Here is a 214,520-nt window from a genome sequence, read left to right on the forward strand (position 1 = left end):
AGTGAAACGCAGCTGCGCCGATGGTAGTGTGGCCTAAGCCATGCGAGAGTAGGTCATCGCCAGGGTTTTTACCCGAAAACCCCGCTGCTCACGCAGCGGGGTTTTCTTTTTTTGCAGGCACCTGGTTTTTGCAGGTATCTGTTTCTCGGAAGAGACCTCTGCTGAGCTGGCGCAATGCGCTGCTCCAACCGTCTCCCTGGTGAAATTAGCGCTGTGGCACCACCCGATCCCATCCCGAACTCGGAAGTGAAACGCAGCTGCGCCGATGGTAGTGTGGCCTAAGCCATGCGAGAGTAGGTCATCGCCAGGGTTTACACCCAAAACCCCGCTGCTCACGCAGCGGGGTTTTTTTTGTTCTCCGCTTGCATCTTCCGCGAGCGTAAGGGCCCCGCAGCGACCGGCAGGCCCCTCGGCAAATGTCCCCCCGGCCGCCGCCTGACGGCGACGCCCTCCTACTTGATTCTGCCCAGGCGCCTACCGGCCGCTACGAGGCTTCGCGTACTGTGTGCGGACTGACCAGATCCATCCCGGCACTCGCTGTCGCGCTGATGCTGGGCGGCGCCAGTTGTCTGGATACGTTGCGTCGCGATGCCCTTGTGGGCGAAATCAAGGAGGAGGGCGTCGCCGTCAGGCGGCGGTCGGGGGCGTCACCGGCAAGGGCGTCGTGGCCCAACGCCCGACCAACCCAGCCGCCGACCCAAAAAAAACGGCGCCTAGAAAGGCGCCGTTTTCATGAAACAGAGATCACGTCAGAAACAACGACCGCTCAGCGCGCAGACTCCGCGGCCGGCGTCTCAGCGCCCTTGCCCTTCATCATGGCATCGCGTGCCGCCTTGAACGGATTGCCCTCGTACCAGTTCGGCCAACGGTCGCCGCCAGCCAGCTCCTGGCCAACCCCGTACAGCAGCTGCAGGTCCTCGACCGTGCCATCCAGCTTCCAGGTCGCCGGATCGAACTCATCCTTCGGGCCGTGGTAACGGTGGCTGCCATAGTCCTCGGCGGCCTTGCGGCCAGCCTCGACACCGCCGTCGCGCAGATCCTCACCACCGTCGGCATACAACGCCGGCACACCCGCCTTGGCGAAGTTGAAGTGATCCGAACGGAAGTAGAAGCCGCTCTGCACCGCGGTCTCGCCGTGCAGGGTACGGCCCTGGTTCGCGGCCAGCGGCTTGAGGATGTCCTCCAGCTCGGAGCTGCCGAAACCGGTCACGGTCACATCCTTGGCACGGCCCGCCACCGACATCGCATCGATGTTGATCACGCCGGCGATCTTGTCGAGCGGGAAGGTCGGATGACTGACGTAGTACTTCGAGCCCAGCAGGCCCGACTCTTCCAGCGTCACCGCCAGGAACACCACCGAACGCTCCGGTGCCGGCTGCTGGTGGACCATCGCGTCGGCGACTTCCAGGATGCCGGCCACGCCGGTCGCGTTGTCGACGGCACCGTTGTAGATGTTGTCGCCCTGCTCACCCTCGTGCTTGCCGAGATGATCCCAGTGCGCCATGTACAGCACCGCTTCGTCCGCCCGCTTGCTGCCCGGCAGCACGCCGACCACGTTGCGTGACTTCTTCTCGGCGATGGTGCTCTTCAGGTCGAACGACACCTTGGCCTTCAACGGCACCGGCTTGAAGCCCCGCTTGCTGGCGTCCTTGTAGGCCTTGTCCAGATCCAGGCCGGCCTCGGCGAACAGCTGGCGGGCGGCATCGGCGCTGAGCCAGCCCTGCGCCGGCAGGCGTGCTTCCGGATCATCCTTGGCGGGCAGATCGTATTGCGGACCGGCCCACGAGTTCTTGACCACGTCCCATCCGTACGACGCGCCGGCGGTGTCGTGCACGATCAGCGCGGCGGCCGCGCCCTTGCGTGCGGCTTCCTCGAACTTGTACGTCCAGCGCCCGTAGTACGTCATGCGCTTGCCGTCGAACAGCTTCCCGTCGTTGACGTGGAAACCGGGGTCGTTGACGAACATCACGACCGTCTTGCCCTTCCAGTCCTGGCCGGCATAGTCGTTCCACTTCTGCTCGGGCGCGTCCACGCCGTAGCCGACGAACACCAGGTCACTGTTCTCGACCTTCACCTCCGGCTGGCCACTGCGCGTGCCGATCACCATGTCGGTGCCGAACTTCAGCTCGCGGGCCTTGCCGGCCTGGTCGAGCTTCAGCACGGTCGACTCATCGGCCGTGGTCTCGGTCATCGCGACATCCTGGAACCAGCTGTCGCCATTGCCCGGCTGCAGGCCGATGCGCTGCATCTGGTCGCGGATGTAGTTGACGGTCAGCTCTTCACCCTTGCTGCCCGGCGAACGGCCTTCGAACTCGTCCGAGGCCAGGGTCTTGACCAGCTCGGCGAAGTCGTCGGCGTTGATCTCCGGCGAAAACGCGTGGCTGGGCGCGGTCGGCGCCGCGTCGGTGGCGGGCGCGGCGGCAGGTGCCGCGGATTCGCCCTTGCACGCGGTCAACGCAGCGGCAGCGGCAAGGCACAACAGAAGTTTGCGGGGCATCATCGGTTCCTGGAACGGGAAAGGCGGGTGCGCAGCGCACCAGTGAGCACAATATCAATCCTGCGGCGCGGTGTCGGTATCGAACGGCACGGCCACGGCACCACTGACCGGTCCCACCCGCGCGGTGCGGTGGACGTAGAGGGTGACCTCGCGTTGGAACTCCAACGGTCCGCTGACCGTCGCGTTCGGCCCGATGATCACGCGCGGCTTGCGGCCGGGGGTCAGCGACAGGTTGAAGTTCGGTTTCTTGACCTCGATCCCGCCTTCGACCTGCGAGCCCACGCCGACGGTGATGTCGCCGTTGACCGTCTCGATGCCGCGTGCCACGCGCGTCTCGACCAGCCCGATGCTGCCGTTGACGGTCTCCAGGCCCCCGTCGATCTGGCTGCCGCGGTCCAGGAAGATGCCGCCGTTGACCGTGTCCACGCCGCCGCTGGCAATCACTTCGCGCCCGACCCGCACGCTGCCGTTGACCGTGGAGATACCGCCGGTCCGCGCGCGATCGGCGACGCGGATGCCGCCGTTGACGGTTTCGATGCGACCGGTGACGGCGCCTTCGGCGACCTTGATGCCGCCGTTGACCGTCTCCAGATTGCCGTAGCTCTGGCCGGCCTCGGCGGAGATGCTGCCGTTGACCTTGCTGATGTTGTCGCCTGCGAAGGCCGGCGCACAGGGCAGCGCCAGGACCAGCAGCAGCGGAAGCAGGGAGCGTTTCATGGGAACCTCGATGGTGGAGCGCGGCTGGCAGGCCGCCTGCAGGAATGTCACCATGCATCGTTGCAATCCGCATCTGCCTGAAGTCACTGGAAAGCCCTTGCGCCACAACGCCTTCTCCTCACGCCGGGATAACAATCCGACCGACGGACGCGGTCGCTCGCAGTGGCTGACCCCGACGTTGCGTGCGCTGCTGCTGGCGGTGGCCGTGCTGGGCGCCAGCCCGCTCGCCGCCCAGTCCTCCAAGGAAGCCGAGCGCAAGCTGCAGAAGCTGCGCAGCGAGCTCAAGGGCGTGGCCCAGGAACGGCGGAACCTGGAAGGTCAGCGCGGACAGGCCTCGCGCCAGCTGCGCGAAGCCGATGAGAAGGTCGCCCGCACCGGCCGCGTCCTGGCCCAGACCGAAACCGCGCTGCAACGCGAAACCCGCGCCATGAACGAGCTGCAGGCCAAGCGCGATGCACTGCAGGCCGGGCTGGAAAAGCAGCGGGCGGAGCTGGCGTCGCTGCTGCGCGCGGCGTACCGCATCGGCAACAACGCACCGCTGAAGCTGCTGCTGTCGCAGGATCGCGTCGCCGATGCCAACCGCAGCCTGGCCTATCACCGGTACCTGCAGCGCGAGCGTGCGCAGCGCATCCAGTCGCTGACGGCCGACCTCACCGAACTGCAGCGCGTGGAGACGGAGATCGTCGACCGCCGCAAGGCGTTGGAAGGGACCCGGCAGCAGCAGAAGCAGCAGGTCGCCACGCTGGCCGATGATCGCCGCGAACGGGCGGCGACGGTGGCCACGCTGGACGAGCGCTACAAGGATCGCAGCGAACGCGAAAAGGCGCTGGGCCAGGACGCCAAGGCGCTGGAAACCCTGCTCGCCAACCTGCGTGCCGCCGCTGCCCGGGCGGAGGCCGAACGCCGTGCTGCCGCGCGACGTGCCGCCGCGGAAAAAGCCGCTGCCGACAAGGCCGATCGTGCCGCGGCTGCCAGTGGCACGCGCCCGCCGCCGCGCGCGACCAAGACGCCGCCTGCGGTCGCCTCCGCGCCGCCGCCGAAGGTGGGTGGGCTGGGCTGGCCGCTCTCCGGCAACCTGCTCGCGCGCTATGGCGGCAAGCTGCCCGATGGCCGCACCAGCAGTGGCGTACTGATCGGTGCGCCGGCCGGCAGCACGATCACCGCCGTCGCCGATGGCACCGTGGTGTTCTCCGACTGGATGACCGGCTACGGCATGATCCTGATCGTCGATCATGGCAACGGCTACATGAGCCTGTACGCCCACAACGACACCCTGCTGCGCGATGCCGGCGCCACGGTGAAGAAGGGCGAGGCGGTGGCCAAGGTCGGCAATTCCGGCGGGCAGGGCGTGACCGCGCTCTACTTCGAACTGCGCCGCAATGGGCAGCCGGTCGATCCGGGCAGCTGGCTGCAGCGGCGATAAACAGCGCCCAACCTGGGGGCGCCGCCGTGCAGGGGATTCAACGGGAATTTACCGTCGCTTCGCGCATAATCGGGCGACGCACCGTGGTGCGTGGATAACCGTCCCCCGCTCATCCTGGAGTGCTTCATGCGCGTAGCCCGTTCCGCCACCTTGCTGCTGGCCCTGTTGCCCGCGGTGTCCTGGGCGCAGCAGACCGCTGAAGCGCCGGCACGCGGGGCCGATGCGGCCACCACGGAAGAAGCGGTGACCTCACGGGTTCCGTTGGAAGAAATCCGCCGCTACGCTGCCGTGTACAACGCGGTGCGCGCGGCCTACGTCGATCCGGTCGACGACAAGAAGCTGATGCAGTCCGCGATCCGCGGCCTGCTGCTGGACCTGGATCCGCACAGCACCTACTTCGACAAGGAAGACGCCGAGGCCTTCGATGAGCAGGCCAACGGCGCCTACGATGGCATTGGCGTGGAGCTGCAGCAGCAGCCCGACAACAGCAGCCTGAAAGTCATTTCGCCGATCGACGATACCCCGGCGACACGCGCGGGCATCCTGGCGGGCGATCTGATCATCGCCATCGACGGCAAGCCGATCAGCGCGATCGAAGCGACCGAACCGCTGCGTGGCGCCGCGGGCACCAAGGTCGTGCTGACCCTGGTGCGCGAGGGCAAGCCCAAGCCGTTCGATGTCACGGTGACCCGCGAGACCATCCGCGTCACCAGCGTGCGCAGCAGGATGCTTGAACCCGGGTATGGCTACATCCGCCTGAGCACCTTCCAGGCCGACACCGGTGCCGATTTCCAGAAGCATGTCGCCCAGCTGCAGCAGCAGGCCGGTGGCAAGCTCAAGGGGCTGGTGCTGGATCTGCGCAGCAACCCGGGTGGCCTGCTCACCGCCGCCGTGCAGGTGGCCGACGATCTGCTCGAGAAGGGCAACATCGTCAGCACCCGTGGCCGCATCTCGATCAGCGATGCACGCTTCGATGCGACCCCGGGCGATCTGCTCAAGGGCGCACCGGTCGTCGTCCTGGCCGACGCCGGCTCGGCCAGCGCCTCCGAAGTGCTGGCCGGTGCCCTGCGCGACAATGGCCGTGCCCGCGTGGTCGGCAGCCGCACCTTCGGCAAGGGCTCGGTGCAGACCGTGCTGCCGCTGGACAACGGTGACTCGGTGAAACTCACCACCGCGCGGTATTTCACGCCGAGCGGCAAGTCCATCCAGGCCACCGGCATCATCCCGGACGTGCTGCTGCAGCCGGAAAAGCGCCCGGGTGATGACGAGCTGCCGGCCAGCCTGACCGATTACAGCGAAGCCACCCTTCCGGGCCACCTGCGTGGCGATGAAGAAGGCACCGAGGGTTACAAGGCCGGTGACGTGCTGCCCGGCGATGGTCCAATCAACGATGCCCTGGCCGAACTGAAGCAGCCGGGTTCGGTGCTGGCCAGGCAGAAGGCCGAGGCGGCGAAGAAGCCGGCGGCCAAGCCGGCAGCCAAGCCGGCAGCGGGAGGGGCAGCGGTGGCAAAGCCTGCCGAGGCAACTGTCAAGCCGGCAGAAACGAAGCCTGCTGAGACTAAACCGGCAGAGACCAAGCCAGCCGAACAGCCTGCGGCTGCACCGGCTACGCCTGCACCGGCCAAGCCGGAAGCCCCGGCCTCGACGGCACCGATCAAGCCCTGATCGGTAGTGCCGGCCGCTGGCCGGCTCCGCATGAAGCCCACCAGATAGTGCCGGCCGCTGGCCGGCTCCGCATGAAGCCCACCAGGTAGTGCCGGCCGCTGGCCGGCTCTGCTCGAATCAACCCTGCGGGGAGCCGGCCAGCGGCCGGCACTACCCGTTGGCTGACCTGTCGGCCGACCCGCTCCCGGTCATGCCCTCAGAACCCGTGCCGCTTGCGCAGCCGCCGCGCAATCGCCGCGCGCACATACACGCCGTAGCCGAGCCCGAACACAAAGCCGGCGATATGCGCCCACCAGGCCACCATGCCGAAGGTCGGGCCGATATACGCGAACACCACCTGCAGCGCGGCCCAGACCCCGATCAGCAGATAGGCCGGGGCGCGGACGAATTCCAGGAACAGGCCCAACGGAATCACCACGCCCAGCCGCGCGCCCGGGAACAGCGCCAGGTAGGCGCCGATCAGCGCCGACACCGCGCCGCTGGCCCCGATGATGATCTGGTCCGGGCTGCCCATCGTGTAGATCGCGGTCAGGTTGGAGATCGCCCCGCCCACCAGGAACAGCAGCATCAGCCGCCACGGTCCCAGCACGCGCTCGGCCGGCAGCCCGAAGATCAGCAGGAACACCAGGTTGCCCAGCAGGTGGGACCAGTCCGCGTGCAGGAACAGCGCGGTGAACAATCGCAGCACGCTGCCGTCCTGCAGGGTCGCCCACCAGTCCAGCGGGTGGGTCAGGCCGGTGGACAGCGCGCCCCAGTCCATCCACAGGCTGCGGCGGGCATCGTCTGGCCGGGAGATCGACCACAGGAAGGCCGCCCACAGTGCGGCGAACAGCAGGGGAGTGGCCCAGCGGTAGGCGGCTTTCTTGCGGGAGGGGGTCGACACGAACATGCGGGCACTAGCCTAGCGCGGCAGCTGAGCTGACGGGGATATGTCGTGTTCAGCATGAATAGCCACAAGGGCGACACACGTTATTGTTTCATTAACCGCTCTCGGTATACTCGCATACGGCGTCGTATGTCGGGAGGGGAATCCGGCGCGTTGTCCTGACCCATCAAGGGGAGGGGCGGCGCAGGCGCGCGTTGCCAACATCACCGCTTTCCGGAGAGAACCAACAATGCATACCGCTTCCACTCTTGCCCGCGTCACCGCCCTGGCCGTCGGCATTGCCGGTGTCCTGGCCGTGGGCCACGTCAACGCTGCCGCCTTCCAGCTGAAGGAAAACAGCGCCAAGGGCCTCGGCCGCGCCTTCGCCGGTTCCGGCAGCGCCGCCGGCGACGCCTCCATCATGGCCGTCAACCCGGCCGGCATGCGCCAGCTCGAAGGCATGCAGGTCCAGGGCGACCTGAGCGCCATCAGCTTCTCGGCCAAGTTCAAGGGCACCGGCCGCAAGCCGACCGGCCAGCCGCAGACCGGCGGTGACGGCGGCGACGCCGGCATGATCGCCCCGGTCCCGGCCGCGTACTTCCACATGCCGATCGGCGAGCAGGCGCACTTCGGCGTCTCGCTGACCGCACCGTTCGGCTTCAAGACCGACTATGACAATGGCTGGGTCGGCCGTTACAGCGGCCTGAAGACCGACATGAAGGCCATCGACCTGGGCTTCGCCGCGTCCTACGACGTCAACCCGTACGTGTCCTTCGGCGCGTCCGTGTTCGTCGAGCACCTGACCATCGAACTGAGCAACCAGATCGACTTCGGCACCGCGCTGGCCCAGGCCCGCGTTCCGGGCTTCGCCCCGGGCAGCGCCGATGGCAAGCTGACCGTTGAAGGCGACAACAACGCCGTGGGCTGGACCGTCGGCGGCTTGTTCAGCCCCGATGAGAACACCCACATCGGCATCAGCTACCGCTCCAAGGTCGAGCACAAGATCACCGGCGGCGACGCCACCTTCGACGTGCCGACGAACGCGGCCGCCGTGCTCGCACGCGCCCAGCCGGGCAACTTCGTGAGCACCTCGGGCAAGGCCACGCTGACCCTGCCGGCCTCGGCCACCCTGAGCGTCACGCACAACGTCAACGACCGCTGGACCGTGATGGGTGATGTCACCCGTACCGCCTGGTCGACCGCGTTTGACCAGGTCACCATCGACTACGCCTCCAGCCAGCCCGATTCGGTGCTGGAGTTCGGCTACCGCGATACGACCTTCGTCTCGCTGGGTGCCGACTTCAAGCTGAGCGACACCGTGACCCTGCGTGGCGGTGTCGCGCTGGACCAGACCCCGACCACCAACGCACACCGCGACGTGCGCGTGCCGGACACCAGCCGCAAGTGGCTGTCGATGGGCGTGGGCTGGACCCCGTCGGCGAACACCGAATACAACTTCGGTTACACCCACCTGTTCACCAAGGATCCGGACGTGATCATCGGTGGCACCACCAACAACCAGGGCAACTCGCTGAACGGCAAGTACAAGGTCCGTGGCGACGTCCTGGCCGCTTCGTTCAACTACAAGTTCTGATCGACGCGTCACCGATCGGTTGAACGCAGCAGCAGAAAACCCCGCGAAAGCGGGGTTTTTTGTTGCCTGCAGCGTGCACCGGGCGGATCAGCGCAGCTGGCGCGGCGTCGCGTTGAGCCGCTTGCGCATCAGCCGCCGCAGCGCGGTGGGATCGCGGTAGCCCACGCGCTCGGCCACGGTCTCCACCGAGTAGCGGCTGTTCTCCAGCAGGGCGCGCGCCTGGTTCAACTGCACGCTGCGGATCAGGTGCAACGGCCCTTGCCCGGTAGCCTTGCCGACCTGCCGTGACAGCGTGCGCGTGGACATGCCGACGTGTGCCGCAAGCGCACCGACACTGACCGTGGCCGGCAGCGTGGCTTCGATGTGGGCGGTGAGCGAGGCGATCAACGCATTGCCCTGCGCCATCATCGCCGGGACCATGAACGGCGATTGCAGTTGCCGGCGGTCCAGCAGCAGGGCGCGCGCCACCGCATCGGGCAGGGCGGGACCAAAGCGCTGCCGCAGCAGGTACAGCATCAGGTCGGTATGGCCGAGCGCGGCGCCTGCCGTGATCACCTGCGTGTCATCGATCACCATGCGGTCCGGATCGACCCGGCACTCCGGGGCCTGCCGCTGCAGTGCGCCGGCCAGCCACCAGGTCGTGGTCACGCTGCGCCCGGCAAGCAGCCCGGCGTCGTGCAGCAGGAACACGGACGCACAGGACGCGGCGACGCGCCCACCCGCCGCCACGTGCGTGCGCAGCGCCCGCAGCACACCCGGGATGTCCGGATCGCGCAGGCGTTGCGCGATGGCCTCGGGATCCTCGACGCCGAGCCCGGGCACGATCCAGCAGGACTGGGGATCGGCGATGCGCGGCATCGCTTCCGCGCGCAACTGCAGGTGCGTCCCCAGGCGGACAGCGCCCCGGGCCGGGCTGCAGACCTGCCAGCGCGGGACCGGCAGGCCCAGCCGCGGCGCCAGCGTGGCGGCCGTGGTGAGGATGTCCAGGGTCAGCGCGACGCTGGAGGCGAACGCACCGGGCAGAACGATGACGGTGAAATCATGCATTGGCTGATTGTGCACGAAAGATGTCAGATCGGCCGATGTTGCCCGGAGCGGTGTTCGGCTCCAATGGACGCCCCTCCCGCAACACCGTGATCCGCATGCCCAACCTCACCGTGACCCTTCCCGCCCATGCCTTCGATTTGGCCACCCGGCAACGCCTGCTGCAGGCCGTGCACGACGCGGCTGTCCGCGCCACGGGGCTCGGCCCCGAACCGGCCCAGCAGCGCCTGTGCTGGGTGATGCTGCAGGAAATCGCGGCCGGCCACTGGCTGTGCGGCGGTCTGGACATCGGCGCGCGCGCTATTCCCTGCCAGATCGAGGTGCGCATACCGCAGGGCGTGCTGGATGCGCGGCAGCGCGCCGACTACGCCCGCCAACTGCACGAGGCCATCGCGGGGTGCCTGCCGTCGGAGGACACCCGCGTGCTGCTGGGGTCGATCGTGATGACCGACGTCGCCGACGGTCACTGGGCCGTCAATGGACAGCTCTGGCAGGTGAGCGACTTCGTTCGGAACGCCGGTTACGCGCACCTGCAATCGCAGGCCGCGCCGGCCTGATCCGACGCGCCACCCGGGCGGAGGAAAGAACGCCGGAATGACATCGAACACGACGTACAATCCCCGCCCGGACGGCGCCCCTGCCGTCTCGTGCCTGCTGACAAGGATCTGTATATGTCGTCTCTGCTTCTGCGCTCCGCGCTCGCTCTTGGCCTGGCCGGTCTCTCGCTGCCGGCGCTGGCTGCACCGGAGTTCGCCACCTGTTTTACGTTGACCCCGGGCCTGTCGTGGTCCACCAGTGATGAAACGCTGACCATCGAGAAGGCCACGTTCGCCGGCCAGCAGGCGATCAAGGTAAACAGTGCCGGCGGTGGTGTCGGTAGCGCCAGCTACTACGATGCGAGCGGCCGCCAGCTCCTCGGCCAGGAGCGCCTTGGCATTTCCGCCTGGGGTGGCGACGGCGCCAAGCCGGTGATGACCGACGTCTTCAAGCCCGCGCCGACGTTCCCGGCGAACGCCAAGCCGGGCGATCGTTTCGAAGTCAACGGCAAGGGCGAGCGCACCAACCATGCCGAAGACACCGTCGAGCCGATCGACTATGACGGCTTCTCCGACTACACCTTCGTCGGCTTCGAGGACGTGGAAGCGGAGGTCGGCTACCAGCCGCGTACCTTCAAGGACACCTGCCACGTCACTGCCACCTTCGAAGACAGCCGCATCGAGGCGTGGTACGCCGCCGGGTTCGGCCGCATCCGGTTCGAGCGCTACATGGGCAACGAGCTGCTGATGCGCGACGAGATCGAGTCGATCGAAGAGTAATACCCACAAAAAACCCCGCTTTCGCGGGGTTTTTCGTTCAACACAGGACGCCGGGAATCAGTCGCCCAGGGTCAGCAGCGAGGCGTTGCCACCGGCCGCCGTGGTGTTCACGGTGACGGTCTTTTCGGTGGCGAAGCGCAGCAGGTAGTGTGGACCGCCGGCCTTCGGGCCGGTGCCCGACAGGCCCTGGCCGCCGAACGGCTGCACGCCGACCACCGCACCGATCTGGTTGCGGTTGACGTACACGTTGCCGACGTTGATGCGCGAGGAGATGCGGTCGACGGTTTCATCGATGCGCGAATGCACGCCCAGGGTCAGGCCGTAGCCGGTCGCGTTGATCTGGTCGATCACCGCGTCGAGCTGATCGCCCTTCCAGCGGATCACGTGCAGCACCGGCCCGAAGATCTCCTTGTGCAGCTGGTCCAGGTTCTTCAGCTCGTACGCACGCGGGGCGAAGAAGGTGCCGTGCGCGGCGTCTTCGCCGAGCGTGGCAGCGGCGATCAGACGGGCGTCCTTCTCCATCCGTACCGCGTGATCCTTGAGGATCTGCAGCGCATCGGCATCGATCACCGGGCCGACGTCGGTGGACAGCAGGCCCGGGTCCCCGACCTTCAGTTCGGCCATCGCACCGGACAGCATGGTCATCACCTTGTCGGCGATGTCGTCCTGCACGAACAGCACGCGCGCGGCCGAGCAACGCTGGCCGGCCGAGGTGAACGCGGAACCGATCGCATCCTTGACCAGCTGTTCCGGCAGCGCCGAGGAGTCGGCGATGAAGGCGTTCTGGCCGCCGGTTTCGGCGATCAGCACACCGATGGCGGCGTCGCGTGCGGCCATCGCGCGGTTGATCGCACGAGCGGTGTCGGTCGAGCCGGTGAAGGCCACGCCGGCCACGCGCGGGTCGGCGGTCAGGGCCGCACCGACAGTGGCGCCGTCGCCCGGCAGGAACTGCAGCACGCCTTCCGGTACGCCGGCGTCCAGCAGCAGCTTCACCGCGTAATAGCCGATCAGGTTGGTCTGTTCGGCGGGCTTGGCGATCACGCTGTTGCCGGCGGCCAGTGCAGCACCGACCTGGCCGAGGAAGATCGCCAGCGGGAAGTTCCACGGGCTGATGCAGACGAACACGCCGCGGCCATGCAGCTGCAGTTCGTTGGATTCACCGGTCGGGCTCGGCAGCTTTTCGGCATGGCCGAACTGCTCGCGTGCCTGCTTGGCGTAGTAGCGCAGGAAGTCGACCGCTTCGCGCACTTCGGCGATGCCGTCGGGCAGGCTCTTGCCGGCTTCCTTGACGCACAGCGCCATGAACTCGGGCATGCGCGCTTCCAGCTGGTCGGCGGCATGTTCCAGGATCGCCGCGCGGCTGGCGGCCGGGGTGCGGTTCCAGGCCGGCTGCGCGGCCACGGCATTGGCCAGCGCCTTCTCCACGGTGGCGCTGTCGGCCGGCTGCCACTGGCCGACGACCTGGCGGGTGTCGGCCGGGTTGGTCACGTTCAACAGCGCGCCGGTCGGGTTGGCACCCGGCACCAGCGGCGCGGCGTGCCACCCGCTCTTGCCCGGCGCGGGCACTGCGGCGTTGAGCTGCTCGGCCAGAGCGCGCAGATCGTTGTCGTTGGCGAGATTGACGCCCATGGAGTTCTTCCTGTCATGGTTCTGGCTGCGCAGCAGATCGACCGGCAGCGGGATTTTCGGGTGCGGGATGGACGCGAACGAGGAGACCACTTCGACCGGATCGCGGATCAGGTCGTCGATGGCCACGTTGTCGTCGGTGATGCGGTTGACGAAGCTGGAATTGGCGCCGTTCTCGAGCAGACGACGCACCAGGTACGGCAGCAGGTCTTCATGCGAACCGACCGGCGCGTACACGCGGCACGGCACGTTCAGTCGGTCGGCCGGCACCACTTCGGCGTACAGGTCGTCGCCCATGCCGTGCAGCTTCTGGTGCTCGTACTGGCCGCCCTTGGCGATCGCCTGCACCGCTGCGATGGTGTGCGCGTTGTGCGTGGCGAACATCGGGTAGATCGCATCGCTGTGCGTGAACAGACGCTTGGCACAGGCCAGGTAGGACACGTCGGTGTTCTGCTTGCGGGTGAACACCGGGTACGCCGGCAGGCCCTCGATCTGTGCGCGCTTGATTTCCGCATCCCAGTACGCGCCCTTGACGAGGCGGACCTGCAGGCGACGACCGATGCGGCGGGCCAGGTCGGCCAGGTAATCGATCGTGTACGGGGTGCGCTTCTGGTACGACTGCACGACCACGCCGAAGCCTTCCCAGCCGGCCAGCGAGGCATCGCTGACCACGGTTTCGATGATGTCCAGCGACAGCTCCAGGCGGTCGGTTTCTTCGGCGTCGACGGTGCAGCCGATGCCATAGGACTTGGCCAGCTGCGCCAGTTCGAGCACGCCCGGGACCAGGTCGGCCATGACGCGTGCGCGCTTGGCGTGCTCGTAGCGCGGGTACAGCGCGGAGAGCTTGATCGAGATGCCCGGTGCCGAATTGACGTCGCCATCCGGACGGCCACCGCGGGCCTTGTGGTCGCCACCGATCGAGTGGATCGCGCGACGGTAGTCTTCCAGGTAACGCTTGGCGTCCTTCATGGTCAGCGCACCTTCGCCGAGCATGTCGAACGAATAGCGGTAGCTGGCGTTGTCGCCCTTGTGCGAGCGCGACAGCGCTTCGTCGATGGTGCGACCCATGACGAACTGATGGCCCATGATCTTCATCGCCTGGCGCACGGCCAGGCGGATCACCGGCTCACCCACGCGGCCGATCAGGCGCTTGAACGCGCCCGGCACATCGGCGCGGGTGGAATCGTTGATCTGGACCAGGCGGCCGGTCAGCATCAGGCCCCAGGTGGAGGCGTTGACCAGCACCGAGTCGCTGCCGCCCATGTGCTTCTTCCAGTCGGCATCACCGAGCTTGTCGCGGATCAGCTTGTCGGCGGTGTCCTGGTCCGGAATGCGCAGCAGGGCTTCGGCCACGCACATCAGCAGCACGCCTTCCTCGCTGCCCAGGTCGTACTGGCGCATGAAGGCTTCGATCGCGCCCTGGTCCTGGGCACGCACGCGCACGCGCTTGACCAGGTCGGCAGCGGTGGCCTGCACCTTGGCCTGCTCGGCGGCCGGCAGGCGTGCCTGCTCGAGCAGCTCGCGCACATGGGTGGCCTCGTCCTTCAACCAGGCATCGGTGATCGCCTGGCGGAACGCATTGGGAACGGCCGGCAGCTCGGGGGACAGCAGCGGCGGGCGGGCGGCGCCGGACGATGCCGGGGCAGGGGGAAGGACAGAAGATGCAGTCATGCCGGTCGGCTCGTGGAGAACTTGACCATTTTAATCGTTTTTTGGGCGAGTCAAGTGCTTTCCGTGGCCGGCCCCATCCGTCGCATAGCCTGTCATACAGGGGGATTCGGCGGATTCGACGTGCCTGCCATTTATTGTGCTGTTTTCGTCAAAACGGCCGCCGCAGTCGATGCTGTATTGCACCATTCCTGAAACTGTGAATGGACCCTTGCTACTCGCTGGAGAGCAGGGCTACCATCGAGACGTTTCCCGCGGCAGGAAAAACGCGGTTGCGACATGATCGAGGTGCTCATCGCTCCGGACGGATCAGGGACGCAACTGCGGCTGCGTCCCCCACGGGCGCTCGATGCCCGGCAGTTCGTCCTGTTGTTTGTGGTGTTGGCGGGGGTGATGTGGCTGGCGGCCGGCCTGGGCTGGTTCACTGGCAACGTATTCGCCCCCGTGTTTGCTCTGCTGTACAGCGCGTTGCTGGCAGTGGCGCTGCGCACGGTGTGGCGCAGTGGAGAACGGCAGGAAGAGATCCGGGTAGTGCCGGCGTGCGTGGAAGTGATTCCCGCACCCGGGCATTCGCCGGTGTTCAGCGCCCACCCGCACTGGGTGAGGCTGATCGCCGATGAACGCAGAGTCCGGCTGGCATCCAGCGGTAGGCAGGTGGACGTGGGGAGTTTCCTCGCACCGGCCGAACGCCAGGTACTGGCTCAGAAACTAGAAGGCTTGCTCGCGGCCAATGACGGCCGCAACCGACGACGCTAAGGGTCTAGGCAATGAAGCAATGCAGAAAGTGGGGCAGTACGTTCGGGAAGACGGTGTTGAGCGGGGTCGCGCTGCTGGCGCCGGCCATGGCGTGGGCCCAGGCGGCCGACCCCAAACCGTGGCAGTTGAACATGGGCAAGGGGGTGACCCAGAGCTCGCGGTTGGCGTGGGAGTCCAACCTGTTCTCGCTGTGGGTCTGTACCGTGATCGGTGTGCTGGTGTTCGGCGCGCTGTTCTACGCGATCTTCAAGTTCCGCAAATCCAAGGGCGCGGTCGCCGCCACCTTCAGCCACAACACGAAGGCCGAGGTCATCTGGACCGTGATCCCGGTGATCATCCTGGTGGTGATGGCGTGGCCGGCCACGGCCAACCTGATCAAGTTCTACGACACCCGCGATTCGGAAATGACCGTCAAGGTCACCGGCTATCAGTGGATGTGGAAGTACGAATACCTCGGCGAGAACGTCAGCTTCACCAGCCGCCTGGACCGTGAGTCCGACCGCGTGCGCCAGAGTGGCGTCGTGCCGACCCGCGACAGCCATCCGCACTACCTGCTGGATGTCGACAACCGCCTGGTGCTGCCGGTCGATACCAAGGTGCGCTTCGTGATCACCTCCGACGACGTCATCCACGCGTGGTGGGTGCCGGCACTGGGCTGGAAGCAGGATGCTATTCCCGGCTTCATCAACGAGGCCTGGACCAACATCGAGCAGGTCGGCGTGTACCGCGGCCAGTGCGCGGAGCTGTGCGGCAAGGACCATGGCTTCATGCCGATCGTGGTCGAGGCGGTTTCCAAGGAGGACTACCAGAAGTGGCTGGCCTCGAAGAAGCCTGCCCCGGCACCCGCACCCGAGGCGGCTCCGGCCCCTGCGCCGGCCGCCCCGGCCGAGGCCACCCCGGCACCGGCCAGCGAGCCGGCCGCTGCAGCAACAGACAGCAACGCCTGAAATCGAGCCGCGTCCGCCAACCGGCGGATGCGGGTACCACCGGATACAGTGAGGTGTAGTTGCGATGGCGCATTCCGCAGTTGACCACGACGGGCATCACGGGCATCAGCAGGGGTTCTTCGAGCGTTGGTTCTTCTCGACCAACCACAAGGACATCGGCACGCTCTACCTGCTTTTCAGCTTCATCATGTTCATCATCGGCGCGGCGATGAGCGTGATCATCCGCGCTGAGCTGGCGCAACCGGGCCTGCAGTTCGTCAAGCCCGAGTTCTTCAACCAGATGACCACCGTGCATGCGCTGGTGATGATCTTCGGTGGCGTGATGCCGGCCTTCGTCGGCCTGGCCAACTGGATGATCCCGCTGCAGATCGGCGCGCCGGACATGGCCCTGCCGCGCATGAACAACTGGTCGTTCTGGTTGCTGCCGGTGGCTTTCAGCCTGCTACTGCTGACCCTGTTCCTGCCGGGCGGCGCCCCCGCCGGTGGCTGGACGCTGTACCCGCCGCTGTCGCTGCAGGGTGGCTACAACGTGGCCTTCAGCGTGTTCGCCATCCACGTGGCCGGCATCAGCTCGATCATGGGTGCGATCAACATCATCGCCACCGTGCTCAACATGCGTGCGCCCGGGATCGACCTGCTGAAGATGCCGATCTTCTGCTGGGCCTGGCTGATCACCGCGTTCCTGCTGATCGCGGTGATGCCGGTGCTCGCCGGTGCGGTGACGATGCTGCTCACCGACAAGTTCTTCGGGACCAGCTTCTTCAATGCCGCCGGTGGCGGTGACCCGGTGATGTACCAGCACATCTTCTGGTTCTTCGGGCACCCGGAGGTCTACATCATGATCCTGCCGGCGTTCGGCGTGGTCAGCGAGATCATCCCCACCTTCAGCCGCAAGCCGCTGTTCGGCTACCAGGCCATGGTCTACGCGATCGCCGCGATCGCCTTCCTGTCCTTCATCGTCTGGGCCCACCACATGTTCACCGTGGGCATGCCGCTGGGCGGCGAGATCTACTTCATGTTCGCCACGATGCTCATCTCCATCCCGACCGGGGTGAAGGTGTTCAACTGGGTCAGCACCATGTGGCGCGGCTCGCTCACCTTCGAAGCGCCGATGCTGTGGGCGGTGGCGTTCGTGATCCTGTTCACCATCGGCGGCTTCTCCGGCCTGATGCTGGCGATCGTGGTGGCCGACTTCCAATACCACGACACCTATTTCGTGGTCGCGCACTTCCACTACGTGCTGGTCACCGGCGCGGTGTTCGGGTTGATCGCCGCGGTGTACTACTGGTGGCCGAAGTGGACCGGACGCATGTACAGCGAAACCTGGGCCAAGGTGCACTTCTGGTGGTCGATCGTGTTCGTGAACCTGCTGTTCTTCCCGCAGCATTTCCTCGGCCTGGCCGGCATGCCGCGACGCATCCCCGATTACAGCGTGGCCTTCGCCGACTGGAACCTGATCAGCTCGATCGGTGCGTTCGGCATGTTCGTCACGCCCTTCATGATGGCCGCGATCCTGTGGCACTCGCTGCGCCACGGCGCGAAGGCCGCGGATCGTTGCTGGGAAGGCGCACGTGGCCTGGAGTGGACGATTCCCTCGCCCGCACCGGCGCACACCTTCACCACGCCGCCGACCATCCGTCCGGGTGATCTGGCCCATGACGACATCACCCATTGAGGCCGCTCATGACCAGCACGACCCGCACGCCGGATGAGCAGGCCCTGCAACGTCGCCGCGCGCATCGCACCGCGTGGGCGGTCGGCATCGTCGCGCTGATGGTCTATGCCGGCTTCATCCTCAGCGGGGTGATCGGGCGATGAGCGATCCGCGCCCGGCCGCCCCCGCACGTCATGCGGGCCTGCCCCGCCTGATCGGGGTGGCGCTGGCGGTGTTCGTGCTGACCTTCTCGCTGGTGCCGCTGTACCGCATCGCCTGCGAAAAGGTGTTCGGCGTGCGCCTGGAGCGTGGCCCCGGCGCGGCGGCAGGCACTGCAGCCGCCACCGGCAAGCGCACGGTGCGGGTCGAGTTCGATGGCGGGGTGAATTCCAAGCTGCCTTGGGCCTTCCATCCCGAACAGTTGACCATGGACGTGGTGCCCGGCGAGCTCAACGAAGCGCTGTACTTCGCGCGCAATGACAGCGACCGCGCGCTGGTCGGCAGCGCGGTGCCCTCGGTGGCGCCGGCCAAGGCGTCGGGCTACTTCAGCAAGACCGAGTGCTTCTGCTTCACCGCGCAGACCCTGCAGGCCGGTGAGAAGCGCGACATGCCGGTGCGCTTCATCGTCGATCCCGACCTGCCGGCCAACATCACCACGATCACCCTGTCCTACACCTTCTACAAGAACGACGCCTTGTCCGCGGAGCTGGCCCCGGCCAGCCTGCCGACCGGCGCGCGTGCAGCTCCCTGATCCGGACCGGACCCAAGACCATGGCCCAGCAAAGCCCCGATGCGAACGTGTACTTCGTGCCCACGCACAGCAAATGGCCGTTCATCGGTTCCATCGCGATGATGGTGACCATGGTCGGCGTGGCCAGCTGGCTCAACGATTCGGGCTGGGGCAAGTGGACCTTCTACGCCGGTATCGCGATGCTGGTGCTGACCCTGTTCTGGTGGTTCAGCGACGTGGTGCGCGAATCGCAGGCTGGCAGCTACAACCGCCAGGTGGACGGCTCGTTCCGGATGGGGATGGTGTGGTTCATCTTCTCGGAAGTGATGTTCTTCGGCGCGTTCTTCGGCGCGCTGTTCTACACCCGCAACCTGGGCCTGCCGTGGCTGGGCGGTGCGGGCGACGGGGTGATGACCAACGAGTTGTTGTGGGATGGTTATTCGGCGGCATGGCCGACCAATGGCCCCGGCGCGATCGGCGGGCACTTCCAGACCATCCCGGCCTGGGGCCTGCCGCTGATCAACACGCTGATCCTGCTCACCTCCGGCGTCACCCTGACCATCGCGCATCACGCGCTCAAGGCCGGGCACCGCCGCCAGCTGCTGGTCTGGCTGGGCATCACCGTGCTGCTCGGCGTGGGCTTCCTCACCCTGCAGGCGGAGGAGTACATCCACGCCTACAAGGAACTCAACCTCACCCTGGGCTCGGGCATCTACGGCTCGACCTTCTTCATGCTCACCGGCTTCCACGGCGTGCATGTGCTGCTCGGCACGATCATGCTGGCAGTGATGTGGCTGCGCTCGTCGAAAGGGCATTTCACCCGCGACAACCACTTCGGCTTCGAAGCGGCCGCGTGGTACTGGCACTTCGTCGACGTGGTGTGGCTGATGCTGTTCCTGTTCGTCTACGTGCTGTAGCGTCGGCGCGACGTCCTGCCGCATCGACGCCGGTGCGGCCTCAGCCGCCGATGCCGTGGGGCTTGATCCAACCGCTGTAGATGCCGATGACCACCAGCACGATCAACGCCACCGACACCGCGATGCGGCGGGTGAGGGCATTGACGGTGCGCTTGGTCTGGCCGCGATCGACCAGCAGGTAATACAGCCCGGCGCCCAGATTCCAGACGATGACGATCAGAAACGCGATTACCAGCAGGGTCTTCAACGAATCATTCATGCGCGGCTCGATGGCGTGGCGGGTGTGCCTATATCACCGCGTTTTGCCGGCGTTGTCATGATGCGCAAGCACACACGCCTGATCGGCTGGATCGCCGCGGTGCTCGTCATCCTCGCGTTCTGCCAGCTGGGCCGCTGGCAACTGCAGCGCATGCATGAGAAAGAGGCGCTGCTGGCCCAGCAGGTGCCCGCGCGCGCGCAGTCGCTCACGCTGCGCCAGGCCCAGGCCGCACCGCCGCGGCTGCGCTGGGTGGAGGATCGCGGTCGCTTCCTGCCCGGCACGATCCTGCTCGACAACCAGACCCGCGAAGGCCGCGCCGGGATCAAGGTCTATCAGCCGTTCCAGAGTGATGACGGCGCACAGGTGCTGGTCGATCTCGGCTGGCTGCCGATGCCGCCTGATCGGGTCGTGCCGCCGATCACCCCGCGTACCGACCACACGGCCATCAGCGGCCTGCTGGCGCCACCGCCGGCCACCGGCCTGGCCCTGGGGCCGGCGCTGTCGCCCGTCCCGCAGGCGGGCGTGTGGTTGGCCAGCCGGATGCCGCCCGATGACATGGCCCGCGCGCTGTCGCTGCCGCCGGGCAGCGTGGCCGTGCGCGTGCTGCGGCTGGATCCGGCGCTGCCCGGCGGTTACGCGCGCGATCTGGAGCTGCTGCCCAATACCCTGCCACCCAGTCGCCATCTGGGCTACGCCGTGCAATGGTTCGGACTGGCGTTGACCGTGCTGGTGGTCGCGCTGGTCCTGGAATTCCGTCGCCATCGCCGCCGGCGTGGCACTCCCCGGCGCTGACCGGCTCAACATGAGAAAATGCCGCCCATGAATGCCACTTCCCCGGCACGGCTGCCGTCCCGTTCACGCGGCCGCTGGACCCTGATCGCGTTGTTCGGCGTGTTCTTCGGCGCCATGGCGCTGGCGGGCGTGCTGCGCTTCTCCGGCTGGCAGCCGACCTCGCACCGCAATACCGGGGCGCTGCTGCAGCCGCCGGCCGATCTGCGCGCGCTGCCGCCCACCCTGGCCGACGGTCAGCCGTACCCGTGGAACCCGAACGATCGCACCTGGCGGATCCTCGTCGCCCCGTCTGCCAGCTGTACCAGCGAGTGCGTCACTTTGTCGCAGGGATTGGGCAAGGTGTGGCAGCTGTTCGGCCATAACGCCGATAATGTCGAGATCCTGTGGCTGGGCACGCCGCCGGCCGAGGTCCAGGGCATGCCCGCACTGCGCGCGCTGCGCGCCCAACCGGACCTGCGTGCCGCTTTGCCCGCCGTGGATGACGCCGCCGGCACGCCTGTGTATGTGATCGATCCCAATGGATTCGTGATCATGCGGTACGCGCCGGGATTCGATATGGCCGGTCTGCGCAAAGACCTGGCCACGCTGCTGAAACTGAAGTGAGTTCCGTTTAGATGAGCCTCTCCGCACGCCCGGTGCTGCACCGCAATTTCCACCGTCTGGCGTGGTTTGCGCTGATCATGACCGCCAGCACGATCATGTTCGGTTCGTTCGTGCGTCTGTCCGATGCGGGCCTGAGCTGCCCGGACTGGCCGACCTGCTATGGCCGCGTCACCTGGCCGCAGCACGCCGAGGAAGTGATCGGCCACGAGGCCGCCAAGATCCGCCCGCTGGAAACGCACAAGGCGTGGCGCGAGCAGGTGCACCGTTTCCTCGCCGGCGCGCTCGGCATCGAGATTCTCACCCTGGCGCTGCTGGCCACGCGCCGTCGTCGCTGGGGCAGCACCGCGGTGATCACCGCCTGTGTGCTGGTGGCGACCGGCATACCGCTGTACATGATGGGAATGCACGTCCCCGCGAGCATCATCGCCCTGATCGGTGAGGCGATCCTGCTGATCGCGGCCTTGCGCTGGACCAACATCGACCTGGCCCGCGCGGCCTTGTTGACGCTGGCGGTGGTGATCTTCCAGGCGCTGCTCGGCATGTGGACGGTCACCTGGCTGCTCAAGCCGATCGTGGTGATGGGCCATCTGCTCGGCGGCATGCTGATGTTCGGCCTGCTGGTGTGGATGGCGTGGCGCGCCACGCATATGCCGATCACTCTCGCCGAAGCGCCGAAGCTGAAATGGCTGATCCGCGCCGGCGTGGCCGTGCTGGTCGCGCAGATCGCCCTCGGCGGCTGGGTCAGCGCCAACTACGCCGCACTCGCCTGCGGTGGCGGCAGCGCCTCGCTGGACAACTTCCCGCGCTGCGTCAGCCAGTGGTGGCCGCCGCATGACTTCAAGGAAGGCTTCACCCTGTGGCGCGGCATCGGCGTGGATTACGAAGGGGGCGTGCTCGATGGCGCGTCGCGCATCGCGATCCAGATGGCGCACCGCTTGATGGCGATCGTGGTGGCCGTCTACCTGCTGTGGCTCTCCGTGCGCCTGTTCCGCCTGCCGAGCATGCGCGGCTGGGCGAGCGCATTGGGCCTGCTGGTGGTGCTGCAGATCACCCTGGGCATCCTCAACGTGAAGCTGGCGGTGCCGCTGGAAGTGGCCGTCGCGCACAGCGGGGGCGCCGTGGCGCTGTTGTTCGTGCTGGTGACGCTGCTGGCGCGCCTGCGTGCGCCGGATGCCGATGGTGGCAAGGCCAGCGCTGCGTCCCCTGCCGTGCAGGCAGGCTGACGGCATGGCCAGTTACCGTCAGTACTGGGATCTGACCAAGCCCAAGGTCGTCGCCCTGATCGTGTTCACCGCGCTGGTGGGCATGTTCCTGGCCATCCCCGGCGTGCCGACCGCGCAGCAGGCGCTGGACGGCGCCCTCGGCTTCCTCGGTATCTGGCTGGCCGCCTCGGCCGCCGCGGCGATCAACCAGCTGCTGGACGCGCGCATCGATGCACAGATGGCGCGCACCTCGTGGCGCCCGCTGGTGGTGGGCAAGGTAAAGCCGTGGCAGGTGCTGGTCTTCGCCGGCCTGCTGATCGTGCTGTCGATGACGATCCTGGTGGTCTGGGTCAACGTGATCACCGCCGTGCTCACCTTCGCCTCGCTGATCGGTTACGCGGTGATCTACACCGTGTACCTCAAGCGCGCGACCTCGCAGAACATCGTCATCGGCGGCCTCGCCGGCGCCACCCCGCCGATGCTGGGGTGGGCCGCGATCACCGGCATGCAGGGCCCGTGGGACTGGGCCTACGCGTCGCTGCTGGTGCTGATCATCTTCATCTGGACCCCGCCGCACTTCTGGGCGCTGGCGATCTTCCGCCGCGAGGATTACGCCAAGGCGGAGATCCCGATGCTGCCGGTGACCCATGGCGTGGCGTATACCCGCAAGTCGATCATGGTCTATTCGATCGCACTGGCCATCGTCAGCATCCTGCCGGTCGTGTTCGGCATGAGCGGCATGTTCTACCTCGGCGGCGCGATCGTGCTCAATGCGGTCTTCCTCTGGTACGCCTGGCGCATGCTGAATCCGCCGGACGAACTGTTCTCGATGAAGATGTTCGGCTACTCCATCGTCTACCTGATGGCGTTGTTCGCCTTCCTGATGGTGGACCACTGGATGCTGCCCTGGTTGTAGGGTGCCGCACCGACCAACGGTCGGTACCTGCCGGGGCGGTGATGGCGCTCGCGCCCCCACCCGCGGTAGGTCACGACCGTTGGTCGTGACGCGCGCAGGCGCGGTGTGCGCTCAGTGCTGCGGCTCCACCGGATCACGCGCATACCGCTGCGCGATCATCGCGCAGACGATCAGCTGGATCTGGTGGTAGATCATGATCGGCAGCACGATCGCACCGAGGCTGCCGCCGGCGAACAGCACCTTCGCGATCGGCACGCCGGTGGCCAGGCTCTTCTTCGAGCCGCAGAACAGGATGGTGATTTCATCCTCGCGGTTGAAGCCCAGCCGGCGTGCGATGAAGCGGATCAGCGGCATCGCGATGCCGAGCAGCACCGCCGCCACCACCGCCACGCTCACCAGCGACAGCAGCGGGGTCTTGCTCCACAGTCCTTCGCTGACGGCTTCGCCGAAGGCGGAGTAGACCACCAGCAGGATCGTGCCCTGGTCGGTGTAGCGCAGCAGGGCGCGCTGCTTTTCCACCCAGCGCGCGATCCACGGCCGCAGCAGGTGGCCGGCCACGAACGGCACCAGCAGCTGCAGCATGATGCTGACGATGGCCTGGCCGGGGTTGTGCATGCCGCCCTCGGTGCCGGCCAGCAGGGCCAGCAGCAGCGGAGTCAGGAACACACCCAGGATGCTCGACAGCGAGGCACTGCATACGGCGGCCGGCACGTTGCCGCGCGCGATCGAGGTGAACGCGATCGAGGACTGCACGGTGGACGGCAGCGCGCACAGGAACAGCACGCCGATGTAGAGCTCCGGGGTCAGCAGCCAGCCATCCAGCGGTTTGAACATCAGCCCCAGCAGCGGGAACAGCACGAAGGTGCAGGCCAGGATGGTCAGGTGCAGGCGCCAGTGCAGCAGGCCGGCGACGATCGACTCCCGTGGCAGGCGCGCGCCGTGCAGGAAGAACAGCGCGGCGATGGCGACGTCGGTGACATCGTCGAGCACCATCGCGGCGGCACCGTGCATCGGCAGGAAGGACGCCAACAGCACGGTGCAGAGCAGGGCGAGGGTGAAGTTGTCCGGTCGCAGGCGCGACCACCAGCGGGTCATGGTGGGCAGGCTCCTGTAGAGCAGGGAAGTAAGCGGGGGAAGAAGGGCAGGGTCAACGCGCGGCGTCCTGCTCCAGCAGGACACGGGTCGGTGCTTCCAGCGAGGTCATGCCGGCGGCGCGGCCGAACGTGAGTGCGTCATCCACCGAGGCGCCCTCGCGTGCCTGCAGCAGTGCCAGCAGCGCACCGGCGCGGTTGCCGGAGGCACAGTGCAGCAGCACCGGCCCCTGGCTCTGTGCGAGCGCGGTACGCAGGGCCTGCGCATTGGCCGCGGTCAGGCCGGCGGCACCGGCAACCGGGATGCGCACGTAGCGAAGGCCGAGGCGTTCGGCAGCGGCGGTTTCATCGAAGCCACGCACTTCGTCGGGCTGGCGCAGGTCGATCAGGGTGGTGACCCCGGCCGCGGCGGCCTGCTGCAGCTCAGCGGCACTGGGCTGCCCGGCGGTGTAGAGCTGCGGTCGTGGCTGCGCGAACGGCAGTTCCGCTGCCGCGGCGGGCAGGGCCAGCGCGAACAGCGCAGCGAAGATGCCAAGGCGAAGCAGGCGGACGATCGATGCGGCAGGATTCACGATGTGGGAAGCCACGACTGCTCCGTCGGTCAGAAGCGGATGGTGCTGCGCGCCTTGAGCAGTTCGCGCAGCTCGTACTTGTCAGTATCGTCCAGACCCTGCTGGCTCTGCTTTGCCTGAAGCTCATCGAGGCGTTGCATCAGCAGCTGTTTCTCCAGCTGGGCCACCGCGTCATGCAGCTCCTGGGTCCACATCGCCTCATCGCCGGGCAGGGTCTGCGCGGCCAGCTTGTGCAGTGATTCCTGCTCCTCGCGGCCCTCGAAGTGCTCCAGCAGCGCGCCCGTGCTGATGTCCGGGCGCTGCTCCACCAGGGTCAGCAGTTCGGTCAGCAGATCGATGCCGGGCAGGCGAAGGCCGGTGAAGTGGTGGCCTTCCAGCGTCATCGCCAACGAGGGCTGCTGCAGCAGGATCGCGATGGCTGCGCGCACCAGGCTGCGGCGCTGTGCCGGCGCCACCGCGCGCTGTGGTTGGCGCGAGGGCTGCGCGGATGCACTGGGCTTGGCACCCAGGCCGGTCAGCGTGGTCAGCTGCTGCTTCATCAGGTCGCCGAAGGCGCCATCGGGAATCTGCGCCAGCATCGGCTTGGCCCGTTCGGCCAGGCGTGCCTTGCCATCGAGCGTGCCCATGTTGACTTCACGGGTGAGCTCGTCGAAGAAGAACTGCGACAGCGGCGTGGCCTGCTGCAGGCGTGCATCGAAGCCCTCGCGGCCTTCCTTGCGCACGATGGTGTCCGGGTCTTCGCCATCGGGCAGGAACAGGAAGAAGGCCTGGCGGCCGTCCTTCATGCGCGGCAGCACCGACTCCAGCGCACGCCAGCCGGCGCGACGACCGGCGGCATCGCCATCGAAGCAGAAGAACACGTCCGGCGCGTTGCGGAACAGCAGCTCGGCGTGGTCCGGCGTGGTCGCCGTGCCCAGCGTGGCCACCGCCTGGGTGACCCCGAACTGGAACAGCGAGACGACGTCCATGTAGCCCTCGACCACGATCAGCCGCTCGATCTTCTGGTTGGCCTGGCGCACCTGCCACAGACCGTACAGCTCGCGGCCCTTGTGGAACAGCGCGGTCTCGGGCGAGTTGAGGTACTTCGGGCCGTCGTCTTTCTCCATCACGCGGCCGCCGTACGCGATCACGCGGCCACGGCGGTCGAAGATCGGGAACATCACCCGGTCGCGGAACTTGTCGTAAACGTGGCCGCGATCGTTCTTGGAGAACAGGCCGGCGCGGTCGAGCAGCTTCATCCGCCGCTCGTCCTTGCCCAGCGCATCCTTCAGCGCGCTGTAGCCGTCCGGTGCGTAGCCGATGGCGAAGCGCTCGCGGTTCTCTTCATCGACACCGCGCTGGTCCAGGTAGGCGCGCGCCTTGTCACTGCCCTTCAGCGCGGTCTGGAAGAAGCGCGTGGCCGCATCCAGCGCCGAGTACAGATCGCGGCTGTCGTCCTGCTGCTGCGCGGTGCGCGGCTGGGTATCGCGCGGCACTTCCATGCCGACGCGCTTGGCCAGCTCGTCGACCGCGTCGAGAAACTCGAGGCGGTCGTAATTCATCAGGAAGCTGATCGCCGTGCCATGCGCGCCGCAGCCGAAGCAGTGATAGAACTGCTTGGTCGGCGAGACCGTGAACGACGCCGAGCGCTCGTCATGGAACGGGCAGCGTGCCGCATATTCCTTGCCCTGGCGCTTCAACGGCACGCGGCTGCCCACTACCTCGACAATGTCGGAGCGGGCCAGCAGGTCGTCGATGAATGCGTCGGGGATACGGGCCATGGGCAGCAGGCAGGGGCATGGCCGGTCACGGCCACGCGCGGAAGCGGGGGTACCGCTAGTCTACTAGGTGCCGGCCGGTTCGCCCGGTTTCGGCGGCTCGACACCGGCCTGGGCCAGGTAGGCGTGGGCGCGCAGGCGCTCGTCGATCACCGAGGTCATCAATGCACCGACGAAGAACACCACGGTGGCGTAGTAGATCCAGACCAGCGAGATCACCAGGGCGCCCATCGAGCCATACGCGCTGCCGGGCGCGACCGTGGCGATGTACAGGCCGATGCCATAGCGGCCCAGTGCGAACAGAGCAGAGGTGATCGCACCGCCGATGAAGGCCTGCCGCCACGCCACGCGACGGTCGGGCAGATAGTGGTAGAGGAAGGCGAAGCCGACGGTGTAGAGCGCCAGGCTGGTCAGGTAGCCGATCGCCGGCAGCACCGAGGGCAGGTGCGCGAAGACGACCTGCAGCAGGGTCGTCGCGGTCATCGACAGGATCAGCAGGAAGCCCAGCGCCAGCACCACCCCGAACGAGAACACGCGCTTGCGCAGCCACGGCACGATGCCGTCCAGGCGCTCGCCGCTGGTGTTGAAGATCAGGTTCAGGGCGTTCTGCAGCTGGGCGAACACCGCCGTGGCACCGATGAACAGCAGCAGCGTGCTCCACACGCCGGCCAGCGTGCCGATGTCCGGCTGGTTGTTGGCGTTGCTGAGCACGGTCTCCGCCACCGAGGCGGCACTGGTGCCGGCCACATCGTTGATCTGGCCGAGCAGCGCCTCCTGCGCGGGCGGGTACAGCGAGGCCGTCAGCCACAGCAGCAGGACCAGCAGCGGTGCCATCGAGAGCAGGGCATAGAAAGCCAGTGCGGCAGCCTGCGTCATGACGTCCGCATCGATGAAGCGGCGCAGCAGCACGGCAGGAAAGCTCTTCTCCAGCCGCGCCATGTGCTTGCGGACCTTGGACAGGGAGTGGCTTGGCAGGTGCATTGACGGCGTCGGATCGGGGCGAGGCCCCCGTTCTAGCAAATCGCCGGACTGCACCGGGTGAAGTGCCGGTATCAGGTTCTGGTCGGAACACCGCACCTGCTGGAACGGAAAAGGCCCGCATGATGCGGGCCTTTTCACTGCGGCATGGCGGCGAAATCAGCCGGCCAGCTGCTGCTTGACCAGCTTGGACACCAGGCCCATGTCGGCCTGGCCGGCCAGACGCGGCTTCAGCGCGCCCATCAGCTTGCCAATGTCGGCCGGGGTGGTCGCACCGGTTTCCGCGATGGCGGCCTGGATGGCGGCCACGATCTCGGCCTCGCCCAGCTTGGCCGGCAGGTACTGGTCGATCACCACGATTTCCTCGCGCTCGATCACGGCCAGGTCTTCACGATTGGCGGCTTCGAACTGGGTGACCGAGTCCTTGCGCTGCTTGACCATCTTTTCCAGCACGGCGAGCACGGCGGCGTCGTCCAGCTCGATGCGTTCGTCGACTTCGCGCTGCTTGATCGCGGCGTTCATCAGGCGGATCACGCCCAGGCGGTGCTTCTCGCCGGCCTTCATGGCGGCCTTCATGTCATCGGTGAGCTGCTGCTTCAGGCTCATGGGAACACCTCGTGTCGGTGGAAAAGGAAAGCGGGGCGCCGAAGCGCTGGAACGCAAAAAGCCGGTAACGCTCGCGCGTTCCGGCTTCGGCTCCGTCACGACAGGCCAAGGCCTGCCGTATCGAAGTTGCGTCCGATCAGTACAGGCGCTGACGCTTGGTGACGTCGCGCGACGAACGGCGCAGCTGACGCTTCACAGCAGCGGCAGCCTTACGCTTACGCTCCTGGGTCGGCTTTTCATAGAACTCGCGCTTGCGGGTTTCGGCCAGCACGCCGGCCTTTTCGCAGGTGCGCTTGAAGCGACGGAGCGCAAACTCGAAGGGCTCGTTCTCGCGGACTTTAACGCTGGGCATGGAATCTCCGGGACACAGTAGAACCGGGTCTCGCCCGGTGAGAGCCGCACATTATAGCGGCGAGAAAAGAAGTTGCAACCCACCCCGGCGAACTTCTTGGCCACGGGTGATGCAGAGACAGGCCAGCGTACGTCTGCCGGGGCCTGAAGAGGTCCATAATACCCCGTATGCGAGTCCTTGGTATCGAATCTTCCTGCGATGAGACCGGCGTGGCGGTGTATGACACCTCCCTGTCCGGGATCGACGCCCTGCGCGCCCATGCGGTCTACAGCCAGATCGCCCTTCACGCCGAGTACGGCGGGGTAGTGCCCGAGCTGGCCAGCCGCGACCACGTACGCAAGCTGCTGCCGCTGATCCGGCAGACCCTGTCCGAGGCCGGCATGACGGTCGGCGACATCGACGGGGTGGCCTATACGGCCGGCCCTGGCCTGGTCGGCGCGCTACTGGTGGGGGCGGGCGTGGCCCGTTCGCTGGCCTGGGCGCTGGAGGTGCCGGCGGTCGGTGTACATCATATGGAAGGCCATCTGCTGGCCCCGCTGATGGAAGACGACCCGCCGCAGGCGCCGTTCGTGGCCCTGCTGGTATCCGGCGGGCATACCCAGCTGGTGGCGGTGGACCGGATCGGCCAGTACCGCCTGCTGGGCGAGACCCTGGACGATGCCGCCGGCGAGGCCTTCGACAAGACCGCCAAGCTGATGGGCCTGCCGTATCCGGGCGGCCCGCAGCTGGCCGCGCTGGCCGAGCGCGGCACCCCGGGCCGGTTCAAGTTCACCCGCCCGATGACCGATCGCCCGGGGCTGGATTTCAGCTTCTCCGGGTTGAAGACCCAGGTCCTGCTGGCCTGGCGCGACAGCGATCAGAGCGAGCAGACCCGCGCCGATATCGCGCGGGGCTTTGAAGATGCCGTGGTGGATACCCTGGCGATCAAGTGCGAGCGCGCGCTGGATGCGGCGGGCACCGATGTGATCGTGGTGGCCGGCGGGGTGGGGGCCAACAAGCGCCTGCGCGCCAAGCTGCAGCAGATGGCCGCCCGCCGCGGTGGGCGTGCCTGCTTCCCGCGCCCGGCGCTGTGCACCGACAACGGCGCGATGATCGCCTTCGCCGGTGCCCTGCGCCTGGAAGCCGGCCAGCACAACCCGCCGCAGGTGCAGGTCACACCGCGCTGGGACATGGCGACGCTGCCGGCGGTGTGAGGTTTGCGGGGGCCTGCAACACCTCAGGCAGGCCTCCGCTTCAGCCACGATGTTACTGACTCATGCCGGGTCATCCACCGCTCGGTATGGGGGCAGCGCATCTGGACGATTCGTCCAATGGTGGCCAGATCCAGCGCGAGGTCACGCGCGAAGATCGGTTCGTGATGCGCAACCCGGTTGCGCAACTGCCTTACCTGTTCCAGGTGGCCGTGCAACTGCGCGCGCAGAAGGTACTCCGGCATGTCCGGATCCGCGCCTGGAAGGACGTGCCTCAGGGTCTTGGACCAGAGCGTCCTGTCGAATCGTTGGGTAAACAGGTGCTGCCAGAACGCGAATCTCAGCGATGCGATGACGGCTGCCGTTGAAGTGTGGTTCGACGCTACGCGTCGCAGCTCTTCGCGTGCGTTGTACCGCGCCGTGCCGCCGGGAAGGCTGGCGCGGAAACCTTCCTGCCACGGCCAGAGGGCACCATGCTGCTGGGCCAACGCTTCAGCCACCGCGTTGCGGATGACCACTTCGCAGGTATGGAGTGGCAGTAGAAATGCGCCGCTGATACGCATGTTCCATCGATACAGCTCAAATGGATGGGCGCGCAGTTGGGCGCGTGCGACGGCTCCTTCATAGGTTGTCATGCGTGCTGCGGAGAACGAGCGGTAAATCAGGTGCTGATCGCGCACGACAGAGCTGTGGTGGGTCCATGGGCCTCCACCGTAGAGGGCAGCTCTGGCGCGCGGTATCAGGGAATCCGGTTAGTGGCGGCGGGGCTGATCTATCGAAAAAACTTCGTAGATCAATGATCTACCAAGCTCTTGGTGAGGTGAGCACCACGTCGTAAATCCAGGTTGCGGCCATTGACCCTTTCTGGCTCCCCCGGTACCGTTGCCTTGTGTGCCACCGGGACCAGCTGATGGGTCAGCCCATTTCCCCCGGGGACAGTGGTGGTAAGCAAAGGGTCCCGCGCGGGGCCCTTTGTCATTTCTGGCATCGGTGCAGACGCCCCCTCACCCCGGTTCCCGGCACATTCCGAACAGCCCCGTTACCATGGTCGCCATCTTCCACGTGGCATGGCTATGGACAAGGTATTCATTGAAGGGCTTGAGATCGATGCCCTGATCGGTATCTACGACTGGGAACGGCGGATCCGCCAGACCCTGCGTTTCGATCTGGAAATGGGCTTCGACAACCGCCGCCCGGCGGCCAGCGACGACATCGCCGATACCCTCAATTACAAAGCCGTCAGCAAGCGCATCGAGCAGTTCGTGCGTGACTCGGACTATGGCCTGGTCGAAACCCTGGCCGAGCGCATCGCCGAGATCGTGCTGCGTGAATTCAACGTGCAATGGCTGCGTCTCAAACTCAGCAAGCCCGGTGCGGTGCGCGGCGCGCGCGCGGTCGGCGTGATCATCGAGCGCACCCGGCAGGACCTGGCAACGCCCTGATACCCCTGATAGGAGAGCGATACACGATGTTGGATGCGGTAGTGGCAACCCGATGGCTGGACAGTGTCCAGCGGACCCTCGAACCCTGGCCCTGGGCCTACACCCTGCTGGTGCTGGCCGCGCTGGCGCTGGCGGCTTGGCTGGCCAACTTCGTCACCAAGAAAATCCTGCTGCGCGGCCTGCGCAAGCTGGTCAGCCGCTTGCCCGGCCACAGCGCGGGCAATGAGGGCGGCAACAACCTGCGGGTGATCTCGCGGCTGTCCAACGTGGTGCCGAGCATGGTCATCGCGGCCGGCATCCGGATCGTGCCGGACCTGCCGCCGGAACTGGTGGAATTCGTGATCGGGGCCTGCCGGGCGTGGGCGGTGCTGACCGTTGCGCTGGCGGTCTCGCACGCGCTGGATGCTGCGAACGATCTGTACGAGCGCCGCCCGGATGCGCGTAACAAGCCGATCAAGGGCTACCTGCAGGTCGTGAAGATCATCGTCTTCGTGATCGCCGGGCTGTCGATCGTGGCGACGCTGCTGGGCGTGAAGCTCGGCCCGCTCGTCACCGGCCTCGGTGCGGCCACCGCGGTATTCATGCTGATCTTCCAGGACACCATCCTGTCGCTGGTGGCCAGCGTGCAGATCAGCGGCGATGGACGCGTGCGGCTGGGCGACTGGATCGAAATGCCGAGCCAGAACGCCGATGGCGACGTGATCGATATCGCGCTGCACACCATCACCGTGCAGAACTTCGACAAGACCATCACCACCATCCCGACCAAGAAGCTGGTCACCGAGTCGTTCAAGAACTGGCGCGGCATGCAGGAGGCGGGCGGACGCCGGATCAAGCGCGCGCTGTACCTGGACCAGCACAGCGTCGGCTTCGTCGATGCGCCGATGCTGGCCGAGCTGCAGCAGTTCGCGGTGCTGGGCGATTACCTGCGCGAGAAGCAGGCCGAGCTGCAGCAGTACAACGCCGGGCTGCAGGCCAAGGGCATGGCGGCGGTCAACGCGCGCCGGGTCACCAACCTGGGCACGTTCCGTGCGTACGTGGAGCGCTACCTGAAGCAGCATCCGGGCATCCATACGGAGATGACGTTGCTGGTACGGCAGCTGCAGCCGACCACCGAAGGCCTGCCGCTGGAGATCTACTGCTTCACCCGCAGCACCGCCTGGGGCGAGTACGAAGGCGTGCAGTCGGACGTGTTCGATCACCTGCTGGCGATCCTGCCGGCGTTCGGGCTGCGCGTGTTCCAGGCCTCCAGCGATGCGATGCTGATGGCCGGGCAGCAGCGGCTGGCGGCGGAAGAGTAAGCTCCTGTGCCCCCGTCGGCGTGCCGGCGGGGGTGGAGATCTTCCCCCGGGGAAGAAAAATGAACGCAAAAGTCATTCACAACCGCCTCGGGAACGCTAGAATCCCGGGCTTGTAAACGTTTTCATAAGGACAGCCGGTGGCCGCCGATCGTATCGAAACCCTCATTGCCCAGATGACCGTCGAAGAAAAAGTCGGCCAGCTGGGTGTGTTCGCCGACATGGTCCGCCCGTTCGCCCCGGACGTGAACCCGGAAGCCAACGTGCTCAACGCCGACCAGGTGCTGCAGCAGGTGCGCGAGGGCAAGGTGGGCTCGCTGTTCAATGGGGTCGGCGTCGAAGCCGGTCGCCGCATCCAGCAGGTCGCGCTGGAAGAAAGCCGCCTGAAGATCCCGGTGATCCTCGCCGCGGACGTGATCCACGGCATGCGCACCGTGTTCCCGATCCCGCTGGGCGAGGCCGCCAGCTTCGAGCCGGACCTGGCCGAGCGCACCGCGCGCGCCACCGCGGTGGAAGCCACCGCTGCCGGCCTGCACTGGACCTACGCGCCGGCCGTGGATATCGCCCGCGACCAGCGCTGGGGCCGCGGTGCCGAGGGCGCCGGTGAAGACGTGGTGCTGGGCTGTGCGTTCGCCGCCGCCCGCGTGCGCGGCTTCCAGGGCCCTGACCTGCGCGCCGACGATGCGCTGCTGGCCACGCCGAAGCACTTCGCCGCCTACGGCGCGGTGATGGCCGGCATGGAATACAACATGGTCGACATCTCGCCGCAGACCCTGCGCGACGTCCACCTGCCGCCGTTCAAGGCCGCTTTCGACGCCGGCGCGCTGACCGTGATGTCCTCCTTCAACGACATCAACGGCGTGCCGGCCAGCGCCAACGCCGAGCTGCTGACCGACATCCTGCGCGGGGAGTGGAACTTCCCGGGCGTGGTGATTTCCGACTACACCGCCGACATGGAACTGGTCGCGCACGGCTATGCCGCCGATGACCGCGATGCCACCGCCAAGGCCTTCACCGCCGGCCTGGACCTGAGCATGCAGAGCGGTTTCTACGCCGAGCACCTGCCGGGCCTGATCGAGAGCGGCGAAGTGCCGATGGCCACGCTGGACGAATCGGTGCGCCGCATCCTGCGCCTGAAGGACGCGATCGGTCTGTTCGACGATCCCTACCGCTCACTGGACCTGGCGCGCGAAGCGGATACCTCGCACATCGCCGCGCATGACGAACTCTCGCGCGATGCCGCGCGCCGCTCGATCGTGCTGCTCAAGAACGCGGATTCGGTGCTGCCGCTGAAGAAGACCGGCCAGAAGATCGCGTTGATCGGGCCGTTCGTGCAGGACCGCGAGAACATCGAAGGCTGCTGGACCCTGTTCGGCGACAAGTCGCGTTACATCACCCTGGAAGCCGGCGTACGCGCGGCGATCAGCGATGAAGCACTGCTGGAAATCGTGCCCGGCTGCGATCTGGAAGCGGCCGTGCAGGATGGCATCGAACAGGCCGTGGCCGCCGCGCTGCGTGCCGACGTGGTGGTGCTCGCCCTGGGCGAGCCGCAGCGCTACAGCGGTGAAGCGCAGTCGCGCGTTGAGATCACGTTGCCGCCCGCGCAGCAGGCGTTGGCCGAAGCGGTGGCGATGACCGGCAAGCCGCTGGTCGTGCTGCTGCGCAATGGTCGCGCGCTCGCGCTGCAGGGCGCGGTGCGCAATGCGCATGCCGTGGCGATCACCTGGTACCTGGGCACGCAGACCGGTCACGCCGTGGCCGATGTGCTGTTCGGCGATTACAACCCGTCCGGCCGCCTGCCGGTGAGCTTCCCGCAGGTATCCGGCCAGCAGCCGTACTTCTACAACCACGCCCGCACCGGTCGCCCGGAACTGCCGACCATGTCCGAGTTCAAGGCACGCTGGCGCGAGATCCCGAACGAGCCGGCGTATGCGTTCGGCCACGGCATCGGCTACACCACCTTCGCCTATGGCGTGCCGCAGCTGAGCAGCGCGACGCTGGCCTGGGACGACACCCTGACCATCACCACCACCCTGACCAACACCGGTGCGGTGGCAGGCGAGGAAGTGGTGCAGCTGTACATCCACGACCGCGTGGCCAGCCGCGTGCGGCCGGTGCGCGAGCTGAAGGGCTTCGACAAGATCGCCCTGCAGCCGGGTGAGAGCACCGAGGTGCAGTTCACGCTGGACCGCCATGCGCTGGGCTTCACCGGTCGTGATGGCGTGTTCCGCGCCGAGCCGGGCCAGTTCGAGTTGTGGGTGTGTGCCTCTTCGGCCAGCGGCGAGCCGGTGATCTTCGAGCTGCTGGCCGCCTGAGCCGGCACGGCGTCACCCGGTAGTGCCGGCCGCTGGCCGGCACCATCGTGATCCATCATCGGCGGCTGACGTTCCGGCGGGTACGCTGGCTCCCTCGTGAAACCGATGGAGCCACCCATGCGCCTGTCCCGTACCCCCTTGCTGCTGGCCCTGGCCAGCCCGTTGTGGCTGGCCGCCTGCAGCCCGTCGGCGCCGCCGCCGGCCGATACCGCGGCTGCAGACCCCGCACAGGGGCCGGCCACGGCCATTCCCGAAGGCCGCCCGACACCCGGTGACACGGTGCCGTCCTCGGGCCTGTCGCCGGACGCGGTCACTGCGGGCAGCCCGGCGCCGGATGCCGCTGCGCCTGCTGCGGGCGATGCGGCTGCCGCCACACCGGCCACTTCAGCCAACGGCGATGTCCGTCAGCGCATCGAGCAGGTGCTCGGCGATGCGGCACAGTACGAGACCGTCTTCAACGCCTTCCAGAAGGCCGTCAATGGCGGCGATCGCGCCGCCGTGGTCGAGGAAGTCCGCTTCCCGCTGAACATCGCCAATGGCGCCAGGATCACCGGGCCCGGCGAGTTCCAGCGCAACTACGAGCGCATCCTGACCCCGGCCGTGCGCAAGGCCATCGCCGCGCAGACATTCGACGACGTCATGGTCAACCAGCAGGGCGTGATGATCGGCGACGGCCAGGTCTGGCTCAACGGCACCTGCCTGGACCAGGCGTGCAGCCGCACCGAGGTCAAGGTCGTGACCATCCAGTAAGCACGGATGTCATGCAGGCTGCCGGCGGTGTGCCGGCAGCCTGTCTGGCTCAGGCCTTCGGCGTGAGCTTGAGCAGCTTGCCGTTGCTGCCGTCTTCGAGCAGCCAGATCGCGCCATCCGGGCCCTGTTCGATCTCGCGGATGCGCTCGCCCATGTCGAAGCGTTCGGCCTCGCGGGCGTTGTCGCCGTCAAAAGCCACGCGCACCAGCGCCTTGGACGACAGGCCGCCGATGAAGCCGCTGCCGTTCCATGTCGGGAACTGCTTGCCGCTGTAGATGATGAAGCCGGCCGGGGAGATCACCGGCGTCCAGGTCACCTTGGGCGCCGCGAACTCCGGGCGGGTGGCATGGTCGGGAATGTCACGGCCATCGTAGTGATTGCCGTTGGAGACGATCGGGTAGCCGTAGTTGGCGCCGCGCTGGATCAGGTTCAGCTCGTCACCGCCGGCCGGGCCCATCTCATGCACCCACAGCTTGCCGCGCGCATCGAAGGCGATGCCCAGCACATTGCGGTGGCCGAGCGACCACACCTGTGCGGCCACGCCGCCCTTCGAGGCGAACGGGTTGTCGGCGGGGACGCTGCCGTCGTCATTCAGACGGATCAGCTTGCCGAGGTTGCCGCTCATGTCCTGGGCTGGATCGAACTTCTGGCGCTCGCTGGAGGTGATCCACAGCTTGCCGTCGGGGCCGAACGCGAGGCGATGGCCGTAATGGCCCTTGCCGCTGACCTTCGGGGTCTGGCGCCAGATCACCTTGAGGTCTTCCAGCGTGCCACTGCCATCGGCGGCCAGCGCCAGGCGTGCACGCGCCACCGCGGCGCCACGGGTGTCGCCGTCGCCTTCCTCGGCGTAGCTGACATAGATCAGCTGGTTCTTCGCGAAGTCCGGGTGCGGCAGCACATCGCCGAAGCCGCCCTGGCCGCCGTACGCCACCTTGGGCACGCCGCTGATGGTGGCCGTCTTGCGGGTCTGCACGTTGAAGTGTTTCAGCGCGCCTTTCTTCTCGGTGACCAGCAGGCTGCCGTCGGGCAGGAAGCTCATCGCCCAAGGCTCGTCGAATCGGGCGAACTCGGTAGCGGCGAACGGCCACTGTGCCTTCGCCACGACGGGCGCGGCAGCGTTGTCTGCAGCGACGCAGGCGGTGGTGAACAGGGCGGGGGTGAGGCTGATGGCGAGGGTGAGCAACAGCTTGCGGGTCATGGAAGTCTCCGTCGGGGAGGCGATGGCCAGCCCCTGTTGTACACCATGCCCATCAACGGCGCGTGGACCAGACGTCCTGCGGACACGACAACGGCGACCCCGAAGGCCGCCGTCGTCAATGTGCCGTGGCTGAAAGCAGGCGCGATCAGGTGCCGCGCGGCACGCCCTTGTCCAGATGCGCCTGGCGCAGCGCGGTGGATTCATCCCAGCCGCGGCGGACCGCGTTGCGGGCCTGTTCCCAGCTTAGCTTGCTCTGGCCACGTTCCTGCGCCCAGCGGGTCTGCAGCTCGGATTCCACTTCTTCGTAAGCGCGGATCATGTCGTCGGCGCGGGTGCGATGGCCCAGCTGGTAGGCCGGCTCATAGTCATCGAAGAACTGGTTGTTGTCGTAATACGGTTCGCTCGGAAAGCGCTCACGCCAATAGTCCGATACGGCCTGGCGCGGGACACCGTCTTCCGGCACCCGGCCGGGAATCTGATAGTCAGTGCTCATGTGTTGGCTCCGGTTGGGTGAGGCTTCACCGTACCCAGGGCCGGGTTAACGCCATGGACCCGCGAGGTGAATGACACATCAAGCGCCATTCACCTGTGCAGCTTCTCAGCCCTCGTGACCGCGGCGCGGGAACCTGTAAATTACCGCACCGACGGCAAACGCGATGCCTGCCGCGGCGATGTTCTGCCAACTCGCACTGGCGAACAAGGCCAGGCACAGCACCAGCGCGAGGATCGGAATCAACGGGCCACCGGGCAGCTTCAACGCACCGGGGCGATCGCGGAAGCGACGCGCCAGCACCAACACCGCCGCCGCCGTGCCGATGTAGGCGAACAGGCGCGTGGTCATCGACAGCAGCGCCAGCTGCACGAACGAACCGGACAAGGCCAGCGCCAGCGCGATCAGGCCCTGCGCGATGATCGCCGCCGCCGGCGTGCGGAAGCGCGGATGCACCTGCGCCAGGATCTTCGGCCCGTAGCCGTCGCGCGCCAAGGCGAACAGGAAGCGCGGGCCCATCATCATCGTGTTGCTGTTGGTGCCGAGGATGGAGATCGTCGCGCCGACGGTGAGGATCAACGCGAGCGTGAGCCCGCCGAAGCTCGCGGCGGCATCGGCCAGCGGCGTCGGCGACGTGGCCAGGCCGGCCAGAGTGCCCTGTGCGATGAACTGCACCGCGCCGTAGATCACGGTGACGGTGATGATCATGGTGATCAGCGCGAAGGGAATATCGCGGCGCGGGTTCTTGTACTCGCCGGCGGCAGCCGGGATGTTCTCGAAGCCGGCGTAGGCATACAGCAGCAGGAGCGCGGCCTCGCCCATGCGCTGCAGATCATGCGGGTCCGGGCGCACGCCGGAGAAGGCCAGGTCGGTATCGACGTAGAACACGCCGATCGCCACGAACAGCAGCAGCGGCAGCAGCTTGCCGATCACCAGGATCACCCCGGTGCGTGCGGCCGAACGCACCCCGGCCACGTTCACCGCGGTGAGGAAGCCCAGCGACACCACGATGATCGCGATGCGGCCGATGTCATGCCCGGCCCAAGGCCAGAACCGCGCCACCGCGTCGGCCAGCGCGTTGCTGAGCGCGGCCGCCGAGCTGATCCGGGTCAGCCAGATCATCCAGCCGATCTCGAACCCGGCAAACCGGCCGAACGCCTCGCGCGCATACAGGTAACTGCCGCCGGGCTCGTCGAAGTAGCTGGCCGCCTGTGCGTAGCAGAGCACCAGCAGCGCCACCACGATGCCGGCGGCGACCACGCCCCAGAGGCTGAAGGGGCCGAGCAGGGCGACGGTGGCGGCGGGCAGCAGGTAGATGCCGCTGCCGATCACATCGTTGATCGAGAGCCCGACGATCTGCCAGCGGCTGACCGCGCGTTCGAGTTGCGGATCGGGCGGGGCGGTGCTCACTGTACGCTCCCCGCCAGCACGGGCAGCTGCCAGTCGGCCTGCAGGCGCTGGTACTCCGCACGTGGCAACAGCACGAAGCGCGGCTGCGCGCTGGCGTTCAACCAGGTGAGCAGCGTGGTCATCCGCGCGGGCTCCATCGCGGTGCAGCCGGCGGTGGCCTCACCGGGGGTGCGCCACAGGTGGGCGAAGATGCAGCTGCCGCCACCGGGTGTCGACTTCGGATTGTGCTCGATGACGAACCCTTCGCGATAACGGCGGTCGCCCTTGTTGTGCAGGTCCAGCCGCATCGGCTCGGTCGAGCCTGCCACCGCCTCGGCGCCGACCACGTCGGCATCGACGATGCGGTTGTAGTACGGCGAATCCGGCACGTCCATGCAGTAGCTGGTGTCGCGCATCGGCTGGTAGGGCAGGCCGCTGGTGAGGCGGGGCGCATAGCCGAAGGCCGGTCCGATCGCGAAGATACCGGCCGGGCTGCGGCCATCGCCTTCGCGCTTCTGTGGGGTCCCGGACTGCGCCGGGTGCAGCCCCTCGCCCCAGGCGCTGCCGCTGCGGCCCACGGCCACGTCGAAGGCGGCGCCGTGCGGCTGCCAGCCCTGCGCGGTGCGTTCGAACGCCTGCAGCCTGCCCTCGGTGGCATCCCAGCGTTCAGTGGTGACCACGACCAGCTGCGTGCTGCCCTCCAGCGCGACGGCGAAGACGGGCGCGGTGATGACCAGCAACACGGCGGTGGTGACGGAACGGAGCAGCGGCATCATCGTGGTGGACTCCGGGATCAGCTGTCGATCAGGTGTTCGATCCGTTCCAGGTTCACCCCGAGCTGGCGGTGGCGGTCCGGGTTGGCGTGGCACAGCAGGACGAAGACGAAGTCCAGCAGGGACTGCAGGGAAGAACGGTACAGCAGTTGCGCCACGTGCGGCGCCGGGTCATGGGCGCACAGCACCAGGCTGGCATCGGCATGCGCGCGCAGCGGATTGGCGCTGTGGCGGGTGATCGAGACTACCTTGCCGCCCATGTCCTGGAACTGGCGGGAGAGCTGGAACAGCTGCGGCAGCTTGCCGAACTCGGAGAACACCAGCATCGCATCGCCCGTGCGTGCTGCCGAGAGGTTGGCCATCATCAGGATCGGGTCGGCGTGGTGCACGGTGAGCATGCCCAGCAGCGACAGGCGCATGGCGAACTCGCGTGCGTACAGGCCGTCATCGCCCAGGCCATAGACGAACACCTTGGGCGCCCCATCGATCAGCTGCACGATGGCTTCGATGTCGGCCTGCGGATTGGCCAGCCAGGTTTCCTCTTCAGCGGCGGCCTTGCTCACGCGCAGGCGCTCGGCGATCTGGGCGTAGTCGTCGGCGGCCTCGGGCGCGGGCGGCCGGCTGTGCGGATCGTTGCCGGCACGGGCGACCGCCTCGCCGATGGAGTACTTGAGGTCGGGGTAGCCCTTGAAGCCGAGCTTCTGGCTGAACTTGACCACGCTGGACTGGCTGATGCCCAGCGCGCTCGCCAGCTGCTGGGACGAGTAATCGCGCAGCAGGTGGGCGTTGTCGAGGATGAAGTCGGCGATGCGACGTTCGATCGCCGACATGTGGTCACGCTCGGAGCGGATTTTCACCAGGGGCGGCATGGGGAGGGGGTCAGGTCCGGTAGAGCCACCCCATGGGGGGCTGCGGCAGGTGGGATTGCGCGAACGGCAGCCACGCATGGCGTGGCGCTACCGTAGGCGACCGGCGAGGCGGATACAACGCTCACCACCGCCGCGGCGTGATCATTTCCAGCCCACGTACTTCGGTGATGCCCAACCCGGGCGCATCGCTGATGGTGATCTCCGATTCGTTGAAGTTGACCCCGCCGGTGACCGGGTTGAACTGACCCAGCGACGGCCCATCCAGATCCACCTTGGTGATGATGTCGCTCTTGGCGACCGCCAGGTGCACGGCGGCGGCCACGGAGATGCTCGATTCGATCATGCAGCCGATCATGCACGGCACGCCGTAGATCGCGGCGATGTCGGCGATGCGGATCGCATTGGACAAGCCGCCGGTCTTCATCAGTTTGATGTTGATGATGTCGGCGGCGCGCTGCTGGATCAGGTCGAACACCTGGCCGGGATTGAAGACGCTTTCGTCGGCCATCACCGGCGTGTTGACCCGGTCGGTGACGTACTTCAGGCCGCTGATGTCGGCGGCCTTGACCGGCTGCTCCAGCAGCTCCAGCACGACGCCGGCTTCTTCCAGCGCCTGCATCGCATGCACGGCCTGCTTGGCGGTCCAGCCCTGGTTGGCATCCAGCCGCAGCAGGGCGCGACCCTGCACCGCCGCATGGATCGCCTTGACCCGCTCGATGTCCAGGCCGATGTCCTTGCCGACCTTGATCTTCAGCGACTCGAAGCCGCGTTCGATCGCCGAGAGCGAGTCGGCCACCATCTTGTCGATGTAGTCCACGCTGATGGTGATGTCGGTGGTGATCACCGGGTCGCCACCGCCGAGCATGCGGTACAGCGGCGCGTTGTGCAGCTGCGCCCACAGATCGTAGACCGCGATCTCCACCGCCGCCTTGGCGCTGGTGTTGCGCTCCATCGAGGTCTGGATCAGGCCGCAGAGCCGGTTGAGGTTGGCCACGTCCTCGCCGATCAGGCGCGGCTTGATGAAGCCGTCGATGGCCTCGATGATCGAGCCGTGGGTGTCGCCGGTGATCACCGCCGTGGCCGGCGCTTCACCGTAGCCGGTGTGGCCGCTGTCGGTGCGGATCAGCACCACCACGTCTTCGACGGTGTCCACGGTGCGCAGCGCGGTCTTGAACGGGGTCTTCAACGGCACGCGCAGCATGCCGAGTTCGATGTCGGTGATCTTCATTCAGGGGGTCTGTGGCCGAAGGCGCTGGATGTTGGTGATGCGGTCGATGTAGCTCACGGTATCGCTGGCCATCATCGGCTCCAGCGGGGTGACCGACACGCCGTTGAGATGTGCCTGCACGCGAGTGCCGTCCGCGCCGAGCCAGCCGCCGCCGGCGGTGTCGTGGATCAGCCAGGTGCGGCCGTCGATATGGCCGATCGCCATCATCACGTGGCCGGGGATATAGATCAGGTCGCCCACCTGCAGCTGCTTCACCGCGGCGTCGCGCGTGGCCTTGCCGTCCTTGGCGGTGAAGGCGATGCGGTCCAGCGCCGGGCTGATCGCCTGCGCGCTCGTGTTGCGCGGCATCAGCACGCCGACGCTGCGGTAGATTTCCGAGATGAAGCCGCTGCAGTCGCGGGTGTCGTAATCGTGGCCCCAGCCGTAGCGCTCACCGAGGAACTTGAAGGCCTGGGTCAGCAGCGTGCGCGGAGTCAGCGGCAGGTAGTCGTCGGCGGTGTCCTGCGAACGCGGCAGCAGCGCCGGGATCAGTGCCAGGCGACCATCGGCTTCGCGCACCGGCAGCTGCACCACATGCGCGGCATGGGCCTGCTGGCCGTTGACCGTCTTGTCCAGCGGCCAGTCGGCGAGCACCGGCAGGCGCACGCCCATGTCCAGCTGCAGCCGCGATACGCGCGGTTCTTCCGGGGTATGCGCGGTGAACGCCGTGGCCCCGGTGACCACCCGGTATGGCCCGTGCTGACCGTAGCCGAGCACGGTGTCGGCATCGCCGATGCCGACGAAGCGCTTCTCCATCCACGCCGAGTAGCGCTCGCTGGTGATGAACAGCCAGCGTCCGTCAGCGCTTTCATGCAGCACCGCCACGGCGTCGCCGGGGAACAGCGCCGACTCCTGGAAGCGGTCGATGTCGGTGTCGCCCTGGCTGCTGAACACCCGCAGCGCGGTTGGGAACGCGCGCAGCGCGGCGCGATGGGTCACCAGGCCGTACTGCAGCGGGCGCTGCGCCGGTATGGACTCAACGGCGAGGTTGGCCAGCGTCTCACTGCGCTGCCGGTCGCTGATGGTCTTGCCATCCTGGCCGTACAGCGTGCGCTCCGGCCACCTGGACAGCGACTGGATGCTGCCCAGCACCTGAGCGCGGGGCAGCTGCGCCGGCAACGCGCGCAGGTCATGGATCGAGGCATCCTCGGCCCGCATCCGGGCGTTCTGCGCCGCGATACCGGCGCGATCGAGGATCACGCGGTCCGGATCGGGCAGGCGATCGGCCCAGAAGCCGGGGCTGAGATAGGCCTCGCGCAGGGCGATGACCCCGCCGAAATCAGCGCTGGGCGCGGCACGAGGTGCCTCGGCCCACGCTGGCGCGACGCTGGTGGCCAGCAGTGCAGCCAGCACGGCGCGCGACAGCCAGTGGGACCGCACGGAGCGGTGGGGGGAAGCCTGGATCGTCACGCGGTCACCCTCCTCGGAAGCGTCAGGAATATTTATTCCTTTTTTCGGCGAAAGCAAGAATAAATTATTGACCGGCTATCAGGCCCGTGTTACACAGCGATTACCCCACCCGCACCTTGGGAAGTGTCGCCGTGGATCCTGTGATGCGCAAACCGTTCTCGCTCCACACCGCGCGCTGCCGTGCGGCGGGCTGTCTGTTGCTGGTGCTGCCCTCACTGTACGCGGTGGCGGCGGTGGCGCCGCTGCCGCAGGTGATCGCGCAGATCGACCGGGGCGCGTTCGCCACGGCCGACGCCCAGATCGGCGAAGCGCTGCACGACAGCACGCTCAGCGAGGCCGCACGCCGGGACTACGCGTACCAGCGCGAGCGGATGCGCCGCATGCGCCTGGACTTTAGCCTGGATGCGGAGGGTGCCAAGGCACAGCTGCGGAAGCAGATTCCCGACCTTCGCGAGGACGAATTCGCGCGCTGGGACGCCGCCGGCCTGATCGAACACCTCGATATCGATGGCCAGCGCCGCTACTTCAAACGCGCGCCGTCCAACCTGTTCCGGGTCAGCGCCGAGGCACGCGCCCGGCGCGCACCCGATGCTGCGGTGCCGAAGGATGGCCCTTACGAGCATCTGCACCCGCACCACCAGGAGATCGTCGCGGCCGCCCGCGCTACTGGCGCGACCAGCCTGGTGCCGCGCCGCGTCGAGGTGACCCAGTCGCTGGTGGTCAAGCCCGACGCCGTGCCCGCCGGCGAAACCATCCGCGCGTGGATTCCGTACCCGCGCGCCATTGCCGGCCAGCAGGAAGACATCACCTGGATGGCGAGTACGCCGGCCGGCGCGCAGGTGGCCCCCGAAGCCACGCTGCAGCGCACCGCCTACCTGGAGCGCAAGGCAGTGGCCGGCACGCCCACCGAGTTCCAGATCCGCTACGCAGTGACTGTGTACGCGCGGCATATCGAGATCGATCCGGCCAAGGTCCAGCCCACGCCGGAAGATCCTGCGCTGAAACCGTACCTCGCCGAGCAGGCGCCGCACATCGTGTTCACCCCGGCGCTGCGCGCGTTCTCGACGAAGGTGGTCGGGACGGAGACCGATCCGTACCGGATCGTGCAGAAGCTGTTCGACGCGGTGGACGCCATTCCGTGGGCCGGTGCGCGCGAGTACGCGACGATCTCCAACATCAGCGACTACGCCCTGCACGCCGGCCACGCCGACTGCGGCCAGCAGACGCTGCTGTTGATCGCCCTGCTGCGCCTGAACGGCATTCCCGCGCGCTGGCAGTCGGGCATGGTCTATTCCGATGATGCGGCCGGCTACAACAACCTGCACGACTGGGGCGCGGTGTATCTGGCCCCCTATGGCTGGGTGCCGATGGATGTCACCACCGGGCGGCTGGACAGTCCGCAGCAGACGCTGCGCGATTTCTATCTGGGCGGGCTGGATGCCTACCGCATCGCCTTCAACGACGACTACGGCCAGCCACTGGTGCCGGCCAAGCAGCATTTCCGCTCGGACACAGTGGATTCGCAGCGGGGTGAGGCCGAGTGGTCCGGCGGCAACCTGTACTTCGATCAATGGAACTACGACTTCCAGTCGCACGTAGTGCCACTGGGGGCCAAGCGGTAAACGGTACACGGCGGTATCCACGATTCCACATCTGCAGGAGAGAGCAGGGAATGAACGTAAATCGATTGAAGCGGGCGGCGCTGTGCGTTGCCCTGGGGGCCTGCCTCGGCAGCCTGGCGCCGGCGGCGATGGCGCAGGACGGTGCCGTGGTCGGCAAGCTGATCACCGATTCCGGGCAGCGCCTGGAGAACGCCACGGTGACCGTACGCAATCCCGCCACGGGGTTCGTCCGCTCGGTGAGGGCCGAGGCCAACGGCAGCTACCGCATCCCGCTGCTGCCGGTCGGCACCTATGACCTGGAAGTGACCGTGGCCGGAGGGGCGCCCGCGCAGGTGGGCCAGATCAATGTCGGCCTCGGCAGTGCGACCACAGTGAATGTGCCGGTCAGCGGCGTCAACACGCTGGGCACGGTGCAGGTACGCGCGCCGCAGGTGGTGTCGATGGTGGACGTGAAGTCGACCGAATCCGCCACCAACATCACCCGCGAGGAGCTTTCGCGCCTGCCGGTGGACCGCGACATCACCGCCGTGGCCCTGTTGGCTCCCGGCGCCGTCAAGGGCAAAGGCTCGCTGGGCGGGCAGGGCATTTCCTTCGGTGGCTCGTCGGTTGCCGAGAACACCGTCTACATCAATGGCCTGAACGTCACCGATTTCTACAACCGGGTCGGTTTCTCTTCGGTCCCGTTCGCCTTCTACCAGGAATTCCAGGTCAAGACCGGCGGTTATTCGGTGGAGTTCGGGCGCAGCACCGGTGGCGTGATCAACGCAGTGACCCGCTCGGGCAGCAACGATTTCAAGGCCGGCGCCGAGCTGGTGCTGGAACCGCGCGCCTGGCAGTCGCAGGCGCGTGACCGCTACGACCGTGATGGCAGCCGTTACATCACCGCCAGCCGCGATGATTACTCGCGCAGCGCGCTGAACGTGTTCGCCTCCGGCGCACTGGTGCAGGACAAGCTGTTCTTCTTCGGCATGTACGAGGCACGCGATTACAAGCCCAACTCGACCAACGATGCCGGCACCGTGCTCAACCGCGGCACCGCCGACGATCCGTTCTGGGGCGGCAAGCTGGACTGGCAGATCACCGACAACCAGATGCTCTCGCTGTTCGGCTTCTCGGACAAAAGCGATACCGTCACCGACGTCTACAGGTACGACTACGACACCGGCCTGGCAGTGGGCGACCGCACCAACCAGGTCTACAACACCGTGGGCGGCAAGAACTGGTCCGGCACCTACAGCTGGCAGGTCAACAACGACCTGACCATGAAGCTGATGTACGGCGAGAACAAGCGCAACCGCACCCAGAGCAGCCTCATGGACGAGAACTGCAACCGGGTGTTCGACAACCGCACCGCCAGCCAGGGCGTGCCCACCGATCTGCAGGGCGATCGCAGCTGCACCAGCAGTTCGCAGCTGGAATCGGCCCTGGATACCCGCAAGGCGGCGCGTGCCGACTTCGAATGGTCGCTCGGCAACCATCTGCTGCGCTTCGGCATGGACCGCGAAGAGAACACCTCCGACTACCAGCGGGCCTACCCCGGCCCGGGCGGACTGCGCTATGACATCTATTACCGCACCCCGGGCAGCTCGCTCAACGGCGGCGTGGTCCCGGCCAGTGGACTGGTCGCGCGCACCCGCCGTTACGAAGTGGCCGGTTCGTTCGAGACCATCAACTCGGCGTACTACATCGAAGACAACTGGCAGGTCTCGCCGAACTTCCTGCTCAACATCGGCGCCCGCGTGGAAGGGTTCGACAACAAGGGCGGCGACGGCGACAGCTACATCAAGATCGACGACATGATCGCCCCGCGCCTGGGCTTTGCCTGGGACGTGCGCGGTGACGGCACCACCAAGGTATTCGGCAACCTGGGCCGCTACTTCCTGCCCGTGGCCAACGTGATCAACATCAAGCAGGCCGGTGGCTTCCTGGATGAGCGCACCTGGTACGAGTTCCTGGGCTACAGCGGCGCGAGCAACAACGTGCCGAACCTGGGCGGCCAGATCGGGCCGGTGGACAACTCGCAGGGCGACGGCAGCGTGCCGGACCTGCGTGCCGAGGTGAACCGGGACATGGATCCGGTCTACCAGGATGAAGCCATCCTCGGCTTCCAGCACATGCTCAGCGCATCGTGGTCGGTCGGTGCCAGCGTCACCTACCGTCGCCTCAACAACGCCATCGATGACATGAACATCACCGCCACCGGCCAGTGCGGGGCGATCGATGGGGTGTGGATCATGGGCAATCCCGGCCGCACCAACACCGTCTGGGGCGACAGCGACTGCGATGGCAGCAACGACGCCTGGATCGACATCGACACCTCGCGCGAAGGCTGGGCCCTGTACGACGACGACGGCAACTACGTCGGCCAGCGTGGCTGGGTCAAGCCCAAGCGTGATTACAAGGCCCTGGAACTGCAGGTCGACCGCGCATGGGACGGCGTGTGGGGCTTCAACGCGTCCTATACGCTCGCCTACGGCCGTGGCAACGCCGAGGGACCGGTCAACTCCGATACCGACTTTGCCGATTCGGGGCGTACCGAGAACTTCGACAATCCGTGGGTGAATTACCGCGGCTACGGCTACCTGGCCAATGATCGCCGGCACCAGTTCAAGTTCCGTGGCAGCTACGCGGTGACCGAGAACCTGACCGTGGCGGCGACGCTGGGCATCCAGTCGGGCAGCCCGATCACCCGCTTCGGCGCGGGCAATCCGTTCGATGACACCGACTTCCACAGCTACTACGTCTGCGTCTCCAATTGCCAGGCCTCGGTGCCGTCCGAGCGGGTCTTCGTGCATTCTCCGCGCGGCGGCGATGGCCGTACCCCGTGGACGTACGATCTGGACATGAGCGTGGCGTACAGGATTCCGGTGCCGCTGGACATCAACGTGAAGCTGGCGGTCTACAACGTGCTCAACCAGCAGCGCATCGTCTCGGTGGACCAGGACTATGAGCCGCAGGACAGCATCGGCACGCCGAACCCGCTCTATGGGTATGGCACCGGCTTCCAGTCGCCCCGCTATGCGCAGCTCACGGTGACCTGGAACTATTGATGGCATGAGCGCCAGGAAACAGTGGGCGTGGACGGCGGTGCTGGCAGGGCTCGGGATGGCGGCCAGCACCGCTGCGGCGACGCCACCGTCGTTCGACCGGATGTTCGACCAGACCCGCACGCGTGCCGCGCTGCCGGGCCTGGCCATGGCCGTGGTGGAGGACGGGCGCGTCGTGTACGAACATACTGCCGGCGAACGGATCGCCGGCAGCGGCGACCCCATCGACCCGGACACCCTGTTCAAGATCGCCTCCAACAGCAAGGCGATGACCGCCGCGCTGCTCGCGCGCCTGGTCGAGCGCGGTGCACTGCGCTGGGAGGACCCGGTCATCAAGTACCTGCCGCAGTTCCGCATGCATGACCCGTGGGTGACGCAGCAGATGCAGGTGCGTGACCTGCTGATCCACAACAGCGGCCTGGGCCTGGGGGCGGGCGACCTGATGCTGTGGCCCGAGCCCAACAGTTTCACCCGGCAGGACATCATCGCCGGCCTGGCCCATCTCAGGCCGGTCACCAGCTTCCGCAGCGGCTACGCCTACGACAACCTGATGTATGTGGTCGCGGGCGAGGTCGCCGCTGCCGCCGGTGGCAAGCCTTACGATCAACTGCTGCGCGAGGAAGTGTTCGCGCCGCTGGGGATGGATCGCTGTCAGGTCGGCGCGTGGTCGGTCGCGGCGGTCGGCAACGTCGCCCAGCCGCACGCGCGGAAGGACGGACGCAACGTGGTGCAGGGCGCCGACGGTGAGAGCAGCGCCGATCTGACCTCGATGGCGGCCGGCGGCATCCGTTGCAGCCTGCGCGACATGACCCGCTGGATGCAGGTGCTGCTCGATCCCGCACTCGCTCCCGGCTGGCTGGGCACGGCGCAGCGCCGCGCCCTGTGGACCGCGCACATGCCGATGCCGCTGGGCGAGCGGCAGCGGCGCTGGGACAACGCGCATGTCTCGGCCTACGGTTACGGGTGGCGCTTGTCGGACATGGACGGGCAGTGGAAGGTGGCGCACACCGGCACGCTGTCCGGCATGTATTCCTCGCTCGCGCTGCTGCCGGACCGGAAGGCCGGCGTGGTGATCCTGATCAACAGCGATGCCGAGGACGCACGCACCGCACTGATGCAGGTAGCGTTGAAGCACTACACCGCAGCGCAGGACACGGCCGACGTGGACCACTATCTGACCCTGCTGGAACAGGAGCGTGCGAACCGCCGTAATGACGGCAAGGTACGACGGGATACCCGCGCGCGCCGGCCGGCTTCGCTCCGCACCACGGTGTCGGCGCAGGGCCGTTACCGCGACCCGTGGCTGGGCGAGGCCCTGCTCTGTCCGGAGCAGGGCGCGCTGCGCTTCAGCGTGGTCAAGTCGCCGATGCTGCGCGGCCAGGTCATGCAGCTCGGCACGCGCTGGCTGGTGCAGTGGGATACGCTCGGGGCCGATGCCGAGCCGTGGTTGCAGCTGCAGCCCGGCGCCACGCCCGCCCTGACCTTGGCCGCGATCGATCCGGAGATCGACTTCAGTTATGACTACCAGGACCTGCACTTCACCCGCATCGGTGATTGCCCGTAGCACGCTGTTGTTGGCGCTGCTGGTCGGGAGCGCCCACGCGGCAGCGCCAGCGGTCACGCTCTCGCCCGCGCGCGATGTGGCCGAGGCCGGACTGGTCGACATCCGCACGCTGGCACCGGCGATCAAACAGGACATCCGCTACGCCGGCGCGGACAACTTCACTGGGCAACGCGTGCCCGGCTATGACGCGCCCAAGTGCTATCTGCTCGCCCCGGCCGCCACCGCGCTGGCGCAGGTGGAAGCAGACCTGCGTGCCGAAGGGTTCGCGCTGCGCCTCTTTGACTGCTATCGCCCGGCCCACGCGGTGAAGGCCTTCGTCGCCTGGGCACACGATCCGCACGAGCAGTCGCGCAAGGCGCAACAGTACCCGGACCTCGACAAGCCAGCCCTGCTCGGTGGGTACATCGCCGAGACCTCCGGCCACAGCCGGGCCGCCACGGTCGACCTGACCCTGCTCGATTGCCGCCAGGGTGCCTGCGCTGCCGTGGACATGGGCACTGAGTTCGACTTCTTCGGCCCGCGCGCGCATACCGATGCGCCGGAGATCAGCGCGGCGCAGCGCCGCCACCGCCAGCAGCTGCGCCAGGCGATGGCCCGGCGTGGCTTCGCCAACTACCCGATGGAGTGGTGGCATTTCACCCTGCAGCCCGAGCCGGCACCGACCACCGCCTACGACGTGCCGGTCCGCTGAGGCGCGCCGCTACACTGTGCGCTGACCGCCGGATCGGACCACGATGAACCTGCCGCTGCACTTTGGATTGCTGGGAACGCTGGAGGCAGGGCTGATCGCGCTGTTGGTCGGGCTGCTGGTGTATGCGCTGTGGCACCGGCTGTGCCGCTGGGCAGGCTGGACCGATGGCCATGCGATCGGCTGGGCCTGCGTGATCGCGGTGGTGGCCTCGGCCGGCATCGATGCCTGGAACCTCTTCTACATGGGGATGATGCGGCTGGAGTCGCCGCTGTATGCACGGCTGTTCCTGGCCAGCATCCACGATCCGAACGAACTCGGCTCACGCGTGGTGCTGGAAGTGGCCGGCGCGATCGGTGGTGTTGCGCTGGGCTGGCTTTTGTTCAGTTCCCGCTCAGGCGAAAAAAACAGCAACGCGGCGTGAGATTGCGTTCGCTTCCGGTTAAATCCGGCTTCAATGAATGGGTGCGTTACCAACCGCTCACCTGCAGCTAACCAGCGGGGTACTGCACGCCTTCCTGCGAGTGGTTAAGGCCGCGTGCGCAGCGCGATCGAGGAGCAATATCGATTCACAAACGGGGTGGCAGTGTGGGGCCGTGCGGAAACAACAGGCCGCGCAACAACCACCAAGGAGACCACCCCAATGACTCATCGCATCCGCAAGCCCCTGATCGCCCTGATCGTCGCCGCAGGCAGTGTGCTGGCCATTCCGGCGATGGCCCAGTCGGCCCAGCAGAGTGCCGCGCAGGCCCAGAACCAGGCCGCCCAGGCGCAGCAGGCGGCGGCGCAGGCCGGAGATGCAGCCGATACCGCGGCCAACGCCGCAGCGCAGGCCTCCGCGCAGGCCAGCGGCGGCGGTGGCCAGACCTGGGCCAGCGTCGATACCGACGGCAACGGCACCATCAGCAAATCCGAGGCACAGGTGAACGCGGGCCTCGCCCAGGTGTTCGACCAGGCCGACACCAACAAGGACGGCGAGCTGTCGCCGGACGAATACAAGGCGTACGTGGCCGCCCAGCAGGGCAAGGCCGCCGATAACGGCGCCCAGCAGAGCAAGTAAGGACCGGGGACACCGGTAGCGCAGTGAGGGGGAGAGGGCGGCTTCGGCCGCCCTTTCTTTTTGCGTCGCCGTTTGGGGCGACTCGGCCGCTGTTGGTATCCTTGGCCGATGATGACTTCCCTGCCCACGCCGCAAGGCGCTATCGGCCTGGTCGGTTTTGACGGTGATGACACGCTGTGGAAGAGCGAGGATTTCTACCGCAAGGCCGAACAGGATTACCTCGACATCCTGTCGCGCTACATCGACGTGCATGACACGCAGACCGCGCGCCACCTGCTGGAAGTGCAGCAGCGCAATCTCGGTGTGTTCGGCTACGGCGTGAAGGGCATGACCCTGTCGATGGTCGAAGCGGCCATCGAGATCACCAACCAGACCATCAGCGCCCGCGACCTGCAGCAGATGCTGGACATCGGCCACGACACCCTGCGCCACCCGGTCGAATTGATTGATGGCGTGCGTGAGTCGGTCACCGAGATCGCCCGCGATTACCCGGTCGTGCTGATCACCAAGGGCGACCTGTTCCACCAGGAAGCCAAGATCAAGGTGGCCAACCTGCGCGACCTGTTCCCGCGCATCGAGATCGTCTCCGAGAAAGACCCGGAAACCTACGCGCGCGTGCTGGAGGAGTTCGATCTGCCGATCAAGCGCTTCGTGATGGTCGGCAATTCGCTGCGCTCGGACATCGAGCCGGTGATCACCCTTGGCGGCTGGGGCATCCACACCCCGTACGCGGTGACCTGGGCGCACGAGACCCAGCATGGCGTGGCCGACGACGAGCCGCGCATGGTCGACGCGCCGACCGCCTTCGACTGGCCGCAGGCGCTGCGGACCATCGAGGCCAAGGCCGCGCAGGCCGGATGATGCGCGCCGGCCTGCTCGCGCTGCTGCTGATGCTGCCCTGGGCGGCCGCGGCCGAGCAGACCCCGGAGAAGTCCGCCGCCTACGTGGTGGACACCGGCGATGCCTGGGTGGATACCCAGTTGCAGGACATCAATCATTACGCCGAGCGCTACCCGGACAGCTTCCTGGATGAAGTCTCGCGCTACGCCGGCGTCTCGCGCGGTTACGTCGCCGCGCTGATGCACACCCACGGCTGGCAGGCCGGCGACATCTACTTCGCCTGTTTCTGGGCGCACGTGATCGAACAGTCCTGCCGCGAGAGCGTGCAGGCGTGGTCGCGCGCGGTGCCGGAGGAGGGCGAGGCCAAACGCTGGGAAGCGGTGGTCGCCGAGCTCCCGGTCACGCCGACCAACCTGCACTGGCGCGCGCTGCGCCACGCCATCGTCGCCAGCCACGACCACTGGGACCGCCCGGTGAAGCTCGACGCCACGCTGCAGCGCCAGCTAGGGAACCGCGAGCAGCGGCGGCGCACGGCGGCCACTCCGGCGGATGCAGCGACCCGCTGAGATACCGCGTATCCACGCCATGCGTGGATGCTCTTCGCGCCCATCGCATTCCGTGCAGCCACCCATGGGGTGGCTCTACCCTGCCGCCCGCTTTGCTGCTGTGCAGATCGCCGCGCGCGACCGCCTCGGCGACAATTGCGGACTGCTGTCCCTCCCCGTGATCCGTTGCCGAGTACGTCATGAGCACCGAACGTTTCGTTTCACCCGACGATATCCGCAGCCTGTTCGCCCAGGCGATGTCCACCATGTACCGCACCGAGGTGCCGCTGTACGGCACCCTGGTCGACCTGGTGGCCGAGATCAACGATGCCGTGCTGACTACCAATCCGACGCTGGCCGAGCAGCTGGACCGCACTGACGAACGTGCCCGCCTCGACCAGGAACGCCACGGCGCAATCCGGGTCGGCACGGCGGAAGAACTGGCCACGCTGGGCCGCCTGTTCGCGCTGATGGGCATGTACCCGATCGGCTACTACGACCTCTCCGTGGCCGGCGTGCCGGTGCACTCCACCGCGTTCCGGCCGCGCACCGCGCAGGCGCTGGCACGCAATCCGTTCCGGGTGTTCACTTCCCTGCTACGGCTGGAGCTGATCGAGAACGTCGCGCTGCGCGAGCAGTCCGCTGCCATTCTTGCCCAGCGCCGGATCTTCACCGATACCGCGCTGGCCCTGATCGCGCAGGCCGAACGCGAGGGCGGCCTCGACCAAGCCGATGCGCGCCGCTTCGTCATCGAGGCACTGGAGACCTTCCGTTGGCATGGCGACGCCACGGTATCGCTGGACACCTATCACGCGCTGCATGACGCGCACCGGCTGATCGCCGACGTGGTCAGCTTCCGCGGCCCGCACATCAACCACCTGACCCCGCGCACGCTGGACATCGACGCCGCGCAGGCCGGCATGCTCGCGCGTGGCATCGACGCCAAAGCGGTGATCGAAGGTCCGCCACCGCGCCGTTGCCCGATCCTCCTGCGCCAGACCAGCTTCAAGGCACTGGAAGAGACCGTGCACTTCCCCTCGGGCGACGCCGGCGATGCCGGCACGCATACCGCGCGCTTCGGTGAGATTGAACAGCGTGGCCTCGCCCTGACGCCCAAGGGCCGCGCGCTGTATGACCAGCTGCTGGCGCAGGCGCGCGACAGTGGGGGTGCCGGCAGCACCGGCCAGGATTACCCGACCCGCCTGGCCGCGGCGTTCACCGCGTTTCCGGATGACCACGACACCCTGCGTCGCGAAGGCCTGGGGTACTACCGGTATGCCCTGACCGAGGCCGGTCGTGCCAACCCGGGCGCGGTGGGTGATCTGCCGGCCGAAGCGCTGATCGCCGCTGGCCTGGCCAGTGCCGATCCGATCGTCTACGAGGACTTCCTGCCGGTCAGCGCCGCGGGCATCTTCCAGTCCAATCTGGGCGGCGACGAACAACGTGCCTACGCCGCGCATGCCAACCGCGATGCCTTGGAGCAGGCGCTGGGCATGCAGGTGGAGGACGAGTTCGCGATCTACGAGCGGCTGCAGGCCGAATCACTGACGTCCCTGCGGAACCGCTGACGGCGAGGGATCGCTGACCGCGCGGGGATCGCCCTGCGGACGGGATCCTGAACCACGCGGGGGCCGCTCCCCGGGTAGTGCCGGCCGCTGGCCGGCTCTTCATGTACCCAACGCGCATCCGGGCTTGCGGACGGTAATGCGTGGAGCCGGCCAGCGGCCGGCACTACCAGGAAACAGAACGCCCCGGTCCGTGCATCGCAACACGGAAACAGAACGCCCCGGTAGGTACCGACCGTTGGTCGGTACCGTGCAGCATCAGGCCTTCATCGTCCCGGTATCCAGCCACCGCTGGTGCCACGACAGCGCTTCCGGCAGCAGGTGCGGGGTGTGCTTGCCATAACTCTCACGGCTCGCACGGTCGAAGTAATCGTTCAGCTGGTCGCGGAAATCCGGATGCGCGCAATTGTCGATCACCACCCGCGCGCGCTTGCGCGGGGTCAGGCCGCGCAGATCGGCCAGGCCCTGTTCGGTGACGATCACCGAGACATCGTGCTCGGTGTGATCCACGTGGCTGACCATCGGCACGATCGCCGAGATGCTGCCGTTCTTGGCCGTCGACGGGCTCAGGAACGCAGACAGGAAGCCGTTGCGCGCGAAGTCGCCCGAGCCGCCGATGCCGTTCATGATCCGGCTGCCCATCACGTGGGTCGAGTTGACGTTGCCGTACAGGTCGGCCTCGATCATGCCGTTCATGCCGATGCAGCCCAGGCGGCGCACCAGTTCCGGATGGTTCGAGATCTCCTGCGTGCGCATGATGATGCGCTCGCGGTAGAAATCGATGTGCTCCTTGAAGGTCTCGTTCGCCTGCGGGCTCAGCGCGAAGCCGGTGCACGAGGCATAGCTCAGCACGCCGTCGCGCAGCAGGTCGAGCATGCCGTCCTGGATCACCTCGGTGAACGCACTCAGATCGCGGAAGCCGCTCTTGGCCAGCCCGGCCAGCACCGCGTTCGGGATGTTGCCCACGCCGCTCTGCAGCGGCAGCAGGTTGGCCGGCAGGCGGCCCTTGGCCACTTCGTGCTTGAGGAACTCGATCAGGTACTGCGCGATCTGCTCGCTGGTCGTATCGATCGGGCTGAACGGGCTGTTGCGGTCCGGGCCGTTGGTGCGCACCACCGCCACGATCTTGTCCGGGTCACAGCGCAGTGCGGTCTCGCCGATGCGGTCGTTGGCGTGCACCAGCGGGATCGGCTTGCGGTGCGGCGGCAGCGCGGTGCCGTAGTAGATGTCGTGCATCCCATCCACGCCGGCCGGCTGCCACTCGTTGACCTCGACGATCACCTTCTTGGCCAGGTCCAGCCAGGTCTTGTTGTTGCCGACCGAGGTGGAGGGCACCAATGAGCCGTCCTCGCGGATCGCCGAGACCTCGATCACCGCCGTGTCGATGTCGCCATAGAAGCCGAACCACACGTGCTGGGCGACATGGCTGAGGTGGATGTCGATGTAATCCAGCTTGCCCTCGTTGATGCGGTTGCGCGCATCCGGGTCGCTCTGGAAGGGCATGCGCATCGCGATGCCATCGGCCTTGGCCAGCGCGCCGTCCAGCTCCGGCGCGGTCGAGGCGCCGGTCATCAGGCTGATCTGGAACGGCAGGCCCTGGGCGTGCACCGCCTCGATGCGCTGCGCCAGCGCGACCGGCACCGCCTTGGGATAGCCTGAACCGGTAAAGCCGCTCATGGCGACGGTTTCACCCGGCTGGATCAGGGCGGCGGCAGCTTCGGCGGAGACAACGCGGTCACGCAGACGCGCGTTTGCAATGCGATCGACAGACATGACGACAACGTTTTTGGGGGGATCCCCATTATCGGCGATCCACGCAGGGGCAGGGGTTCTACCTTGGTGGGATGGCGTTTTCACATCGGCGCCTCCCTGTTCAGCTTTCCGGCCTACTTCTGTACCCGCAAGTATTGTTTTGCAGTGCAGCGTGCAAGTTCTCCGCCGACCCTAGAAGATCGACCTGCATCCCGACGTGGGGGAGGGAGCAGAGCCCGCTGGCAGTTCGCTGCAAGCGGGCTTTTTTATGTCTCGCCTCCGGAACATCGGGGCGCCGATGGGGTTTCGCGCGTCGACACGCGCCCGGGCATGACCGCTCCACCGGTGAACACGCTTCTGCCCTGCAGGGCGACCCGCGCCGGGCATAATCCCCTCATGCCGATTTCCGACCTCGCCGCGCCCGCGCGCGTCCCCGACGCCCTTGTTCCCCTGGTCGACCGTGCGCTCGCGCGGCTGGCCCTGTCGCTGACCGATGCCGGCCACTGGCCGCCGCCGGACCCCGTGCTGGACACGCTGCGCGCGCTGGCCGTCACCAGCGACTTCGCCATCGACACCCTGTGCCGTCAGCCCACGCTGTTGCCGCACCTCACGCAGGCGGGCTGCCAGCCGTTGCCGCTGCCCGAGCTGGACCCGCTGCAACCCAGCGAATGGCAGCAGCGCCTGCGCCGCTACCGCACCGCCGCCTCCACCCGGTTGATCTGGCGCGACCTGACCGGGCTGGATGACGTCCCGGCCACGCTCGCCGGGGCTACCCGGCTGGCCGAAGAGTGCCTGCAGTTGGCGCTGTCCGCGCTGGAGCAGGAATTCACCGGCCGTCATGGCGTTGTCCGGGCCGCCGACGGCAGCGCGCAGCAACTGGTCGTATTCGGGCTGGGCAAGCTGGGCGGTGGCGAACTCAACTTCAGCTCGGACGTGGATCTGGTCTACGCCTACCCGCAGGGCGGCGAATCCGATGGCGCGCGCCCGCTCGCGGCCGAGGAATACTTCGCGCGCCTCGGGCAGCGGCTCGCGCGGCTGCTGGATGACACCACCGTGGACGGCTTCAGCCACCGCGTGGATCTGCGCCTGCGCCCGTTCGGCAATGCCGGCCGTGTCGCGCTGTCGTTCGCCGGGATGGACCAGTACTTCCAGCGCGAAGGTCGCGACTGGGAGCGCTACGCCTGGCTGAAGGCGCGCGCCGTGGCCGGGGATATCGCCGCCGGTGAAGCCTGGCTGCAGACCCTGCGCCCGTTCGTCTACCGCCGCTATCTGGATTTCACCGCGCTCGATGGCCTGCGTGAGATGAAGGCCGCGATCACCGCCGAGGTCTCGCGCCGCGAGATGCACGACGACATCAAGCGTGGCCCCGGCGGCATCCGTGAAATCGAATTCCTCGCGCAGGCGCTGCAGCTGATCCGTGGGGGCCGCGAAGCGCCGCTGCGCGAACGCCGCCTGCTGCACGCGCTGCCGGCGCTGGTCGCCTCGGGCCAGATGGCCGAGCAGGACGGCGCCGACCTGCTGCATGCCTACGGCTTCCTGCGCCGGCTGGAAAACCGCCTGCAGATGCTGCGCGACGCACAGACCCACGCGCTGCCCACCGATGCCACCGACCGCCTGCGCATCGCCGCCGGCCTAGGTTACGAGGACTGGGACGCGCTGGTCGCCGCGCTTGATGTGCAGCGCGAGCGGGTCAGCACCGAGTTCGCCGCCCTGCTCGCACCGCGCCGTGGCCAGGCCGCGCCGGATGCACTGGCCAGCTACTGGCGTGGCCTGCCCGACAACGGCAGCGCCGAGGTACTGGCCGAGGCCGGCTTCTTCGATGCCGGCAGCGCCGATCAATCCCTGCGCGATTTCGCGCAGAGCTCCGGGGTGAAGTCGCTGTCCGATGCCGCGCGCGCACGCCTGGACCGTGTGCTGCCGGCGCTGCTGCATGCGGCCACCCGCTCGCCGCAGCCGGATGCCGCGCTCAAGCGCGTGCTCGGCCTGCTGCAGGCGATCCTGCGCCGCACCAGCTACCTTGCCCTGCTCGACGAACAACCCAGCGCACTGGCGCGGCTGGTCGACGTGCTGGCGCGCAGCGCCCTGCTGGCCGAGCGCTTGGCCGCCTACCCGTTGCTGCTCGACGAACTGCTCGACGTGCGCGTCTCCGGCCCGATGCCGGATGCCGCGGGCATGCAGGCCGAGTGCGATGTCGCGCTGACCATCGATGACCCTGAAGGCGCGCTGCGCCTGCTCAACGAGACCCGGCTGGCGCTGAGCTTCCGCATGGCGATGGCCACGCTGGATGGCCGCCAGCGTGCCGTCGACACTACCCGGCAACTGGCCGAGCTCGCACAGGCGGTGGTCGTCACCGTGCTCGCGCTGGTGCAGGCCGACATGCAGCGCCAGCACGGCGGCATACCCGGTGGACGTTTCGCGATCATCGGCTACGGCAGCCTGGGCGGACTGGAACTGGGCTTCGGCTCGGACCTGGATCTGGTCTTCCTGCACGATCACCCGGCCGGGCAGGACAGCAGCGATGGCCCGCGCCCGCTCGATCCCGGCCGCTGGTACGCACGCCTGGCGCAGAAGGTGATGGCGATGCTGGGCGCGGTCACCGCCGCCGGCCGCCTGTACGACATCGACGTGCGCCTGCGCCCGGACGGTGGCAAAGGCGCCCTGGTGTCTTCGCTGGCCAGCTACACCGAATACCAGCGTGAACGCGCCTGGACCTGGGAGCATCAGGCACTGGTGCGTGCCCGCGCGATTGCCGGCGACGCCTCGCTGCTGGCCGATTTCGAACGGGTGCGCGCAGACACGCTGGCGCGCCCGCGCGACAACGCGGTGCTCTACGCCGATGTGCTGAAGATGCGCGCCCGCATGCGCGCCGAGCTGGACCGCAGCGACGCCGCGCGGCTTGACCTCAAGCAGGGCGCTGGCGGCATCGTCGATCTGGAATTCCTGCTGCAGACCGGTGTGCTGGACAGTGCCGGCATGCATCCGCAGGTGGTGGGGCCGCGCGATACCCCGAGCCTGATCGACGCGCTGGCCGATACCGCGTGGCTGCCCGGCGGCACCCGGGATGGACTGCACGAGGCGCATGCGGCGCTGCTGGATGTGGGCCTGGCCTGCACGCTGGACCGCCGCCCGCGCCTGGCACCGCCGACGTCGGCACTGGAAGCGGCACGCGCGATGATCATCGCGGCGAGCGATGCAGCGGGACTTCCCTTCCAGGCGCGGATCGACGTCGCGCCCTGACCACGGTTTGCCCGGGCATGGACCGCATCGGTCGGGCACCTACCTTGCATCGCTCGGGCATCGACCTATTATCGCTCGGGCATCTACCTTGTATCGCTCGGGAATCGGTAGTGCCGGCCGCTGGCCGGCTCCCATGAACCCTGCAGAGCCGGCCAGCGGCCGGCACTACCGACAGCGATCTCCGACCGACAGCGCCTTCCGACCGACAACGCCACACCGGGCGGCCGGCGCAGATGTCACACCGCGCGCGGCGCCATCTTCCACAGCAACGCGCGGAACGGCGCCAGCAGGAACACGCCGATCGTCAGCTTCACCGCAAGATCGCCCAGCGCCCAGCTCACCCACGGCAGGCTGGAGCCGGCAAACGCGATGCTCCAGAAAATCGTCGTATCCAGCGTCGCGCTGCAGGTCGTCGCCACCATCGGTGCGCGCCACCAGTGTCCGCGGCGCAGCCGGTCGAACACGGTGATGTCCAGCAGCTGCGCGGCGATGAAGGCCAGGCACGAGGCCACCGCGATCCGCGGCGTGGCGATCCAGATCGACAGCAGCACCGCCAGCGCGAAACCCGCCCACGCCACCCGCCGGGCCGCCGCCGGACCAAAGCGGCGATTGATCAGATTGCTGACCAGGAAGGCGACCGGGTAGCTGAAGGCGCCCCAGGTCAGCCAATCATTGATCGGGTACTGCACCAGCACGTTCGAGCCCAGCACCACCGCGCCCATGGCCAGCACCGCCAGCAGCAGCGAGCGGGGGGTCAACGGGGCAAACGCAGTGGCAGGACGCGCGGACATGGCGAGCCGGAAAAGTCGGGGAACAGCGGATTATCCGGGCTTGGCCGGCCCAGGGCCAGCCCGGGCCGGTTCAGTCAGAAGCGTTCGCTCATGCTGGTCGCCGCCGCATCCTGGGTCGGCAGGAACGCCAGCGCGGCACCTCCGGCATCGGCCACCATCCAGCCCGCACCGGCCGGGGTCGGGGTGAAATCCAGCACATCGCCCACCTTCACGCCTGCCGCCGGGTTGTCGGCACGCGCGGGCCATGCCACCACCGCCGGTGCATCCGGGGCCTGCGGGTTCTTCAGCTCCACCTCGTAGCTGCCGTCCGGCTGGTGCGTCACGCGCTCCACGGTGAGGGGCGGCATCGGCGCGGCCTTCTGCCGCTTTGCGGCCCGGGCGGCGCGGTTGTGCGGCATGGAGGCGTCATGCAGTTCGCTCACGCCCAGCGCGCTGAGCCAGACCGGTGCGGTGATCACCGCCAGGCTCACCACCGACGTCGTGAGGACGCTGCTGGTGACCGGCGAGGCATTGCTGAGATTCTGCGCGCCGACGGGCAGGCTGGTGGCCATCAACGCCAGTGCCAGGGCCGACCCACGCGCCAGCGGCGCGATCCATCGGTGGCCGCGACTCACCAGCGTTCGCTCGATTGGCTGGACTGCGCCGCAGCCGCTTCGGTCGGCAGGAACGCCAACGCGGTGCCTTCGGCGTTGGCCACCGTCCAGCCGGCGCCGCCCGGCGACGGCGTGAGGTCCAGCACGTCGCCGACCTTGACCGTCTCCGCCGGGTTGTCGGTGCGCGCCGGCCAGGCCAGCACGGCCGGCTCGTCCGGTGCCTGGGGGTTCTGCAACGCCAACTGCACGCCACCTTCGGCGGTGCGCTCCACTTTTTCCACCGTCAGCGGCGGCAGTGGCGCGGCCTTCTTCGCCTCGGCACGGGCGCGGTTGCGGCGGGCCGAGCCGTCGCTGGCCTTGCTCAGACCGGCCGAGACCAGCCAGACCGGTGCGGTGATCACCACCACACTCATCACCGAGGTGACGATCGCGCTGCTGGCGACCGGGTGCTGGGTACTGAATTCCTGGGCCGATGCCGGCAGGCTGGAGGCGCACAGCGCAACCGCCAGCAACGGCGAAACAGCAAGGCGGGCAATCCGTGTCATCGGGAACTCCTGTGTCACATCGACGTGGGGAAACAGTATGCCTGCGCCGCGTTCGGCTGCAGCACCCTCATGGCTTGGGCGGGGCAATGCCCTTGACCGGCACATGCGGCACGGCCAGTTCCTGCTGCAGGCTGCTGCGCAGCTGCAGGAAATCGAAGATCGATTCCACCGTCACCACCGAGTAGTTGCCGGAGAGGCGCTCGCTGGCCGGGTGGTCGGTAACGGCCGCATTGGGCACGAAGAAGCGCGCGCCGAGCCGCTTGGCCACGCCGATGTGCAGCGTGCTGGGCGTATACATGTGCCGCTGCAGCCATTCCTGCGCCTGGGTACGGTTGACGATCAACGTGCGCTCTTCCACCTGCGCCATCGCCGCGCCCAGGACTTCCAGCACCCACTGGTTGGAATTCTGGTATTCGGTGCGGAACGGATAGGCCACCACGCTGTAGCGTGCCTCGTGCAGCGCCTTCGCCTGGATCGCCGGCTGGGTGAGCATCGCCTTGAGCGCATCGCGCACGGCCGGGGTCGGCACCCCGATGCGCAGATCGGTATGGCTGGAGGTCTCGCCGATGAAGGTCGCAACACCCTCGCGGAACAAGTGCGACTCCGCGGTCTTGCACGGATTGAGCAGATGCACCGCGCGCCATTGGCCATCCTCCTCGCGCAGCAGGAAGGCCAGGTGGCTGTGGCGCAAGCCGTACTTGCTCAGGTCCTGGCCGCCGCGGGCGATCAGCACCACGTCCACGCCCTCGAGGGCGTCCAAGGCGTCCGTGGTGGCCAGGGCCACATCGAACATCGAGGCCAGCGCGGCGGGCGTGGGATAGCGTTCGGTGCACTGCGGCTCGGCGTGCGCGGTCAGCGCAGCGCCCAGCAATACACCGCACAGCAAGGCAGGGGGGAAGCGCTTGCGCAGGGCAGCGAAGGGTACATCCATGTCACACAGTCTCCGGCGGCACCGGCCGCGGCCGCATCATAGCGCCGACTCAGCGTGCAGCGTCCTCGCGACGCGTTTCCCGTTCACCGTCCTTGAATCCCCAACCGCGCGCGCACCTCTTCGGCAACACGCGTGGTCTCGCGCAGCGGTTCGATGCGGCCGTCCTTCTGCCAGTCCAGCCAGCGCAGCTGCAGGCGGCCACGCTCGCGCAGCGCGCTCTGGAAGTGCGCCAGCCGTCCCTGCGCCTGGTCGGCCAGGGCGATGGCCACCGGCATGCGCGTGGCGCAGGCTTCGGAGAGCAGGTTCACCGAGTCCGGCGAGACCACGACGCGATTGGCCCAGCCGAGCAGGCCGGCATACGGATTGACGCCATCACCGCCGTCGCCCCAGATCACGTTCGGCACATCGGCGAACGCACTGCGCAGCGCGCCGACCAGGGCCGGGGGCGTGCGTCGCGAGGTCGTGGCCAGCAGGCTGCCGCCCTCCGCGCGCAGCTGCGATGCCAACTGCTGGAATACCTGCACCATGTCCGGCTCATGCCAGGGTGCGTGCGGGGTCGGCCCGCCGACCAGCAGCGCGGTGCGCGGGCCGGGCAGGGCGCTGAACGTCGCGAAGGCGGCACGGCCGCAGGCCAGCCAGTCATCGTTGACCGGATTGAGGCTGCCCAGCAGGGTGAGCACGTTGCTGCCGCGCAGGCGGTCGTGTTCGGGGACGACCAGCAGGTCCCAGTGGCGCGGGCGGAGGCGGGGGTCGAGGATCTGCACCACCCGGGTGCCACGGCGGCGCAGTTCGCGCAGCGCACCGGCAGCCTGGCGGCCACAGCCGATGGCCAGCTCCGGGACCTCTTCGGCCAGCGCGGCGAAGGCCTCGCCGTAGCCGGCGGCGGCGCCCGGCAGCCAGCGCGGAGCCAGCCAGCGCCAGGGTGCGCGCGGCGTGAGTACCAGCGGACGATGCGCCCCCAGCTTCAATGCCGTGGCCAGGGCCACCGCCTGCCGCACATTGCCGGCACGGCCGTCAGTGATCGTCCAGGGCGGACTCCATCGTTTCACGTATGGCATTAATTCGTTTCAGTCAGGCTGGGTGTTGCAACTGTCGCGACACTCTACACTGCCAGCCTTCGCCGATCGCGCGGTCGCCCTGCCACGGTAGCCGATGCGCGAACGATTCCCCTTGTTTCCGGAGGCTTCATGTCCCACGTCCTTGACGATGCTGCGCTCGATCAGTTGTTCCGTACCGCCCGCACCCAGAACGCCTTCCTCGACAAGCCGGTCGAGGACAGCCAGCTGAAGGCACTCTATGAGCTGCTGAAGTGGGGCCCGACCGCCGCCAATGGCAGTCCGGCGCGCTTCGTGTTCGTGAAGTCCCCGGAAGCCAAGGCCAAGCTGGCCCCGGCCCTGTCCGAAGGCAACCACGATAAGACCCTGGCCGCCCCGGTCACGGTGATCGTCGCCTTCGACGAAGACTTCCACGAGAAGCTGCCGTTCCTGTTCCCGCACACCGACGCCAAGGCGTGGTTCGACGGCCCGCGTGAAGGCCGTACCGAAGGGGCATTCCGCAATGGCAGCCTGCAGGGCGCCTACCTGATCCTGGCCGCCCGTGCGCTGGGTCTGGATGCCGGCCCGATGTCCGGCTTCGACAACGCCAAGGTCGACGAAGCCTTCTTCAAGGGCACCGCGATCAAGTCGAATTTCCTCGTCAACCTGGGGTACGGTGACGCCTCGGGCCTGTTCCCGCGGCTGCCTCGCCTGTCGTTCGACGAAGCCGCCCGCATCGCTTAAGCGTTACCGCCGGATCGTGGCCCATCCGTGCGGATGGGCTGCATGACCTTTGCTTCTTTTCCCTTCGAATCGAGAGAGACCTGACATGACCGTGACCCGCAAACTGCTGCTGCCGCTCGCCCTGACCCTGGCCATCGCCGCCTGCTCCAAGCCGGCCGACGAAGCCGCTGCCCCGGCTGCCGACGCGCCGGCCGCCACCGAAACCGCCGCCCCGGCTGCGGACGCTGCTGCTGCCGCCCCGGCGGCCGATGCGATCCAGATCGCCTCGGGCACCTACAAGCTCGACCCGACCCACACCGACGTGCTGGTCCAGTGGAGCCACTTCGGCTTCTCGCACCCGACCGCCCACTTTGGCGCGGCCGAAGGCACCCTGGTGTATGACGCGGCCGACGTGACCAAGTCGACCGTCGAAGTGAAGCTGCCGCTGACCGGCCTGAACAGCTTCACCGCCAAGTTCGACGAGCACCTGAAGAGCGCCGATTTCTTCGACGCCGCCAAGTTCCCGGCCGCCACCTTCAAGAGCACCAAGGTTGAGGCCAACGGCACCAACAAGCTGACCGTCACCGGCGACCTGACCATCAAGGACATCACCAAGCCGGTGACCCTGGATGTCACCGTCAACGGCGGCGGCGAGCACCCGATGGCCAAGGTGCCGGCAGCGGGCTTCGATGCCACCACCACCATCAAGCGCAGCGATTTCGGCGTCGGCGCGTACGCCCCGAACGTCAGCGATGAAGTGAACATCCGCATCACCACCGAGGCCACTGGCGAAAAGCCGGCTGCCTGAGTTTTTCCTCACTCGTCGTGAGAAGGCAGAAAGCCCGCCAATTGGCGGGCTTTCTTTTTGTGCGGCTACCGGTCGATACCCGGTAGTGCCGGCCGCTGGCCGGCTCCTCATGATCCTGGACGGAAGGGGGAGCCGGCCAGCGGCCGGCACTACCGTTCCTGATGCGGATGCACGAGGGCGATGATCACCCTGCCGCCACCTGCGCGATCACCTTGCCCAGCCACAGCGTGGTGAAATCGGTCGGCGTCCGCCGTGCCGGCGTAGTCAACCCGCTCTCCCGCAGGAATGCATGCGTCGCCTGCGCGAACGCCTGGCGGGCCAGCAGCGCGGCCTGCTTCACCGAGGCCTGCTGCTTGCGCAGCTGCACGATCTGCAGGCTCGGCTTACCGGGCATCGCGTACTTCTGGTAACGGCGCAGCTCGTCGGCGACCAGGTCGATATCGATTTTCGCCTGCACCAGCGCCGCCTGCGCGCGGGCCAACGGCACCAGGGCGGTGCGCAACGGGGCGATGTTCCCGCCCACGGAAGGCGCCAGCGCCGCCAGGGCGGCGTCCAGCGCGGGATCGGCGCGCTCGGCGCGGTCGATCAGATCGGTCAGTGCCGAAAGAGGAGAGGCTTGCATGAAAGGCACCGGCACAAAACGCGATTGTCGCATCCGTGGCCGGTGCCCGTCGCGGGCTCAGTCGTCGTGGTGCTCACTGCCGTGGGCCTTCCAGTAGCCGGTCGAGCGGATCCAGTCCTTCGGCACGCCCAGGTGACCCTCGATGTACTTGCGCATCATCCGGGCCCGGCGCGACTCGGCCGCGATCCAGTAGAAGGTGTCGCCCTCCGGTTCCTCGAAATCGGTCAGCACGTCTTCCAGCAGGGTGCTGCTGGCGGCGTCGAAGCCGTTGCGCTCCAGCCACGAGATGCGGATGCGGTCGTCCTCCGGCAGCTCCTGTCGGTCGCCGGATTCCGGGATCTCGATGTAGACGTCGGCGTTCGCGCCCTCCGGCAGCGTCTCCAGCCAGCGGCCGATCGCCGGCAGCGCGGTTTCATCGCCGATCAGCACGTAGGTGTCGAAGTCATCGGCGGTCATGTGCGAGCCGCGCGGGCCGCCGACGGCGATCGCATCGCCCGGCTGCGCGTTGGCGGCCCAGGTCGAAGCCAGGCCGTCGCCATGCATGACGAAGTCCAGCGCCAGCTCGTTGGTCTCCAGATCCCACCAGCGCGGGGTGTAATCGCGCGAGGGGGAGGGCGACTGGCCGTCCGGGTAGCGCGGGCCTTCCGGGGTCATCGTCGGGACCACGAACTGGCCCTCGGCGTTGGGGAAGAACAGCTTGACGTGGTCGTCCGGCGAGGGCGAATCGAAGCCTTCCAGCGCCTCGCCCCCGACGATCACCCGGCGCATGCACGGGCTGATCTCTTCGGTGCGCAGCACCTGCAGCGGGCGGAACTTCACGGTATGACGGAGCAGTCGGTTTTCATGCAGAGCCATGGGGAATACCTGGATCAGTGCCGCAGCGCGGCGTTGAGAGAGAAGGACCTGGCGGGCGGTGGCTGGCTGGGTCTGAAACGAAGAGGGAAGGTCAGCGGCCCTGCGCACGGATGTGCGCGGCGGCCTCGCGCAGCGCTTCGGCCACGGCGGCGGCGTTGTCGTCCTGCCAGCGGCCGTGGCACAGGCCCAGCGCGTGCTTGAGCTCGCGCAGCGCATCGCGCACGGACGGCGGCAGGTTGGCCTTGGTGATCGTGCGCGCGCTGTCGCGCACCCGGTGCACTGCGGCATCGACCTCGTCGCGCTGCGCCTCCAGCTCGGCCTGGCCCAGCGCGCTGAGCGCGTAGCGTTTGCGCCCACCGTCCTCGACCGCGCCGACCCAGCCGGCCGCCTCGAACTGCGCCAGTACCGGGTAGATCGAGCCGGCGCTGGGCGTGTAGACCCGCACGAACATGTCGCTGATCAGCTGGATCAGCTCATAGCCGTGGCGCGGCTGGTCGGCCAGCAGCGACAGCACCAGCAGGCGCAGATCGCCACGGCTGAGCGGCCGGGCGGTCAGCGGGCGGGCAGGGCGGTCGAGATCGCGCGGAGAGGTCATTTCGATATATCGAATGCAGTGACGGAACGATATATCGAAAACTCCCGTTCGGCCAGCCGCGGCGCACGCATGGCAGGGATGCGTTCAGGTGAATCCAGCGTGCGACGGTGCGTGCTTGTGATGGAACACTGCGCGCCTCCTGGCCGACGAACGCGGCCGATGATCCACGCCGACGCACGCTGGAACGCCTTCCCGCCGCGCACGATCCACGCCAATCGCCTCTGCCGCAGCGCCTGCGCTGTCCAGCGGTGTCCTGTTGACGCGCCGGTGTCATCGCCGCCGGGCAGGCTGAAATGCAGCGTGGAACCTTCAAGCGCGGCCCGCGCGCTGTCGCCTGCTGTCCTTCCGGACACGCCCGGATGGTTCCATACGCAACCGTAGCGAAGTAAGCAAACCCCTTGGTGCGCTACACTTTGCGGCTAGAAATCTAAAACAGTCGCGCGCGTGCGTGCGGTCATGGGAGCGCAAATGAACTGGTTGAACGAGGTGCTGAACAACGACCCGAATCCTGTGGAAACCCAGGAATGGATCGAGTCGCTGAAGGCCGTTATTGATGTCGAGGGCCCCGAGCGCGCGCATCAGCTGTTGGAAGGCATGGTGGAACTGACCCGTCGTTCGGGTGCTTACCTGCCGTTCTCTCCCACCACCGAGTACGTGAACACCATCGCGCCGACCCTGGAGGCCAAGAGCCCGGGCAACGCCGAACTGGAATGGCGCATTCGCTCCATCATCCGCTGGAACGCGATGGCGACCGTCGTGCGCGCCAACCGCAAGCCGGGCGACCTGGGCGGCCACATCGCCTCCTTCGCCTCCGGCGCCACGCTGTATGACGTGGGCTTCAACCACTTCTGGCGCGCCCCGAGCGAAGACCACCCGGGCGACCTGCTCTTCATCCAGGGCCACAGCGCCCCGGGCATCTATGCGCGTTCCTTCCTGGAAGGCCGCATCGACGAAGCCCAGCTGGACAAGTTCCGCATGGAAGTCGACGGCGGTGGCCTCTCCAGCTACCCGCATCCGTGGCTGATGCCGGATTACTGGCAGACCCCGACCGTGTCGATGGGCCTGGGCCCGCTCGCCGCGATCTACCAGGCGCAGTTCCTGCGTTACCTGGAAAACCGTGGCCTGATCGAGAAGTCCGACCGCAAGGTGTGGTGCTTCATCGGCGACGGCGAGAGCGATGAGCCGGAAACCCTCGGCGCGATCGCGCTGGCCGGCCGCGAAGGCCTGGACAACCTGATCTTCGTGGTCAACTGCAACCTGCAGCGCCTCGACGGCCCGGTGCGTGGCAACGGCAAGATCATCCAGGAACTGGAAGGGGTATTCCGTGGCGGCGGCTGGAATGTCATCAAGCTGCTGTGGGGCGGTTACTGGGATGCCCTGCTGGCCAAGGACACCAACGGCGTACTGCGCAAGCTGATGATGGAAACCGTCGACGGCGAATACCAGAACTGCAAGGCCTTCGGTGGCGCGTATACCCGCGAGCATTTCTTCGGCAAGTACCCGGAAACCGCTGCGATGGTCGCCGGCCTGTCCGACGACGATATCTGGCGCCTCAACCGTGGCGGCCACGATCCGCACAAGGTGTACGCCGCCTACCACCAGGCCGTGAACACCAAGGGCATGCCGACCGTGATCCTGGCCAAGACGGTCAAGGGCTACGGCATGGGCAGCGCGGGTGAAGCACTGAACCCGACTCACCAGACCAAGAAGCTGGACGACGATGCCGTCCGCCATTTCCGCGACCGCTTCAACATCCCGGTGACCGACGCACAGCTGGCCGATGGCCAGGTGCCGTTCTACCACCCGGGCCCGGATTCGCCGGAAGTGAAGTACCTGCAGGAACGCCGTGCTGCCCTGGGTGGTTACCTGCCGCAGCGCCGCCGCAAGGCGACCAAGAGCTTCAACGCACCGAAGCTGGAAAGCTACGAGCGCCTGCTGAAGTCCAGCGGCGAGCGCAGCTACTCCACCACCATGGCGTTCGTGCAGAGCCTCAACATCACCCTGCGCGACAAGGAACTGGGCCCGCACATCGTGCCGATCGTGGCCGACGAAGCCCGTACCTTCGGCATGGAAGGCCTGTTCCGCCAGATCGGCATCTACGCGCCGTTCGGCCAGAAGTACAAGCCGGTCGATGCGGACCAGCTGATGTTCTACCGCGAAGACCAGAGCGGCCAGGTGCTGCAGCAGGGCATCAGCGAGCCGGGCGCGATCAGCTCCTGGATGGCTGCCGGTACCAGCTACTCGGTCTCCAACGTGCCGATGCTGCCGTTCTACATCTACTACTCGATGTTCGGCTTCCAGCGCGTGGGCGACATCGCCTGGCAGGCCGCGGACATGCGTACCCGTGGCTTCCTGCTCGGCGGCACCGCCGGCCGCACCACGCTGAACGGTGAAGGCCTGCAGCACGAAGATGGCTTCAGCCATATCGTCGCCGGTGGCATCCCGAACGTGCGCAGCTATGACCCGACCTTCGGCTTCGAAGTGACGGTGATCCTGCAGCACGGCACCAAGGCCATGATGGAAGATCAGATTGATGAGTACTACTACATCACCCTGATGAACGAAAACTACACCCACCCGGAAATGCCGGAAGGCGCGGCCGAGGGCATCGTCAAGGGCATGTACCTGCTCACCGACGCCGGCAAGCCGAAGAAGGGCGAGCTGCGCGTGCAGCTGCTGGGTTCGGGCACCATCCTGCGTGAAGCCATTGCCGCGGCCGAGCTGCTCGACAAGGACTTCGGCGTGACCGCCGATATCTGGAGCTGCCCGAGCATCAACGAACTGCGCCGCGATGGTTTCGATGCCGAGCGCTACAACCGCTTCCACCCGGAAGCCGAGCCGCGCAAGGCCTACGTGACCGAGCTGCTGGAAGGCCGCCAGGGCCCGGCGATTGCCGCGACCGACTATGTGCGTGCGTATGCGGACCAGATCCGTGCGTTCGTGCCGATGTCGTACACGGTGCTGGGCACGGATGGCTTTGGTCGTTCGGATACCCGTGCGAACCTGCGTCGCTTCTTCGAGGTCGACCGGTACTACATCGCGCATGCCGCGATTGCAGCGCTGGCTAAGGAAGGAAAGATGACGGGTAAGGATGTTGCCCGGGCGATCAAGCAGTACAAGATTGATCCTGAGAAGGCTAATCCTGTTGGGGTTTGACCTTTCTAACGTATGAGATGGAAAGCAAAAGAGCCGCGTATGCGGCTCTTTTGCTAACAAGGGGCCGCATCACCCCATACGCATCGCTTGGCTCTGGGATTCACGAACGCGGGCGTCCAATTCCTGCTGCGTGGTCTGTGCCAACGCCTGCTGCTGCCGCTCCTGACCGGCGACGTCCAGCTGCCGCATGGACTGCTCCACCGGCGTCTGCACAGCGACATCGGTCGGCATTGAAGCGCGGCGATGCGCCGGGTCGGCCAGTTCGCCCTGGACAACAAAGACATTTCGGCCAGCAGGGCTATCTGCGGTCTGCGAACTCAGCAGCACGTGGTCGGCGCGTTCCAATCCATTCTGTCGCGCCAGCGCAACCACGCTCGCGGTCAGGCGCTCGCTGGTCTCGTCCGGAGTGCGACCTTGCTTGGCGTCGATGGCGGCAACGCCTTCGCGGACCTGCTGTATCAACGCGTAGTCCGGGTGGCCGGGGCCGATGTCGGCCAAGCGGGTAGGTGCTTGGCGCTCGCCCGGCACGCCATCAAGGGATGCGGTCATCGGGCTGCGGGTGATCGTACGGTACGGATCATCCTCATGGAACTGAGTGGCCTTCTGCTGGCGTTCCAGGCGCACGTCGCGCGCATCGTTCAGTTCGGCGATCCGGGCCGGATTGGTCTCTTCCCTCATAGAAAGGTGGCCGCCGCCGGTGCTCACATTGGCCCACTTTCGTTCGCCTTCGAAGTACATGGCGTAGTAGCTGTTGCCGCCGATCACGTTGGGGTTGGTCGAGGAGCGGCCTTCAAGAAACTGGGCGGCCTCCGTCGCGCCGAGCTTGGCCAGGTATTCCCCACCGTCCACCAAGCCCATTTGATCAATTGCGTCATATCCTGTCTTGCCCACACGGATTGCGCCGACGTAGTCGTTGTCGAGCATGTTCGTCCAGATCTGCTCGAGCTTTTGAGGTCCGCTCTTCTCGAGGGCGGCCTGCAGCAGGACACGGGGCGTCCAGCAGTTGGGATCCAGCTCGTGAAGGTCAAACGCGCGGTCATGCGCTCTCATGACATCCTTACCAGGGAGGTTCAGCGCCTTGTCAGGCTGCTTCTGTTCCATCCAGTAGCTGCGGAGTTCAAGGTCCTGCTTGAGCAGCGTTTGCCCAAAGTCCTCCCACTGGCGCTCACTAAGCTCGGCATTGGGGTGACGCGAACCACTGTCGTGCTGAGTCTTTGCATGGTCCTGTGCATAGGTGTTTGCCACCCGGCCGGGCAGGCTATCATTGCGAACCACGCCCAGTGCGAGCGTGCCATAGCCGTCCGCGCCCGGCAGCTGAGAGAGGTAATTCCAGTACAGCTCCCGGTTTCCGGCGTCCGCATAGCTGCTCAAAATTCTGATGTCGCGCTGAGTCAATCCACTCATTTACTACTCCCTGTAGATGCTTGATTCACTTGGCCTTGCTGCTGGCCAAGAGGTCACGCACTGCGTCTTCCATGCGCTTCCAGTCTTTCAGGAATGCTCGCTTGTAGTTCAGGGTGATCGAAAGTTTGTTCTCAACATCCGAGAAGTAGTGGACGCAACCAGCGGCTACTGAGCCCTCTTCATGGATGACCTGCTGACCCTCCAGCCGTACACCATCGCTGCGGAATTTGGTGCTGTCGCACTTGATGAAGGTCGTGAGGTTGCCGTTCGGACCGCGTGCAACGTACCAGTCATCCTCGAAACCCGGATTGCGGGTATGCGACTTGCGGTAGCGGGCTTCGTATTGCTCTGAGTACACGGCCATCTTCGCTTCGTCGATGGCGTAGGGAGTCAGCCCCATCGTCTCAGGCTGGGCGACGCGCAGGTCCAGGCGATCCTTGGGATTTCCACGCTCCACCGAGTCAGCCTCGGTGACAGCCTCATTGGAAGACAGCCGTTCCAGTGAGGTTTCAATGGGAGCGCTGTCGATGTAATCGATAGAGACCGCGATCTCCTTGCGGAAGTCATTCGTCCGGGGATTTGCCCGAGCGCCTGGCGCAGTGGGCTTCATGTCCGGCCACTCAAGGATCAGGCTCACACCTCCACCGGGCCAAGGCGCAATCTGGCTATCCAGGTAGTTGGCCGGGATGCGGAAGGTATTCGGCCCAAGCTCTACGTCGACCGATGCATCGGTGTAGGTGTGCCCATTGATGGTTCGACCGGTTTCAGTTGCTTCCGACATCTTCGAGTTCCCTTTCTGATCTGTAGGCGGCGTTCGTGCACAGGCGCTGGCGCTCAGGACAACGGCGAGTGCAGCCGTGAGGCACCGCCCGGATGACATCACGCTCATGGGCCATTCCATTGCATTGGATGGGGCAACTATAGAGGAGGTGCCGGTAGGGCTCCAGCTGGTCTCGAGGTGTTGAACGCACGTGAAGAATGCGCATGCAAAATTCAAGAGGATACGGTTCGAGAGATTGTCGTGCCGCTGAGGTCAGGTGAACGGGTTAACAGAATGCGCCGCTTCTCAGGTGGTACGGTCTGCAGCAAGCAACTGACATCGGTTGGTACCTGCACAAAAGGGTAGAAGCGCATGAAAACACCAACAGCCGCATGCATCCTGCTTTTGATCGCCACTCGCTTGGGTGCGGCAGAGCCACCTGCGCCACCACTGAACGCCGCCGTGAAGCGCGTGACGTCTTCAGAGGCCGTCGACGAGGCAGAAGCAAGCCGGCGCATCGCTGAGAGAAGGGCGCTGGCGCCCGTGAACGCGGCGCTGGTGCAGGAGTTCGGCGACCGTTACGCAGGGCGCGTGATCACGCGGGATCCCCTGGGGATGACAGTGCGCATGAAAGGCGCCGGCGCCGTGCCTGGCCGCATCGTGGCCACAGCGATGGGGCCTGCCCAAGTGCGGTTTGTACCGGGGGTACGGCATTCAAGCAAGGACCTGCAGCAGATCGTTGCGTCCAACCGATTGCGGTCCTACTTTCCCAACGCTGGCGGGATGGGCGTGAACGCTGCAGAGGGCCGCATCGACATTGGTGTTGTGGATCCAGACACCCTCAAGGCATACCGCGCGCGCCAGGCCGAAGTGGAAAAGGCGCTAGGCGTCCACCTTCATTTCAAGCGCTCTGCGGAGGTGCGGCTGTAGCGACTCCAAACCGCAAGGCGCCAAACAGGCGTGGATCCGGGTCTTCCCACTGGCAGTAGGACGGCAATGACCGCACGCAGACCTCCCCGGCCTGCTACCATCCCTGCGCCATAGCCAGCCTTCCCTTGCGCAGTAGTAGCATGGGGCGGCCGTTGTACGACGGCCCCGCGAGCCAGGACACCCCGTGCCCATTCAAGGAAGCTCGCATGCACCCGCGTACCCTCATCCGTTCTGCCACCCTGGCCCTGGCCATTTCCCTCACGCTTGGCGTGCCCGCCGCCTTCGCTGACGCATCGGCCACCGCATCGGCCACCGCCGCCGTGCAGCGCAAGGCCGTCGCTCAGGGCCTGTACGAGCTCGCCTTCAGCCCCAAGCAGAACGCCGTGTTCGTCGCCTCCTCGGGCGGCTTCGGTGATGCCGCCGGTCCGTCCCAGGTCCTGCGCCTGAACCCGGAAACCCTGGCCGTCGAAACCGCCATCCCGCTGGAGCGCAAGGCGTTCGGTGTGGTGCTGGACGATGCCAACAACCGCCTCTACGTCGGCAACACCGTCGATACCTCGGTCACCGTGGTCGACACCGCCACGAACAAGTCCGTTGGCATCGTGCAGCTGATGGAGAAGAAGGTCGGCAAGGATGGCAAGGCCGCCTACACCCACGATTTGCGCGAGTTGGTCGTCGATGGCGCCAACAACCGTCTGTACGTCACCGGCCACTCGGGTGAGGGCAGCGTGCTGTTCGTGGTGGACACGAAGTCGCTGAAGGTCATCAACACCATTCCGGGCCTGGGCAATGCCAAGGCGCCGGGTCTGGCGCTGGATGCCAAGGCCAAGCGCGTCTACACGTCCAACCTGCTGGCCGAGGTCGTCACTGTCGGCACCGACAGCGGCAAGGTCGAGCAGCGCTTCAAGGTCAGTGCGGAGCAGCCGATGAACATCGCGCTGGACCCGGCCGGCAAGCGCCTGTTCGTGACCGACCAGGGCTCGGAGATGATTCGCAAGTACCAGGCCAGCAGCTCGGGCTTCGAATCGAAGCACCCGGGCCAGCGTGTGCTGGTGCTGGACCGCACCACCGGCAAGGAACTGGCCAGCATCCCGACCGACGCCGGCCCGCTGGGCATCCTCCTGGACGCACCGCGCAAGCGCCTGTACGTGACCAACCGCGATGGCGGCACCGTGACCGCGTACAACAGCGACACCTACAAGCAGGTGGCGACGTACGCGCTGCCGACGCACCCGAACAGCCTGGCGCTGGATGCCAAGAAGAACGTGCTCTACGTGACCGTCAAGAACGGTGACAGCGAGCCGAGGGGCAGTGAAGAGTCTGTTGTTCGGATTGCGCTTTAACAGGGCATAGCTACATGCCGCCCGGTGACTATCCGGGCGGCTTCTTCTGGCTGTACCGCGTGTTTCAGCTAAATAATCATAGCCTTCTGCGACGTCAAGCCTGCGTCGCAGGTGGGTCGCACACGTTCTCTAAAAGTCTCTCGACTACGCTGCTACACGCTGTCGCACTTCCTTTACCGCTGCGCATAGGCGATCGGTGATCGGCGTGTGGCAGTGGTGGAGCATCGTTAGCTTACTGAGCGCGCGCGTCATCGCGACATAGACCAACTTAGCCTCTTGTGCGAGTTCCTCTCCGGATAGGTCTCTGCGCGCGCCTACATCGCACAGCGATGGAAGAAACACTGATTCGAATTCAAGCCCCTTACTCGCATGCATCGTCATCACCGTGATCGCCGGTGCTTCAGCCAATTGAACTCTCGTGCTGCTGTCTGTCATCAACCGGACAGGAAGGCCACCCTTATCCAGTTGCTTTGCGATCAGGTTTCCCACGGCCCTCGTTCGGCAGAGAACACCGAACTCACTTGGGCACGAACCATCTGCAATCGCACCAGCAATTCGCTCGCCAATGATCTTCGACTCCTCCCAGATCGTCGATGCGGACACCAACTCAGGGACAGGCCCTCGCCGACCCGCGCTCTCAGGAGCAATCACTGGCACGTGATCATCATCAGCGTCCTGTGCTGTGAGTAGCTCATTCGCGAAGATCCTCGCGGTGGAAAGTACTTCAAGGGTATTTCTGTAGTTGAGTCGGAGGATCGTGGTTCTGCCCTTCGCTTGAATGCCGACGCTGGCAAATGAGAACTTCTTTCGCCCACCGCCATAGATGGTCTGCGCGTCGTCATACAGCAGCAAAAGTGAGTTTGAGTCGGGGTCGATCATCTGGGTGACCAGCTTCAGCCACTCTGGCTCGAAATCATGACCCTCATCAATCAAAACGGCCGAGTACTGCGCTCTAGGAATCGCCCTGCTCTCGACACCTGCGCTAACGGCCTTGACCATTTCGCGTAGCCATGCATGCGGATCGTCGTTGCTGCGCGGACGGGGAACTCCATACGCGCCGAGCTGATCGAGGCACCAACCGTGGAAGTTCCGGACAGTGATACGGCCATCCATGCGATAGACAGCAAGCTGCTGGGCTAGGCGACTGGCAAGTGCTTTGTTGTAGCAAAGTACCAGGATAGGCTTAGAGTAGCGCTTTGCCAGTTCAACGCAGCGATACCCCAGGATCATGGTTTTTCCTGATCCCGCTACGCCGTGGATCACCCTATGCCCATCGCCCAGGGACCGGGCTAGTTGTTCCTGCTGCAGGTCCATGATGCGCATCAGATCAGGGACAACCAACGGTGAATCCAAACGCTGACCCGCCTCGAAAAGTGAGCCCTGGATTGGCGGTCTGATGCGGAACTCTGGGAATAGATGCCATCGGATCCTATCGATCTGAGGAAGGGTGAGTGAGCAGCGGAAGTGGATAGAGAACATGTCCTATAGTCGATTCTGAAACGCTTCGCTATCACTGGTCTCGGTCATCTCGTCGCGGCAGATGACCGTATGCTCAGGAATCCAGTTTCCGAGCCCCGCGGCCTCAAATTGGCTGCGAGTGATCATCGAGAGTACGACGCCAAAAGCCCAAGGCACTAGCGTTTGGCCCTGCCGATGTGCTCCCACCGGATGACGTAGCTGCGGGTCACCCTGCAGGAGATTGTTGATCTCTATTGCACATTCCCTGGCCTGGCGTAGCGGATTGGTGGTTTTTTTAGGCCCCAGGTCCGTACTGATAACCGCGTGAGAGCTATTCAGATCGAGGAGTGTCTCTATCCTCCAGTCTTTCACCTCGAGGACCAGAACGCCGCGTGATGGATGGACTAAAACGAAGTCAGGGCGCCTTTGAGTGGGTCCAATTGGAACGTCGAACCAGCACAGATAGTCATCATCTAGCTTCTGCTCTAGACGCTCAGAGAATCGCTTTTCACCTGCCGTCATTCTGGCAAGACAACTACTGCGTTGTGGAATCAACTTGGCCATGGTGTGCACGAGTCCTTGTGGTCCACCTGCGACGAAACTCGTTCGCATACCGACGGGCCTACACAACTATATCGGCCGCCTGTCAGAAAAGCTGAGAGCCACTTGTCAGACTTCGAGAGCATTGCGGTGCCGCCACGCGGAATGGTGTCAAACACGACAATAGCTAGTTACTATCGTAAGTCGACCCGTCAATAGGCGGGGTAACGACTTAAGAGATAGGAACAGGGATGAACTATTGGTGGGTTAACCAGAATAAGACCTTCAAGATCGCGCTGAACGGTGGCTACTTGTGGTCACCTAAGCAGCGGAGAGACGGCGGCCGGAGTGAGTTCTACGACAACATGACGAAGGTCCAGCCGGGTGACATCGTCTTTTCGTTCGTGGACACCTACATCCAAGCACTGGCGGTTGTCGTGGAACCGCATAAGAGCCGAGATAAGCCTGCGGAGTTCAAGACGGCGGATCCCAATTGGACGGAAAATGGTTGGTACGTAAAGGTCGATTACACCTTGCTGGAGAACAAGGTGCGACCCCGTGATCATATGGCTATCCTGGCTCCCCTGCTGCCTGGCAAGTACTCGCCCCTTCAGTCCAATGGAGATGCGAACCAGGTGTACCTGGCTCATATCTCCCCCTCCTTGGCTAAAGCGCTCCTTTCCCTTATAGGTGAAGAAGGTGACGAGAAGCTCGCCGAGGCAGCAGCAAACGCGATTTGTCAGGACAAGAATCTGACGGTCACGGAGAAGGAGCAGCTGATCAAGGCCCGTAGGGGACAAGGTCTATTCCGCCGCCGCGTGAGCGCAACCGAAGTTCGTTGTCGTGTCACTGGTGTAGACGACGAGCGATTTCTGACGGCGAGTCACATCAAGCCTTGGTCGAAAAGTGACAATGAAGCGCGGCTTGACGGCAACAACGGGCTGATGCTCTCGCCTCACATTGATCGACTGTTCGACAAGGGGTACATCTCCTTCGACGATCTCGGCGCGTTGCTCATTAGCGTCCAACTACCTGCAGAGGTCAAGGACAAGTGGAATCTGGCTAAGGTCGCGGTTGCGAGGTCCCTATCCGAGCAGCAACGGCTCTACATGGCCTATCACCGCAGAGAGATCCTACGGAAATAGTCGCCTGCTGATAGGCGTTGCCAGCGCTGCAGAATTTGAAACGGCTGGAGAGCCGCAAAGCAATCCTCCTTCCAGGCCGCCGTCAATCTCCAATTGGACGGCGGCTGTAGCCTAGCATTGTGGTTCTTCCGCGCTACCGGGATAGGCATTTCACTATTAATGCTAAACCGCAGCCGATCATGCTAGCCGTGGGGCGGATCATGACGCTCTCTATCAACTACAGAGTGTCCTGCAGCTGGCTGCATACTCGTACGTACGGCACAAGCTATTCACCCACAGGATTCTCTCCATGCTTGTATAAGCGGTTAGCATACGAAGCGGAGCAGATCTCGTTACCCACTTGCCATGTCCGACATCTAATTGAATGATTGCGCCGTGGTATGGTCTCCTGATCATTTAGGGGCTGCGCTACAGTGACCATGGATAGGTCGTCTGCTAGGGGATAGACATGACGGATAAAGTGAAGCGTATTGCAGAATTGTATGAAATTGCTCGGAAATCTCGTGACTTCGAAATATCTCAGCTAGTTCAACGAAACAACTTCTTCATGATCTTTCAGGGAGTGCTCCTCGCGGGCTTGGCACAAGCGAGTGCTTCCGTGACAGCGAAGCCGATCGTCAGCTTCTGCTTGTGTTTGGCAGGGGTGCTTATATCGGTCTTGCAAGTCGGGATGGCCGCAGGTGCTAAATTCTGGCAGGAACGCTGGGAGGACGCAGTTGAGCGCGTCGAAAGGCAGCTGTTGCTCGCGTTGCGAGGCGGAAGCAGTGAATGCAAGGGTGCTTGTTGCAATGGCTCTGAAAGTAATGGAACTACTGCAGAGATAATTGACCTGTATGCTGAAAGCGAGGAAAAGATCAATGAGATCGTAAGGAAGCGGATGGGGAACAAGCGTGTCGCATGGCTGGTGAACAAGCGTTTCTCGACCAGTAGAATTCCTATCTACGCAGCGCTTTCACTTGTTGTTGTTTGGGGGATTTTGCTTGCATGCACGGTAAGTGGTCCACTCTCCGTTCCGTCTTGGATTCGAGGGTTCTAGGCTCTCGGTATGACGTCATTTTTTCTACGGGCACAGGGATAGGCAGCCCCACATCGCTGTAATTTATGGTGCCCCCAATCTGCAAAGCACCAGCGCAACACTTCGGGCGCCTCTACAATTTCTTCGAAGCTCCGGGCTGACCAGCGTGCTCCCGCCGCACGTAATACCCCCGCCCCTCCCCAAACACCACACTCAACGCCGCCACCTTCCCGAACGCATCCCGATGGAACTCAATCTCCAGCCCATCGATATCCGGTGACACGAACCGATTCGGCGACACCGGCAGCACGCGCCCATCGCGGTTCGTGCCAGCCACACCCACCCGCACCTCCCCATCAGCCACCTTCACCTGCAGCGCGGGCACATCGAAGATGTCCGCCAACGCGCGGCGCTGCGCCATCGGCACGCTGTCGTCCTGCTCGAACACCCCGGCATAGTCCGCATACCGCGGCTCGCGCAGGTCCAGCGCAACCGTGCGCACGGCAGGATTCACCCCACGCCCGATCGCATCCGACAGTGCATTGCGGATCTCCGTCGCCAGCGCGGCGCCATTCTCGCCATTGGTAAGAATCACGAAGCCGTCGCCCGTCTCCAGATAGCCCTCGATCCACGCCCGGTAACTGTCGTTGGAGCCGCCATGGTGGAAGATCCGGGTCTGCCCGGCACCGTTCAGGCGCGGGCCAAGGCCGTGCCAGCTCGGCGAGACCTCGGTCATCATGTCGGTCGCGATGGGGTGCGGCAGGAAGTCGCCCTGGCCACGGTAGCTGGCCGTAAGAGCAGCCACGAAAGCAGCCAGGTCGTTGGCGCTGGTCCACAGGCCGGATGCGCCCTGTTCGGGGAACGACTGCCAGCCGCGCGGCAGGGCGGTGAGCTTGCCTTCGCCGTCATGCGCTTTGGCGATGTTGTCGGTGTTGGAGGGTGGATCGGTGAAACGACTGCGCTGCATATGCAGTGGCTCGAAGACCTGCCTGCGTGCGAGCGTGTCCAACGGCTGGCCGGTCACATCTTCGAGCACGCGCTGTTCGACCATCACGCCGCCACCGGAGTAATCGCCCCGCTCGCCGGGCGGATGGATCAGGCGCACGGGTTTGTTTCTGGCCGGGGCGATGCCGTCCAGTGTCTGCAGCAGGGTGGGCAGCGGTTCGCCGGGCAGGTAGTCGGCGAAACCATGCACGCCCAGCCCGGCGGTGTGCGACATGAGCATGCGCAGGGTCAGCTGCGGTGCCGGCACCGACGGGGTAGCCGGGACTTTCCAGCTGCGCAGATACGTCGCGATGTCCTGGTCCAGTGCGAGGGTGCCATCGGCGACAAGTCGCAGCGATGTGGCGGCCGTAACCACCTTGCTGACCGAACCGACCGAGAACAGTGTGTCGGCATTCACGGCAGCCTGGGTGCCCGCCTCGCGTGTGCCGTAGCCGGCGCTGTGCACGAGCTTGCCGCCGCGCAGGACAGCAATCGAAACACCAGGAACATGGTGCTGGGCCATGCGTTCCTGCAGCGACCAGTGCGGCGGCGCTGCGTTGGCCGGCACCACGGTGGGGCGCAGGCCGGTGGCGAGTGCCGCGCGGATCATCGCGTCTTCGCGGTCCGCCGCCGCCGCGGGGCCGACAAGCAGCAGTACCAGCGCGGCACACAGCGACGCGCGCAGCAGGCCGATCTGAACGCTGCGGGTTCGCGAATGCAGGGGTGCCTGCGGAGTGGATGCGTAAGCCATGCGATACCTCATGAGGGGGCGATGCGCGAAAGACAGGCGTGCGCGTGCACGCCGCAGTGAGGGGCGATACGGTGCAGCGAAGGAAGGCATTGCAGGGTGGGCGATGGCCTCGGGGGCCATCGCACGGATCAGCGTCACCCGTGGGTAGTGCTGCCGGTCAGTGCCGGCCGGCGATCGCACCACGCTGGGTGAGGTAATCGCGGACGCGCTCGTTGCGCGCCTGGTTCAGCGGCGAACGCCACTGTCCCTGATCGGCGACCACGCCCAGGTTGACGTCGGCGCCGTGCTGGACCAGATAAGCGACGGTGTCGACGTCGCCAGAGCGGGCCGCGTTGATCAGCGGGGTTTCGTCGTAGGCGACGATGCGGTTGACGTCGGCCCCGGCGCCGACCAGGCGCTCGACCACGGGCAGATGACCGCGACGTGCCGCAGCGATCAACGGATTGCCATCGCCGCGCGAGGCCAGGTCGGGCTGCGCGCCGAGGACGAGCAGGGCGTCGACCATCGCGAGTTCGCCTTGCTTGGCGGCGATGATCAGCGCGGTGCCGTCGCCGCTGACCTGTGTATCCACGGCAACCCCCGCCTTGACCAGCTGCTGCACGCGGGAGATGTCGCCATTGCCGGCAGCGCTGAGCAGCTGCTCGGCCTGAGGCGAGGCGCTACGCGGCGCGGCGGCAGGCGCGTCTTCGACAAGGATGACGGCCTTGCCCAAGCGCGGCGTGGCTGCAACTGTGACGCCAACGTGCGCGACCAATGCAAGTGCACACAGGGCGCCCCAGCCAAGGCGCGTCGTCCAGCGGGCAGGGCGTGTATCCAGGGTGAGCAGCCCATCGATGCGCTGGCGCAGCCCAGTGCGGGTGGCGGACATGGCCACGGCCAAGGGCACACTGCGATCGCGCTGCTGGATCAGTCCGGCGATGCCCGTCAGCAGGGAGTCGGCATAGCTACGGCCACTACCGCTGCGCAGTGCGGCACGCTCGTCGCACGCCATCTCGCGGGCGAGATCCAGGCGGCGGCCCAGCAGGCGCAGGAGCGGGCTCCACCAGTACACGGCGAGCAGTGCGCGCTGTGCGGCGCAGATCCACAGATCGTGCCGACGGATATGCGCGGCTTCATGCAGCAGCAGATCGCGCAGCGCGGCCGGCGGCAGGGTCGATGCCATCGTGGTCGGCACCAGAATGCGCGGCGACCACAGGCCGACCACCATCGGGCCGGGGGCACGGTCGGACAGCGCAATGCCGGCACCGGACGGCAGCTCCCCGCGCAGCAGTGACTCCAACGCGGGCGCAGGCCGCGCGCTGCGATGCAGGCGACGCGCCTGCCAGGCGCCTTGGCCCAGTCGGCCCAGCCCCCACAGCGTGCCGAGCAGCCAGATCACCACGACGCCGTGCAGCAGGGTCGGTGTGGTGGTGGAGGTAGTCATCGCGTGGGCAACGTCGGCCGGTTTCGGCGCGATAACCTGCACCGCGCTGTTCGCGGCGGGCGGCGACACGGTCTGCTGCGCGACGGAAATCGGCGCCGGCGCACTGCGCGGCAGCAGGACCAGCAGCGGTGACGCCGCCGCCAGCACGAAGGCCGCGCACAACGCCCAGGAGCGCGCTTCCGCACTGAGCCGGCTTCGCCCCAGCACGAGTGCGGCCAGTGCGAACAGCAGGGCGCTGTGCCAGAGGTGTTGCACGGCCATCGTCGCCAGGGCCTGGGTCCAATGCACGGTCATTTGGGCGTCCTCGAGGGAGATGCGTCATCCACGCGCTGCTGCAGGGCCTTGAGCTCGTCAGCGTCCATGTCGTGCTCATCGATCAGGTGCTGGGCCAGCACACTGGGCGAATCGTTGAAGAAGGATTTGAGCAGATTCTCCAGCGCCTGCCTGCGCGCTTCGCTGCGGGTGATGGCGGCGCTGTAGATGAAGGCGCGCCCCTCGCTGCGATGGTGGACCAGTCCCTTCTTGTCCAGCACCTTGAACATGGTCAGCACGGTCGTATACGCGACCGGCTTCTTCCTGGACAGCTCATCGGTGACCTCACGCACGGACGCCTCCTTCTTCTTCCAGAGCACCTCCAGAATGCGGCGTTCGGCGTCGGTCAGGGCGGGCGAGACGGGGCGGGCCATGGCTGTCTACTGGTTCGTTAGTTGATGGCCGCATCGTGCGCCCGCCGGATCGGCAGTGTCAACTATGTAATTAGTAATGGGTCGCTGGCAGCCCTCTACGGGTCTGCGTGGCGACGCAGCAGCGCACAGCTGGCACACCGTTCGGTCAACGGGATCTGCCGTAGTGCGGCGCTCAACGCTGCGCGGGACGCGGGGTGTGCACCGAGCCCATGCAGCAGCAACGTAATGGCGAGCCCGCAACAGGCTGCGTCGGGCGGCATGGGCGCCGCGCGGGTGGCAACGTCCGGCGTGATCTCATGACAGTCCATGTACCGGTTCCCAGCGTCGACGATGCCCCTCGGCAACTATCGTCGGGCGCCGTCTCAGAAGCTGAGATCGTGCTGCGTCATCCCGTCGTCGTTTCGCTGAACCCATCGGCGGATGTCAGTCAGGCCTGTGCACGTCACGTCAGTGATGCGGCGGAATCGTTCACGGCCTGCACAAGCTCGGCTGCCTAGGATCGCTTCTTCCTTCCCCATCGCTCCAAGGAGTTCCCATGGCTGGTTCCCGCGTTCGCCTGCACGTTGAAGATTCCGGTGGTACCGGCCGCCCGGTGGTGCTGATCCACGGCTGGCCGCTCTCGGCCGAATCGTGGAAGGCGCAGGTTCCCGCGCTGCGCGATGCGGGCTACCGCGTGGTGGCCTATGACCGCCGGGGCTTCGGGCGCTCGGACAAGCCGGCCGATGGCTACGAGTACGACACGCTCGCCGATGATCTGGCCGGTGTGATCGAGGATCTGGACCTGAAGGACGCCACCCTGGTCGGCTTCTCGATGGGCGGTGGTGAAGTGGCGCGCTATGTTGCCAAGCACGGCGAGTCGCGCCTGCACAGCGTGGTGTTCGCTTCGGCGGTGCCGCCCTACATGCTCAAGACCAGCGACAACCCCGAGGGCCCGCTGACGAAGGAAAAAGCCGATGAAATGCGCGCGGGCCTGGAGAAGGATCGCGATACGTTCTTCGATGGCTTCACCACGGATTTCTTCAGCGCCAACGGCGAGCTGAAGGTCAGCGAGGAAGAGCGCCAGGCGGCGATCAACCTCTGCAAGCAGTCCGACCAGACCGCGGCGCTGGGCTGCATGAAGGCGTTCGGGACGACCGATTTCCGTACCGACCTGAAGAAGGTCACGGTGCCAACCCTCGTCCTACATGGCGACAGCGACGGCACGGTGCCGTTCGAAGGCTCGGGCAAGCGTACGCATGAGGCCATCGCGGGCAGTGAGGTGGTGGTGCTGAAGGACGCGCCGCACGGCTGCAATGCCAGCCATGCCGAGGCGTTCAACACGGCGCTGCTGGACTTCCTGAAGAAGTAAGTCGGAGGTCGTTCGCAGATAGCGCCCGGCACGTTGCGATCACGTGTCGGGCGTTCTTGTAAGCTGCACTCGCTGAGCGGAAATGCAGCGTTAATCCAGTCGAGACCGCACATGGCCCAGTCCCAGACACCGCCCTGGAAGAAGCCCAACCCCAACGGGCAGAAGAAGTCGCAGCCGCTCTCCGAGGCGCAGAAGAGCGCAGCCCGTCAGCGCGCCGAGGAAAACGGGCGGCGCTATCCCAATCTGGTCGACAACATGTGGGCGGCCAAACTGCCCCGCGGCAGTTGAGCGACACCTGACTCAACGCTTGACCGCAAGCACCCCATCCATCGCCAGCTCGGCCTTGAACCCCGCCTTTTCCAAACGCTTGGCGACCTCACGCGGCACATCGCGGCCGCTGGTCAGCTTGTTCGGCGCACCGGTGTAATGGAACATCCGGCCGCCCTTGCGGATGACGCGTGCGAGCTGATCGTAGAACACCTGCGAATACAGCTCGCCGGCGATGCCGAAACGCGGTGGGTCGTGCAGGATCGCGTCGACCGATGCGCTCTCCAGCCCTTCGATCTCCTGCGACACGTCGCCCTGGCTCAGTGACAACCGGCCGCCGCTGCTCTCCGCCTCCGGGTCTGGCGACCACGGGTTGAGCGTGCGCAGCCACAGCACGTCCGGATTCTTCTCGAACGAGCGGACGCGGGTGACGCCGCCTTCCAGGCAGCACGCGGCGAAATAGCCCAAGCCGCCGCAGGTGTCGAGCACGGTCTTGCCGGCCGGGGCGATCAGCGCGACCTTGCGGCGGGCATCCTCGAACGGAGACACCTGCGCGCTGGGCAGCATCTTGATGCCGTCGATCTCGAAGGTCGGCGCGTCCCAGTCGGTCGGCACCAGCTTGATCAGTGCCGACCCGAAGCGCGAGATCGCCAGGAACTCCTCGCCGTCCCAGTAGTACAGGGTGCGGTCCTTGGTCTTGCCGGGGTAGGGATAGGTCTCGCCCTTCCACTGCCAGTGGTCGGCCGCCAGCAGGGCGGTGCCGGTGGAGCGGCCGAGGTCGAGCGAGCCCGTCCATTCCCCGGTGCCGGCGTCGCGGGTGCGGGTCAGGGTCTCGGCGAGCGGGCGGGTCAACAGGGGGCCGGTGTAATGGGGCACGGGATCGGGGCCGCGGCGCGGGCGCCAGGCGGTCTGTCAGTCAGGGGTGGGCATCGTACCTGAGAAGGCCGTCGCGGGCCCCGATGCGCTCCCTCAGGGCGGGAATCCGACCCTTGCGTGCTCGGGTGTCCGAGGCGCTGGCAGGGAGTGCGCTGATCGTAGCGGGCCGGGGACTTTGGATACTTGGGTCATGTCCTACGACCACCTCCTCTGGCCCACCGGTACGGCGTACTTCTTCAGTGCGCACCTGCGCGATCGCAGCAGCAGCCTGCTGGTGGAGCAGGCACAGGTGCTGCGGCTGGCGTTCCGGGTGGCGCAGCAGGCGCGCCCGTTCCGGATCAACGCGATCGTGGTGCTGCCGGATCACCTGCATGGGGTGTGGACGCTGCCGGAGGGCGACGAGGAGGGCCATCGTCGCTGGTCGCAGATCCAGGCGATCTTCGACCGCCAGCTGCCGGTGGCGGAGCCGCGCCTGCAGCTGCGCCGGGATCGCAGTCTGCGGCCGCTGTGGCACAACGGTTTCCGCGAGCATCGGATCGTGGACGCCGACGACCTGCAGCGGCATGTGGCCTATGTGCACCAGAACCCGGTCAAGCACGGGCATGTGCGCGATGCGACGCAGTGGCCGTACAGCTCGATCCATCGCGGTCGCCGTGATCCGGAGACGCCATGTTGAAGTACGGGGAGGGGATGCCCGCCTGTGTAGGCCTGCGGGTGGGGCGGTGTCGGGGATGGGTGTTGCGGGCCGGGCTACCGGTGCGGGCGGGTGGTGATCGCTGCCTGCCGCCGGTGGTCCGGCGGGTGGGGGTATCCAGCGCGGAGGGTCAGGGGCATTTCACCGGGAACACCGGGCCCGCGCCGATCAGGACCAGGGCCATGTAGTCGCTGTCCTTGGCCTTGCCCTTGAGCGTGGCACCCGGATTGAACTTGAAGATGCCGAAGCCGCCGCCGGGCCGGACCAGCGCTTTGTCGATCTGATCCGCATCGTCGCGGAAGAACTGTGCGATCTCGGCGCGGCTGGATTCCTGCAGCGGTGTAGCGTCGCGCTGCCATTGCTCATCGCGGTGGAAGGACACGTAGTACTGGCCGCTCTGCTGCTCGACGCGGAACTCGGCCGGCTTGCGCGCGTGGGTGGCATAGCAGCCCAGCATCGGATCGGAGGAAAACACGCCTGCGCTGTTGTCGCTGCCGCAGCCCGTCAACAGGAGCGGGGCCAGGAGGAGCAGGCAGGCAAGCAGGCGCATGGCGGATCCTGGCGGCGGGTGGTGGGGGCATTGTAGGCACCGCGCGGCGCAAGGCCGTGTAAAGCCTGCCGGGCTGATCTACACCAAGGTTCCGCCTCTTTCGCAAACTCCGCTGGCCTCTACTGCACGCTGACGGATATCTCCAGGATGCGTGCTACCCACCTGCGGGAACACCCCCGCGTCGACATCGAATGATGGAATGGGTGCATCCGGGTCGTACTCCTCGACGCTGTAGCAGCCCCAGCCTGCACTGTTGCCCCCCATGAAGGCCTCCCCGTCTCGCATTGGCTCCATGCCTGATTCAGCGCAGAGCGCCTCGTGGTAGGCCTGGGTTTCCGCGCGTTGCGCGTGGAAGTCATACCGTAGATGACCATTGGCATTCACTTGCAGGCGTTGCTCGACAGGCACGGTGCCACCGTGCTGATCCGGCCAGTAGCTCGTGCGTACGACGATGCGGTGTCCGTCGGCAGTGAACTCGATCCTGTCGTGGGGTTCCTGTGCATGCGCCGCTGATGAGAACGGCGAGACAGTCAGGAGAAGTGCGAAACAGGCCCGCATGGTGAATACCCTGTTGGGAGTGGCAGAAGCATGTAGCGTCCACGGTCCAATCCGTGCGTGCTGTGTGGTCCATCAGGCTTCGCTGCTTGCGCCCGATGAAGTTCTTTATGGAATGCGTTCGTACGCTCAGCATGATCGATGGCCGTCCAGCGCAGTCCCACCTTGGGCAGGCGGGGCTGCTCTCGGCATCGCGGAATGAAAGGTGTACGTTGGTGGCGATCCCCATGAGCCATCCGCGTGCACGAAGAGAAGATCCGCCCCGTTCGATCCTCGGCGGCAGTTGAACGGCGTGCCCAACGACTCCCGCTGCTCGGCCTCGTCAGCTTCCTCGGCCTCCCCATCGGGGCCTTCGCCGCACACATCGCCACCGCCGCCAATCACGGTGTCACCGCAGGCGCCAGCACCACCGGCGTGTCCATCGGCGTGCTCGCCTCGGCTGCGGTGGGTCTGATCGCCACCGTCGGCTCGCGCGTGCGCCAGGAACGCTGGCCGTGGCTGGGCATCATCGGCGCGGTGCTCAGTGCAGCACCGCTGGTGCTGTTCCTGGTCGGGATGATGTTCAAGCATTGAGCCGTGTGCTCAGTGCCGGTGCCGCCGCCACGCATTCCACACATGCGTGCTGGCCAGCAGCAGGCTGCCAACCACGGTCATCGGGGTCTCGGCTTCGTGGCTCGGCCAGCCCAGGGCGCCGGCCAGCAGCAACAGCAGCCCGGCCGCAGCGCCGGCCATCGCCCACGCAGGCAGCGGGCGATGGCGGTGCGCGCGCCACAGCGCGAACCCGGTCAGGGGCGCGGCGATCGCCACGAACAGGGCATGTACCCACTCGGCTTCGGCCCACACGCCCAGCAGCGGGAGCATCGCCGCGAGCAGCGGCAGGGCCAGGCAGTGCAGCAGGCACAGGCCGGACAGCGCAATGGCGCCGGCATCCAACAGGGCAGAGGATCGCTTCATGGGGCGTAGGGGTCTTGGGTTATGAATGTTATATAGTAACATTTCGTTCCCTCTCCTGACCTGCTCCGCCATGACTGCCTCTGCTGCCCTTCGTGATTCCCGCCTGCCGGTGACGGTGCTGTCCGGCTTCCTCGGCGCCGGCAAGACCACTCTGCTCAATCAGCTGCTGCGCAACCGCGAGGGCCGCCGGGTGGCGGTGATCGTCAACGACATGAGCGAGATCAATGTCGACGCGCAGCTGGTCCGCGACGGCGGCGCTGCGCTGAGCCGCACCGAGGAGACGCTGGTGGAGTTCAGCAACGGCTGCATCTGCTGCACGCTGCGCGATGACCTGCTGCAGGAGGTGCGCCGGCTCGCGGCCGAAGGACGCTACGACTACCTGTTGATCGAGTCGACCGGGATCGCCGAGCCGATGCCGGTCGCGGCGACCTTCTCGGTGCGCGATGAAGAGGGCTTCAGCCTCAGTGACATCGCGCGGCTGGACACGCTGGTGACGGTGGTCGATGGCGCGCGGTTCCTGCACGACTTCGGCTCCAGCGATCGGCTGATCGACCGCGGCCAGCAGGCTGGTGAAGACGACGACCGCGGTGTGGTCAACCTGCTTGCGGAGCAGATCGAGTTCGCCAACGTGATCGTGGTGAGCAAGTGCGATCTGATCGACGACGACACGCTGCAGTCGACGCTGGCCGTGCTGCGCGCCATGAACCGCGATGCGCGGCTGGTCCTGGCCGAACACGGCAACGTGCCGCTGCACGAGGTGCTTGATACCGGCCGCTACGACTTCGTCAAAGCGCAGCTGGCGCCGGGCTGGATGCAGGCGCTGCGCGGCCAGCACACGCCGGAGACAGAGGAATACGGCATCACCAGTTTCGTCTACCGCTCGCGCCGGCCGTTCCATCCGCAGCGTTTCGCGCAGCTGCTCGACACCGGGCTGGGCAGCGTGATCCGCAGCAAGGGCTTTTTCTGGCTGGCCAACCGCATGGACTCGGTCGGGGAGCTTTCCAGCGTCGGTGCGGCGACGCAGACATCGGTGGCTGGGTTCTGGTACGCCTCGCGCGAGCGCATGGAGGCCGGGCTGGACAACACCGCGCCGACGCTGCCGCCCACGCGCGTGCCGTATACCGACATGGGCTGGGCCCGCCAGCAGGCGGGCTGCTGGACCGCGCCGATGCCCAGCGTCGAGCAGGTCGGCGATGCCGGTGAGTACCAGGCCATGCGCAGGCTGTGGCATCCCTGGTGGGGCGACCGCCGCCAGGAGCTGGCGGTGATCGGGGTGGCGATGGACGAGCACGCGGTCCGCGCCGAGCTGGATGCCTGCCTGCTCAACGATGAGGAGCTGCGCGCCGGCCCGCTGCTGTGGCAGCTGTTGCCGGATGCGTTTCCGGCGTGGGCGCAGGCCTGACCGCCGGCGTTACATCGGCGTCAGCCGCCATCCCTCGTCGGCCGCGTGCAGCGTGTGGGTCAGGCCGACCGCGTCCAGCAGCGCGCTATCGTGCGAGACGATCATCAGCGTGCCGGTGTACTGGTTGAGCATCTGCTCGAGTGCGGTCAGCGAGGGCAGGTCGAGGTGATTGCCCGGCTCGTCCAGCAACAGCAGCTGTGGTGGTGTCTGCGCGTACAGCACTGAGGCCAGTGCAGCCTTCAACCGCTCGCCACCGCTCAGCGTGGCCAACGGCCGCAGGCTGCGCTCGGCATCGAGCCCGAGCAGCGCCAACTGTGTGCGCAACGTGCCTTCGCTGGCCAGCGGATGCGCGCGCTGCAGCAGTGACAGCGCCGAGGCATCGCCCGGCAGCATCGTCAGCGACTGGTCAAGCAGGGCGACGCTGGCCGCAACCTCCACATGCCCCGACACCGGCGCCAGCGTGCCGGCCAACAACCGCAGCAGCGTCGATTTGCCGCTGCCGTTGCGTCCCTGCACGCCGATCCGCTGCCCACGCTGCAGGGTGAGATCGAGAGTCCTCCACGGCGCCTGCACCCACGGAAGCCCGGCAGCGACGAGCTCGGCCACGCGCTGTGGGCCCGGCTGGCTGATCACCGGGGCAAGCAGGGCGATCTCGATGTCCTGCTCCACCTCGCCGGCGGCCTCGCGCACGCGCGCGTCCAGTTCGGTACGGCGCTCGCTCTGCTGCGCCTGCCAGCGGCCCGCGCTGTGCTCGCTGCGGTTCTTCATGCCACCGAGCAGGATCGGTGCCTGGTTGGCGGTGCGTGCATCGCGTGTCGCCCGCGCCTGGCGGTGTTCCATCCGTTCGCGCTGGTCGCGCATCTCGTTCTGCTGCTGGCGGCGCTCGCGTTTACGCAGGGCAAGCTGCGCGTCCGTGCTGCGGCGTTCGTCCTGCTTCTGCGCGGCGTAGAGCGCGTAGTTGCCGCCGTAGTGGCGGAGTCCGGCCGGTGACAGCTCCACGATGCGCGCCATGCTGTTCAACAAGGCACGGTCATGGCTGATCAGGATCAGGCCGCCGGGCCAGCGCTGCAGCGCCGCGATCAGGCGCTCGCGATGCGCGGCGTCGAGATGGTTGCTGGGCTCATCCAGGATCAGACCCTCGGCACCGGAGAGGAACGCGCCGGCCAGCGCCACCTGCACCGCCTGGCCACCGCTGAGCGTGGCGGCCGGCAGCAGGGGATCCAGCGCTGGCAGGCCCAGCAGGTGCCACTGCGCCTGCAGTTGTTCGCGCAGGTCCCAGCGCTCGCCGACGCAGGTGAAGTCGTCCGGGTCGACGCTGCCGGCCTCGATGCGGTGCAGTGCATCGAGCACCGGGCCGACACCGGCCAGATCGGCGATGCGACCTGCGGGCACGCCGCTGTGCTGCGCGAGCAGGTGCACGGGGCCACTGCGCTGGATGCGGCCGGACGTGGGCGTGAGATCTCCGCTGAGCAGGCGGGCGAGCACGCTTTTGCCCACGCCGTTGCGCCCGACCAGGCCGGTCGGGGTGCCGTCGAACGCGGCGGACAGTTCGGAAAACAGGACCCGGCCGTCGGGCAGGGTATGCGTCACGCGATCGAGCGTGAGGGCAAATGCGGTCATGCGACCTCCATGGATGCCAAGGACTCCCCTCCTGCAGGACAGGCGGGTGGAGACAGGCCGTCAGACGACGGCGGCATCAATGGCGCATGTAGGCCTACCTCGGCAACAAAGGCGACTGGCTGTCGCGCGGCCAGTATAAAACCGCCCGGCGGCCGGGCGATGAACGCGGCCTGCTCAGCAACTCACCCCGGTCAGCCGCGCGCTGATGAAATCGATGAAGACGCGCAGCTTGGGCAGCACATGGCGGCCCGAGGGCCACAGCAGGTAGAAGCTGCCGCAGGCGTGGATGCGGTTGGCCAGCACCCGCTGCAGGCGGCCATCGGCCAGCGCGTCGCGCACCGAGTGCTCGGGAAGGTAAGCAATGCCACGCCCGGCCAAGGCGAAAGCAAGCCGCGCCTCGATCGTATTGCTGACCATTGAGATCGGCAGGACCAGCGGCGCGGCGTCCGGGGTCTGCGGTAGCGGCCAACACTCCAGCTTGCCGCTGCTGGGAAAGCGGTAGTGCAGGCAGTCGTGCAGCAGCAGGTCCTCGGGCAGGCGCGGGGTGCCGCGGCGGGCCAGGTAGTCCGGCGAGGCCACCAGATAGCGTGGGAATTCGCCCAGCTGCCGCGCGCTCAGGCGCGAGTCGGCCGGCTCGCTGACCCGCAGCACGGCGTCGAAGCCTTCCTCGATCACATCGACCAGGCGGTCGTCGAAATCCAGCTCCAGCCGGATGCCCGGGTAGGCGGCCATGAACTCGGTCAGCAGCGGCAGCGAGATGTCGCCGACCAGCGGCAGGCTGACCCGCAGCACGCCGGTCGGCGCCTCGGTCTGCTGGACCAGCTCATCGCGGGCGGCATCGCGCTCGTCGAGGATGCGCCGGCAGCGCACCAGGAAGCGCTCGCCCTCGGCGGTGAGGGTGACGCTGCGGGTGCTGCGATGGAACAGCCGCACGCCCAGCGCCTGCTCCAGCCGCGATACGGTCTTGCCGGCGGCCGAAGCGGAGATGCCGAGCACGCGGCCGGTCTCGACGAAGCTGCGGGTATCGGCCACCTGCACGAAGGTCTGCAGATTGCCGAGGTTGTCCAGGGCTGACATGGGCGGCCACAGAGGAGGGAAGCGGCCACTCTAGCGGCCATCGGGGTGCGCAGGAGCAGGGGCGCGCGCATCGGCCCGCAACACTGCGGTGCGCCGTGGGTGGGTTCGGGCGCAGGACCTTGCAGGGCAGGCACCTTGCCGATTGCCGCCACCGCAGTCCGGAATGTGCGGAGCGCCGCCCCGCTGTTTCGCCGGCCGCGCAGCGCCTACGGTGGCGCTCCCCTCCTTCCGGCCGCTGCCCATGTCTGCTCGCCACGCCCCTGCCTCGCTCTCCGCCCCCCGTACCGCTGCGTGCACGGTGGCCTCCCCATGAGCGGGCACGTGCTCGATCCCACCGCCGTCCCCGTGGCCGACGCTGCCACCCGGTTGCCGCTCGGCGGCCTACTGGCGCTGGCCTGCGCGGGCTTCATCACCATCCTCACCGAGGCGCTGCCCGCCGGGCTGCTGTCGCCGATGAGCGCCGATCTCGGCATCAGCCGCGCGCTGGTGGGACAGCTGGTCACCATCTATGCGCTGGGCTCGCTGGTCGCGGCACTGCCGATGACCGCGCTGACCCGGCGCTGGCCGCGGCGTCCGCTGCTGCTCACCGCGATCGCCGGCTTCGTGGTGGTCAACACGATCACCGCGATGAGCCACCACTACGGGGTGATGCTGGTCGCGCGTTTCTGCGCCGGAATCAGCGCCGGCCTGCTGTGGTCGCTGGTGGCCGGCTATGCCAGCCGCATGGTGGTGCCGCAGCTGCAGGGTCGGGCGATCGCGGTGGCGATGGTGGGTACACCGCTGGCGCTGTCGCTGGGCATTCCGGCCGGCACCCTGCTGGGCCAGACCATCGGCTGGCGCTGGGCGTTCGCGCTGATGTCGATTCTCAGCGTGGGCCTGCTGGTGTGGGCGCGGCTGGCCTTGCCGCCGCTGCCGGCGCCGGGCGCGGCGGCACAGCAGCCACTGGGCAGCGTGCTGCGCCTGCGCGGCATGCGCACCGCGTTGCTGACGATGTTCCTGTACGTGCTGGCGCACAACGTGCTCTACACCTACATCGAACCCTTCGCGGCGTTGTCCGGCGCGGCCGCATGGCTGGATCGCCTGCTGCTGGTGTTCGGCGTGGCCGCGCTGGTCGGCATCTGGATCACCGGCCTGCTGGTGGACCGCTGGCTGCGCGGGCTGGTGATCGCGAGCACGGTGGCCTTTGCGCTCTCGGCGGTGGCGTTTGGCCTGTGGCCCGGTTCGACGTGGGTGCTGGTGGCCGGCACGGTGGTGTGGGGCGTGTCCTTCGGTGGCGTCGCCACCCAGTTCCAGACGGCCGTGGCGCGCCGCGCCGACGAGGCCGGTGACATCGCGCAGTCGTTCGTGGTGACCGGTTGGAACCTGGCGATCGCGCTGGCCGGCATCCTCGGCGGCGTGATGCTGGAAACCGTCGGCGAACGCTGGCTGCCGGCGGTCCTGCTGGTGCTGCTGCTGGCCACGCTGGTCGTGGTGCTGCGCCAGCCGCGGGCATGGGAACCGATCGCGCACTGAGCCCAGCCGCCGCACACGGCAAGGTGGGCCGCGATACCCGGCGCTATGCTGGGGGCGGGTATCGCGATGGGAGCAGCGGGTGCGCAAGGGAGTTCTTCGAAGTGCTGTGCTGGCACTGCTGTGCCTGGCCGGCATCGCCCACGCGGCGGCGCCGGATCGGCGCATCGCGCTGACCATCGACGATCTGCCCTGGCAGCGTCTGGACGAACGTCCCGAGCCCGAGCTTGCTGCCCGCCATGCGCAGCTGATCGCGGCCCTGAAGCACGCGGACGTGCCGGTGGTGGGCTTCGTCAACGAGGTCAAGCTCGAGGTGGATGGCCGGATACAGCCGGCACGCGTGCAGATGCTGCGCGACTGGCGCGATGCCGGGTTCGAGCTCGGCAACCACACCTTCGGCCATGTCGATCTGCATGCGATCGGGCTGGCCGCGTATGAGCAGGCCATCCTGCGCGGTGAAGCGACGTTGCGCCCGCTGCTGGCCGAGACCGGACAGGCGCCGCGCTGGTTCCGGCATCCCTATCTGCGGGCCGGTCAGTCGCCGCAGGAACGTGCCGCGCTCGGTGTGTTCCTGCAGCAGCACGGGTATCGGGTGGCGCCGGTCACGGTCGACAACAGCGAGTGGATATGGGCGTTCGCCTACGACCACGTGCGCGATACCGAGACCGATCCCATTGCGCGCGAGGCCCGCCTGCGCCAGCTGCGCCGCGGCTATGTGCCGTACATGCTCAACAAGCTGGACTATTACGAACAGCAGGGCCAGCAGCTGCTCGGCCGGCTCCCGGCGCAGGTGTGGTTGATCCACGCCAACGCGCTCAGCGCCGATTGCGTGGAGGAACTGGTCGCGGCCACCCGCCGGCGCGGCTATCGCTTCGTTTCGCTGGAGGCCGCGCTGCAGGATCCGGCCTACCAGCATGCCGACGGCTACAACGGTGCCGGCGGCATCAGCTGGATCCAGCGCTGGGCCATGGCCGAGAACAGGCCCAAGGCCTTCTACGCGGGCGAACCCCAGGTGCCGGCGTGGGTGATGACGCTGGCCGGGCTCGATGCGGAGTAGGGAGGCCGCTCAGTCGGGCGTGTCGCCGTTGGGGTTCTGCATATCTTCGGGGGCCTGCCCGTACTGCTGCTTGCGGTGTTCGTGGAACGCGACGAACTCCGCCGGCGGCAGCGCCTTGGAGAACAGCCAGCCCTGGCCGAACTCCACCTGGCGTGCCTGCAGATAGGCCAGCTGCGCGGGGGTTTCCACGCCCTCGGCGACGGTGAACAGGCCCAGCGTCTTGGCCATCTCGATGATGTGCGAGGTCACCGGGCTGGTCGCGCTGTCGGTGCCGATCGCATCGATGAACGACTTGTCGATCTTCAACGCATCCAGCGGGAGCTGCTGCAGGTACTGCAGGCTGGAGTAGCCGACACCGAAGTCGTCGATCGCCACGCAGTGGCCCATGCGTCGTGCATTGGCCAGGTGGGTACGCGCGCGGCGGACATCCATGAAGCCGCGCTCGGTCGCTTCCAGCCAGATCTGCTGGGGATGGATGCCGGTGCCGTGCAGCTTGGCCGCCAGTACCTTCAGCGCCCGCCCGCTGCTGACATCCTCGGCGGCCAGGTTGATCGCGATGTGCGCGCTGCGATCCTGCACCAGCAGGGTGCGCATGTCGGCGATCACGTGGTCGATGACCTGGTCGGTCAGTGCATCGATCAGTCCGGCTTCCTCGGCCAGTGGAATGAACAGGTCCGGGCGCACCAGGCTGCCATCGGGACGGCGCCAGCGCACCAGCGATTCGGCGCCCACGCAGATGCCGGTCGCCAGCTCGATGATCGGCTGGTAGTGCATGAAGAACTCACGCTTGCGCACCGCGGTGGCCAGTTCGCCACGCAGCGACAGCCGCCGCCGCGACAGCCAGACCACGCCGCCGATCACCGCCAGCGCGCCGAGCACGCCCAGCGGAATGAACTGGCCGATCTGGTGGCGGAACGCGGCGACCAGATCGGTGCGCGGTGCGGTGGCGATCGCCAGCCACTCCTGGTCCTGCGCGGTGGCATACAGGGTCTGGCCTTCCATGCCGGTGGCCGGCTCGCGCAGCAGCCGCTGCAGCAATGCCTGGTCCTGGATGTCCTGCTGGGCGATCAGCCGTCCATCAGGGCTGGCCACGGCCAGCCGCACGTTGGGATCGACGATCACGTCGATCAGCCGTGCCGGGTCCATCAGGATGTCGTAACGGCCGTAGCCCAAGGCCAGCAGAGATTGCCGGCCACTGCCGGCCAGTGCGTGCACGCCCAGCGTGATCCCGGCGCCTTCCGCGGTGACGTAGGCGGGTGTCGGCTGCGCGACCTCGGCGTCCATCGGCCCCCACGAGGTGCAGGCCAGCCGACCGTTCTCGAAGTAGCCGATCTGCTCGGCCGAATGGGTGCTCATCACCAAGCTGCGCATCAAGTGGAGATGCTCGGGAGAGCAGGGCGTCAATGTGCTTTGGTCGAGTTGGCGCAGGGCGTTCAACGCACCCTCGTAAGCGCGGTGCGCGCGCTGCAGGGTACGCTCCGCGGTGGTCTGCAGCCGTACCTGCTCGGACTCGCTGGCGCGGCTCCAGGTGAAATAGAACACGGTGGCGATCGGCACCAGGGCGCCGAGCAGGGCCAGCAGGACGGTGACGGCGATGATCCTGGGGCGGTTCAAGCGAATCTCGATGCCTCGTCGAAAGGGGGTTCCATGGCAGCCCGGCGGGCCAGGGCGGTCGCGGCCCCAGTCGCTATATGACCATCAGTGCGGTCGATTTGAAACCAGCGCGTCCAAGGTCGCCCGCCGAGCCGGCGCGGGCAGGGGATGATCACGGACCGAACGGGCTGATCCCGTCATGGGCCCGCCGGGACGGGCCCGGTATTCACCTTCGGTTCGCGCCCCCGGCCGGATGATCGCGCCGCACCCTTCCGTGCCCCCGATCCGAGCCGATGAATCCGACCCTGCCTGCCGCGTTGGCCCTGTTGTCGTTGCTGCTGCCTGGCCTGGCATCGGCGCGCACGGTCTATCGCTGCGTGCAGAGCAACACGGTCAGCCTGGCCACCGCGCCCGAGCCGGGGTCCCGCTGCACCGCGCAGCAGATCGACGACACCGCCGTGCAGACGCCCAACCTGTGGGGCAACATGGGCGTCTTCAGCGGCACCCTGTACGAACGCGAGCAGGACGGTGCGCTGGTCTACTCGACCCGCAACCTGCCGGGCTCGCGCGTGTTCCTGAAGTTCACTGTCGCCACGCCGCCGGGCGAACCGGCGCATGAAGGTCTGGGCAAGGTCGGTACGCCGCAGTTGAACCGGCATGCCAAGCAGTTCAAGGCCGCGGCGAAAGCCACCGGGGTGGACGATGCCTGGCTGCGGGCGATCGCCCATGCCGAGAGTGGCTTCGACGCCGGCGCGATCTCGCCCAAGGGCGCGCAGGGCGTGATGCAGCTGATGCCCGATACCGCCACCGAATACGGCGTGGCCGATCCGCTCTCGGCCGAGCAGTCCATCGGTGGCGGTGCGCGTTACATGAAGGCGCTGCTGCGCCGTTATAAAGGCGACCGCGTGCTGGCCGCCGCCGCCTACAACGCGGGGATCGGTGCGGTGACGCGGTACAAGGGCGTGCCCCCGTATGCCGAGACGCTGGCCTATGTGGAGAAGGTCAGCGCGCTGTATGTGCGGTATCGCGAGGCGATGGGCTTCAAGGTGGAGACGCCGGCGAAGTAGGCCGGTGTTTCAGCGCGAGGAACCTGCGCCAGGCACTGCACGGGCTGCATGTCATTCGTTGTAAAGCGCATAGGGCTCTACGCGGCCGACTGCGCTTACCGCGGCCTTGACGTCGGCACGCTGCGCGAACTGGTCCCAGCGGGCATGGAAGGCCACTTCACCCGGCAGCAGGGGTGACATGCGGAACCCCTGCAGCTCCAGCAGCGCGCCACCTCGTTCGAGTGGATCGGCAAGCCGGGCGATCAGCGTGGCGGCGGCTTCGTCCAGCCGGTTGTCGGCCACAAGCGACGTCATGTAGATGCCGCTGGCCTGCTGGCGCTGTGCAGACAATACGTCGCGTGCGCGCTGTGCGGCGGCGCTGTCGTTGAGCTGCAGCGCGGCGATCAGGTCAATGAGTTGACGTGCACTTTCACCTTGCGCAGTGAGGTCCTTCAGATCCTCAACCGCCTCCCGGGCCACCGTCGGGCGCAGCAGTACGGCGTACAGGTATCCCAGGCCAAGCGACTGATCCACCAGGCCACTGTCCTCGGCCATGCGTACGGCCAGGATCTGGGTGTCGAGGGCGTCATCGTTCTGGCCCAACTGGCGCTGCGCCCGACCGCGCAGCTCCAGCAGCCATCCTACCGAACGCGCTTCATCGCCCTGCGGCCGTGAGGGAGCCGTGGACGCGTAGTCGGCCAGTGACTGGGTCATGCCGATGACCTCCTGCGACTGTCCTGCGATCAGCAGCGCATAGGCAAGTTCGACTGCCGCGTCGTTGATCCCGGGCGCCAGCATGGTGGCCACCCGCAATCGATCGATGTGGCGCTGCGCGGCCGCCACGGGATCGAAGCGAGGCGTGCCGCGTTCAAGGTAGCGGTCGAAGCGCTTGTCGCTACGCAGCATTACCAGCGGGAACGGCTGGTCCACACGCGCCAGCGTTGCGCTCACCTTGTCATGCTCCCCGGCCTCGACCTGCAGCGTGGCCAAGGTGACCCAGAGCTCGGCCGGCTCGATGCCATCACTCTTCCAGCCGTGGTCGAACAGACCCTGCAGCAGCCTCAACTGGGTCGCCGGGGTGTCTTTCACCGCCACCGCCAGATGCCAGACCAGATCCTTGGGCAGATCGAGTGCACCCTCGGTATCTGCGATTCCGCGGATGACATTGTCCGCCGACGCCGCGACCTTGTCGTCCGCCAACTGGCCTGCCGCGAGCAGGAACCGCGCCGCGGTGTTATGCGGGTTGATCGACAGTGCGGTCTGCAGGCGCTGCCCGGCGAGCGCTTCCTGCTTCTGCTCGCCTGCCACCAGCGCAGCGATATGCCAGGCATGGCTGCGCTTCGCATCGTCCAGGGTGAGCAGCCGGGGATCGGCAAGCAGCCGTTCGAAGACGATCGCTGCGCCGAGAGTGTCGCCACTGGCACCTTGATCCATGGCTGCCGTCAGTTCGGCCATGAAATCAGGATCGGCAGTAGATACCTCGGCGGCAACCGGAGTGACGCCGTCCTGCATCGCCGCCACCGCGTCCGCGACGGGTACGAGGTACATCGACAACAGCAGGGTGCAAGCAATACCAGTGCGGCGGGTCATGCGCTACTTCCTTCCTTGGCATCAGCCCCGATTGAAACCGGAACCCAGCCTCCGCACAAGTCGCCGTCGTTGCGTGCAGGGTTTGCAGGCACGCCGCGAGCGGCTAAGGTCGTGTCCCGGACAGCAGCAGCAAGGACAGCGATGACGCGTCGACGATGGGCGATGGTGGTGCTGGTAGCAGGCCTGATGGCGGCCGCGCTGGCCTGGACCTTCCTGCGCGAACCCGCTGCGCCAGCGCCGCCAGGCCCGGTGGCGACCGTGCTGGGGTGGACGCCGGAGATCCGCGTGCTGGCCGGCGACGGCGTCGGCGGCGCTGCGGACGGCCCCGCCACCCAGGCGCGCTTCGCCGATCCGTATGGGCTGGCCGTCGATGCCCACGGCGTGGTCTACATCGCCGATGCCGGCGACAACAACTGCATCCGTCGCGTGCATCCCGACGGGCGCGTCGACACCCTGGCCGGGCAGGGCGAAGGCTGGCGCGATGGCGCTGCGATGCAGGCGCAGTTCAACACGCCGTCCGGTATCGCAGTGGATGCCGCCGGCACTGTCTTCGTCGCCGACACCGGCAACCATGTCATCCGGCGCATCGCGGTGGATGGCACGGTGAGCACGCTCGCTGGCGATGGCCAGCGGGGGTTCGTCGATGGGCCGGCCGCGCAGGCGCGTTTCGATGGGCCGATGGGCGTGGCGGTGGACGCGGGAGGCCGTGTCTACGTGGCCGATACCTACAACGATCGCATCCGCGTGATCGAGCCGGATGGGCGGGTGCATACCGTGGCCGGCGGCGAACGCCCGGGCAACGCCGATGGGAACGGTGCGCTCACGCGGCTGGATACACCGGTGGCGCTGGCGCTGGATGCGCACGGCAACCTGCTGATCGCCGACCTGTTCAACAACGCGATCCGCCAGCTCGCCCCGGATGGCACGCTCAGTACCCGCGTCGCCGATGGTGGGCTGCTCAGCGGTCCGCTGTCCTTGGCGGTGACCCATGACGGGGTGATCTATGCCAGCGACATCAATGGCAAGGTGGTGCAGATTTCGGCGCAGGGCCACCAGCTCGCGCTGGCCGGGGTACCGCCGCAGCCACGCTTCGCCCGCCCCACCGCGCTCGCGCTGGATGCGGGCGGCGGGCTGTATCTGGCCGATGCCGCGTCGTACCGTGTGCATCGCCTGAGTCCGTTGGCCGCGGGCCAGACCGCACCGCCGGCCCTGATCGGCCCGGCGCCGGACGCCCCGCTGCCCGCCACCGCCGGCCGTTGGCCGCTGGCCCCGCAGGAGGGGGGGCATGAAGTGGTCGGCACGCTGGGTGAGGTGCGCGGCGACTTCAAGGGGGAGAGCCGCCATCACCTGCACGGCGGCTTCGATATCCGCGGCGATGTCGGCCAGCCGGTGCTGGCGATCGCCGATGGCAAGGTCGACACCCCGTTCGCGGCGTGGTCGGTGGGTGGGCAGGCCGAGGGCCTGTCGCTGGGGTCGCTCAAGTACATCCACATGAAGGTCGGCCGCGATCCTCGCGATCGTCCATTCGATGCGCGCTGGCAGCAGCTATCCGCTGAGGACGGCACGTTGGAGCGCATCCGCGTGCGCCGCGGCACCCGCTTCGCCGCAGGTGAAGCGCTCGGCACCATCAACCGCATGGCGCACGTGCACCTGAGCGTGGGTGCCAGCGGCTTCGAACGCAATGCGGTGGCGCTGGGCTTCACCGGTTACGCCGATGCCTTCGCGCCGCGCATCACCGACGTGGCCGTACTGGACGATCTCGACCAGCCGATCACGGCCGGCGCCGACGGCCGCGTTGCGATACCGCGCCAGGGCCCGGGAGTGCAGATCGTGGTGGAAGCCTGGGACCAGGTCGACCGCAACCTGCCGCGGCGTCGGCTGGGCCTGTACCAGGTCGGCTACCAGGTGCTCGATACACAGGGCCGGCCGCTGGCGGGCTACGAGCAGCCGCGCTTCAACATCGTGTTCAACCGGATGCCGCGCGAAGACAGCGCCACCCGCGTGGCCTATGCACCGGACAGTGGCATCACCGTGCATGGCAGCGCGATCACGCGGTTCCGCTATCTGGTCACCAACACCGTGCGCGATGGCCTGGTCGAGACCGCACGCTGGCAGCCCGCTGCGTTGCCGGCCGGTGACTACATCCTGCGCGGCAGTGCCCGCGACTACAGCGGCAACGAAGCGATCGGTCCGCGCGATCTGAAGATCACGCTGCTGCCCTGAGCGGTATCAGGCGCCGACGCGTACGCGCTCGGCGTCCATGTCGGCCAGCGGCCGTACCTCGATGCTGCCGAAGCGCGACCACGGGAACTGCTGGGCGATGCGCATCGCCTCGGCTTGGTCGGGGGCGTTGATCAGGTTGAAGCCGGCCAGCAGTTCATGGGTCTCGGCGAACGGGCCATCGGTAATGCGGGCCTGACCCTGGCGCACGCGCAGCGTGCGCGCGCTGTCCACCGGTTCCAGTTGCTGGGCGAGCACCAGCGTGCCCTCGGCCTGCAATGCATCGGCGTGCTGCAGGCAGTCGTGCATCAGGCGGTCGTACTCCTCGCCTGGCAGGGCCTGCAACAGGCCCTCGTCGATGTAGATCAGCAGCAGGAATTGCATGGCCAGGCCAGGGAATGGGCAGGGCCATCATCATGCCCCAGGCCACGCGGCAGCCGTGTTGCAGCGCGACAGGACGCGCCTGTTCAGGCTGCCTGCGACGGCCGGCCGACGGCATCGGCATTTTTTTTGGCGGGCGTGTCGATTTCCGGCTCACTGCAACGTTGTATCCCTTGAACGGCCCAGAGACGGGCCGGCCCCGAAGGAGACACCGATGAAAGTCATGGTACTGGTCAAGGCAACCGCGGCCACCGAGGCCGGACAGCTGCCGACCGAGCAGGAGATCCGCGCCATGGGCGCCTACAACGAGCAGCTGGTCCAGGCCGGGATCATGCTGGCCGGCGAGGGCCTGCACCCGACCTCGCGTGCGCGCCGGGTGGCGTTCGGCAGCGAACCGCCGCGCGTGATCGATGGCCCGTTCGCGGAAACCCGCGAGCTGGTCTGCGGCTTCTGGCTCTGGCAGGTCCGTTCGCTGGACGAAGCCACCGAATGGCTGAAGCGGGCCCCGTTCGCACCGGGCGACGTGGTCGAGCTGCGCCCGATTCTCAGCGCCGAGGATTTCGGCGCGGCCTTCACCCCCGAATTGCAGGCGCAGGAACAGCGTCTTCGCGACCAGATCGGCGCGGCCGATTGACCCACCCCCTCACCCCTGGAGCATTCCCATGAAACTGATTCCGTTCCTCGGCTTCAACGGCAAGACCCATGAAGCCATGGCCTTCTACGCGCAGGTCCTTGGCGGCAAGGTCACCTCGGAAATGAAGTACCGCGACATGCCACCGATGGAAAGCCAGGAAGGCTGCGGCGAGATGCCGCCGGAGACACTGGACCACGTCGCGCACAGCCAGCTGGAGGTCGGTCCGGCGATCCTGATGGCCGCCGATGGCCCGTCCACGGAAGGGCAGGGCAGCACCACGATCAACATCGATGTCGACTCGATCGAGGAGGCCGAGCGCGTGTTCAAGGCCCTGGCCGACGGCGGCGAGATCAAGATGCCGATCACCGAAACGTTCTGGGCCCATCGCTGGGGCTTTCTGATCGACCGCTACGGCAAGCCGTGGATGGTCAATTGCATGAAGCAGCCCTGATCCCCACGTCCAACAGGAAACGCACGCATGTCCAACGCGACGCAACAGATGATCTTCGTCAATCTCCCGGTACGCGACCTGGAGGCCTCCAAGGGGTTCTTCGCCGCACTCGGCTACAGCTTCAACCCGACCTTCACCGATGAAAAAGCGGCCTGCATGATCATCAGCGACAGCATCTTCGTGATGCTGCTGGTGGAGTCCTTCTTCGCCCAGTTCACGACCCAGCCGATCAGCGATGCGCGGCGGCAGACCGAGGTGATCACCTGCCTGTCGGCCGGGAGCCGCAAGGCAGTCGATGCGCTGGTGGACACGGCGCTTAAGGCCGGTGCCCGCGAACCGCAGCCGGCGCGCGATTACGGCTTCATGTACCAGCGTGGCTTCCAGGACCTGGACGGCCATCTGTGGGAAATCGCACACATGGACGGCGAACCCGGGTGATGGCACGGCGCGGTGCGGCTTGTGCCCCGGCCGCACCGGTGCTTTGATCGGCCGCATGGACACGGCACTGACGCAACGACTGGACACGATCTGGCGCATGGAGGCGCCAGTGCTGACCGCCCGCCTGACCCGCCTGCTCGGCGGCGATGTCGGCCGTGCCGAAGAGCTGGTCCAGGACACCTGGCTGGCCGCGCTGGAGCGCTGGCCCAGCCAGGGCGTACCGGACAATCCCGGAGCGTGGCTGATGACCACCGCGCGCAACCGCGCCATCGATGTGCTGCGCCAGCACCAGCGCGTCGCCGGGCAGCACGCGCAGTACGGCAGTGAACTGGAGCCGCTGCCGTTGCCTGCGCCGGATGACAGCGACGCGCTGGAAGACGACATCGGCGATGACCTGCTGCGGCTGATGTTCGTGGCCTGTCATCCGGTGCTGGCGGCCGACGCGCGGGTGGCGCTCACTCTGCGCCTGCTGGGCGGGCTGACCACTGACGAGATCGCACGGGCCTTCCTCGCGCCCGAGCCGACCATCGCCCAGCGCATCGTGCGCGCCAAGCGCACGCTGGCGCAGAAGCAGGTGCCGTTTGAAGTGCCGCGCCAGGCCGCGTTGCCGGAGCGGTTGGGGTCGGTGCTGGAGGTGGTCTATCTCATCTTCAACGAAGGCTACGCCGCGAGTGCCGGCGATGACTGGATGCGTCCGGCGCTGTGCGATGAAGCGCTGCGGCTGGGCCGCGTGCTCGCCAGTCGGTTGCCGACCTGGCCGCAGGTGCAGGGGCTGCTCGCCCTGATGGAACTGCAGGCCTCGCGCACCGCCGCGCGCACGGATGCCACCGGCACGCCGATCCTGCTGCCCGAGCAGGACCGCGCGCGCTGGGACTGGCTGCAGATCGGCCGCGGCCAGGCGGCGCTGCAGCAGGCGGTGGCGCTGGGGGGCAGCGAGGATCCGTACGTCCTGCAGGCGGCCATCGCCGAGTGCCATGCGCGCGCGCGCCGTGCCGAAGACACCGATTGGGCGCGGATGACGGCGCTCTATGCGCGCCTGGCCCAGCGCCAGCCGTCACCGGTGATCGCCTTGAACCATGCGGTCGCCCTGTCGCGCGCGGAGGGGGCTGCTGCGGCCTGGCCCTTGGTCGATGCGCTCGCTGGCGACGCACGGCTGCGCGACTACGCGCCGCTGGCCGCGGTCCAGGGCGACCTGCTTGCCCAGCTGGGTCGCAGCGAGGACGCGCGGGCGGCGTTCGAGCGCGCGGCCACGCTGACCGCCAACGCGCGCGAGAAGGCGCTGCTGTTGGCACGCGCGGCGGCTGTGTAGACCGGCACTGCACCGGGCGGCGGCTCTGGCCTACACTCGGGCGATTGTCGGTCAGTCATGAGGTGCAGCGTGAAGCGTGTGGTAATCAGCCTGTTGGCGTTGTCGGTGTCGTCGGCCTTGATGGCCGCCACCCCCAAATTCGATGGCGCGCGGATCTCCGCCGACGTCAAGGAACTGGCCTCGGATGCCTACGAGGGCCGCTCGCCGGCCACGGCCGGTGAAGAAAAGACCATCGCCTTCCTGAGCAGGCAGTTCGCGGCGGCCGGCCTGCAGCCGGGCGGCGACCTCAAGGACGGCAAGCGCCTGTGGACCCAGGCCGTGCCGCTGCTCAAGGGCGATATCGTCGGCACCCCGAGCCTGTCGCTGAGCAGCAAGGGCACGCCGCAGACGCTGAGCCAGGGCAAGGAAATCGCCGTGCGCGCCGCGATGAACGGTGCCAGCGAAGTCGACATCAAGAACGCCCCGCTGGTCTTCCTCGGCTACGGCGTCAAGGCCGGCGAGCGCAATTGGGACGACTTCAAGGGCGTGGACCTGAAGGGCAAGATCGCCGTCGTGCTGATCAACGACCCGGACTTCGAGACCGGCCAGGGCGACTTCGACGGCAAGGGCATGACCTACTACGGTCGCTGGACCTACAAGTACGAAGAAGGCGCGCGCCAGGGTGCCCTCGGCGTGCTGATCGTGCATGAAACCGCACCTGCCTCGTACGGCTGGGCCACCGTGGCCGGTTCCAACACCAACACCATGTTTGATGTGGTCCGCGACAACCCCGCCGAAGCGCATCCGCTGCTGGAAGGCTGGATCCAGCGCGATCTGGCGGTGGAGCTGTTCAAGCGCTCGGGCCTGGATTTCGAGGCGCTCAAGAAGCAGGCGCAGACCCGTGACTTCAAGCCGGTCGAGCTGAAGGGCGAGACCTTCTCGGCCAAGTACGCGGTCAAGACCGAGGTGATCACCTCGCACAACGTGGCCGCGCGCCTGGAAGGCAGCAAGCATCCCGACGAGACCGTGATCTACAGCGCGCACTGGGATCACATCGGCGTCGGCAAGCCGGACGCGAACGGTGACACCATCTTCAACGGCGCGCTGGACAACGCCAGTGGCACTGCTTCGCTGGTCGAGCTGGCCCGCGGCTTCGCCAAGGGCAAGCGACCGGAACGCTCGGTGCTGTTCCTGGCCGTCACCGCCGAGGAAAAGGGGCTGCTGGGCTCGGAGTACTACGCCAGCCATCCGCTGTACCCGCTGGGCAAGACCGTGGCGCTGATCAACATGGACGGCATGGCGCCCTTCAGCCCGTCGCGTGATTTCGGCATCTACGGCTCGGCCAAGCTGGAACTGCTGGACCAGCTCAAGGACGTCGCCAAGGGCTGGGACATCCGCTACACCCCGGATCCCAAGCCGGAAGCCGGCCTGTTCTTCCGCTCCGATCACTTCCCGTTCGCCAAGCGCGGCGTGCCGGCGGTGTCGTACTCGGCGGGCCAGGACTGGGTGGAGGGTGGCGTTGCGGCCGGCAAGGCGGCCTCCGATGACTACACCGCCAAGCGTTATCACCAGCAGGGCGACGAGTGGCAGCCGGACTGGACCTTCGCCGGAGCCTCGCGCGATCTTGAAGTGCTGTACACGCTGGGCAACCAGCTGGCCAACTCGCGTGCCTGGCCGAACTGGAGCACCGACTCCCAGTTCCGCGCCCCGCGCGATGCCAGCGCCGCCGAGCGGAAATAAGACCGCGTCCGGCCGGCACGCCGGCCGGACCCCGCTGTAGAGCCACGCCATGCGTGGCTTCGCGGTCCCGAACCCCGACGTAGAGCCACGCCATGCGTGGCTTCGCGGTCCCGGAACGAAAACCAGCCACCCATGGGGTGGCTCTACACCGCTTCGTCCCACCATTCCCCGCCTTCGTCGCATGCCGCTTGTTCCCGCGGGCGGCAGGGCTATGCTCGCCTCACTCCCCATGTGATGACGCCGCCGTGTTCGCCAGCCTCGCTCTGATCCTCCGCATCCTGTTGGCCTGGGCCGCCGCCATCGTGGTGGCGGGATTCGTCTGGAGTGGCATCTTCAGCGGCATGAACGATGGTCCCGGTTGGGTCTTCGGCCTGCTGGCCCTGTTCGTGATGGTGACGGCGGTGGGCAGCTGCATCACCCATATCCGCCGGGTCTGGCTGGTCGCCGGGCGGCTGGATGCCACCACCCTGTCCAGCCGCCAGCGCCGCCAGATCGAGCTGCCGATGGATGCCGGCCCGGCGTTCGCCCTGCTCGAAGCGGCCATCGCCGAGCTGCCCCGCGTGGAGGACATCGAAAGCGCGCCCGGCAGCCTGCAGGTGCGGGCGTACGTGCGCCGCGTGGACGCCTACAACGGCCGCCCGCCGTCGCGCTGGAATCTGCCCGCGCGGGTGGCGATCCGGCGCAACAGCGTGCTCGCCACGGTCACCCCGGGGCAGGGCACCAGCAGCGTCACCCTGCTGTTCGAACCCGATGCCGGGGTCTGGGCAGACCTGCTCGCGGTCGACGAAGGCAGCAATCATGAAAATGCCGAGGCCGTCAGCCGCGCGATCACCCGTCGCGTCGCCGAACAGCGCCGCGACGAGCAGGCCGCTGCCGAGCAGACCGCCACCGAGAAGGAGCTGTCCGTCGCCAAGCTCAACCTGCTGCATGCCCAGGTCGAGCCGCACTTCCTCTACAACACGCTGGCCAACGCGCAGGTGCTGACCCGCACCGATCCGCCCCGCGCCGACCAGATGCTCGGCCACCTGATCCAGTACCTGCGCAGCTCGCTGCCCAGCGTGGAGGAATCGATGTCGACCCTGGGCGTGGAGCTGGAGCGCACCCAGGCCTACCTGGAGATCCTCAAGATCCGCATGGGGGCGCGCCTGGCCCTGCAGGTGGATGTGCCCCCGGCGCTGCTCGGGCTGGCACTGCCCTCGATGGCGCTGCAGACCCTGGTCGAGAACGCGATCAAGCACGGCCTGGAGCCCAAGCCCGGCGGCGGCACGGTGTGGATCATCGCGCGCGCCTTCGAGGACCATGTCACCCTCACCGTGGCCGACGATGGCCTGGGCTTCGGCCAGGGCACCAGTGGTTCCGGCATCGGCCTGAAGAACCTGCGCGAACGCCTGCGCCTGACCTGTGGCGAACGCGCCGGCGTGGCGATCGTGTCCAATTTCCCCAGCGGCGTGGCGGCGACGATCACCCTGCCGCGCGATGCCCGTGAGGCGATCCATGCAGCTTGATGCGCTCATTGCCGAAGACGAAGACCTGCTGCGGCAGTCGCTGGTTGCCCAGCTGCAGCGGCTGTGGCCGGAACTGCGACTGGTGGCCGAATGCGAGGACGGTGCCAGCGCGCTGGAGCGCCTGGCCGAGCTGAAGCCGGATCTGGCCCTGCTCGACATCCGCATGCCCGGCATCACCGGCATCGAAGTGGCCCGCGCGCTGCCGGAGATCAGCCCGCGCACCCAGGTGGTGTTCGTCACCGCCTACGACCAGTACGCCATCGACGCGTTCGAACAGGGTGCGATCGACTACCTGCTCAAGCCGGTCAGCGATGAGCGCCTGCTGGCCACGCGCGAGCGCATCCTGGCGCGCATGCAGCTGGGCCGCCCGGACAGTGGCATGCTCGAGCAGCTGCTGCAGCGCCTCGGCCAGCAGCCCGCCGCCGCATCGAGCACCCCGCCGCTGGCCTGGATCACCGCCAGCAACGGGCGCGACACGCAGCTGATCATGCTCGAAGACGTGATCTACTTCCGGGCCGACAGCAAATACACCACCGTGGTCACCGAACAGGGTGAAAGCCTGCTGCGCACCTCGTTGCGCGAACTGCTCGACGCGCTCGATCCGCAGCGTTTCCGCCAGATCCACCGCTCCACCATCGTGAACATGAAAGCGGTCGCCGCGGTCACCCGCGATGACACCGGCCGCGGCCAGCTGCGCTTGAAGCACCGGACCGAAGTGCTCAACGTCAGCCAGCCCTTCATGAGTCTGTTCCGCGGGATGTAACCGCCTTCTTCTGGAGCCTGCCATGCGTATTGCCGTTGCCGCCAGTCTCTGCGTCGTGATGCTGGCCGCCTGCCAGCAATCGAGCAACACCTCCGTCACCCGCATCCGCGCCAATGGCGTGGATACGCTGCACAGCAGGACCACCGTGGACAACGGCGTGGCCAGCTTCGCCTGCATCGCCAGCAGCAGCGGCCAATGCCATTACCTGGTGCTGGATGCGCGCTGCGCCAAGGACAAGGACTGTGCCTACCCGCCGCTGCACCGGCTGGCCGTGGCGGTCGGCAAGACGGAGCAGATGGCCGGCTTGCCGGCCGGCTTCCAGCACTGCGTCAGCGCGGTCCAGAAAGAACAATGCCACCGTGAGTGATCACGGTGGCATCGTGGCTCCCCCCGCTTTGCAGTAGGGTCAGAACGCGGGCTGCAGATGCAGGTTGGTGCCGTTGGGCTGCTCGCCGACATGGTTGAGCTGGCCGACCAGTTCGGTGTGCTGCTTCATCCGGCCGATCTCCCGCATGATGCGGATGTCCTCGTGGCGCAGCTCACGCTTCGCGCTCACCGCCTGCTTGTAATCCAGGACTTCCGGGTAATGCTGGGCCATGTCCAGTGCTTCGGCCACGCACTCCACCGTATCGGCATCGGAGGTGATCCGGGCGCGGCTGTTGAAGGCCTTCATCCAGCGCTCGAAGCCGGCGGTATGATCGAACATGTTGGCCATGAACCAGATCACGAACAGGATCGAGACCCACGAACCGAACACGATCACCACGCGGGTGAAGGTGATATGGAAGTCATCCTTCCACAGGTAGTTGCTGATCAGGCCGAGGATGAGCAGCGAGGACGCCTGCCAGCCTACGATCGAGGCCATCAGCCATTGGCCCTTGGCCTTGGCGAGCACCGCGACTTCCTCGCGGATCTGCTGTTCACTCTTGTTACGCCAATGCGCGACCTGTTTTTCGAACGGGCTGTTGTACAGCTCGTTGTCCTGCAACAGCAAACCCAAACCTTTGAACAAAGCGATCATGACGAGCTCCTTCTGGAACGTGCGGCAGCGCATTGGACGACGTTGTGGCAGGTCCAGTTCTAGCACTTTCACGGCGCTTGGCAATGGGCAAAGCGCAAAGATCCGGCGTCATTCCTGCATGAATGGGGAAACCCGCAGCGGATTTGCGCATTGCGGCACGTAAATCACCGGGTAAATAGGCGTTACGTGGGGGTGTTCATGCTGCACGTGCACAATGTAGAGCCCGCTGGCGGTAGCGTCCTCGCCAGCCCCGCCGGTATCACGCAGAATTGACGCATCCGCGCAAAACGCCGGTCCGCTCCGCCCTCGGTACTGTCGATGTCTTCCCTGCTGCGTTCGCTTGCCCGCCCCGCCACCGCCCCGATCCGCCGCTGGGTATTGGGTGCTTTTCCCCGCGGCCAGAGCGGGATCGATTACGACCAGCCGCTGGGCGACCCCGGCTGGTTCGGCCCGGACAGCATCACCTGGCGCGTGCATTCGGAGTTCCCCGGCATGCTCGCCGGCGGCCTGTGCGCGCTGATGCTGCAGACCCTGCATCCGCTCGCCCTGGCCGGCGTGTACGACCATTCGAACTTCCGCGATGACCTCGTTGGCCGCCTGCGCCGCACCACCGCGTTCGTCGCCGGCACCACGTACGCACCGACCGCGGAAGTCGAGGCGCTGATCAGCAAAGTGGCGCGCATCCACGCGCAGGTGCGCGGACAGACCGCCGACGGGCGCGCGTATTCCGCCGACGATCCCGCCTTGCTGACCTGGGTACACGTGACCGAGGCCTACGGTTTCCTGCAGGGCTGCCGGCGCTATTGCCGCGACGTGCCCGCCGCCATCGCCGATCAGTATTACCGCGAGTACAAGCGCGTGGCCGAAGCGCTCGGGGCTGCCGATGTGCCCGCTTCGGAAGCGGAGGTGGACGCGTACTTCGCGCGCCAGCAATCGGCGTTGTTATTCGACGCGCGTTCGCGCGAAGTGTTGGCGGTGCTGTCGGACATCCGGCTGCCGGTGCCGATGGCTGGGCTCTCACGCGAGGTGTTCCTCGGTGCCGGCGCGGCGTTGTTGCCTGACTGGGCGACGGCAATGATCGAGCGCACCCCGATGCAACGTGCGCAGTCGCGGGCGTCCGCGGTGATGCTGAAAGGCATGGCGCCGTTGTTCCGGCGTGCGCTGCAGGACGGCCTGGCGACGCGGGCATGCACGCGGATGGGCGTTCCTGCCAGCGTGCTTGCTGATTGGCCTTGAAGCGGTAGGTACCGACCGTTGGTCGGTACTCGCGAGTGCCTGTGTCCGCTGGTTGGGTCGGGCACGCACAGGCTTCCGGGACCCGCTGCAAGTACGTCCATGTAAGCTCGTATGCCGCCATCCATGGCGGCATACGGTCCCTCCAGCCTGCACGTGCCCGCCCCCTGACAATTGGCTGGTGGCCATGCTGAGATCAAAAGCCGGTAAGCGGAGCTGAGCGGCAGCGCGGAGTAGCAGCGCTAAGCAGCAGATTAAGTTGCAGTGCCAATCAGTGGATCAGAGTGGCGGTGCTGGGCAGCTAAACAGCTAAACGGCGAAGCAGCACATAAGTGCAGAAGTGCGGAGCAGCAAAGCAGGAGCAACAAAGCAGAACAGCAGAGCGCAACAGCAGAGCACAACAGCAGAGCACAACAGCAGAGCACAACAGCAGAGCACAACAGCAGAGCACAACAGCAGAGCACAACAGCAGAGCACAACAGCAGAGCGGCGCTGTGCTGCTCTACGAAGCCGAGCGGCAACGCCACATAACGAAGCTGGACGGCAAAACAAACCCAGTCACTGCTGCAGTCGCGGAGCCAGGGTCCGCTTTTCCCTTACGCACCAGCCCACTGTCAAAGGGTGGGCATGGGTGGGGTGGCGGGACCGTATGCCGCCATGGATGGCGGCATACGAGCTTACATGGTCGTACTTGCAGCGGGTCCCGACACCCCACCCATGCCCGCCCAAACCAGCGCAAACGCAGACCCCAGCCGTTGCTCCGCTCCAGCTTTGCAGGGCAAAAAAACGGGCGCCGAAGCGCCCGTTCTTTCATCTCAGCAAAGCGCGATGAAAAACCTCACCACACCTTGACCCGCTTCTCCGGCGCCAGATACAGCTTCTGCCCTTCCTTCACCTCGAAGGCCGGATACCACGCATCCAGATTCCGCACCGTCAACGCACGGAACTGGCCCGGTGCATGCACATTGGTCAACAACGAATTACGCAGCGCCTGCTCACGCGCCTTGCTGCGCCACGCCTGCGCAAAGCCCAGGAAGAACCGCTGATCCGGCGTGAAGCCCTCCAGCGTCTGCCCCGGCTTGCCCTGCAGCGACAACTGATACGCATCGTAGGCCGTCGACAGACCCGCCACATCGGCGATGTTCTCGCCAAGCGTCAGACGACCATTCACCGAGGCCCCCGGGAACGGACTGTAGCTGCTGAACTGCGCCGCCAGCGCGTCGCCTGCCGCGTTGAACTGCTTCAGGTCCTCCGCCGTCCACCAGTTCTGCAGCTTGCCCGTCTCATCGAACAGCGCACCGGCATTGTCGAACCCGTGGCTGATTTCATGGCCGATCACCGCGCCGATCGCACCGTAGTTCACCGCATCATCGGCCGCACCATCGAAGAACGGCGGCTGCAGGATCGCGGCCGGGAACACCAGGCGGTTCTCCAGCGGCACGTTCATCGCATTGATGGTCTGCGGCAGCATCGCCCACTCGCTGTGGTCGACCGGCTTGCCCAGCTTGGCGATGTTGCGGCGGTACTCGAACAGCTCCGCCCGCTCGGCGTTGCCCAGCGCGTCATCGCGCTTGATCTCCAGGCCGGTGTAGTCGCGCCACTTGTCCGGGTAGCCCATGCCGACGGTCAGGCCCTCGACCTTGGCCTTGGCACGCGCCTTGGTCTGCGGCGACATCCACTCCAGTGCATCGATGCGCTTGGCGAACGCGGCGATGATGTTCTTGGCCATCTCATCGGCGCGGGCCTTGGTGGCCGGGTCGAAATGACGCTCGACGTACAGCTTGCCGATCGCTTCGCCGACCGCATGGTTGCTGTCATCGACGGCACGCTTCCAGCGTTCGCTCTGCTGCGGCGTCCCGTTGAGCGTGGTGCCGTGGAAGGCGAAGCGCGCATCCGCGAACGACTTGGGCAGGTACGGTGCGGCGCGGTCCAGTGCGTGGAACGCCAGGTAGTCCTTCCAGACCTCCAGCGGCTCGGTGGCGACCAGGCGCGAAATGCCGGCCACGGCCTTGGGCTGCCACACGATGAAGTCCTGCTGGGCGTCCAGGCCGGCCGAGGCCAGGAAGGCGCTCCAGTCCATGCCCGGCGCCTTCGCGCTCAGGTCGGCCTGCTTCCAGGCGTTGGCGCCCTTGGCGACGTCGTTGGTGGCTTCCTGCGTGGCGTGCGCCTGGGCGATCTTGGTCTCCAGCGCGACGATGCGCTGGGCCTTGGCCGCCGGATCGGCGACGCCGGCCAGCTGCAGCACCTGCGCGATGTAGGCCTGGTACTGCTTGCGGATCTCGGCCATGCGGCCGCCCTGCAGGTAGAAGTCGCGGTCCGGCAGGCCCAGGCCGCCCTGCACCAGGTACGGCGCGGTGCGGTCGGGCTGCAGCAGATCCACCGACACCCACACGCCGAACAGGCGGTCGGTGTAGAAGTTGGTGGCGTTGAGCAGGTCGACGTCGGCGCGCAGGGTGCCGCCCAGGGCGGTGGCGAGCGCGGCCTTGTCGCCGATCCCGGCGATGGCGTCCAGCTCGGGCTTGACCGGGGCGGTGCCGCGCGACTCGATGCCGGTCTCGTCCATGAAGGCGGCGTAGTAATCGCCGATCAGCTTGGTCTCGCCCTCGGCCTTGGTATCGGCCGCGGCGCCCTCGAGGATCGCGCGGGTGTCGGCCAGGGTCTTTTCGGAAATGACGTTGAAGCTGCCGTAGCTGGAGCGGTCGGCCGGAATCTCGGTGTTCTTGACCCAGGTCCCGTTGGCGAAGCCGAAGAAGTCATCGCCGGCGGCGATGCTGCGGTCCATGCCGGCGGCGTCGAAGCCGAAACTGCCCAGCTGCGGCGTGGGCGCGGCCGGTTGCGCCGGGGCGGTCTCGGGCGCGGCAGCGGCCGGTGCAGTGGCCTCGCGGTCGCAGGCGGCCAGGCTCAGCGACAGGCTGGCGGCAATGGCGAGCATCAGGGTGGGGCGACGCAGCTTGGACATGGGGCTTCTCAGCAACGGAAACGTCCAAGTCTAATCCCGTCCGGGGCGCCCGGTTATGCCGGCTGCGGCGGCATCGGGTACCGGATGTGCCCGTCCCCCGGGTTCACCGAGGTGAACCGCCACCGGGGTGCTTCCCGTGCCGCGCGCGCTGGTGCATGCTGGGGCGGCACGGATTCCGCGCGCGCCTTCTGGGCGCCCGCGTGGCGATCAAGGCGTCAAGAATCCCGGGCAGCGGCCGCTCAGGTTTGGGGAAACCAGGAAGCGTTTACAGATGAAGTCAGCCTGTCGTGCGGAAAAAGGGTTGCGATGCCCGCGTTGAACCGTGCCCTGGCGCGGCCGCTGCGGACCTTCGTGTGGCTCGGGGTCTGCCTGGGCGTGCTGCTGGCCGCCGGGCTGGTGGCGATGCTGGTCAATGATGCCCAGCGCCGGCAGGAAGCCGCGCAGCGACAGAGCTCGGCGCTGGCGACCGGTGCCCAGCGTCTGCTGCGGCTGGAGCTGCGCAATCTGGAGCGGGCCATGCAGGGCATTTCCCGGGACGGCGCGCTGCTGTTCCAGCGCGTGCCCGCGCAGGCCCCGGACCTGCTCGATGCGGGCATCGCAGGCACCCTGCAGCGGCATGCCGAACTGCACAGCATCGTCGTGGTCGATCAGTACGGGCGCGCCCTGACCAGCGGCAGCGGCGACCTGCAGTTGCCGCTCTGGGCGGTGGATGACAACCGCGGCAGGGGCAGCCAGCTGTTCCTCGGTCCGCCGCAGGCGCTGGACAGCGCGCACTGGATCCTGCCGCTGGCGTTGCCGATGGGCGGAGACCGCTGGCTGCTCGCACGGCTGCGCACCTCGGAACTGCAGTCGGTCATCGGCGGCATGGATACCGGCGAGGCCGGGGTGATCTCGATCACCGACCCGCAGGGCTATGTGCTGGCGCGCAGCCCCGATCCGGTTGGCGTGGTCGGGCGCCGCTTCGGCCTCGCCAGGCGCGAGATGCTGGGCCGCGATGCGTTGACCCCGCTGGGGGTCGAGACCAGCGCGGTCGATGGCGTCGAACGCATCTCCAGCCTCAGCACGCTGGCCCAGTACCCGCTGGCGGTGTACGCCGGGTTGGGCCGGCGCGACGTGCTGGCGGCCTGGTGGCCGTATGTGCAGGCCTCGGTCGGGGTCTACCTGCTGTACTGGGCGCTGTTTGGCGCGGTCTATGTCAGCCTGCGCCGCGCCACGCGCGACCAGGACAGCCTGAGCGAGGAACTGCGTACCGGCCACGCCGAACTGCGCATGGCCCATCAGGTCGGCAAGGTCTGCACCTGGTACGTGGACGAGGATGCCTGCCTGCTGCGCTGGTCACCGCTGGCCCGCGAGATCTTCGGCATCGATATCGAGAGCCTGCCGCTCGCCGATTTCTTCGCGCGGGTGCACCACGATGACACGGCGCGCATGCAGCAGGCCTTCGACGCCGCGTTCGCCGGCAGCGGCGTGCTCGATGAAATGTTCCGCCTGGTGTTGCCGGGCGGGGCGATCCGCTGGGTCTCCGCGCGCGGCCAGCGGGTGGCGGTGGTGGACCGCGAGCGGCGCATGATCGGCGCGCTGACCGATGTCAGCGAGCGCGTCGACGCGCTGGCCCGCGTGCAGCAGGCCGAGCGCCAGTTCCGCCTGTTGTTCGACCGCAATCCGGCACCGTTCTGGGTGTTCGATCCGGACACGCTTCGCTTCCTCGAGGTCAACGAAGCGGCGGTGCGCCAGTACGGCTACAGCCGCGATGAATTCCTGTCGATGAGCATCCTGGACATCCGCCCGCGCGAAGGCTGGGAGGAAATCCGCGGGGCGATCGCGCAGGCCCGCATCGGCGATGTGCAGGATGCGCAGGTGCGCCTGCACCAGCGCAAGGACGGCAGCGTCTTCGAGGTGCGTGCGCATCTGGCGCGGCTGGATTTCGATGGCCGCCAGGCCTGCCTGGTGCTGGCCGAGGACGTCAGCGAGCGGCTGGCCTATGAGCGCGACCTGGCCTACCACGCCACCCACAACCCGGCGACCGGCCTGCTCAATACGCGCGCGCTGGCCGCGCAGCTGGACGAGGAGGGCGGGGCGTACACGATCGCGTACGTGCAGTTCCGCGGCCTGCAGCTGGTGTCGGACACGCTGGGCCGCGAAGTCGGCGACGTGGTGCTGCAGGCGATGGCCAAGCGCCTGGGCGGGCTCGGCGTGCGCTACGGCCTGCTGGCCTTCCAGCCTGCCGAGGATTTCATCTTCGCCATCCGCGACGACCATCAGCGCCAGACCGCGCTGGATACGCTGGTGCAGACCGTGTCCGAACCGGTGCGCGGGCAGGATTGGCTGCACCAGTTCGAGCCGCGTATCGGCGTCGCCGTGAAGTTCGACGGCGATGCCAGCACGGCCGAGCAGGTCATCGGCATGGCCGCGCAGGCCGCGCATGCGGCGCGCGACGAAGGCAATGTCATCGCGTGGTACGACACCACCGTGAGTTCCCGTTTTGCCGAGCGGCTGCGCCTGGCCGGGCGCATCCACAGTGCGATCGATACCGAGTTCGAGCTGTACTACCAGCCGATCTGCCATGCCGGCGACAGCAGCCCGGCCGCGCTGGAAGCCCTGCTGCGCTGGCCGCAGGCGGATGGCAGCTTCATTCCGCCGGGCGAGTTCATCCAGCTGTGCGAAGACACCGGGCTGATCCTCGCGCTTGGCCGCTGGGTGATCCGCGCCGCGGCACAGGCACAGCGGCAGCTGGTCGATGCCGGCTGGGACCTGCCGATCGCGGTGAACGTCTCCGCGGTGCAGTTCTTCAACAGCGACCTGGTCGCCGAATTCACCCGCGCCAGCCAGGAGTTCGGGCTGGCCCGCGGTGCGCTGCAGGTCGAGCTCACCGAGAGCAGCCTGATGCGCAAGCCGGGCCAGGCCAAGCAGACCATGCAGCGCCTGCACGAACAGGGCATCTGCATTTCGCTGGATGATTTCGGCACCGGGTATTCCAACATGTCCTATCTGCAGCATCTGCCGCTGGACATCCTGAAGATCGACCGGAGCTTCGTGGCGGACGTGGAAACCAATCCGCGCAATGCCTCGATCTGCCGCGCGCTGCTGTCGCTGGGCCACAGCATGGGCCTGACCATCATCGCCGAAGGCGTGGAGACCCCGGGCCAGCATCAATGGTTGGCCGCGCACGGCTGCGACCAGGTGCAGGGCTATCTGCTCGGCCGGCCGATGCCGCTGGCCAAGGTGATCGCGCAGCTGGACGCGGTGGAGGCGTAACGCAGGGGGCTGCCCGGGCGCCGCCATCCGTGGTCAGCCCAGCGCTTCGACCAGGTAATCGATGAAGCTGCGGACCTTGGGTGCCAGATGGCTGCGGCTGGTGTACACCGCATGGATGCCGATGCCGGGCACCGCCCACGCGGGCAGCACGCGTTCCAACCGGCCATCGGCGATGGCCTCGGCGACCAGGAAGTCCGGCTGCACGATGATGCCCATGCCGGCGATCGCGGCCTCGCGCAGCACATCGCCATTGTTGGCGCGGACGCTGCCGTGCACCGGCACGGAGACCTCGCCGCGCGGGCCGTGCAGCTGCCAGGCATCGCCACCGGCCCAGTAGCTGTAACTCAGGCACTCGTGTGCGGACAGGTCTTCAGGCTGCTGCGGGCGGCCATGCGCATCCAGATACGACGGCGCCGCGCACAGGCTGATCTGCACGTCGGCGAGTTTGCGCGCGATCAGGGTCGGGCTGGGCTGGCGGGTGATGCGGATCGCCACGTCGTAGCCTTCTTCGACCATGTCCACCAGGCGATCGGACAACGACAGGTCCAGTTCCACCTGCGGGTAGCGCGCGCGATAGCCGGCCAGCAGCGGACCGAGCCGCGCGATGCCATAGCTGACCGGCGCGTTGATCCGCAGCCGCCCGGAGGGCTCCAACGCCTGCGCGCTGATGCCGGCCTCCAGCGCATCGAATTCGGCCAGCAGACGCACGCACTCGGCGTAATAGGCCGCGCCCGTGCTGGTCGGGCTCACGCGACGGGTCGTCCGGTTGAGCAGGCGGGTCGACAGGCGCTTTTCCAGCGCGGCGATCTGCCGGGTGACCCCCGCCGTGGACAGGTCCAGGGCCTGCGCGGCGGCACTGAAGCCGTTGCGCTCGACCACGGCGACAAACACACGCATGGCGTCCAGAGTGTCCATTGTTTCTTTTTCCGGAATAAACAGCGTCGATGAATCGTATTTATTGGCCGATCCGTACGCAATAGTCTGAGATCCAGGCACCGCCCCGGTGGGCGTGCCGCTATTGGAGTCCGTGATGTCCCGCTTGCCCTCCCTCTACATCTCCCACGGTTCGCCGATGACCGCGCTGAATCCCGGTCTGATCGGCGAGCGCCTGGCCGCACTGGCGGCGCGCCTGCCGCGGCCGCGCGCGATCGTGATGGCGTCGGCGCACTGGCTGACCCACCAGCCGGTGGTGGGCGGGCATGCCCAGCCGCCCACGATCCACGATTTCGGCGGTTTTCCGCAGGCGCTGTTCGATCTGCAGTACCCGGCGCCGGGCGACCCTGCGCTGGCCCAGGAGATCGCGCAGCGGCTGACCGCGGCCGGCCTGCCGACGGCGACCGATCCGCAGCGCGGCCTCGACCACGGTGCCTGGGTGCCGCTGCGCTTCCTGTACCCGCAGGCGGAGATTCCGGTCGTGCCGCTGGCGATCCAGCCATTGCTTGGGCCGGCCCATCAGTTCGCGCTGGGCCGCGCGCTGGCGCCGCTGCGCGAGCAGGGCGTGCTGTTGATCGGCTCGGGCAGCATCACCCACAACCTGCACGATTGGCGCAGCTACCAGGACGGCAAGGAAGCGCCGTATGTGCGGCCCTTCATCGAGTGGGTGGAGCAGCGCCTGCAGGCCGATGACAGTGCCGCACTCCTGGACTACCGCCGTCAGGCCCCGCACGCCGTGCAGGCACACCCCAGCGACGAGCACCTGCAGCCGCTGCATTTCGCGATGGGCGCGGCCGGTGGCGATGCGCTCGGCGCGCAGCGTATCGATGCAGGCATCGATGCGGGGTTCCTGGCGATGGACATCTATCGCTTCGACGGCGCCGACGCGCAGCGGCTGTCCGCCGACTGAGCCTGGTGCGCCCCGCGCATTCGCGTGGCGGCGCACGTGTGGTACGTTTTTTCCTGTTTCCGGCGCCGGCTGCCCGCAGCCTCCCCCGCGCTGCTTACTGGAAAATGCATGCATACCATTGAAGTCGTTCTGGCGATGCTGGTGGCGGTGGTCGCCAGCGGCTACCTGGTCCGCGTCCTGCCGTTGTCCCTGCCACTGCCGCTGGTGCAGATCGGGCTGGGCGCGGTCATTGCCGGGGTCTTCAACCGCGGCCACGCGCTGGAGCCGGAGATGTTCTTCCTGCTGTTCCTGCCGCCGCTGCTGTTCCTGGATGGCTGGCGCATCCCCAAGCAGGGCCTGTTCCGCGATAAAGGCGTGATCCTGGAGCTGGCGTTCGGGCTGGTGGTGTTCACCGTGATCGGGGCCGGCTTCCTGATCCACTGGATGATCCCGGTGATGCCGCTGGCCGTGGCCTTCGCGCTGGCGGCGATCATCTCGCCGACCGATCCGGTGGCGGTCAGTTCGATCGCCTCGCGCGCGCCGATCCCCAAGCGGCTGATGCACATCCTGGAAGGCGAGTCGCTGCTCAACGATGCCTCCGGCCTGGTCTGCTTCCGCTTCGCGGTGGCGGCGGTGATGACCGGCACCTTCTCGCTGGCGACGGCCTCGCTGACCTTCCTGTGGGTGGCGGTGGCCGGGCTGGCGATCGGTGTGGCGGTGACGCTGGGCGTGTCGACCTTCCAGCGCTGGCTGTGGCGGCGCTTCGGCGAGGAGCCCGGTGCGGCGCTGCTGGTGAATCTGCTGATCCCGTTCGCCGCCTACCTGCTGGCCGAAGAGTTCAACGCCTCGGGCATCCTCTCGGCGGTCGCCGCAGGCATCACGATGAGCTACGTGGAACTGAGCGGCCGTGTCTCGGGCAGCATGCGCGTGCAGCGTACGGCCGTGTGGAACATGCTGCAGTTCAGCTTCAACGGCATCATGTTCGTGCTGCTCGGCGAGCAGCTGCCCGGCATCGTCGAGCGCGCGATCAAGACGGTCAGCGAGAGCGGGCACCACAGTGCGTGGTGGCTGCTGGTCTACGTGGTGGTGATCAACCTCGCGCTGGTGCTGCTGCGCCTGGCCTGGGTGTGGCTGTCGCTGCGCTGGAGCCTGCTGCGCGCGCGCCACCGGGGTGAAGCACGCCCGGGCACGTCGTGGCGGATCGTGGTGGCGACCTCGCTGGCCGGCGTGCGCGGTGCGATCACCCTGGCCGGCGTGCTGACCCTGCCGCTGTTCCTGCCCGATGGCAGTGCGTTCCCGGCGCGCGATCTGGTGATCTTCCTGGCCGCGGCGGTGATCCTGATCTCGCTGGTCGGGGCCAGCATCGCGCTGCCGCGCCTGCTCAAGGGGCTGGAACTGCCGGCCGATTCGGGCGAGCGCAAGGAAGAAGACCTGGCCCGCAAGCTCGCCGCCAAGGCCGCGCTGGCCGGGGTGGAGCGTACGCGCCAGCAGCTGGTGCAGAACCAGACCACCGAGAACGTGCAGCTCTACAACGACGCCGCCTCACGGGTGAGCCTGCTGTACCAGCGCAATCTGGAGAAGGACGCGGGGCCGGATGCCGATCCGGAAAAGGTGAAGCGGATGGAGCAGGGCTATCGCCAGCTGCGCACCGCCGGGCTCACCGCCGAGCGCGAAGAGCTGTTCCGGCTGACCCGGCGCGGGAAGATCTCCGATGAGATCTCGCGCCGGCTGATCCGCAACCTGGACCTGCTGGAAACGCGGCAACGCGATTGAGGCCGGGTAGAGCCACCCCATGGGTGGCTACTGGAACCCACGCGCCCGGGACGAAGGGCAGCCACCCATGGGGTGGCTCTACCCCGGCACACGTGGGATCAGGCGTCCGGCTTCTGATCCAGGAAGTAGGCCACCACGGTGCCCTTGATCTTGATCGTCATCGGGTTGCCGCGGCGGTCACGGGCCTTGCCGGCCTGCACGCGGATCCAGCCTTCGCTGACCGAATACTCCTCGACGTTGTCGCGCTCGACATCGTTGAAGCGGATGCCCACGCCGCGCTCCAGCGCAGCGGCATCGTGGAAGGGGCTGGTCGGGTTGATCGCCAGGTGATCGGGAGGGGTATCGCTCATGGTCACAGGATGCTGACGACCACCAAGGCCGTCTTCTGGCGTACAGGATAAACCGCAGCGGGCCCCGCGCCGAATTTCGCTTCCTGCCAACGCCCTTGCACGGCAGAATGCGCCCCTGTCTCCAGGAATACCGGTCATGCCCGACAACAGCGATTATTTCGACTTCGAAGAAGAGGAACGCGATTTCGACGAGGACGATTTCGAGGCGCGGATCTGGAACCTGTTCGTGCTGATCAACCCGGGCGATGAAGAACTGGCCCTGCAGCAGTTCAACCGCTGGCGCGAAGCACTGCTGGAAAGCGGGGAAGGCATCGATGAGGACGCCGACTGGCTGCCGCCGTTGATGGCCGCGATTGCCTGGCAGTCCGGCTTCGAGGTCGAGCGCAGCGATGCCGATGCGCTGATGTCGGCCGTCAACGAGCTGTCCGCGCGCTGGAACCTGCAGATCGACTGGGGTGGCGACCTGGACGATGAGGATTTCGCCGCCGGGGTGGACGCGCCGGCGCTGATGGCCACTGCCCACGACCGTCTGCGCGAGCACAACTACGCGCTGTGGAGCGTGGATACCGGCAATGACACCCTGGCCGGCTGGATGGCGCTCAACCGCGATGACGACGCGATGCTGGCGCTGTGCTCGCTGCTGGGCGTGGAAGTGCGGCCGGGCAGCGACCCGTTCTGACGGCGTGACTGCGGTCTGCGTGTGCCGACCAACGGTCGGCACCTACCGGTATTGGCTTCTCGCATTGGCGATGACCGCTTTGACCAGCGCGCGGTCCGTATGCCGTGAGATCGCCTGTGCGCCCAGGGCGATCGCCTGCAGGCGCAAAGGGGCGGGCACGTCGTAGTGCGCGCCGCTGCGGCGGTTCTGGAACGCCCGCAGCGGAATCCCGAGCTGCGCCGCCATGGCGTGCAGCTCGGGCAGGGTGTCGGCCATCAGATGCGCCCAGCGCTCGCCGCGCCAGGGGTGTACCGCATCGTCGATATAGACCGTCACCGGATCGCCGTGGCTCAGGCCTGCGGCTTGTCGTCGCTGGCGGCCGGGGCCGGCTCGGCATCGGCCGGGGCAGCGGCGGCGTCGTCGGCCACGATCTCGGCATCTTCGGCGTCGGCGTCGGCTTCGTCGTCACCTTCCACGCCTTCGAACTCGGAAACCAGCTGCGACAGGTACTCGTCGGCGGTCTTGCCTTCATCGGCGGCCAGGTCGTCGATCAGCTGCTGCAGCTGGGTCGAGTACTCCAGGTTGACCTTGCGGCCTTCCTTTTCCTGGACGTTGGACAGGTGCTTGAGCATGGCCAGCATCGGCACCGGGTTGTCGGCGTTGCCCATGGTCTGGCCGCCGATGGCCAGCAGCCACTCGGTGCCCTGCAGGCCGATCGCGGCGACGACCTGGCCTTCTTCGTTGGTCAGCACGGCATGGTTCTGCACCGGCTGCTGGGCGTTGAGGCGGTTGATCGGACGCTTGGGCTGCTGCTTCTTGCGCTTGTCGCGCTTGGCCTTGGACTGCTTCGACATGAGGACGGTCTATCTACAAAAGGAAAGACCCATTGTAGTGCCGGCCGCTGGCCGGCTCCACCGCCACGGCGCCCCTTAGGGCGCGACAGCCGGCGCCAGCGCGGCCTGGATATCCGCGTCGGCCGCCGTGGGCGACAGCGCCACTTCCTGGCCGGCACCGGCCAGGGCGGCGGCCTCGGCGGCCTTGGTCATCACCACGATGCTGATCCGGCGGTTGATCGGGTTGTCCGGTTGGCTCCGGTCGAACAGCACCGAGGAGGACAGCCCGACCACGCGGGTCACCTTGTCTTCGGTCATCCCGCCATCAAGCAGCGCACGCCGGGCCGCGTTGGCGCGGTCGGCGCTGAGCTCCCAGTTGCTGTAGCCATGCACGGCGTTGTACGCGGTGGTATCGGTATGCCCGGTGATGCTGATCCGGTTCGGCACGTGGTTGATGAACTGCGACAGCTCGCGCAGGATCTCGCGCGTGTAGGGCTTGAGCGTGGCGCTGCCCATGTCGAACATCGGGCGGTTCTGCTTGTCCACGATCTGGATGCGCAGCCCTTCCGGGGTGAGGTCGAGCAGCAGCTGGTCCTTGAACGGCTCCAGCGCCTGGCTCTTGCTGATCGCTTCTTCCAACTCCTGCTTGAGCGCTTCGAGCTGCTGCTTTTCCCGCTCGCGATCGGTCTGCGGCACCGGCTTGGCGGCCTGCTGGCTCTGGAAGGGATCGTTGCTGTTGCCGCGCGAGATGTCGGTGGCGCCGCCCAGCTTGATCATCGAGGTGCTGGCGCCGCCCGGACCGGCCATGCCGGGGGCCGGAGTGGAACTGCTGCCGGCCAGCGGGCTGGGGTTGCGGAAGTATTCGGAGATCGCCGCGCGCTCGGGCTTGGTGGTGGCGGCCATCAGCCACAGCACCAGGAAGAAGGCCATCATCGCGGTCACGAAGTCGGCATAGGCCACCTTCCAGGCACCGCCATGGTGCGCGGCGTGGCCGGCCTTCTTGACCCGGCGGACGATGACGGTGGGTTTGTTCTCGGCCATGGCGCTGCCTTACTTGACCGTCTTGAGGTGCTGTTCGAACGCGCTGAAGCCCGGCCGCACGTTGGACGGCAGGGTCTTGCGGGCGAATTCGAGGGCGATCTTCGGGTTGTAGCCGCGCAGGCAGGCCAGCAGGGCGGTCTTCACCGATTCGTAGATGCGCGCGTCCTGTTCGGCGCGGGCTTCCACGGCCGAGGCCAGCGGGCCGACGAAGCCGTAGGCCAGCAGGATGCCCAGGAAGGTGCCGACCAGTGCGCCGGCGACGTGCGCGCCGACTTCGGTGATCTCGCCGCCGATCGAGCCCATGGTGATCACGATGCCGAGCACCGCAGCGACGATGCCGAAGCCCGGCAGGCCGTCGGCGACCTTGTTGAGCACCGCCGCCGGCTGCATCGCCTCGCCGTGATGCTTCTCCAGCTCCATCTCCAGCAGCGGCTCCAGCTCATGCGGCTCGATGTTGCTGCCGATCATCAGGCGCAGGCAGTCGGTGATGAAGTCGACCAGGTGATGGTCGGCCTGCACCTTGGGGTAGTTGGCGAAGATGCTGCTCTCGGCCGGTCGCTCGACATGGTCTTCCAGCGCCATGAAGCCTTCGCGGCGGGCCTTGTTGAGCAGTTCGTAGAGCAGGCTGAGGACGTCGATGTAGTCCTGCTGCTTGTAGCGCGGGCCCTTGAACACGCCGACGGTGGCCTGCAGGGTCTGCTTCACGGTTTTGACCGGGGTGCCGACCAGGAACGCGCCCAGCGCGGCGCCGCCGATGATCACCAGTTCATAGGGCTGCCACAGCGCGCCGAGTTTGCCGTGCGCGCCCACATAACCGCCGAGCACGCTGAGGATGACGACGAGAAGTCCAACGATGATGAGCATGGGGCCGACGCGGGAAGGGGATACCTCCATGTCGGCCCCTTCACACCATTTCTGAAGGGGGGCGTTCGACCAATGTCACACTTTTGAGCTGGCGCGTGCGTGCCAAGCCACAGGCAGGCCTCAGGCGTGCGGACCGACCGGTCGTGCCTAGGCCGCCGCGCCGGCTTCGGCACCACCGCGCTGCAGGGGATCCGGATAGGCCTGCCCGTTGGGCGTGAACGACAGCGAGACCGAATTCAGGCAGTGGCGCTCGTGGGTCGGCGGCGGGCCATCGGGGAACACATGGCCGAGATGGCTGTCACACCGCGCGCAGACGATTTCGGTGCGGACCATGCCATGGCTGGCGTCGCGGATCTCACGGACATGGGCGGGGTCGAAGGGCGCGAAGAAGCTCGGCCAGCCAGTGCCGGAGTCGAACTTGGTGCTGGAGCGGAACAGCGGCAGGCCGCACAAACGGCAGCCGTAGACCCCGTCCTGCTTGTTGTCCAGGAACACCCCGCAGAACGGCGCCTCGGTGCCATGGTGCAGCAGCACGCGCTGCTCATCGGCGCTGAGCCCGGCCACCAGGGCCTGGCGCTGGGCGTCGGTGGGCGGGGAAAGGTCGAAAGCTGTCATAAACATTCCCTATTGATGTGGTACGTAGATTGAGCTGTTGCCTCTGGAGGTACAAGCCAGGGCGTTCATGGTGCTGATACCCGTGCAGGTGCATGGTGAAGACCTGAACCGCCGCCGGGAGACCGCCATGTACCGCCCACGCCGCCTCGCCGCTGCCCTGCTGGTGCTGCTGCCGTTGACCGCGGCCGCGCAGATCGGCCCGCCGCCCAAGCCCACGGCGACGCGGCCGGTGGTCGCGCCTCAGCCGACGCCCACGCCGCTGCCCACCCCCGTCCAGCCGGCGCCGGTCGACAGCCTGTCCGGGCAGATGGCGCCGGTGAGGTCGTCCGCGCAGACCCAGCAGCAGCTGCGCACGCATCCGATCCAGAGCAAAGGCCCTTCGCAGCCCGCGCCGATGCAGGGGCCCGCGGTACAGGGCAAGATCTACGACCGTCACGGCCGGATCATTCCCGGGGCCCGCCAGGTGAGCCCCAATCGTGTGCTCGATACCCGCACCGGCCGCTACTACGACTCCATCCCCAGCGGCGACGGCCAGCAGATCAAGCCGTAATCGGGGGCCATGGCCTGCGAGCAAGATGAATGGTTTACATCGTTGTTCCCGCAGTCATCGCCGTCAACGGAGTGCCTCACCGATTTTTCGCCTGTGATTAACCGGATCGGCGAGACCCTGTCCCCGCGCCGCAACACAGCGCATCCCCGAGGTTTTTCGAGAAGAGTGCAATCATGGCTAACCAGCAGAACCGCAGTCCCGGCAAGGCGCCGCAGGAGCAGCAGGGCAGTCAGCAGCAGAACCAGAAGCCCGGCCAGCAGAACCAGCAGCAGTGGGACCAGCAGAATCAGAAGGGCGGCAAGCAGCAGGACCAGAAGCATCAGGACCAGAAACAGCAGCGCTGATGCGCTTGGCGCAATGAACGAAGGCGGTGCGCACATGCGCGCCGCCTTTCTGCTTTGAACCGGCCCGCGCTCAATCCGGGATCGGCAGGGTCAGGGTTTCCTTGACCTCTTCCATCACGATATAGCTCTTGGATTCACGCACGTGCGGCAGGGTCAGCAGCGTGCTGCCGAGCAGCTTGCGGTAGGAGGCCATCTCGCTGATGCGCGCCTTGAGCAGGTAATCGAAATCGCCCGAGACCAGATGGCATTCCAGCACGTTGGGCAGCTTCAACGCCGCCCGCCGGAACTCTTCGAAGATATCGCCGGACTTGTAGGCCAGGCTGATCTCCACGAACACCAGCAGGCTGGCCTTGAGGTAATGCGGATCGAGCTTGGCGTAGTAACCGGTGATCGCGCCGTCGCGCTCGAGCCGGCGGACGCGTTCGGTGCAGGGCGTGGTCGACAGACCGACGCGCTCGCCCAGCTCGGTGAAGGAGATTCGGCCCTCGTCCTGCAGGATGCGCAGGATTTTGCGGTCGATCTTGTCCAGTTCGCGGGCACGCGCGGCCATCGGCGTCAGCCTCTCAAGGTTGTTGGCAGGACAATACCCTGCCTCAGGCTCTAAAAACAGGCGAATTGCTTGGTTGTGGCTGACTATACTTCCTCAATTATGGTCCCGGCGTGCTCCTGCGCAGGGAATGATCGGGTTGGAGAGGTGTCATGCGCGTTCTAGTCCTTGGCAGCGGTGTGATCGGCACGACCAGTGCCTGGTACCTGCGGCAGGCCGGGTTTGAAGTCACGGTCGTCGACCGCCAGCCCGGTCCGGCGCTGGAAACCAGTTTCGCCAACGCAGGCCAGCTGTCGTTCGGCTATACCTCGCCGTGGGCGGCCCCGGGCGTGCCGCTCAAGGCGGTCAAGTGGCTGTTCTCCGAACACGCGCCGCTGGCGATCCGCCCGGGCCTGGACTGGCACCAGTACCGCTGGCTGGCGCAGATGCTGCGCAACTGCACGCACGAGCGCTACGCGATCAACAAGGCGCGCATGGTGCGCATGTCCGAGTACAGCCGCGACTGCCTCAACGAACTCCGCCGCGAGACCGGCATCGAGTTCGAAGGCCGCGACCTGGGCACCACCCAGCTGTTCCGTACCCAGCAGCAGCTGGATGCCTCCGCGCAGGACATCGAGGTGCTGGCGCAGTACGGCGTGCCCTATCAGGTGCTCGACCGCGACGGCATCATCGCCCACGAACCGGCGCTGGCCGGCGTGGCCGACACGCTCGTCGGCGCGCTGCGCCTGCCGCGCGACCAGACCGGCGACTGCCAGCTGTTCACCCGCCGCCTGGCGCAGATGTGTGTCGATGCCGGGGTCGAATTCCGCTTCGACCAGGACATCGCCGGCCTGCAGAGCGACGGCGACCGCATCACCGGTGTGCGCATCGACGGCAAGCTGGAAACCGCCGATCGCTACGTGGTCGCGCTCGGCAGCTATTCGCCGTCGCTGGTCGCGCCGCTGGGCATGCAGCTGCCGGTGTACCCGCTCAAGGGTTACTCGCTGACGCTGCCGATCACCGACCCGGCGATGGCCCCGACCTCGACCATCCTGGACGAAAGCTACAAGGTGGCCGTGACCCGCTTCGACGACCGCATCCGCGTGGGTGGCATGGCTGAAGTGGGCGGGTTCGACCTGTCGCTCTCGCCGCGCCGCCGCGCCACGCTGGAGAAGGTCGTGCGCGATCTGTACCCGCACGGCGGCGATCTGTCGCGCGCCGAGTTCTGGACCGGGCTGCGGCCGGCCACGCCGGATGGCACGCCCGTGGTCGGCGCCACGCCGTATCGCAACCTGTTCCTCAATACCGGCCACGGCACCCTGGGCTGGACCATGGCGTGCGGCTCCGGCCGCTACCTGGCCGACCTGATGGATGCCCGCCAGCCGCAGATCAGCACCGAAGGCCTGGATATCTTCCGTTACACCCACCACGCCGCGTCCGTCCGTCACCGTGAGTCGAGTTCATGCGCCCAGCCCGTGCGTTGATTGATCTGGACGCGCTGCGCGGCAACTACCGGCTGGCACGCGAACTGGGGGGCGGCAAGGCCGTTGCAGTGATCAAGGCCGATGCCTACGGCCACGGTGCGGTGCGCTGCGCCCGTGCGCTGCAGGCCGAGGCCGATGCGTTCGGCGTGGCCTGCATCGAGGAAGCGCTGGAACTGCGGGCGGCGGGCATCACCGGTCCGATCCTGCTGTTGGAAGGCTTCTTCGACGCCGATGAGCTGCCGCTGATCGTCGAACACGATCTGTGGTTCGCGGTCGGCGCGCCGTGGCAGGTCGAGGCGGTCGCCGCGTTCCAGACCACCGCCACGCTCACCGTGTGGTTGAAGCTGGACAGCGGCATGCATCGCCTGGGCCTGTGGCCGGACGAGTTCCGCGCCGCGCATGCCACGCTGAGCACGCTGGCGCATGTCGGGCCGATGGTGCTGATGACCCACATGGCGCGTGCCGACGAACTGGACAGCCCGCGCACCCGCGAGCAGGCCGACGTGTTTGCCGCCGCCATCGAGGGTCTGGCCGGGCAGACCAGCCTGTGCAATTCGCCCGCGCTGCTGGGCTGGCCGGACGTGCGCAGCGACTGGGTCCGTCCGGGCCTGATGCTGTACGGGATCAACCCGATGCCGGCGCACACCGCGCTGACCGAGCGCCTGCGCCCGGTCATGACCATGCGCTCGAAAATCTTCGCGGTGCGCGATATCGCGGTGGGCGAGCCGGTCGGCTACGGCGCGCGGTTCGTCGCGCAGCGGCCGACCCGGGTCGGCGTGGTCGCCCTCGGCTATGCCGATGGCTACCCGCAGTTCGCGCCGAACGGCACGCCCGTGCGCATCGATGACCAGCCCGGCATCGTGATCGGTCGGGTCTCGATGGACATGCTCACCGTCGACCTCACCCACCTGCCGCAGGCGGGTATCGGCAGCACGGTGACGCTGTGGGGCGATGCCCCGCGCATCGAGGCGCTGGCACCGCTGTGCGGCGTCAGTGCCTACCAGCTGCCGTGCGGCGTGAAGCGGGTCGTGCGCGAGTACGTCGGCGGCTGAGGGAGGGCTCAGGTACTGGCGGTGGCCTGGTTGCGCAGCTCGCGCCGGATCCAGTCATCCAGCAGGCGCTTCTCGTAGCGCAGCGGATCGGTGTCGCTCTGCCGGCCGATGTTGTGCAGGTAGCCGGTGTCCTGCAGCTTGCGCTCGCCTTCGCCGATCACCTGGCCCTGCGCATCCTTGAGGGTGTAGGTCAGCGACACGCGCGGCGGATAGATGTCGCGCATCACCCGGATGTCGTTGGAGCGCGGGCCGTGCCACGGCTCGTAATCACCGGCGCGTTTGATGTCGGTAAACGTCACGTCCAGCGTCTGGCCAGGCTGCAGCTCCTTGCCGGCGGTGGTCTGGACGTACTTGGCCAGCTGCTGCACCCAGTCGCCGCGTTCGGCTTCGAAGCGGTTGTTGCTCTGGCGGATTTCAGTGAACTGCGCCGGGTCGGTCCAGGTCACCTGGACCGGGCCCTCGGCCTGGAGCGCGCGTGGGGCCTGCGGGTCGGTCACGGTGCGCGGGGCGGCGGAGGCACTGCCGACGAGCAGCAGGCCAGCCAGCGCGCCGGCGATCAGGGATGTGCGGTTCATGACAACTCCTGGGTCGCGATCACAAGTGGGATCAGGTGCCCAGTGTGATCCCGATCCGGGTGGCCCACAATGCAGGCGTGTATGCTCCGCCTCTGCGGTTGGCGCCAATTCACCCAGGCCTGCCCCCGACCCTCGGCGCTTGACGCTGCGAATACGCGCGTTGGCCGATCCTGTCCTCCTCTGTTTCGCCAGTTGCCTCATTGAAGCCCTTGCCCAGCCTGCCCACTTCGACGTTGGAACGCGCCTCTTTCCTGGCTTCATCGCCGGATCCGGCCCTGTATCGCACGGTACTTGAACGCCTGAATGCGGGGTTCTGCATCATCGAAGTGATCTTCGATGACGCGGGTGTCGGCGTTGACTACCGGTTCGTCGAGGTAAACGAGGCGTTTGCCCGTAACACCGGGCTCGACAACGCCTGTGGCCAGCGGATGAGCAGCCTGCAGCCCGGGCATGAGCAGGATTGGTACCGTGTCTATGGCGAGGTGGCACTGAGCGGCCAGGCCAGGCAGTTCGAGATGGAAGCACGCGCCTTGAACCGGTGGTACTCGGTCGAGGCGGTCAGGGTGGGCGAGCCCGGCGAGCATCTGGTGGCCGTGGTGTTCTTCGACATCACCAACCGCAAGCACATCGAAGTGGAGCTGGCCGAAAGCGAGGCGCGCTTCAGTGCGCTGGCCGATGGCCTGCCGATGCCGGTCTGGGTGCTGGATGAGCGCGGCCATTCGCGCTTCGTCAACAGCGCTTTCAGTGAGTTCTTTGGCGGCGATGAGCAGCGCGTGCCGGATGATGTCTGGCGTGGGCTGGTGCATCCCGATGATGCCTCGGTGTTCGATTACGAACTGCAGGAAGCGCTGAAGTCGCAGCGCTCCATGCATGCGCTGGTCCGCGGCCGCCGCGCCGATGGCCAGTGGCGCTGGCTGGAAATGAATGCGCGTCCGCGCTTCTCGCGGATGGGCCGTTTCATCGGCCTGGCCGGCAGCAGTCCGGACGTGACCGAGCGCCGCGAGATCGAAATGGCGCGCGAGGAACTGCTGCAGTCCGAACGCGCCGCACGCAGCGCTGCCGAGAACATGGCGCGCTTGAAGGATGAGTTCCTGGCCACGCTGTCGCACGAGCTGCGCACGCCGCTGACCACCATCCTGGGCTGGAGCGAACTGCTGCTGCAGCGCATCGACAACACCAGCCCGATGTACAAGGGACTGGGCGTGATCGCCAACAGTGCGATGGCGCAGAAACGCCTGATCTCGGACATGCTGGACCTGAGCAGCATGCTGCTGGGCAAGGTCCAGCTGGAAGTGGAGATGCTGGATCTGCGTGCGCAGCTGGAAGAAGCGATGCGCGCGCAGGAGCTGGTCGCCGAAGGCAAAGCGCTCTCGATGGAACTGGTGATGCCCGACGAGCCCTGCCTGGTGCTCGGCGATGCCACGCGCCTGCAGCAGGTGCTGTGGAACCTGCTCTCCAACGCGATCAAGTTCACCCCCGCCGAAGGGCGCGTGATCCTGACCCTGGCCGCCGACGGTGGGCAGTGGTCGATCACCGTGACCGATTCCGGCGACGGTATCGCACCGGAATTCCTGCGCCATCTGTTCAGCCGCTTCCGCCAGGCCGACGGCACCACTACGCGCCGCCACGGCGGGTTGGGGCTGGGGCTGGCGATCGTGCAGCAGCTGGTCGAACTGCATGGCGGCGTGGTCGCGGCCAGCAGCGAGGGCCACGGGCAGGGGGCGAGCTTCAACGTGCGCCTGCCGCGCTATCAGCCACAGGCTGACGGTCGTCCGCTGCGCGAAGTGTTCAGTGGCCCGATCACCGAGCAGATCATCGAACCGTATCCGCTCAAGGGCCTGCACCTGCTGGCCGTGGAAGACCAGCCCGAAGTGCTGGAGTACCTGCGGCGGCTGCTGGAGGAACAGGGTGCCTCGGTCACCACGGCCTCCTCGGCCGGGGAAGCGCTGGCCCTGCTCAACGAGAACGGGCATGAGGGCATCGACGCGCTGCTGACCGATATCGGCATGCCGGGCATGGATGGCTACGGGCTGGTCCGCACGCTGCGCGACAACATGGGGGTCGAGCCTGATGCGCTGCCCGCCGTGGCGGTGACCGCGCTGGCGCGTGCCGACGATCGCAAGCGCGCTCTCGCGTCGGGCTTCCAGGAACATGTGGCCAAGCCGTATTCGGTGGCCCAGCTGGTCGCCGCTGTGCGCGGCGTGCTTGGCGGGCGCTGAGCGTCCGCCGTTGGCGGTGTGTTGACGCCGCCACGGGCACACTGAGGCGTACGCCACAGGAGTTGCCATGTCCCGTTACGCCCCCCGCATCCACACCGATCCGGCCGCCATCGCGGCCCTGGAAGCGCTGCTGCCGCAGCTGCATGGCCAGACCCAGGTCGAACTCACGCTTGACGATGGCAGCCGCCTGCTCGGCACCGTTGCCGTGCAGCCGACGCTGCAGCAGTACCGCGACGCCGACGAGAACGAAGGCAGCAATGGCCAGCTGCGGCTGGACGATCTGGACACCCCGGTGCAGCAGCACGTGGTGTGGCTGGACCAGATCAAGGCCATCCGGCAGCTGCCCTACCGCGAGTGATCGCGGTGGGCAGGCGCGCCGCCAGAGACGGGATCAGTGGATGAATTCGCTGGGTTCGGCCTCGAAACGGCGCGCGTAGGCCCGCTCATCGGCAATCCGGGCCACTTCTTCATCGGCCAGGTCCGGGGCGCCATAGACCGCATAGGCCACGCTGCCGTCGGCCGTTTTGCCGACCTGGTGGAGCCGGTAGCGCGAATGGCCGCCGCCAGTGTCTTCGGGGTAATGCACCGGTGGTTGGCTGCCCTCCATGTCCATCTCGCTGTTGTCGACTACGCCACCGACGAACAATGCACGCATGAGCCATCTCCACGGGAAGTGAGGCTCCACCCTGCCGGTTTGGATGTTGTCAGGGCATCAACAGGACGTTGAATAAACGCAAATCCGGGTGGGGCGGGGCGAACCGGTAGAATGGCGGCCTCTTTCAAGATGTGCCCCCCGCATGGCTGCCCAGCACGACGCTCCCCTGGAAACCCTGTTCCTGCCGTTCGCCAGTGGCGTGCTGTCCTGGCCCGCCGGCCCCGTGCTGTTCCTGCGCGCCCGCGATGGCGCCCCGCTGCGCGAGCACGCCCAGCCGGCCCAGCTGGTCTGCGAGCAGAGCTTCCGCCCGTTCGCCGATGCGCTGGAAGCCAGTGGCTGGACGGTGCGCGACGAACAGCCGCTGGCCACCGATGCCACCCGCTACGCGGTGGTGCTGGTGCTGCCGCCGCGCCAGCGTGAGGAAGCCAAGGCCCTGTTCGCCCGCGCGCTGGCCCTGGCCGCCCCGGGCGGCATCGTGGTGGCCTGCCAGCACAACAACGAAGGAGCGCGCTCCGGCGAAGGCGACCTGCAGCAGCTGGCCGGCCTGGGCGGCAAGCTGACCAAGAACCACTGCCGCGCCTACTGGACCGCCCCGCTCAACGGCCAGCACGACGCCGCGCTGGCGCAGCGCTGGGCGTCGCTGGACGCGCCGCGCGCGATCCTGGGCGGCCGCTTCCAGAGCCGCCCGGGCATTTTCGCCTGGGACCGCATCGACCCGGCCTCGGCCCTGCTGGTCGAGCAGCTGCCGGCCGATCTGGCCGGCCGTGGCGCCGACCTGGGCGCCGGCTTCGGCTATCTGTCCGCCGAAGTGCTGGCGCGCTGCCCGAACGTGACCGCGCTGGACCTGTACGAGGCCGAAGGCCGCGCGCTGGCGCTGGCCCGCGAGAACCTCGGCGCGCTCGGCAAGCCGGCGGCGCTGGCCTACCACTGGCAGGACGTCACCGCCGGGATCGACGGCGAGTACGACTTCATCGTGACCAACCCGCCGTTCCACACCCCGTCCCGCGCCGACCGTCCCGACATCGGCCAGCGCTTCATCGCCGTGGCCGCGCAGGCGCTGCGCCCGGGCGGCCGGATGTGGCTGGTGGCCAACCGCCACCTGCCGTACGAGCAGATCCTCAACGAGAGCTTCGGCCAGGTCCGCGTGGCCGCCGAGCGCGATGGCTTCAAGCTGATCGAAGCGACCAAGGCCAGCAAGAACGCCACGCCGGTCCGGACGCCGCGCAGCACCGAGCCGAAGTGGGGCCGCGGAGGCCGCGCATGAAGCTGGTCAAGCTGTTGGCCAACCTCGGTTATGGCAGCCGCAAGCAGGTGCAGGGGATGTTCCGCGCCGGCCTGATCACCGATGCCGAGGGCGAGGTGCTGTACGCCGACGACGCGGTCGCGCATGAGGCGATCCGGGTCGAGGGCGAGCCGCTGGACTCGCCGCAGGGCCTGACCCTGCTGCTGCACAAACCGCGCGGCTATACCTGCTCGACCAAGGACAAGGGCCGGCTGATCTACGACCTGCTGCCGCCGCGCTATCGCGACCGTGCGCCGGTGCTGTCCTCGGTGGGGCGGCTGGACCGCGATACCAGCGGGATGCTGCTGATGACCGACGACGGCGCGCTGCTGCACCGGATCGTGTCGCCGAAGTCGCGCCTGGACAAGGCCTACGAGGTCACTCTGGCCGAAGACCTGCGCGGCGATGAAACCGCGCGCTTCGCCAGCGGCACGCTGCTGCTGGAATCGGATGACAAGCCGCTGCTGCCGGCCGAGCTGCACGTCAACGGGCCGCGCCAGGCGCAGCTGGTGCTGCATGAAGGCCGCTACCACCAGGCCCGCCGCATGTTCGCGGCGGTCGGCAACCACGTCGAGGCACTGCACCGCAGCCGCATCGGCGGGCTCTCGCTGGGCGGGCTGCCGGAAGGCGAGTGGCGCATGCTGGATGCGGCCGATCTCGAGACGCTGTTCAACGTCCCATGACAGCCTTCGCCGCGCTGCCGTTCCTGCCCGACGCCGTCATCTTCGACATGGACGGCCTGATGATCGACAGCGAGCGGGTCTCGGTCGCGTGCTGGTCGCAGGCGGCGCAGGAACTGGCGCTGCCGTTCCCGGAGGGGTTCTGGCTGCGCATGGTGGGCCTGGGTGATCGCGATTGCGAACGCCTGCTGCTGCAGACGATGGATGCCGCGCAGGTCGCTGCGCTGTTCGCGCGCTGTCATGACCTGTACGAGGCGCGTACGCAGCAGGGGCTGCCGCTGCGTCCGGGCATCCTGGAAATCCTGCAGCTGCTGCACGAACACGGCATTCCGCGTGCGGTGGCGACCTCGACGCGGCAGCCGCGTGCCTCGCGCAAGCTGGCGGCGGCCGGGCTGCTGCCGTTCTTCGAGGTGGTGGTGACCAGCAGCGACGTGTCGCATCCCAAGCCGGCCCCGGACATCTATCTGCTGGCGGCGCAGAAGCTGGGCAAGGACCCGGCGCGCTGCCTGGCGCTGGAGGATTCCCCCGCCGGCATCCGCGCGGCGGTGGGTGCGGGTATGACCGCGATCCAGGTGCCGGACCTGGTGCATCCGGACGAGGAACTGCGCGCGCTGGGGCATCGCATCGTCGATTCGCTGCTGGATGCGCGGCAGTTGCTGGTGCCGTTGTTGCCGGTGACCGGCGCGCGGTAACGAACGCCGTCGCCCGTCTGGACCACGAAAAAGCCCGGCACATGGCCGGGCTTTTTCATGCGGATCCAGGCGCTGCTCAGATGCGGCTGAACACCAGCGCCGCATTCGTGCCGCCAAAGCCGAAGCTGTTGGACATCACGGTGTTCAGCTGTGCCGGCTGGGTCTGCTGCACGATCGGGAAGCCTTCGACCAGCGGATCCAGCTCGCCGATGTTGGCGGAGCCGGCGATGAAGCCGTCGCGCATCATCAGCAGGCAGTAGATCGCTTCGTGCACGCTTGCCGCGCCCAGCGAATGGCCGGACAGCGCCTTGGTCGAGGACAGCGGCGGAATGCTCTCGCCGAACACTTCACGCACGGCCTTCAGCTCGGTGACGTCGCCCAGCGGGGTCGAGGTGCCGTGCGTGTTGAGGTAGTCGATCGGGGCGGTGATGTGCTCCATCGCCATGTTCATGCAGCGCACCGCGCCTTCACCGGACGGGGCGACCATGTCGGCACCATCGGAGGTGACACCGTAGCCGACCAGCTCGGCATAGATGCGGGCACCACGGGCCACGGCGTGGTCGTAGTCTTCCAGCACCAGCATGCCGCCGCCACCGGCGATGACGAAGCCGTCGCGGTCCTTGTCGTACGGGCGCGAGGCCGAGGCGGGGGTCTCGTTGAAACGGGTCGACAGCGCGCCCATCGCATCGAACATCACGCTCATCGACCAGTGCAGGTCTTCACCGCCACCGGCGAACATCACGTCCTGCGCGCCATGACGGATCAGGTCCGCGGCGGCGCCGATGCAATGCGCCGAGGTGGCGCAGGCGGCCGACAGCGAGTAGCTCAGGCCCTTGATCTGGAACGCGGTGGCCAGGCAGGCCGATACCGTGGAGCACATCGTGCGCGGCACCATGTACGGGCCGACCTTGCGCACGCCACGCGCACGCAGGATGTCGGCCGATTCCACCTGCCACTGGCTGGAGCCACCGCCGGAGCCGGCGATCAGGCCGGTACGCGGATTAGCCACCTGTGCTTCATCCAGCCCGGCGTCGGCGATGGCGTCGCGCATGGCGATGTAGGCGTAGGCCGAGGCATCGCTCATGAAGCGCTTCACCTTGCGGTCGATCTGCGCGTCCAGGTCCAGCTCGATATTGCCGCCCACGTGGCTGCGCAGGCCGGCTTCGGCGTGATCGGGCAGGTGGCGGATGCCGGCGCGGCCTTCACGCAGTGCCGAGGACACGGTGTCCAGATCGTTGCCCAGGCACGAGGTGATGCCCATTCCGGTAATGACGACGCGACGCATCAGAAGTTCTCAGTGGAAGTGAACAGACCTACACGCAGGTCCTTGGCAGAATAGATTTCGCGACCGTCCACCAGCATGCGGGCATCGGACTGTGCCATCACCAGCTTGCGGTTGATGACGCGCGAGATGTCGATTTCGTAGGTGACGCGCTTGGCGCTCGGCAGCACCTGGCCGGTGAATTTGACTTCGCCGCAGCCCAGGGCGCGGCCACGGCCGGGCGCACCGATCCAGGTCAGGAAGAAGCCGGTCAGCTGCCACATGGCATCCAGGCCGAGGCAGCCGGGCATGACCGGGTCGCCGAGGAAGTGACAGTCGAAGAACCACAGGTCAGGGCGGATATCCAGTTCCGCGCGTACCATGCCTTTGCCATGGGGACCGCCGTCCTCGCGGATGTCGGTGATGCGATCAAACATCAGCATCGGATCATTGGGCAGGCGGCCGCTGCCCGGGCCGAACAGTTCACCGCGGGCGCTGGCCAGCAGCTGGTCGCGCGAGAACGCGTTGAGACGAGTCATGGAAAACGCAATCCTGAAGAAGTTGTCATCGGGGTGAGCCGACCACAGGTCGACTGCTCTTGCATGAAGCAAGTGCTCAAGAGTGCATGAGAAAAAGTGATTCAATCAAACGTTTTAACCGTACGCCGCCGTAGTGTTTTCAGGTTCAAAAACGCATGTCGTTGTTATCCAACAACCATACTGCGGCGTGTGGCTGTAATCTTGTTCATCTGAATCCGAGTGCCGACGCCCGTGTCCCGCCCCCGCAAGATCATTCACGTCGACATGGACGCCTTCTACGCGTCCGTGGAGCAGCGTGACGACCCTTCCTTGCGGGGCAAGCCGGTGGTCGTGGCGTGGCGGGGAATGCGCTCGGTCGTCTGCGCGGCGTCCTACGAGGCACGGGTGTTCGGGGTGCGTTCGGCGATGCCAGCGGTGCGCGCGGAGCGGCTGTGTCCGGATGCGGTGTTCGTGCCGCCGGATTTCGTGCGCTACAAGGCGGTCTCACGCCAGGTGCGCGAGATTTTCCTGCGGCATACGGACCTGGTGGAGCCGCTGTCGCTGGATGAGGCGTATCTGGATGTGACCGAACACAAGGGCGGGATGACGGTGGCGACGGAGATCGCGCAGATCATCCGTGCGCAGATCCGCGAGGAGACGCAGTTGACGGCCTCGGCGGGGATCGCGCCGAACAAGTTCCTGGCCAAGATCGCATCGGATTGGCGCAAGCCGGATGGGCAGTTCGTGGTGCCGCCGCATCGTATCGAGCAGTTCCTGACGCCGCTGCCGGTGAACCGTGTGCCGGGCGTGGGCAAGGTGATGGCGGCGAAGCTGGCGGAGCTGGGCGTGGCCACGGTGGGCGATCTGCGTACGCTGCCGCTGGAGGAACTGGAGGCGCGGTTCGGGACGTTCGGGGGACGGTTGTTCAATCGTGCGCGCGGCGTGGATGAGCGGCCGGTGGAGCCGGACCAGCCGGTGCAGTCGATTTCGTCGGAGGATACGTTCGCGGAGGATCTGTTGCTGGAGGATCTGGCGCCGGCGATCGTGCAGTTGGCGGAGAAGACCTGGCAGGCGACGCGGAAGACGGACCGGGTGGGGCATACGGTGGTGTTGAAGTTGAAGACGTCGCAGTTCCGGATCATTACGCGCAGTTTTACGCCGGAGTCGCCGCCGGATTCGTTGGAGGAGCTGCGGGAGATTGCGTTGGGGTTGCGGGCGCGGGTGGAGTTGCCGTTGGAGACGCGGTATCGGTTGGTGGGGGTGGGGTTGGGGGGATTCCGGGAGCGGGAGGTGGTGCGCCAGCCGGGGTTGTTTGATTACCTGGGTGATGGCTGACGGTTTTTCTGTTTGCGGTGACGGCAACGGCAACGTCAACGTCAACGTCAACGTCAACGTCAACGGCTGATGCGTTGGTGTCTGGGTGATGAGGATTTGGGACGACGCGGGTGGGGTATCGGGACCCGCTGCAAGTACGTCCCTGTAAGCTCGTGTGTTGCCATCCATGGCAACACACGGTCCCGATACCCCACCCGCGCCGTCCCTCCGACACTGGGTCGGTGCGCAGAGGGGAAACGCGTCGTGCGTTTCGAATTTCGCGAATGACGTTTGGTTTCTACGGATGCGTCTTTACGGCCACTGCATTTCGCCCTTGGCTACTTTCGCGCTCAGTTCCAGTGAGCTCTCGCCAGCCAGGTTTGGATACCGTTTTTTCATGGCGGCGATCAGTGCGTTGGCATCTTTGCTGCGTGTGGTTTCTTCGTCGAAGGCGCGGATGTAGTCGGCGGTGAAATCCACTGCGCTGATGTCGAGGGGGGCATCGGCTGCGTAATGGCCGGGGATGACGCGGGTGGGCTTCAGTGCCTTGATGGTTGCCAGTGTCTGCAGCCAGTGCGCGTGCGATTGGGCGCTCTGGGTGTCGGCCATCCAGACGTGTTCGCCGGCGACGACCGGGATGCCGCCGAGGACGGTGTGGAGGGTGGGAATCCACAGGACGGTGCGGTCGGGGGTGGGGCCGGTGAGGCCGATGATCCTGATCGGCTGGCCTTCGAGGGTGAGGGTGTCGCCGTCGAGGGGTTTGGGGATGACGATGCGGGTGGGTTTGCCTGCGCCCATCTGCGGGCCCCAGTACGCGAGTTTGGCGGCCTGGGTGGCGTTGATGTGGGCAACGGTCGCGGGGGTGGCGAGGATGCGGGCGTCGGGGAAGGCGTCCTGCAGGGTGGCCAGGCCGAAGTAGTAGTCGGGGTCGCCGTGGCTGATGTAGATCGTGGTCAGCCGTTTGCCGGAATCACGGATGCGCTGGACGAGTTGCGCGGCATCGGTGGCGGCGAACTGGGCGTCGACGAGGATGGCGTCGTGGCGGCCGGTGATCAGGGTGGACGAGACCGCGAACAGGGCGTCGTCGCCGGGATGATAGGGCCGCACCGCGAGGGGAGCGGCCTGGGCCGGGGCGGTCGCGGCCGGGCGGGCGTGGCTGCTGGCCGGCGCGAGGGCGGTGAGGCCGGTGATCAGGGCCAGGCTGAGGGCGAGGGGGGCGCGGGAGAGCATGGACATGCGGTGGGTTCCATCCAGGGCCCCGGCGGGGAACGCCGGGGCGGGCAGGGCTCAGTACGCGACGGTGGCGATCTGGCGGAGGTACTGCGGGGTTTCGATCTCGCTGACGAAGGCGTCGGCGTAGTCGGCGTAGCTGATCCGGCTGTGGCCGTCATCGCCGACCAGGAAATTCCTGGCCTGGGTGCGGAAGCCGCCACGCTGCGGGCCCGGGCCGATTTCGGCGGCGGGGGAGTAGAAGGTCCAGTCGAGGTCGTCGACGGCGCGCAGCTGCGTCAGCGTTTCGCGGGCGGCCAGGGCGACCGGCTTGTAGGCGTCCGGGAAGCCCTCGGTGTCCACCAGCTGCACGCCGGGGGCGACGTCCAGGCTGCCGGCGCCACCGACCATGATGAAGCGGGGCACGCCGGCCTGGCGCGCAGCGGCGACCAGCGCGGCACTGGTGGTGGTCACCGTGGTGGGGGCATCGCCCGGGCGCGGGCCGAAGGCGCTGGCCAGGACGTCATGGCCGGCGATCACGGCGGCCAGCGCGTCGGTGTCATCCAGCGCGGCCACGGCCAGCTGGGCGCCGTCCAGTTCAGCCGGGAGGTCGGTCTCGCGACGCACGATGGCGGTGACCTGATGGCCGCGGGCGAGAGCCTGGCGGGCGATTTCACGGCCGATGTTGCCGGTGGCACCAACAAGCGCGATTTTCATGGGGAAGGTCCGTTGAGGAAGGAAGGCCAGCGTATGCCTCTGGAATCGAACGAAAAACCGCGTATAACGGCCTAATTTGTTGCACGGATCGATCAAATGGACCGGATGACCGCCATGAACGTGTTCGTCGAGGTCGCCGAGCGCGGCAGCCTGACGGCGGCGGCCGAGGCGCTGGAGATGTCGCGGGCGATGGTGACGCGCTATCTGGCCGAGGTGGAGCGCTGGCTGGGCGCGCGGCTGCTGCACCGGACCACGCGCCGGATCAGCCTGACCGGGCCGGGCGAGGCGGCGCTGCTGCGCTTCCGCCAGATGCTGGCGATCGGCGATGAGTTGCGCGGTGAGCTGGCCACCGACAACCCCGAGCCGCACGGGCTGCTGCGGGTCACTGCGAGTGTCTCGTTCGGGCAGATCCACCTGGCCGCGGCGGTAGCCGAGTTCGTCAAACGGCATCCACTGACGCGGGTCGAACTGCTCCTCGTCGATCGGGTGGTGAATCTGGTCGAAGAGCGCGTGGATATCGCCGTCCGCATTTCGCGCGCGATCGATCCGAGCCTGATCGCGCGGCCGTTGGCGCCGTGCCGTTCGGTGCTGTGCGCGGCGCCGGCGTACCTGGCCGAGCGCGGCACGCCGACCACGGCCGACGGCTTGGCGGCGCACAACTGCCTGACCCATCACTACGTCGGCAAGAGCGTGTGGCATCTGCAGCGCGACGGACGGAAGATCGCGGTGGCGGTGGGGGGCAACATCAGTGCCAATGAGGCGTCGCTGCTGCTCGAAGCGGTGCGCGCCGGTGCGGGTATCGCGATGTTGCCGACGTACCAGATCGCCCCGTTGCTGCGCAGTGGCGAACTGATCGAAGTGTTGCCGGATTACGAGGTCGAAGGGCTGGGCATCCACGCGGTATATGCGTCTCGCCGGCAGTTGCCGACGATCATGCGCAGCTTCCTGGATTTCCTGGTGGAGCGGTTCAGCAGTCCACGGTTCCTGGCGTCGCTCTGAGCGCCGGACGTCAACGGCGCATGAGCTGGAACGCGCAGGGCCGACCTTACAATGGCCTCCCCACGTCGTTGAAGTGAGTGTCCTCTTGTCTTATCCGTACCCGTTGGTGGTGTTCGATCTGGATGGCACGCTGGTGGACAGCGCTGCCGATATCGCCGAAGCGCTCAACCGCACGCTGCAGGACTGGCAGTTGCCGCGCGTGCCGGAGGCGACGGTGTTGACGTGGATCGGGGATGGCGTGCGGCGGCTGGTCGAGCAGGCGTTCTCCGCGGCCGGCAGTGATATCGATCTGGACAAGGTGATGCCGGGTTTCATGCGGCACTACGAAGCGTGCCTGTTGCGCAGCCCGCGTCTGTTCGATGGTGTCGCCGAAACGGTGGCTGCCTTGCGCGCACGTTCGGTGACGCTGGCGATCTGCACCAACAAGCCGTCGGCGCTGGTGGCGCCGTTGCTCCAGCACTTCGGTCTGCAGGACGCATTCGCGCTGGTGCTGGGCGGGGATTCACTGCGGGAGCGCAAGCCGAGTGGTGCGCCGTTGCGGCACATCGCGGCGCAGTTCGGCGTGGCCGTCGAGGCGGCCCTGATGGTGGGTGATTCGATTACCGATTACCGTGCCGCGGTGGATGCGGGCATGCCGGTGGCGCTGGTGCGGTATGGGTATCCGCGTGGGCTGGACCTGGATACCGTCGCGGCGGTTGCCGTGGTGGATGATCTGCGGGAACTGCTGGTGCTGTGACGCATCGAGGCGTGTGCCGACCAACGGTCGGCACCTACCTGGGCCGGGACGGCGGCGGTGCCGCCGTCCGGATGCCTTATTTCGGCTGGTAACGCACGCTCAGGCGGTACTCGCGGCCGGGCTGGTTGTACCAGGCGACGGTTTCGTACTCGCGATCGAACACGTTGCTGACCCGACCCAGCACCGACCAGTCGCGGGTCAGGGCGTATTCCAGACGCAGGTCGAGGGTGCCGTAGCCACCCAGGCGCACGCTGTTGGCCGCGTCGTCGTAGCGCTTGCCGGCGCCGTTGGCGGTGAGGCCGGCGCGGACGTCACCGAAGCGGCGATCCACGTCCAGGCGTGCCGTGTTCTGTGCGCGGCGCGCGAGCCAGTTGTCGAACTGCGCGCTGCCGTCGGTGCGGTTGCGCGGGTCGGTGTGGCTGAGCTGTGCGTTGAGGTCGAACCCGGCGACGGTGATCGCACCGGTCAGTTCGGCACCGCGGATGCGGGCCTTTTCGACCTGCGACATCATGAAGGTGGTCGCGTCGTAGGTGATCAGGTCATCGATGCGGGTTTCGTACACGTCCACGCCCCAGCGCCAGCCGTCGCCCTGCTGGGCGATGCCGACGTTCGCGCTCTTGGACTTCTCCGGATCCAGGGTCGGCACGCCGCTCCACGGGTCGTAGAGGTCGCTGAAGGTCGGCGCCTTGAACGCGGTGCCGTAGCTGGCGTTGAGGCGGAACCCGCTGCCCAGCTCCAGGCCCCAGCCGAGGCTGCCGGTGGTGTGGTTGCCGAACTGCTCGTTGTCGTCGTTGCGCACGCTGGCCTGCAGGTGGTGTGCGCCGAAGCGACCCTGGTACTGCACGAACACGCCGGTGTTGTCGCGGCTGTCGACCAGGTAACCGGCGCTGCTGCCGTCCAGGTTGTCCTGGCTCCAGTCCATGCCGGCGCTCAGCAGCTGGCCCTCGGCGATGCCGATATCGGCCTGCACCGAGGCGCTGTCGCGGTGGGTCTGCGCGTTGCCCAGCCAGGTGTCGTCGTTGAAGTTGTCCGATTCGTTGTCGGCGCGGCCGACATTCACGGTCAGGTTGAAGCGCTCGCTGGGCGTGTAGCGCAGCTTGCCGCCGAGCACCTGCTGCAGGGTCTCGGAGTAGTTGTAGTAACCGTCGTAATGGTTCTCGCCTTCGGCACGCAGCGCGGTGCCTTCCAGGCTCAGCGTATCGGTCAGCGCATAGCCGCCGCGCAGGCTCATCGACAGGTTGCGGTAGCCGTCGCGGTCGGGCTCATCGGCGCCGCACCCGGCGAACGGCGACACCGAGCCGCGGCAGGCGTTGATGCCATCGGTGTGCTGGTAGGCGATGTCGGTGCCGAACCAGCCACGCGCGCCACTGCCGCCGAAACCGCCGCTGGCCTCACGCAGGCCGTTGCTGCCACCACCGAGCTGCAGGTGCGGCGCGAACTGGCCGGCGTTGCGACGGGTGAAGATCTGGATCACGCCACCGATCGCATCGGCGCCGTACAGACTGGACTGCGGACCCCGCACGATTTCGATGCGCTCGATCTGCGCCAGCGGCAGGTCCTGGATCATGGCCAGGCCGAGGTCGCCGGTGTTGATGCGCACGCCATCGACCAGCACCAGGGTGTGGGCTGAATTGGTGCCGCGCAGGAACAGCGAGCTCTGCTTGCCCAGGCCACCGCTGTTGTTGAGGTTGATGCCGGCACGGCCGCGCAGCAGATCCTGCAGCGACGGCGCCTGGCTGCGCTCGATCTCGGCGCGGTCGATGACCTGTGCCGGCGAGATGCTGTCCTGCAGGGCGATCGGGGTGCGGGTGGCGGTGACCAGCACCTGGTCCAGTGCGGTGGCATCGTCCTGTGCGGACGCCAGCAAGGGCAGGGCCGACAGCACGGCCAGGGAAAGAACGCGGGTTTGCAGCTTCATCGATGACTCCATGCACCGCGCACGCCCGCGCGGCAAGGGGTGGGGATGATCGCGCTGCAGGGGCCATCGACGGTGGGCGGGCGCGCAGGCGCCGGCTTGCCGCCGCCATGCCCGCCGCATCGCAACCAGTCGTCTTCCAGGCCGGTCTCCGGGCTCGCGGGTCGATGGCGGTGCCATCGTGCCAGGCGCCTTCCCATGCCGGAGCACAGTGGCGTAGTGCCTGGTGTTTCCACGCTTACCGTTGCGGGGGCAGCGCCGGAGTGGCGGCGTGGCACAAAGCCTGACGCGTCACCGGCTTCCCGTTTCAACCTGGCGGCCTTGCAGCCCCGGGTCACCTGAAAGTGGGCGCAGTCTAAGCCATCGGCCGGGCCGGTGGAGCGCACCGGTTAGAATGCGCCTCGCTTTTTCGATGTGATCTCCATGACCCCAACGTGGTTGCAGCACCCCGGCACCGACGCCCGTGACCTTCACTGGCCGGCCGCAGCGGGCAGCAGAGGGGGGCGGGCATGATCCTCGACCTGATCCGCCATGCCAGCACCGGCCGCGACGATCATCTGGATGGCCGCACCGATCCGCCGCTGCACGAGGGCGCGACCGAGGCCATGTGCGCGCGCTATGCCGGGCTGTCCTGGCAGCGCGTGCTGTCCTCGCCGCGGCAGCGTGCACGCTCGAGCGCCGAGGCGCTGGCCGCTCTCCACGCGGTGGACGTGGAGGCCGACGAAGAATGGGAGGAACTCGACTTCGGCGACTGGGATGGCCTTGCCCTGGAGGCGCTGCCGATGGACGCGCTGTCGGCGTTCCATCTGGACCCGCACGCCAATCCACCGCCGCACGGGGAAAGCTGGGGCCATTTCGAGCGTCGCATCGCGCGTGGCCTGCATCGGTTGCTGGATGACCCGGACCCGGTGCCGACCCTGATCGTCAGTCATGGCGGGCCGCTGCGGATGGTGCTGTCGCAGGTGTGCGGTCTGCCGATGGCGATGTGCTGGGCGCTGCGCATCGATCACGGCACACGGCTGCGCCTGCGCGTGGAGCGCGAGGATGATCGGCTGTGGGGCGAACTGCTGGAGCTGCAGCAGGTGTGAAGCACGCGGATACCGACGGTATATCGGTGCCCGCGGATCAGCGGTTGTCGTCGTCGACCTCGAACGGCGGTGCTTCGTCGCCGTCATCGTCGCGATGCTCCACCGTGCGGTCATAGACCGGACCGGAGGCAGGGGGGGCCTTCTTCAGCGGCTGGTCGGCGATGATCGCTTCGTACTCGGCCACCAGCACAGCGCGGCGTGCCTCCGGCAGTTCCTGCCAGTGGCAGTCCTGCAGCGCGCCTTCCAGCGAGTAGAGCAGGTTCAAGCTGGGCTTGAAGCCAGCGCGGCGGACCTTGACGAAGGCACCGACCGCACCGACCGCCACCAGGTCTTCCGGCGTACGCAGACCGACCTGACGCAGCCAGGCTGCGCTCTTCGGGCCGATGTTGCGCAGCTTGACGCCACTCATCCCAGGGCCTCGACGAACACGGCGGCGATCGCTTCCAGACCGGCCTGGTCCTCGGCATCGAAGCGTGCCAGCGAGGGACTGTCCAGATCGAACACGCCGACCAGGTCACCGTTGTGGACCAGCGGCACGACCAGTTCCGAGCGCGAGGCCGAGTCGCAGGCAATGTGGCCCGGGAACGCGTCGACGTCTTCGATGCGCTGGGTCACGCGCTGCGAGGCCGCGGCGCCACACACGCCCTTGTCGAGCGGAATGCGGACGCAGGCCGGCAGGCCCTGGAACGGGCCGACGACCAGTTCCTTGCCGTCGAAGAAGTAGAAGCCCACCCAGTTCAGGTGCGGCAGGGCGTGGTAGACCAGCGCTGACAGGTTGGCCGCATTGGCGATGCGGTCGCGCTCGCCGTGCACTAGAGCGCGGGCCTGGGCCAGCAGCTGGCCGTACTGTTCCGGCTTGCTGCCGGTGAGCGTGGAAGTATCGAACATGGCCGCAGTCTACCAAGCTGCACGCCCGTCTGCGCCGGGCCCGACGGAACGCAGCGGACCGCGTGGCGGCGCTGCCGGGACGGCGGATAATGGCGCGTTTCCGCTTCCGGTCGTTCCCCCATGTCCCTGCCTGCGCCGCGCCCTGCCGCCGTGTTCGTCACCGGTACCGATACCGGCATCGGCAAGACCTTCAGCAGCTGCGTACTGCTGCATGCCCTGCGCCGCCACGGCGGCACCGCCGTGGGCATGAAGCCGGTCGCCAGCGGCTGCGAGCGCACGCCCGAGGGCCTGCGCAACGAGGATGCCACCGCCCTGCTGGCAGCCAGCGTGCCGGCGCCGGCATACGACGACCTCAACCCGTTCGCGCTGGAGCAGCCGCTGGCCCCGGAGATCGCCGCCGCGGAGGCGGGCGTGCAGCTGTCGCTGGCCCCGATCGAAGCGGCGTTCGCACGCCTGCGCGCCAGCGCCGATACGGTGGTGGTCGAGGGTGTGGGCGGCTGGCTGGCACCGCTGTCGGCCACGCTGGACCAGGGCGACCTGGTACATGCACTGGAGCTGCCGGTGGTGATGGTGGTCGGCCTGCGCCTGGGCTGCCTCAACCACGCGCGGCTCACCGCCGACGCGATCGCGGCCCAGGGCGCGCGCTGCATCGGCTGGATCGCCAACGAGGTGGATCCGACCATGGCACGACGGGATGAGAACATCGCGCTGCTCACCGCGCGGCTGTCGATGCCGTGCTGGGGGCGGCTGCCGTATGCGCCGGGCGCGGACCCGGCCAGCCTGGCCGACCGTCTGGTGTTCTGAGCGTCAGCCGTCCGCGCGGGTCAGCAGCGCCGTGGCCAACCGACCGACCGTGGCGATGGCGCCGGTGAACCGCTCGTCCAGCTCCTGGCAGCAGGACAGGCGCAGGCAATGCCGGTAGCGCGCACCGCGCGAGTACACCTGGCCCGGCATGAACACCACGCCCTCGGCCAGCGCCTGCTCGAACAGCTCCCCGGCATCGATCGCCGCGGGCAGCTCCACCCACAGCAGGAAGCCGCCGGTCGGCTGGGTGGCCGACGTGCCCGGCGGGAAATGCTGCGCGATCAGGCCGCGCACGTGGCTGACCTGATCGCTGTAGAGCCGGCGCAGCCCACGCAGGTGATGCTCGTAGTTGCCGGCTTCCAGGAACGCGGCCACCGCATCGCCGAGCAGGCGTGATTCGGCGCCCGAGGAGTGGAACTTGAGCAGTTGGATATCGGCGGCGAAGCGTCCGCCGTCGAGCCAGCCGATGCGGTAGTCCGGCGCGAGCGTTTTCGAGAATCCGCTGCAGACCATGATCCAGCCCTCGCGGTCGAAACTCTTGGCGAGCGGTTCCAGCGGCTCCTTGAACTGCAGTTCGGCGTACACCGCGTCTTCGATCAACGGCACCTGGTAGTGGTTCACCAGCGCGGCCAGGCGCTGCTTGTTCGGCACCGGCATGCTGCCGCCGAGCGGATTGTGCACGGTCGGCATGGCCATGATCGCGGCAATGCCGCCGGCATCGAGCAGCGCTTCCAGCGCGTCCAGATCGAGCCCGTCGCGCGGATGGGTCGGCAGTTCGATCGCGCGCAGGCCCAGGCTGCGCAGCAGCGGATAGATGTTGAAGTACGACGGCGCCTCGATCGCGACCGCATCGCCGGGCTTCGTTACCACACGCAGCGCGAGCTGCAGCGCTTCCATGGCGCCATGGGTGAGCACCAGCCGGTCGGTGGTGGTGTGCAGCCCCAGCCGCGGCCCACGCTGCACGATCTGCGTCAGCAGGCGTGCCGCGCCATTCGGGCGGGCATAGGTTTCCACGGTGGTGGCCGCACGGCGCAGCACCTGCGCGGTGCGGCGGGCCAGCTGCGCACCGGGATAGAAGCGCTTGCCGCGCGGCCCGGCGAAGGCCAGGTCGACGATGCCCGGCTGCTGCTGCGCGGCCAGCACGCGCGCCATCATCGCCTGCTGTGCAGGGGCGGTCGGCGGCGAGGGCGCCTGCCGCAGCGACTGCGTGGGCTCGGGCAGGCGCGGGCTGACCACGAAGCCGGCCTTGGGCCGCGGCAACACCAGCCCGGCATCCTCGAGCTGCCGATACGCCGCGATCACCGTGTTGAGGCTGAGACTGCGCTGCGTCGCCAGTCCGCGCAGCGATGGCAGGCGGGTGCCGACCGGCAGCCGTCCGCTGCGGATCGCATCGGCCATTTCATCGGCCAGGGACTGGTAGAGGTTGGTCGCCATCGGCAGCTGCATCCATGGAAATCTGTAACCGTGCGGATGCCAGTCATCTGCATCTGTATCCGCGTCCGGCGCCAGCCTACCATGCGCTTCCAGACTTCCCCCACGCACGGCAGGATCTTGTGTGCCGTGCGTCTTTTCTTGTGTTCCCGCGCGGTCAGCGCGCTGAAATGGTGGTGCTCACCAGGCGCGGCTGCTCACGGTAGAGCGCCGGGAACTGCTGTTTCAGCGCGACGACCTTGGGCAGGTCGTTGATCCGGATGTACAGCGATTCCGGATGCAGCGTGAGGTAGTTCTGGTGGTAGCCCTCGGCGGCGAAGAACGGTTTGCCGCCCTCGACCTGGGTCACCACCGGCGCGGCGTAGGTCTTGGCCTGCTGCAACTGGGCGATGTAGGCGCGGGTCGCACCCCGCTGGGCCGCGTCGTCGGCATACACCGCCGAGCGGTACTGGGTGCCACGGTCCGGGCCCTGCCGGTTGAGCTGGGTCGGGTCGTGGGCCACCGAGAAGAACACCTGCATCAACTGGCCGTAGCTCACCTGCGCGGGGTCGTAGGTGACCTGCACCGCCTCGGCATGACCGGTGCCGCCACTGCCGACGCGCGGGTAGGTCGCGTTCGCCGCGCTGCCGCCGATGTAGCCGGAGAGCGCGTTGTCCACGCCCTTGATGTGCTGGAACACGCCCTGCACGCCCCAGAAGCAGCCGCCGGCGAACACCACCTGGGCGCGCTTCACCCCGGGCTGGCGCAGGTCCGCGGTGCCGGTGGGCGCCGGGACGGCCACCGTCGTGGCGGCCGCTGCAGCATGTGCCGGCCGATCAAGACCCACCACCACGCTGACGGTGAGTGCGGCGATGGCGACAGCGATGCCGCCGGCCACGAGTTTGTCGATTGCGATCTTCATGCGATGGCTCCTCACCCAAACGTAAAGGCGTAGGCGTGCACGCCCGGATCGAGGAACTCGATCTCGAAGCTGCGCTCCTGCACGGCGCCGGACTGGCGGATCAGCTGATACAGACGGTTCTCATCGACCCGGCCCTCACCGTCGGCCGAGACGTCCCCGCCGGCCGCGGCGCCCGGCGGCTGGCCGTCGATGCGGACGCGGAAGCGCACCGGTTTGCCGTCTTCGGCCGGGGCCAGCACCAGATGCAGGTCGCGGGCATGGAAGCGGAAGGCGATCCGGCCACCGGGCGCTTCCAGCCGGGCATCCTCGTTGCCCACGGTCCAGCGTCCGGCCAGTGCCCACTGGTTGTGCTGCAGCGTGGTGGGCACGGTGTAGTCGGCGGGTTGATCGTGGCGCTGCCCACCGGGCGAAGCGAAGTTCTCGGCGCGCGCATGGCCGAGGTAGGTCTCGGGCGACTTGAGGTTGTCCATGTCGGCCTGGCGCGCCACGCCGTCCAGCGCCATCGCCACCGGTGCATCGTCACCGGGCAGCGTGTTGCCGGCCTCGCGCAGCAGCTGGCGGATGATCTGCTCGGACTGCGCGTAGTTGCCCTCGCCGAAGTGATGCGCGCGGATCCGGCCCTGCGCATCGATGAAGTAGTGCGCCGGCCAGTACTTGTTGTTGAAGCCGCGCCAGATCGCGAAGTCGTTGTCGATCGCCACCGGGTAGGTGACCTTCAGATCCTTCACCGCGCGCTGCACGTTGGCCAGGTTGCGCTCGAAGGCGAACTCCGGCGCATGCACGCCGATCACCACCAGCCCGTGGTCGCGGTAGCGCTCGGCCCACTCGCGGACGTAAGGCATGGCACGCAGGCAGTTGATGCAGGAGTACGTCCAGAAATCGACCAGCACCACCTTGCCGCGCAGCGCCTGCGCATCCAGCGGCGGGCTGTTGAGCCAGCCGGTGGCGCCGGCCAGCGAAGGCAACGTGCCTTCCACCGGCAGCGGTGCTCCGGGCACGCTGCCGGCGGCGCGCATCATCGCGCCGCCGGCCGGCGGCTCCTGCGTCGGCAGCACGTCGAGCAGGCCCTGTTCCAGCTTGGCGGTGCTGACCGTGGACAGCCGGGTCAGCACGCCGGTATCCCAGCCCATCGCAATGGCGACCACCGCCAGCAACGCCGCGATGCCCAACCCACGACGCACCCACTCGCCTACGCCAAGGCGGCGCTTGAGCGCGGCGAACACGCGCCCGCCGATCCAGATCGCCAGCGCCAGCGAGGTCGCCGCACCCAGCGCATAGGCCAGCAGCAGTCCGCTGGTGCCGACACTGGCGCCCTGCAGCGCCGCACCCGTCAGGATCAGGCCGAGGATCGGACCCGCGCACGGCGCCCACAGCAGGCCGGTGGCGATGCCGATCAGCAGCGAGGTGCCAACGCCCCCGCGCCCCGCATCACTGGCCGCATCGGCCGAGGCGCTCAGCCGCGCGCCCAGCCGCTGGAATGGCGACAGCAGGCGATCGGCCAGCGCCGGCCACAGCAGCGCCAGCGCGAACACCGCCATCACCACCAGCGCGATCCAGCGCCCGATCTGGTTGGCCTGCGCCACCCACTGGCTGCTCACCGCCGCCAGGCTGGCGACCACGGCGAACATCAAGGCCATGCCGATCAGCAGCGGCAGCCCGCTGCGCAGGAAGGGGCGGTCCGAGCGGGCGAACACGAACGGCAGCACCGGCAGAATGCAGGGGCTGAGGATGGTGAGCACGCCACCGAGGTAGGCCAGCACGAGCAGAAGCATGGAGAGGTCCTTCTATGACGCGGGGAAGTGCGGCGCTCAGGCCGCGACGAAATTCATGGCCACGCCGTTCATGCAGTAGCGCAGGCCGGTCGGGCGCGGGCCGTCATCGAAGACGTGGCCGAGGTGGCCACCGCAACGCCGGCAGTGCGCCTCGACACGCACCATGCCCAGCGTGGTGTCGCGGTCTTCGCCGACGGCATCGTGCAGCGGTGCCCAGAAGCTGGGCCAGCCGGTACCGCTGTCGAACTTGGTGGAGGAGGAGAACAGCGGCAACGCGCACCCGGCACAGGTGAAGGTGCCGCGCCGGTGCTCCTTGTTGAGGGGGCTGCTGAACGGCCGTTCGGTGCTCTGCCGGCGCAGCACGCTGTACTGGGCCGGGGTGAGCTGTTCGCGCCACTGCTCATCGCTGCGCATGACCTCGAACTGGCGCGCAGGCGCGGCGGGGGCGGCCGGGGCGGGCCCGCTGCAGGCGGTCAGTCCGAACAGGCCGGCCGCGGCGGCCATGCCACCCATTCCAAGCACATTGCGACGTGTGTAACGCATGGCCGATCTCCGGGCACGGGAACGATGCGGCCATGCTGCGCCCGGGCCGGTCAACGAATCCTCACGCAGGGTTAAATTTTCCGTGACACATTCCGGTCGCGATCCGTCGACAATGACGCCATGCCCTCCTGCCGCCCCCCGAGCCGATGAGCAGTGCCAAGCGCGTCCTGATCGTCGAAGACGATGTCCACATTGCCAACCTGCTGCGCATGCACCTGCGCGATGAAGGCTATGAGGTCACCCATGCCGCCACCGGCGACGAAGGCCTGGCCCTGCTCGAAGCGCAACCCTGGAGCGCCCTCGTGCTCGACCTGATGCTGCCCGGCGTGGACGGGCTGGAGATCTGCAAGCGCGCCCGTGCCATGACGCGCTACACGCCGATCATCATCACCAGTGCGCGTGCCAGCGAAGTGCACCGCATTCTCGGCCTGGAGCTGGGCGCGGACGACTACCTGGCCAAGCCCTTCTCGATGCTGGAACTGGTGGCACGCGTGAAAGCGCTGCTGCGCCGGGTCGAGGCGATGGCGCAGAACGCGCGCATCGATGCGGGTGAGATCGACGTCGCCGGGCTGCGTATCGATCCGGTCGCGCGCACGGCGCTGCTCGACGGCCGCGCGCTGGAACTGACCCCGCGCGAATTCGACCTGCTGTACTTCTTCGCCCGCCATCCCGGCCAGGTGTACTCGCGCATGGACCTGCTCAACCAGGTCTGGGGCTACCAGCACGACGGCTACGAGCACACCGTCAACACCCACATCAACCGGCTGCGCAACAAGATCGAGCGCGACGCGGCGAACCCGCAACGCATCCAGACGGTGTGGGGGCGCGGTTACAAACTGGTCGATGCCAACGAGGGCGCAGGCGCATGATCCGGCTCACGCTGTCGCAACGCCTGTCCGCCGTGTTCTTCGCGCTGCTGTTGCTGTGCGGGAGCGCGCTGCTGTGGATCCAGATGCGCAGCACCGCCGTGCATGAGCAGGAGACCGTGCAGCGCCTGTCGCGCGGGCTGGCCGAACACATCGCGCGCAGTGGCGAGCTGATGGACGGCCGCGGCATGCGCAATGGCGAAGTGCGCGCACTGTTCGGCAAGCTGATGGCGGTCAACCCGAGCGTGGAGGTATACCTGCTCGACGACCAGGGGCGCATCTTGGGCCACGACGCGCCGGAGGGGCATCTGAAACGGGCCCGGGTCGATCTGGGTCCGGTGCAGGCGCTGCTGCGCGATGAGCCGCTGCCGATCCTCGGCGACGACCCACGCAGTGCGACCGGCCGCAAGGTGTTCAATGCGGCGCCGCTGTGGGTGCAGGGACGGCAGGCGGGGTACATCTACGTGGTGCTGGTCGGTGAGCAGCGCGAAGCACTCGCCGCCAACATCGCTGCCAACAGCACGCTGCGCACGACGTTGTGGTCGCTGGCGATCGTCGCGGTCGTTGGGCTGCTTGCCGGCCTGGTCGCGTTCCGCTGGGTGACCCGCCCCCTGCTCCAGCTGACCCGGCGCATCCAGTCCTTCGATGTCGACACCGCCACGCCGGATGCCGCGCCGCCGCCGGCCCCGTTGCGTGCCGGCGAGCGCGACGAGCTGGCGATCCTGCAGCACAGCTTCGGCCACATGGCCCAGCGACTCGGCGAGCAGTGGCAGCAGCTGCGCCAGCAGGACCTGCAGCGGCGCGAGCTGGTCGCCAACATTTCCCATGACCTGCGCACGCCGCTGTCGTCGCTGCACGGCTACCTGGAAACACTGGCACTCAAGGACGCCACGCTCAGCGCCGACGAGCGCCAGCGCTATCTCTCGATCGCCCTGTCGCAGAGCCACAAGGTCGGGCGCCTGGCCCAGGCCCTGTTCGAGCTGGCCCGGCTGGAGCACGGCGGGGTGGTGCTCGACCGCCAGGCCTTCTCGCTGCCGGATCTGATCCAGGATGTGTTCCAGAAGTTCGAGCTGGCGGCCGAGTCACGCCGGCAGACGCTGGGCGCCGACATCCCGCCCGGTGTGCCGCCGGTGGTCGCGGATCTGGCGTTGATCGAGCGGGTGCTGACCAACCTGCTGGACAACGCCATCCGGCATACGCCGGAAGGTGGCCGTATCACCGTGACCCTGCGCGCGGCCGAGGGCGAGGTGCAGATCCGCGTGGCCGACACGGGCCGCGGCATCGCCCCCGACCGGCGCGACACCCTGTTCACCGCGATGCCGGCACTGGGCAGCCAGCGGCCGGACAGCGGCGGGCTGGGCCTGTTGATCGTGCATCGCATCCTGCAGCTGCACGGGCGTGACATCCGTCTGCTGGACAGTGGTGACGGGGCGCTGTTCGTGTTCTCGCTGCCGACGACGCGGCAGTAACGCCGGACAAAAAAAAGACCCGACAGAGGGAGGGTTCTGTCGGGTCTGGGATTGCGTGGGGGGAGGGACCCACGCAAATTCGATGTTGTCCGGCTCAGCCGCGCGTCTTGCCTGCGCTGGGCGTGGCGGCCGCGAACGGCTGCCGGGCGAGTTCGCCGAAGGCTTCGGAGGCCTTCAGCCCCAAGCCTGCCACTTCCCGGCTGGCGCTGGTCCAACGGGCGAGGTTGTCACGTGCCAGTTGCGCGCCCTTGGGCAGCAGCGACTGCAGCGTGCCGGCATCCTGTGACTGCACGATTTCACCGAAGAACCCGCTGGTGGCGGTGATGTTCTTCTCCAGCGTCTTCAACTGCACCCCGAACATGCTCTCGGCATTTTCCAGTGCGAGCCGGTTGGCACGCGTGGCCGTAGCGGCCAGCTGGCGGGTGTAGTCGCTGAAGGAATCGGTGAACGCGGACGCCATGGTCAGGACGGCTCGAGAACGTTGATGCAATGCAGCATACGCCGAAAATATTGCATTGCAACATTTCGTTGCCCGTTGTGGTCCGGTTTGAGGTGAATGGTTTAAAGATCAATGGGTTGCGCCGCCGGATCAACCGCGATAGCGGCAGCCGGAGGTGCAGGTTTCGTGCACGGTGACTTCGCTCAGCTCGGGCAGGGCCGGCTTGAGTTCGTTCCAGATCCAGATCGCCAGCCGTTCGCTGGTCGGGTTCTCCAGGCCGGGAATGTCGTTGAGGTAGTGGTGGTCCAGGCGGTCGTAGATCGGCTGGAAGGCGGCTTTGACGTCGCCGAAATCCATGATCCAGCCGGTCTGCTCGCCAGGCTCCCCCTCGACCTTGAGTTCCACCCGGAACGAGTGGCCGTGCAGGCGCGCGCACTTGTGGCCCGGCGGCACGTTGGGGAGGTGGTGAGCGGCCTCGAGGGTAAAGACTTTGAAGATTTCCATGGCCGCATTGTAGCGGTGGGCCGGGGGTCCAGCAGGCCCGGCGCGTTAATTGTTGCTCACGAAAACATTTCCATCCGGATGAAGAGATGTTAGTTTCTCTTATATCCGTATGAAGAGATGTTATTGGCCGTGGTTCAGCCAGGCATGGACTACTGCGGAACTTGTCGTCCACCACCCCACTGAAGTTCATGCCCAAGCACACTCTTCTTGTAGCGGCGTTGTCCGTCGCTCTGGCAACGCCTTTGACCGCGTTCGCCGACGCCGCCCCCGATGCCGCCGCCACCGGCGACAGCAAGACCCTCGCCGCCGTGCGGGTCACCGGGTCCAACATCAAGCGCACCGATACCGAGTCGGCCAACCCGGTACAGGTGATCGAGCGCCAGCAGCTGGAGGAGACCGGCAAGGCCACCGTCGCCGACCTGCTGCGCTCGATCTCGGCCAACACCGGCAACGCCGCCAACGAAACCACCAACAACGGCTGGGCCTCCGGCTCGGCCGGCATCGGCCTGCGCGGCCTGTCGCAGAAGAACACCCTGGTGCTGCTCAATGGCCGCCGCCTGGCCAACTACGGCTTCCCGGCCGGCGGCCTGTCCGACACCTTCGTCAACCTCAACGCGCTGCCGCTGGTCGCCGTGGAGCGCATCGAAGTGCTCAAGGACGGTGCCTCCGCCGTGTACGGCTCCGATGCCGTGGCCGGTGTGGTCAACATCATCACCCGGCAGAATTTCGAAGGTGCCGAATTCGGTGGCAGCCTGGGCACCGCCGACCAGGGCGGGCTGGACGAGCAGAACCTGAAGTTCATCGGCGGCATCGGTGACCTGGACACGGACGGCTACAACATCCTGGTCAGCCTGGAAGGCTACAACCGCGAGCGCCTGGACCAGGACCAGCGTGACCTGACCAAGTCCGGCATCTACACCGACAAGCCCGGCGGCCGCTGGAACGGGTGGTCGGCCAAGGGCGCACGCTATCTGGTCAACGGCACCTCGGTGCCGATGCTGGATGCCAGCGGCAACTGCCCCGAAGGCACGACGCTCGTTGCCAGCGCGCCGATCGATGGCCTGGCCGGCAACACCTGCGGCTTCAACCAGGCCCCGTACACCACGCTGATCCCCTCGACCAAGCGCTACCAGGCCTACGTCAACGGCACCTTCCGCGTGAACGACAACGTCGAAGCGTTCGGCGAAGTGCTCTACAGCGACATCAAGGGCGTCTCCTGGTTCGGCAGCAGCCCGTTCTTCACCCTCGAGAGCGGCCGCTTCGCGCTCAACGCCGACACCGGGCTGGCCGAGCCGGTCTCCTCCAATCTGCCGGCGAGCAGCCCGTACAACCCGTACGGCCGCGCCGTGCCGATCGAATACACCTTCTTCAACCTCGGCGCGACCATCAAGACCAACCGCTCGCAGGCCTACCGCGGCCTGGTCGGGCTGCGCGGCAGCCTGCAGAACTGGGATTGGGAAGTCGGTGCGTTCGGCGCCCGCAGCAGCGAGCGCGAGACCGTCTCCGGCGGCTTCGCCAACCGCTACGCGCTGGCCGATGCGCTGGCCAGCGGCAGCTACAACCTGCTCAATCCGTCGGCCACTCCGCAGGACGTGCTCAACGCGATCAACATCAGCACGCTGCGCCCGGCCGAGTCGGTGCTGCAGGGCGTGGACGCGAAGATCTCCGGTGCGATCGGCCATACCTGGGCCGGTGAAATCGGCTTCGCCGCCGGTGCCGAGTGGCGCCGCGAGAAGCTCGATTCCAACAATCCTTGGCAGATCGATGCCGGCCTGCAGATCCGTCCGGCGATCGCCGAAGTGCATGGCGAGCGCAAGGTCACCGCCGCCTATGCCGAAGTGAACGTGCCGCTGGCCGAGCGCCTTGAACTGCAGGCCGCGGCGCGTGCCGATCACTACAGCGATTTCGGTGATGCGTTCTCGCCCAAGCTGAGCCTGCGCTGGCAGCCGTGGGACATCCTGCTGGTGCGTGCGGCCGCTTCCAAGGGTTTCCGCGCGCCGTCGCTCTCGGAGAACTCCAACAGCACCAGCATCGCCTACGGCAGCGTGATCGATCCGCGCGACCCGGACGTGCCGGGTTCGCGGCAGAACCCGACCTTCTTCACCGTCGGCAACAACGACCTCAAGCCGGAGCGCACCAAGAGCTTCAATGCCGGCATCGTGCTCTCGCCGTGGTCCAACACCAGCCTGAGCGTGGACTACTACCGGATCGAGCTGGAGAACCTGGTCGGCACCAACAACACCCAGACCCTGGTCACCGATGACGTGCCCGGTGCGGTCCAGCGCGATGAGCGCGGCAAGCTGCTGGCGGTCTACAACCGCTACCAGAACCTGAGCGAGCTGAAGACCTCCGGCTTCGACGTCGAGCTGCGCCAGCGCTTCCCGACCGCGCGTGCCGGCGACTTCGGCCTGAGCACCGCCTTCACCCATGTGCGCGACTACAGCCGCCCCACCGTGGTCGGTGGTCCGCTGGTGGACTACGCCGGCAGCAACCTCGGCGCCACCCTGCCGAAGAACAAAGCGACCACCACCTTCGACTGGAGCTACGGCGATTTCCGCACTGCGCTGACCTGGTACTACACCAGCGGCTACGACCAGAAGGCCAGCGCCGCGGCCACCGCCGTGCAGGATCGCGTCGATGCGTACAACCAGTTCGATCTGTACCTGGGCTACACCGGCATCGACAAGCTGACCCTGTACGCGAAGATCCAGAACCTGGCCGACGAAGAGCCGCCGTACGACGCCTCGTTCCCGGGTATCCGCGCGCCGTATGACTTCAGCCAGTACGACCTGCGCGGCCGCTACTTCACGGTCGGCTTCGACTACCGCTTCTGACCTCATCCAGTGCACCGGAGCGTGCGCATCCACAGGGCCGGAAGGAACCGGCCCGCATTTCGGGGAATCGCTGTGTCTTTGCAACGTCGTCTGCTGTCTCCCATCGCCTGGTTGGCGCTGGTGCTGTGCCTGTTCGCTGCGCCTGCCTCCGCGCAGAGCGCGTACTTCTTCCCGGCCGGCGGTGATTTCGATCCGGCCGTGCCCACGCCCCAGCAGTTCCTCGGCCATGAGATCGGCAGCCGCTACACGCGGCACGATCAGCTGGTCGCCTATTTCAATGAACTGGCCAGGCACTCGGACAAGATCAGGGTCGAGGAGATCGGCCGCAGCTACGAGGGCCGCCCGCTGCTGATCGCCACGGTGACCTCGGCGCAGAACCTGCAGAACCTGGAGACGCTGCGCCGCCAGCACGTCACCCTGGCCGATCCGGCGCAGCCGCTCTCGGCCGCCGGCAACAGCCCGGTGGTGGTGTGGCTGGGCTACAGCGTGCACGGCAACGAGACCTCCAGCGGTGAAGCGGCGATGCTGACCGCCTACTACCTGGTCGCCAACCGCAGCGCGGAGACCGCGCAGTGGCTGCAGCAGGCGGTGGTGCTGTTCGATCCGGCGCAGAACCCGGACGGGCGCGACCGCGCGGCGAGCTGGCACAACGCCTACGCATCGTCGCCGGCCTCGGCCGACCCGGCCGACAAGGAACACGTCGAGCCGTTCCCGCAGGGCCGCACCAACCACTACTTCACCGACCTCAACCGCGACTGGCTGGCGCTGACCCAGCAGGACACGCGACCAAAGATCGCCTATTTCCATCAGTGGTATCCCAACGTCCAGATCGATTTCCACGAGATGGGCAAGGACAGCACCTACTACTTCGAACCGTCGCCGGCGAGCATGCACAGCCCGCTCATTCCGGCATCGTCGTATGAGTTCAACAAGACCCTGGCCAAGTACCACGCGCAGTCGCTGGATGCCCTGGGCTCGCTGTACTACACCGGGGAAAACTTCGACAACTTCTCGCCGGTGTACGGCTCGACCTATCCGGACTTCCACGGCGCGGTCGGCGTGACGGTCGAGCAGGCGAGTTCGCGTGGCCGGGTGCAGGAATCGGTCAACGGCCTGCTGACCTTCGGCTTCACCATCCGCAACCAGGTGGCGACCGGCCTGGGCACGGTCCGTGGTGCGGTGACCGAGCGCGACGGGTTGCTGAAGCTGCAGAAGGACTTCTTCCAGTCCGCGTTGAAGCAGGCCAACCAGCAGCCGGTGAGGTCGTTCGTGTTCGGCGACGCGGCCGATCCGGGCCTGACCCAGCGGCTGCTGGACCTGCTGCTGCAGCACCAGATCACCGTGCAGGCACTGAGCGCGCCGGTGACGGTGGACGGCCAGCGTTTCGAGCCGGGCAGCGCCTACGTGGTCCAGGCCGCGCAACCGCAGTTCCGCCTGGTGCATTCGATCTTCGCCGATACGCCGCCGATCAAGGGCGATGTGTTCTACGGCAGCACCTCCTACGCGATCGCGCCGGCCTACGGCATCGCCTTCGCCGCCAGCCGCAGCCGGATCGCCGGTGGCGAGCGCGTGGCCAGCGTGCCGGCCGCGAACGGTGGCGTGGCGGGTGGCCAGGCGGGCTACGCCTATGCGTTCGATTGGCGTGACTACAACGCCAGCCGCGCGCTGTACGCACTGCAGGCCAAGGGTCTGCTGACCCGCGCCGCGTTCCAGCCGTTCACGGCGGCCACCGCGCAGGGGGAGCAGTCGTTCGGTTACGGCAGCATCGTGGTGCCGGTTGCAGGCCAGCCGCTGGCAGGCGCCGAACTGCTCGCCGCGGTCGACGCGGTCGCGCGCAGCAGTGGCGTACACATCCAGGCGCTGTCGAGTGGGCAGAGCCGGGGCGGCATCGACCTGGGCAGCGACAGCGTCAAGGCGCTGCGCAAGCCGGCGGTCGCGCTGGTGATGGGCGAGGGCGTCAGCGCCACCGAAATCGGCTCGGCGTGGTTCCTGCTCGACCAGCACCTGCAGTTGCCGGCCAGCAAGATCGACCCGGCCCAGCTGGGCAAGATCACGCTCGACCGCTACACCACGATCGTCCTGGCCGGCGGCACCTACTCCGGCGTGGATGCCACCGCAGTCGCGGCGCTCAAGCGCTGGATCAACGCCGGTGGCTCGCTGATCACCTACGGCACCGCCGCGCGCTGGGCGATCGAGCAGAAGCTCAGCGATGAAGTGCTGGGGCCGGAGGAGAAAGAGCCGGAAGCAGCGCGGCGTGCGTTCGGTGACCAGCGTGACATCGCGGCGATCGAGCGCGTCAGCGGCAACATCCTCAGCGCGGACGTGGACAACACCCATCCGCTGGGCTTCGGCGTGCCGCGCCGGCAACTGGCGGTGAACAAGGAGAACGGCCTGAGCTTCCAGCCCAGCCGCAATCCGTTCTCCACCGTGGTGCGCATCGATGAGGCGCCCAAGGTCAACGGCTATCTGTCCGAGCGCAACCGCAGCCGCGTCGCCGGTGCCGCGTGGCTGGTGGTGTCGCCGCAGGGGCAGGGCAACGTGGTGTTGTTCGCCGATGACCCGGCCCACCGCAAGTACTGGCACGGCACCGAGCGCCTGCTGTTGAACGCGATCTTCTTCGGCAACCAGCTCAACCCGGCCAAGCCGCGCGGCTGACGCGTCCGCTTCAGGTAGTGCCGGCCGCTGGCCGGCTCCCGACCGCACCCGAGGTGACCCGCTGGCCTCCCCCGCTATGTGTCCGACACAGCCGACCAACGTCGGCTGTTTTCGGTTGTTGGACACCCATCACAGCCCCTGTGAAAATTCCGTATTGCGAATCATTCGCAATAAGAATAGGATGGCGCCCGCTCACGCTGGACGCGAGCGTCACCGGTACGTCGCGCCGATCCACGCCAAACCCGCCCGGTTGCGCGTCCGCGTCCTCGAACCGTCACCGACCTTTTCTCCAGGGGAACCACCATGAAGATCGACCCGCTCACCGCTGCCGTGCTGGCACTGGTTCTGGCCCCCGCCGCCCTCGCGCAGCCGGCCACCACGACCGCCACGGTGTCGCCGACCGCGGCCGCCTTCCTGGCGCAGTTCGCCACCGAGGGCGCGGACAGCGTCAGCTGGGCCCAGTTCGAGGCCTTCCGCACACAGCGCTACGCCGGGACCGACCGCAACCACGACGGCCATGTCGAGGAACAGGAATACGTCGACGAATACCTGCAACGCTTCGATGTCCGCCTGGCCGACGCACGCGCCGGCCACCTGCGCCAGACCGACACCCGCTTCAAGGCGTTGGACCGCGACAAGAACGGGGCGATCAGCCGCGCCGAATACGACGCCGCCGGGGAACGCACCTGGGCCGGTTACGAGGCATCGCAGGACGCCACGCAGGAAACCGCTGCCGCGTCCTCGCGCGATCCGTTGAAGATGCCGACCTCGCATACCGCCAACGGCATGCTGGAGTTGTACGACCGCAACAAGGACGGCGTGGTCGATCGCGCGGAGTTCGACGCGGCGCGTGCGGCGGGCTTCGCCGCCACCGATACCGACGGCAACGGCGCGTTGTCGCTGACCGAGTACACCACCGAGTTCGAGGGCCGCCTGGAGCAGCAGCGCCAGCGTGTCCGCGCCGATGCCGGGCGCCAGGCCCGCGTGCGCTTCGCCTCGCTGGACAAGGACAAAGATGGTCGCATGACCTTCGCCGAGTATCAGCTGTCGGGCAAGCGCATGTTCGACCGTGCCGACAGCAACGGTGATGGCGTCGTCGATGCGCGCGATCCCGAGCCGGTCGCCGGCGCGCACTCGGCCAACGGCAACCGCTAGCGGCCCGGACGTGCCGTGCACGTCCCACGTATCAGCCAACGATCATTCCGGCGCGCGATTCCCCGCGCGTCCTTGCGCCTCCCAGCCCCGCTCGGTCCACCGATCGCCGCAGCCAGGAACGGCCCGCCGCCAACCGCGGCGCTCACGCCATTCCCTACCTCTTCTGCGGAGCCTGATCATGACGTCGTCCCTCACCCTGCTGGCCCTGGCGGTTGCCGCCAGCCTGTCCGCCACCGTGCACGCCGAAACCCTCAACGACGCCAGCACGCTCGATACCGTGCGCGTGCAGGCGGAACGTGCCAAGAAAACGCGCTCGACCAACCAGAACGTCACCGTGCTCACCGCAGCCGATCTCGACAACGAGATGGCCAACACGATGGAAGAAGCGATCCGCTACATCCCCGGTGTGAGCATCGTGGACATGGGCCGCTTCGGCGACAACGGCTTCAACATCCGCGGACTGGAAAGCGACCGCGTGGCGATCACCGTCGATGGCCTGAGCCTGGGCGAATCGGTGGAAACCGCGCGTTCCTACGAGTTCTTCCGGGGTGGCCGCGGCGACGTGAACATCGATACGCTCAAGAGCCTGGCCGTGATCAAGGGCGCCGACGCGATCAGCGCCGGCAGCGGCGCGCTGGGCGGCGCGGTGGTGTTCACCACCAAGGATCCGGCGGACTATCTCACGCCCACCGGCAACGATACCCATCTGGGTTTCAAGGCGGGCTACTCGGGCGCCAATGACGAAACCATGGGCACGCTGACCTTTGCCAACCGCACCGGCATCGTCGAATCGATGCTGGTCTACACCCGGCGCGAAGGCCACGAATCCGAAGCGTGGTACGACACCACGAATGATCGGATCGGTGTCGGTCGCCGCACGCCAGATCCGGTCGACAGCACCCGCGACAACCTGCTTGGCAAGCTCGACCTGCAGCTCGGCGACGCCAATACGCTGGGCTTCCTGTACGAGCGTGGCCGCGCCACCAACGACGTGGACAACCTGTCGCGTGTCTACGCACCGGGCTACCTGTCGCGCAAAGGCCACGACACCAACGACCGTGACCGCTACGGGGTGAACTACCAGTGGCGGGCCGACAACGCGCTGTTCGATACCCTGGATGCGCAGGTGGACCGCCAGGTCACCGACAGCCGTGGCATCACCACCATCGTGGCCGGCAGCGGCTGCCCGGGCGGCGCCACACCGTGCCTGCGCAGCGAGAACCGCTCCACCAAGCAGACCCTGGACCGTGCCGCGGCCGACTTCAGCAGGGTCTTCGCCACCGCGGGCGCGCGCCATGACGTGGTGTACGGCCTGGCCTGGCAGCAGCGCGACATCGATTTCACCGCGGTCGACACGCGCTGGAACGCGGCCGGGGCCGTGGCCTCGGTGGAGATCGATCCGCGCCAGGTGCCCAAGACCGACGTCACCGCCTGGAACCTGTACCTGCGCGACAGCGTGCAGCTGCTCGACGAACGCCTGACCCTCAGCGCGGGGGCGCGCTACGACCGTTACGACTACTCACCCCATGTGGACGCCACTTTCGTGGACCGCACCGGCACCGTGCGTGACGTGAGCTTCGCCTCGGCGACCTGGCAAGTGGGCGCCGAATACCGCTTCCTGCCCGACCACGCGCTGTGGGCCCAGGTGGGGCGTGGCTTCCGTGCGCCCACCGTGGCGGACATGTACTCGCCGACCAGCGCCACCCAGGTGATCAATGCGCAGAACGGCCAGCCGCTGTTGCTCAACGACACCGTATCCAATCCGGACCTGGAGGCGGAAAAGAGCCTGAATCTCGAGTTCGGCTACCGCTGGAGCACGGACCGCGCGCAGCTGGGCCTGTCGGTGTTCCGCGACCGCTACGAGAACTTCATCGAGTACACCAACCTGGTCCAGTCGGTACCGGGTGGCTTCCGCACCACCGCGACCGGCCCGGTGCTGTATTCGCGCAACTACACGATGCCGACCAACGCGGGCGAAGTGACGGTCAAGGGCGTGGAGCTGGAGGGCCGCTGGCAGATCAGCGATGCATGGTCCTCGCGCCTGGCCGCCTCCTACAGCGAAGGCGAGAAGCGCAATGGCGATCCGCTCGACAGCATCGTGCCGGCCAGCGCCGTACTCGGCGTGCGCTATGCCCCCTCGCCGGTGTGGAACCTCACCGCCAGCGTGACCCATGCCGTGGCCAAGAAGGCCAGGGACGCCTACACCACCGACGCCACCGGCAAGGTCACCACGCCAGCCTTCGTCGACAAGGCCGATGGCTACACCGTGCTGGATCTGTACGGGACTTGGAACGTCACCCCGCAGTGGAAGCTCAGCGCTGGCATCTACAACCTGACCAACGAGGCGTACTACCTCTGGCAGCGCGTGCGCAACATCAACAAGGGCACCAACACGCTGTACGGCTACGTTAACGATGAGGGCATCGGCCGTTACAGCGAGCCAGGCCGCAATGCGCGGATCACGGTGGCCTACAGCTTCTGAAGCAGGCGCACCGACCGGGGGCCGGGCAGGTAGTGCCGGCCGCTGGCCGGCTCCCGACAAACAAAAAAAGGGCGACGCAGATGCGTCGCCCTTTTTGCGTCTCAGCGATGCCCGAAGGAATCAGCTGGCGCGACCGCCACCGCCGCCCTGGCTGCGGCCGCCACCGGCGTTGCCGCCGCCACGGCGCTGGCCCTGCGGCTGGCCACCGCGCGGTGCACCGCGGCCGGCGCCATCACGCTGGCCGCCACCGGTCTTCTTCGGGCCGGCATGGGCGTGGCGCGGAGCCTCGGCATGCGGACGACGCGCGTGCTTGCGCGGCGAGCGATCGCCACCCGGCAGCTCGGCCTTGCCCGGCGCGCTGTTGCCCCAGCGGATCGGGGTCTGCGGCTCGAAGCCCGGCACGTCGCGGATGTCCATGTCCTTGTCGAGCAGGCGCACGATCTGGCGCAGCAGCTTGGCTTCGTCCTGCGCCACCAGCGAGATCGCCTGGCCGGTCGAGCCGTTACGGCCGGTACGGCCGATGCGGTGCACGTAGTCCTCGGCCACCATCGGCAGGTCATAGTTGATGACCTTCGGCAGCTCGTTGATGTCGATGCCGCGCGCGGCGATGTCGGTGGCGACCAGCACGGTCACGCGGCCGGCCTTGAAGTCGCCCAGCGCGCGCAGGCGCTGGCCCTGGCTCTTGTTGCCATGGATCGCCGCGGTCTTGATGCCGGACTTGTCCAGGAACATGGCCAGCTTGTCGCAGCCGTGCTTGGTACGGCCGAACACCAGGGTCTGCTCACGGCTGTCCTGGGCCAGCAGGTGCAGCAGCAGCTCGCGCTTGCGCGGGCCATCGACCGGGTGCACGCGGTGGCTGATGTTCTCGGCAACGGTGTTCTTCGGCGTGACCTGGATCTGCTCCGGGTTGCGCATGAACTCCAGCGCCAGCTGCTTGATGCTCTCTTCGAAGGTCGCCGAGAACAGCAGGGTCTGGCGGTTCTGGCGCGGCAGCTTGGCGAGGATCTTCTTGATCGACGGCAGGAAGCCCATGTCGAGCATGCGGTCGGCTTCGTCCAGCACCAGGATTTCGATGCCGGAGAGGTCGACGCTGCGACGCTCGATGTGATCGATCAGGCGGCCCGGGCAGGCGACCAGCAGGTCCACGCCACGGCGCAGCACGTCGAACTGGTTGCCCATGCCGACGCCGCCGTAGATGCAGGCGCTCGGGATGCGCAGGTACTTGCTGTAGCCGCGCAGGCTGTCATGCACCTGGGTAGCCAGCTCACGGGTCGGGGTCAGCACCAGTGCACGCGGACGGCGCGGGCCATCGACGGCCTGCGGGTTGGTGCCCAGGTGCTGCAGCAGCGGCAGGCCGAACGCGGCGGTCTTGCCGGTACCGGTCTGTGCGCCGGCCAGCAGGTCGCGGCCTTCCAGGGCGAGCGGGATCGCCTGCTCCTGGATCGGGGTGGGGGTTTCGTAGCCCTGCTCGGCCAACGCGCGCAGCAGGAACGGGGCAAGGCCCAAGGATTCAAAAGACATCGGGTGGAAGCTCCAAAGACAAAGTAACGCCAGGCCGAATGGCCGGACGCGAGGCAGATCAATGTGATCGGCTGACTCGGAGCGTTCCCGTAAACCGCGCTGCGAGAATTGGGTGCAGTCGACGCGGTGCGCAGACTGGAATGCATGACGAATGGCGTCGGAGTGGGGGCGGGCGACGGATCGTTTGATCCATATCGCCGGCGATCCCGAAGGGAAACGGACGGCCGCTGCAGACCCGGATAGTCTAACGGATGTTTGAGACCCATACCAAATGCCCCTGTTCAGCTTGGGAGCAGGGGGACGGAACAGTAGAGCCACGCCATGCGTGGCTGCTCCTGCGCGTCGGCAATGCATTACGGTAAAGCGATGCGGCGGTGCAGCTGGTCGGCCCACCAACCATTTGATTACACTTGAAACCTATTTTTGCGATCCCGGATACCCACCCATGAAGCTTGGTTCTTTGAAGGAAGGCGGCCGCGACGGCACCCTGATCGTGGTCTCGCGCGATCTGCGCCAGGGCGTGCGCGCCACCGGCATCGCGGCGACCCTGCAGCAGGCCCTGGAAGACTGGAGCCACCTTGCGCCGCGCCTGAACGCTCTGTACGAGTCGCTGAACGACGGCGATGCCGACGGCGTGTTCGACATCGACCTGCAGGCGCTGGCCGCACCGCTGCCGCGCGCCTATGAGTTCGTCGACGGCAGCGCCTACCTGCCGCACGTGGCCCGCGTGCGCCGCGCCCGTGGCGCCGAGGTGCCGGAGAGCTTCTACACCGATCCGCTGATGTACCAGGCCACCAGCGCCGGCTTCTACGGCCCGCGCGATGCGGTCAAGGTGTTCAGCGAGGAGTACGGCATCGACCTGGAAGCCGAGCTGGTGGTGATCACCGACGACGTGCCGATGGCGGTGACGCCCGAGCAGGCCGCCGGCCATATCCAGCTGATCGGCCTGGTCAACGATGTCTCGCTGCGCAACCTGATCCCGGGCGAACTGGCCAAGGGCTTCGGCTTCCTGCAGTCCAAGCCGCGTTCGGCGCTGTCGCCGGTGTTCGTTACCCCGGATGAGCTGGGCGAGGCCTGGCAGGACAGCAAGGTCCACCTGCCGCTGGTCACGCATGTCAACGGCACCTGGTTCGGCGCGCCGGAAGCAGGCGTGGACATGCAGTTCAATTTCGCCCAGCTGGTCGCGCATGCGGCCAAGACCCGCCCGCTGGGCGCCGGTGCGATCGTCGGCTCGGGCACCATCGCCAACGAAGACACCAGCAAGGGCGCCTCCTGCTTCGCCGAACAGCGCACGGTGGAAACCCTGCGCGACGGCAAGCCGAGCACGCCCTTCATGTCCTTCGGCGACGTGGTGCGGATCGAAATGTTCGATGGCGCCGGCGAGAGCATCTTCGGTGCGATCGAGCAGCGCATCGAGCAGGCCTCCAGGCCCTGAGCGCCGCTGCGGAGACCGTCATGGACCCGATCGAACTGTTCAGTTACTGGCGGTCCAGCGCGGCGTACCGCGTGCGGATCGGGCTGAACCTCAAGGGCCTGCCGCACCGGATCACCCCGGTGCACCTGGTCCGCGAAGGCGGTGAACAGCACAGCGCGGCGTATGCCGCGCTCAACCCGCAGGAACTGGTGCCGACCCTGCGCCATGGCGAGCGCGTGCTGCAGCAGTCGATGGCGATCCTGGAGTACCTCGATGAGGTATTCCCGGCCACGCCGTTGCTGCCCGGCGATGCCAAGGGCCGGGCGCACGTGCGGGCACTGGCCCAGCTGGTGGCCTGTGACATCCACCCGCTCAACAACCTGCGGGTGATGCAGTACCTGGAGCGCACCCTGCAGGCCAGCGCCGAGGCGCGCACGCAATGGACGCTGCACTGGATGGCGGAGGGGCTGGCGGCGATGGAAACCCTGCTGGCCGGCCATGCCGCGACGGGCACGTTCTGCCATGGCGACCAGCCCGGCCTGGCCGATGCCTGCCTGGTGCCGCAGCTGTACAACGCGCACCGGTTCGGCCTGGATCTGGCGCCGTACCCGACCCTGCAGCGGATCGAAGCCGCCTGCCTGGCGCTGCCGGCCTTCGACGCGGCGCGGCCCGAGCGTCAGATCGACGCAGGGTGACGGTGGGCATGGACCGATCGACGCAGGCAGACGGGTAGGCATCGACCGTTGGTCGATGCGCCGTGTCAATTGCCCCCACCAACGGTGGGACCTGTTAGAACCCGTGCGTGATCGCCGGTGCCGAGCTGGCCGAATAATCCGCGTACGGGTCGTGCTCGCTGCCGCCTTCGGACAGCCGGAACTTCAACGCCAGGCCATCGCGCGAGTCGGCCGCGCGCAGCGCTTCCTCCTGCTCGATGATGCCGTTCTTGGCCATCCGGAACAGGCACTGGTCGAAGCTCTCCATGCCTTCCTCCAGCGACGCTTCCATTGCCGCCTTGATCTCGTGCACCTGGCCGCGGCGCAGCAGGTCGCGGATCATCGGCGTGTTGATCAACACCTCGGTGGCCGGCAGGCGGCGCCCATCCTTGCCCTTGACCAGGCGCTGGGACACCACCGCGCGCAGGTTCAGCGAAAGGTTCATCAGCACGTTGCGGTGCGCGCTCTCGGGGAAGAAGTTGAGGATGCGCTCGATGGTCTGGTCGGCGTTGTTGGAGTGCAGGGTGGCCAGGCACAGGTGCCCGGTTTCGGCGAACGCGATCGCCGCCTCCATGGTCTCCGCATCCAGGATCTCGCCGATCAGGATCACGTCGGGTGCTTCACGCATCGCGTTCTTCAGCGCGTCGTGGAAGGTGTGCGTGTCCAGCCCGACCTCGCGCTGGTTCACGATCGACATCTTGTGCTTGTGCAGGTATTCGATCGGGTCCTCGATGGTGAGGATGTGCCCGGTCGTGGTGGTGTTGCGGTGGTCGATCATCGAGGCCAGCGAGGTCGACTTGCCCGAGCCGGTCGAGCCGACCACCAGCACCAGCCCGCGCGGGGTCATGATGACGTCCTTCAGGACCTGGGGCAGGTTGAGCTCTTCGATGCTGGGGATCTTGCTGCGGATCGCACGGATCACCATGCCGACCTCGCCGCGCTGCTTGAACACGTTGACGCGGAAGCGTCCCGCATCGGGCAGGGCAATGGCCATGTTGAGCTCGAGCTCGCGCTCGAACTGCGGGGCCTGGCCTTCATCCATCAACGAGTAGGCGATCTTCTTGACCATCCCGGGCGGCAGCCCGGTATTGCCCAGCGGATAGAGTTTCCCCTCGATCTTGATGTATACCGGTGCTCCGGTCGTCAAGAACATGTCCGACGCGTTCTTTTCGGTCATCAGCTTCAGGAAATAGCCGATATCCATGCGAAATGTTTCCCCAACAATCAGCGGCTTGCCATTGCAAGCGCACCGCAGGCTTCCGACAATGGCCGCGCACACAACTCTGGCGACGGCACCCCCAATGAAACCTAGCTTCGCACAAATACGACGGGCCCTGTATGTGACGGTGTGCGCATTCGCGCTCTCTGGTGCTGCACAGGCGCAGGATGGCGCCCTGGAACTGATGCAGGCCCGGCAGGCGGTCGACAAGGCCACCCAGGCCGATGCCGACCAGTACGCCCCGGACCTGATCGCCGTGGCCCGCCAGGGCCTGGAGCAGGCCCAGCGCGCGGCCGGCGACCGCCGCGAGCGCAAGAACGCGCCGATGCTGGCCGTTCGCGCCACGGTCGATGCGGACCTGGCCCGCGCCCGCAGCGAGGAAGCCACCGCCACCGCCCAGCTGCAGCTGCGTCGCAATGAAGTCAGCCAGCTGCAGCGCCAGCTCGCCACCGGGGAAGACCGCTGATGATGTCCACCAAGATGCGCATGCCCTGTCTGCTGCTGGCCGTCAGCCTCAGCCTGCCGCTGCTGGTCGAGGCCGCCGATGACCCCGCCGTGGCCCAGCTGACCCAGCGCCTGATGGCAATCCAGGCCAACCCGGATGCGGCCCAGCTGGCCGCCTTCGAGCGCCTGCAGGCCCAGCAGGCCGTGGCCGATCTGGCCAAGGCCAAGCGCCGGGATCTGGACCAGGCCCGTTACCTGGCCGAGCGCCGGGTCGAGATCGCCGAGACCAGCGTCCGCGCCGCCCTGGCCCAGCGTGAGGTCGACCAGCTCGAACGCACCCGCAGCGAGCTGCTGATCGAAGCCAGCCGCCGCGATGCCCAGCGGGCCCGCCAGGAAGCCGAGCGCCTGCGCGTCCAGGCGCAGATCCAGGCCGAGGAAAGCGAACGCCTGCGCCAGGCGGCCGAACAGGAAGCCCTGGCCCGCCAGGACGCTGAAACCGCGCTCACCAGCGTGGCCGGCAAGCAGACCGCCCGCCTGAGCGCGGCCCAGCAGAACGCAGCCAAGCTGGCCCGTGAAGAAGCCGAGCTGGTGGCGGGCAGCAAGCTGCCGGGCTCCAGATTCGACAGCCGTGGCGAAGTGTTCACCTTCAACGGCGACGCCTTCGCGGCCGGCAAGGGCAGCCTGTCCGGCGGGGCCAAGGGCCAGGCCAAGGCGCTGGCCGAGTACCTGAACATCGGCAAGAAGGGCCGGGTCCGGATCGAGGCCTACGACGCCGCGGCCGGTGTCGGCCAGCAGCGCGCCGAGGCCCTGCGCGACGCGCTCGTGGCCGCCGGCGTGAGCGCCAGCCGGCTGCAGGTCAGCGGCAAGAAGGCGGCGGCGACCAAGGCGCGTTCGGCCGAGGTCATCATCGCGCCGTGATGCCCGGCCGGCAGCGCGTCATGCCCGTCGGGCATGACGCAACTGGTTGTTTTTGTTTAATTTCCGTTGTTCTGCGTGTTCAGCCTGAACCCCGCCTAGGCGGGCTCGACGATATCGTCTGAAAGGGTTGAACCGGCTTCGAAGCAAGCGTAGGGTCAGTTGTCCGGGTCGCCTTCCGCGGCCTGGACGATTGGAGGGCCGGCAATGCACCAGCGCCACGAATCACAGCAGTCCGAGGTCCAGGTTGAACTGGACGCCGCTGCGGGTTCGCAGGTCAGGGTTGCCCGGCACTCCGCCCCAAGCAGCGCCCCGTGCCGTCAGGCCGGGGCGTTCTTGTTTCTGCAGAAGCGATAGGAGGTTCATCATGTTTGAAGGTCAGCCCCAGAGCGACATCGACGCACGGCGCAAGCAGGATCCGGAATTCAAGGCGCTCTACGAACGGCACCAGAAGTTGAACAAGAAGTGCATGGATGCCGAGCTGGGCGTACTTCCGATAGACCGCCTCACCCTGGGACAGATGAAGCGTGAGAAGCTGCTGGCCAAGCAGAAGCTGGAACGGATGTACGCCTCCCCCGTGCACTGACGCCTTTACCCCCTACGTCTGTCAGCCCCTACGTCGCGGGCGGTTCCGGTCACCTCGTCGACCGGTGCCGTCCGCGCCGCTCCAGATCTCCCGCCGAAGCGGGAAAGCGGCCGCAAGGTCGATGAACGCGGCAACCTGACTTTCGCCGCCAACCGTCGGATAATCACCGGTCCGGCCGCATTGCGGCGCGAATCGATGTGAACCGATGGCAATCCACTCCTCCGTACTCGAACTCATTGGCCAGACCCCGATCGTCAAGGCCCAGCGCCTGGATACCGGCGTCTGCGAGCTTTACCTGAAGCTCGAGAGTGCCAATCCCGGAGGATCGATCAAGGACCGCATCGGCCTGTCGATGATCGAAGCCGCCGAGCAGCGGGGCGACCTCAAGCCGGGCGCGACCCTGGTCGAGGGCACCGCCGGCAACACCGGCCTGGGCCTGGCGCTGGTCGCCCAGCAGAAGGGCTACAAGCTGATCCTGGTCGTGCCGGACAAGATGAGCCGCGAGAAGATCTTCAATCTCAAGGCGATGGGTGCCGAAGTGCGCCTGACCCGGTCGGACGTGGCCAAGGGCCATCCCGAGTACTACCAGGACATGGCCAAGCGCGTGGCCGAGGAAACCCCCGGCGCCTACTTCATCAACCAGTTCGGCAATCCGGACAACCCGGCGGCGCACGAGTTCGGCACCGGCCCGGAAATCCTGGCGCAGATGGACGGCGACCTGGACGCGATCGTGTTCGGCTGCGGCAGCTCGGGCACCATGACCGGCCTCTCGCGCGCCTTCTCCACCCTCTCGCCGAAGACCGAGCTGGTCCTGGCCGATCCGGTCGGCTCGATCCTGGCCGAATACATCAATGACGGCGTGCTCAACGACAAGTCGGGCAGCTGGCTGGTGGAAGGCATCGGCGAGGACTTCCTGCCCTCGATCGCCGATTTCAGCCGCGTCACCAAGGCCTACGCGATCAGCGATGCCGAGAGCTTCCACACCGCGCGCGAGCTGCTGGGCAAGGAAGGCATCCTCGGCGGCTCCTCGACCGGCACCCTGCTGGCCGCGGCGCTGAAGTACTGCAAAGAGCAGACCACCCCGAAGAAGGTGCTGGTGCTGGTCTGCGATACCGGCAACAAGTACCTCTCCAAGATGTACAACGACTACTGGATGCTGGACAACGGCTTCCTGGAGCGCCCGCAGTCGGGTGACCTGCGCGATCTGATCCTGCGCCCGTACGGCCAGCGCGACACGGTGGTGATCGGCCCGAACGACCTGCTGACCACGGCCTACCAGCGCATGAAGCTGTATGACGTCTCGCAGCTGCCGGTGATGGACGGCGACCAGCTGGTCGGCATCGTGGATGAAAGCGACGTGCTGCTGCACGTCTACGGCGACGAAGCCCGTTTCCGCGACCCGGTCGCCACCGCGATGGTCAGCAAGCTGGACCGCCTGGACGTGAAATCCCCGATCGAGGCCCTGCTGCCGGTGTTCGACCGTGGCCAGGTCGCCATCGTCATGGATGGCGCCAACTTCCTCGGCCTGATCACCCGGATCGACCTGCTGAACTACCTGCGCCGGCGCGTACAGTAGGCCGTAATGTCGCAATGAACCCATGTTTATCCGCGTCAACGGCCGATTAAGCCGCCGCTGATAGACTTCCGCTCCTTTTGCGGGGGCCCCTGTCGGGGCTCCCCTTGCCGGGAAACAACATGTCCGATCACGCTTCCTCCGGGCACGGCGACCGCTCGCTCGCCCTGGCCACGCTGGCCATCCACGGCGGCCAATCGCCGGATCCGAGCACCGGCGCGGTGATGCCGCCGATCTACGCGACCTCCACCTACGCCCAGTCCAGCCCCGGCGAACACCAGGGCTTCGAGTATTCGCGCACCCACAATCCCACCCGCTTCGCCTACGAGCGCTGCGTGGCCTCCCTGGAAGGCGGCAGCCGCGGCTACGCGTTCGCCTCGGGCATGGCCGCCAGCTCCACGGTGATGGAACTGCTGGATGCCGGCAGCCACGTGGTGGCGATGGACGACATCTACGGCGGCACCTTCCGCCTGTTCGAGCGCGTGCGTAAGCGCACCGCCGGCCTGCAGTTCAGCTTCGTCGACCTGACCGACCTGGCCGCGTTCGAGGCCTCGATCACCCCGCAGACCAAGATGGTCTGGATCGAAACCCCGACCAACCCGATGCTGAAGATCGTGGACATCGCCGCGGTGGCCGCCATCGCCAAGCGCCACGGCCTGCTGGTGGTGGTCGACAACACCTTCGCCTCGCCGATGCTGCAGCGTCCGCTGGAGCAGGGCGCGGACCTGGTCCTGCACTCGGCCACCAAGTACCTCAACGGGCACTCGGACATGGTCGGTGGCATGGTCGTGGTCGGCGACAACGCCGAGCTGGCCGAGCAGATGGCCTTCCTGCAGAACTCCATCGGTGCCGTCCAGGGCCCGTTCGACAGCTTCCTGGCCCTGCGCGGCCTGAAGACCCTGCCGCTGCGCATGAAGGCGCACTGCGCCAACGCGCTGGCCCTGGCCCAGTGGCTGGAAAAGCACCCGGCCGTCGAGAAGGTCATTTACCCCGGCCTGACCTCGCACCCGCAGCACGAGCTGGCGACGCGCCAGATGAACGGCTACGGCGGCATCGTCTCGATTGTCCTCAAGGGCGGTTTCGACGCGGCCAAGCGTTTCTGCGAGAAGACCGAACTGTTCACCCTGGCCGAATCGCTCGGTGGCGTGGAAAGCCTGGTCAACCATCCTGCGGTGATGACGCATGCCTCGATCCCGGTGGAGCGCCGCGAAAAGCTGGGCATCAGCGACGCGCTGGTGCGGCTGAGTGTCGGGGTGGAGGAGCTGGGGGATCTGCAGGTGGATCTGGAACGGGCACTGGCGGAATCCGTCTGATGAGTGCCATTCATACAGAGTTCGGCAGCTCCCCGATGGCGCTTGTAAGGAGCTTCCTGTCCAATCGAATGCTCGTCTGGCAGTTGACCCGGCGTGACGTAGTGAGCCGATATCGTGGCTCCGTATTTGGGCTGGCGTGGTCCTTCTTCAATCCGTTGTTGATGCTGGCCGTCTACACATTCGTTTTCTCAGTGGTGTTCAAGGCCCGCTGGGGTCTGGATGCAAATGGTCACGGCGACTTTGCGGTGATTCTTTTTGTTGGAATCATCGTGCATGGTGTGTTCGCCGAGTGCGTCAATCGTGCGCCGGGCCTGATACTCAACAATGCCAGCTACGTGAAACGCGTGATATTTCCGTTGGAGACCTTGCCTTGGGTGGCGATGGGGGCAACCCTTTTCCATTCGCTGGTCTCCGTGCTTGTGCTGCTGATCGCGCAGGTTGTTCTTCGTGGCTCCGTTCCCATAACTGCTCTGTGGTTGCCGGTGGTCGTGCTGCCCCTGATCGTCGGGACGATGGGGATTTCATGGCTGCTTGCTGCCTTTGGGGTCTATCTGCGGGATATCGGACAGGTCACAGGCATTCTGACCACTGTCATGCTGTTCATGGCGCCTGTCCTGTATCCGGTGCAGGCACTTCCCGAGGGCTTGCGACCATACATTTACTTGAACCCATTGACCTTCATCATCGAACAGTCGCGCGAGGTTCTGTTGTGGGGGAATGCGCCGAATTTTGTGGGGTTGGGTAAATATGCGCTGGGCGCGATGCTTGTAGCCTGGCTCGGATTCGCCGCATTCCAGAAAATGCGTAGGGGGTTTGCTGATGTCCTCTGATGCCCCGACCGATGTCGCAATCCGGGTAACCGGCGTGACCAAGTGCTTCCAAATCTACGACCAACCGCATCAGCGCCTCCGTCAAGCAATAATGCCCCGGCTCCGCCGTGCGCTTGGACTTTCCCAGCGCTCCTATTTCCAGGAGTTCTGGGCACTCAAGGGTGTGGACTTCGAGGTCCGTCGTGGCGATACGGTGGGTATCATCGGCCGTAATGGTTCGGGCAAATCTACCTTGCTGCAGATTATCTGTGGCACGCTGCAGGCCACTTCCGGCACGGTAGAAGTGAACGGCCGGGTTGCAGCGTTGCTGGAGCTTGGCGCTGGCTTCAATCCCGAATTCACCGGTCGGGAGAATGTGTATCTCAGTGCGTCGATCCTTGGCTTGACTCGAGAGGAGATCGATGCACGTTTCGATGACATCGTCGATTTCGCAGACATCGGTGATTTCGTCGAGCGGCCGGTCAAAACATACTCCAGTGGCATGTATGTCCGCTTGGCGTTCGCGGTCATCGCGCATGTTGACGCCGACATCCTCGTCATTGACGAGGCCTTGGCCGTTGGTGATGCCATCTTTGTGCAGAAATGCATGCGGTTCCTGCGCAAGTTCCGTGAGAACGGCACGCTTCTGTTCGTAAGCCATGACACGTCGTCGGTGCTGAACTTCTGCCAGAGCGCGGTTTGGCTCAACCGTGGCGAAATGCTTATGCATGGGTCGGCAGAAGAGACCTGTAATGCCTACATCGAGTACTGCTCGCAGGAGGTCTATGGAGATTCGGTCAAGATCACCTCGCGCCAGGTTGCCCGTGAAACGGTGCCGACAGCGCTGAAACCGAAGGCGAAGGTTGAGAAGGACACCCGATTGGAGATGTTCGACAATGTCGCGAACGCGGCAGGTTGGCAATCCGGCGTCGCCAGCATCGATTCGGTGGTTCTAGGCAGTCTGGAAGGGCAGCCCCTTTCCTCCTTTGCTGGCGGCGAGGAGGTTCTGCTCAGGGTCCGTGCCACTGCGCATCAAGCCTTGTCGAGCCCACTGATCGGCTTCTTCGTGAAGGATCGGCTGGGTCAGTCGCTGTTTGGGGAGCACACCTTCACGTATATCCAACCGCCCATGCAGGTTGAGGCCGGCACCACTCTCGAAGCCAGCTTCCGCTTCACCTTGCCGATGCTGCCAAACGGCGACTACTCGATGACCGTGTCAATTGCCGACGGTGATCCGTTCGCCAACACCCAGCATGCCTGGTTGCACGACGCGGTATTGATCAAGGTTGCGTCGCCCAAGCTGCGCTACGGCCTGGTAGGCATTCCCTTCGATGAGGTCACCATGAAGCGGGTAGGGACAACAGAATGAATCACGGTTTCATTCCACCGCTGACGACCGACGACCCCCGTGTCAGCATCGGTCGTTTTACCTATGGCGGCGCCAAGTTCAAGCTGTGGAGCGAAGGGGAGCGTATTGAGGTGGGAGCATTCTGCTCGTTCGCCGAAGATGTGTTGATCTTCGGTGGCGGCGAGCACCGCACGGACTGGGTCACCACCCATCCACTGCGCATCGCATTCGGCTCTCCTGGCGCGGGGCAGGACGGGCACCCCCACAGCAAGGGCACCACCCGTATCGGCAACGACGTGTGGATCGGCCATGGCGCCCTGGTTCTGTCCGGGGTCACCGTGGGCGATGGCGCCTGTATAGGTGCTGGCGCCGTGGTTAGCAAGGATGTCCCTCCCTATGCCCTGGTTGCCGGCAATCCTGGACGCGTCGTGCGCATGCGGTTCAGCGAGTCACAGATCGAACAGCTGTTGGGTATCGCCTGGTGGAACTGGTCGATCGAGAAAATCAGGCAGTTCGAATCGCTGCTGTGCAGCCCCAGCATCGATGCATTCATTGCGGCCGCGCTGGCCGATCCGGACGCTGCGGCGTCGTTACCGTGATAGAGACTGAAATGATTGATTTCCCGTTGTCGCCGAGCATGCTGATGATGCCTCGCAAGCTTCCGCACAGTGCGTGGCTGGGGCACATCCCCTTCGCCAGCTGGCTGGTAGATGTGGTGCGCCCGAAAAGCATCGTCGAGTTGGGGACGCACAACGGCGCGTCGTTCCTGGCGTTCTGCCAAGCGGTGGAAGCCCAGCAGGTCAGCGCGCGCGTGTTCGCGGTGGATACCTGGCAGGGTGACGAGCATGCCGGTTTCTACGGCAATGAGATTCATGCGGAGCTTCGCGATTACCAGCAGCGGCACTACGCGGGCATTTCCGAGATGATGCGGATGCGCTTCGACCAGGCGCTGGAGTACTTTGCAGACGGATCGATCGACGTCCTTCACGTCGACGGGCTTCATACGTATGAAGCTGTCCGCGAGGACTTCGAAACCTGGCGCTGCAAGCTCTCTCCACGTGCGGTGGTGCTGTTCCATGACAGCTGCGTACGTGAGCGTGGATTCGGGGTATGGCAGTACTGGAGCGAGGTGTCCTCCCAGTTTCCGTCATTTGAGTTCACCCACACCCATGGGCTGGGCGTGCTGCTGGTTGGGGAGGAGCAGCCGGATGACCTGCTGCGGCTTGCCGAGGCCTCGCGCAATGGACAGTTCGCGACCATCAATCAGCTCTTCGATGCGCTGGGGCGCAACATCAAGAACGTGGAGGAGATCGAGCGGGTGAATCAGGGTCTGATCGCCGCCCACGGGGAGATCGGACGGCTTACCGCAGAGGAGACTCGCCTGCGCGCGCTGCTCGACCGGAGCAGCGACGTCACCGAAGAGCATTACGCCGTTGTCGAATCGCAGCTGCCCAGCCTCGCCCAGGGCTTGTCGACGTTGGAGCGTCGCGTCATCGAAGAGATGAACGACACACGACAGGCGCTGGATCAGTCGCGCGAAGCGTCGGTCGCCAACGTCGTGGCGTCGGTGGTCCCGCGCTTGGATGAGCAGGACCGAAAACTGAATCTCCTCATGCGCCCCTGGTGGCGCCGCGTCCTTGGCCATTGAGCAACGAGGATCCGCAAGGCACCCACATGTCCATCGACAAGACTTTCCTCAAGCGTGGCCTGAAGCGGGTGGCGATCAAGCTGCTATCCATCAACTGGTTTGTTCTGCTTCCAGACCGCCTCAAGTTGCTGGTCGCCCGTCGGGCGGGCGTTTGCGACTGGCACTGGTATGCGCGCTTCATCCTGCGTGCGCCTGATGCCGTCGCGGACGGGCCAGGTCATTTCCTGTCCTACGGCAACGCTGAAGGAAAATCGCCCAGCCCCTTGTTCGATCCGGCATGGTACTGCGCGCGTTTCGGTCTCGAGGCGAGTCCGCTCGATGCGCTGATGCAGTATCTCCTCATCGGTGAGAGGCTGGGTCTGGCTCCGAGCCCCTGGTTTGATCCGCGCCATTGTCGGGCGACGGGGCCTTCGGCAGGCGTGTTGCAGTCGGTGCTGGGCAAGTACCTGACCGACTACCGAAGGGCAGGGGCGCCGCATCCCTTGTTCGACCAGGTTTGGTACCTCAACCGCTACCCGGACGTGCGCGATAGCGGCACCAATCCGTTGCTGCACTTCCTCTACGACGGCATTCCCGAAGGGCGATTGCCAAATCCCTACTTCGTGCCGCTTTGGTATGTGGAGACCTACCCGGACGTGGGCGGCAATGATCCGTTTGCCCATTTCTTCCAACATGGCGCGGCGGAAGGGCGCAGTCCGGGGCCTGAATTCAACGCGCGACAGTACCTCGACCAGAATCCGGACGTCGCCCAGTCAGGAATGAACGCACTGGCTCATTATCTGGCAGTCGGGCGTCACGATGGCCGCGAACTAGGCAAACGCCCCTTGTCGCTGGCGGATCTTGTACCTCCTGCACCGGTTGCGGATAGGGGGCTGAGCGCAGGTGTCGTTGACATCGTGCTGCCGGTCTATCGCGGCCTGGAAGAAACAAGGAACTGCATCGATTCGGTGCTGCGCTCGCACAACCGTACGCGTACCCGGCTTCACATCTACAACGACTGCTCTCCCGAGCCGGAAGTCACCGCCTACCTGCGAGAGCTTGCCAGCCGTGAGCCATCGGTGCGCCTGGCAGAGAATCCGCAGAACCTGGGCTTCGTGTTGACCGTCAATGCTGGAATGGCACATGCGCTGCAGCAGCCGGACAGCATCGGCGCGCTGCTGCTCAACAGCGACACCATTGTTGCCGCAGACTGGGTCGATCGCATGGTCGCCCATCTGGACGCCGATGTCGGCTCGGTGACGGCGCTGTCCAACAACGCCACCATCTGCAGCTATCCACAGCTGGGTGCCAACGCGCTTCCCGAGGGGATGGACGCGGCGGCGCTGGACCACCTGACGCGGAGCACCAATGTTGGCGTGGCCGTGGACGTTCCGACCGGCGTCGGCTTCTGCATGCTGATTTCCCGCACTGCTCTGGAGAAGGCCGGTCTGTTCGACGCAGAGGCCTTTGGCAAGGGCTATGGCGAGGAGAACGATTTCTGCATGCGCTCCGGGCGCCTGGGTTTCCGCCACCGATTGGCCATGGACGTGTTCGTCGAGCACGTGGGCGAGGTCAGCTTTGCCGACGATAGCAAGCCGGGCAAGATCATTGCCCAGAGGATCATTGACGAGCGCTATCCGGACTATGGTTCGCAGGTCGCTCGTTTCTGCTCGATGGATCCAGGCTTCTCGGCGCGCGTGCGACTGACCCTGCAGGTGTGGAAGGCGCGGCGACGGCCGGTTTCGGTGTTGCTGACCCACACCTGGGGCGGGGGGACAGAGCGCGCCGTCCAGGCGATGCGGGCTTCGCTGGCTGGTGCCGGCGAGGTCGTGATCGTACGCCCGATGGAAGACAACAACGGCGCGGGTCTGGTCAACGTGAGCCACGCCTCCGACTTCGACGGTTTCGAGTTCCTGTTCCGTTACCGGACGCCCGAAGAGCTGGCAGCGCTGCTGGAAGTGTTGGGTGCAGGTGCGCTGCAGATTCATCACCTTGTTGGATTTGGACCCTCGGTCCGGCGCGCAGTAGCCTTGTCGGGTCTACCGTATAGTTTCCACGTACACGACAACTATGCGATCTGCCCGCAGATCACGCTTACCGATGCCTCGGGGAATTATTGCGGCGAGCCGGCCGAGAATGGCTGTGACGCCTGCATCGCCGAGCGGCCGTCCAATGGAGCGGCAGATATCCGCAACTGGCGCGCCAATAACCAGTGGCCCCTTCTGGGCGCGCAGGCCGTGCTGGCACCGAGCCGGGATGCGGCGCAGCGGATGCAGCGTTACACCGGCATTCCTGTCCAGGCCGTTTACCACGAGTCGAACATCGATGCGCATCCGGGGCGGTTGGGGCGGGGTCTGCGGCCGTATCGCGTGCTTCTGCTGGGGGTGATGGCCCCGCACAAGGGCTTGAACCATCTGTTGGCCATCGCCGACGAAGCCCGACGGGTAGGGGCGCCGCTGGCGTTCCATTTGATCGGATACCCGCAGACGGAAGTGCCGAAGAACCCAGGCTTCAGCTGGAGCGGTCCGTATGAGGAGTATGCGTTGGATGAGCTGATCAAGGCCTACGATCCCGACGCCTTCCTCTTCCTTTCGCAGGCGCCTGAAACCTATTCCTACACCTTGTCGCACGCTCTTCGTGACGGTAGGCCGATTGCCGCCAACCGCCTCGGTGCGTTCACCGAGCGGCTCGAGGGCGTGCCGAATGCACTGATGCTGGCGCATGACGCACCTGCGACTGAGGCCGTAGAGGCGCTTGTTGCATGGATGGAAGGTCTGTACGCAAAGGAAAGCGCATGAACCAGCGATTTGGCATGGGTGCACGCCCCGCACTTCGTTCACAGTACGGCCTGCGCGTTGCCGTAATACCCGAGCGCTACGGTGCGGTGATGTCGCCGTGTGCCAGCATTCGCTTGCACGCGTTCACTGAACGCTTTGCTGCAGATGTGCGGTATCTGATGCCCGAAGAGCTCGAAGCTTTTGCGCCCCACCTCGTGCTGTGGAATCGTGGGGCGGTCATTGCCGAGTCAGGATTAGCGCTGATCGCCGAAGCGGGGCGGCGGGGGGCATCGCTTGTCTACGACCTCGACGACAATCTGTTGGCCATGGATGAGCATCCCGAGCGGGAGGCTTACGCTGTCGTCATCGACGCGGTCCGTATGTCGATCGCAATGTCCGATGTCACCTGGTGCTCAACGCGCAGGTTGGTCGATGTCGTCAAGGATGCCGGTGGTACCGCACAATGGATGCCCAATGCGCTGGATGCCGATCTTTGGAAGGCAGCACCGGAGACGGGGATGCTACTTCCCGGTAAAGGCACGGTAAGGTTGCTCTACATGGGAACGCGTACCCATGACGATGACTTCCTTCTGCTCGACGCGGCGCTGCGGCAGGTATGGGAGGAGCGGCCCGATACGTTCTCGTTGACGCTCGTTGGCGTCACCGCGGCTGCAACCGACAGCCGTCCGTGGATGGCAGGTTTGAGCCCGCCGCCGCATGTGGGGGCATCCTATCCCGCATTCGTGCACTGGTTCTCGCGCCTCCGTGGCTTCCACGCGGGCGTGGCGCCATTGCTCGACACAGGTTTCAACCGTTGCAAGAGTTCGATCAAGGTGCTGGACTACGCTGCAATGGGCTTGGCGACGTTTGCATCAAACGTGCCGGCCTATGCTGACGATGCGCAGGAAGATCGCATCCTGGTCGACAATACGCACGACGCTTGGGCAGAGAAGATCGTCGCACTGATTGATCGGCGCCTTGCGGTAGATGAGGTTGCCGCACGCGCCATTTCGCGCGTGGGGCCGCATATGTTCGACGAGGCGGTGACCCGTCGCTGGCAAAGTTGCATGCAGGTTTTGGGGGAGTGATGAAACAAGGTCTATTGAAGCGCGGGCTGGGGTGGTTGTTGCCCATCGAGCATCCGCGTATCGCGGGGGCGTTGCTCGCACTTGGTGTCGTCGTAATGCTTGTGGCGCGGCTGTTTTCCTGGCCGGGGTTTGCAACGCACGACACAGTGTTCATCACCCAGGAGGCGCTCCGCGGTGAGTACACCTCGTACCATCCGGTCCTCAATGCACTGCTGATCCGCTGGCTGGCGGTGCCATTCGAGTCTTTCAGCATCTACACCACGTTGCAGATCGTGTTCTGCGGGACACTTTACCTGCGTAGTGCGACGTTGTTTGCGCGGATGGTCAACCGACCGGTATGGATTCTGCTTGGCGTAGCGCTTTGGGCGGCAATGCCCAGCACTTACCTCTATCTGGGCATGATCTGGAAGGATGTGCTCTGCGCATACTGTCTTCTTTTCCTGGCGACGCTGGTGTTGCAGGCGCGCCAGACTGGCGTTCTCGCCGGGCGTGGCGACGCCGTTCTTCTCGGCCTGTCGCTGTTCTTGATCGTTGCCACCCGTCATGGAATGGCGATCAACTTCCTGTTGCTCCCTCTAGCCGTCGGAGCCCGTCGACTGTGGGCGGCACGGCCTTACCGAGCCGCCTTTGTGGCTGCGGTAGTCGGTTGGTTGTTCATGTCAGTGATCACGGCTTCCCCCTTGGTGAAGAATGACGTCGCGCATCTGAACAAGCTGAAGATCTCAGCCGTGTCCGGCCCTTTCCTGGGCATGGTGTCGAACCGGAGTGGATATACCAGTAATGATCCAGGCCAGGACCAGGCGTTGGCCGCACGCGTCTTTGGTCCGGACTACGCTGAGAAGTACCGTCCGGACTATCTGATGAATGAAGTGGTACTCACCGATGCTGAGGAGCTTGATGAGGCTTATCGCCTCATCCTGCGTCGTACCGCACGGTTGTGTCTGCTCAATGTCTCGCAGTGCGGCTCCGACCGTCTGCAGATGATGCTTGCAACGCTGCAACCCAGTACCGCCTTCGGCGGCATGAAGTTCTATGACTTGGCCATCATGGAAAACTGCCCGAAGGTCTTCGGCATGGATCCCGACAAATGCGACGTGCTCGAGCGCTTCGAACGAGGTGAACGGCCCAGCATGCTGGTCGATTTCCAGCGAAAGTTCGTTTCACGGTTTGTGGATACCCGCGGCACCACGCAGAACCTGTTCGTGTGGAACCTGCTGCCAGCTTTCGTGCTGCTGCTGTCGTTGTTGGTGTTCAGTGCGCCGCGGCGCCCGCTCTGGATCCTGTCGTTGTTCATCCTGATGCAGATGGTATTGCCGATCGCAACGTCAATGGCCAACGACTTCCGCTACTACTATTTCCTGGCGCCGCTCAGCACGCTGCTGGCGGTATTCGTGATTGGCCGGATGGTTCATGGTCATGGGTTCTGGCATGACCGCCCAATGAATTCTAACGAGGCTACCCATGTCTGACGTCAAGGCGGATAAGCCGCGCCAACAGGTGGCAGTGGTGATCCCCTGCTACAAAGTCCGCCGCCATATTCTTGGGGTCATCGACGCGATTGGGCCGGAAGTTGATGCGATCTACTGCGTCGACGACCGGTGCCCGGACGCAAGCGGTGACTTCATCGAACAGCAGGCGCGGGACACGCGCGTGGTGGTACTGCGCCATGAGCAGAACCAGGGTGTAGGCGGAGCGGTCATGACGGGCTACCAGCGTGCGATAGCCGATGGCATGTCGATCCTGGTCAAGGTGGACGGCGATGGGCAGATGGATCCAACGCTGGTGCCGCTGTTCATCGGGCCGATCTTGAAGGGCCAGGCGGACTACACCAAGGGCAACCGATTCTGGGACCTGTCCAACATCCGCCGCATGCCGCTGGTGCGGCGTATCGGAAATCTTGGCCTGTCGTTCATGACCAAGGCGTCGACAGGCTACTGGGATGTGTTTGATCCCACAAATGGCTACACGGCCATCCATGCCAATGTCGCTGCCCGACTTCCGTTTGCCTCCATCAGCCGGCGCTACTTCTTCGAGACCGACATCCTGTTCCGCCTGAACATCATGCGGGCGGTTGTGTGTGACGTGCCTATGGACGCTACCTATGGTGACGAAGAGAGCAATCTGAAGATTGGTCAGGTTCTGACTGAATTCTCGTACAAGCATGCGAGGAATCTCTTCAAACGCATCGGGTACCGCTATTTCCTGCGTGACCTCTCTATCGCATCGTTCGAGTTGCTTGCCGGGCTGCTTCTGCTGGTCAGCGGCGTGCTCTATGGCGGCTGGCACTGGTGGCAGGCGCTGGAGGCTCAGCAGGCCTCGGCTGTCGGCACGGTGGTCCTGCCGTCGATTGCTGTGGTCAGCGGACTACAGTTCCTGCTGGCATTCATCGGGTATGACATCGCCAGCGTGCCGCGTCAGGTGCTGCACCCCCTGTTTGCCCCGTTCCGGCCGGGCAAGCGCGCCTGAATCGAGGACGACCCGCGGGCCAGCGACGCCGGCCCGCATGTTGGTGTCATCTAGGGCCGGGAGCTGGCCTGAATACCAGTCGTGAGAACAACAGGTAGTTCCACGCCGCGATCATGCCCATCACCATGAACTTGGCGAGCAGGACATGGACGTGTAGATGGTCTACCAGCATCACCATGGCGAAGTTGCCCAGCACCAGGTTAACTGCTGCAAGCGCACCGTAGCGCGCCAGTTCGGTAGTCCAGGTATTCTCGCTGCGGAACACCCAGCGGCGGTTGAGAAGAAAGCTGACTACGAAGCCGCATGCGAAGCTGGTCGACTGACTGACGAGCAGCCAGCGGCTACCGAAAGCTGTCTGCATCCCGAGGAACACCAGGTATTCGACTGCAGCAGCGGAGCCACCGGACAGCAGGAAACGAATAAGGCGCGGCATCATGTGGCATCGCTCATCCGGCTGACAGGGAGCGCCTCGCGGCGCCCCTGTCTGAGGTGGATGAAGGCCTCAAAGCGCCTTTTCCAGCTCCGGCAGCAGGGTGAACAGATCCCCCACCAGCCCGATATCGGCGATCTCGAAGATCGGGGAGTCCGGATCCTTGTTGATCGCGACGATGGTACCGGCGTCCTTGATGCCGGTCAGGTGCTGGATCGCGCCGCTGATGCCCACGGCCACGTACAGCTCCGGCGAGATGATCTTGCCGGTCTGGCCGACCTGCAGGTCGCTGGGCACGTAGCCGGCGTCCACGGCGGCGCGCGAGGCACCGACTGCGGCGCCGAGCTTGTCGGCAAGCTGGAAGATCACCTTGAAGTTCTCCTCCGAGCCCACGCCACGGCCGCCGGAGACGACACGCTTGGCGCTCTGCAGGTCCGGGCGGTCGGTGGCACCGGCCGCCAGGCCGACGAAGCGGGTGTGGGTCGGCAGGGCCGCATCGACGCTGGCCGCTTCCACGCTGGCGCTGCCGCCCTTGGCCGCTTCCGGCCAGGATGCCGCACGCACGGTGGCGACCACGATCTGGTCGGCCGGCACCTCGACGGTGATGATGGCGTTGCCCGCGTAGATCGGGCGCTTGAAGCTGTGGCTGCCTTCCACGGTCATCAGGTCGGAGACCTGGTTGACGCCGAGCAGGGCGGCCACGCACGGCATCAGGTCCTTGCCGAAGGTGGTCGAGGGGCCGAACACATGGGTGTAGCCGGTGGCCAGCTGCGCGATCTGCGGGGCCAGCACCTGGGCCAGCGCCTGCGCGTTGGCGGCGTTGGCCACGGTCAGCACCCTGGCCACGCCGGCCAGCTGCGCGGCCTCGGCAGCCACGGCGGCCGGATCGGCGGCCAGCACCAGCACGTCGATGCTGGCGCCGCTGATCGCGGCGGCCGCGCTGACGGTCTTGGCGGTGGCGGCGTTGAGCTTGCCGTCGTGGTGTTCAGCGACAACGAGGATCTTGGTCATTACAGCAACCCCTTCTGCTTGAGTGCGGCGACCAGTTCGGCCGCGTCCTTGACCATCACGCCCTTGCTGCGCTTGACCGGCGCGGCGTACTGGGTGGTCTTGAAGGTATCGGCGGCGTCCACGCCGAGGTCGGCCAGCTGCAGGGTCTCCAGCGGCTTGGCCTTGGCCTTCATGATGTCCGGCAGCTTGATGAAGCGCGGCTCGTTCAGGCGCAGGTCGGTGGTGACCACGGCGGGCAGATCCACTTCCAGCGTTTCCAGGCCGGCGTCGACTTCACGGGTGACCGTGGCCTTGCCGTCGGCGATCTCCAGCTTGCTGGCGAAGGTCGCCTGCGGGCGGCCCCACAGCGTGGCCAGCATCTGGCCGGTCTGGTTGGCATCGTCGTCGATGGCCTGCTTGCCGAGGATGACCAGGTCCGGCTGTTCCTTCTCGATCAGCTTGAGCAGGGTGCGCGCGGCGGTCAGCGGCTGGATGGCCTGGTCGGTCACGACATGGATGGCGCGGTTGGCGCCCATGGCCAGGCCGTTGCGCAGGTGCGCCTGGGCATCGGCCGGTGCGATCGTGGCGACCACGACCTCGGTGGCGATCCCCTTGTCACGCAGGCGCAGCGCTTCTTCGAGGGCGATTTCATCGAACGGGTTGGGGGAAAGTTTGACGCCGTCGGTGACCACGCCGGAACCGTCCGGCTTGACCTGAATGCGGACGTTGTAGTCCACCACGCGCTTGTACGCGACGAGGATTTTCATCTGGTGCTCGATCCTTCAATAACGGGGGGAACGTCCGGTTCTGTACACAGCAACCGGTTCTCGGGTGGGACAGCGATTCTAACTGGCGCAGGGCCACCATGCGAATGCGTATGGCGGCTGCAGGCCTGCTGCACCTGCAGCAAGATTCCCTGCCCTGTCGCTAGTATCCTCAAGCTTCAGTACGTCCCCAGCCATCGCGAGTCCGTACTTTCCGCTGCCTCGCCACCCGAGGCCAGCTTGAGGAGACCAATGCATGGAAGTCGGTCACTGTCCTGCTTGCGAACAACCATTGAGCGAAGGTCTTCAGGGTTGGCACCGCCAATGTACCCGCTGCACCTACGAGGGAAGCACGTTGCAGGTCGACATCGACGTCCAGGGTGATCGCGAAGTGCTGGATGAAGTTCTGCGCGAAGAGGGCTTGGGAACGTTGCGGCAGCGTAATTTCCGAATTCTTGCTGAGGAGCTGACAGCTCGCTTTCCACATGACGGTCGACGCCCCAGGCTGCTGGATGTTGGCTGCGCTCATGGTTGGTTTCTTGAAGCCGCGGCCGGCCATTTTGATGTGCTGGGAATCGAACCGGACGCGCGTGTAGCGGAGCTGGCTACTGCGCGAGGACTGCCTGCTCGACGTGGTTTCTTTCCAGATGTGTTGGCCGCAGACGATTCTTTCGACGTCATCATTTTCAATGACGTCATGGAGCACATCCCCGATATCCTTGCGGCTTTGCACGCATGTGCACGTCATCTTCTGCCTGGTGGGATGATTGTGATCAATGCCCCAGCGCGCACGGGGGTGCTGTACCGGACTTCAAGGGTGATGGCGGGCATTGGTCTCCCAGCCAGCTTCGATCGGATGTGGCAAAAGGGCTTCCCTTCCCCCCATGTGCACTACCTCGATGACCGGACGATGGCAGCATTGGGTGCACGGGCGGGCCTGCGCTTACACAGCGTCCGTACCTTGAGGTCAATAAGCGTACGGGGATTGTACGCGCGGATACGGTACGACCGCTCTGTTTCCGCTACGAAGGCTCTGGCAACCACAGGGGTTCTAGCCGTGCTGGCCCCGCTGTTGGGCCTGCTCCCGGCGGATATCAAAGTCTGGACCCTGGTGGCAGCGTAGCCTGATTGTCCAGTTTAAGGATCGTCGGCCGGCGGCGCTGTATCCTTGGGGGTCTAGTTCTGCGGGGGATGCTTCCATCCGCGGGTAGCTCTACTCAAGGAGAATCTTTTGGTGCCCACATGGCTTGTCACCGGCGGAGCCGGATTCATTGGCGGTAACTTTGTCCTCGAAGCGGTCGCCAAAGGCGTGCGCGTCATCAACCTGGATGCGCTGACCTACGCGGGCAACCTCAAGACGCTGGCCTCACTGGACGGCAATCCGGACCACGTATTCGTCGAAGGTGACATCGGCGACCCGGCGCTCGTCGCCCGCCTGCTGGCCGAACACCAGCCGGATGCCGTGCTGAACTTCGCCGCGGAAAGCCACGTGGACCGCTCCATCGACGGCCCCGGCGCGTTCATCCAGACCAACGTGGTCGGCACCCTGGCGCTGCTCGAGGCCGTGCGCGATTACTGGAAGGCACTGCCGGCCGACAAGGGCCAGGCGTTCCGCTTCCTGCACGTCTCCACCGATGAGGTCTATGGCACCCTCGGCGAGACCGGCAAGTTCAGCGAGACCACCCCGTATGCGCCCAACTCGCCGTACTCGGCGTCCAAGGCCGCTTCGGACCATCTGGTGCGCGCGTTCCACCACACCTACGGGCTGCCTGTGCTGACCACCAACTGCTCCAACAACTACGGCCCGTATCACTTCCCCGAGAAGCTGATCCCGCTGGTGATCGCCAAGGCCCTGGCCGGCGAACCGCTGCCGGTCTATGGCGACGGCAAGCAGGTGCGCGACTGGCTGTTCGTGAGCGACCACTGCGAAGCGATCCGCACCGTGCTGGCCAAGGGCCAGGTCGGCGAGACGTACAACGTGGGCGGCAATTCGGAGAAGCAGAACATCGAGGTGGTGCAGGCGATCTGCGCCCTGCTCGATGCGCGTCGCCCGCGTGAGGATGGCCAGCTGCGCGCCAGCCAGATCACCTACGTGACCGATCGCCCGGGCCATGACCGTCGCTACGCGATCGATGCCTCCAAGCTCAAGGACCAGCTGGGCTGGGAGCCGAAGTACACCTTCGAACAGGGCATCGGCTTCACCGTGGACTGGTACCTGGACAACCAGGACTGGGTCAACGGCGTGCTCGACGGCAGCTACCGCCTGCAGCGCATCGGCACCACCGCCTGAGCGCGGTGATCACCAGACAGAGGACAACCGCATGACTCAACGCAAGGGCATCATCCTCGCAGGTGGCTCGGGCACCCGCCTGTATCCGATCACCAAGGGCGTCAGCAAGCAGCTGCTGCCCGTGTACGACAAGCCGATGATCTATTACCCGCTCAGCGTGTTGATGCTGGCCGGCATCCGCGACGTGCTGATCATCAACACGCCGCACGAGCAGGCGCTGTTCCAGAGCCTGCTGGGCGACGGCTCGCAGTGGGGCATGAACATCGCGTACGCCGTGCAGCCGAGTCCGGACGGGCTGGCGCAGGCCTACCTGATCGGCAAGGAGTTCATCGGCGGCAAGCCGAGTTGCCTGGTGCTGGGCGACAACATCTTCCACGGCCACGGCCTGCGCGAAGTGCTGCGCAACGCCGACCAGCGCGACACCGGCGCGACCGTCTTCGGCTACTGGGTCAATGATCCGGAGCGCTACGGCGTGGCCGAGTTCGACACGGCCGGCAAGGTCATCGACCTGGTCGAGAAGCCCGAGAAGCCGCGGTCCAACTATGCCGTCACCGGCCTGTATTTCTACGATGGCAACGCCAGCGATTACGCCGCGGAGCTGAAGCCTTCGCCGCGCGGCGAGCTGGAGATCACCGATCTCAACCAGCGTTACCTGCGCGAGGGCAATCTGCATCTGGAAGCGCTGGGCCGTGGCTATGCATGGCTGGACACCGGCACGCACCAGTCGCTGCTGGAAGCCTCCAACTTCATCGAGACCATCCAGACCCGCCAGGGCCTGCAGGTCTGCTGCCCGGAAGAAATCGCCTTCGGCCAGGGCTGGATCAACGCCGAGCAGCTGGAGGCGTTGGCGGCACCGTTGATCAAGAACGGCTACGGCCAGTATCTGCACACGCTGGCTGTGCGAGGAGTGGTGCCGTGAAAATTGTCGAGACCAAGCTGCCTGGTTGCGTCGTGATCGAGCCGGCCGTGTTCGGTGACGAGCGCGGGTTCTTCTTTGAGACCTGGAACGCCGAGCGTTTCGGTCAGCACGGCCTGCCCACGAAGTTCGTTCAGAGCAACGTCTCCACCTCGGCCAAGGGCGTGCTGCGTGGCCTGCATTACCAGTGGCCGCGGCCGCAGGGCAAGCTGGTCAGCGTGCTCGAAGGCGAGGTCTATGACGTGGCCGTGGACATCCGCCGTGGCTCGCCGACGTTCGGCCAGTGGGAAGCGGTGGTGCTGAGCGCGGACAACAAGAAGCAGTTCTGGATTCCGGAAGGGTTCGCACACGGCTTTGCCGTGCTCAGCGAGCGTGCGGTCTTCAGCTACCTGTGCACCGAGGTGTACCTGAAGGATTTCGACGCTGGCGTACGCTGGAACGATGCCGACGTCGCCGTCGACTGGCCAATCAGCGCACCAACGCTCTCGGGCAAGGATGAAGCCGCGCCGTTCCTGAAGGACATCGCCGAGGACCGCCTGCCGGTCTATCAGCCGTGACGATCCTGCTGCTGGGTGCCAACGGCCAGCTCGGTCAGGAGCTGCAACGCGCGCTGGCCCCGCTGGGCGCGATCGTGGCGACCACGCGCAGCGGCGTGCTGCCCGATGGCAGCGCGTGCGAGGTGGCCGACTTCGATCAGCCCGGCTCGCTGACCGCACTGCTGGACCGCCTCCGTCCGAGCGTGGTGGTCAACGCAGCGGCCTATACCGCCGTGGACCGCGCCGAGGAAGATCGCGATGCCGCCTTCCGTGCGAACGCCGAGGCACCGGGTGTGCTGGCGAGCTGGTGCGCTCAGGCGGGCGTCCCGCTGGTGCATTACTCCACCGATTACGTCTTCGATGGGCAGGGCACGCGCCCGTATCGCGAGGACGACGCGACGGCACCGCTCGGCGTGTATGGCGCCAGCAAGCTGGCCGGTGAGGACGCCATCCGCGCGGCCGGTGGGCGCCACCTGATCTTCCGCACGGCATGGGTATATGCCTCGCACAGCGCCAACTTCCTGCGCACCATGCTGCGGGTGGGCGCGGACCGCGATGTGTTGCGTGTAGTCGCCGACCAGGTGGGTACGCCAACGCCGGCAGCGTTGATCGCCGACGTGACCGTACAGGCGCTGCAGCACGATGGCGCACTGTCGGGGACCTGGCATCTGACGGCTACCGGTGAGACCAGCTGGCATGGTTTTGCCGAGGCCATCTTCACCGAGGCCGTCGCCGCCGGTGTGCTGGCGCGCGCGCCGACCGTCGAGGCGATCACCACGGCCGAGTATCCGACGCCGGCCAGGCGCCCCGCCTATTCGCACCTGGATGTGGCGAAGCTGGAGCAGGATTTCGGCGTGACCCTGCCACGCTGGCAGGAAGGCCTGAAGCGGGTCATCGCGGACTGCTGACCCGGCGGAAGAGCCACGCCACGCGTGGCTGACGCGGAGTCAGGATCCCGCGCAGGGCAGCCACGCATGGCGTGGCTCTACCCGCCATGAAAAACCCGGCCTTGGCCGGGTTTTTCATGGTTCGTCCGCGTGCTCAGGTACGCCCGTACGTATCCTCGAACCGCACGATATCGTCCTCGCCCAGATAGCTGCCGGACTGCACTTCGATCAGCTCCAGCGGCAGCTTGCCCGGGTTCTTCAACCGATGGGTCACGCCCAGCGGGATGTAGGTGCTCTGGTTCTCGGTGAGCAGCAGCACTTCTTCGCCGCGGGTCACTTCCGCGGTACCGCTGACCACGATCCAGTGCTCGGCGCGGTGGTGGTGCATCTGCAGGCTCAGCGTCGCACCCGGCTTGACCGTGATGCGCTTGACCTGGAAGCGGGCACCGTTGTCGATCGAGTCGTAGGCGCCCCACGGCCGGTATACCTTGCGGTGCCACGTCGCTTCGGGTCGGCCCTCGGCCTTGATCCGCGCGACGACCTGCTTGATCTCCTGCATGCGATCGCTCTTGCCGACCATGACCGCATCATCGGTTTCGACCACGATCACATCGTCCAGGCCGACCAGCGCGATCAGGCGCTCGCCGTAGGCGAAGGTGTTGCGGCAATCGATCGCGATCACGTCGCCGTGGTGCGCGTTGCCTTCTCCATCCTGCTCGGACACATCACGCAGCGCTGTCCACGAACCCACGTCGTTCCAGCCGGCATCCAGCGGCACGACCACGGCGTCGGCGGTCTTTTCCATCACCGCGTAATCGATCGAGTCCGATGGCACGGCGGCGAAGGCTTCTTTGTCCAGGCGGGTGAAATCGTTGTCGCGGCGCGCCTGCTGCCAGGCGGTGCGGCTGCCGGCGAGCATGGCGGGATTGAACTTCTCCAGCTCGGCCAGGAAACGGGACGCCTTGAACAGGAACATGCCGCTGTTCCAGAAATACTCGCCCGACTGCACGTAGGCGCTCGCGGTGTCCGCATCCGGCTTCTCGACGAAACGATCGACGGCACGGACGTCACCGCCGGAGGCTGCCTTGATGTACCCGTAACCCGTTTCCGGGCCCGTCGGCACGATGCCGAAGGTCACCAGCTTGCCGGACTCGGCAGCCGGAACCGCCCGCAGCACCGCGGCACGGAATGCGTCCTCGTCGGCGATCACATGGTCCGAGGGCAGCACCAGCAGCAGCGCGTCATCCCCATCCCGGGTCGCTTCCAGCGCGGCCACGGCGATCGCCGGTGCGGTGTTGCGGCCGACCGGCTCCAGCAGGATCGCCTGCGGTTCCACGCCGAGCTGCTGCAGCTGCTCGGCGGCGACGAAGCGGTGCTCCTCGTTGGCGACGATCAGCGGCGCGCGGCCGGCGATCGGTGCCACGCGCTGCCAGGTCGCCTGCAGCATGGTCTGCTCGCCGGACAGCGCGAGGAACTGCTTGGGGTAGGACTCGCGCGACAGCGGCCACAGGCGGGTGCCGGAGCCGCCGGAGAGAATGACGGGAAGAAGGCTCTGCATGATCGGGGCCTCGCCTCAGGCGTCCTTGAGCAACTGGGAAATTTCGTCGGTGCGCGCACGCAGCAGCGCCGCGTCACCCCGGGTTTCAACATTCAGGCGCAGCAGCGGCTCGGTGTTGGAGCTGCGCAGGTTGAAGCGCCAGTCGCCGAAATCGGCGCTGATGCCATCGGTGTGGTCCAGCGCCGGTGCCTGCGCGGCGTAATGCTCCATCACGCGGGCGACGGAACGCTTGGCATCGGCGACCTTGAAGTTGATCTCGCCGCTGCACGGGAACTTCTGCATGCGGGCTTCGACCAGATCGGCCAGCGAGCGGCCGGATTCGGACACCAGCGCAGCGATCAGCAGCCACGGGATCATCCCGGAATCGGCATACGCGAATTCGCGGAAGTAATGGTGCGCACTCATCTCGCCGCCGTAGACGGCATTCTCCGAACGCATCTTTTCCTTGATGAAGGCGTGACCGCTCTTGCACAGCACCGGCTGGCCACCGGCGTCTTCCACCATTTCCACGGTGTTCCAGGTCAGGCGCGGGTCGTGCACGATCTTGCCGCCGGGCTGGCGCGCCAGGATCGCCTGGGCGAGCAGGCCGACCAGGTAATAGCCCTCGATGAAGCGGCCGTTGTGATCGAAGAAGAAGCAGCGGTCGAAATCGCCATCCCAGGCGATGCCGAAGTCCGCGCCATGCTCGCGCACGGCCTGCGCGGTGAGCTCGCGGTTCTCCGGCAGCAGCGGATTGGGGATGCCGTTGGGGAAGCTGCCATCGGGCTCATGGCAGATGCGGATGAACTCCAGCGGCAGGTGCGGGGCGAGCAGGTCGACGATCGTGCCGGCGCCGCCGTTGCCGGCATTGACCACCAGCTTCAGCGGCTTCAGTGCCTTCGGTTCGATGTAGCTCAGCAGATGCGCGATGTAGGCGCTCTTGTCCGGATGCGACTGCAGGCCGGCGGTCGGCGCGGCGGCGGGTGCCTGGTCGGCTTCGACCGCATCGGAGATCGCGAACAGGCCGGTATCGGAGCTGATCGGACGCGCCTGCTCCTTGACCAGCTTCATGCCGTTGTAATCCATCGGATTATGGCTGGCGGTGACCATCACGCCACCGGCGGCCTTCAGGTGATCCACCTGGAAATAGACTTCCTCGGTCCCGCACAGGCCGATATCGAGCACTTCACGGCCGGCGCTGCGCAGGCCGGCGGCCAGGGCGTCCTGGAGGGCACCGCTGGTCAGGCGGACATCGTGGCCGACCACCACCGTGCCGGGCGACAGCTGCGCGGCGAGTGCCACGCCGATACGGCGGGCCAGATCTTCGTTCAGTTCATCCGGAACCCGGCCGCGGATGTCGTACGCCTTGAATGCGGGGAGCGTCATTTATTAGTCCTTCTGACAGTCAGCGCAGTAGTCTAGCCGCTGCCGTGTGTGGGAATCGTTTTCAGCCGGGTAGGGCGTGGGCGGCGGACGCTAAAGCCGGGGAAACCCCCGTGCAATGGCTACAATGCCTGCTTCCATCAACGAGGTGAGGGCGTAGATGAGCAAGTCCCCAGACAACGCCGGGCGACGTGGCAAGCAGTACGCCAGTGCGGCCGAGGCGCTGCAAGGTGCCATCGCCGATGGCCAGACACTGGCGGTTGGCGGGTTCGGCCTGTGCGGTATTCCCGAGGCCCTGATCGCCGCGCTGCGCGATACCGGTGCCAAGGATCTGACCGTGATCTCCAACAATGCCGGCGTGGATGGCTTCGGCCTCGGCCAGTTGCTGGCGACCCGGCAGATCCGGAAAATGATCTCGTCCTACGTGGGCGAGAACAAGGAATTCGAACGCCAGTACCTGGCCGGCGAGCTGGAGCTGGAATTCAATCCGCAGGGCACCCTGGCCGAGCGCCTGCGTGCCGGTGGTGCGGGCATCCCGGCCTTCTTCACCGCGACCGGCTACGGCACGGTGGTGGCCGACGGCAAGGAAACCCGCGAATTCGATGGCAAGCACTACGTGATGGAGACCGCGCTGCGCGCCGACATCGCGCTGGTCAAGGCGTGGAAGGCCGACGAGGCCGGCAACCTGGTGTTCCGCAAGACCGCGCGCAACTTCAACCCGGCCTGCGCGATGGCCGGCAAGCTGTGCATCGTGGAAGTGGAAGAGGTGGTGCCGGTGGGCAGCATCGATCCGGACCAGGTCCACCTGCCGGGCATCTACGTGCACCGCATCGTGCACAACCCGCATCCCGAGAAACGTATCGAACAGCGTACCGTGCGCCAGGAGGCGAACTGAGATGGCCTGGACCCGCGATGAAATGGCACAGCGCGCCGCGCGCGAACTGACCGACGGCGCCTACGTGAACCTGGGCATCGGCCTGCCGACCCTGGTCGCCAACCACATTCCCGACGGTGTGGATGTCTGGCTGCAGTCCGAGAATGGCCTGCTCGGCATCGGCCCGTTCCCGACCGAGGCCGAAGTGGATGCCGACCTGATCAATGCCGGCAAGCAGACGGTGACCGCACGCGCGGGCGCCAGCTACTTCGGCAGTCACGACAGCTTCGCGATGATCCGGGGCGGCCACATCAACCTGGCCATCCTCGGTGCGATGCAGGTCACCGACAAGGGCGACCTCGCGAACTGGATGGTGCCGGGCAAGATGGTCAAGGGCATGGGCGGGGCGATGGACCTGGTCGCCGGCGTGCAGCGCGTGGTGGTGCTGATGGAGCACACCGCCAAGAGCGGTGAACACAAGATCCTGCCCGAGTGCACGCTGCCGCTGACCGGGGTGGGCGTGGTCGATCGGATCATCACCGAGCTGGCCGTGTTCGATGTCACCGACAAGGGGCTGGTGCTGGTCGAGGCGGCCCCGGGCGTGGGCATCGATGAGCTGAAGGAAAAAACCGGCGTGGCGTTCGCTACGGCTTGATGTGAAAGCCGCCCCGACGCATCGGGGCGGTCCGCGAGCGAAGTCAGCCCTTCTGCGCGAAGCGGTAGGGCTGACCGGCATCGAATACCTCGCCCAACAGGCTCGCAGCTGTCGCTTCGCGTTTTCCGCCGCTACGCACCACCAGCGAGATGATGCGCTCGATCGCGTGCGCCAGCGTGCCATCGAGCTGCCCGGCCTCGGTATCGAATGCCGAACAGTAGAGATGCGCATCCAGCAACGGCCGTAGCGACGACAAGCGCACCCAGAACATGCTGCCCGCGACGAAGGTATCTGTGTCGATGTCGGCCGCCGGCAGGCCAAGCTGGGCCAACAGGGCGCCTACGTTGCGCTGGTTGGCACCCCAATAGAAATGCAGGGGCTGGACGTGCCCTTCCGGGGCCACCAAGCCCAGCGATTCATCTTCGGCGAAGCCTTGGAATATCCGCCCCGCACGGTCCGCATCCAGCAATCGACGGGTCAGCTCGCGCCGCCAGTCTTCACCGTCGCTGCGATGCGTGGACCTCTTGGTATGCAGTTTGAGTACGACCTGCTCGCCGTCTTGGTACAGACGTTCGGCGACTTGGAGGAAGGGCAGGATGTCGCGGCCATGGTTGGCGAACACTTCGATCTCCGCATCGAGATGGGCATTCTTTACCGCCCGCTGCACGTCGTTGCGTTTTTCTTCGGTCGTGGTGATCACGATCCTCCACGCCAGCCCACTGGCGCGCAGATCGGCAAGCAGTTCGGCGAGCACGTCCAGGTACCACGCATGTATCACCACGCAGGGGCGGGTCACGACGCCCTGCACCGCCGGCGCATTCAGCGCATCGCGCGTCGCTTGCAGGTACGCGTGTCCCAAACGGGCATCCGGCTCCAGCACAGCGCCCTCGGCCCATTCGTTCCACGCGTTGATGAAGACCATGCGCTGGTCGGCCGGCACTGCGGCCAGGCGCGTGTGCACGGTGGTCGACAACCAGTCGCCGTAGCCGCGCGGTGAGGCATGCAGGTAGACGCGGCCCTTGCCGGAGCGGCGTGCTTCGTTGTCCCAGCCCGGATTGACCCCGGGGTAAAGCGTATAGGGCGGCAGCGGACGCGCGGCGATCTCTGCAGCCAGCTCGCGCCAGTCGCGCACGTCGCCCTCGAAATCCGGGTTGATCAGGTACTGGTCGGCAGTGAGCGAGCGCGGGTTGCTCATGTTCGGCGGGAACTCGACGGCGGCGTCGAAGCCGATGTCGCGCGGATCCGGGCGCTCGAAGCCCTGTACGTAGGCCAGGTGGATCTGGCCGATGCCGTTGTCCAGGCACCACTGCCGCCAGCGCTGGGCGGTGGCGCGTGCATCGGGCAGCAGATGCGGGCGGTAGACCAGCAGCATGGGCTTGCCGTCCACCTTCAATGCACGGCGGTCACGCAGGTAGTCGGCGACGTGGGCGATGAAGGCCAGGTCATCTTCGGCGCTGTGCTGCTGCCCGATCAGGATGTCCTCGTCGCGACCGTCCCAGCGCCGGGCCCAGTTCTCGTTGGCCCAGCACAGGCAGAACGGCAGGTCGATGCTGTCATCGGCCAGCCACTCGCGCAGCGGGTCCTCCATCAACGTTGTGCCGCTGAACCAGTAGTAGTAGAAGCAGAACGCGCCGATGCCGTACTCGCTGGCCAACTGCGCCTGGTCGCGCATGATCTGCGGGTTGCGCAGATCATAGAACCCCAGGTCCGCAGGCAGGCGCGGCTGGATGTGGCCCTCGAACTGGGGCAGGGCGCGGGTGACGTTGCGCCATTCGGTGAACCCCTTGCCCCACCACGCATCATTCTCGGCGAACGGATGGAACTGTGGCAGGTAGAACGCCACTAGTGTGGCGGGCAGCTGCGCGGGCAGCGCCTCCACCCGATGCGGAACGTAGCCGATCGCGGCCTCATCGGCGCGCAGCAGTGGGCGATGGGCGGATCGGGGCACGGCATCGATTCGGCCGCGCGGCGGCGGCGGGACCCAGTCGCCGTGATTGCGCAGGAAGCGCGCGCGGAGCCGATCACGCTGGTCATCGGACAGCGGCAGCACCCGGAATCCGGTGCGGAGCGCCACGAAGAGCGCCTGGCGCAACCTGGCCTTGATCGTGCTCACGCGCGACGGACCTTGGTCCAGGGAAAAACGACAGCAGGCATGCGGGCTCCAACGCTACAACAGGTGGGGGCATTCTCGGGCTTTGGCCGCACACCGGCAAATCCCTGCGTGCTAGCGTTCATCCCATGGATCTCCACCTCCCCGATGCCCAGGTGCACTGGCACCGCCACTGGCTTTCCCGTGACGTCGCCGACACCCTCCAGCGCACGCTCCGCGACGACATCCCGTGGGAGGTGCACAGGATCCGCATGTTCGGCCGCCAGGTCGACTCCCCGCGCCTGAGCTGCTGGATGGGCGACCCGGCCGCGCGCTACCGCTATTCCGGTACCGAGTTCGTGCCGCAGCCTTGGCATCCGGCGCTGCTGCCGCTGCGCGATCAGTTAACCGCTTTCTGCGGCCATGCGTTCAACAGCGTGCTGCTCAACCGCTACCGCGATGGCGATGACGGGATGGGCTGGCACAGCGACAACGAACCCGAGCTGGGACCGGCGCCGGTGATCGCGTCACTGAGCCTGGGCGCGCCGCGGCGGTTCCTGCTGCGCCGTCGGGACGACCATGCGAAGAAGGCCGAGGTGCTGCTCGACCACGGCGATCTGCTGGTGATGGGCGGGCAGACCCAGCGCCATTATCAGCATTCCCTGCCGAAGAGCGCGCGACCGCTGGCCGAGCGCCTGAATCTCACGTTCCGCTGGATCAACGCACCCGGGCAGGGATGACCGCGCTGCGGGCGTGATCCTGCTCGCCGGTCACCAGCGTCCAGCCCACCACGTTCGTGGTCAGCGTCTGCAGCCCCTGTTCCAGCGCGGCGGTCACCTGGGCGACGTCGGTGCTGCCGACCGGGTTTTCCTGGCGGAACGTACGATCGGCGACGACGCGCTGGTCGATCACGTGGATCAGCTTCGCGTTGACTTCGATCAGCGCGGTCGGCGTGGCCTGGCCACGGTAATCGGCTTCGAAGCGGCGCACGTCCATGGCCAGCTTGTAGTCGGCGCGGATGCCGGTGGTGACCCGGGCCACGCCGTTGATGCGGCCGGAATCCTCGAAGCCGCGCACCAGCGCGTCGTCGAGCATGTCGGTGGCCGGCTGGGCCCAGCTGACGCCCTTGTAGACCTCCAGTTCAGAGGGGGTCGGGCGCACGTTGATGCGCGGGCTGTCGACCACGCGCGCGGCGCTGGGCTTGACCAGCACCAGCTGCCACTCGACGGTCGGCCAGCCCGGGTCGGCCTGGATGCGGACCACGGGCGAATAGATCGTCACCGCGCTGCGTTCATTGCTGCCCAGCAGCGAGCAGCCGCCAAGCGCGGCGATCAGGACGATCGGCAGCAGGGGCCGGAAGAAGGTCGGGCGGCTCATTTGGGTTCGAACTCCTTGGGTGCGTCGCGGCCGAGCAGGTAACGTGCCGGGTTGTTGTCCAGGCGGTCGCTGACCCGGCGCAGGTCGCGGATCAGGCCACGCAGCTCGGTCAGGGTCGGGCCGAGCTGGGCCAGGCCATCGTTGGCGAAGCTGTTGATCGCGGCGCGGTTCTCGCCAAGGATCGAGTCGGCATTGCCGGCGGCCGAATCCAGCTTGCTCAGCGTGGTCTCCAGCTTGTCCAGGATCGGCGGCAGCTGCTGCACGAGGTTCTTGTCCAGGCGCTGGATGGTGCCGTTGGTGCTCTTGAGGGTGACATCCAGGCTGCGCGCGGCGTCGCGCGCGCTGAGCAGCAGCGCCTGGGTGCCCTGGTCACGGTCGGCGAGGCCGCCGCTGATCGTTTCCAGGTTGGCCAGGGTCGCATTGATGCTGGCCACGTTGCGGTCGCTCAGCACCTGGTCCATGCGCTCGACGATGCGGTTGGCCACGTCGGTGATGTTCTGCAGCGCCGACGGCGTGGTCGGGATGATCGGGGCCGGATCCTTGTTGACCGCGGTCAGCGCGGCGGACTGCGGCGTGCCGCCACTGAGCTGGATGATCGACGGGCCGGTCAGGCTGGTGATCGCCAGCTTGGCGCGGGTGTCGGTCTTGACCGGCGTATTGGAGTTCAGCCGGATCCGCGCGACCACCTGGCGCGGATCATCCGGGACCAGGTTCAACTCGGTGATCGAGCCGACCGCGATGCCGTTGTACTGCACCGGGCTGCCGACCGACAGGCCGGTGACCGCCTCGCGGAACACCACGCGGTATTCCGTCCAGGTGCGGTCGGAGGAGTACTTGGCGGCCCACAGCCCGAAGGCCAGCAGCGCCAGGCCCACTATCAGGGTGAAAGCGCCGATCAGGACGTAATTGGCTTTGGTTTCCATGGCTTACTCGCTCTCGTGCTTTGCATCGCGCGCAGCACGCGCGCGCGGTCCGTGGAAGTACTCCTGGATCCACGGGTGGTCCAGTTGTTCGATCTCGTGCAGCGGGGCGTTGGCGATGACCTTCTTGTCGGCCAGCACCGCCACCCGGTCACAGATCGCATACAGGGTGTCCAGATCGTGTGTGATCAGGAAGACAGTGAGGCCCAGCGCTTCCTGCAGGGTCTTGATGAGGCGGTCGAACGCGGCCGCGCCGATCGGGTCCAGCCCGGCCGTGGGCTCGTCCAGGAACAGCAGGGGCGGGTCCAGCGCCAGCGCCCGGGCCAGGCCGGCGCGCTTGCGCATGCCGCCGGACAGCTGCGAGGGCAGCTTGTTGATCGCATCGGCGGGCAGGCCGGCCAGCTTCACCTTGAGCAGAGCCAGCTCGTAATGCCAGCGCTCGGGCAGTTCGCCGTGATGTTCCTTCAGCGGCACCTGCACGTTCTCGCCCACGGTCAGCGAGGAGAACAGCGCGCCATCCTGGAACAGCACGCCGGTGTTGCGTTCGATATGCAGCCGGTTGGCCGGGTCGCTGGAGCGGGCATCGACGCCGAGCACCTCGATCTGACCATCGTCCGGCGTGCGCAGGCCGAGGATGCTGCGCATCAACACCGATTTGCCGGTACCCGAGCCGCCGACCACGCCGAGGATCTCGCCGCGGCGCACATCCAGGTCCAGCCCGTCGTGTACCACCTGCGCACCGAAACGGTTGGTCAGCCCGCGCACGCGGATCAGCAGTTCGCCGTCATCGATGGCGGCAGCGTCGCGGTCAGGGGCCGGGGCGGTATCGGTGTTCATCGGTTACCAGCCCATCTTCATGAACCACAGCGCGGCGAACGCGTCGAGGATGATCACCAGCGAAATGGCCTGCACCACGCTGGAGGTCGTGCGCTCGCCGACGGACTGCGCGGTACCTTCGACCTTGAGGCCTTCCAGACAGCCGATCAGGCCGATCACCAGCGCGAACACCGGCGCCTTGGACAGACCGACCAGCATGTTGCGCACTTCCATGGTGTCGTGCATCCGCGCGATGTACATCTGCGGCGGGATATCCAGATCGAACGCGCCCACGGTGATGCCACCGGCCAGGCCGGCGACCATCGCGATGAAGGTCAGCAGCGGCAGGGTGATCAGCAGGGCGATCAAGCGTGGCAGCACCAGCAGGTCGACCGGATCCAGGCCCAGTGTCTTCATCGCGTCGATTTCTTCGCGGGCCTTCATCGCACCGATCTGCGCGGTGAACGCACTGGCGGTACGGCCGGCCAGCACGATCGCGGTCAGCAGCACCGCGAACTCACGCAGGAAGGCGATGCTGACCAGTTCGACCACGTAGATCTCCGCGCCGAAGTCGCGCAGGATCGTCGAGCCGAGGAACGCGATCACCGCACCCACCAGATACGACAGCAGCGCCACCAGCGGTACCGCATCCAGGCCGACCTGTTCCATCTGGGCGACCGTGGCGGTCAGGCGGAAGCGGCGCGGCTCCTTGATCAGGCGCCCGCCCTTGACCAGGTTCTCGCCGAGGAAACTGGCCAGCGCCACGATGTTGTGGCCCATGCCGTGCACGCTGACACCGAGCCGCTCCAATGCGGCCAGCACGCCGAAGTCGCGCTTGGCCTTGGGCCGGTCGTCGGCGACTTCCTCGATGGTCGAGACCAGCGCGCGATGCTCCTCGCGGAACGTCACGGCGTCTTCGCCCAGGTCGGCGCGGTGCGCGACACGCAGCAGCTGCAGTACGCCGGCCGAGTCGAGCAGGGTGATCCCGCTGGCATCCAGACCGGTCACTTTTTCCGGAATGCCGCGCAGCACTTCGGCCGCGTCCAGCGCGGTGCGCAATGTCCAATGGCCAGACAACCGGATCAGGCCGGGTTCCTGGGCATCCTGCTCGAGATGGGGGGCTTGGTCTGAGGTCATGTAGGCGTCCTGCGCGCAGCATAACCTGTCCGGGTGCATGGCTCGCGTATGCGCCGACCGGGCTGAACGCGTCGGTCGGCAAGGCCGGGGCCTGCACGCCGCGGCACGATGACACCGGGATTCTTCAGGCCGGGGCGTGTTCGGGTAATACTACGGCGCATGTCTGCCGACGCCCCCACCATCGTTGCACCACCCGCCACCTACGCACAGCGCGTGGCGTTCGTTTCGGAAATGGCCGGGCGCCTGCACAGCTATGGCACCACCGCGCAGCGGCTGGAAGCGGCGGTGGTCGCGCTGGCGCAGCGCCTGGACCTGGATTGCGAGCCGTGGTCGAACCCGACCGGGCTGATCCTGAGTTTCAGCGACCCGACCAAGGCGATCGGTTCCTCCGACATCACCCGCGTGATCCGGCTGGCACCGGGCGAGAACGACCTGCACAAACTCAGCATCGCCGACCAGATCACCGACGCGGTGGCCAACGGCACCATGAGCATCGCGCAGGGCCATACCGCGCTGCGCCAGCTGGACAAGGACCCGGGCCGCTGGGGCAAGATCCGCACCATTCTTTCCTACAGCCTGGGCGCGGCGGGCGTGGCCGGCCTGTGGAAACTGCCGTGGCTCGATATCGCCACCGCCGGGGTGATCGGCCTGCTGATCGGCGTCATGGGCATGTACACCGACCGCCGCCCGGCCACGCGCGAAGCCAATGAGGCCTTGGCGGCGCTGCTGGCCGGCTCGGTGGCGACGCTGGTGGCCTCCTTCATCGGGGCGCTCAATCTCAATACGGTGATCATCGCTTCGCTGGTGGTGCTGCTGCCCGGGATGTCGCTGACCAATGCGGTCAACGAGCTGGCCAGCCAGCACTGGGTCTCGGGCACGGCGCGGTTTGCCGGTGCGGTGACCACGATCCTGAAACTGACGGTGGGCGCGGTGATCGCGGTGACGCTGTCGGGCATCGTCGGGCTGGAACCGCTGGTCCGGGCCTCGCGGCCGCAGGCCGACTGGGTCGAATGGGGCGCGCTGCTGCTGGCCGCGTTCGCCTTCGCGATGTTGTTCAAGGCCAACCGTCGCGATTTCCCGTGGGTGATGGCCGCCGCGGTCGCCGGCTATGCGATCTCCAAATTCGCGGGCCAGGCCTGGGGCATACCGGCCGGCATTTTCATGTCGGCGATGCTGCTGACCGCGGCCGGCAATCTGTTCGGTCGTCTGGCACAGCGCCCCGGCGCGATCATCCGGCTGCCCGGCATCATCATGCTGGTGCCCGGCAGCACCAGCCTGCGCGGCGTGCTGACCCTGGTCCAGCAGCAGGACATGAGCGCCGGCCAGACCGTGCTGATGACGGTGCTCAACGTGGTGATGGCGCTGGTGGCCGGCCTGCTGTTCGGCAATCTGCTGATTCCGGCGCGCAAGAATCTCTGACCGTCCCGGTCGGCGCACGCCCGGACGGCGGAAACGAAAACGCCGGCGCGAGGCCGGCGTTTCCATCTGCAGCAGTGACTGACCGGCTTACTTCTTGATCAGGAACTCTTCGACCTTCTTGCCCTTGGCGGTATGCGCGGCCAGCCAACGCGGCTGCTTGCCCCGGCCGGTCCAGGTTTCCTTCGGGTTGGCCGGATTGCGGTACTTCGGGGCAACCTTGCCGAGCTTGCGCACGGCCTTGGCCGGGGCCTTGGTGGCCTTGCCCGCGGCGCGGCCACGTGCGGCCGGTGCGGCGCCGCCGAACAGTTCTTCCACCGAATAGCCCTGGGCCTTGGCCAGCTTGGTCAGCTGTGCGCGGACCTTGCTGATCGCCGGACGCTTGGCGACGATGGTCTGCTGCTTCTTGGCGTTCTTGATCAGCGCGCCCAGCTCTTTGGCGGACAGGCCGCTCAGGTCAATGCTCATCTACTACTCCGCAATATATTAAGGACAGGGTGAGCCGGTCCTTGGCATCGGAAACAGCATACATTCTCTTTTGCGAAATACACAAACAAACCGGAGATATTGAAACCGGGTCCTCCATTGAAAAAGGCCGGGTTACTCACCCGGCCTTTTGTCATTACTTCGTCAATTTCGCCAGCAGCGCGTCCTTGTCGAGGACCTCCGCTTCGGCCGCGCTGCGCGCGCGGTACTCGAAGGTGCCGGCGGCGACGCCGCGTTCGGAGACCACGATCCGGTGCGGCACGCCGATCAGTTCCATGTCGGCGAACATCGCGCCCGGGCGCAGGCCACGGTCATCCAGCGCCACGTCCAGGCCGGCGGCCTGCAGCTGCGCCAGCAGTTCGGCGGCGGTGGCCGACACGGTCTCGTCCTGCTTGGGGTTGATCATGCAGACCACGACCTGCCACGGCGCCATCGCGTCCGGCCAGATAATGCCGGCGTCGTCATGATTCTGCTCGATCGCCGCCGCGACGATGCGCGAAATGCCGATGCCGTAGCAGCCCATCGCCAATACCGCGGCCTTGCCGTTTTCGTCGAGCACGGTTGCATTCAACGCCTGCGCATACTGGCGGCCGAGCTGGAACACGTGGCCGACTTCGATGCCGCGCGCGATCTTCAATTCACCGCCATCGGCGGCGCGATCGCCGGCCTTGGCGTTGCGGATGTCCGCCACTTCCGGTTCGGACAGGTCACGGCCCCAGTTGACGCCGGCGATATGGAAACCGGCTTCATTGGCACCGACGACGAAATCGGCCAGTGCGGCGACCTCGCGGTCGGCCACGATGCGGATCGGCTGGGCCGGGTTGAGCGGGCCGAGGAAGCCGGGCTGGCTGCCGAGGTGCGTGGCGATTTCCGCCTCGCTGGCCATGCGGTAGCCCTGCAGGCCTTCGACCTTGCCCAGTTTGATTTCATTGACGTCGTGATCGCCGCGCACCAGCGCCAGCACGAAACCGGCCTCGCTCATGATCGCGATCGATTTGACCGTGCGTTCCAGGCCCAGCCCGAGCAGGGCGGCCACGGCCTCGCAGGTCTTCTGCGTGGGCGTCTCGACCTTGCGCAGCGTTTCGCTGGCGGCCGGACGCTCGCCGGGCGTGGCGGCGATGGCCGCTTCCATGTTGGCCGCATACTCCGAGCCGGTGGAAAACACCAGCGCGTCTTCGCCCGACTCGGCGATCACGTGGAATTCCTGCGAGGCATCGCCACCGATCGCGCCGGAGTCGGCCTGCACCATGCGGAAGTCCAGGCCCAGGCGGGTGAAGATGCGGCTGTAGGCCGCCTTCATGTTTTCGTATTCGCGCACCAGGCACTCATCGTGAAGGTGGAAGGAATACGCATCCTTCATCAGGAATTCGCGCGAGCGCATCACGCCGAAGCGCGGGCGGATCTCATCGCGGAACTTGGTCTGGATCTGGAAGAAATTGACCGGCAGCTGCTTGTAGCTGGACAGCTCCTGGCGCGCGAAGTCGGCAGCGGCCTCTTCGGCGGTCGGGCTGTAGCAGAACACCTGCTCCTTGCGATCCTTGATCTTCAGCAGCTGCGGCCCGAACTTTTCCCAGCGGCCGGTGGCTTCCCACAGTTCCTTCGGCTGGATGGTCGGAATCTGGAATTCCACCGCACCGGCACGCTCCATTTCCTCACGCACGATGCGCTCGACCTTGCGCAGCACGCGCAGGCCCAGCGGCGACCAGGTGTACAGCCCCGAGGCCAGCTTGCGGATCATGCCCGCGCGCAGCATCAAGCGGTGGCTGGTCAGCTCCGCGTCGCTGGGGGTTTCCTTGGTGGTGTGCAGGTGGAACTGGGAGAGGCGCATCGTCGGCTTCGCTGAACGGCAGAAGCCGATATTCTGCCAGTCCGGCCGCCACGATGGGGGTTGCCGGTGGTTTTTGGCCCCGCGGGGCGGGGCCGGCGGCTCAGGCCTTGGGCGTGCAGTAGGCCTGGATGGCGGTCTCGGCCAGGGTCTTCTGGGCGCTGCGCTGCGCGTCGGTCAGCGCGGTATCGGCCTTGCCGTCGCCATCGGTGTCCTGCAGGACCTTGCCCGGCCCGTCGAGCAGGGCGAGGTTGCCGCGGGCGTCGGTGCAGGCTTTGTTCTCGGTCGGGGCGGCGGCGGTCGCGCGCGGGACCGGATCCCGGCTCTCGACCTGGCGGGCCTCGTATTTCTGCCCCGTTGGCGGCTTCTCCGAATACTGGGTGACGCCGTTGGCGTCTTTCCACTTATAGACGTTGCCGGCGCTGGCCGTGGCGCTGGCGAGCAGCAGCAGGGCGCTCAGACGGGACAGGGCACGCATGGAAACTCCGGGAACGGGACAGAGCCGCGATTGCAGCACCCCGGGCCGGTGCTGGCAAGCTAAACTGGCCCCATGGATCAACTGAAACCCCCGCCGCGCTCGCGCAGCATTTACCTGCTGCCCAACCTGTTCACCACCGCAGGCCTGTTCGCCGGCTTCTACGCGATCATCGCCGCGGCCAACGGCGATTTCGTCAATGCCGCCATCGCGGTGTTCGTCGCCGCGGTCATGGACGGCCTGGACGGCCGCGTGGCCCGGCTGACCGGCACCAGCAGCGAATTCGGCGTGCAGTACGACTCGCTGGCCGACCTGGTCAGCTTCGGCATGGCCCCGGCTCTGGTGATGTACCACTGGTCGCTGTCGTGGCTGAAGTTCGACGACCCGGTCCTCGGCCGTGTCGGCTGGGCGGTCGCCTTCCTTTACGCCGCCTGCGCCGCGCTGCGTCTGGCCCGCTTCAACACCCAGGTCACCGTGGTCGACAAGCGCTGGTTCATCGGCCTGGCCAGCCCGGCTGCCGCCGGCCTGATGATGTCCTTCGTCTGGGCCTTCGCCGATGGGAACCTCGGCTGGGACGGCAACCAGCTGCGCTATGTCGCCCTCGGCGTGACCCTGGTATCGGCCCTGCTGATGGTCAGCCGGATCCGCTTCTGGAGCTTCAAGGGCAGTGGCGAAAAGGGACCGCGCGCGGATCGTGTGCCGTTCCTGGCGCTGGCCCTGGTACCGATCGCCATCGCGATCATGGTCATCGATATGCCGCGCGTGCTGTTCGCGGTGGGCGTGGTGTATGCCTTGTCCGGCCCGTGTTACTGGGTGTGGCAGCGCACCCGCAAGACGGTCGAGCCGAACGCGTGAGCGGGCAGGCGCTGCCGCCATTGTGGTCGCCGGCGCAGCAGTCCTGGCTGCAGGCGATGGGCTATACGGTGTTCGTCGACGGCAGCGTCGAGCCGGAAGCCCTGGTTGTGCCGGAGATCGAGTTGCGTGCGGCCCCGGTTGCCGAGCCGCCGGCGCCGGTGCGTTCGCCGCGCCCGGCGCCGCCGGCGGACGCGCCGCCACCGGTGCGGCGCAATGCCCCGCGTACGGTAGAAGAACAGGCCCCGGCCGGTGCGTCGGCCGCCGCTCCAGCGCGCGCCGGCAGCGGCCGCCGTGCCGCGGTGCGGATGCCCGATCGCCTGCAGATCGCCCTGCTGCGCGCCTCCGGCTGCAACCCGGCCGAGCCGGATACCCAGGCCCTGATGGCCAGCTGGAACCTGGACGAACTGCGCCGCAATGCCGCCGCCAAGCGTGCGTTGTGGCCGCAGCTGCGTGCGCTGCGCAAGCGGGGCCGGCCGTGAGCGCGGTGAGCTCGCCGCGGCCGTTGTCGCTGCGCGCGCTGCGCGAAAGCGACCTCAATGCGGTGATGGCCATCGAGGTACGTGGTTACCCGTACCCGTGGACCCGCGGCATCTTCCAGGATTGCCTGCGTGCCGGCTATCCGGGCCTGGCGATGGAAGAGGATGGCCTGCTGATGGGCTACGGCCTGCTCAGCATCGCCGCCGATGAAGCGCATATCCTCAACATCTGCGTGGACCCGCTGTGCCAGTCGCGCGGTCATGGCCGTCACCTGTTGCGCGCGCTGGTGAAACTGGCGCGCGACCATGGTGCGCACCGTGTGTTCCTGGAAGTGCGGCCGTCCAATACTTCGGCGGTGGCGCTGTACCACAGCGAGGGGTTCAACGAGATCGGCCGCCGGCCGCGTTATTACCCGGCCCGCGAGGGGCGCGAGGATGCGCTGGTGATGGCCATCGAGCTGGTCGACGACGACATCCAGGTGATGCCGCCGCTCTGACAGCCCGATGTAGAGCCACCCCATGGGTGGCTGCGCCTGTCTCCGACAGCCACACCCGGTACGGGCCGGATCGAACAGCAGCCACCCCATGGGTGGCTCTACATGATCCGCAGCACCACTGCGCCGAGCACGATCAGGCCGGCGGCGATCCAGCGCTGGCGGGTGACCCGTTCGTGCAGGATCCAGGCCGAGATCAGGATGCCGAACAGGATCGAGGTTTCGCGCAGCGCGGAGATCATCGCAACCGGCGCGACGGTCATGGCCCACAGCGCCAGGCCGTAGGAGATCAACGTCCCGAACCCGCCCACGATGCCGTAGCCCCAGTTGCGGCGCGCATAGTCGCGCAGCGCGCCGGCGCGGGTGCACAGCGCCCACAGGGGCAGGGGCAGGCCGGAGAGCAGGAACAACCACAGGGTGTAACTCACCGCGGCGCCCGAGTGGCGCGCGCCCCAGGCATCGACCAATGTATAGGTGGCGATGACTCCTGCATTGAGCAGTGGCAGCCACGCGTGCTGCCGCGGGAGGCCGCGCGTCATGCACAGGATGCCCAGGCAGATCAGCGCGATGCCGGCCCATGCGATCCACACCAGGCGCTCGCCAAGGAACAGCGTGCTGACCAGGGCGACCAGGATCGGCGCGCAGCCGCGCATCAGCGGGTACGACGCGCTCATGTCGGTGAGCTGGTAGGTGCGTGCCACCAGCACGTAATACCCCACCTGGAGCAGGGTCGAGGCGGCCAGCCAGGGCCAGCTCTGTGTCGCGGGCGCGGGCAGGAAGGGCAGGCCGATCGCGGCGATCACCGCCGCCGAACCGGTGACCAGGATCGTGGTCAGCAGCGTGTCGGTGCCGCGTTTGACGATCGCGTTCCAGCTGGCATGCAGCAGGGCGGCGAACAGCACGAGGCAGAAGAGGGGCAGCGACATCGTGTCGGCGGTCATTCAATCCGTGGACGAACCCGCATCATGCCGCAGATGGGCAGGCATGTTGAAAGGCGGCCGACCGACAGGTCGGCCGCCCATGCGCTTACAGCTTCGCGCGCTGCGAACGCAGACCCGCCAGCTGGGCGGTCCACTCGACCAGGCGCACGCGCTCTTGTTCGACCACCGCCGCCGGCACCTTGTCGGTGAACTTGGAGAGCTTGGTCTCGCTCTTGTCCTTTTCCGATTCCACCCGGGCGATTTCCTTGTCCAGACGTGCGCGTTCGGCGCCCAGATCGACCAGGCCCTCCAGCGGCACCAGCAGGGTGAGATCGCCCACGATCGCGGCGGCGGCCGGCGGCGTGTCGCTGCCGTTGGCCAGCCACTCGATGCGCTCCAGCTTGAGCAGGAACGACAGCGAGGAGGTGAAGCGGGTCATGCGCGCGCGGTCATCGTCGTTGCCACCCTGCAGCAGCAGCGGCACCAGCTTGGACGGCGGCACGTTCAACTCGCTGCGCACGCGGCGCAGGGCGTTGACCATCGACTTCAGCCATTCCACATCGGCTTCGGCGCGGGCGAAATCACCGGCGAACTCCTCGGCGGTCGGGTACGGCCGCAGCGAAATTGTGTCGTCGGTGATGCCCAGACGCGGAGCGACCTGGCGCCACAGCTGCTCGGTGACGAACGGGGTCAGCGGGTGCAGCAGGCGCAGCAGCGCTTCCAGCACGTACAGCAGGGTGTGGCGGGTGCTGTCGGCATCGTCCGCGTCGGCACCGTTGAGGGCCGGCTTGGTCAGTTCCAGGAACCAGTCGCAGAACTCGTTCCAGGCGAATTCGTACAGGCACTGCGCCAGCAGGTCGAAGCGGTAGTTGGCGTAATGCGTCTGCGCTTCGGCCGAGACCGCGGCCAGGCGCGCGAGGATCCAGCGCTCGGCATCGGTGCGCGGCTGCGGCACGCCGGTGAAGCTGCTGCCCTCGGTGTTCATCAGGGTGAAGCGGCTGGCGTTCCACAGCTTGTTGCAGAAGTTCTTGTAGCCCTCGGCGCGGTTCATGTCGAACTTGATGTCGCGGCCGTGGGTGGCCAGCGCGGCGATGGTGAAGCGCAGCGCGTCGGCACCGTGGGCGATGATGCCCTCGGGGAATTCGCGGCGCGTCGCCTTCTCGATCTTCGGCGCGTCCTTGGGCTTCATCAGGCCGGTGGTGCGCTTGGCAACCAGGTCCTCGATGGAGATGCCGTCGATGATGTCCAGCGGGTCCAGCACGTTGCCCTTGGACTTGGACATCTTCTGGCCCTGCGCATCGCGGATCAGGCCGGTGATGTAGACGTCCTTGAACGGAATCTTCCCGGTGAAGCTGTCGGTGGCCATGATCATGCGGGCCACCCAGAAGAAGATGATGTCGAACCCGGTGATCAGCACCGACGACGGCAGGTAGCGCTCGAAACCGCGCGCGTCCATCGCCTGCTCGTTCGGCCAGCCCAGCGTGGAGAACGGCCACAGCTGCGAGGAGAACCAGGTCTCCAGCACGTCGCTGTCCTGGTGCAGGGCGACATCGGCGGCAAGATTGTTCTTCGCGCGTGCTTCGGCTTCGTCGCGGCCGACATAGCAGTTGCCCGCGTCGTCGAACCACGCCGGGATACGGTGCCCCCACCACAGCTGGCGGCTGATGCACCAGTCCTGGATGTTCTCCATCCAGTGGCGGTAGGTGTTGATCCAGTTGGCCGGCACGAACTGGATGCTGCCGTTCTCGACCAGCTCCAGGCCACGCTTGGCCAGCACGTCCATCTTCACGAACCACTGGTCGGTGAGGTACGGCTCGATCACCTGCTGGGTACGATCACCGCGCGGCACCTGCAGCTTGTGCGCCTTGGTCTCGACCAGGATGCCGAGGTCTTCCAGCTCGGCCAGGATCACCTTGCGCGCTTCGTAACGGTCCAGCCCGCGGTACTTCTCCGGGGCGTTGTCGTTGATCGCCGCTTCCGGGGTGAACAGGTTGATCATCGGCAGGTCGTGGCGCAGGCCGACCTGGTAATCGTTGAAATCGTGCGCGGGGGTGACCTTGACCACGCCGGTACCGAACTCGCGGTCGACGTAATCATCGGCGATCACCGGGATCTCGCGGTCGGTCAGCGGCAGCTTGACCATTTTGCCGATCAGGTGCGCGTAACGCTCATCCTCCGGGTGCACCATCACCGCGGTGTCGCCCAGCATGGTTTCCGGGCGGGTGGTGGCCACGGTCAGGGTGCCGCTGCCGTCGGCCAGCGGGTAGCTGATCGACCACAGGAAGCCGTCTTCCTCCACGCTCTCCACTTCCAGATCGGAGATGGCGGTCTTCAGCACCGGATCCCAGTTGACCAGGCGCTGGCCACGGTAGATCAGGCCCTGCTCGTGCCAGCGCACGAAGGCCTCGACCACCGCTTCGGACGGCTGCGGGTCCATGGTGAAGGTGCTGCGCGACCAGTCGCTGGAGGTGCCCAGGCGGCGCATCTGGCGCTCGATGGTGTCACCGGACTGCGCCTTCCACTTCCACACCTTCTCGATGAAGCCGTCGCGGCCCAGCGAATCGCGGGTCTCGCCGGTGTTGGCCAGGGCCAGGTTGCGCGACACCACCATCTCGGTGGCGATGCCGGCGTGGTCGGTACCCACCTGCCACAACGTGTCGTAGCCGCGCATGCGGTGGTAGCGCACCAGCGCATCCATCAGGGTCTGCTGGAAGGCATGGCCCATGTGCAGCGTGCCGGTCACGTTCGGCGGCGGCAGCAGGATGGTGTACGGCTCGCCCTTGCCGGACGGCTTGAAATGGCCGGCCTTCTCCCACGCGTCGTACAACGCGGTTTCAAAGGTTTTCGGGTCGTAGCTGGAGGCGAGTTGGGTCATGCGGGAACCAGGATCGAATACGGAAGGTGGGGGTGCCGGAAGCTCAGCGCCCGAAGGCGCGGCGGATCTTCTGGTCGGTAGGGAACTGCGAGACCGCGTAGGCAGCCCAGATCGCGGTGGGCAGCCAGCCAGACAAGGACAGCCGACTGACAGTCGGCTCTACCTTCGAGACGTTGAGGATGCCTGCGATCGGGCGGCCGAGGGTGAAGAAGGCGAACCAGGGAAAGATCAGGGCGATCAACAGGCGCATCAAGGGTCTCCGGGGTCGGCGGCGACCGGACGGGCGCCGCGCGGGTTACATGTCGTACTTGTTCAGGTCAAAGCCCAGCGCCTTGTACTGGCGCCAGCGCTCGCGCAGCGGTTCGCGCGCTTCCGGGTCGGCCGGGACCACTTCCAGCACGCGGTCGCAGGCGGCCAGGTAGGGGTCGTCGCGCAGGTTGATCACCAGCGGCCGGGCCGGGGCCTCGGTGCCGGGAACGGCGATCAGCACCAGCGCTTCCTCCTCGTCCATGTCTTCGCCGGCGATCTGGTGCGGGATATAGGCATCGTTGTCGAATGCCCACAGCAGCTCGTCCAGCTCCTCGGCCTGGGCCTGGTCGCGCGCCAGCACGAGGGTGAACAGCCCGGCGTCGTTGGCCTTGCGGGCCAGTTCGCAGACCAGGCGCAACGGCTCGGTCAGGAAGCGGGGCTTGGCGATCAGGTAGAAATCAGCACGGGACATGGCAGGGCCTGGAGCGGAGGGGGAACCCGGCGCCAGGCCGGGCGGGATCGCGGCCACCGCAGGGCGGCCGCGATCGGGCAGGGCATCAGGCGCGGGCGACCTGGTCCAGCAGCCACTGGCTCAGCAGGCCGACCGGGCGACCGGTGGCCATGCCGCGCTTGCCTTCGTCGCTGGCCACGCCGGCGATGTCCAGATGGGCCCAGCGCTGGCCTTCGGCGAAGCGCGACAGGAAGCAGCCCGCGGTGATCGCACCGGCCCAGCGGCCGCCGATGTTGTAGATGTCGGCGAAGCTGGAGTCCAGCATCGGCTGGTACTCGTCCCACAGCGGCAGGCGCCAGGCGCGGTCGAACACGTGCTCGCCGGCGGCCAGCAGCTCGTTGGCCAGGTCGTCGTGCTTGGTCATCAGGCCGGCGGTCTGGTGGCCCAGGGCGACCAGGCAGGCACCGGTCAGGGTGGCCACATCGATCAGCGCGGCCGGCTCGAAGCGCTGCGCGTAGGTCAGGGCGTCGCACAGGATCAGGCGGCCTTCGGCGTCGGTGTTGCCGACTTCGATGGTCTTGCCCGACATCGAGGTGATCACGTCCGACGGGCGGTAGGCATTGCCGTCGATGGCGTTCTCGACCGCCGGCACCACCACCACCAGGTTGAGCGGCAGCTTGGCCGTCACCGCCGCGACGAAGGTGCCGATGACGTTGGCGCCACCGCACATGTCGTACTTCATCTCTTCGATGCCGCCCTGGGTCTTCAGGTTGACGCCACCGGTATCGAAGGTGATGCCCTTGCCGACCAGCACGTAGGGCTTGGCGTCGCCGCCGTTGCTCCACTTCAGCACGACCAGGCGCGGGCGGTTGGCCGAACCACGGGCCACGGCCAGCAGCGAGCCCATGCCCAGCGCTTCCATCTGCTGCTCGTCCAGGATCTCCGCCTCGGCGCCGTCATGGGCCTGGGCGAACGCGACCGAGGACTCGGCCAGGTAGGCCGGGGTGCAGACGTTCGGCGGCAGGTTGCCCAGCTCGCGGGCGTACTGCACGCCGGCGGCGATGGCCTGGCCCTGGGCCAGCGCCTGGGTGTCGGTGCCGGCGATGGCCAGCGTGGTCAGGCCGGGCTCGTCGGCCTTCTTCTTGCCCAGCGTGGCGCTGTAGCGGTACGCGGCATGGTCGGCGGTGATGATGGCCTGGCGGATGTTCCAGGCGGCATCGCGGCCCTTGACCTCGATCTCGGTCAGGGTCAACAGCGCGTGGTGGTTGACCCCGCTCTTCAGGGCGCGGCTGGCATCGCCGACCGCCTTGAGGTACTGCGGCACGCCGAATTTGGCCGGCTCGCCCAGCCCGACCACCAGCACGCGCGCGGCGGCGACGCCGGGCAGATCGTGCAGCAGGGTCGTGTTGCCGGTCTTGCCGCCCACGTCGCCGCGGGCGATCAGGGCCGACAGGCGGCCACCGGACGCGGTGTCCAGGGCCTGTGCCGCCGGGCTCAGGGTCTGGTCGGCATAGGCGCCGACGATGACGCAATCGCACTCGGCCGAGGCCGGCGCTGCGTGGTTCAGGGTGAATTCCAGGGCCATTGATCAGATTCCGTTGGCAAATCCGTACAATCGCGAGCTGTTTACGTCCCGTCAGTAGACTGGGCAGCACCGCGAACGAATCCGAGAGTTTAAACCACCGCCCCATGTCGAAGCTCGATCGCTATCTCCTGCGTGATTTCGTCCAGAGTTTCCTGGCCACCCTGATCGTGTTGCTGGTGGTGAGCGTCGGTGGTGTCCTGGTGGACATCCTCGGCAACATCGCCGACGGCCGCCTGCCTGCCCGCCTGCTGTTCTCGCAGCTGGGCCTGCAGTTCATCGTCTATATGCCGCTGATCCTGCCGCTGGCGCTGATGCTGGGCCTGCTGCTGGCCACGGCCCGGCTCTACCGGGACTCGGAAATGGCGGTCATCACCGCCATCGGCGTCGGCCCCAGGCGCCTGCTGCGCCCGCTGCTGATGCTGGTGGTGCCGGTGGTCGGGCTGATCGCCCTGTGCTCGCTGTGGCTGGGCCCCTGGGCCGACCGCACCGGCGAGACCATGATCGACGAGGCCAACCGCAGCGTGGTCATGGCCGGGCTGGAGGCGGGCAAGTTCACCTCCCTGCCCAATGGCGGCGTGGTCTACCTGTCCTCGGTCTCGCCGGACGGCACCCAGCTGGGCAAGGTCTTCATGCAGCGCCAGAAGGAAAACAGTATCGAGGTGATCTCCGCCGATCGTGGCCGGATGTACTTCGAAGGGGCCAAGCAGCGGTATCTGGAGCTCGACGACGGTCATCAGGTGCAGGGCCCGGCCAATGGCGCTTTGGACTACAAGCTGATGACCTTCGCCCGCAACGACGTGGCGATGCCCGACGGTGCCGAGACCCGCAAGGACGACGACCCCGAGCTGCTGCCGACCACGCAGCTGTTCGGCGATGAGCGCCCCGAGGCGCAGGCCCAGCTGCACTCGCGCATCGCCCCGCCGCTGATCGCCCTGGCCTTCGCCCTGATGACCCTGCCGCTGGCCCGCAGTTCGCCGCGCCAGCAGCGCTACGGCCGGATGATGCTGGCCTTCCTGGCCTACATGGTGGGCATGAACCTGATGTTCATCGGCACCCGCTGGATCGCCGATGGCAAGATTCCCGGCATTGCGGGCCTGTGGTGGCTGACCCTGCCGTTGCTGGCACTCGCACTGTGGATGTATTTCCGCGACGGCAAACTGTCGCGTCCCCGGAGGACCGCATGAACGTGTTGCGCCCCATGCGGTTCGATCTGTATCTGGGCCGTGCCGTGTTCGGCACCGTCCTGTTGACCTGGGCCGTGCTGGTCGGCCTGGACGTGGTGATGGCCTTCTCCGGCGAGTTCAAGGACGTCGGCAAGGGCAGCTACACGCTCGGCCACGCCGCTGCCTGGGTGCTCTACACCGTGCCGCGCCGCGCCTACACCTTCTTCCCGACCGCAGCCGTGATCGGCGCGCTGATGGGCCTGGGCCAGCTGGCCGCCACCTCCGAGCTCACCGCGCTGCGCGCGCTGGGCCTGTCGCGCAAGCGCCTGAGCGTCTCGGTGGCGATCGCGCTGTCGCTGATGACCGCGGTGATGGTGTTCAGCGGCGAAACGCTGGGCCCGTGGGGTCAGAGCAAGGCGGACGAGATCAAGGCCAGCGCGAAGTGGGGCAGCAGCCTCAGCGCGGCCCGCTATTCGGGCGTGTGGGCGCGCGAAGGCGACACGTTCCTCAATGCCCAGAGCGGTGACGAGCAGTTGCAGGCCGGCGGCGGTACGCGCCTGATCCTGCACGATGTGCGTCTGTACAAGATCGCTGAGGACGGTCGCCTGGCCTCGTTGACCTATGCGGCCACCGCCGAGCACGGTGCCGACGGCTGGGTGTTGAACAAGATCCGCCGCGACACCTTTGGTGAGCGTTCGGCGACGCGCGAGACGCTCGAGTCCGAGCCATGGAATTCACGCCTGGACGCGGCGGCGCTGGCCAGCGGCATTTCCAAGCCGCGCAACCTGACGGCGATGGATCTGCGCACCAGTATCGAGTACCGCAAGCGCAATGGGCTGGATGCGCGCGATTACGAGGATGTTTACTGGAGCCGCTGGTTCTATCCGATCAATGTGCTGGCGCTGTGCCTGGCGGCGGTGCCGTTCGCGTTCGGTTCGCTGCGCAGTGGCGGGATGGGCAAGCGCTTGTTCCTGGGCATTCTGTTCGCGCTGGGCTTCTGGTTGCTGCAGTTGTTCTTCGGCCGTATGGCCGGTGCGTTGAAGTTCGATTACCGGATTGCGTATGCGTTGCCGCCGATCGTGATGATGGTGGTATCCGGGTTGTTGTTCCGGCGGAAGTCGGGCTGATTCCTCTGCTCGAACGTCAAACGCCAAACGCTGGGAAAAGCGCAAAGCCCGAAGCCAAAGCGGCCACCCTGTTCTTTCGAGCTAGGCGCGACGGGCTTGCCATTCCGGGACCCGCCGCAAGTACGTCCATGTAGCAACTGTGTTGTTGGAGGGACTTCGGCCCCTCCAGCAGACGGGCGCGGTAGTGCCGGCCGCTGGCCGGCAGCCTTTGGAGATGT

The 214,520-nt window shown here is 66.7% G+C and carries 198 protein-coding genes, 1 rRNA gene, 1 pseudogene and 1 riboswitch; of the genes and pseudogenes, 109 read left to right on the forward strand and 91 right to left on the reverse strand.

The annotated features are described in order from the left end of the window. Window positions 1-195: 195 nt before the first annotated feature. A 5S ribosomal RNA gene (rrf, locus tag ABE424_RS11385) occupies window positions 196-310 on the forward strand. Window positions 311-766: 456 nt separating this feature from the next. On the opposite strand, the gene ABE424_RS11390 is transcribed toward rrf, so the two are convergent. After that, the gene (locus ABE424_RS11390) at window positions 767-2,497 is read right to left on the reverse strand and encodes a M28 family metallopeptidase (protein WP_346492625.1); all 1,731 of its coding nucleotides are present in this window, start codon (window positions 2,495-2,497) and stop codon (window positions 767-769) included. Between the two features lie 54 nt (window positions 2,498-2,551). After that, entirely contained in the window at window positions 2,552-3,214 is a 663-nt protein-coding gene (locus ABE424_RS11395; RefSeq protein ID WP_346479862.1) for a hypothetical protein, read from the reverse strand. A 190-nt stretch (window positions 3,215-3,404) separates the two neighbouring features. Between ABE424_RS11395 and ABE424_RS11400 the strand changes: the two genes are divergently transcribed. Together ABE424_RS11400 and ABE424_RS11405 are read left to right on the forward strand one after the other, a co-directional pair. Next, window positions 3,405-4,637 carry a peptidoglycan DD-metalloendopeptidase family protein gene (locus ABE424_RS11400; RefSeq protein WP_346492629.1) on the forward strand — a complete coding sequence of 411 codons (1,233 nt, stop codon included), beginning with the start codon at window positions 3,405-3,407 and terminating at the stop codon, window positions 4,635-4,637. Between the two features lie 126 nt (window positions 4,638-4,763). Further along, a complete protein-coding gene (locus ABE424_RS11405) occupies window positions 4,764-6,302 on the forward strand; it encodes a S41 family peptidase (RefSeq protein ID WP_346479861.1) in 1,539 nt (512 codons plus the stop codon). A gap of 196 nt (window positions 6,303-6,498) precedes the next feature. On the opposite strand, the gene ABE424_RS11410 is transcribed toward ABE424_RS11405, so the two are convergent. Continuing rightward, a complete protein-coding gene (locus ABE424_RS11410) occupies window positions 6,499-7,191 on the reverse strand; it encodes a rhomboid family intramembrane serine protease (RefSeq protein ID WP_176990552.1) in 693 nt (230 codons plus the stop codon). A gap of 226 nt (window positions 7,192-7,417) precedes the next feature. Between ABE424_RS11410 and ABE424_RS11415 the strand changes: the two genes are divergently transcribed. Continuing rightward, window positions 7,418-8,761: an outer membrane protein transport protein gene (locus ABE424_RS11415; RefSeq protein ID WP_346492624.1), complete on the forward strand. Its 1,344-nt coding sequence runs from the start codon at window positions 7,418-7,420 to the stop codon at window positions 8,759-8,761. Window positions 8,762-8,848: 87 nt separating this feature from the next. Here ABE424_RS11415 and ABE424_RS11420 read toward each other — a convergent pair whose 3' ends face one another. After that, window positions 8,849-9,808: a helix-turn-helix domain-containing protein gene (locus ABE424_RS11420; protein ID WP_346492623.1), complete on the reverse strand. Its 960-nt coding sequence runs from the start codon at window positions 9,806-9,808 to the stop codon at window positions 8,849-8,851. A gap of 35 nt (window positions 9,809-9,843) precedes the next feature. On the opposite strand from ABE424_RS11420, the gene ABE424_RS11425 reads away from it, so the two are divergent. After that, a complete protein-coding gene (locus ABE424_RS11425; protein ID WP_346492622.1) occupies window positions 9,844-10,362 on the forward strand; it encodes a tautomerase family protein in 519 nt (172 codons plus the stop codon). A 114-nt stretch (window positions 10,363-10,476) separates the two neighbouring features. After that, window positions 10,477-11,121, forward strand: coding sequence for a hypothetical protein (locus tag ABE424_RS11430; protein ID WP_346492621.1), 645 nt, complete (start codon window positions 10,477-10,479; stop codon window positions 11,119-11,121). Window positions 11,122-11,178: 57 nt separating this feature from the next. Here ABE424_RS11430 and putA read toward each other — a convergent pair whose 3' ends face one another. After that, the gene (gene putA / locus ABE424_RS11435; protein ID WP_346492620.1) at window positions 11,179-14,418 is read right to left on the reverse strand and encodes a bifunctional proline dehydrogenase/L-glutamate gamma-semialdehyde dehydrogenase PutA; all 3,240 of its coding nucleotides are present in this window, start codon (window positions 14,416-14,418) and stop codon (window positions 11,179-11,181) included. 276 nt (window positions 14,419-14,694) lie between these two features. On the opposite strand from putA, the gene ABE424_RS11440 reads away from it, so the two are divergent. From ABE424_RS11440 to ABE424_RS11465, 6 genes are all read left to right on the forward strand, one after another. Beyond that, the gene (locus ABE424_RS11440) at window positions 14,695-15,171 is read left to right on the forward strand and encodes a DUF2244 domain-containing protein (RefSeq protein ID WP_176990547.1); all 477 of its coding nucleotides are present in this window, start codon (window positions 14,695-14,697) and stop codon (window positions 15,169-15,171) included. Between the two features lie 11 nt (window positions 15,172-15,182). Beyond that, entirely contained in the window at window positions 15,183-16,118 is a 936-nt protein-coding gene (gene coxB, locus ABE424_RS11445) for a cytochrome c oxidase subunit II (RefSeq protein WP_346492619.1), read from the forward strand. A gap of 64 nt (window positions 16,119-16,182) precedes the next feature. Then, window positions 16,183-17,793, forward strand: a complete 1,611-nt coding sequence (gene ctaD / locus ABE424_RS11450) for a cytochrome c oxidase subunit I (protein WP_019185997.1) — start codon at window positions 16,183-16,185, stop codon at window positions 17,791-17,793. Window positions 17,794-17,801: 8 nt separating this feature from the next. Next, window positions 17,802-17,936, forward strand: a complete 135-nt coding sequence (locus tag ABE424_RS11455; RefSeq protein WP_346492618.1) for a hypothetical protein — start codon at window positions 17,802-17,804, stop codon at window positions 17,934-17,936. Then, window positions 17,933-18,523, forward strand: coding sequence for a cytochrome c oxidase assembly protein (locus ABE424_RS11460; protein WP_346492617.1), 591 nt, complete (start codon window positions 17,933-17,935; stop codon window positions 18,521-18,523). Before ABE424_RS11455 ends, ABE424_RS11460 begins: the two co-directional genes overlap by 4 nt. Window positions 18,524-18,543: 20 nt before the next feature. Further along, complete coding sequence (locus tag ABE424_RS11465; RefSeq protein WP_176990544.1) at window positions 18,544-19,419, forward strand: cytochrome c oxidase subunit 3; 876 nt, start codon at window positions 18,544-18,546, stop codon at window positions 19,417-19,419. Window positions 19,420-19,459: 40 nt separating this feature from the next. On the opposite strand, the gene ABE424_RS11470 is transcribed toward ABE424_RS11465, so the two are convergent. Then, complete coding sequence (locus tag ABE424_RS11470; protein WP_019185993.1) at window positions 19,460-19,678, reverse strand: twin transmembrane helix small protein; 219 nt, start codon at window positions 19,676-19,678, stop codon at window positions 19,460-19,462. Window positions 19,679-19,735: 57 nt separating this feature from the next. Between ABE424_RS11470 and ABE424_RS11475 the strand changes: the two genes are divergently transcribed. The 4 genes from ABE424_RS11475 to cyoE are packed head-to-tail and all read left to right on the forward strand — an operon-like array spanning window position 19,736 to window position 23,191. Continuing rightward, window positions 19,736-20,470 carry an SURF1 family protein gene (locus ABE424_RS11475; RefSeq protein ID WP_346492616.1) on the forward strand — a complete coding sequence of 245 codons (735 nt, stop codon included), beginning with the start codon at window positions 19,736-19,738 and terminating at the stop codon, window positions 20,468-20,470. A gap of 27 nt (window positions 20,471-20,497) precedes the next feature. Continuing rightward, window positions 20,498-21,073: a hypothetical protein gene (locus ABE424_RS11480; RefSeq protein ID WP_176990542.1), complete on the forward strand. Its 576-nt coding sequence runs from the start codon at window positions 20,498-20,500 to the stop codon at window positions 21,071-21,073. 11 nt (window positions 21,074-21,084) lie between these two features. Next, window positions 21,085-22,296: a COX15/CtaA family protein gene (locus ABE424_RS11485; protein WP_346492615.1), complete on the forward strand. Its 1,212-nt coding sequence runs from the start codon at window positions 21,085-21,087 to the stop codon at window positions 22,294-22,296. A 4-nt stretch (window positions 22,297-22,300) separates the two neighbouring features. Beyond that, window positions 22,301-23,191, forward strand: a complete 891-nt coding sequence (gene cyoE / locus ABE424_RS11490; RefSeq protein WP_346479754.1) for a heme o synthase — start codon at window positions 22,301-22,303, stop codon at window positions 23,189-23,191. A gap of 111 nt (window positions 23,192-23,302) precedes the next feature. Here the strand turns inward: cyoE and ABE424_RS11495 are convergent, their stop codons facing one another. From ABE424_RS11495 to rpsU, 6 genes are all read right to left on the reverse strand, one after another. Continuing rightward, complete coding sequence (locus tag ABE424_RS11495; RefSeq protein ID WP_346492614.1) at window positions 23,303-24,286, reverse strand: bile acid:sodium symporter family protein; 984 nt, start codon at window positions 24,284-24,286, stop codon at window positions 23,303-23,305. 52 nt (window positions 24,287-24,338) lie between these two features. After that, window positions 24,339-24,812: a sulfur transferase domain-containing protein gene (locus ABE424_RS11500; RefSeq protein ID WP_346492628.1), complete on the reverse strand. Its 474-nt coding sequence runs from the start codon at window positions 24,810-24,812 to the stop codon at window positions 24,339-24,341. Between the two features lie 71 nt (window positions 24,813-24,883). Further along, on the reverse strand, window positions 24,884-26,614 hold the full coding sequence (gene dnaG / locus ABE424_RS11505; protein WP_176990537.1) for a DNA primase: 1,731 nt from the start codon (window positions 26,612-26,614) through the stop codon (window positions 24,884-24,886). 63 nt (window positions 26,615-26,677) lie between these two features. After that, complete coding sequence (locus tag ABE424_RS11510; RefSeq protein ID WP_346492613.1) at window positions 26,678-27,592, reverse strand: YihY/virulence factor BrkB family protein; 915 nt, start codon at window positions 27,590-27,592, stop codon at window positions 26,678-26,680. Between the two features lie 156 nt (window positions 27,593-27,748). After that, on the reverse strand, window positions 27,749-28,195 hold the full coding sequence (locus tag ABE424_RS11515) for a GatB/YqeY domain-containing protein (protein ID WP_176990535.1): 447 nt from the start codon (window positions 28,193-28,195) through the stop codon (window positions 27,749-27,751). Window positions 28,196-28,331: 136 nt separating this feature from the next. After that, window positions 28,332-28,547, reverse strand: a complete 216-nt coding sequence (gene rpsU, locus ABE424_RS11520; RefSeq protein WP_002808376.1) for a 30S ribosomal protein S21 — start codon at window positions 28,545-28,547, stop codon at window positions 28,332-28,334. Between the two features lie 167 nt (window positions 28,548-28,714). Here rpsU and tsaD point away from each other — a divergent pair, with 167 nt between their 5' ends. Continuing rightward, on the forward strand, window positions 28,715-29,740 hold the full coding sequence (tsaD, locus tag ABE424_RS11525; protein ID WP_346492612.1) for a tRNA (adenosine(37)-N6)-threonylcarbamoyltransferase complex transferase subunit TsaD: 1,026 nt from the start codon (window positions 28,715-28,717) through the stop codon (window positions 29,738-29,740). Between the two features lie 23 nt (window positions 29,741-29,763). On the opposite strand, the gene ABE424_RS11530 is transcribed toward tsaD, so the two are convergent. Beyond that, on the reverse strand, window positions 29,764-30,372 hold the full coding sequence (locus ABE424_RS11530; protein ID WP_346492611.1) for a hypothetical protein: 609 nt from the start codon (window positions 30,370-30,372) through the stop codon (window positions 29,764-29,766). Between the two features lie 438 nt (window positions 30,373-30,810). Here ABE424_RS11530 and folB point away from each other — a divergent pair, with 438 nt between their 5' ends. The 4 genes from folB to ABE424_RS11550 all read left to right on the forward strand — a co-directional run bounded on the left by folB (window position 30,811) and on the right by ABE424_RS11550 (window position 35,542). Then, window positions 30,811-31,179: a dihydroneopterin aldolase gene (gene folB / locus ABE424_RS11535; protein ID WP_176990533.1), complete on the forward strand. Its 369-nt coding sequence runs from the start codon at window positions 30,811-30,813 to the stop codon at window positions 31,177-31,179. Window positions 31,180-31,205: 26 nt separating this feature from the next. Next, window positions 31,206-32,480: a mechanosensitive ion channel domain-containing protein gene (locus ABE424_RS11540; RefSeq protein WP_346490141.1), complete on the forward strand. Its 1,275-nt coding sequence runs from the start codon at window positions 31,206-31,208 to the stop codon at window positions 32,478-32,480. A 137-nt stretch (window positions 32,481-32,617) separates the two neighbouring features. Further along, window positions 32,618-34,792, forward strand: coding sequence for a glycoside hydrolase family 3 N-terminal domain-containing protein (locus ABE424_RS11545; RefSeq protein ID WP_346492610.1), 2,175 nt, complete (start codon window positions 32,618-32,620; stop codon window positions 34,790-34,792). A 117-nt stretch (window positions 34,793-34,909) separates the two neighbouring features. Further along, window positions 34,910-35,542, forward strand: a complete 633-nt coding sequence (locus ABE424_RS11550; protein WP_346492609.1) for a hypothetical protein — start codon at window positions 34,910-34,912, stop codon at window positions 35,540-35,542. Between the two features lie 49 nt (window positions 35,543-35,591). On the opposite strand, the gene ABE424_RS11555 is transcribed toward ABE424_RS11550, so the two are convergent. The 7 genes from ABE424_RS11555 to ABE424_RS11585 all read right to left on the reverse strand — a co-directional run bounded on the left by ABE424_RS11555 (window position 35,592) and on the right by ABE424_RS11585 (window position 42,893). After that, window positions 35,592-36,740: a PQQ-dependent sugar dehydrogenase gene (locus ABE424_RS11555; protein ID WP_346479748.1), complete on the reverse strand. Its 1,149-nt coding sequence runs from the start codon at window positions 36,738-36,740 to the stop codon at window positions 35,592-35,594. 145 nt (window positions 36,741-36,885) lie between these two features. Next, window positions 36,886-37,233, reverse strand: a complete 348-nt coding sequence (locus ABE424_RS11560; RefSeq protein ID WP_346492608.1) for a hypothetical protein — start codon at window positions 37,231-37,233, stop codon at window positions 36,886-36,888. Between the two features lie 105 nt (window positions 37,234-37,338). Next, complete coding sequence (locus tag ABE424_RS11565; protein WP_346492607.1) at window positions 37,339-38,640, reverse strand: amino acid permease; 1,302 nt, start codon at window positions 38,638-38,640, stop codon at window positions 37,339-37,341. Continuing rightward, window positions 38,637-39,395 carry a L,D-transpeptidase family protein gene (locus ABE424_RS11570; protein WP_346492606.1) on the reverse strand — a complete coding sequence of 253 codons (759 nt, stop codon included), beginning with the start codon at window positions 39,393-39,395 and terminating at the stop codon, window positions 38,637-38,639. Before ABE424_RS11570 ends, ABE424_RS11565 begins: the two co-directional genes overlap by 4 nt. Window positions 39,396-39,412: 17 nt before the next feature. Further along, window positions 39,413-40,261: a MurR/RpiR family transcriptional regulator gene (locus ABE424_RS11575; RefSeq protein WP_176990526.1), complete on the reverse strand. Its 849-nt coding sequence runs from the start codon at window positions 40,259-40,261 to the stop codon at window positions 39,413-39,415. A gap of 121 nt (window positions 40,262-40,382) precedes the next feature. Then, entirely contained in the window at window positions 40,383-41,489 is a 1,107-nt protein-coding gene (locus tag ABE424_RS11580; RefSeq protein WP_176990525.1) for a dipeptide epimerase, read from the reverse strand. Then, entirely contained in the window at window positions 41,490-42,893 is a 1,404-nt protein-coding gene (locus ABE424_RS11585) for an SH3 domain-containing protein (protein WP_346492627.1), read from the reverse strand. It abuts the gene before it with no gap. A 188-nt stretch (window positions 42,894-43,081) separates the two neighbouring features. Between ABE424_RS11585 and ABE424_RS11590 the strand changes: the two genes are divergently transcribed. The 9 genes from ABE424_RS11590 to ABE424_RS11630 all read left to right on the forward strand — a co-directional run bounded on the left by ABE424_RS11590 (window position 43,082) and on the right by ABE424_RS11630 (window position 53,872). Further along, the gene (locus ABE424_RS11590; RefSeq protein WP_346492605.1) at window positions 43,082-44,560 is read left to right on the forward strand and encodes a transglutaminase domain-containing protein; all 1,479 of its coding nucleotides are present in this window, start codon (window positions 43,082-43,084) and stop codon (window positions 44,558-44,560) included. 50 nt (window positions 44,561-44,610) lie between these two features. After that, window positions 44,611-47,610 (forward strand): TonB-dependent receptor, encoded by a 3,000-nt coding sequence (locus ABE424_RS11595; protein ID WP_346492604.1) that lies wholly within the window; start codon window positions 44,611-44,613, stop codon window positions 47,608-47,610. 100 nt (window positions 47,611-47,710) lie between these two features. Next, window positions 47,711-49,171, forward strand: coding sequence for a serine hydrolase domain-containing protein (locus tag ABE424_RS11600; protein WP_346492626.1), 1,461 nt, complete (start codon window positions 47,711-47,713; stop codon window positions 49,169-49,171). Then, complete coding sequence (locus ABE424_RS11605; RefSeq protein ID WP_346492603.1) at window positions 49,125-49,862, forward strand: M15 family metallopeptidase; 738 nt, start codon at window positions 49,125-49,127, stop codon at window positions 49,860-49,862. Before ABE424_RS11600 ends, ABE424_RS11605 begins: the two co-directional genes overlap by 47 nt. Before the next feature lie 43 nt (window positions 49,863-49,905). Further along, window positions 49,906-50,283, forward strand: coding sequence for a hypothetical protein (locus tag ABE424_RS11610; RefSeq protein ID WP_176990520.1), 378 nt, complete (start codon window positions 49,906-49,908; stop codon window positions 50,281-50,283). A gap of 219 nt (window positions 50,284-50,502) precedes the next feature. Next, window positions 50,503-50,919 carry an EF-hand domain-containing protein gene (locus ABE424_RS11615; protein WP_346492602.1) on the forward strand — a complete coding sequence of 139 codons (417 nt, stop codon included), beginning with the start codon at window positions 50,503-50,505 and terminating at the stop codon, window positions 50,917-50,919. 108 nt (window positions 50,920-51,027) lie between these two features. Beyond that, complete coding sequence (locus ABE424_RS11620; RefSeq protein WP_123731350.1) at window positions 51,028-51,780, forward strand: HAD family hydrolase; 753 nt, start codon at window positions 51,028-51,030, stop codon at window positions 51,778-51,780. Further along, window positions 51,777-52,325, forward strand: a complete 549-nt coding sequence (locus ABE424_RS11625) for a hypothetical protein (RefSeq protein WP_346492601.1) — start codon at window positions 51,777-51,779, stop codon at window positions 52,323-52,325. Before ABE424_RS11620 ends, ABE424_RS11625 begins: the two co-directional genes overlap by 4 nt. Before the next feature lie 179 nt (window positions 52,326-52,504). Beyond that, window positions 52,505-53,872, forward strand: coding sequence for a VOC family protein (locus ABE424_RS11630; protein ID WP_346492600.1), 1,368 nt, complete (start codon window positions 52,505-52,507; stop codon window positions 53,870-53,872). Between the two features lie 255 nt (window positions 53,873-54,127). Here ABE424_RS11630 and ABE424_RS11635 read toward each other — a convergent pair whose 3' ends face one another. Beyond that, complete coding sequence (locus ABE424_RS11635) at window positions 54,128-55,642, reverse strand: acetyl-CoA hydrolase/transferase family protein (protein ID WP_070471520.1); 1,515 nt, start codon at window positions 55,640-55,642, stop codon at window positions 54,128-54,130. A 375-nt stretch (window positions 55,643-56,017) separates the two neighbouring features. Between ABE424_RS11635 and glnE the strand changes: the two genes are divergently transcribed. Continuing rightward, entirely contained in the window at window positions 56,018-58,858 is a 2,841-nt protein-coding gene (gene glnE / locus ABE424_RS11640; RefSeq protein WP_346492599.1) for a bifunctional [glutamate--ammonia ligase]-adenylyl-L-tyrosine phosphorylase/[glutamate--ammonia-ligase] adenylyltransferase, read from the forward strand. A gap of 236 nt (window positions 58,859-59,094) precedes the next feature. Here the strand turns inward: glnE and ABE424_RS11645 are convergent, their stop codons facing one another. From ABE424_RS11645 to ABE424_RS11665, 5 genes are all read right to left on the reverse strand, one after another. Beyond that, window positions 59,095-59,649 carry a queuosine precursor transporter gene (locus ABE424_RS11645; RefSeq protein ID WP_176990514.1) on the reverse strand — a complete coding sequence of 185 codons (555 nt, stop codon included), beginning with the start codon at window positions 59,647-59,649 and terminating at the stop codon, window positions 59,095-59,097. Window positions 59,650-59,723: 74 nt separating this feature from the next. After that, on the reverse strand, window positions 59,724-60,263 hold the full coding sequence (locus ABE424_RS11650) for a hypothetical protein (protein ID WP_346492598.1): 540 nt from the start codon (window positions 60,261-60,263) through the stop codon (window positions 59,724-59,726). Further along, a complete protein-coding gene (locus ABE424_RS11655) occupies window positions 60,260-60,787 on the reverse strand; it encodes a hypothetical protein (RefSeq protein ID WP_346492597.1) in 528 nt (175 codons plus the stop codon). Before ABE424_RS11655 ends, ABE424_RS11650 begins: the two co-directional genes overlap by 4 nt. A 67-nt stretch (window positions 60,788-60,854) precedes the next feature. After that, window positions 60,855-61,718: a DUF2145 domain-containing protein gene (locus tag ABE424_RS11660; RefSeq protein ID WP_346492596.1), complete on the reverse strand. Its 864-nt coding sequence runs from the start codon at window positions 61,716-61,718 to the stop codon at window positions 60,855-60,857. Between the two features lie 83 nt (window positions 61,719-61,801). Then, window positions 61,802-62,776 (reverse strand): mitochondrial fission ELM1 family protein, encoded by a 975-nt coding sequence (locus tag ABE424_RS11665; RefSeq protein WP_346492595.1) that lies wholly within the window; start codon window positions 62,774-62,776, stop codon window positions 61,802-61,804. A gap of 129 nt (window positions 62,777-62,905) precedes the next feature. On the opposite strand from ABE424_RS11665, the gene ABE424_RS11670 reads away from it, so the two are divergent. Further along, window positions 62,906-63,496, forward strand: coding sequence for a malonic semialdehyde reductase (locus ABE424_RS11670; protein ID WP_176990511.1), 591 nt, complete (start codon window positions 62,906-62,908; stop codon window positions 63,494-63,496). 85 nt (window positions 63,497-63,581) lie between these two features. After that, window positions 63,582-64,283, forward strand: a complete 702-nt coding sequence (locus ABE424_RS11675) for a YceI family protein (protein ID WP_179461051.1) — start codon at window positions 63,582-63,584, stop codon at window positions 64,281-64,283. A 184-nt stretch (window positions 64,284-64,467) separates the two neighbouring features. Here the strand turns inward: ABE424_RS11675 and ABE424_RS11680 are convergent, their stop codons facing one another. From ABE424_RS11680 to ABE424_RS11695, 4 genes are all read right to left on the reverse strand, one after another. Beyond that, window positions 64,468-64,905 carry a hypothetical protein gene (locus ABE424_RS11680; RefSeq protein WP_346491776.1) on the reverse strand — a complete coding sequence of 146 codons (438 nt, stop codon included), beginning with the start codon at window positions 64,903-64,905 and terminating at the stop codon, window positions 64,468-64,470. 57 nt (window positions 64,906-64,962) lie between these two features. Continuing rightward, window positions 64,963-65,760, reverse strand: coding sequence for a siderophore-interacting protein (locus ABE424_RS11685; RefSeq protein WP_346491777.1), 798 nt, complete (start codon window positions 65,758-65,760; stop codon window positions 64,963-64,965). Between the two features lie 91 nt (window positions 65,761-65,851). Beyond that, window positions 65,852-66,355, reverse strand: coding sequence for a PadR family transcriptional regulator (locus ABE424_RS11690; RefSeq protein WP_176990507.1), 504 nt, complete (start codon window positions 66,353-66,355; stop codon window positions 65,852-65,854). Continuing rightward, window positions 66,352-66,708 carry a hypothetical protein gene (locus tag ABE424_RS11695; protein WP_346491778.1) on the reverse strand — a complete coding sequence of 119 codons (357 nt, stop codon included), beginning with the start codon at window positions 66,706-66,708 and terminating at the stop codon, window positions 66,352-66,354. The genes ABE424_RS11690 and ABE424_RS11695 overlap by 4 nt, the downstream gene beginning before the upstream one ends. Window positions 66,709-66,823: 115 nt before the next feature. Here ABE424_RS11695 and aceE point away from each other — a divergent pair, with 115 nt between their 5' ends. Continuing rightward, window positions 66,824-69,511: a pyruvate dehydrogenase (acetyl-transferring), homodimeric type gene (gene aceE, locus ABE424_RS11700; protein WP_123731337.1), complete on the forward strand. Its 2,688-nt coding sequence runs from the start codon at window positions 66,824-66,826 to the stop codon at window positions 69,509-69,511. A gap of 69 nt (window positions 69,512-69,580) precedes the next feature. Here aceE and ABE424_RS11705 read toward each other — a convergent pair whose 3' ends face one another. Continuing rightward, on the reverse strand, window positions 69,581-70,915 hold the full coding sequence (locus tag ABE424_RS11705; RefSeq protein ID WP_346491779.1) for an XVIPCD domain-containing protein: 1,335 nt from the start codon (window positions 70,913-70,915) through the stop codon (window positions 69,581-69,583). Between the two features lie 25 nt (window positions 70,916-70,940). Beyond that, complete coding sequence (locus ABE424_RS11710; protein WP_346491780.1) at window positions 70,941-71,804, reverse strand: hypothetical protein; 864 nt, start codon at window positions 71,802-71,804, stop codon at window positions 70,941-70,943. A 243-nt stretch (window positions 71,805-72,047) separates the two neighbouring features. Here ABE424_RS11710 and ABE424_RS11715 point away from each other — a divergent pair, with 243 nt between their 5' ends. Both ABE424_RS11715 and ABE424_RS11720 read left to right on the forward strand, forming a co-directional pair. Continuing rightward, complete coding sequence (locus tag ABE424_RS11715) at window positions 72,048-72,605, forward strand: hypothetical protein (protein WP_346491781.1); 558 nt, start codon at window positions 72,048-72,050, stop codon at window positions 72,603-72,605. 206 nt (window positions 72,606-72,811) lie between these two features. After that, a complete protein-coding gene (locus ABE424_RS11720; RefSeq protein WP_346491782.1) occupies window positions 72,812-73,948 on the forward strand; it encodes a YncE family protein in 1,137 nt (378 codons plus the stop codon). A gap of 144 nt (window positions 73,949-74,092) precedes the next feature. Here the strand turns inward: ABE424_RS11720 and ABE424_RS11725 are convergent, their stop codons facing one another. Together ABE424_RS11725 and ABE424_RS11730 are read right to left on the reverse strand one after the other, a co-directional pair. After that, a complete protein-coding gene (locus tag ABE424_RS11725; RefSeq protein ID WP_346491783.1) occupies window positions 74,093-75,427 on the reverse strand; it encodes a 3'-5' exonuclease in 1,335 nt (444 codons plus the stop codon). A gap of 3 nt (window positions 75,428-75,430) precedes the next feature. Continuing rightward, window positions 75,431-75,970: a nuclease-related domain-containing protein gene (locus ABE424_RS11730; protein ID WP_346491784.1), complete on the reverse strand. Its 540-nt coding sequence runs from the start codon at window positions 75,968-75,970 to the stop codon at window positions 75,431-75,433. A 227-nt stretch (window positions 75,971-76,197) separates the two neighbouring features. Between ABE424_RS11730 and ABE424_RS11735 the strand changes: the two genes are divergently transcribed. Together ABE424_RS11735 and ABE424_RS11740 are read left to right on the forward strand one after the other, a co-directional pair. After that, window positions 76,198-77,091, forward strand: coding sequence for an HNH endonuclease (locus tag ABE424_RS11735; protein WP_346491785.1), 894 nt, complete (start codon window positions 76,198-76,200; stop codon window positions 77,089-77,091). A 448-nt stretch (window positions 77,092-77,539) separates the two neighbouring features. Further along, the gene (locus tag ABE424_RS11740) at window positions 77,540-78,127 is read left to right on the forward strand and encodes a hypothetical protein (protein WP_346491786.1); all 588 of its coding nucleotides are present in this window, start codon (window positions 77,540-77,542) and stop codon (window positions 78,125-78,127) included. A 112-nt stretch (window positions 78,128-78,239) separates the two neighbouring features. On the opposite strand, the gene ABE424_RS11745 is transcribed toward ABE424_RS11740, so the two are convergent. The 3 genes from ABE424_RS11745 to ABE424_RS11755 form a co-directional block, all read right to left on the reverse strand. After that, window positions 78,240-79,841, reverse strand: a complete 1,602-nt coding sequence (locus tag ABE424_RS11745; RefSeq protein ID WP_346491787.1) for a serine hydrolase domain-containing protein — start codon at window positions 79,839-79,841, stop codon at window positions 78,240-78,242. Between the two features lie 157 nt (window positions 79,842-79,998). Next, window positions 79,999-81,558 carry a M56 family metallopeptidase gene (locus ABE424_RS11750; protein WP_346491788.1) on the reverse strand — a complete coding sequence of 520 codons (1,560 nt, stop codon included), beginning with the start codon at window positions 81,556-81,558 and terminating at the stop codon, window positions 79,999-80,001. Next, complete coding sequence (locus ABE424_RS11755) at window positions 81,555-81,950, reverse strand: BlaI/MecI/CopY family transcriptional regulator (RefSeq protein WP_296336573.1); 396 nt, start codon at window positions 81,948-81,950, stop codon at window positions 81,555-81,557. The genes ABE424_RS11750 and ABE424_RS11755 overlap by 4 nt, the downstream gene beginning before the upstream one ends. 535 nt (window positions 81,951-82,485) lie before the next feature. Here ABE424_RS11755 and ABE424_RS11760 point away from each other — a divergent pair. Further along, complete coding sequence (locus tag ABE424_RS11760) at window positions 82,486-83,298, forward strand: alpha/beta hydrolase (RefSeq protein ID WP_346491789.1); 813 nt, start codon at window positions 82,486-82,488, stop codon at window positions 83,296-83,298. 111 nt (window positions 83,299-83,409) lie between these two features. Then, entirely contained in the window at window positions 83,410-83,586 is a 177-nt protein-coding gene (locus tag ABE424_RS11765) for a hypothetical protein (RefSeq protein ID WP_346491790.1), read from the forward strand. Between the two features lie 12 nt (window positions 83,587-83,598). On the opposite strand, the gene ABE424_RS11770 is transcribed toward ABE424_RS11765, so the two are convergent. Beyond that, a complete protein-coding gene (locus tag ABE424_RS11770; protein ID WP_346491791.1) occupies window positions 83,599-84,441 on the reverse strand; it encodes an MnmC family methyltransferase in 843 nt (280 codons plus the stop codon). A 190-nt stretch (window positions 84,442-84,631) separates the two neighbouring features. Between ABE424_RS11770 and ABE424_RS11775 the strand changes: the two genes are divergently transcribed. Further along, the gene (locus tag ABE424_RS11775; protein WP_346491792.1) at window positions 84,632-85,117 is read left to right on the forward strand and encodes a transposase; all 486 of its coding nucleotides are present in this window, start codon (window positions 84,632-84,634) and stop codon (window positions 85,115-85,117) included. A gap of 148 nt (window positions 85,118-85,265) precedes the next feature. Here ABE424_RS11775 and ABE424_RS11780 read toward each other — a convergent pair whose 3' ends face one another. Together ABE424_RS11780 and ABE424_RS11785 are read right to left on the reverse strand one after the other, a co-directional pair. Continuing rightward, complete coding sequence (locus tag ABE424_RS11780; RefSeq protein ID WP_346491793.1) at window positions 85,266-85,685, reverse strand: hypothetical protein; 420 nt, start codon at window positions 85,683-85,685, stop codon at window positions 85,266-85,268. A gap of 78 nt (window positions 85,686-85,763) precedes the next feature. Further along, window positions 85,764-86,243: a hypothetical protein gene (locus ABE424_RS11785; protein WP_346501914.1), complete on the reverse strand. Its 480-nt coding sequence runs from the start codon at window positions 86,241-86,243 to the stop codon at window positions 85,764-85,766. A 237-nt stretch (window positions 86,244-86,480) separates the two neighbouring features. Between ABE424_RS11785 and ABE424_RS11790 the strand changes: the two genes are divergently transcribed. Then, the gene (locus ABE424_RS11790; protein WP_346491795.1) at window positions 86,481-86,813 is read left to right on the forward strand and encodes a hypothetical protein; all 333 of its coding nucleotides are present in this window, start codon (window positions 86,481-86,483) and stop codon (window positions 86,811-86,813) included. Window positions 86,814-86,822: 9 nt separating this feature from the next. Here the strand turns inward: ABE424_RS11790 and ABE424_RS11795 are convergent, their stop codons facing one another. Continuing rightward, a complete protein-coding gene (locus tag ABE424_RS11795; protein WP_346491796.1) occupies window positions 86,823-87,194 on the reverse strand; it encodes a MerC domain-containing protein in 372 nt (123 codons plus the stop codon). Between the two features lie 70 nt (window positions 87,195-87,264). Between ABE424_RS11795 and ABE424_RS11800 the strand changes: the two genes are divergently transcribed. Then, complete coding sequence (locus ABE424_RS11800) at window positions 87,265-88,596, forward strand: GTP-binding protein (protein ID WP_346491797.1); 1,332 nt, start codon at window positions 87,265-87,267, stop codon at window positions 88,594-88,596. A gap of 9 nt (window positions 88,597-88,605) precedes the next feature. Here the strand turns inward: ABE424_RS11800 and ABE424_RS11805 are convergent, their stop codons facing one another. Then, entirely contained in the window at window positions 88,606-90,216 is a 1,611-nt protein-coding gene (locus ABE424_RS11805; RefSeq protein ID WP_346491798.1) for an ABC-F family ATP-binding cassette domain-containing protein, read from the reverse strand. A gap of 174 nt (window positions 90,217-90,390) precedes the next feature. After that, window positions 90,391-91,293, reverse strand: a complete 903-nt coding sequence (locus ABE424_RS11810; protein WP_346491799.1) for a LysR family transcriptional regulator — start codon at window positions 91,291-91,293, stop codon at window positions 90,391-90,393. Window positions 91,294-91,602: 309 nt separating this feature from the next. On the opposite strand from ABE424_RS11810, the gene ABE424_RS11815 reads away from it, so the two are divergent. Both ABE424_RS11815 and ABE424_RS11820 read left to right on the forward strand, forming a co-directional pair. Further along, the gene (locus ABE424_RS11815; RefSeq protein ID WP_346491800.1) at window positions 91,603-92,805 is read left to right on the forward strand and encodes an MFS transporter; all 1,203 of its coding nucleotides are present in this window, start codon (window positions 91,603-91,605) and stop codon (window positions 92,803-92,805) included. Between the two features lie 106 nt (window positions 92,806-92,911). Then, window positions 92,912-93,859, forward strand: a complete 948-nt coding sequence (locus tag ABE424_RS11820) for a polysaccharide deacetylase family protein (RefSeq protein WP_346491801.1) — start codon at window positions 92,912-92,914, stop codon at window positions 93,857-93,859. Window positions 93,860-93,868: 9 nt separating this feature from the next. On the opposite strand, the gene ABE424_RS11825 is transcribed toward ABE424_RS11820, so the two are convergent. After that, window positions 93,869-95,473 carry an EAL domain-containing protein gene (locus ABE424_RS11825; protein ID WP_346491802.1) on the reverse strand — a complete coding sequence of 535 codons (1,605 nt, stop codon included), beginning with the start codon at window positions 95,471-95,473 and terminating at the stop codon, window positions 93,869-93,871. Window positions 95,474-95,745: 272 nt separating this feature from the next. On the opposite strand from ABE424_RS11825, the gene ABE424_RS11830 reads away from it, so the two are divergent. Next, complete coding sequence (locus ABE424_RS11830) at window positions 95,746-96,519, forward strand: lytic transglycosylase domain-containing protein (RefSeq protein ID WP_346491803.1); 774 nt, start codon at window positions 95,746-95,748, stop codon at window positions 96,517-96,519. Between the two features lie 51 nt (window positions 96,520-96,570). Here ABE424_RS11830 and ABE424_RS11835 read toward each other — a convergent pair whose 3' ends face one another. Further along, on the reverse strand, window positions 96,571-98,088 hold the full coding sequence (locus ABE424_RS11835) for a hypothetical protein (RefSeq protein WP_346491804.1): 1,518 nt from the start codon (window positions 98,086-98,088) through the stop codon (window positions 96,571-96,573). A gap of 141 nt (window positions 98,089-98,229) precedes the next feature. On the opposite strand from ABE424_RS11835, the gene ABE424_RS11840 reads away from it, so the two are divergent. Then, a complete protein-coding gene (locus ABE424_RS11840) occupies window positions 98,230-100,311 on the forward strand; it encodes an SMP-30/gluconolactonase/LRE family protein (RefSeq protein WP_346491805.1) in 2,082 nt (693 codons plus the stop codon). Window positions 100,312-100,317: 6 nt separating this feature from the next. Here the strand turns inward: ABE424_RS11840 and ABE424_RS11845 are convergent, their stop codons facing one another. Beyond that, the gene (locus tag ABE424_RS11845) at window positions 100,318-100,692 is read right to left on the reverse strand and encodes a YciI family protein (protein ID WP_346491806.1); all 375 of its coding nucleotides are present in this window, start codon (window positions 100,690-100,692) and stop codon (window positions 100,318-100,320) included. Window positions 100,693-100,903: 211 nt separating this feature from the next. On the opposite strand from ABE424_RS11845, the gene ABE424_RS11850 reads away from it, so the two are divergent. The 8 genes from ABE424_RS11850 to ABE424_RS11885 all read left to right on the forward strand — a co-directional run bounded on the left by ABE424_RS11850 (window position 100,904) and on the right by ABE424_RS11885 (window position 107,875). Then, window positions 100,904-101,323 carry a YciI family protein gene (locus ABE424_RS11850; protein WP_176990466.1) on the forward strand — a complete coding sequence of 140 codons (420 nt, stop codon included), beginning with the start codon at window positions 100,904-100,906 and terminating at the stop codon, window positions 101,321-101,323. Between the two features lie 28 nt (window positions 101,324-101,351). Then, the gene (locus tag ABE424_RS11855; protein ID WP_346491807.1) at window positions 101,352-101,774 is read left to right on the forward strand and encodes a VOC family protein; all 423 of its coding nucleotides are present in this window, start codon (window positions 101,352-101,354) and stop codon (window positions 101,772-101,774) included. Between the two features lie 27 nt (window positions 101,775-101,801). Then, window positions 101,802-102,212, forward strand: coding sequence for a VOC family protein (locus ABE424_RS11860; protein WP_346491808.1), 411 nt, complete (start codon window positions 101,802-101,804; stop codon window positions 102,210-102,212). 55 nt (window positions 102,213-102,267) lie between these two features. Further along, window positions 102,268-103,521, forward strand: a complete 1,254-nt coding sequence (locus tag ABE424_RS11865; protein ID WP_346491809.1) for a sigma-70 family RNA polymerase sigma factor — start codon at window positions 102,268-102,270, stop codon at window positions 103,519-103,521. 69 nt (window positions 103,522-103,590) lie between these two features. Beyond that, a complete protein-coding gene (locus ABE424_RS11870) occupies window positions 103,591-105,240 on the forward strand; it encodes a M28 family metallopeptidase (RefSeq protein ID WP_346491810.1) in 1,650 nt (549 codons plus the stop codon). Between the two features lie 245 nt (window positions 105,241-105,485). Continuing rightward, complete coding sequence (locus ABE424_RS11875; protein ID WP_176990461.1) at window positions 105,486-106,745, forward strand: histidine kinase; 1,260 nt, start codon at window positions 105,486-105,488, stop codon at window positions 106,743-106,745. Next, entirely contained in the window at window positions 106,735-107,508 is a 774-nt protein-coding gene (locus tag ABE424_RS11880; protein ID WP_088432747.1) for a LytTR family DNA-binding domain-containing protein, read from the forward strand. The genes ABE424_RS11875 and ABE424_RS11880 overlap by 11 nt, the downstream gene beginning before the upstream one ends. A 22-nt stretch (window positions 107,509-107,530) precedes the next feature. Continuing rightward, complete coding sequence (locus tag ABE424_RS11885) at window positions 107,531-107,875, forward strand: hypothetical protein (protein ID WP_346479367.1); 345 nt, start codon at window positions 107,531-107,533, stop codon at window positions 107,873-107,875. Between the two features lie 39 nt (window positions 107,876-107,914). Here ABE424_RS11885 and ABE424_RS11890 read toward each other — a convergent pair whose 3' ends face one another. Then, on the reverse strand, window positions 107,915-108,529 hold the full coding sequence (locus ABE424_RS11890) for a hypothetical protein (RefSeq protein ID WP_176990458.1): 615 nt from the start codon (window positions 108,527-108,529) through the stop codon (window positions 107,915-107,917). A 318-nt stretch (window positions 108,530-108,847) separates the two neighbouring features. Here ABE424_RS11890 and ABE424_RS11895 point away from each other — a divergent pair, with 318 nt between their 5' ends. Further along, on the forward strand, window positions 108,848-109,765 hold the full coding sequence (locus ABE424_RS11895; RefSeq protein WP_346491811.1) for an oxygenase MpaB family protein: 918 nt from the start codon (window positions 108,848-108,850) through the stop codon (window positions 109,763-109,765). Window positions 109,766-110,600: 835 nt separating this feature from the next. Here ABE424_RS11895 and ABE424_RS11900 read toward each other — a convergent pair. Then, the gene (locus tag ABE424_RS11900) at window positions 110,601-112,721 is read right to left on the reverse strand and encodes a M13 family metallopeptidase (protein WP_346491812.1); all 2,121 of its coding nucleotides are present in this window, start codon (window positions 112,719-112,721) and stop codon (window positions 110,601-110,603) included. A 306-nt stretch (window positions 112,722-113,027) separates the two neighbouring features. On the opposite strand from ABE424_RS11900, the gene ABE424_RS11905 reads away from it, so the two are divergent. Further along, window positions 113,028-115,976, forward strand: coding sequence for an EAL domain-containing protein (locus ABE424_RS11905; RefSeq protein WP_346491813.1), 2,949 nt, complete (start codon window positions 113,028-113,030; stop codon window positions 115,974-115,976). Window positions 115,977-116,009: 33 nt separating this feature from the next. Here the strand turns inward: ABE424_RS11905 and ABE424_RS11910 are convergent, their stop codons facing one another. After that, a complete protein-coding gene (locus ABE424_RS11910) occupies window positions 116,010-116,891 on the reverse strand; it encodes a LysR family transcriptional regulator (protein WP_346479371.1) in 882 nt (293 codons plus the stop codon). 115 nt (window positions 116,892-117,006) lie between these two features. On the opposite strand from ABE424_RS11910, the gene ABE424_RS11915 reads away from it, so the two are divergent. Both ABE424_RS11915 and ABE424_RS11920 read left to right on the forward strand, forming a co-directional pair. After that, window positions 117,007-117,819, forward strand: a complete 813-nt coding sequence (locus tag ABE424_RS11915) for a class III extradiol ring-cleavage dioxygenase (RefSeq protein ID WP_346491814.1) — start codon at window positions 117,007-117,009, stop codon at window positions 117,817-117,819. A gap of 108 nt (window positions 117,820-117,927) precedes the next feature. After that, complete coding sequence (locus tag ABE424_RS11920; RefSeq protein WP_176990632.1) at window positions 117,928-119,571, forward strand: Na+/H+ antiporter; 1,644 nt, start codon at window positions 117,928-117,930, stop codon at window positions 119,569-119,571. A 98-nt stretch (window positions 119,572-119,669) separates the two neighbouring features. Here ABE424_RS11920 and ABE424_RS11925 read toward each other — a convergent pair whose 3' ends face one another. After that, a complete protein-coding gene (locus ABE424_RS11925) occupies window positions 119,670-119,921 on the reverse strand; it encodes a DUF3297 family protein (protein ID WP_259261709.1) in 252 nt (83 codons plus the stop codon). A 136-nt stretch (window positions 119,922-120,057) separates the two neighbouring features. Between ABE424_RS11925 and ABE424_RS11930 the strand changes: the two genes are divergently transcribed. Further along, complete coding sequence (locus ABE424_RS11930) at window positions 120,058-120,600, forward strand: hypothetical protein (RefSeq protein ID WP_346491815.1); 543 nt, start codon at window positions 120,058-120,060, stop codon at window positions 120,598-120,600. Window positions 120,601-120,642: 42 nt separating this feature from the next. Here ABE424_RS11930 and ABE424_RS11935 read toward each other — a convergent pair whose 3' ends face one another. From ABE424_RS11935 to msrB (ABE424_RS11955), 5 genes are all read right to left on the reverse strand, one after another. Further along, window positions 120,643-120,915 carry a DUF4031 domain-containing protein gene (locus tag ABE424_RS11935; protein WP_176990634.1) on the reverse strand — a complete coding sequence of 91 codons (273 nt, stop codon included), beginning with the start codon at window positions 120,913-120,915 and terminating at the stop codon, window positions 120,643-120,645. Window positions 120,916-120,929: 14 nt separating this feature from the next. Then, a complete protein-coding gene (locus ABE424_RS11940) occupies window positions 120,930-121,433 on the reverse strand; it encodes a hypothetical protein (RefSeq protein ID WP_346491816.1) in 504 nt (167 codons plus the stop codon). A 75-nt stretch (window positions 121,434-121,508) separates the two neighbouring features. Next, on the reverse strand, window positions 121,509-122,453 hold the full coding sequence (gene motB / locus ABE424_RS11945; RefSeq protein ID WP_346479375.1) for a flagellar motor protein MotB: 945 nt from the start codon (window positions 122,451-122,453) through the stop codon (window positions 121,509-121,511). 9 nt (window positions 122,454-122,462) lie between these two features. After that, entirely contained in the window at window positions 122,463-123,317 is an 855-nt protein-coding gene (motA, locus tag ABE424_RS11950; protein WP_176990637.1) for a flagellar motor stator protein MotA, read from the reverse strand. 147 nt (window positions 123,318-123,464) lie between these two features. After that, window positions 123,465-123,932: a peptide-methionine (R)-S-oxide reductase MsrB gene (msrB, locus tag ABE424_RS11955; RefSeq protein WP_176990638.1), complete on the reverse strand. Its 468-nt coding sequence runs from the start codon at window positions 123,930-123,932 to the stop codon at window positions 123,465-123,467. A 127-nt stretch (window positions 123,933-124,059) separates the two neighbouring features. Between msrB (ABE424_RS11955) and ABE424_RS11960 the strand changes: the two genes are divergently transcribed. Both ABE424_RS11960 and ABE424_RS11965 read left to right on the forward strand, forming a co-directional pair. Then, window positions 124,060-124,482, forward strand: a complete 423-nt coding sequence (locus tag ABE424_RS11960; protein WP_346491817.1) for a classical arabinogalactan protein 4 — start codon at window positions 124,060-124,062, stop codon at window positions 124,480-124,482. 173 nt (window positions 124,483-124,655) lie between these two features. Continuing rightward, window positions 124,656-124,826 carry a lana protein gene (locus tag ABE424_RS11965; protein WP_176990639.1) on the forward strand — a complete coding sequence of 57 codons (171 nt, stop codon included), beginning with the start codon at window positions 124,656-124,658 and terminating at the stop codon, window positions 124,824-124,826. A gap of 70 nt (window positions 124,827-124,896) precedes the next feature. Here ABE424_RS11965 and ABE424_RS11970 read toward each other — a convergent pair whose 3' ends face one another. Beyond that, on the reverse strand, window positions 124,897-125,376 hold the full coding sequence (locus tag ABE424_RS11970; RefSeq protein ID WP_019185754.1) for an Lrp/AsnC ligand binding domain-containing protein: 480 nt from the start codon (window positions 125,374-125,376) through the stop codon (window positions 124,897-124,899). A 149-nt stretch (window positions 125,377-125,525) separates the two neighbouring features. On the opposite strand from ABE424_RS11970, the gene ABE424_RS11975 reads away from it, so the two are divergent. Both ABE424_RS11975 and alr read left to right on the forward strand, forming a co-directional pair. Further along, on the forward strand, window positions 125,526-126,836 hold the full coding sequence (locus tag ABE424_RS11975) for a D-amino acid dehydrogenase (RefSeq protein ID WP_346489240.1): 1,311 nt from the start codon (window positions 125,526-125,528) through the stop codon (window positions 126,834-126,836). Then, entirely contained in the window at window positions 126,815-127,888 is a 1,074-nt protein-coding gene (alr, locus tag ABE424_RS11980) for an alanine racemase (RefSeq protein ID WP_346491818.1), read from the forward strand. The genes ABE424_RS11975 and alr overlap by 22 nt, the downstream gene beginning before the upstream one ends. 8 nt (window positions 127,889-127,896) lie before the next feature. Here alr and ABE424_RS11985 read toward each other — a convergent pair whose 3' ends face one another. Beyond that, window positions 127,897-128,463 carry a DUF3016 domain-containing protein gene (locus tag ABE424_RS11985; protein WP_346491819.1) on the reverse strand — a complete coding sequence of 189 codons (567 nt, stop codon included), beginning with the start codon at window positions 128,461-128,463 and terminating at the stop codon, window positions 127,897-127,899. Between the two features lie 218 nt (window positions 128,464-128,681). Between ABE424_RS11985 and ABE424_RS11990 the strand changes: the two genes are divergently transcribed. Both ABE424_RS11990 and ABE424_RS11995 read left to right on the forward strand, forming a co-directional pair. Continuing rightward, entirely contained in the window at window positions 128,682-130,682 is a 2,001-nt protein-coding gene (locus ABE424_RS11990; RefSeq protein ID WP_241696610.1) for an ATP-binding protein, read from the forward strand. Between the two features lie 67 nt (window positions 130,683-130,749). Then, window positions 130,750-131,040 (forward strand): DUF3247 family protein, encoded by a 291-nt coding sequence (locus ABE424_RS11995; protein WP_346491820.1) that lies wholly within the window; start codon window positions 130,750-130,752, stop codon window positions 131,038-131,040. Window positions 131,041-131,073: 33 nt separating this feature from the next. On the opposite strand, the gene ABE424_RS12000 is transcribed toward ABE424_RS11995, so the two are convergent. After that, a complete protein-coding gene (locus ABE424_RS12000; RefSeq protein ID WP_123731285.1) occupies window positions 131,074-131,337 on the reverse strand; it encodes a hypothetical protein in 264 nt (87 codons plus the stop codon). A 142-nt stretch (window positions 131,338-131,479) separates the two neighbouring features. Here ABE424_RS12000 and ABE424_RS12005 point away from each other — a divergent pair, with 142 nt between their 5' ends. From ABE424_RS12005 to ABE424_RS12015, 3 genes are read left to right on the forward strand one after another with little or no spacing between them, the layout of a single operon-like run. Then, window positions 131,480-132,601, forward strand: a complete 1,122-nt coding sequence (locus tag ABE424_RS12005) for a class I SAM-dependent methyltransferase (protein WP_346491821.1) — start codon at window positions 131,480-131,482, stop codon at window positions 132,599-132,601. Continuing rightward, window positions 132,598-133,302 carry a pseudouridine synthase gene (locus ABE424_RS12010; protein ID WP_346491822.1) on the forward strand — a complete coding sequence of 235 codons (705 nt, stop codon included), beginning with the start codon at window positions 132,598-132,600 and terminating at the stop codon, window positions 133,300-133,302. Before ABE424_RS12005 ends, ABE424_RS12010 begins: the two co-directional genes overlap by 4 nt. Next, on the forward strand, window positions 133,299-133,991 hold the full coding sequence (locus ABE424_RS12015; protein ID WP_346491823.1) for an HAD family phosphatase: 693 nt from the start codon (window positions 133,299-133,301) through the stop codon (window positions 133,989-133,991). The genes ABE424_RS12010 and ABE424_RS12015 overlap by 4 nt, the downstream gene beginning before the upstream one ends. A 76-nt stretch (window positions 133,992-134,067) precedes the next feature. On the opposite strand, the gene fabB is transcribed toward ABE424_RS12015, so the two are convergent. Both fabB and fabA read right to left on the reverse strand, forming a co-directional pair. Beyond that, window positions 134,068-135,276, reverse strand: coding sequence for a beta-ketoacyl-ACP synthase I (gene fabB / locus ABE424_RS12020; RefSeq protein WP_176990647.1), 1,209 nt, complete (start codon window positions 135,274-135,276; stop codon window positions 134,068-134,070). Beyond that, entirely contained in the window at window positions 135,276-135,791 is a 516-nt protein-coding gene (fabA, locus tag ABE424_RS12025; RefSeq protein ID WP_070471641.1) for a 3-hydroxyacyl-[acyl-carrier-protein] dehydratase FabA, read from the reverse strand. The genes fabB and fabA overlap by 1 nt, the downstream gene beginning before the upstream one ends. A gap of 231 nt (window positions 135,792-136,022) precedes the next feature. Between fabA and dinB the strand changes: the two genes are divergently transcribed. Further along, complete coding sequence (gene dinB / locus ABE424_RS12030) at window positions 136,023-137,105, forward strand: DNA polymerase IV (protein ID WP_346491824.1); 1,083 nt, start codon at window positions 136,023-136,025, stop codon at window positions 137,103-137,105. A gap of 291 nt (window positions 137,106-137,396) precedes the next feature. Here the strand turns inward: dinB and ABE424_RS12035 are convergent, their stop codons facing one another. Together ABE424_RS12035 and ABE424_RS12040 are read right to left on the reverse strand one after the other, a co-directional pair. Beyond that, entirely contained in the window at window positions 137,397-138,320 is a 924-nt protein-coding gene (locus ABE424_RS12035) for an MBL fold metallo-hydrolase (RefSeq protein WP_346491825.1), read from the reverse strand. A 51-nt stretch (window positions 138,321-138,371) separates the two neighbouring features. Next, a complete protein-coding gene (locus ABE424_RS12040) occupies window positions 138,372-139,010 on the reverse strand; it encodes an NAD(P)H-binding protein (protein ID WP_346491826.1) in 639 nt (212 codons plus the stop codon). A 96-nt stretch (window positions 139,011-139,106) separates the two neighbouring features. Here ABE424_RS12040 and ABE424_RS12045 point away from each other — a divergent pair, with 96 nt between their 5' ends. Both ABE424_RS12045 and gph read left to right on the forward strand, forming a co-directional pair. After that, window positions 139,107-140,009 carry a LysR family transcriptional regulator gene (locus ABE424_RS12045; protein ID WP_346491827.1) on the forward strand — a complete coding sequence of 301 codons (903 nt, stop codon included), beginning with the start codon at window positions 139,107-139,109 and terminating at the stop codon, window positions 140,007-140,009. Window positions 140,010-140,094: 85 nt separating this feature from the next. Beyond that, window positions 140,095-140,745, forward strand: coding sequence for a phosphoglycolate phosphatase (gene gph / locus ABE424_RS12050; RefSeq protein ID WP_346491828.1), 651 nt, complete (start codon window positions 140,095-140,097; stop codon window positions 140,743-140,745). A gap of 76 nt (window positions 140,746-140,821) precedes the next feature. Here gph and btuB read toward each other — a convergent pair whose 3' ends face one another. Then, on the reverse strand, window positions 140,822-142,663 hold the full coding sequence (gene btuB / locus ABE424_RS12055; RefSeq protein WP_346491829.1) for a TonB-dependent vitamin B12 receptor: 1,842 nt from the start codon (window positions 142,661-142,663) through the stop codon (window positions 140,822-140,824). A 121-nt stretch (window positions 142,664-142,784) separates the two neighbouring features. Then, window positions 142,785-143,017, reverse strand: a riboswitch (cobalamin riboswitch). 152 nt (window positions 143,018-143,169) lie between these two features. Here btuB and ABE424_RS12060 point away from each other — a divergent pair. Then, window positions 143,170-143,748, forward strand: a complete 579-nt coding sequence (locus ABE424_RS12060) for a histidine phosphatase family protein (RefSeq protein WP_179461173.1) — start codon at window positions 143,170-143,172, stop codon at window positions 143,746-143,748. Window positions 143,749-143,785: 37 nt separating this feature from the next. On the opposite strand, the gene ABE424_RS12065 is transcribed toward ABE424_RS12060, so the two are convergent. Together ABE424_RS12065 and ABE424_RS12070 are read right to left on the reverse strand one after the other, a co-directional pair. Continuing rightward, window positions 143,786-144,157 carry a TfoX/Sxy family protein gene (locus ABE424_RS12065; RefSeq protein ID WP_346478379.1) on the reverse strand — a complete coding sequence of 124 codons (372 nt, stop codon included), beginning with the start codon at window positions 144,155-144,157 and terminating at the stop codon, window positions 143,786-143,788. Beyond that, entirely contained in the window at window positions 144,154-144,636 is a 483-nt protein-coding gene (locus ABE424_RS12070) for a GAF domain-containing protein (RefSeq protein ID WP_088432024.1), read from the reverse strand. Before ABE424_RS12070 ends, ABE424_RS12065 begins: the two co-directional genes overlap by 4 nt. 120 nt (window positions 144,637-144,756) lie before the next feature. On the opposite strand from ABE424_RS12070, the gene bioD reads away from it, so the two are divergent. Next, the gene (bioD, locus tag ABE424_RS12075) at window positions 144,757-145,440 is read left to right on the forward strand and encodes a dethiobiotin synthase (RefSeq protein WP_346491830.1); all 684 of its coding nucleotides are present in this window, start codon (window positions 144,757-144,759) and stop codon (window positions 145,438-145,440) included. 3 nt (window positions 145,441-145,443) lie between these two features. Here bioD and ABE424_RS12080 read toward each other — a convergent pair whose 3' ends face one another. From ABE424_RS12080 to msrB (ABE424_RS12095), 4 genes are all read right to left on the reverse strand, one after another. Next, window positions 145,444-146,874, reverse strand: a complete 1,431-nt coding sequence (locus ABE424_RS12080) for a PLP-dependent aminotransferase family protein (RefSeq protein WP_346491831.1) — start codon at window positions 146,872-146,874, stop codon at window positions 145,444-145,446. A 154-nt stretch (window positions 146,875-147,028) separates the two neighbouring features. After that, window positions 147,029-147,772, reverse strand: a complete 744-nt coding sequence (gene msrA, locus ABE424_RS12085; protein WP_346491832.1) for a peptide-methionine (S)-S-oxide reductase MsrA — start codon at window positions 147,770-147,772, stop codon at window positions 147,029-147,031. Between the two features lie 11 nt (window positions 147,773-147,783). Further along, complete coding sequence (locus ABE424_RS12090; RefSeq protein WP_346491833.1) at window positions 147,784-149,544, reverse strand: cytochrome c biogenesis protein DipZ; 1,761 nt, start codon at window positions 149,542-149,544, stop codon at window positions 147,784-147,786. A gap of 36 nt (window positions 149,545-149,580) precedes the next feature. Next, window positions 149,581-150,087, reverse strand: coding sequence for a peptide-methionine (R)-S-oxide reductase MsrB (msrB, locus tag ABE424_RS12095; RefSeq protein WP_346491834.1), 507 nt, complete (start codon window positions 150,085-150,087; stop codon window positions 149,581-149,583). Window positions 150,088-150,233: 146 nt separating this feature from the next. On the opposite strand from msrB (ABE424_RS12095), the gene ABE424_RS12100 reads away from it, so the two are divergent. Next, window positions 150,234-150,956: a response regulator transcription factor gene (locus tag ABE424_RS12100; protein ID WP_346491835.1), complete on the forward strand. Its 723-nt coding sequence runs from the start codon at window positions 150,234-150,236 to the stop codon at window positions 150,954-150,956. After that, on the forward strand, window positions 150,953-152,422 hold the full coding sequence (locus tag ABE424_RS12105) for a HAMP domain-containing sensor histidine kinase (protein WP_346491836.1): 1,470 nt from the start codon (window positions 150,953-150,955) through the stop codon (window positions 152,420-152,422). The genes ABE424_RS12100 and ABE424_RS12105 overlap by 4 nt, the downstream gene beginning before the upstream one ends. A 94-nt stretch (window positions 152,423-152,516) precedes the next feature. Here ABE424_RS12105 and ABE424_RS12110 read toward each other — a convergent pair whose 3' ends face one another. Further along, window positions 152,517-152,882, reverse strand: coding sequence for a phasin family protein (locus tag ABE424_RS12110; protein WP_346491837.1), 366 nt, complete (start codon window positions 152,880-152,882; stop codon window positions 152,517-152,519). A gap of 129 nt (window positions 152,883-153,011) precedes the next feature. Next, on the reverse strand, window positions 153,012-153,365 hold the full coding sequence (gene queD / locus ABE424_RS12115; RefSeq protein ID WP_176990663.1) for a 6-carboxytetrahydropterin synthase QueD: 354 nt from the start codon (window positions 153,363-153,365) through the stop codon (window positions 153,012-153,014). A 188-nt stretch (window positions 153,366-153,553) separates the two neighbouring features. On the opposite strand from queD, the gene ABE424_RS12120 reads away from it, so the two are divergent. From ABE424_RS12120 to ABE424_RS12135, 4 genes are all read left to right on the forward strand, one after another. After that, entirely contained in the window at window positions 153,554-156,199 is a 2,646-nt protein-coding gene (locus tag ABE424_RS12120; protein ID WP_346491838.1) for a TonB-dependent receptor, read from the forward strand. Window positions 156,200-156,289: 90 nt separating this feature from the next. Next, window positions 156,290-158,854: a M14 family zinc carboxypeptidase gene (locus ABE424_RS12125; RefSeq protein ID WP_346491877.1), complete on the forward strand. Its 2,565-nt coding sequence runs from the start codon at window positions 156,290-156,292 to the stop codon at window positions 158,852-158,854. A 303-nt stretch (window positions 158,855-159,157) separates the two neighbouring features. Next, window positions 159,158-160,009, forward strand: coding sequence for an EF-hand domain-containing protein (locus ABE424_RS12130; protein WP_346491839.1), 852 nt, complete (start codon window positions 159,158-159,160; stop codon window positions 160,007-160,009). 178 nt (window positions 160,010-160,187) lie between these two features. Further along, window positions 160,188-162,491 carry a TonB-dependent hemoglobin/transferrin/lactoferrin family receptor gene (locus ABE424_RS12135; protein WP_346491840.1) on the forward strand — a complete coding sequence of 768 codons (2,304 nt, stop codon included), beginning with the start codon at window positions 160,188-160,190 and terminating at the stop codon, window positions 162,489-162,491. A gap of 120 nt (window positions 162,492-162,611) precedes the next feature. Here ABE424_RS12135 and ABE424_RS12140 read toward each other — a convergent pair whose 3' ends face one another. Continuing rightward, a complete protein-coding gene (locus ABE424_RS12140; protein ID WP_346491841.1) occupies window positions 162,612-164,012 on the reverse strand; it encodes a DEAD/DEAH box helicase in 1,401 nt (466 codons plus the stop codon). A gap of 445 nt (window positions 164,013-164,457) precedes the next feature. Here ABE424_RS12140 and ABE424_RS12145 point away from each other — a divergent pair, with 445 nt between their 5' ends. After that, on the forward strand, window positions 164,458-165,447 hold the full coding sequence (locus ABE424_RS12145; protein ID WP_346491842.1) for a fumarylacetoacetate hydrolase family protein: 990 nt from the start codon (window positions 164,458-164,460) through the stop codon (window positions 165,445-165,447). A 20-nt stretch (window positions 165,448-165,467) separates the two neighbouring features. Beyond that, window positions 165,468-166,121: a maleylacetoacetate isomerase gene (gene maiA, locus ABE424_RS12150; RefSeq protein ID WP_346491843.1), complete on the forward strand. Its 654-nt coding sequence runs from the start codon at window positions 165,468-165,470 to the stop codon at window positions 166,119-166,121. A 94-nt stretch (window positions 166,122-166,215) separates the two neighbouring features. Here the strand turns inward: maiA and ABE424_RS12155 are convergent, their stop codons facing one another. Continuing rightward, window positions 166,216-167,343 (reverse strand): PilT/PilU family type 4a pilus ATPase, encoded by a 1,128-nt coding sequence (locus ABE424_RS12155; protein WP_176990669.1) that lies wholly within the window; start codon window positions 167,341-167,343, stop codon window positions 166,216-166,218. Window positions 167,344-167,440: 97 nt separating this feature from the next. Here ABE424_RS12155 and ABE424_RS12160 point away from each other — a divergent pair, with 97 nt between their 5' ends. The 13 genes from ABE424_RS12160 to ABE424_RS12220 all read left to right on the forward strand — a co-directional run bounded on the left by ABE424_RS12160 (window position 167,441) and on the right by ABE424_RS12220 (window position 182,304). Then, complete coding sequence (locus tag ABE424_RS12160; protein WP_183073797.1) at window positions 167,441-167,824, forward strand: DUF4398 domain-containing protein; 384 nt, start codon at window positions 167,441-167,443, stop codon at window positions 167,822-167,824. Between the two features lie 2 nt (window positions 167,825-167,826). Beyond that, window positions 167,827-168,720, forward strand: coding sequence for a hypothetical protein (locus ABE424_RS12165; RefSeq protein ID WP_346478367.1), 894 nt, complete (start codon window positions 167,827-167,829; stop codon window positions 168,718-168,720). 364 nt (window positions 168,721-169,084) lie between these two features. Next, complete coding sequence (locus ABE424_RS12170) at window positions 169,085-169,303, forward strand: YdcH family protein (RefSeq protein WP_176990672.1); 219 nt, start codon at window positions 169,085-169,087, stop codon at window positions 169,301-169,303. Between the two features lie 205 nt (window positions 169,304-169,508). Beyond that, the gene (locus tag ABE424_RS12175) at window positions 169,509-170,879 is read left to right on the forward strand and encodes a pyridoxal-phosphate dependent enzyme (RefSeq protein ID WP_102788976.1); all 1,371 of its coding nucleotides are present in this window, start codon (window positions 169,509-169,511) and stop codon (window positions 170,877-170,879) included. Between the two features lie 119 nt (window positions 170,880-170,998). Continuing rightward, window positions 170,999-172,189, forward strand: a complete 1,191-nt coding sequence (locus tag ABE424_RS12180; RefSeq protein WP_346491844.1) for a cystathionine gamma-synthase — start codon at window positions 170,999-171,001, stop codon at window positions 172,187-172,189. Continuing rightward, window positions 172,189-173,019: an ABC transporter permease gene (locus ABE424_RS12185; protein WP_346491845.1), complete on the forward strand. Its 831-nt coding sequence runs from the start codon at window positions 172,189-172,191 to the stop codon at window positions 173,017-173,019. Before ABE424_RS12180 ends, ABE424_RS12185 begins: the two co-directional genes overlap by 1 nt. After that, on the forward strand, window positions 173,009-174,367 hold the full coding sequence (locus tag ABE424_RS12190; protein WP_346491846.1) for an ABC transporter ATP-binding protein: 1,359 nt from the start codon (window positions 173,009-173,011) through the stop codon (window positions 174,365-174,367). Before ABE424_RS12185 ends, ABE424_RS12190 begins: the two co-directional genes overlap by 11 nt. Continuing rightward, entirely contained in the window at window positions 174,364-174,945 is a 582-nt protein-coding gene (locus ABE424_RS12195) for a CatB-related O-acetyltransferase (protein ID WP_346491847.1), read from the forward strand. The genes ABE424_RS12190 and ABE424_RS12195 overlap by 4 nt, the downstream gene beginning before the upstream one ends. Window positions 174,946-174,956: 11 nt before the next feature. Beyond that, a complete protein-coding gene (locus ABE424_RS12200) occupies window positions 174,957-175,994 on the forward strand; it encodes a class I SAM-dependent methyltransferase (RefSeq protein WP_346491848.1) in 1,038 nt (345 codons plus the stop codon). A 26-nt stretch (window positions 175,995-176,020) separates the two neighbouring features. Continuing rightward, window positions 176,021-178,771: a glycosyltransferase gene (locus ABE424_RS12205; protein WP_346491849.1), complete on the forward strand. Its 2,751-nt coding sequence runs from the start codon at window positions 176,021-176,023 to the stop codon at window positions 178,769-178,771. Next, window positions 178,768-179,838: a glycosyltransferase gene (locus ABE424_RS12210; protein ID WP_346491850.1), complete on the forward strand. Its 1,071-nt coding sequence runs from the start codon at window positions 178,768-178,770 to the stop codon at window positions 179,836-179,838. The genes ABE424_RS12205 and ABE424_RS12210 overlap by 4 nt, the downstream gene beginning before the upstream one ends. Continuing rightward, window positions 179,838-181,307, forward strand: coding sequence for a hypothetical protein (locus ABE424_RS12215; protein WP_346491851.1), 1,470 nt, complete (start codon window positions 179,838-179,840; stop codon window positions 181,305-181,307). Before ABE424_RS12210 ends, ABE424_RS12215 begins: the two co-directional genes overlap by 1 nt. Next, window positions 181,300-182,304 (forward strand): glycosyltransferase family 2 protein, encoded by a 1,005-nt coding sequence (locus tag ABE424_RS12220; protein ID WP_346491852.1) that lies wholly within the window; start codon window positions 181,300-181,302, stop codon window positions 182,302-182,304. Before ABE424_RS12215 ends, ABE424_RS12220 begins: the two co-directional genes overlap by 8 nt. Window positions 182,305-182,350: 46 nt before the next feature. Here ABE424_RS12220 and ABE424_RS12225 read toward each other — a convergent pair whose 3' ends face one another. The 3 genes from ABE424_RS12225 to ABE424_RS12235 form a co-directional block, all read right to left on the reverse strand. Further along, entirely contained in the window at window positions 182,351-182,740 is a 390-nt protein-coding gene (locus ABE424_RS12225; RefSeq protein WP_346491853.1) for a GtrA family protein, read from the reverse strand. A 66-nt stretch (window positions 182,741-182,806) separates the two neighbouring features. Beyond that, window positions 182,807-183,745, reverse strand: coding sequence for an electron transfer flavoprotein subunit alpha/FixB family protein (locus tag ABE424_RS12230; RefSeq protein WP_346491854.1), 939 nt, complete (start codon window positions 183,743-183,745; stop codon window positions 182,807-182,809). After that, on the reverse strand, window positions 183,745-184,491 hold the full coding sequence (locus ABE424_RS12235) for an electron transfer flavoprotein subunit beta/FixA family protein (protein WP_176990683.1): 747 nt from the start codon (window positions 184,489-184,491) through the stop codon (window positions 183,745-183,747). Before ABE424_RS12235 ends, ABE424_RS12230 begins: the two co-directional genes overlap by 1 nt. A 253-nt stretch (window positions 184,492-184,744) precedes the next feature. Between ABE424_RS12235 and ABE424_RS12240 the strand changes: the two genes are divergently transcribed. From ABE424_RS12240 to rfbD, 5 genes are all read left to right on the forward strand, one after another. After that, window positions 184,745-185,611, forward strand: coding sequence for a class I SAM-dependent methyltransferase (locus tag ABE424_RS12240; protein WP_346491855.1), 867 nt, complete (start codon window positions 184,745-184,747; stop codon window positions 185,609-185,611). Window positions 185,612-185,722: 111 nt separating this feature from the next. Then, a complete protein-coding gene (gene rfbB, locus ABE424_RS12245) occupies window positions 185,723-186,778 on the forward strand; it encodes a dTDP-glucose 4,6-dehydratase (RefSeq protein ID WP_346491856.1) in 1,056 nt (351 codons plus the stop codon). 31 nt (window positions 186,779-186,809) lie between these two features. Then, the gene (rfbA, locus tag ABE424_RS12250; RefSeq protein WP_346491857.1) at window positions 186,810-187,697 is read left to right on the forward strand and encodes a glucose-1-phosphate thymidylyltransferase RfbA; all 888 of its coding nucleotides are present in this window, start codon (window positions 186,810-186,812) and stop codon (window positions 187,695-187,697) included. Beyond that, entirely contained in the window at window positions 187,694-188,251 is a 558-nt protein-coding gene (gene rfbC / locus ABE424_RS12255) for a dTDP-4-dehydrorhamnose 3,5-epimerase (RefSeq protein WP_346491858.1), read from the forward strand. Before rfbA ends, rfbC begins: the two co-directional genes overlap by 4 nt. Further along, a complete protein-coding gene (gene rfbD / locus ABE424_RS12260) occupies window positions 188,248-189,138 on the forward strand; it encodes a dTDP-4-dehydrorhamnose reductase (RefSeq protein ID WP_346491859.1) in 891 nt (296 codons plus the stop codon). The genes rfbC and rfbD overlap by 4 nt, the downstream gene beginning before the upstream one ends. Window positions 189,139-189,271: 133 nt before the next feature. Here rfbD and ABE424_RS12265 read toward each other — a convergent pair whose 3' ends face one another. Further along, on the reverse strand, window positions 189,272-190,675 hold the full coding sequence (locus tag ABE424_RS12265) for a mannose-1-phosphate guanylyltransferase/mannose-6-phosphate isomerase (protein ID WP_346491860.1): 1,404 nt from the start codon (window positions 190,673-190,675) through the stop codon (window positions 189,272-189,274). Between the two features lie 15 nt (window positions 190,676-190,690). Then, window positions 190,691-192,040, reverse strand: a complete 1,350-nt coding sequence (locus ABE424_RS12270) for a phosphomannomutase (protein ID WP_346491861.1) — start codon at window positions 192,038-192,040, stop codon at window positions 190,691-190,693. A gap of 157 nt (window positions 192,041-192,197) precedes the next feature. On the opposite strand from ABE424_RS12270, the gene ABE424_RS12275 reads away from it, so the two are divergent. Together ABE424_RS12275 and ABE424_RS12280 are read left to right on the forward strand one after the other, a co-directional pair. Then, complete coding sequence (locus ABE424_RS12275; protein WP_346491862.1) at window positions 192,198-192,932, forward strand: CoA transferase subunit A; 735 nt, start codon at window positions 192,198-192,200, stop codon at window positions 192,930-192,932. Window position 192,933: 1 nt separating this feature from the next. Further along, window positions 192,934-193,566 (forward strand): CoA transferase subunit B, encoded by a 633-nt coding sequence (locus ABE424_RS12280; protein ID WP_346491863.1) that lies wholly within the window; start codon window positions 192,934-192,936, stop codon window positions 193,564-193,566. A 43-nt stretch (window positions 193,567-193,609) separates the two neighbouring features. Here the strand turns inward: ABE424_RS12280 and ABE424_RS12285 are convergent, their stop codons facing one another. Continuing rightward, window positions 193,610-195,679, reverse strand: coding sequence for a glycoside hydrolase family 99-like domain-containing protein (locus ABE424_RS12285; RefSeq protein WP_346491864.1), 2,070 nt, complete (start codon window positions 195,677-195,679; stop codon window positions 193,610-193,612). A 125-nt stretch (window positions 195,680-195,804) separates the two neighbouring features. Between ABE424_RS12285 and ABE424_RS12290 the strand changes: the two genes are divergently transcribed. Continuing rightward, window positions 195,805-196,395: an alpha-ketoglutarate-dependent dioxygenase AlkB gene (locus ABE424_RS12290; protein ID WP_346491865.1), complete on the forward strand. Its 591-nt coding sequence runs from the start codon at window positions 195,805-195,807 to the stop codon at window positions 196,393-196,395. Here ABE424_RS12290 and ABE424_RS12295 read toward each other — a convergent pair. From ABE424_RS12295 to ABE424_RS12310, 4 genes are read right to left on the reverse strand one after another with little or no spacing between them, the layout of a single operon-like run. After that, window positions 196,373-197,032, reverse strand: coding sequence for an ABC-type transport auxiliary lipoprotein family protein (locus ABE424_RS12295; protein ID WP_346491866.1), 660 nt, complete (start codon window positions 197,030-197,032; stop codon window positions 196,373-196,375). The two genes, ABE424_RS12290 and ABE424_RS12295, sit on opposite strands and share 23 nt — an antisense overlap. Then, complete coding sequence (locus ABE424_RS12300; protein WP_176991044.1) at window positions 197,029-197,955, reverse strand: MlaD family protein; 927 nt, start codon at window positions 197,953-197,955, stop codon at window positions 197,029-197,031. The genes ABE424_RS12295 and ABE424_RS12300 overlap by 4 nt, the downstream gene beginning before the upstream one ends. A 3-nt stretch (window positions 197,956-197,958) precedes the next feature. Further along, a complete protein-coding gene (locus ABE424_RS12305) occupies window positions 197,959-198,789 on the reverse strand; it encodes an ABC transporter ATP-binding protein (protein ID WP_346491867.1) in 831 nt (276 codons plus the stop codon). A gap of 3 nt (window positions 198,790-198,792) precedes the next feature. Then, a complete protein-coding gene (locus ABE424_RS12310; protein WP_346491868.1) occupies window positions 198,793-199,905 on the reverse strand; it encodes an ABC transporter permease in 1,113 nt (370 codons plus the stop codon). Between the two features lie 159 nt (window positions 199,906-200,064). Between ABE424_RS12310 and ABE424_RS12315 the strand changes: the two genes are divergently transcribed. Further along, window positions 200,065-201,324 carry a threonine/serine exporter family protein gene (locus ABE424_RS12315; protein WP_088432072.1) on the forward strand — a complete coding sequence of 420 codons (1,260 nt, stop codon included), beginning with the start codon at window positions 200,065-200,067 and terminating at the stop codon, window positions 201,322-201,324. Between the two features lie 90 nt (window positions 201,325-201,414). Here ABE424_RS12315 and ABE424_RS12320 read toward each other — a convergent pair. From ABE424_RS12320 to ABE424_RS12330, 3 genes and pseudogenes are all read right to left on the reverse strand, one after another. Next, a pseudogene (locus ABE424_RS12320) lies at window positions 201,415-201,789 on the reverse strand (H-NS histone family protein); the annotation flags it as partial. Between the two features lie 154 nt (window positions 201,790-201,943). Then, window positions 201,944-203,635, reverse strand: a complete 1,692-nt coding sequence (locus tag ABE424_RS12325; RefSeq protein ID WP_346478350.1) for a proline--tRNA ligase — start codon at window positions 203,633-203,635, stop codon at window positions 201,944-201,946. A gap of 100 nt (window positions 203,636-203,735) precedes the next feature. Beyond that, complete coding sequence (locus ABE424_RS12330; protein ID WP_346491869.1) at window positions 203,736-204,110, reverse strand: DUF4124 domain-containing protein; 375 nt, start codon at window positions 204,108-204,110, stop codon at window positions 203,736-203,738. Between the two features lie 72 nt (window positions 204,111-204,182). Between ABE424_RS12330 and pssA the strand changes: the two genes are divergently transcribed. From pssA to rimI, 3 genes are read left to right on the forward strand one after another with little or no spacing between them, the layout of a single operon-like run. Next, the gene (pssA, locus tag ABE424_RS12335; RefSeq protein WP_176991050.1) at window positions 204,183-204,962 is read left to right on the forward strand and encodes a CDP-diacylglycerol--serine O-phosphatidyltransferase; all 780 of its coding nucleotides are present in this window, start codon (window positions 204,183-204,185) and stop codon (window positions 204,960-204,962) included. Beyond that, the gene (locus ABE424_RS12340) at window positions 204,959-205,441 is read left to right on the forward strand and encodes a hypothetical protein (protein WP_346491870.1); all 483 of its coding nucleotides are present in this window, start codon (window positions 204,959-204,961) and stop codon (window positions 205,439-205,441) included. The genes pssA and ABE424_RS12340 overlap by 4 nt, the downstream gene beginning before the upstream one ends. Further along, window positions 205,438-205,935, forward strand: coding sequence for a ribosomal protein S18-alanine N-acetyltransferase (gene rimI, locus ABE424_RS12345; RefSeq protein WP_176991052.1), 498 nt, complete (start codon window positions 205,438-205,440; stop codon window positions 205,933-205,935). Before ABE424_RS12340 ends, rimI begins: the two co-directional genes overlap by 4 nt. A gap of 98 nt (window positions 205,936-206,033) precedes the next feature. Here the strand turns inward: rimI and ABE424_RS12350 are convergent, their stop codons facing one another. From ABE424_RS12350 to ABE424_RS12370, 5 genes are all read right to left on the reverse strand, one after another. Further along, complete coding sequence (locus ABE424_RS12350) at window positions 206,034-206,858, reverse strand: DMT family transporter (RefSeq protein ID WP_346491871.1); 825 nt, start codon at window positions 206,856-206,858, stop codon at window positions 206,034-206,036. Window positions 206,859-206,958: 100 nt separating this feature from the next. Beyond that, window positions 206,959-209,727: a valine--tRNA ligase gene (locus tag ABE424_RS12355; RefSeq protein WP_346491872.1), complete on the reverse strand. Its 2,769-nt coding sequence runs from the start codon at window positions 209,725-209,727 to the stop codon at window positions 206,959-206,961. A 43-nt stretch (window positions 209,728-209,770) separates the two neighbouring features. Continuing rightward, a complete protein-coding gene (locus ABE424_RS12360; protein WP_346491873.1) occupies window positions 209,771-209,977 on the reverse strand; it encodes a YqaE/Pmp3 family membrane protein in 207 nt (68 codons plus the stop codon). A gap of 45 nt (window positions 209,978-210,022) precedes the next feature. After that, a complete protein-coding gene (locus ABE424_RS12365) occupies window positions 210,023-210,448 on the reverse strand; it encodes a DNA polymerase III subunit chi (RefSeq protein ID WP_019182556.1) in 426 nt (141 codons plus the stop codon). An 85-nt stretch (window positions 210,449-210,533) separates the two neighbouring features. Continuing rightward, window positions 210,534-212,012: a leucyl aminopeptidase gene (locus tag ABE424_RS12370; protein ID WP_346491874.1), complete on the reverse strand. Its 1,479-nt coding sequence runs from the start codon at window positions 212,010-212,012 to the stop codon at window positions 210,534-210,536. 104 nt (window positions 212,013-212,116) lie between these two features. Here ABE424_RS12370 and lptF point away from each other — a divergent pair, with 104 nt between their 5' ends. Both lptF and lptG read left to right on the forward strand, forming a co-directional pair. Further along, window positions 212,117-213,196, forward strand: coding sequence for an LPS export ABC transporter permease LptF (gene lptF, locus ABE424_RS12375; protein WP_346491875.1), 1,080 nt, complete (start codon window positions 212,117-212,119; stop codon window positions 213,194-213,196). After that, window positions 213,193-214,302, forward strand: coding sequence for an LPS export ABC transporter permease LptG (gene lptG / locus ABE424_RS12380; protein ID WP_346491876.1), 1,110 nt, complete (start codon window positions 213,193-213,195; stop codon window positions 214,300-214,302). The genes lptF and lptG overlap by 4 nt, the downstream gene beginning before the upstream one ends. The last annotated feature ends 218 nt before the right edge of the window (window positions 214,303-214,520 follow it).

It is taken from the genome of Stenotrophomonas sp. TWI1149 (assembly GCF_039673155.1).
In the GTDB taxonomy this organism is placed as follows: Bacteria; Pseudomonadota; Gammaproteobacteria; order Xanthomonadales; family Xanthomonadaceae; genus Stenotrophomonas; species Stenotrophomonas maltophilia_AA.

What these genes read in the sequence shown, in the direction of transcription:
- ABE424_RS11775 (WP_346491792.1), top strand. Translation starts at nt 84,632, where the DNA reads ATGTCCTACGACCACCTCCTCTGGCCCACCGGTACGGCGTACTTCTTC.
- ABE424_RS12225 (WP_346491853.1), bottom strand. Translation starts at nt 182,740, where the DNA reads ATGATGCCGCGCCTTATTCGTTTCCTGCTGTCCGGTGGCTCCGCTGCT.
- ABE424_RS11705 (WP_346491779.1), bottom strand. Translation starts at nt 70,915, where the DNA reads ATGAGTGGATTGACTCAGCGCGACATCAGAATTTTGAGCAGCTATGCG.
- ABE424_RS12090 (WP_346491833.1), bottom strand. Translation starts at nt 149,544, where the DNA reads ATGCTTCTGCTCGTGCTGGCCTACCTCGGTGGCGTGCTCACCATCCTC.
- ABE424_RS11420 (WP_346492623.1), bottom strand. Translation starts at nt 9,808, where the DNA reads ATGCATGATTTCACCGTCATCGTTCTGCCCGGTGCGTTCGCCTCCAGC.
- ABE424_RS11895 (WP_346491811.1), top strand. Translation starts at nt 108,848, where the DNA reads ATGTCTTCCCTGCTGCGTTCGCTTGCCCGCCCCGCCACCGCCCCGATC.
- ABE424_RS11575 (WP_176990526.1), bottom strand. Translation starts at nt 40,261, where the DNA reads ATGCCGCCCCTGGTGAAAATCCGCTCCGAGCGTGACCACATGTCGGCG.
- ABE424_RS12000 (WP_123731285.1), bottom strand. Translation starts at nt 131,337, where the DNA reads ATGCGTGCATTGTTCGTCGGTGGCGTAGTCGACAACAGCGAGATGGAC.
- ABE424_RS12165 (WP_346478367.1), top strand. Translation starts at nt 167,827, where the DNA reads ATGTCCACCAAGATGCGCATGCCCTGTCTGCTGCTGGCCGTCAGCCTC.
- ABE424_RS11555 (WP_346479748.1), bottom strand. Translation starts at nt 36,740, where the DNA reads ATGACCCGCAAGCTGTTGCTCACCCTCGCCATCAGCCTCACCCCCGCC.
- ABE424_RS11785 (WP_346501914.1), bottom strand. Translation starts at nt 86,243, where the DNA reads ATGCGGGCCTGTTTCGCACTTCTCCTGACTGTCTCGCCGTTCTCATCA.
- ABE424_RS12275 (WP_346491862.1), top strand. Translation starts at nt 192,198, where the DNA reads ATGAGCAAGTCCCCAGACAACGCCGGGCGACGTGGCAAGCAGTACGCC.
- ABE424_RS11690 (WP_176990507.1), bottom strand. Translation starts at nt 66,355, where the DNA reads ATGACCTCTCCGCGCGATCTCGACCGCCCTGCCCGCCCGCTGACCGCC.
- lptF (WP_346491875.1), top strand. Translation starts at nt 212,117, where the DNA reads ATGTCGAAGCTCGATCGCTATCTCCTGCGTGATTTCGTCCAGAGTTTC.
- ABE424_RS11985 (WP_346491819.1), bottom strand. Translation starts at nt 128,463, where the DNA reads ATGAACCGCACATCCCTGATCGCCGGCGCGCTGGCTGGCCTGCTGCTC.
- ABE424_RS11510 (WP_346492613.1), bottom strand. Translation starts at nt 27,592, where the DNA reads ATGCACCTGCCAAGCCACTCCCTGTCCAAGGTCCGCAAGCACATGGCG.
- ABE424_RS12310 (WP_346491868.1), bottom strand. Translation starts at nt 199,905, where the DNA reads ATGACCTCAGACCAAGCCCCCCATCTCGAGCAGGATGCCCAGGAACCC.
- ABE424_RS11480 (WP_176990542.1), top strand. Translation starts at nt 20,498, where the DNA reads ATGAATGCCACTTCCCCGGCACGGCTGCCGTCCCGTTCACGCGGCCGC.
- ABE424_RS11880 (WP_088432747.1), top strand. Translation starts at nt 106,735, where the DNA reads ATGCAGCTTGATGCGCTCATTGCCGAAGACGAAGACCTGCTGCGGCAG.
- ABE424_RS11560 (WP_346492608.1), bottom strand. Translation starts at nt 37,233, where the DNA reads ATGAGCACTGACTATCAGATTCCCGGCCGGGTGCCGGAAGACGGTGTC.
- ABE424_RS12080 (WP_346491831.1), bottom strand. Translation starts at nt 146,874, where the DNA reads ATGGCGACCAACCTCTACCAGTCCCTGGCCGATGAAATGGCCGATGCG.
- ABE424_RS12290 (WP_346491865.1), top strand. Translation starts at nt 195,805, where the DNA reads ATGGATCTCCACCTCCCCGATGCCCAGGTGCACTGGCACCGCCACTGG.
- ABE424_RS12120 (WP_346491838.1), top strand. Translation starts at nt 153,554, where the DNA reads ATGCCCAAGCACACTCTTCTTGTAGCGGCGTTGTCCGTCGCTCTGGCA.
- ABE424_RS11750 (WP_346491788.1), bottom strand. Translation starts at nt 81,558, where the DNA reads ATGACCGTGCATTGGACCCAGGCCCTGGCGACGATGGCCGTGCAACAC.
- ABE424_RS11710 (WP_346491780.1), bottom strand. Translation starts at nt 71,804, where the DNA reads ATGAGCGTGATGTCATCCGGGCGGTGCCTCACGGCTGCACTCGCCGTT.
- msrA (WP_346491832.1), bottom strand. Translation starts at nt 147,772, where the DNA reads ATGAAGATCGCAATCGACAAACTCGTGGCCGGCGGCATCGCTGTCGCC.
- ABE424_RS12295 (WP_346491866.1), bottom strand. Translation starts at nt 197,032, where the DNA reads ATGAGCCGCCCGACCTTCTTCCGGCCCCTGCTGCCGATCGTCCTGATC.
- ABE424_RS12185 (WP_346491845.1), top strand. Translation starts at nt 172,189, where the DNA reads ATGAGTGCCATTCATACAGAGTTCGGCAGCTCCCCGATGGCGCTTGTA.
- ABE424_RS11860 (WP_346491808.1), top strand. Translation starts at nt 101,802, where the DNA reads ATGTCCAACGCGACGCAACAGATGATCTTCGTCAATCTCCCGGTACGC.
- ABE424_RS11840 (WP_346491805.1), top strand. Translation starts at nt 98,230, where the DNA reads ATGACGCGTCGACGATGGGCGATGGTGGTGCTGGTAGCAGGCCTGATG.
- ABE424_RS11550 (WP_346492609.1), top strand. Translation starts at nt 34,910, where the DNA reads ATGCGCCTGTCCCGTACCCCCTTGCTGCTGGCCCTGGCCAGCCCGTTG.
- ABE424_RS11625 (WP_346492601.1), top strand. Translation starts at nt 51,777, where the DNA reads ATGATGCGCGCCGGCCTGCTCGCGCTGCTGCTGATGCTGCCCTGGGCG.
- ABE424_RS11910 (WP_346479371.1), bottom strand. Translation starts at nt 116,891, where the DNA reads ATGGACACTCTGGACGCCATGCGTGTGTTTGTCGCCGTGGTCGAGCGC.
- ABE424_RS12180 (WP_346491844.1), top strand. Translation starts at nt 170,999, where the DNA reads ATGTCCGATCACGCTTCCTCCGGGCACGGCGACCGCTCGCTCGCCCTG.
- btuB (WP_346491829.1), bottom strand. Translation starts at nt 142,663, where the DNA reads ATGAAGCTGCAAACCCGCGTTCTTTCCCTGGCCGTGCTGTCGGCCCTG.
- ABE424_RS11845 (WP_346491806.1), bottom strand. Translation starts at nt 100,692, where the DNA reads ATGCAATTCCTGCTGCTGATCTACATCGACGAGGGCCTGTTGCAGGCC.
- ABE424_RS12200 (WP_346491848.1), top strand. Translation starts at nt 174,957, where the DNA reads ATGATTGATTTCCCGTTGTCGCCGAGCATGCTGATGATGCCTCGCAAG.
- rfbA (WP_346491857.1), top strand. Translation starts at nt 186,810, where the DNA reads ATGACTCAACGCAAGGGCATCATCCTCGCAGGTGGCTCGGGCACCCGC.
- ABE424_RS11410 (WP_176990552.1), bottom strand. Translation starts at nt 7,191, where the DNA reads ATGTTCGTGTCGACCCCCTCCCGCAAGAAAGCCGCCTACCGCTGGGCC.
- ABE424_RS12140 (WP_346491841.1), bottom strand. Translation starts at nt 164,012, where the DNA reads ATGTCTTTTGAATCCTTGGGCCTTGCCCCGTTCCTGCTGCGCGCGTTG.
- ABE424_RS11425 (WP_346492622.1), top strand. Translation starts at nt 9,844, where the DNA reads ATGTTGCCCGGAGCGGTGTTCGGCTCCAATGGACGCCCCTCCCGCAAC.
- putA (WP_346492620.1), bottom strand. Translation starts at nt 14,418, where the DNA reads ATGACTGCATCTTCTGTCCTTCCCCCTGCCCCGGCATCGTCCGGCGCC.
- ABE424_RS11805 (WP_346491798.1), bottom strand. Translation starts at nt 90,216, where the DNA reads ATGACCGCATTTGCCCTCACGCTCGATCGCGTGACGCATACCCTGCCC.
- ABE424_RS11765 (WP_346491790.1), top strand. Translation starts at nt 83,410, where the DNA reads ATGGCCCAGTCCCAGACACCGCCCTGGAAGAAGCCCAACCCCAACGGG.
- ABE424_RS12195 (WP_346491847.1), top strand. Translation starts at nt 174,364, where the DNA reads ATGAATCACGGTTTCATTCCACCGCTGACGACCGACGACCCCCGTGTC.
- ABE424_RS11655 (WP_346492597.1), bottom strand. Translation starts at nt 60,787, where the DNA reads ATGACACGGATTGCCCGCCTTGCTGTTTCGCCGTTGCTGGCGGTTGCG.
- ABE424_RS11685 (WP_346491777.1), bottom strand. Translation starts at nt 65,760, where the DNA reads ATGGCTCTGCATGAAAACCGACTGCTCCGTCATACCGTGAAGTTCCGC.
- ABE424_RS12040 (WP_346491826.1), bottom strand. Translation starts at nt 139,010, where the DNA reads ATGAAAATCGCGCTTGTTGGTGCCACCGGCAACATCGGCCGTGAAATC.
- ABE424_RS11735 (WP_346491785.1), top strand. Translation starts at nt 76,198, where the DNA reads ATGAACTATTGGTGGGTTAACCAGAATAAGACCTTCAAGATCGCGCTG.
- ABE424_RS11915 (WP_346491814.1), top strand. Translation starts at nt 117,007, where the DNA reads ATGTCCCGCTTGCCCTCCCTCTACATCTCCCACGGTTCGCCGATGACC.
- ABE424_RS12105 (WP_346491836.1), top strand. Translation starts at nt 150,953, where the DNA reads ATGATCCGGCTCACGCTGTCGCAACGCCTGTCCGCCGTGTTCTTCGCG.
- ABE424_RS11940 (WP_346491816.1), bottom strand. Translation starts at nt 121,433, where the DNA reads ATGTCGAAGCAGTCCAAGGCCAAGCGCGACAAGCGCAAGAAGCAGCAG.
- ABE424_RS12305 (WP_346491867.1), bottom strand. Translation starts at nt 198,789, where the DNA reads ATGAACACCGATACCGCCCCGGCCCCTGACCGCGACGCTGCCGCCATC.
- ABE424_RS11850 (WP_176990466.1), top strand. Translation starts at nt 100,904, where the DNA reads ATGAAAGTCATGGTACTGGTCAAGGCAACCGCGGCCACCGAGGCCGGA.
- ABE424_RS11970 (WP_019185754.1), bottom strand. Translation starts at nt 125,376, where the DNA reads ATGGCCGCGCGTGCCCGCGAACTGGACAAGATCGACCGCAAAATCCTG.
- ABE424_RS11975 (WP_346489240.1), top strand. Translation starts at nt 125,526, where the DNA reads ATGCGCGTTCTAGTCCTTGGCAGCGGTGTGATCGGCACGACCAGTGCC.
- ABE424_RS11665 (WP_346492595.1), bottom strand. Translation starts at nt 62,776, where the DNA reads ATGCCATACGTGAAACGATGGAGTCCGCCCTGGACGATCACTGACGGC.
- fabA (WP_070471641.1), bottom strand. Translation starts at nt 135,791, where the DNA reads ATGACTCGTCTCAACGCGTTCTCGCGCGACCAGCTGCTGGCCAGCGCC.
- ABE424_RS12045 (WP_346491827.1), top strand. Translation starts at nt 139,107, where the DNA reads ATGGACCGGATGACCGCCATGAACGTGTTCGTCGAGGTCGCCGAGCGC.
- ABE424_RS11930 (WP_346491815.1), top strand. Translation starts at nt 120,058, where the DNA reads ATGCCCGACAACAGCGATTATTTCGACTTCGAAGAAGAGGAACGCGAT.
- ABE424_RS11680 (WP_346491776.1), bottom strand. Translation starts at nt 64,905, where the DNA reads ATGCAAGCCTCTCCTCTTTCGGCACTGACCGATCTGATCGACCGCGCC.
- ABE424_RS12300 (WP_176991044.1), bottom strand. Translation starts at nt 197,955, where the DNA reads ATGGAAACCAAAGCCAATTACGTCCTGATCGGCGCTTTCACCCTGATA.
- ABE424_RS11740 (WP_346491786.1), top strand. Translation starts at nt 77,540, where the DNA reads ATGACGGATAAAGTGAAGCGTATTGCAGAATTGTATGAAATTGCTCGG.
- ABE424_RS11540 (WP_346490141.1), top strand. Translation starts at nt 31,206, where the DNA reads ATGTTGGATGCGGTAGTGGCAACCCGATGGCTGGACAGTGTCCAGCGG.
- ABE424_RS12065 (WP_346478379.1), bottom strand. Translation starts at nt 144,157, where the DNA reads ATGAGTGGCGTCAAGCTGCGCAACATCGGCCCGAAGAGCGCAGCCTGG.
- glnE (WP_346492599.1), top strand. Translation starts at nt 56,018, where the DNA reads ATGCCGATTTCCGACCTCGCCGCGCCCGCGCGCGTCCCCGACGCCCTT.
- ABE424_RS11390 (WP_346492625.1), bottom strand. Translation starts at nt 2,497, where the DNA reads ATGCCCCGCAAACTTCTGTTGTGCCTTGCCGCTGCCGCTGCGTTGACC.
- ABE424_RS11855 (WP_346491807.1), top strand. Translation starts at nt 101,352, where the DNA reads ATGAAACTGATTCCGTTCCTCGGCTTCAACGGCAAGACCCATGAAGCC.
- coxB (WP_346492619.1), top strand. Translation starts at nt 15,183, where the DNA reads ATGAAGCAATGCAGAAAGTGGGGCAGTACGTTCGGGAAGACGGTGTTG.
- ABE424_RS11590 (WP_346492605.1), top strand. Translation starts at nt 43,082, where the DNA reads ATGCGCAAACCGTTCTCGCTCCACACCGCGCGCTGCCGTGCGGCGGGC.
- ABE424_RS12155 (WP_176990669.1), bottom strand. Translation starts at nt 167,343, where the DNA reads ATGGATATCGGCTATTTCCTGAAGCTGATGACCGAAAAGAACGCGTCG.
- ABE424_RS11730 (WP_346491784.1), bottom strand. Translation starts at nt 75,970, where the DNA reads ATGGCCAAGTTGATTCCACAACGCAGTAGTTGTCTTGCCAGAATGACG.
- ABE424_RS11405 (WP_346479861.1), top strand. Translation starts at nt 4,764, where the DNA reads ATGCGCGTAGCCCGTTCCGCCACCTTGCTGCTGGCCCTGTTGCCCGCG.
- ABE424_RS11475 (WP_346492616.1), top strand. Translation starts at nt 19,736, where the DNA reads ATGATGCGCAAGCACACACGCCTGATCGGCTGGATCGCCGCGGTGCTC.
- ABE424_RS11965 (WP_176990639.1), top strand. Translation starts at nt 124,656, where the DNA reads ATGGCTAACCAGCAGAACCGCAGTCCCGGCAAGGCGCCGCAGGAGCAG.
- motA (WP_176990637.1), bottom strand. Translation starts at nt 123,317, where the DNA reads ATGCTCATCATCGTTGGACTTCTCGTCGTCATCCTCAGCGTGCTCGGC.
- ABE424_RS12005 (WP_346491821.1), top strand. Translation starts at nt 131,480, where the DNA reads ATGGCTGCCCAGCACGACGCTCCCCTGGAAACCCTGTTCCTGCCGTTC.
- ABE424_RS12370 (WP_346491874.1), bottom strand. Translation starts at nt 212,012, where the DNA reads ATGGCCCTGGAATTCACCCTGAACCACGCAGCGCCGGCCTCGGCCGAG.
- ABE424_RS11530 (WP_346492611.1), bottom strand. Translation starts at nt 30,372, where the DNA reads ATGACAACCTATGAAGGAGCCGTCGCACGCGCCCAACTGCGCGCCCAT.
- ABE424_RS11810 (WP_346491799.1), bottom strand. Translation starts at nt 91,293, where the DNA reads ATGTCAGCCCTGGACAACCTCGGCAATCTGCAGACCTTCGTGCAGGTG.
- pssA (WP_176991050.1), top strand. Translation starts at nt 204,183, where the DNA reads ATGGATCAACTGAAACCCCCGCCGCGCTCGCGCAGCATTTACCTGCTG.
- ABE424_RS11995 (WP_346491820.1), top strand. Translation starts at nt 130,750, where the DNA reads ATGTCCCGTTACGCCCCCCGCATCCACACCGATCCGGCCGCCATCGCG.
- ABE424_RS11635 (WP_070471520.1), bottom strand. Translation starts at nt 55,642, where the DNA reads ATGTCTGTCGATCGCATTGCAAACGCGCGTCTGCGTGACCGCGTTGTC.
- ABE424_RS12270 (WP_346491861.1), bottom strand. Translation starts at nt 192,040, where the DNA reads ATGACGCTCCCCGCATTCAAGGCGTACGACATCCGCGGCCGGGTTCCG.
- ABE424_RS11755 (WP_296336573.1), bottom strand. Translation starts at nt 81,950, where the DNA reads ATGGCCCGCCCCGTCTCGCCCGCCCTGACCGACGCCGAACGCCGCATT.
- ABE424_RS12360 (WP_346491873.1), bottom strand. Translation starts at nt 209,977, where the DNA reads ATGCGCCTGTTGATCGCCCTGATCTTTCCCTGGTTCGCCTTCTTCACC.
- ABE424_RS11795 (WP_346491796.1), bottom strand. Translation starts at nt 87,194, where the DNA reads ATGAAGCGATCCTCTGCCCTGTTGGATGCCGGCGCCATTGCGCTGTCC.
- ABE424_RS11720 (WP_346491782.1), top strand. Translation starts at nt 72,812, where the DNA reads ATGCACCCGCGTACCCTCATCCGTTCTGCCACCCTGGCCCTGGCCATT.
- ABE424_RS12035 (WP_346491825.1), bottom strand. Translation starts at nt 138,320, where the DNA reads ATGTCCATGCTCTCCCGCGCCCCCCTCGCCCTCAGCCTGGCCCTGATC.
- ABE424_RS11815 (WP_346491800.1), top strand. Translation starts at nt 91,603, where the DNA reads ATGAGCGGGCACGTGCTCGATCCCACCGCCGTCCCCGTGGCCGACGCT.
- ABE424_RS11745 (WP_346491787.1), bottom strand. Translation starts at nt 79,841, where the DNA reads ATGGCTTACGCATCCACTCCGCAGGCACCCCTGCATTCGCGAACCCGC.
- ABE424_RS11905 (WP_346491813.1), top strand. Translation starts at nt 113,028, where the DNA reads ATGCCCGCGTTGAACCGTGCCCTGGCGCGGCCGCTGCGGACCTTCGTG.
- ABE424_RS11485 (WP_346492615.1), top strand. Translation starts at nt 21,085, where the DNA reads ATGAGCCTCTCCGCACGCCCGGTGCTGCACCGCAATTTCCACCGTCTG.
- ABE424_RS11515 (WP_176990535.1), bottom strand. Translation starts at nt 28,195, where the DNA reads ATGAGCCTGAAGCAGCAGCTCACCGATGACATGAAGGCCGCCATGAAG.
- ABE424_RS11605 (WP_346492603.1), top strand. Translation starts at nt 49,125, where the DNA reads ATGACTACCAGGACCTGCACTTCACCCGCATCGGTGATTGCCCGTAGC.
- ABE424_RS11885 (WP_346479367.1), top strand. Translation starts at nt 107,531, where the DNA reads ATGCGTATTGCCGTTGCCGCCAGTCTCTGCGTCGTGATGCTGGCCGCC.
- ABE424_RS12110 (WP_346491837.1), bottom strand. Translation starts at nt 152,882, where the DNA reads ATGGCGTCCGCGTTCACCGATTCCTTCAGCGACTACACCCGCCAGCTG.
- ABE424_RS12280 (WP_346491863.1), top strand. Translation starts at nt 192,934, where the DNA reads ATGGCCTGGACCCGCGATGAAATGGCACAGCGCGCCGCGCGCGAACTG.
- ABE424_RS11925 (WP_259261709.1), bottom strand. Translation starts at nt 119,921, where the DNA reads ATGAGCGATACCCCTCCCGATCACCTGGCGATCAACCCGACCAGCCCC.
- ABE424_RS12330 (WP_346491869.1), bottom strand. Translation starts at nt 204,110, where the DNA reads ATGCGTGCCCTGTCCCGTCTGAGCGCCCTGCTGCTGCTCGCCAGCGCC.
- ABE424_RS11675 (WP_179461051.1), top strand. Translation starts at nt 63,582, where the DNA reads ATGACCGTGACCCGCAAACTGCTGCTGCCGCTCGCCCTGACCCTGGCC.
- fabB (WP_176990647.1), bottom strand. Translation starts at nt 135,276, where the DNA reads ATGCGTCGCGTCGTCATTACCGGAATGGGCATCACCTCGTGCCTGGGC.
- ABE424_RS12135 (WP_346491840.1), top strand. Translation starts at nt 160,188, where the DNA reads ATGACGTCGTCCCTCACCCTGCTGGCCCTGGCGGTTGCCGCCAGCCTG.
- ABE424_RS11455 (WP_346492618.1), top strand. Translation starts at nt 17,802, where the DNA reads ATGACCAGCACGACCCGCACGCCGGATGAGCAGGCCCTGCAACGTCGC.
- tsaD (WP_346492612.1), top strand. Translation starts at nt 28,715, where the DNA reads ATGCGAGTCCTTGGTATCGAATCTTCCTGCGATGAGACCGGCGTGGCG.
- ABE424_RS12240 (WP_346491855.1), top strand. Translation starts at nt 184,745, where the DNA reads ATGGAAGTCGGTCACTGTCCTGCTTGCGAACAACCATTGAGCGAAGGT.
- ABE424_RS12265 (WP_346491860.1), bottom strand. Translation starts at nt 190,675, where the DNA reads ATGCAGAGCCTTCTTCCCGTCATTCTCTCCGGCGGCTCCGGCACCCGC.
- lptG (WP_346491876.1), top strand. Translation starts at nt 213,193, where the DNA reads ATGAACGTGTTGCGCCCCATGCGGTTCGATCTGTATCTGGGCCGTGCC.
- ABE424_RS11430 (WP_346492621.1), top strand. Translation starts at nt 10,477, where the DNA reads ATGTCGTCTCTGCTTCTGCGCTCCGCGCTCGCTCTTGGCCTGGCCGGT.
- ABE424_RS11610 (WP_176990520.1), top strand. Translation starts at nt 49,906, where the DNA reads ATGAACCTGCCGCTGCACTTTGGATTGCTGGGAACGCTGGAGGCAGGG.
- bioD (WP_346491830.1), top strand. Translation starts at nt 144,757, where the DNA reads ATGTCCCTGCCTGCGCCGCGCCCTGCCGCCGTGTTCGTCACCGGTACC.
- ABE424_RS11830 (WP_346491803.1), top strand. Translation starts at nt 95,746, where the DNA reads ATGAATCCGACCCTGCCTGCCGCGTTGGCCCTGTTGTCGTTGCTGCTG.
- ABE424_RS12355 (WP_346491872.1), bottom strand. Translation starts at nt 209,727, where the DNA reads ATGACCCAACTCGCCTCCAGCTACGACCCGAAAACCTTTGAAACCGCG.
- ABE424_RS11865 (WP_346491809.1), top strand. Translation starts at nt 102,268, where the DNA reads ATGGACACGGCACTGACGCAACGACTGGACACGATCTGGCGCATGGAG.
- msrB (WP_176990638.1), bottom strand. Translation starts at nt 123,932, where the DNA reads ATGACAGCTTTCGACCTTTCCCCGCCCACCGACGCCCAGCGCCAGGCC.
- ABE424_RS11645 (WP_176990514.1), bottom strand. Translation starts at nt 59,649, where the DNA reads ATGTCCGCGCGTCCTGCCACTGCGTTTGCCCCGTTGACCCCCCGCTCG.
- ABE424_RS12060 (WP_179461173.1), top strand. Translation starts at nt 143,170, where the DNA reads ATGATCCTCGACCTGATCCGCCATGCCAGCACCGGCCGCGACGATCAT.
- folB (WP_176990533.1), top strand. Translation starts at nt 30,811, where the DNA reads ATGGACAAGGTATTCATTGAAGGGCTTGAGATCGATGCCCTGATCGGT.
- ABE424_RS12235 (WP_176990683.1), bottom strand. Translation starts at nt 184,491, where the DNA reads ATGAAAATCCTCGTCGCGTACAAGCGCGTGGTGGACTACAACGTCCGC.
- ABE424_RS12325 (WP_346478350.1), bottom strand. Translation starts at nt 203,635, where the DNA reads ATGCGCCTCTCCCAGTTCCACCTGCACACCACCAAGGAAACCCCCAGC.
- cyoE (WP_346479754.1), top strand. Translation starts at nt 22,301, where the DNA reads ATGGCCAGTTACCGTCAGTACTGGGATCTGACCAAGCCCAAGGTCGTC.
- ABE424_RS11800 (WP_346491797.1), top strand. Translation starts at nt 87,265, where the DNA reads ATGACTGCCTCTGCTGCCCTTCGTGATTCCCGCCTGCCGGTGACGGTG.
- ABE424_RS11890 (WP_176990458.1), bottom strand. Translation starts at nt 108,529, where the DNA reads ATGATCGCTTTGTTCAAAGGTTTGGGTTTGCTGTTGCAGGACAACGAG.
- ABE424_RS12230 (WP_346491854.1), bottom strand. Translation starts at nt 183,745, where the DNA reads ATGACCAAGATCCTCGTTGTCGCTGAACACCACGACGGCAAGCTCAAC.
- ABE424_RS12215 (WP_346491851.1), top strand. Translation starts at nt 179,838, where the DNA reads ATGAAACAAGGTCTATTGAAGCGCGGGCTGGGGTGGTTGTTGCCCATC.
- ABE424_RS12070 (WP_088432024.1), bottom strand. Translation starts at nt 144,636, where the DNA reads ATGTTCGATACTTCCACGCTCACCGGCAGCAAGCCGGAACAGTACGGC.
- ABE424_RS11835 (WP_346491804.1), bottom strand. Translation starts at nt 98,088, where the DNA reads ATGACCCGCCGCACTGGTATTGCTTGCACCCTGCTGTTGTCGATGTAC.
- ABE424_RS11415 (WP_346492624.1), top strand. Translation starts at nt 7,418, where the DNA reads ATGCATACCGCTTCCACTCTTGCCCGCGTCACCGCCCTGGCCGTCGGC.
- ABE424_RS12015 (WP_346491823.1), top strand. Translation starts at nt 133,299, where the DNA reads ATGACAGCCTTCGCCGCGCTGCCGTTCCTGCCCGACGCCGTCATCTTC.
- motB (WP_346479375.1), bottom strand. Translation starts at nt 122,453, where the DNA reads ATGGCCGAGAACAAACCCACCGTCATCGTCCGCCGGGTCAAGAAGGCC.
- ABE424_RS12315 (WP_088432072.1), top strand. Translation starts at nt 200,065, where the DNA reads ATGTCTGCCGACGCCCCCACCATCGTTGCACCACCCGCCACCTACGCA.
- ABE424_RS12205 (WP_346491849.1), top strand. Translation starts at nt 176,021, where the DNA reads ATGTCCATCGACAAGACTTTCCTCAAGCGTGGCCTGAAGCGGGTGGCG.
- ABE424_RS11660 (WP_346492596.1), bottom strand. Translation starts at nt 61,718, where the DNA reads ATGGATGTACCCTTCGCTGCCCTGCGCAAGCGCTTCCCCCCTGCCTTG.
- ABE424_RS12160 (WP_183073797.1), top strand. Translation starts at nt 167,441, where the DNA reads ATGAAACCTAGCTTCGCACAAATACGACGGGCCCTGTATGTGACGGTG.
- ABE424_RS11440 (WP_176990547.1), top strand. Translation starts at nt 14,695, where the DNA reads ATGATCGAGGTGCTCATCGCTCCGGACGGATCAGGGACGCAACTGCGG.
- ABE424_RS12220 (WP_346491852.1), top strand. Translation starts at nt 181,300, where the DNA reads ATGTCTGACGTCAAGGCGGATAAGCCGCGCCAACAGGTGGCAGTGGTG.
- aceE (WP_123731337.1), top strand. Translation starts at nt 66,824, where the DNA reads ATGAACTGGTTGAACGAGGTGCTGAACAACGACCCGAATCCTGTGGAA.
- ABE424_RS12145 (WP_346491842.1), top strand. Translation starts at nt 164,458, where the DNA reads ATGAAGCTTGGTTCTTTGAAGGAAGGCGGCCGCGACGGCACCCTGATC.
- ABE424_RS11725 (WP_346491783.1), bottom strand. Translation starts at nt 75,427, where the DNA reads ATGTTCTCTATCCACTTCCGCTGCTCACTCACCCTTCCTCAGATCGAT.
- ABE424_RS11670 (WP_176990511.1), top strand. Translation starts at nt 62,906, where the DNA reads ATGTCCCACGTCCTTGACGATGCTGCGCTCGATCAGTTGTTCCGTACC.
- ABE424_RS11460 (WP_346492617.1), top strand. Translation starts at nt 17,933, where the DNA reads ATGAGCGATCCGCGCCCGGCCGCCCCCGCACGTCATGCGGGCCTGCCC.
- ABE424_RS11580 (WP_176990525.1), bottom strand. Translation starts at nt 41,489, where the DNA reads ATGAAGATCACCGACATCGAACTCGGCATGCTGCGCGTGCCGTTGAAG.
- ABE424_RS11920 (WP_176990632.1), top strand. Translation starts at nt 117,928, where the DNA reads ATGCATACCATTGAAGTCGTTCTGGCGATGCTGGTGGCGGTGGTCGCC.
- ABE424_RS12350 (WP_346491871.1), bottom strand. Translation starts at nt 206,858, where the DNA reads ATGTCGCTGCCCCTCTTCTGCCTCGTGCTGTTCGCCGCCCTGCTGCAT.
- dnaG (WP_176990537.1), bottom strand. Translation starts at nt 26,614, where the DNA reads ATGGCCCGTATCCCCGACGCATTCATCGACGACCTGCTGGCCCGCTCC.
- ABE424_RS12175 (WP_102788976.1), top strand. Translation starts at nt 169,509, where the DNA reads ATGGCAATCCACTCCTCCGTACTCGAACTCATTGGCCAGACCCCGATC.
- ABE424_RS12170 (WP_176990672.1), top strand. Translation starts at nt 169,085, where the DNA reads ATGTTTGAAGGTCAGCCCCAGAGCGACATCGACGCACGGCGCAAGCAG.
- ABE424_RS11900 (WP_346491812.1), bottom strand. Translation starts at nt 112,721, where the DNA reads ATGTCCAAGCTGCGTCGCCCCACCCTGATGCTCGCCATTGCCGCCAGC.
- ABE424_RS12010 (WP_346491822.1), top strand. Translation starts at nt 132,598, where the DNA reads ATGAAGCTGGTCAAGCTGTTGGCCAACCTCGGTTATGGCAGCCGCAAG.
- rpsU (WP_002808376.1), bottom strand. Translation starts at nt 28,547, where the DNA reads ATGCCCAGCGTTAAAGTCCGCGAGAACGAGCCCTTCGAGTTTGCGCTC.
- ABE424_RS11715 (WP_346491781.1), top strand. Translation starts at nt 72,048, where the DNA reads ATGAAAACACCAACAGCCGCATGCATCCTGCTTTTGATCGCCACTCGC.
- ABE424_RS12100 (WP_346491835.1), top strand. Translation starts at nt 150,234, where the DNA reads ATGAGCAGTGCCAAGCGCGTCCTGATCGTCGAAGACGATGTCCACATT.
- ABE424_RS11620 (WP_123731350.1), top strand. Translation starts at nt 51,028, where the DNA reads ATGATGACTTCCCTGCCCACGCCGCAAGGCGCTATCGGCCTGGTCGGT.
- ABE424_RS11630 (WP_346492600.1), top strand. Translation starts at nt 52,505, where the DNA reads ATGAGCACCGAACGTTTCGTTTCACCCGACGATATCCGCAGCCTGTTC.
- ABE424_RS12365 (WP_019182556.1), bottom strand. Translation starts at nt 210,448, where the DNA reads ATGTCCCGTGCTGATTTCTACCTGATCGCCAAGCCCCGCTTCCTGACC.
- ctaD (WP_019185997.1), top strand. Translation starts at nt 16,183, where the DNA reads ATGGCGCATTCCGCAGTTGACCACGACGGGCATCACGGGCATCAGCAG.
- ABE424_RS11495 (WP_346492614.1), bottom strand. Translation starts at nt 24,286, where the DNA reads ATGACCCGCTGGTGGTCGCGCCTGCGACCGGACAACTTCACCCTCGCC.
- ABE424_RS12210 (WP_346491850.1), top strand. Translation starts at nt 178,768, where the DNA reads ATGAACCAGCGATTTGGCATGGGTGCACGCCCCGCACTTCGTTCACAG.
- ABE424_RS11570 (WP_346492606.1), bottom strand. Translation starts at nt 39,395, where the DNA reads ATGATGCCGCTGCTCCGTTCCGTCACCACCGCCGTGTTGCTGGTCATC.
- ABE424_RS11395 (WP_346479862.1), bottom strand. Translation starts at nt 3,214, where the DNA reads ATGAAACGCTCCCTGCTTCCGCTGCTGCTGGTCCTGGCGCTGCCCTGT.
- ABE424_RS11780 (WP_346491793.1), bottom strand. Translation starts at nt 85,685, where the DNA reads ATGCGCCTGCTTGCCTGCCTGCTCCTCCTGGCCCCGCTCCTGTTGACG.
- msrB (WP_346491834.1), bottom strand. Translation starts at nt 150,087, where the DNA reads ATGCGTTACACACGTCGCAATGTGCTTGGAATGGGTGGCATGGCCGCC.
- queD (WP_176990663.1), bottom strand. Translation starts at nt 153,365, where the DNA reads ATGGAAATCTTCAAAGTCTTTACCCTCGAGGCCGCTCACCACCTCCCC.
- ABE424_RS12130 (WP_346491839.1), top strand. Translation starts at nt 159,158, where the DNA reads ATGAAGATCGACCCGCTCACCGCTGCCGTGCTGGCACTGGTTCTGGCC.
- alr (WP_346491818.1), top strand. Translation starts at nt 126,815, where the DNA reads ATGCGCCCAGCCCGTGCGTTGATTGATCTGGACGCGCTGCGCGGCAAC.
- ABE424_RS11465 (WP_176990544.1), top strand. Translation starts at nt 18,544, where the DNA reads ATGGCCCAGCAAAGCCCCGATGCGAACGTGTACTTCGTGCCCACGCAC.
- ABE424_RS11595 (WP_346492604.1), top strand. Translation starts at nt 44,611, where the DNA reads ATGAACGTAAATCGATTGAAGCGGGCGGCGCTGTGCGTTGCCCTGGGG.
- maiA (WP_346491843.1), top strand. Translation starts at nt 165,468, where the DNA reads ATGGACCCGATCGAACTGTTCAGTTACTGGCGGTCCAGCGCGGCGTAC.
- ABE424_RS11615 (WP_346492602.1), top strand. Translation starts at nt 50,503, where the DNA reads ATGACTCATCGCATCCGCAAGCCCCTGATCGCCCTGATCGTCGCCGCA.
- ABE424_RS11960 (WP_346491817.1), top strand. Translation starts at nt 124,060, where the DNA reads ATGTACCGCCCACGCCGCCTCGCCGCTGCCCTGCTGGTGCTGCTGCCG.
- ABE424_RS12190 (WP_346491846.1), top strand. Translation starts at nt 173,009, where the DNA reads ATGTCCTCTGATGCCCCGACCGATGTCGCAATCCGGGTAACCGGCGTG.
- ABE424_RS11600 (WP_346492626.1), top strand. Translation starts at nt 47,711, where the DNA reads ATGTTCGACCAGACCCGCACGCGTGCCGCGCTGCCGGGCCTGGCCATG.
- ABE424_RS11470 (WP_019185993.1), bottom strand. Translation starts at nt 19,678, where the DNA reads ATGAATGATTCGTTGAAGACCCTGCTGGTAATCGCGTTTCTGATCGTC.
- ABE424_RS11760 (WP_346491789.1), top strand. Translation starts at nt 82,486, where the DNA reads ATGGCTGGTTCCCGCGTTCGCCTGCACGTTGAAGATTCCGGTGGTACC.